General features: G+C 70.9%; 173 protein-coding genes and 1 tRNA gene. 77 read left to right on the forward strand and 97 right to left on the reverse strand.

All coding sequences use genetic code 11. The features are described from left to right. Window positions 1-227: 227 nt before the first annotated feature. Window positions 228-3,899, reverse strand: coding sequence for a S8 family peptidase (locus tag WFH25_RS12880; protein WP_336697971.1), 3,672 nt, complete (start codon window positions 3,897-3,899; stop codon window positions 228-230). 161 nt (window positions 3,900-4,060) lie between these two features. Here WFH25_RS12880 and WFH25_RS12885 point away from each other — a divergent pair, with 161 nt between their 5' ends. From WFH25_RS12885 to WFH25_RS12895, 3 genes are read left to right on the forward strand one after another with little or no spacing between them, the layout of a single operon-like run. Beyond that, complete coding sequence (locus WFH25_RS12885) at window positions 4,061-4,735, forward strand: TetR/AcrR family transcriptional regulator (RefSeq protein ID WP_336697972.1); 675 nt, start codon at window positions 4,061-4,063, stop codon at window positions 4,733-4,735. Further along, window positions 4,732-5,430 (forward strand): hypothetical protein, encoded by a 699-nt coding sequence (locus WFH25_RS12890; RefSeq protein ID WP_336697973.1) that lies wholly within the window; start codon window positions 4,732-4,734, stop codon window positions 5,428-5,430. The genes WFH25_RS12885 and WFH25_RS12890 overlap by 4 nt, the downstream gene beginning before the upstream one ends. Then, window positions 5,427-7,496 (forward strand): YhgE/Pip domain-containing protein, encoded by a 2,070-nt coding sequence (locus WFH25_RS12895; protein WP_336697974.1) that lies wholly within the window; start codon window positions 5,427-5,429, stop codon window positions 7,494-7,496. The genes WFH25_RS12890 and WFH25_RS12895 overlap by 4 nt, the downstream gene beginning before the upstream one ends. A gap of 82 nt (window positions 7,497-7,578) precedes the next feature. Here the strand turns inward: WFH25_RS12895 and WFH25_RS12900 are convergent, their stop codons facing one another. After that, window positions 7,579-8,382, reverse strand: coding sequence for an NAD-dependent epimerase/dehydratase family protein (locus WFH25_RS12900; RefSeq protein WP_175495977.1), 804 nt, complete (start codon window positions 8,380-8,382; stop codon window positions 7,579-7,581). A 10-nt stretch (window positions 8,383-8,392) separates the two neighbouring features. Then, window positions 8,393-9,289, reverse strand: a complete 897-nt coding sequence (locus WFH25_RS12905) for a hypothetical protein (protein WP_336697975.1) — start codon at window positions 9,287-9,289, stop codon at window positions 8,393-8,395. A 219-nt stretch (window positions 9,290-9,508) separates the two neighbouring features. Between WFH25_RS12905 and WFH25_RS12910 the strand changes: the two genes are divergently transcribed. After that, complete coding sequence (locus tag WFH25_RS12910) at window positions 9,509-10,507, forward strand: LacI family DNA-binding transcriptional regulator (protein ID WP_336697976.1); 999 nt, start codon at window positions 9,509-9,511, stop codon at window positions 10,505-10,507. Window positions 10,508-10,578: 71 nt separating this feature from the next. Here the strand turns inward: WFH25_RS12910 and WFH25_RS12915 are convergent, their stop codons facing one another. Beyond that, window positions 10,579-11,244: a TrmH family RNA methyltransferase gene (locus WFH25_RS12915; protein ID WP_336697978.1), complete on the reverse strand. Its 666-nt coding sequence runs from the start codon at window positions 11,242-11,244 to the stop codon at window positions 10,579-10,581. Window positions 11,245-11,272: 28 nt separating this feature from the next. Then, window positions 11,273-11,950, reverse strand: coding sequence for a TetR/AcrR family transcriptional regulator C-terminal domain-containing protein (locus WFH25_RS12920; protein ID WP_336697979.1), 678 nt, complete (start codon window positions 11,948-11,950; stop codon window positions 11,273-11,275). A gap of 178 nt (window positions 11,951-12,128) precedes the next feature. On the opposite strand from WFH25_RS12920, the gene WFH25_RS12925 reads away from it, so the two are divergent. From WFH25_RS12925 to WFH25_RS12935, 3 genes are all read left to right on the forward strand, one after another. Continuing rightward, complete coding sequence (locus WFH25_RS12925) at window positions 12,129-12,926, forward strand: HAD-IIA family hydrolase (RefSeq protein ID WP_070417042.1); 798 nt, start codon at window positions 12,129-12,131, stop codon at window positions 12,924-12,926. A gap of 2 nt (window positions 12,927-12,928) precedes the next feature. Beyond that, window positions 12,929-13,723 carry a methyltransferase domain-containing protein gene (locus WFH25_RS12930; protein ID WP_261646453.1) on the forward strand — a complete coding sequence of 265 codons (795 nt, stop codon included), beginning with the start codon at window positions 12,929-12,931 and terminating at the stop codon, window positions 13,721-13,723. Window positions 13,724-13,841: 118 nt separating this feature from the next. Further along, entirely contained in the window at window positions 13,842-14,255 is a 414-nt protein-coding gene (locus WFH25_RS12935; RefSeq protein WP_336697980.1) for a hypothetical protein, read from the forward strand. An 18-nt stretch (window positions 14,256-14,273) separates the two neighbouring features. Here the strand turns inward: WFH25_RS12935 and WFH25_RS12940 are convergent, their stop codons facing one another. The 3 genes from WFH25_RS12940 to WFH25_RS12950 all read right to left on the reverse strand — a co-directional run bounded on the left by WFH25_RS12940 (window position 14,274) and on the right by WFH25_RS12950 (window position 18,083). Beyond that, window positions 14,274-15,140 (reverse strand): L,D-transpeptidase, encoded by an 867-nt coding sequence (locus tag WFH25_RS12940; protein ID WP_336697982.1) that lies wholly within the window; start codon window positions 15,138-15,140, stop codon window positions 14,274-14,276. A gap of 76 nt (window positions 15,141-15,216) precedes the next feature. Then, the gene (locus tag WFH25_RS12945; protein WP_336697983.1) at window positions 15,217-17,022 is read right to left on the reverse strand and encodes a phosphatase PAP2 family protein; all 1,806 of its coding nucleotides are present in this window, start codon (window positions 17,020-17,022) and stop codon (window positions 15,217-15,219) included. 173 nt (window positions 17,023-17,195) lie between these two features. Further along, window positions 17,196-18,083 (reverse strand): CPBP family intramembrane glutamic endopeptidase, encoded by an 888-nt coding sequence (locus WFH25_RS12950; protein WP_336697984.1) that lies wholly within the window; start codon window positions 18,081-18,083, stop codon window positions 17,196-17,198. Between the two features lie 22 nt (window positions 18,084-18,105). On the opposite strand from WFH25_RS12950, the gene WFH25_RS12955 reads away from it, so the two are divergent. Then, window positions 18,106-18,795, forward strand: coding sequence for a metal-dependent transcriptional regulator (locus WFH25_RS12955; RefSeq protein WP_071294437.1), 690 nt, complete (start codon window positions 18,106-18,108; stop codon window positions 18,793-18,795). Between the two features lie 321 nt (window positions 18,796-19,116). Here the strand turns inward: WFH25_RS12955 and WFH25_RS12960 are convergent, their stop codons facing one another. Both WFH25_RS12960 and WFH25_RS12965 read right to left on the reverse strand, forming a co-directional pair. After that, window positions 19,117-20,409: a sodium/calcium exchanger protein gene (locus WFH25_RS12960; RefSeq protein WP_336697987.1), complete on the reverse strand. Its 1,293-nt coding sequence runs from the start codon at window positions 20,407-20,409 to the stop codon at window positions 19,117-19,119. A gap of 416 nt (window positions 20,410-20,825) precedes the next feature. Then, window positions 20,826-21,470 (reverse strand): HEAT repeat domain-containing protein, encoded by a 645-nt coding sequence (locus tag WFH25_RS12965; RefSeq protein ID WP_336697988.1) that lies wholly within the window; start codon window positions 21,468-21,470, stop codon window positions 20,826-20,828. 105 nt (window positions 21,471-21,575) lie between these two features. Between WFH25_RS12965 and WFH25_RS12970 the strand changes: the two genes are divergently transcribed. Next, on the forward strand, window positions 21,576-22,529 hold the full coding sequence (locus tag WFH25_RS12970) for an aldo/keto reductase (RefSeq protein WP_336697990.1): 954 nt from the start codon (window positions 21,576-21,578) through the stop codon (window positions 22,527-22,529). Window positions 22,530-22,612: 83 nt separating this feature from the next. Here WFH25_RS12970 and WFH25_RS12975 read toward each other — a convergent pair whose 3' ends face one another. Then, a complete protein-coding gene (locus WFH25_RS12975) occupies window positions 22,613-24,778 on the reverse strand; it encodes a septum formation family protein (RefSeq protein WP_336697991.1) in 2,166 nt (721 codons plus the stop codon). Next, window positions 24,775-25,326, reverse strand: a complete 552-nt coding sequence (gene pyrE / locus WFH25_RS12980; protein ID WP_022905654.1) for an orotate phosphoribosyltransferase — start codon at window positions 25,324-25,326, stop codon at window positions 24,775-24,777. The genes WFH25_RS12975 and pyrE overlap by 4 nt, the downstream gene beginning before the upstream one ends. A gap of 87 nt (window positions 25,327-25,413) precedes the next feature. Between pyrE and WFH25_RS12985 the strand changes: the two genes are divergently transcribed. Together WFH25_RS12985 and WFH25_RS12990 are read left to right on the forward strand one after the other, a co-directional pair. Continuing rightward, a complete protein-coding gene (locus tag WFH25_RS12985) occupies window positions 25,414-27,081 on the forward strand; it encodes a hypothetical protein (protein ID WP_336697993.1) in 1,668 nt (555 codons plus the stop codon). 77 nt (window positions 27,082-27,158) lie between these two features. After that, a complete protein-coding gene (locus WFH25_RS12990; RefSeq protein WP_336697994.1) occupies window positions 27,159-28,496 on the forward strand; it encodes a peptidoglycan DD-metalloendopeptidase family protein in 1,338 nt (445 codons plus the stop codon). Here the strand turns inward: WFH25_RS12990 and WFH25_RS12995 are convergent. Genes WFH25_RS12995 through WFH25_RS13020 form a run of 6 tightly spaced genes read right to left on the reverse strand, consistent with a single transcriptional unit; the run spans window position 28,493 to window position 31,564 of the window. Next, window positions 28,493-29,362: an aminoglycoside 3'-phosphotransferase gene (locus WFH25_RS12995; RefSeq protein WP_336697995.1), complete on the reverse strand. Its 870-nt coding sequence runs from the start codon at window positions 29,360-29,362 to the stop codon at window positions 28,493-28,495. The two genes, WFH25_RS12990 and WFH25_RS12995, sit on opposite strands and share 4 nt — an antisense overlap. A gap of 7 nt (window positions 29,363-29,369) precedes the next feature. After that, the gene (locus WFH25_RS13000; protein WP_309778312.1) at window positions 29,370-29,963 is read right to left on the reverse strand and encodes a hypothetical protein; all 594 of its coding nucleotides are present in this window, start codon (window positions 29,961-29,963) and stop codon (window positions 29,370-29,372) included. Next, window positions 29,960-30,568, reverse strand: a complete 609-nt coding sequence (locus WFH25_RS13005) for a hypothetical protein (protein ID WP_092384648.1) — start codon at window positions 30,566-30,568, stop codon at window positions 29,960-29,962. Before WFH25_RS13005 ends, WFH25_RS13000 begins: the two co-directional genes overlap by 4 nt. Continuing rightward, on the reverse strand, window positions 30,565-30,933 hold the full coding sequence (locus WFH25_RS13010; protein WP_092384650.1) for a hypothetical protein: 369 nt from the start codon (window positions 30,931-30,933) through the stop codon (window positions 30,565-30,567). Before WFH25_RS13010 ends, WFH25_RS13005 begins: the two co-directional genes overlap by 4 nt. After that, window positions 30,930-31,121 carry a hypothetical protein gene (locus tag WFH25_RS13015; RefSeq protein ID WP_070417057.1) on the reverse strand — a complete coding sequence of 64 codons (192 nt, stop codon included), beginning with the start codon at window positions 31,119-31,121 and terminating at the stop codon, window positions 30,930-30,932. The genes WFH25_RS13010 and WFH25_RS13015 overlap by 4 nt, the downstream gene beginning before the upstream one ends. Then, complete coding sequence (locus WFH25_RS13020; RefSeq protein WP_336697999.1) at window positions 31,118-31,564, reverse strand: Asp23/Gls24 family envelope stress response protein; 447 nt, start codon at window positions 31,562-31,564, stop codon at window positions 31,118-31,120. The genes WFH25_RS13015 and WFH25_RS13020 overlap by 4 nt, the downstream gene beginning before the upstream one ends. A gap of 120 nt (window positions 31,565-31,684) precedes the next feature. On the opposite strand from WFH25_RS13020, the gene WFH25_RS13025 reads away from it, so the two are divergent. Next, entirely contained in the window at window positions 31,685-32,521 is an 837-nt protein-coding gene (locus tag WFH25_RS13025; RefSeq protein WP_336698001.1) for an exodeoxyribonuclease III, read from the forward strand. Between the two features lie 97 nt (window positions 32,522-32,618). After that, complete coding sequence (locus tag WFH25_RS13030) at window positions 32,619-32,876, forward strand: hypothetical protein (protein ID WP_070417059.1); 258 nt, start codon at window positions 32,619-32,621, stop codon at window positions 32,874-32,876. Between the two features lie 4 nt (window positions 32,877-32,880). Here the strand turns inward: WFH25_RS13030 and WFH25_RS13035 are convergent, their stop codons facing one another. Further along, window positions 32,881-33,288, reverse strand: coding sequence for an aldehyde dehydrogenase (locus tag WFH25_RS13035; RefSeq protein WP_336698003.1), 408 nt, complete (start codon window positions 33,286-33,288; stop codon window positions 32,881-32,883). Window positions 33,289-33,350: 62 nt separating this feature from the next. Beyond that, entirely contained in the window at window positions 33,351-34,274 is a 924-nt protein-coding gene (locus WFH25_RS13040; RefSeq protein ID WP_071294426.1) for an AEC family transporter, read from the reverse strand. 73 nt (window positions 34,275-34,347) lie between these two features. Between WFH25_RS13040 and WFH25_RS13045 the strand changes: the two genes are divergently transcribed. The 3 genes from WFH25_RS13045 to WFH25_RS13055 all read left to right on the forward strand — a co-directional run bounded on the left by WFH25_RS13045 (window position 34,348) and on the right by WFH25_RS13055 (window position 36,296). Continuing rightward, entirely contained in the window at window positions 34,348-34,944 is a 597-nt protein-coding gene (locus tag WFH25_RS13045) for a nitroreductase family protein (protein WP_070417061.1), read from the forward strand. Window positions 34,945-35,022: 78 nt separating this feature from the next. Continuing rightward, window positions 35,023-35,457: an acyl-CoA thioesterase gene (locus WFH25_RS13050; protein ID WP_336698007.1), complete on the forward strand. Its 435-nt coding sequence runs from the start codon at window positions 35,023-35,025 to the stop codon at window positions 35,455-35,457. Between the two features lie 80 nt (window positions 35,458-35,537). Next, window positions 35,538-36,296, forward strand: a complete 759-nt coding sequence (locus WFH25_RS13055) for an HAD-IIB family hydrolase (protein ID WP_071294424.1) — start codon at window positions 35,538-35,540, stop codon at window positions 36,294-36,296. Window positions 36,297-36,328: 32 nt separating this feature from the next. Here WFH25_RS13055 and WFH25_RS13060 read toward each other — a convergent pair whose 3' ends face one another. Both WFH25_RS13060 and WFH25_RS13065 read right to left on the reverse strand, forming a co-directional pair. Then, window positions 36,329-36,952, reverse strand: a complete 624-nt coding sequence (locus WFH25_RS13060) for a phosphoribosylanthranilate isomerase (protein ID WP_070417063.1) — start codon at window positions 36,950-36,952, stop codon at window positions 36,329-36,331. A gap of 76 nt (window positions 36,953-37,028) precedes the next feature. After that, window positions 37,029-38,081 carry a serine/threonine-protein kinase gene (locus WFH25_RS13065; RefSeq protein WP_071294423.1) on the reverse strand — a complete coding sequence of 351 codons (1,053 nt, stop codon included), beginning with the start codon at window positions 38,079-38,081 and terminating at the stop codon, window positions 37,029-37,031. A gap of 198 nt (window positions 38,082-38,279) precedes the next feature. On the opposite strand from WFH25_RS13065, the gene WFH25_RS13070 reads away from it, so the two are divergent. After that, the gene (locus WFH25_RS13070) at window positions 38,280-38,483 is read left to right on the forward strand and encodes a DUF2945 domain-containing protein (RefSeq protein ID WP_070417065.1); all 204 of its coding nucleotides are present in this window, start codon (window positions 38,280-38,282) and stop codon (window positions 38,481-38,483) included. Between the two features lie 4 nt (window positions 38,484-38,487). On the opposite strand, the gene WFH25_RS13075 is transcribed toward WFH25_RS13070, so the two are convergent. Together WFH25_RS13075 and WFH25_RS13080 are read right to left on the reverse strand one after the other, a co-directional pair. Continuing rightward, the gene (locus WFH25_RS13075; protein ID WP_336698011.1) at window positions 38,488-39,237 is read right to left on the reverse strand and encodes a DedA family protein; all 750 of its coding nucleotides are present in this window, start codon (window positions 39,235-39,237) and stop codon (window positions 38,488-38,490) included. Window positions 39,238-39,288: 51 nt separating this feature from the next. Continuing rightward, window positions 39,289-40,419, reverse strand: coding sequence for an ROK family transcriptional regulator (locus tag WFH25_RS13080; RefSeq protein WP_336698013.1), 1,131 nt, complete (start codon window positions 40,417-40,419; stop codon window positions 39,289-39,291). Window positions 40,420-40,467: 48 nt separating this feature from the next. On the opposite strand from WFH25_RS13080, the gene WFH25_RS13085 reads away from it, so the two are divergent. Continuing rightward, window positions 40,468-42,180: a beta-N-acetylhexosaminidase gene (locus WFH25_RS13085; RefSeq protein ID WP_336698015.1), complete on the forward strand. Its 1,713-nt coding sequence runs from the start codon at window positions 40,468-40,470 to the stop codon at window positions 42,178-42,180. A gap of 259 nt (window positions 42,181-42,439) precedes the next feature. Here the strand turns inward: WFH25_RS13085 and WFH25_RS13090 are convergent, their stop codons facing one another. From WFH25_RS13090 to WFH25_RS13145, 12 genes are all read right to left on the reverse strand, one after another. Beyond that, the gene (locus WFH25_RS13090) at window positions 42,440-44,566 is read right to left on the reverse strand and encodes a PTS fructose transporter subunit IIABC (protein ID WP_336698017.1); all 2,127 of its coding nucleotides are present in this window, start codon (window positions 44,564-44,566) and stop codon (window positions 42,440-42,442) included. A gap of 68 nt (window positions 44,567-44,634) precedes the next feature. Then, on the reverse strand, window positions 44,635-45,657 hold the full coding sequence (locus tag WFH25_RS13095; RefSeq protein ID WP_336698019.1) for a 1-phosphofructokinase family hexose kinase: 1,023 nt from the start codon (window positions 45,655-45,657) through the stop codon (window positions 44,635-44,637). Further along, entirely contained in the window at window positions 45,654-46,442 is a 789-nt protein-coding gene (locus tag WFH25_RS13100; protein WP_070417069.1) for a DeoR/GlpR family DNA-binding transcription regulator, read from the reverse strand. Before WFH25_RS13100 ends, WFH25_RS13095 begins: the two co-directional genes overlap by 4 nt. Before the next feature lie 516 nt (window positions 46,443-46,958). Next, window positions 46,959-47,762, reverse strand: coding sequence for a carbohydrate ABC transporter permease (locus WFH25_RS13105; protein ID WP_254791852.1), 804 nt, complete (start codon window positions 47,760-47,762; stop codon window positions 46,959-46,961). Between the two features lie 131 nt (window positions 47,763-47,893). Continuing rightward, complete coding sequence (locus WFH25_RS13110; RefSeq protein ID WP_083295087.1) at window positions 47,894-48,904, reverse strand: carbohydrate ABC transporter permease; 1,011 nt, start codon at window positions 48,902-48,904, stop codon at window positions 47,894-47,896. A gap of 4 nt (window positions 48,905-48,908) precedes the next feature. Beyond that, window positions 48,909-50,234, reverse strand: coding sequence for a sugar ABC transporter substrate-binding protein (locus tag WFH25_RS13115; RefSeq protein WP_070417070.1), 1,326 nt, complete (start codon window positions 50,232-50,234; stop codon window positions 48,909-48,911). A 199-nt stretch (window positions 50,235-50,433) separates the two neighbouring features. Next, window positions 50,434-50,988 carry a DUF2231 domain-containing protein gene (locus tag WFH25_RS13120; protein ID WP_336698022.1) on the reverse strand — a complete coding sequence of 185 codons (555 nt, stop codon included), beginning with the start codon at window positions 50,986-50,988 and terminating at the stop codon, window positions 50,434-50,436. Between the two features lie 143 nt (window positions 50,989-51,131). Then, a complete protein-coding gene (locus WFH25_RS13125; RefSeq protein ID WP_083403134.1) occupies window positions 51,132-53,300 on the reverse strand; it encodes an ATP-dependent Clp protease ATP-binding subunit in 2,169 nt (722 codons plus the stop codon). 48 nt (window positions 53,301-53,348) lie between these two features. Beyond that, window positions 53,349-54,767, reverse strand: coding sequence for an MFS transporter (locus tag WFH25_RS13130; RefSeq protein WP_336698023.1), 1,419 nt, complete (start codon window positions 54,765-54,767; stop codon window positions 53,349-53,351). A gap of 130 nt (window positions 54,768-54,897) precedes the next feature. Next, window positions 54,898-55,173 carry a twin-arginine translocase TatA/TatE family subunit gene (gene tatA, locus WFH25_RS13135; protein ID WP_306577014.1) on the reverse strand — a complete coding sequence of 92 codons (276 nt, stop codon included), beginning with the start codon at window positions 55,171-55,173 and terminating at the stop codon, window positions 54,898-54,900. Window positions 55,174-55,378: 205 nt separating this feature from the next. After that, entirely contained in the window at window positions 55,379-56,866 is a 1,488-nt protein-coding gene (locus WFH25_RS13140) for a sugar transferase (protein ID WP_336698024.1), read from the reverse strand. A gap of 108 nt (window positions 56,867-56,974) precedes the next feature. Then, the gene (locus WFH25_RS13145; protein WP_336698026.1) at window positions 56,975-59,776 is read right to left on the reverse strand and encodes a glycoside hydrolase family 2 protein; all 2,802 of its coding nucleotides are present in this window, start codon (window positions 59,774-59,776) and stop codon (window positions 56,975-56,977) included. Window positions 59,777-59,994: 218 nt separating this feature from the next. Here WFH25_RS13145 and WFH25_RS13150 point away from each other — a divergent pair, with 218 nt between their 5' ends. Both WFH25_RS13150 and WFH25_RS13155 read left to right on the forward strand, forming a co-directional pair. Then, window positions 59,995-60,393, forward strand: coding sequence for a pilus assembly protein CpaE (locus WFH25_RS13150; RefSeq protein WP_336698027.1), 399 nt, complete (start codon window positions 59,995-59,997; stop codon window positions 60,391-60,393). Window positions 60,394-60,475: 82 nt separating this feature from the next. Further along, window positions 60,476-61,306, forward strand: coding sequence for an aldo/keto reductase (locus WFH25_RS13155; protein ID WP_336698029.1), 831 nt, complete (start codon window positions 60,476-60,478; stop codon window positions 61,304-61,306). A 69-nt stretch (window positions 61,307-61,375) separates the two neighbouring features. Here the strand turns inward: WFH25_RS13155 and WFH25_RS13160 are convergent, their stop codons facing one another. Next, window positions 61,376-61,837: a DUF3060 domain-containing protein gene (locus tag WFH25_RS13160; RefSeq protein WP_336698031.1), complete on the reverse strand. Its 462-nt coding sequence runs from the start codon at window positions 61,835-61,837 to the stop codon at window positions 61,376-61,378. Window positions 61,838-61,936: 99 nt separating this feature from the next. Continuing rightward, entirely contained in the window at window positions 61,937-64,156 is a 2,220-nt protein-coding gene (locus tag WFH25_RS13165) for an Ig-like domain-containing protein (RefSeq protein WP_336698032.1), read from the reverse strand. 283 nt (window positions 64,157-64,439) lie between these two features. Between WFH25_RS13165 and dnaK the strand changes: the two genes are divergently transcribed. From dnaK to WFH25_RS13190, 5 genes are all read left to right on the forward strand, one after another. Further along, entirely contained in the window at window positions 64,440-66,302 is a 1,863-nt protein-coding gene (gene dnaK / locus WFH25_RS13170; protein ID WP_336698034.1) for a molecular chaperone DnaK, read from the forward strand. 2 nt (window positions 66,303-66,304) lie between these two features. Next, window positions 66,305-66,964, forward strand: coding sequence for a nucleotide exchange factor GrpE (locus WFH25_RS13175; RefSeq protein ID WP_083295090.1), 660 nt, complete (start codon window positions 66,305-66,307; stop codon window positions 66,962-66,964). A gap of 23 nt (window positions 66,965-66,987) precedes the next feature. Beyond that, the gene (locus tag WFH25_RS13180; protein ID WP_336698035.1) at window positions 66,988-67,992 is read left to right on the forward strand and encodes a DnaJ C-terminal domain-containing protein; all 1,005 of its coding nucleotides are present in this window, start codon (window positions 66,988-66,990) and stop codon (window positions 67,990-67,992) included. A gap of 126 nt (window positions 67,993-68,118) precedes the next feature. Beyond that, window positions 68,119-68,529, forward strand: a complete 411-nt coding sequence (locus tag WFH25_RS13185; protein ID WP_336698130.1) for a heat shock protein transcriptional repressor HspR — start codon at window positions 68,119-68,121, stop codon at window positions 68,527-68,529. 35 nt (window positions 68,530-68,564) lie between these two features. Then, on the forward strand, window positions 68,565-69,707 hold the full coding sequence (locus WFH25_RS13190) for a class I SAM-dependent methyltransferase (protein WP_229085875.1): 1,143 nt from the start codon (window positions 68,565-68,567) through the stop codon (window positions 69,705-69,707). A 6-nt stretch (window positions 69,708-69,713) separates the two neighbouring features. Here the strand turns inward: WFH25_RS13190 and WFH25_RS13195 are convergent, their stop codons facing one another. Beyond that, window positions 69,714-71,717 (reverse strand): acyltransferase family protein, encoded by a 2,004-nt coding sequence (locus WFH25_RS13195; protein ID WP_336698036.1) that lies wholly within the window; start codon window positions 71,715-71,717, stop codon window positions 69,714-69,716. A 90-nt stretch (window positions 71,718-71,807) separates the two neighbouring features. Between WFH25_RS13195 and WFH25_RS13200 the strand changes: the two genes are divergently transcribed. Continuing rightward, window positions 71,808-72,740, forward strand: coding sequence for a YveK family protein (locus tag WFH25_RS13200; RefSeq protein WP_336698037.1), 933 nt, complete (start codon window positions 71,808-71,810; stop codon window positions 72,738-72,740). Between the two features lie 5 nt (window positions 72,741-72,745). Continuing rightward, complete coding sequence (locus WFH25_RS13205) at window positions 72,746-73,306, forward strand: tyrosine-protein kinase family protein (RefSeq protein WP_336698038.1); 561 nt, start codon at window positions 72,746-72,748, stop codon at window positions 73,304-73,306. A 68-nt stretch (window positions 73,307-73,374) separates the two neighbouring features. Here WFH25_RS13205 and WFH25_RS13210 read toward each other — a convergent pair whose 3' ends face one another. The 4 genes from WFH25_RS13210 to WFH25_RS13225 all read right to left on the reverse strand — a co-directional run bounded on the left by WFH25_RS13210 (window position 73,375) and on the right by WFH25_RS13225 (window position 78,395). Beyond that, window positions 73,375-74,553, reverse strand: coding sequence for a right-handed parallel beta-helix repeat-containing protein (locus WFH25_RS13210; RefSeq protein ID WP_336698039.1), 1,179 nt, complete (start codon window positions 74,551-74,553; stop codon window positions 73,375-73,377). 283 nt (window positions 74,554-74,836) lie between these two features. Beyond that, the gene (locus WFH25_RS13215; protein WP_336698040.1) at window positions 74,837-76,147 is read right to left on the reverse strand and encodes a lipopolysaccharide biosynthesis protein; all 1,311 of its coding nucleotides are present in this window, start codon (window positions 76,145-76,147) and stop codon (window positions 74,837-74,839) included. Further along, on the reverse strand, window positions 76,144-77,427 hold the full coding sequence (locus WFH25_RS13220; RefSeq protein ID WP_336698041.1) for a hypothetical protein: 1,284 nt from the start codon (window positions 77,425-77,427) through the stop codon (window positions 76,144-76,146). Before WFH25_RS13220 ends, WFH25_RS13215 begins: the two co-directional genes overlap by 4 nt. Window positions 77,428-77,477: 50 nt before the next feature. After that, window positions 77,478-78,395, reverse strand: a complete 918-nt coding sequence (locus WFH25_RS13225) for a glycosyltransferase family A protein (RefSeq protein ID WP_336698042.1) — start codon at window positions 78,393-78,395, stop codon at window positions 77,478-77,480. Window positions 78,396-78,435: 40 nt separating this feature from the next. Between WFH25_RS13225 and WFH25_RS13230 the strand changes: the two genes are divergently transcribed. Next, window positions 78,436-79,332, forward strand: coding sequence for a hypothetical protein (locus WFH25_RS13230; protein WP_336698044.1), 897 nt, complete (start codon window positions 78,436-78,438; stop codon window positions 79,330-79,332). 64 nt (window positions 79,333-79,396) lie between these two features. On the opposite strand, the gene WFH25_RS13235 is transcribed toward WFH25_RS13230, so the two are convergent. From WFH25_RS13235 to WFH25_RS13265, 7 genes are all read right to left on the reverse strand, one after another. Beyond that, window positions 79,397-80,584 (reverse strand): glycoside hydrolase family 1 protein, encoded by a 1,188-nt coding sequence (locus WFH25_RS13235; protein WP_442892419.1) that lies wholly within the window; start codon window positions 80,582-80,584, stop codon window positions 79,397-79,399. 8 nt (window positions 80,585-80,592) lie between these two features. Continuing rightward, entirely contained in the window at window positions 80,593-81,465 is an 873-nt protein-coding gene (locus tag WFH25_RS13240; protein ID WP_336698046.1) for an alpha/beta fold hydrolase, read from the reverse strand. Then, a complete protein-coding gene (locus WFH25_RS13245) occupies window positions 81,462-83,249 on the reverse strand; it encodes an ABC transporter ATP-binding protein (protein WP_336698047.1) in 1,788 nt (595 codons plus the stop codon). Before WFH25_RS13245 ends, WFH25_RS13240 begins: the two co-directional genes overlap by 4 nt. Continuing rightward, on the reverse strand, window positions 83,246-84,178 hold the full coding sequence (locus WFH25_RS13250) for an ABC transporter permease (protein WP_070417090.1): 933 nt from the start codon (window positions 84,176-84,178) through the stop codon (window positions 83,246-83,248). Before WFH25_RS13250 ends, WFH25_RS13245 begins: the two co-directional genes overlap by 4 nt. Next, window positions 84,175-85,155, reverse strand: coding sequence for an ABC transporter permease (locus WFH25_RS13255; RefSeq protein WP_070417091.1), 981 nt, complete (start codon window positions 85,153-85,155; stop codon window positions 84,175-84,177). Before WFH25_RS13255 ends, WFH25_RS13250 begins: the two co-directional genes overlap by 4 nt. After that, window positions 85,152-86,882, reverse strand: a complete 1,731-nt coding sequence (locus WFH25_RS13260; protein ID WP_309888456.1) for an ABC transporter substrate-binding protein — start codon at window positions 86,880-86,882, stop codon at window positions 85,152-85,154. Before WFH25_RS13260 ends, WFH25_RS13255 begins: the two co-directional genes overlap by 4 nt. 265 nt (window positions 86,883-87,147) lie before the next feature. Further along, window positions 87,148-88,254, reverse strand: a complete 1,107-nt coding sequence (locus WFH25_RS13265) for a LacI family DNA-binding transcriptional regulator (protein ID WP_070417092.1) — start codon at window positions 88,252-88,254, stop codon at window positions 87,148-87,150. Window positions 88,255-88,462: 208 nt separating this feature from the next. On the opposite strand from WFH25_RS13265, the gene WFH25_RS13270 reads away from it, so the two are divergent. Further along, on the forward strand, window positions 88,463-88,618 hold the full coding sequence (locus WFH25_RS13270; protein ID WP_156794780.1) for a hypothetical protein: 156 nt from the start codon (window positions 88,463-88,465) through the stop codon (window positions 88,616-88,618). A gap of 81 nt (window positions 88,619-88,699) precedes the next feature. On the opposite strand, the gene WFH25_RS13275 is transcribed toward WFH25_RS13270, so the two are convergent. Beyond that, window positions 88,700-89,401 (reverse strand): GntR family transcriptional regulator, encoded by a 702-nt coding sequence (locus WFH25_RS13275; protein WP_254789385.1) that lies wholly within the window; start codon window positions 89,399-89,401, stop codon window positions 88,700-88,702. Between the two features lie 107 nt (window positions 89,402-89,508). Between WFH25_RS13275 and WFH25_RS13280 the strand changes: the two genes are divergently transcribed. After that, window positions 89,509-90,654, forward strand: a complete 1,146-nt coding sequence (locus WFH25_RS13280) for an MFS transporter (protein WP_336698132.1) — start codon at window positions 89,509-89,511, stop codon at window positions 90,652-90,654. A gap of 112 nt (window positions 90,655-90,766) precedes the next feature. On the opposite strand, the gene WFH25_RS13285 is transcribed toward WFH25_RS13280, so the two are convergent. Next, window positions 90,767-91,930, reverse strand: coding sequence for a baeRF2 domain-containing protein (locus tag WFH25_RS13285; protein WP_336698049.1), 1,164 nt, complete (start codon window positions 91,928-91,930; stop codon window positions 90,767-90,769). Between the two features lie 193 nt (window positions 91,931-92,123). Between WFH25_RS13285 and WFH25_RS13290 the strand changes: the two genes are divergently transcribed. The 5 genes from WFH25_RS13290 to WFH25_RS13310 all read left to right on the forward strand — a co-directional run bounded on the left by WFH25_RS13290 (window position 92,124) and on the right by WFH25_RS13310 (window position 100,610). Next, window positions 92,124-93,488: an extracellular solute-binding protein gene (locus WFH25_RS13290; RefSeq protein ID WP_336698051.1), complete on the forward strand. Its 1,365-nt coding sequence runs from the start codon at window positions 92,124-92,126 to the stop codon at window positions 93,486-93,488. Beyond that, complete coding sequence (locus tag WFH25_RS13295) at window positions 93,485-94,582, forward strand: carbohydrate ABC transporter permease (RefSeq protein WP_336698052.1); 1,098 nt, start codon at window positions 93,485-93,487, stop codon at window positions 94,580-94,582. The genes WFH25_RS13290 and WFH25_RS13295 overlap by 4 nt, the downstream gene beginning before the upstream one ends. After that, window positions 94,579-95,514 (forward strand): carbohydrate ABC transporter permease, encoded by a 936-nt coding sequence (locus WFH25_RS13300; RefSeq protein ID WP_092384698.1) that lies wholly within the window; start codon window positions 94,579-94,581, stop codon window positions 95,512-95,514. Before WFH25_RS13295 ends, WFH25_RS13300 begins: the two co-directional genes overlap by 4 nt. Beyond that, a complete protein-coding gene (locus WFH25_RS13305) occupies window positions 95,511-98,525 on the forward strand; it encodes a glycoside hydrolase family 2 TIM barrel-domain containing protein (protein ID WP_336698054.1) in 3,015 nt (1,004 codons plus the stop codon). Before WFH25_RS13300 ends, WFH25_RS13305 begins: the two co-directional genes overlap by 4 nt. A gap of 90 nt (window positions 98,526-98,615) precedes the next feature. Continuing rightward, the gene (locus WFH25_RS13310; protein WP_336698055.1) at window positions 98,616-100,610 is read left to right on the forward strand and encodes an Ig-like domain-containing protein; all 1,995 of its coding nucleotides are present in this window, start codon (window positions 98,616-98,618) and stop codon (window positions 100,608-100,610) included. Between the two features lie 245 nt (window positions 100,611-100,855). Here the strand turns inward: WFH25_RS13310 and WFH25_RS13315 are convergent, their stop codons facing one another. Further along, entirely contained in the window at window positions 100,856-101,275 is a 420-nt protein-coding gene (locus WFH25_RS13315; RefSeq protein WP_071294394.1) for a DUF3151 domain-containing protein, read from the reverse strand. A gap of 288 nt (window positions 101,276-101,563) precedes the next feature. Here WFH25_RS13315 and WFH25_RS13320 point away from each other — a divergent pair, with 288 nt between their 5' ends. Then, entirely contained in the window at window positions 101,564-103,138 is a 1,575-nt protein-coding gene (locus WFH25_RS13320) for an ATP-binding cassette domain-containing protein (RefSeq protein ID WP_336698056.1), read from the forward strand. A 20-nt stretch (window positions 103,139-103,158) separates the two neighbouring features. Here the strand turns inward: WFH25_RS13320 and WFH25_RS13325 are convergent, their stop codons facing one another. The 11 genes from WFH25_RS13325 to WFH25_RS13375 form a co-directional block, all read right to left on the reverse strand. Then, a complete protein-coding gene (locus WFH25_RS13325) occupies window positions 103,159-103,854 on the reverse strand; it encodes an SDR family oxidoreductase (protein WP_336698057.1) in 696 nt (231 codons plus the stop codon). A gap of 10 nt (window positions 103,855-103,864) precedes the next feature. Further along, window positions 103,865-104,347 (reverse strand): DedA family protein, encoded by a 483-nt coding sequence (locus tag WFH25_RS13330; RefSeq protein WP_336698058.1) that lies wholly within the window; start codon window positions 104,345-104,347, stop codon window positions 103,865-103,867. Window positions 104,348-104,383: 36 nt separating this feature from the next. Next, complete coding sequence (locus WFH25_RS13335) at window positions 104,384-105,415, reverse strand: YihY/virulence factor BrkB family protein (RefSeq protein ID WP_092384718.1); 1,032 nt, start codon at window positions 105,413-105,415, stop codon at window positions 104,384-104,386. 4 nt (window positions 105,416-105,419) lie between these two features. Next, the gene (locus WFH25_RS13340; protein ID WP_070417102.1) at window positions 105,420-105,938 is read right to left on the reverse strand and encodes a hypothetical protein; all 519 of its coding nucleotides are present in this window, start codon (window positions 105,936-105,938) and stop codon (window positions 105,420-105,422) included. 378 nt (window positions 105,939-106,316) lie between these two features. Beyond that, the gene (locus WFH25_RS13345; protein ID WP_070417103.1) at window positions 106,317-107,360 is read right to left on the reverse strand and encodes a Gfo/Idh/MocA family protein; all 1,044 of its coding nucleotides are present in this window, start codon (window positions 107,358-107,360) and stop codon (window positions 106,317-106,319) included. Window positions 107,361-107,430: 70 nt separating this feature from the next. Then, on the reverse strand, window positions 107,431-108,357 hold the full coding sequence (locus WFH25_RS13350) for a prenyltransferase (protein ID WP_070417104.1): 927 nt from the start codon (window positions 108,355-108,357) through the stop codon (window positions 107,431-107,433). Beyond that, window positions 108,354-108,734 (reverse strand): lycopene cyclase domain-containing protein, encoded by a 381-nt coding sequence (locus WFH25_RS13355; RefSeq protein WP_336698061.1) that lies wholly within the window; start codon window positions 108,732-108,734, stop codon window positions 108,354-108,356. Before WFH25_RS13355 ends, WFH25_RS13350 begins: the two co-directional genes overlap by 4 nt. Then, a complete protein-coding gene (locus tag WFH25_RS13360; RefSeq protein ID WP_070417106.1) occupies window positions 108,731-109,072 on the reverse strand; it encodes a lycopene cyclase domain-containing protein in 342 nt (113 codons plus the stop codon). The genes WFH25_RS13355 and WFH25_RS13360 overlap by 4 nt, the downstream gene beginning before the upstream one ends. After that, the gene (gene crtI / locus WFH25_RS13365; RefSeq protein WP_083295095.1) at window positions 109,072-110,703 is read right to left on the reverse strand and encodes a phytoene desaturase family protein; all 1,632 of its coding nucleotides are present in this window, start codon (window positions 110,701-110,703) and stop codon (window positions 109,072-109,074) included. Before crtI ends, WFH25_RS13360 begins: the two co-directional genes overlap by 1 nt. Beyond that, the gene (locus WFH25_RS13370) at window positions 110,700-111,632 is read right to left on the reverse strand and encodes a phytoene/squalene synthase family protein (RefSeq protein WP_336698063.1); all 933 of its coding nucleotides are present in this window, start codon (window positions 111,630-111,632) and stop codon (window positions 110,700-110,702) included. The genes crtI and WFH25_RS13370 overlap by 4 nt, the downstream gene beginning before the upstream one ends. Then, the gene (locus tag WFH25_RS13375) at window positions 111,629-112,687 is read right to left on the reverse strand and encodes a polyprenyl synthetase family protein (protein WP_071303425.1); all 1,059 of its coding nucleotides are present in this window, start codon (window positions 112,685-112,687) and stop codon (window positions 111,629-111,631) included. Before WFH25_RS13375 ends, WFH25_RS13370 begins: the two co-directional genes overlap by 4 nt. 21 nt (window positions 112,688-112,708) lie before the next feature. Between WFH25_RS13375 and idi the strand changes: the two genes are divergently transcribed. From idi to WFH25_RS13390, 3 genes are all read left to right on the forward strand, one after another. Next, on the forward strand, window positions 112,709-113,251 hold the full coding sequence (gene idi, locus WFH25_RS13380; RefSeq protein WP_336698064.1) for an isopentenyl-diphosphate Delta-isomerase: 543 nt from the start codon (window positions 112,709-112,711) through the stop codon (window positions 113,249-113,251). A gap of 72 nt (window positions 113,252-113,323) precedes the next feature. Then, window positions 113,324-113,926: a glycerol-3-phosphate responsive antiterminator gene (locus WFH25_RS13385; RefSeq protein WP_071294384.1), complete on the forward strand. Its 603-nt coding sequence runs from the start codon at window positions 113,324-113,326 to the stop codon at window positions 113,924-113,926. 249 nt (window positions 113,927-114,175) lie between these two features. Then, window positions 114,176-115,225 carry a magnesium and cobalt transport protein CorA gene (locus tag WFH25_RS13390; RefSeq protein WP_070417110.1) on the forward strand — a complete coding sequence of 350 codons (1,050 nt, stop codon included), beginning with the start codon at window positions 114,176-114,178 and terminating at the stop codon, window positions 115,223-115,225. A gap of 149 nt (window positions 115,226-115,374) precedes the next feature. Here the strand turns inward: WFH25_RS13390 and WFH25_RS13395 are convergent, their stop codons facing one another. From WFH25_RS13395 to WFH25_RS13410, 4 genes are all read right to left on the reverse strand, one after another. After that, the gene (locus WFH25_RS13395) at window positions 115,375-116,802 is read right to left on the reverse strand and encodes an FGGY-family carbohydrate kinase (protein ID WP_336698066.1); all 1,428 of its coding nucleotides are present in this window, start codon (window positions 116,800-116,802) and stop codon (window positions 115,375-115,377) included. After that, window positions 116,799-118,331 (reverse strand): FAD-binding oxidoreductase, encoded by a 1,533-nt coding sequence (locus tag WFH25_RS13400; RefSeq protein WP_336698067.1) that lies wholly within the window; start codon window positions 118,329-118,331, stop codon window positions 116,799-116,801. The genes WFH25_RS13395 and WFH25_RS13400 overlap by 4 nt, the downstream gene beginning before the upstream one ends. 97 nt (window positions 118,332-118,428) lie before the next feature. Continuing rightward, window positions 118,429-119,205, reverse strand: a complete 777-nt coding sequence (locus tag WFH25_RS13405) for an SDR family oxidoreductase (protein ID WP_336698068.1) — start codon at window positions 119,203-119,205, stop codon at window positions 118,429-118,431. Between the two features lie 26 nt (window positions 119,206-119,231). After that, window positions 119,232-120,515 carry an MFS transporter gene (locus WFH25_RS13410; protein WP_336698070.1) on the reverse strand — a complete coding sequence of 428 codons (1,284 nt, stop codon included), beginning with the start codon at window positions 120,513-120,515 and terminating at the stop codon, window positions 119,232-119,234. A 309-nt stretch (window positions 120,516-120,824) separates the two neighbouring features. Here WFH25_RS13410 and WFH25_RS13415 point away from each other — a divergent pair, with 309 nt between their 5' ends. From WFH25_RS13415 to WFH25_RS13430, 4 genes are all read left to right on the forward strand, one after another. Further along, window positions 120,825-121,847 carry a LacI family DNA-binding transcriptional regulator gene (locus WFH25_RS13415; RefSeq protein WP_070417111.1) on the forward strand — a complete coding sequence of 341 codons (1,023 nt, stop codon included), beginning with the start codon at window positions 120,825-120,827 and terminating at the stop codon, window positions 121,845-121,847. Window positions 121,848-122,430: 583 nt separating this feature from the next. Further along, window positions 122,431-123,954: a multiple monosaccharide ABC transporter ATP-binding protein gene (gene mmsA / locus WFH25_RS13420; protein WP_336698134.1), complete on the forward strand. Its 1,524-nt coding sequence runs from the start codon at window positions 122,431-122,433 to the stop codon at window positions 123,952-123,954. Continuing rightward, window positions 123,951-125,243: a multiple monosaccharide ABC transporter permease gene (gene mmsB, locus WFH25_RS13425; protein ID WP_070417112.1), complete on the forward strand. Its 1,293-nt coding sequence runs from the start codon at window positions 123,951-123,953 to the stop codon at window positions 125,241-125,243. The genes mmsA and mmsB overlap by 4 nt, the downstream gene beginning before the upstream one ends. 78 nt (window positions 125,244-125,321) lie before the next feature. Beyond that, window positions 125,322-126,428, forward strand: a complete 1,107-nt coding sequence (locus tag WFH25_RS13430) for a substrate-binding domain-containing protein (protein WP_070417113.1) — start codon at window positions 125,322-125,324, stop codon at window positions 126,426-126,428. A 122-nt stretch (window positions 126,429-126,550) separates the two neighbouring features. Here the strand turns inward: WFH25_RS13430 and WFH25_RS13435 are convergent, their stop codons facing one another. After that, on the reverse strand, window positions 126,551-126,928 hold the full coding sequence (locus tag WFH25_RS13435; RefSeq protein WP_070417114.1) for a HepT-like ribonuclease domain-containing protein: 378 nt from the start codon (window positions 126,926-126,928) through the stop codon (window positions 126,551-126,553). Continuing rightward, window positions 126,925-127,440 carry an XRE family transcriptional regulator gene (locus WFH25_RS13440; protein ID WP_083403123.1) on the reverse strand — a complete coding sequence of 172 codons (516 nt, stop codon included), beginning with the start codon at window positions 127,438-127,440 and terminating at the stop codon, window positions 126,925-126,927. The genes WFH25_RS13435 and WFH25_RS13440 overlap by 4 nt, the downstream gene beginning before the upstream one ends. Before the next feature lie 154 nt (window positions 127,441-127,594). On the opposite strand from WFH25_RS13440, the gene WFH25_RS13445 reads away from it, so the two are divergent. Both WFH25_RS13445 and WFH25_RS13450 read left to right on the forward strand, forming a co-directional pair. Next, a complete protein-coding gene (locus tag WFH25_RS13445; RefSeq protein WP_336698072.1) occupies window positions 127,595-128,596 on the forward strand; it encodes a hypothetical protein in 1,002 nt (333 codons plus the stop codon). Window positions 128,597-128,601: 5 nt separating this feature from the next. Next, window positions 128,602-129,345, forward strand: a complete 744-nt coding sequence (locus WFH25_RS13450; protein ID WP_336698074.1) for a hypothetical protein — start codon at window positions 128,602-128,604, stop codon at window positions 129,343-129,345. Window positions 129,346-129,370: 25 nt separating this feature from the next. On the opposite strand, the gene dcd is transcribed toward WFH25_RS13450, so the two are convergent. Further along, window positions 129,371-129,958: a dCTP deaminase gene (gene dcd, locus WFH25_RS13455; RefSeq protein ID WP_070417116.1), complete on the reverse strand. Its 588-nt coding sequence runs from the start codon at window positions 129,956-129,958 to the stop codon at window positions 129,371-129,373. An 88-nt stretch (window positions 129,959-130,046) separates the two neighbouring features. Here dcd and WFH25_RS13460 point away from each other — a divergent pair, with 88 nt between their 5' ends. After that, window positions 130,047-131,138, forward strand: coding sequence for a GNAT family N-acetyltransferase (locus WFH25_RS13460; RefSeq protein ID WP_336698077.1), 1,092 nt, complete (start codon window positions 130,047-130,049; stop codon window positions 131,136-131,138). An 82-nt stretch (window positions 131,139-131,220) separates the two neighbouring features. Next, the gene (locus WFH25_RS13465) at window positions 131,221-133,266 is read left to right on the forward strand and encodes a cytochrome c oxidase assembly protein (protein WP_336698078.1); all 2,046 of its coding nucleotides are present in this window, start codon (window positions 131,221-131,223) and stop codon (window positions 133,264-133,266) included. A 45-nt stretch (window positions 133,267-133,311) separates the two neighbouring features. Here the strand turns inward: WFH25_RS13465 and WFH25_RS13470 are convergent, their stop codons facing one another. Both WFH25_RS13470 and WFH25_RS13475 read right to left on the reverse strand, forming a co-directional pair. Then, window positions 133,312-133,659, reverse strand: a complete 348-nt coding sequence (locus WFH25_RS13470; RefSeq protein WP_070417120.1) for a hypothetical protein — start codon at window positions 133,657-133,659, stop codon at window positions 133,312-133,314. Next, entirely contained in the window at window positions 133,649-134,716 is a 1,068-nt protein-coding gene (locus WFH25_RS13475; RefSeq protein WP_336698079.1) for a DUF6177 family protein, read from the reverse strand. The genes WFH25_RS13470 and WFH25_RS13475 overlap by 11 nt, the downstream gene beginning before the upstream one ends. A gap of 210 nt (window positions 134,717-134,926) precedes the next feature. Here WFH25_RS13475 and WFH25_RS13480 point away from each other — a divergent pair. The 8 genes from WFH25_RS13480 to WFH25_RS13515 all read left to right on the forward strand — a co-directional run bounded on the left by WFH25_RS13480 (window position 134,927) and on the right by WFH25_RS13515 (window position 147,249). After that, window positions 134,927-134,997 (forward strand) — tRNA-Gly (locus WFH25_RS13480). Between the two features lie 353 nt (window positions 134,998-135,350). After that, complete coding sequence (locus tag WFH25_RS13485) at window positions 135,351-137,297, forward strand: type I restriction-modification system subunit M (protein WP_336698081.1); 1,947 nt, start codon at window positions 135,351-135,353, stop codon at window positions 137,295-137,297. Then, a complete protein-coding gene (locus tag WFH25_RS13490; RefSeq protein ID WP_336698083.1) occupies window positions 137,294-138,592 on the forward strand; it encodes a restriction endonuclease subunit S in 1,299 nt (432 codons plus the stop codon). Before WFH25_RS13485 ends, WFH25_RS13490 begins: the two co-directional genes overlap by 4 nt. After that, on the forward strand, window positions 138,589-141,702 hold the full coding sequence (locus tag WFH25_RS13495) for a type I restriction endonuclease subunit R (protein WP_336698085.1): 3,114 nt from the start codon (window positions 138,589-138,591) through the stop codon (window positions 141,700-141,702). Before WFH25_RS13490 ends, WFH25_RS13495 begins: the two co-directional genes overlap by 4 nt. A gap of 54 nt (window positions 141,703-141,756) precedes the next feature. Further along, window positions 141,757-142,965 (forward strand): phosphoribosyltransferase-like protein, encoded by a 1,209-nt coding sequence (locus tag WFH25_RS13500; RefSeq protein ID WP_442892416.1) that lies wholly within the window; start codon window positions 141,757-141,759, stop codon window positions 142,963-142,965. A gap of 280 nt (window positions 142,966-143,245) precedes the next feature. Then, window positions 143,246-144,313, forward strand: coding sequence for a reverse transcriptase family protein (locus WFH25_RS13505; protein WP_336698088.1), 1,068 nt, complete (start codon window positions 143,246-143,248; stop codon window positions 144,311-144,313). Between the two features lie 541 nt (window positions 144,314-144,854). Beyond that, on the forward strand, window positions 144,855-145,637 hold the full coding sequence (locus WFH25_RS13510; protein WP_336698090.1) for a hypothetical protein: 783 nt from the start codon (window positions 144,855-144,857) through the stop codon (window positions 145,635-145,637). A gap of 511 nt (window positions 145,638-146,148) precedes the next feature. Then, the gene (locus WFH25_RS13515; RefSeq protein WP_336698092.1) at window positions 146,149-147,249 is read left to right on the forward strand and encodes a hypothetical protein; all 1,101 of its coding nucleotides are present in this window, start codon (window positions 146,149-146,151) and stop codon (window positions 147,247-147,249) included. Window positions 147,250-147,953: 704 nt separating this feature from the next. On the opposite strand, the gene WFH25_RS13520 is transcribed toward WFH25_RS13515, so the two are convergent. Continuing rightward, window positions 147,954-148,847, reverse strand: coding sequence for a hypothetical protein (locus WFH25_RS13520; protein ID WP_336698093.1), 894 nt, complete (start codon window positions 148,845-148,847; stop codon window positions 147,954-147,956). Between WFH25_RS13520 and WFH25_RS19375 the strand changes: the two genes are divergently transcribed. From WFH25_RS19375 to WFH25_RS13560, 9 genes are all read left to right on the forward strand, one after another. Then, on the forward strand, window positions 148,802-149,227 hold the full coding sequence (locus tag WFH25_RS19375) for a zinc-ribbon domain-containing protein (RefSeq protein ID WP_442892417.1): 426 nt from the start codon (window positions 148,802-148,804) through the stop codon (window positions 149,225-149,227). The two genes, WFH25_RS13520 and WFH25_RS19375, sit on opposite strands and share 46 nt — an antisense overlap. A 258-nt stretch (window positions 149,228-149,485) precedes the next feature. Continuing rightward, the gene (bla, locus tag WFH25_RS13525; RefSeq protein WP_336698094.1) at window positions 149,486-150,439 is read left to right on the forward strand and encodes a class A beta-lactamase; all 954 of its coding nucleotides are present in this window, start codon (window positions 149,486-149,488) and stop codon (window positions 150,437-150,439) included. Window positions 150,440-150,508: 69 nt separating this feature from the next. After that, entirely contained in the window at window positions 150,509-151,777 is a 1,269-nt protein-coding gene (locus tag WFH25_RS13530) for an NAD(P)/FAD-dependent oxidoreductase (RefSeq protein ID WP_336698095.1), read from the forward strand. Then, window positions 151,774-152,904, forward strand: a complete 1,131-nt coding sequence (locus WFH25_RS13535) for an FAD-dependent oxidoreductase (protein WP_336698096.1) — start codon at window positions 151,774-151,776, stop codon at window positions 152,902-152,904. The genes WFH25_RS13530 and WFH25_RS13535 overlap by 4 nt, the downstream gene beginning before the upstream one ends. Beyond that, window positions 152,901-154,463 (forward strand): ABC transporter substrate-binding protein, encoded by a 1,563-nt coding sequence (locus WFH25_RS13540; protein WP_336698097.1) that lies wholly within the window; start codon window positions 152,901-152,903, stop codon window positions 154,461-154,463. Before WFH25_RS13535 ends, WFH25_RS13540 begins: the two co-directional genes overlap by 4 nt. After that, complete coding sequence (locus WFH25_RS13545) at window positions 154,460-155,815, forward strand: M20/M25/M40 family metallo-hydrolase (protein ID WP_336698098.1); 1,356 nt, start codon at window positions 154,460-154,462, stop codon at window positions 155,813-155,815. Before WFH25_RS13540 ends, WFH25_RS13545 begins: the two co-directional genes overlap by 4 nt. A gap of 546 nt (window positions 155,816-156,361) precedes the next feature. Continuing rightward, entirely contained in the window at window positions 156,362-157,477 is a 1,116-nt protein-coding gene (locus tag WFH25_RS13550) for a glycerate kinase (protein WP_336698099.1), read from the forward strand. 142 nt (window positions 157,478-157,619) lie between these two features. After that, entirely contained in the window at window positions 157,620-158,666 is a 1,047-nt protein-coding gene (locus WFH25_RS13555) for an NAD(P)-dependent alcohol dehydrogenase (RefSeq protein ID WP_071296525.1), read from the forward strand. 147 nt (window positions 158,667-158,813) lie between these two features. Continuing rightward, a complete protein-coding gene (locus tag WFH25_RS13560; RefSeq protein WP_071295513.1) occupies window positions 158,814-159,773 on the forward strand; it encodes an AraC family transcriptional regulator in 960 nt (319 codons plus the stop codon). On the opposite strand, the gene WFH25_RS13565 is transcribed toward WFH25_RS13560, so the two are convergent. The 4 genes from WFH25_RS13565 to WFH25_RS13580 form a co-directional block, all read right to left on the reverse strand. Further along, the gene (locus WFH25_RS13565) at window positions 159,770-161,170 is read right to left on the reverse strand and encodes a hypothetical protein (protein ID WP_336698100.1); all 1,401 of its coding nucleotides are present in this window, start codon (window positions 161,168-161,170) and stop codon (window positions 159,770-159,772) included. The genes WFH25_RS13560 and WFH25_RS13565 overlap by 4 nt on opposite strands. Continuing rightward, entirely contained in the window at window positions 161,160-161,939 is a 780-nt protein-coding gene (locus WFH25_RS13570) for a TIGR03943 family putative permease subunit (protein WP_336698102.1), read from the reverse strand. Before WFH25_RS13570 ends, WFH25_RS13565 begins: the two co-directional genes overlap by 11 nt. Next, on the reverse strand, window positions 161,926-162,957 hold the full coding sequence (locus WFH25_RS13575) for a permease (RefSeq protein WP_071303407.1): 1,032 nt from the start codon (window positions 162,955-162,957) through the stop codon (window positions 161,926-161,928). Before WFH25_RS13575 ends, WFH25_RS13570 begins: the two co-directional genes overlap by 14 nt. 72 nt (window positions 162,958-163,029) lie before the next feature. Next, window positions 163,030-163,608 (reverse strand): TetR/AcrR family transcriptional regulator, encoded by a 579-nt coding sequence (locus WFH25_RS13580; RefSeq protein ID WP_336698103.1) that lies wholly within the window; start codon window positions 163,606-163,608, stop codon window positions 163,030-163,032. A 97-nt stretch (window positions 163,609-163,705) separates the two neighbouring features. Between WFH25_RS13580 and WFH25_RS13585 the strand changes: the two genes are divergently transcribed. Together WFH25_RS13585 and WFH25_RS13590 are read left to right on the forward strand one after the other, a co-directional pair. Then, entirely contained in the window at window positions 163,706-164,020 is a 315-nt protein-coding gene (locus WFH25_RS13585) for a DMT family transporter (RefSeq protein ID WP_336698104.1), read from the forward strand. Window position 164,021: 1 nt separating this feature from the next. Then, complete coding sequence (locus WFH25_RS13590; protein WP_336698105.1) at window positions 164,022-164,435, forward strand: DMT family transporter; 414 nt, start codon at window positions 164,022-164,024, stop codon at window positions 164,433-164,435. A gap of 173 nt (window positions 164,436-164,608) precedes the next feature. On the opposite strand, the gene WFH25_RS13595 is transcribed toward WFH25_RS13590, so the two are convergent. From WFH25_RS13595 to WFH25_RS13610, 4 genes are all read right to left on the reverse strand, one after another. Then, on the reverse strand, window positions 164,609-165,748 hold the full coding sequence (locus WFH25_RS13595) for an LLM class flavin-dependent oxidoreductase (RefSeq protein ID WP_070417138.1): 1,140 nt from the start codon (window positions 165,746-165,748) through the stop codon (window positions 164,609-164,611). Between the two features lie 105 nt (window positions 165,749-165,853). Continuing rightward, window positions 165,854-166,810: a DUF4436 family protein gene (locus WFH25_RS13600; RefSeq protein WP_071303403.1), complete on the reverse strand. Its 957-nt coding sequence runs from the start codon at window positions 166,808-166,810 to the stop codon at window positions 165,854-165,856. Further along, the gene (locus WFH25_RS13605) at window positions 166,807-169,737 is read right to left on the reverse strand and encodes a hypothetical protein (protein WP_336698106.1); all 2,931 of its coding nucleotides are present in this window, start codon (window positions 169,735-169,737) and stop codon (window positions 166,807-166,809) included. Before WFH25_RS13605 ends, WFH25_RS13600 begins: the two co-directional genes overlap by 4 nt. A 96-nt stretch (window positions 169,738-169,833) precedes the next feature. After that, window positions 169,834-170,634 (reverse strand): phosphatase PAP2 family protein, encoded by an 801-nt coding sequence (locus WFH25_RS13610; protein ID WP_071295521.1) that lies wholly within the window; start codon window positions 170,632-170,634, stop codon window positions 169,834-169,836. Window positions 170,635-170,968: 334 nt separating this feature from the next. Between WFH25_RS13610 and WFH25_RS13615 the strand changes: the two genes are divergently transcribed. Continuing rightward, window positions 170,969-171,421, forward strand: coding sequence for a DUF4383 domain-containing protein (locus WFH25_RS13615; RefSeq protein ID WP_175473751.1), 453 nt, complete (start codon window positions 170,969-170,971; stop codon window positions 171,419-171,421). A gap of 214 nt (window positions 171,422-171,635) precedes the next feature. Here the strand turns inward: WFH25_RS13615 and WFH25_RS13620 are convergent, their stop codons facing one another. From WFH25_RS13620 to WFH25_RS13675, 12 genes are all read right to left on the reverse strand, one after another. Continuing rightward, window positions 171,636-172,958: an ATP-dependent DNA helicase gene (locus tag WFH25_RS13620; RefSeq protein WP_336698107.1), complete on the reverse strand. Its 1,323-nt coding sequence runs from the start codon at window positions 172,956-172,958 to the stop codon at window positions 171,636-171,638. Then, window positions 172,955-174,889, reverse strand: a complete 1,935-nt coding sequence (locus WFH25_RS13625) for a cytochrome c oxidase assembly protein (RefSeq protein ID WP_336698108.1) — start codon at window positions 174,887-174,889, stop codon at window positions 172,955-172,957. The genes WFH25_RS13620 and WFH25_RS13625 overlap by 4 nt, the downstream gene beginning before the upstream one ends. Window positions 174,890-175,055: 166 nt before the next feature. Then, entirely contained in the window at window positions 175,056-175,343 is a 288-nt protein-coding gene (locus WFH25_RS13630; protein WP_022908191.1) for an HU family DNA-binding protein, read from the reverse strand. 288 nt (window positions 175,344-175,631) lie between these two features. Continuing rightward, the gene (gene rpsN / locus WFH25_RS13635; protein WP_070417144.1) at window positions 175,632-175,937 is read right to left on the reverse strand and encodes a 30S ribosomal protein S14; all 306 of its coding nucleotides are present in this window, start codon (window positions 175,935-175,937) and stop codon (window positions 175,632-175,634) included. A gap of 2 nt (window positions 175,938-175,939) precedes the next feature. Further along, complete coding sequence (rpmG, locus tag WFH25_RS13640; RefSeq protein ID WP_022908193.1) at window positions 175,940-176,110, reverse strand: 50S ribosomal protein L33; 171 nt, start codon at window positions 176,108-176,110, stop codon at window positions 175,940-175,942. Next, window positions 176,110-176,346 carry a 50S ribosomal protein L28 gene (gene rpmB / locus WFH25_RS13645; protein ID WP_022903747.1) on the reverse strand — a complete coding sequence of 79 codons (237 nt, stop codon included), beginning with the start codon at window positions 176,344-176,346 and terminating at the stop codon, window positions 176,110-176,112. The genes rpmG and rpmB overlap by 1 nt, the downstream gene beginning before the upstream one ends. Before the next feature lie 442 nt (window positions 176,347-176,788). Then, window positions 176,789-177,484: an alpha/beta fold hydrolase gene (locus WFH25_RS13650; RefSeq protein WP_336698114.1), complete on the reverse strand. Its 696-nt coding sequence runs from the start codon at window positions 177,482-177,484 to the stop codon at window positions 176,789-176,791. A 10-nt stretch (window positions 177,485-177,494) separates the two neighbouring features. After that, a complete protein-coding gene (locus tag WFH25_RS13655) occupies window positions 177,495-177,908 on the reverse strand; it encodes a Fur family transcriptional regulator (protein WP_070417146.1) in 414 nt (137 codons plus the stop codon). Beyond that, complete coding sequence (locus WFH25_RS13660; RefSeq protein WP_336698116.1) at window positions 177,905-178,852, reverse strand: metal ABC transporter permease; 948 nt, start codon at window positions 178,850-178,852, stop codon at window positions 177,905-177,907. Before WFH25_RS13660 ends, WFH25_RS13655 begins: the two co-directional genes overlap by 4 nt. After that, window positions 178,852-179,733 (reverse strand): metal ABC transporter ATP-binding protein, encoded by an 882-nt coding sequence (locus WFH25_RS13665; protein ID WP_083295100.1) that lies wholly within the window; start codon window positions 179,731-179,733, stop codon window positions 178,852-178,854. Before WFH25_RS13665 ends, WFH25_RS13660 begins: the two co-directional genes overlap by 1 nt. Next, complete coding sequence (locus WFH25_RS13670) at window positions 179,730-180,641, reverse strand: metal ABC transporter solute-binding protein, Zn/Mn family (protein ID WP_336698117.1); 912 nt, start codon at window positions 180,639-180,641, stop codon at window positions 179,730-179,732. Before WFH25_RS13670 ends, WFH25_RS13665 begins: the two co-directional genes overlap by 4 nt. Window positions 180,642-180,756: 115 nt before the next feature. Beyond that, window positions 180,757-182,022, reverse strand: a complete 1,266-nt coding sequence (locus WFH25_RS13675; RefSeq protein ID WP_070417148.1) for a PTS transporter subunit EIIC — start codon at window positions 182,020-182,022, stop codon at window positions 180,757-180,759. Between the two features lie 178 nt (window positions 182,023-182,200). On the opposite strand from WFH25_RS13675, the gene WFH25_RS13680 reads away from it, so the two are divergent. Continuing rightward, window positions 182,201-182,437: a PTS transporter subunit EIIB gene (locus WFH25_RS13680; protein ID WP_022907163.1), complete on the forward strand. Its 237-nt coding sequence runs from the start codon at window positions 182,201-182,203 to the stop codon at window positions 182,435-182,437. Further along, window positions 182,434-182,886: a PTS sugar transporter subunit IIA gene (locus tag WFH25_RS13685; RefSeq protein ID WP_070417149.1), complete on the forward strand. Its 453-nt coding sequence runs from the start codon at window positions 182,434-182,436 to the stop codon at window positions 182,884-182,886. The genes WFH25_RS13680 and WFH25_RS13685 overlap by 4 nt, the downstream gene beginning before the upstream one ends. 93 nt (window positions 182,887-182,979) lie before the next feature. On the opposite strand, the gene WFH25_RS13690 is transcribed toward WFH25_RS13685, so the two are convergent. After that, entirely contained in the window at window positions 182,980-183,711 is a 732-nt protein-coding gene (locus tag WFH25_RS13690; protein WP_336698118.1) for a GntR family transcriptional regulator, read from the reverse strand. A gap of 115 nt (window positions 183,712-183,826) precedes the next feature. Between WFH25_RS13690 and WFH25_RS13695 the strand changes: the two genes are divergently transcribed. The 8 genes from WFH25_RS13695 (at window position 183,827) to WFH25_RS13730 (ending at window position 192,384) form a co-directional block, all read left to right on the forward strand. Then, the gene (locus WFH25_RS13695) at window positions 183,827-184,450 is read left to right on the forward strand and encodes a response regulator transcription factor (protein ID WP_217647220.1); all 624 of its coding nucleotides are present in this window, start codon (window positions 183,827-183,829) and stop codon (window positions 184,448-184,450) included. Beyond that, complete coding sequence (locus tag WFH25_RS13700; protein WP_336698120.1) at window positions 184,443-185,645, forward strand: sensor histidine kinase; 1,203 nt, start codon at window positions 184,443-184,445, stop codon at window positions 185,643-185,645. The genes WFH25_RS13695 and WFH25_RS13700 overlap by 8 nt, the downstream gene beginning before the upstream one ends. 97 nt (window positions 185,646-185,742) lie before the next feature. After that, window positions 185,743-187,782, forward strand: coding sequence for a bifunctional lysylphosphatidylglycerol flippase/synthetase MprF (locus tag WFH25_RS13705; protein WP_336698121.1), 2,040 nt, complete (start codon window positions 185,743-185,745; stop codon window positions 187,780-187,782). Beyond that, window positions 187,779-189,059, forward strand: a complete 1,281-nt coding sequence (locus WFH25_RS13710) for an alpha/beta hydrolase (protein ID WP_336698122.1) — start codon at window positions 187,779-187,781, stop codon at window positions 189,057-189,059. The genes WFH25_RS13705 and WFH25_RS13710 overlap by 4 nt, the downstream gene beginning before the upstream one ends. After that, window positions 189,056-189,223: a hypothetical protein gene (locus WFH25_RS13715; protein ID WP_336698123.1), complete on the forward strand. Its 168-nt coding sequence runs from the start codon at window positions 189,056-189,058 to the stop codon at window positions 189,221-189,223. Before WFH25_RS13710 ends, WFH25_RS13715 begins: the two co-directional genes overlap by 4 nt. A 77-nt stretch (window positions 189,224-189,300) precedes the next feature. Then, complete coding sequence (locus WFH25_RS13720; protein WP_336698124.1) at window positions 189,301-189,696, forward strand: lactococcin 972 family bacteriocin; 396 nt, start codon at window positions 189,301-189,303, stop codon at window positions 189,694-189,696. Between the two features lie 25 nt (window positions 189,697-189,721). After that, window positions 189,722-191,746: a hypothetical protein gene (locus WFH25_RS13725; protein ID WP_336698126.1), complete on the forward strand. Its 2,025-nt coding sequence runs from the start codon at window positions 189,722-189,724 to the stop codon at window positions 191,744-191,746. Continuing rightward, on the forward strand, window positions 191,746-192,384 hold the full coding sequence (locus WFH25_RS13730) for an ABC transporter ATP-binding protein (RefSeq protein ID WP_336698127.1): 639 nt from the start codon (window positions 191,746-191,748) through the stop codon (window positions 192,382-192,384). The genes WFH25_RS13725 and WFH25_RS13730 overlap by 1 nt, the downstream gene beginning before the upstream one ends. Before the next feature lie 15 nt (window positions 192,385-192,399). Here the strand turns inward: WFH25_RS13730 and WFH25_RS13735 are convergent, their stop codons facing one another. After that, entirely contained in the window at window positions 192,400-192,975 is a 576-nt protein-coding gene (locus WFH25_RS13735) for a GNAT family N-acetyltransferase (RefSeq protein ID WP_071295533.1), read from the reverse strand. A 79-nt stretch (window positions 192,976-193,054) separates the two neighbouring features. Further along, window positions 193,055-194,270: dihydrolipoamide acetyltransferase family protein (locus WFH25_RS13740; RefSeq protein WP_336698128.1), on the reverse strand; the 1,216-nt coding region annotated here is incomplete at its 5' end.

Consider the following 194,270-nt stretch of genomic DNA (forward strand, 5'->3'; position numbering starts at 1 on the left):
CCGGCTCGGCGAGGCGTTCCTCGATCATCGACTGGATGACGTCCGGCGGGGTGAGCCCACGGCGACGCCACTCCATCGGGTTGGCCCGGAGCTGCTTCAGGGTGGTCTGCGTCTGCATGCTGCAACCCTCCCACCGGATAACTAGTTTGTCTAACTACATGTCCTCTTGACGCACTGCGGGCCCCGCCGCTGGGGTGCGACGGGGCCCGCAGTGGTGGTGTCGGTGCCTAGCGGCGAGCGACCTTGGCGGTCGACTTCGAGGTCGACGTGCCGTCCTGGTAGCCCTTCGCCGTCGCGACGACCTTCACCGAGAAGGTGTGGCCGGCGTCGGACGTGCCGAGCTTGTAGGACGAGCTCGTCGCGCTCTTCACCGCCTTGCCGTCACGGAGCCACTGGTACGAGTACGTGACGCCCGAGCCGCTCCACGTGCCGTGGTTCGCCTTGAGCTTCGTGCCGACCGTCGGCTTGCCGCTGATGGAGACCGCACTGCCCTTGACGAGCGTCAGTGCCGGGGCCACCCAGGTCGCCGCGGCGCTCTGGGCCTGGCTGCCGACCGCGTTGCCGAGGTGCAGCAGCAGGATCCGGGCGCTGGCCACACCGGCGCCGCGGGTCACCTGGAGCGTGCCCTTGTCGGCGAACAGCGTGCCGCCCTGACCACCCTGCGCGAACGTGAGCGTCGGCTTGGCGAGGTTGAACTTCGCCGTCGAGGTCACGTCGACCACCGAGGACCCGCTGGTGGCCGCACCCGGCGCGTACGCCGACTCGGTCTCCACCCGGTACGAGATGGTCTTGCCCGCGGCGCCGATCGCCGAGGCCGTCACCGGCAGCACCTTGACGGCGCTGTCGAACGTGTTGACGTCCTGGCCGGGGGCACCGCCGTTGAGCGGGAAGGCGTCGACCACCGGGTCGATGTCGGGGTCGTCGACGGCCTGCGCAGCCTTGGCGAGGTCGATCGTCGTGACGAGCGTCGCGTCGACCACGGACGACTTCGCGTCGTAGACGAGGTAGTCGTCCTTACCGTCGCCGTTCGTGTCGATGAACACCTCGACGTTGGTCACGGCGCCCGGGTTGGCGTCGGGACCGGCCGTCTGCACACCGAACGCGAGGGTGTCCGACGCCTTGTCGTAGCTGACGCCGTAGGCACGGACGTCAGCGGCCTTGAGCGACTGCGACGCCGAACCCGTCGGGAACGACTCCACGCCGTCCGTCCCGCCGAGCACGAACGGTGCGACCGCGGCGTGGTAGCCCGAGGTCAGGCCGCCCTGGTCGACCGTACGGCCGCTCAGCGCGAGGTTCGCGGTCTTCTGGGACCCGGTGAAGGACACACCCGAGCCGCGCACGGCGCTGACCGGCTTCGGCGCGACGTAGGTGCCGAGGCGCAGCGGGTCGAGCGTCTTGTCGGTCGGGGTGAAGGTCACGAGACCGGTCGCGGCGGTGACGAACTCCCGCTGGTAGCCCTGCTGCACCGACTCCTGGGTGGGGTCGATGACGCGGCGGAGCTGCGTCGGGTCGGCGACCGTGAACGTCAGGTCCACGACGGCACCGCGACCGGGGCCGACGGTGACGCGCTTCGTGCTGAGCGAGAACGCGACACCCGGCTGGGACACCTGCGGCTGGTAGGCCACGTCGTAGGTGTGGGCCGTGGAGTCGGTGTTCTCGATGAGGAGCGACCGGGTCTCGCTGGTCTTGCCCGCGACCTCGACGACACCGAACGAGGCGGTCACGAGCTGACCGTTCTCCACGCTCTTCACGGTGGTGTCGGCGGTGACGGCCTGCAGGGCGTCGACGCGGCCGGTGCCCTGGCGCAGCAGGGTCGCCGTGCCGGAGCCGTCCTCGACGTCGTGCGTGGCCGTGTTCATGAGCGCGGCCTTGACGTCCGGGGCCGACCAGGTCGGGTGCGACTCGAACGTCAGCGCGGCGATGCCCGCCACGTCCGGCGTCGCCATCGACGTGCCGCTCATCGACATGCGGTCGTCACCGGTGCCGTTGGCCGCGGAGATCACGTTGACCCCGGGGCCGGCGATGTCCGGCTTGACGATGTCACCGAACGAACCGTGGACACCGCGGCTGGTGAACGACGCGAGCGTGTTCACGGCCTCGGGGTCGGTGGCGAGTTCGAAGCCCTTGAGCTCGTCGGCGAACTTCACGTGCAGGGTCCCGGCCTTGGCAGAGGCCAGGAGGCTCGTCACGCTGTCCTTGGTCAGCTCGGCACCCGGGATGGTCGCGTTCCCCGCGATGCCCGAGCTGAAGGTGTTGATCGTGCCCGCGAGGAGCACGCCGACGCCGCCGGCGGCCTGGACATTGTTGAACCGGACCCCGGACCCGCACTCGAGCGCGGCGTCGGTCCACTTGAGCCAGACGACCTTGCCTGCGACGGCCGCGGCGTCCGCACCCGTGAAGGGCGTGCAGCCGTCGACGTTCGTGGTCGGGACGACGACGTCGCCCTCGACCGGCAGCGTGCCCTGGAAGTTCTGTGAGTACTGCGCGCGGTAGGTCTTCGCGACGGCGGACGGGGCGGTCACCTGGACACCGTCGTAGAGCGACTGGCCGGTGGCGCTGGCGGCGACCGTCAGGGCACCCTCGGCGTTCCCGGGCGAGCCACCGATGTCGGTGAAGTCGTCGGCGTTGCCCGAAGCGATCACGGGCAGGACACCGCGGGCGGTGAGCGCGTCGATCTTCGCGTTGTCGGGGTCGTCCGGTGCGCCGTAGTCGGAACCGAGCGACAGGTTGAGGACGTTGATGTCCTTGCCCTCGGTCAGCGACTGGCCGACCCAGTCGAGCGCGGCACCGGTGAGGTCGGTCGAGCCGCCGCCGTCGCCGAACACCTTGAGGGCGTAGAGGCCGGCCTCGGGCGCGGTGCCCGGACCGATCCACATGTCCTGCACCTGCTGCGTGGTGAGCTTGGTGTAGTCGCCGTCGAAGGTCTGCTTGTCGGCGTCGAGGCCGTAGCCGGCGATCGTGCCGGACACGTGCGTGCCGTGGTCGCCGCCCTTGCCGTCGATCGGGTTGTCGTCCGGCGCGGGCACCGGCTGGTAGGTGTCGGGGTCGGTCGGGTCCGCGTTGTAGGTCGGCCCGGCGAAGTCGTACCCGCCGAGGAACTTCTGCGGGTCGTACGAGCCCTGAGCAGGCGCACTCGTCGAGGCGAGCGCGGCGTCGTAGGCGGCCGTGGTGCCGGGGCCGCCGAAGTCCGCCTGGGTGTAGTCGAGGCCGGTGTCCAGCACGGCGACGTTGACGCCCTTGCCGGTGTGGCCGGTCTGCTGCCACGCGTTGAGTGCCCGCGTGTAGACGTCGCTCGCCGCGTTCTTCGGGCTGACGCCGTCCGCGCCCGGCTTCGCGAGGCTCGGGTCGACGCCGGACGGGGCCGCCGAGGCATCCTCGTTGACCGTCGGCTCGACGACCTTCTTCGGCGTGAGCGGGATGATGCTCGCGACGTCGGAGCGCGCCGCGACCTTCCGGAGCGCCTCGACGTCGGCGACGACGGCGATGCCCGGGACGGTGTACTCGGTCGAGTAGAGCTCGGTGGCGTCCGCGTCGGACTGCTTGACGGCAGCGCGGACCGCGTCGACGGTCGAGCCGATCGCCTTGACGCGCTGCTTCGCGGCCGAGGACTGCGTCTTCGACTTCGTCAGGTCGCCGCCCTTGGCCTTCGCGTCGACCTCGAGGGCGCCCTGGCCGGTCGTGCGCACGAACGCCGCGATCGTCTTCTGGGGCTTCGCGTCACGCAGCGGCTGCGCGATCTTCAGGTCGGCGGGCGAGAGGCCGGACGGGGCCGCGGAGGCCGCCCCACCGACGGCGAGCCCACCGCACGCGAGGGCCGCGGCGGCGATGCCGGCGGTCAGCACGCGTGCGATGCGATGGGGGTTCGGGTTCGGGTTGTCGTTCGGTGTTGCACGGTTCAAAAGGCGCACTCCTGGCTCCGTCCGTGTTCTTCATGGAATTGCTGTGAAGTTATGCGCTTGCTCTCAGGGAGCGCAGTCGGCACTTTGGGGGACCACCCCCGGTCGGGGGTGCCGGAACTGATAACTTGCACACGTGTGTGCACGTTATTACGATGGGGCGCGTGACCACTCCTGACCAGCCCGCACGCGCTCCCCGCCGGGACGCGACGGAGAACCGGGCTGCCCTGATCGAGGCGGCGAAGACCGCACTGCAGGCGGACCCGGACGTCTCGCTCGAGACGATCGCGTCCGCCGCGGGACTCTCCCGGCGTGCGGTCTACGGACACTTCCCCTCCCGTGACGACCTCGTGCGCGAGGTCGTCACCGCCGGGGCCGCCCGTGTCGCCGGTGCGATGCCGACCGCGGCGGACCTCGGCGCACTCCCACCGGCCGCTCGGCTCGCCGCCATCGCGGTGACGCTGTGGTCCGAGGTGTCCCACGTCCGGTCGATGGCCCGGGTCGCGATCCGCAGCCCGTTCAGCGAGTCCGTGGCCGCGGTGTTCGCTCCCCTGCGCGCCCAGGTCCGCGACGCGTGCGCCCTCGGGATCGCCGACGGCACCATGCGCGACGACGTCGACCCCGCGACGCTCGGCCGGCTCGTCGAGGGCGCCTGCATCGCCGTGCTCGACGAAGCCACGCGCTCCGGCACGTCAGACGACGACGGACGCCGCATGGTCGTCCTCTCGGCGCTCGGGATGGCCGGCATCGACTGGCGGACCGCTTCGCTCTCCGAGCCGGCCGCCACCCCCTCCACTACCGGCACCACGAAGGTCTCCACAGAGAAGGACCGCGCATGACGCTCGAACTCGACCACGTCGGCATCGGCGACGAGCCCGGCGCCGCACTGCCCGTCGTCTCCGCCGTCGCCGCCCCCGGCCGCCCCGGTGTCGTCGCCGTCGAGACGGAACAGGCACCCGTGCTCGCCTCGCTCGTCGCCGGCGGGCGCATGCGGCCCGAGACCGGTCGCGTGCTGCTCGACGGGCACGACGACGCCGCGGCGGTCCGGAGGACGTTCGCCCTCGTGGACACGCCGGGCATCGCCGAGCCCTTCCCCGTGATGAGCCTCAAGCGCATCGTGCGCGAGGAGCTCGCCTTCGCCGGACAGCGGCCCACCCGCGAGCACGTCGACACCGTGCTCGACGAGCTCGGGCTGCGGGACTACGCCGACACGCACGTGCAGCGGGTCCCGACCGACGTGCGGGTCCGGCTCCTCGTCGAACTCGCCCTGCTGCGGGACGGGGTGACCGGGCTCGTCATCACCTCGCCCGAACGGCACGGCGGCGCCGTGGAGGGGTGGTTCGCGGTCGTCCGCGACGTCGCCCGCCGCGGCGTGACCGTCGTGCTCGTGACCTCCAAGGCCGCAGCCGCGACCGTCGAACACCTGCTCGACACCATCCAGACCGAGGACCCCGAGGACGTGGCCCGACCTGACGGAGACGACCCGCGCCTCCAGTCCGACACCGACCACCTGCCCACGGAGGCGACCGCGTGACCACCACCTCGCTCGTCCGCGCCGAACTGGCGCGACTCACCGCGACCCCGCTCGCACGACTCGCGTTCATCGCGCTCATGGTCGTGCCGCTGCTGTACGGCGGCGCCTACCTCTGGGCGAACCGCGACCCGTACGCGAAGCTCGACCAGGTCCCCGCCGCCATCGTCGACCAGGACGCCGGGGCGACGCTCGACGGCGACCACGTCGACTACGGCAAGGACGTCACGAAGGAGGCCATCGACGGCGCCGACTTCAAGTGGACGAAGACGACCGCGGCCGACGCGCGCTCCGGCGTCCGGAACGGCACGTACGACTTCGTCGTGACGATCCCGCACGACTTCTCGGAGTCCCTCGTCTCCGCACAGTCCGACGACCCGAAGCGTGCCGAGCTCGTGATGACGACGGCGGACACGAACTCGTACCTCGCCTCGACCATCGCGGAGCAGGCGGGCAAGACGATGCGCACCGCCGTCGCCGAGCGGGTCGGCAAGCAGGCGGCGAAGACCCTGCTCGTGGGGCTCGCCGACGTGCGCGACAGCCTGGGCGACGCGGTCGACGGCGCGGGGCAGCTCGCCTCCGGTGCGAAGTCCGCTGCGTCGGGCGCGGCCACGCTCGCGGACGGCACCGGCAAGCTCGCTTCCGGGGCGGCGACGCTCGCGGACGGGACCGCCGCGTTGCCGTCGCAGACCGCTGCACTCGACCAAGGCGCCCAGCAGGTCGCCTCCGGGGCGGCGACGCTGTCCTCGGGGCTGCAGACGGCCAAGCAGCAGACCGCGTCGCTGCCCGCGCAGACCGCGCAGCTGAACGAGGGCGCGCAGCAGGTCGCGGCCGGCAACAAGGCACTGGCCGACCAGACCGATCCGGCGCTCGACGCGCTGAACGGCCTCTCCCCCGACACCGTGACCGCGGCGATCACGAAGGCCGCCGCGGACCGTGGCGTGGAACTGACGCCGGAGGTGCAGGCGGTCATCACCTCCACCGTCGAGGCGCAGCTCGGTGACGAGAAGACGAAGGCTGATCTCGCGAAGGCCAAGGCCGCGCTCGAGGGCGTCGACCAGCTGCGCGACGGGTCCGCCCAGGTCGCGGCCGGCACCTCCGCCCTGGCGACGGCGGCCCCCACCCTGGCCGGCGGGGTCTCCTCCGCTGCGGACGGTGCCGCGCAGTTGGCGTCGGGCTCGTCGCAGGTGGCCACGGGCACCTCGCAGCTCGCGTCGGCCGCGCCCACGCTGTCGTCCGGTGCGGCTTCGTTGGCGTCCGGAGCGGCCTCGGCCGACGACGGCGCGAAGTCGTTGGCGTCCGGGCTGACGAAGCTGCAGAGCGGCTCGTCCGAGCTCGCCTCGAAGCTCGACGAGGGCCGCACGAAGATCCCGGCGTCGAACGCGTCGCAGCGTGAGGACCAGGCGTCGGTGATCTCGGACCCGGTCAAGGTCGGGGACGACAACGTCGCGGCGGCGGACAACTACGGGGCCGGTCTCGCGCCGTTCTTCATCTCCCTCGCGGCCTGGATCGGCATGTACGCGCTGTTCCTCATCCTCAAGCCGATCTCGAAGCGGGCGATCACCGCGGTGCGGAAGCCCCTCGCGGTGGTGTTCGGCGGATGGCTGACGCCGGCGCTGCTCGGACTCGTGCAGATGGTGGCACTGTTCTTCATCGTCCGGTTCGCCCTCGACCTGAACGTCGTGCACGCCGGGGCGACGATCGGGGTCATGGTGCTGGCATCGGCGACGTTCGCGGCGATCATCATGGCGCTGAACGTGCTGCTCGGCTCGGTGGGACAGTTCCTCGGCCTGGTGCTCATGCTCGTGCAGCTCGTCACCGCCGGGGGGACGTTCCCGTGGCAGACGCTGCCGGGGCCGTTGGCGGCGCTGCACTTCGCGCTGCCGATGACGTACTCGGTCGACGCGATCCGGCAGACGATGTACGGCGGGGACCTCGGTGCGGCGTGGTCGGACGCGGGCGTGCTCGCGTGCTGGCTGCTCGGAGCGCTCCTGGTGTCGTTCGTCGTGACGGCGCGGCAGACGCGGTCGCGGACGCTGCGCGACCTGCGCCCGAGCCTGATCGGGTAGCGGGGCGGGCGCCGCGCCGGGCGCCGCGCCGCTTCGTGAGCAGAAATGGTCGGGTGACCTCAGGGAACCCGACCATTTCTGCTCACGAAGTGCTTCGCCCGAGCGGCAGCTCGACCATGTCGCCGCCGAGGTAGCGGAGGTCCTCGGCGGGCAGGGCCGCACGGGCGTCCGGGTCCAGCACGCCCGAGGCGTCGTCGACCGGCACGAAGCCGATCCGCTCCCCCGCGGTGAGGTCGGCCGGGGACCCGGTGTTCCGGGACAGCGCCCACACGACGTGGTGCCCCGGGTCCCGGAGCGCGACCGTCGCCAGCACCAACCGCACCAGGTCGTCCGGCGAGCTCCACATCAGGAGCGCACGACCGGACGACGGCTGCTCGCCGAACGCACCGATGCGTGCCGAGACGATCGACATCCCGAACCGGTCGGCGAAGAGACTGCCGAGGAGTTCCATCCCGGCCTTCGTCACGCCGTAGTACGTGTCCGGACGGGGCAGCCGGTCCCCGGGCACGCTCCCCGGTTCGTCGAGCGGCTCGGGCACTCGGCCGACGGCGTGGATCGAGCTCGCCTGGACGACCCGGAGGACCCCGGCCGCGGCCGCTCGCTCGAGCACGTTCTTCGTCCCGGTGAGGTTCGCCGCGACGAGGTCGTCCCACGCGGCCTCGGTCGGGATGCCCGCCAGGTGGACGACGGTGTCGACGCCGATCAGCGCGTCGTCGAGGGCATCGGCGTCGTGCACCGACCCGGGCACGAAGCGCTCACCGCCGGTCGGTGGGTCGTCCGGCGTGCGCTCGTCGAACAGCACGAGGTCGTGACCGGCCGCGAGGAGTCGGGGCCGGAGTGCAGCGCCGATGCGTCCTGCGGCCCCGGTGATGAGCAGCGTCGCCATTGCCCGGACGCTACCCCCGGCGTGTGAGCACCGACCGCAGGTGTCCGATGGCCTCGGCCAGGTAGCGGGTGAGGTCCGAGCGCGACCACCGGACGACGACCCAGCCGAGGCGCTCGGCCTCGCGGTAGCGACGGAGGTCGCTGGCCCACTGCGCGGCATCCGTGCGGTGGTGGTCGCCCTCGTACTCGATCAGGACGCGGAGCCGCGGGTAGGCCATGTCGACCCGACCGACGAAGGACCCTGCCTCGTCTCGGACCTCGACCTGCAGTTCCGGTTCGGGAAGGCCCGCGCGGACGATCGCGAGCCGCGCCCGCGTCTCCTGGGGCGAGCCGGCACCGACCCGGACCAGCTCGATCGCCGTCCGCAGCTTGCGGACGCCTGCTCGGGCTCCGGCCCGGACGAGTGCGGTCCGGAGGTCGTCGATCGTCGTGCGACACCGTGGCTCGGTCACGATCGCGTCGCCGAGCACGACGAGCTCGTCGGTCGTCAGCATCGCGCCGCAGTCGACCCACAGCGCTGCGGGAGTGCTCGCGGGCATGCCCCACCGCTCGGCGACGTCCGCTCGGTCGGGCGTGATCCGGTGTCCGACCACGCCCGTGCGACGCGGTTGGGCGGTCGGGATCGGACTCGTGACGTGCACCGGCGCCTCGTCGTCGACCGGGACGGGCAGCCCCCAGAGCACGGCGGCGGAGACGTGGCTGACGAACTGTCCGGGCAGCAGGACCGGCCGGAGGGCTCGGATCCGGTGCACGGCGTCGGGTGGGCGGTCGCGGGCCCACCGGATCGAACGGGTGGGCCGGACGAGGTCGCTCCGACGGAGTCGCTGTCGGGAGACTCCTGCGCGGTCCGCGGCGTGGACGTCGAACGCGCGGTTGCGGAGCGCGGGCGGAAGCGGGCGTGGTCGCATGCGGTCACCCTCGCGCCCCGCGCTCCCGCACCACCCCCGAACGGAAGCACTCGTGCAGAACTCGCACCGCGCCTCCCGTGTGGAGGAGTGACCACGCGCAGATCGTGAGCAGACGATGTCGGGCCGGCACCACGCACCCGACCATTTCTGCTCACGAAGCGGCCGCGCGCCGCCCGCGCGCGGCCCCCGCTACCATCGACGGGAGAGCCACGGAGGTCGATGCAGATCATGGGAGCCGGCAAACCCGCGACCATCTACGACGTCGCCGCGCGCGCCGGGGTCTCGAAGTCCCTCGTGTCGCTCGTCCTGCAGCGCTCCCCGCGGGTGAGCCAGCAGCGGCGTGACGCGGTGCTCAAGGCGATCCAGGAGCTCGACTACCGCCCCTCCACGGCCGCGGTGTCGCTCGCCGGTACGCGCTCCCGGACGATCGGCGTCGTCCTCGACGACTTCCGGAACCAGTGGTTCGTCGACCTGCTGACCGGGCTGCGCGAGGCACTGCAGGACCAGGGCCACCGCCTCGTCGTCGCGGACCGCTTCCTCAACACCGGGCTCGACGCCTCGCCGGTCGAGGGCTTCCTGTCCATGCGCGTCGAGGGGATCGTCATCGCCGGCGAACCCGACACCGACCTCGCGATCCCTGCCTCGACCCCGCTCGTCATCGCCGGCGGCCGCGTCGCGATCCCCCGCGCGGACACCGTGGCGAACGACGACCGCGCGGGCGGGGCGATGGCCGCGGAGCACCTGCTCGCCCTCGGCCACACGCGCCTCGGGTTCGTCGGCGCCTCGTCGGCCGCGTCCGACGAACGACGCACGGGGTTCACCGCCGGTGTCGACGGCCGCGCCGAGGTCGCGACGGTCGTGCTCCCGGGCGAGCCCACCGAGGAGGCCGGGTCGCGCGCCCTGGCGCAACTCCTCGACGCGCACCCCGAGGTGACGGCCGTCTTCGCCGCGAACGACGTGATGGCGCTCGGCGCGCTGTCCGAGCTCGCCGAGCGTGGGCTGCGCGTCCCCGAGGACGTGTCGGTCATGGGCTACGACGACACCCCGCTCGCGGCGACGCGGTACGTGGGGCTCACGAGCATCGACGACCGCAGTGTCGAGATCGGGCGCGGCGCCGGCGAGCGGCTCCTCGCGCGGATCGCCGACCCGACGTCGGCGGCGACCGAGGTCCTGGTCGAGCCCCGGTTGGTCGCGCGGCGCACCACGGCGCCGCGCTGACGCCGACGCGGCAGCGGACTGGAGGCGCGGCTCACCCCCGCCCCGCCGGCTGCGGCCGACAGGTGCAGGGTTCAGAGCGCGGAGCCGTCGGCCCCGCTGGTGCGGTCGATCTCCGCGTGCTGGACGACCCAGCTGTGCATGACGATCGCCGCGGCCGCCGAGGCGTTGATGCTCCGCGTCGACCCGAACTGCGTGATCTCGAGGTGGCCGTCCGCCCCGGCGACGGCCTCGTCGGTCAGCCCGGGGCCCTCCTGGCCGAACAGGAACACGCACCGTTCCGGGATCGGCGCCGTCTCGATGCGGGACGCCCCGGGGGTGTTGTCGATCGCGATCACCGGGCGACCCTCGTCGCGCATGGCCTCGAGGAAGGCGGCGACGTCGGGGTGGTACCGGACGTGCTGGTACCGGTCGGTGACCATCGCGCCGCGCTTGTTCCACCGACGGCGCCCGACGATGTGCACGGTGCCGGCGAGGAACGCGTTGGCGCTCCGCACGATCGACCCGATGTTGAGGTCGTGCTGCCAGTTCTCGATCGCCACGTCGAACGCGTGGCGGTGCGTGTCGAGCTCGGCGACGATGGCGTCCATCGACCAGTATCGGAACCGGTCGACGACGTTGCGGGTGTCCCCGGTCGCCAGGAGCTCCGGGTCGAGCCGCGGGTCGTCCGGCCAGGGCTCGGGGTGCGGCCCGACCCCGTTCGTCGTCCGCTCGTGGGACGGTTCGGGGACTGCGGTCACGCCACCAAGCGTACGGCGGGGTCGCCGGTCACCGGATCCGGGACTCGATCCCCGCGATGAGGACGTCGAGCCCCAGCGCGAACCGGTCCTCGTACGAGTGCGAACCGAGGATCTCCGCCACGAGCTCGTGCCGCTCCGGACGACCGGCCGCGGCCGAGCCCCGGCCGACCTGCACACCGGTGTGCCCGACCACGAAGTCGTACACGACGAAGAACGCGTACATCGCCTCGGCGTCGGGCAGGCCGGCCGACCGGAGCGCACCGACGACCTTCGCCACGACCGCGTCGGACTCCGTCGACACCAGGGCCCCGCGGCGGCTGTGCGACTCGAGCACGAGGGGGTGGGTCAGCATGAGGTCGCGGAAGGTCGTGGCGAACGTCCGGACGACCGCGTGCCACTCGTCCGGCCAGACGAACGTCGCGGTGAACTCGTCGACCGTTCGGCGGACGAGCTCGGCGTGCAGGTCGTCGAGGCCGCCGATCGTCCGGTGCACGGTCATCGGCGCGACGCCGAGCCGGACGCCGAGCGCGCGGAAGGACAGCCGGTCGAGGCCGTCCTCGTTCGCGATCGCCGTCGCGGCGTCGATCACCTGCTCGCGGCTGAGGACGTTGGGGCGGCCACGGCGCCGTCGCGGAGTCGCCTCGGCCTGCTCCGGCGGCGTGACGGGCCGGGGTGCGACGGGCGGGGTTCCGGGTTCGACGAGCACGGGGCGTCCTCCTTCTTCCAGTACGTGTCCCGAAAAGCCTAGGGCAAAGCCGACCGGCGTTCGGTGTCTCGACCATCTCGGGTCCGCGACCGGCGCGCGGGAGCCGATCCGTGCCTCCCGGCCTTCTCCGAGCCGACGCCGAGCCGGGCCGTCACGGGCGCGCACTAGGGTGAGGGGCATGGCAACCCGCGACGAGGTCGAGTGCTGGCTGACCGACATGGACGGCGTGCTCGTGCACGAGAACCAGGCGCTCCCCGGGGCGCCGGAACTGATCCAGCAGTGGCTCGACGAGGGCACGGAGTTCCTCGTCCTGACCAACAACTCGATCTTCACCCCGCGTGACCTCAGCGCCCGGCTCCGCTGGTCCGGCATCCACGTCCCCGAAGAGCGCATCTGGACGAGCGCCCTCGCCACCGCCGACTTCTGCAAGTCCCAGATGCCCGGCGGCTCCGCGTTCGTCATCGGCGAGGCCGGCATGACCACGGCCCTGCACGAGGCCGGCTTCATCATGACCGAGACCGCCCCCGACTACGTCGTCGTCGGTGAGACCCGCAACTACTCGTTCGAGGCGATCACCAAGGCCGTGCGCCTCATCCGCGACGGTGCCCGCTTCATCGTCACGAACCCCGACGCGACGGGCCCGTCGGCCGAGGGGGTCCTCCCGGCGACCGGCGCCATCGCCGCGATGATCGAGAAGGCCACCGGCAAGCAGCCGTACGTGGTCGGCAAGCCGAACCCGATGATGTTCCGCTCGGCGATGAACCGGATCGGCGCCCACTCCGAGAACACCGGCATGATCGGCGACCGGATGGACACCGACGTGCAGGCCGGCATCGAAGCAGGACTCCACACCGTCCTCGTCATGACCGGCATCAGCGACCAGGCCGAGATCGACCGCTACCCCTTCCGCCCGAGCGAGGTCATCTCCGGCGTCCACGAGCTCGTCCGCACCGAACCCTTCGAGGTGGAGCTGTAGCGATGCGCTGGGACCCGTCGCGGTACGCCGCCTTCGCGGACGACCGCGCGCGGCCCTTCCACGACCTCGTCGCGCAGATCGCGTGGCCGGCGGGTGCGGGCCAGGAGGCGCCACGTCGCGTCGTCGACCTCGGCTGCGGCCCCGGGACCCTCACCGCCACGTTGGCAGCGCGGTGGCCTTCCGCGTCGGTGGTCGGGATCGACAGCTCGGCGCAGATGCTGGCGTCGGCGCCGACCGGCCCCGGGTTGTCGTTCGAGCTGGGCTCGATCGAGGACTGGACACCCGGCCCCACGGACGACGTCGTCGTGACGAACGCGGCGCTCCAGTGGGTGCCGTCGCACGTGTCACTGCTGCCGCGGTGGCTCGACGCGATGCCGTCCGGGTCGTGGTTCGCGATGCAGGTGCCGGGCAACTTCGGGTCGCCGTCGCACGCGCTCATGCGGTCCGTCGCCGCCTCCGGGCCGTGGGCGCCGGCGTTGGCCGGTGTCCTCCGCGAGGACCCGGTGCTCGACCCGGCGGGCTACCTCGGCATCATGCTCGACGCCGGGTTCGAGGCCCGCGCGTGGGAGACCACCTACGCCCAGATCCTGCCGGGCGTCGACCCGGTGCTCGACTGGGTGCGCGGGACCGGGCTCCGTCCGGCACTGCAGGCGCTCGACGCGGCGGACCCGTCCGGCGCGTCGACCGCGGCGTACGAGGCGGAGTACGCGGCGGCGCTGCGGTCGGCGTACCCGGCGGGGGCGCACGGCACGGTGTACCCGTTCCGGCGGGTCTTCGCCGTCGGCCGCAAGCCCTGAACCGCACCCCGTGATCGCCGCCGCTCATCGGGCGCGGCAACGCGTTGCCACCTGGTTGCTCGACCGCGTCGCCGCCACCAGACTCGGAACTCCTGAAACATCAGATTGGAGTTCCACGATGAAGCGAATCCTCTCGGTCGCCGCGGTCGGCACGATGGCGCTCGGCCTCTCGGTCGCTGCACTGCCCACCGCCGCGTCCGCCTCGGCGCCCGGACCTCGGGACCCGTCAGCCCCCGGCTGTTCGACGACGATGATGGTCGCCGACCACCTGAAGGGCTGGGTCCACTGGACGATCGAGTGCACCGAGGCCCGCACCGTCGTCGTCGACGCGACGGCGTTCTCGGGCACGCCCGACGACCACGTGATCGTGGACGAGCAGCAGGCCTCGCGGTTCGTCGCCGCGGGCGAGACGTGGACGGACTTCGTCAGGCTGCCGACGGCGGGGGTCGACCAGTTCCGCGCACAGGCGGTCACGTTCGTCACCGCGGACCCGTTCGAGCGTCCGGCGATCATCGGCGGTGCCACCGGCTGATCACCGCCGCTCGGCGCCCTACTCGACCGTGACGAGGGTGCCGAGCGGCAGGGCGTCCACCGCCGCCACCGCTTCGGCGTCGAGCCGCACGCAGCCGTGCGACACCGCGCCCGAGGTCGTCGCGTTCCAGTGCAGCCCGATCAGCCCGCCGTCGTGCCCGCCGTACGGCTCGTCGGCCGCGCTCGAGTGCAGCGAGGTCAGCTGGATCGGGTGGTCGCCGGTCCCCTGGGCGGGGTCGACGTACCGCTGCTCGAGGTAGCCGGTGACCCCGGTCGGCGTCGGGGTGTCCGCCGTGCCGACCCCGGCGCGGAACCGTTGCACGGCCCCGCCGTCCGACGAGACGATCGACACGGACTGGTCCGTCGTCGAGATGACGACGCGGGAGGTCGGGGTCGACACCTCCCGGAGCGACGCCACCGGTACCCACGCCGAGGTCTGCGCCGCCGCCGATCCCCCGGCGGCCGAGGGCAGCAGCTGGCGCGCCGGGGTGAGGACACGCTCCCAGTCCCCGTCGCGCTCGACCCCGACGACGGTGGTGGGCTGCCGGAGGAAGTCGGTGGCGGCGAACCGTGCGACCGGTGTGGTCCGCGCTGCGCCGAACAGGGGTGCGTCGGCCCGGAGCTGGAACACGGTGTCCGAGGTGATGGTCCGGTCGAACGGCATGAGCCCGCCGATGACCGCCGAGTACTGCGCCTCCGGCAGTGCGGCGAGCGCGGCTGCCCCGACGTGCGGCACGGCCGGGGCGAGGTGGGACTGCGTCGCCGACGCCGACGGGACGGGTGCCGAGGCGACCGGGGTGGACCCGAGCAACGGGACGGCGACCGCCCCGGCGAGGACGACCGCGGCAGCGATGCCGGTCGCGGTCCAGAGGGTGCGAGTGCGCATGGGGGTGCTCCAGGGGTGACGGGAACGGGAAGGCGGCCGGCGCCGCCGCGCGGGACGGACGCCGGCCGGCCCGCGATCAGCCGGAGACGACCGGCAGGTGGATGCCCGTGCCCGGGTCGGCGACGGTGCCGGTGCCGCCGGTCCCGGCTCCCGTGCCACCGGTGCCCGTGCCCGATCCGGCAGCGGCCGGGGTCACCGTGATCGCGAGCGGTGCGACGAGCGCCGAGGCGCCGGAGGCGTCGACCACGTCGATCGTGTGCGCTCCGGTGGCCGTGCCGGCCGGGATGGTGACGCTGCCGGACACCGTGCCGTCCGCCGCGACGGTGAGCGTGCCCACCGTGACCGGGCTGGAGTGCAGGACGACGCGGACCGAGGCCCCCGGGGTGAACCCGGTGCCGGCCAGTGCGAGCGACCCTCCGGCAGCGACCGAGGTGCCCTTCGGTGCCGTGAGGACGCCGGTCACGACGCGAGCGGTGCCGCCGGTCGAGAGGACCTTCGCGGTGCCGTCGGCCGACACCGCGACCGTGGCGCTCGTGGCGGCGGCGAGGTCGAGGCGCTCCCACGAGCCCGCAGCCGAACCGGACTGGTCGAGCGGGTAGCCCGACGCGATCTCGGTCTGGGCGAGCACGGCGGTGCGCTGCGCGTCGGTCAGGGTCGGGAACGCGGTGAGGAGCAGGTTCGACGCACCGGTCGGCACCGAGGGGGCGAGCCCGGTGGTGCCGGTCGTCGCGAAGCCGTAGGTCATCCGCTCGCGGTAGACCGCCGCGGCCGAGGCGCGGTCGGTGACGACCTGGGCGGTGCCACCGGGGATCGCGGCCCCGCCGTACGGGTCGTCCGAGTACGCCGTCGAGTGGGCGATGCAGTTCGCGAGCGTGTCGCCGCACTGCTGCTCGAGGTACGAGACGAGTTCCTTCCGCGCCGGCTCGAGGACCTCGGTGCGGTACTGGGTGTCCGACCAGCGGGCCGCGAGCGCCGCTTCGCCGTCGATGCGCCCGCCCATGATGTCGAGCGGGTAGTGGACGCCGAGCACGATGCGGTCGTTGCCGGCCTCGGAAGCGCGGGCGAGCAGCTCCGGCGCCAGCTCCGGCACGAGCGTGGCGAGGGTGATGCCCGCCTGGTACGCCGTGGTGGTGTGACCGCTCGGGTACGAGCCACCCGTGCAGATGCCGGCGGTGCCGTACCCGGGGTCGAGCACGACGTCGTTCGGCGAGAACTCGTGCGACGTGTCCGTGGCGACCGGCACCCGCGTGATGTCGAGCGTCCCGTCCGCCGATGCCCAGGCCTTGCCGGCGCGGTTCGCGGCGAGCGACGACGCGTTCACCTTCGCCGGGGCGCAGCCGGTCTGGTCGTCGGTCGCGGGCAGCGTCGCGGTGCTGCTCGCCGGCAGGTACGGCCGCGGGTAGCTGTAGTGCGCCTTCGCGTCACCCGTGCTGACGTACGCGCCGCTCGTGCCGTTCGAGGAGTTCACCACCGCCGAGGTCAGCGGCAGCTTCCCGGCGTTCCGACCCTCGACGTAGATCTTCTCGAGTGCCGGACCGAGCCCCTGCGACACCGTCATCGACTGGTCGTAGGCGGTGTTCGTGGCGTTCTGGTACTCGGAGTCCTGCAGCGCCTTCAGCTGCTGCGCCTTCGTGGCGTGCTGGTTGATCCACGAGGTCAGCCGGTCGTTCTCCGCCAGCGTCCCGGCATCGAGCACGGTGCCGTGCAGGTCGTTCGTCCCGCTCGACTTCCAGTAGTGGTCGTACCCGCTCAGCAGGGAGACGAGGTCGGGCTTGGCGGTGTCGCTCGGGTACCCCGCCGCGGTGGCGACGAGGGGCGAGCCGACGACGAGGGCGGTCGCGACGGCGGCGACGGTCACCCCGCGGAGTGCTGATCTGTGCATGCGCCGAACGCTAAGGACGGGTGGTTGCCGAGCGGGGAACGGTGCACCAAGCCGAGGTGAACCGGACCGCAGCCTGTGCGCACTCGCAGCCCCGCGCCTCCCGTCCGTCCGTCGTCACCACACGGCGGACTGGGCCCACGCTCGCCGGTCCCTGGACGACGCGTCAGCGGCGGTCAGGCCGTGCCGAGTGGGGAGAGGCGCGGCTCGTCGCCCCGCACCGCGTACGCCCCCATGGGCGGCACCGTCCGCCACCGGCGCCGCAGGCGGCGCGGCCGGTCGTCCCGCCACGCGATCACCCCGCCGGCGACGACCCCGAACGCGAGGACCGCGAAGGACAGCAGGCCGATCACGCCGACGACGGCGAGCTTCGACGGGTCCTGCACGTCCGTCGTCGCCGAGAGGCCGATCGACCCGAAGTCCCAGAACGCGTGCAGCAGCACCGGCAGGAGCAGGTTCCCGGTCAGCCGACGCGCGACGTAGAGCGTCGAACCGAACGACGCCGCGAACACGACCTGCACGAGCGTCACCCCCAGACCGGCCCCGGCGAGGGCGTTGAGCAGGTGCAGCACCCCGAACAGCGCGCACGACGCGATCCACACGCCGAACTCCGGCAGGCGCCGCCGGAGCCCCACGAGCAGGACGCCGCGGGTCATCAGCTCCTCGAAGACCCCGACGAGCAGCACCCCGACAGCGAGCAGGAGGAAGTAGCGGACCGGCAGCGCCGACCAGTCCACGAGCGGCAGCCGCACGATGCACACGACCGCGATGAGGATCGGCGCCACCATCGTCCACCGCAGGCGCGTGCGCGTCGGGTCGACGGTCGCGATGCGCCACCAGCCGAGTCCGGTCACGACGAGGCAGAGTGCGACGGCGGCGATGCCCTCCGGGACGACGAGCGACCGGACGACGCTGTCCACCGTCTGTCCGAGGGTCGGGTAGTCGTCGCTCGGCCGGGCCCGCCAGGCGCTGACGGCCGCGAACACCACGAGCGGCGCGAGGCCGACGAGCAGCGACGGCGGAACGGGCCAGCGGCGGCGGCGGGAGGGGTCGGCGGCGGTCACCTGCCGTTTGTACCATTGGGGCATGCGCTTGCCCTCCCTGTCCACGATGGCGGAGGACTACGTGAAGCTCGTCTGGAAGGCGAGTGAGCGCGGCGGGACGGGTCTGGCCACCCGCGACATCGCCGCAGCGCTCAAGGTGTCCGCGTCGACGGTCTCGGGCAACCTCCGGAAGCTCGACCGCGACGGCCTCATCGAGCACACCCCGTACTACGGCGTCGTGCTCACCCCGCTCGGCCAGCAGGTCGCCGTGGCGATGGTCCGGCGGCACCGGCTGATCGAGACGTTCCTCGTGCAGCGGCTGGGGTACTCGTGGGACGAGGTCCACACCGAGGCCGAGGCGCTCGAGCACGCGGTGTCGGAGACCTTCCTCGACCGGGTCGACGCCGACCTCGGGCACCCGACACACGACCCGCACGGCGACCCGATCCCGCGCGCGGACGGCACCGTGCCGGACTCCCCCGGGACCCTGCTCGGGGCCATCGAGCCCGGGGCGTGCGGCACCGTCGACCGGGTGTCCGACGACGACCCCTCGCTACTGCGGTACTTCGACGAGCTCGGGGTCGGGCTCGGGACGCACCTGCGGGTGGAGCAGGTGCGGGACTACGCGGGCGTCATCGCGGTGTCCCGGCGGTCGTCGGACGGGTCGGAGTCCCTCGTGGACCTGCCCGCGGCGGCGGCGTCCGCGATCTGGCTCGCCCCCGACGCCGACTGACGCCCCGCGCCGCTGCGGTCGCACGACATGCCGCTCACGTCCGCCGAGATCGCACGAAGCGCCGCCCGCGCGCCCGCCATCCGGCAGAACACGCGACCTCACGAGGTCCGGAACGCACCCACCGGACCGACGGGAGGCGCGGTGCCAGCCCGCACCGCGCCTCCCCTCGGCCGCGCACCGCGGTCGCACGACATGCCGCTCACGTCCGCCGAGATCGCACGAAGCGCCGCCCGCGCGCCCGCCATCCGGCAGAAAACGCGACCTCGGCGCCGCGCGCGCCCGCCCGCGGGCCGCGCGCCGGCGCCCCGCGCGCCGCGCGCGTCAGCCGCGCAACACGGGGGACGACGCCCGGCGGAACGGCGCCGTGATCGTCGGCAGGATCTCCCGCCGGTTGATCCAGAACACCACGACCGCCGCCACGAGGTGCACGATGCTGAGCACCCACCGCCCGTTCGTGTCGGTCACGAAGAACTGCACCGCGAACAGCGCCGCGAGCCCGATCGCCGACCACCGGTGGAACCGCAGCGCGATGATGATCGCCACGCCGAGCACGGTCTGCGACGCGGTCAGCATGAACTCCTCGACCTGCCGACCGTCGAGCGGCAGCCCGCCCGAGGTGCCACCGCCGAGCACGTGCGCGATCGGCAGCGACCCGACGAGCAGCGACCACTGGTTGACCTTCGACGCGATGAGCGTGCCGATCGCCGCCCCGCCCATCCCCCGCAGCGCGAAGAGCGCGGCGACGATGAACTCCGGCGCCTCCGTGGCGAGCGGCGCGAGCCACTGCACGAGGAAGTAGCTGTCGATCCCGAGCGCGCTGCCGGACTGCACGAGCGCGTCCGCGAACGGCTCCGCCGAGGACAGGATCACGGCAGCGGCGACGACGAACAGCGCCACGATCGTCCAGCGACGCCCACGCTGCGGCATCGAGGCGATGTTGCCCGCCATGCCGACCATCTCCTCCTCGTCGTCGTCGCCGTCCTCGACCTTCGACGCCCGCCAGAGGTACCAGACGAACGCGGCGAGCAGCACGAACCCGAACCACATCGGGATCGAGCCCATCAGCGGGATGAGGAACGCGACGAGGGCCAGGAGTGCCAGGAACCCGATGTCGAGCCGCGAGGAACGCTCGAGCTCGAGCACCCGGGTAGCCGAGGCGGGGAGCGACCCGGTCCGGACGAACCGGCGCGCCACGAGCAGCGAGATGATCACCACGAGGGGCCACCCGAACCCGAGCAGCAGCCGGTTCGAGCCGGTCATGTTGGCCGCGGCGAACTGCTCGTACGAGGGGTCGTACCCGGAGCGGAGCGCGTAGTACAGGTCGACCGCGTACTCGGGGAGCACGGCGATCAGGGCGAGGATCGCGATCGCGAGGGCACCGGCGATGTCCTTCTGCGCGGCCTCGGCGGCCCAGGCGAGCAGGAACGAGGCGGCGACGACGGCACCGCCGAAGACGAGCAGGTCGACGACGGGGTTCGGCGCGAACCCGCCGATCCGGAAGACGACGGCGGGCAGGGCGATGGCGATGCAGATCGCGATGCGACCCCAGGCGCTGGCGCCCATCCGGGATGCCACGACGCCGGGCGTCGGAGCGGGAGACAGGGTGTCGGTCATGGTGGTCCTCGTGGTCGAGCCATGACGCTGCACACACTCGAGCGGCTTCGGCCATGGCGGAACGGCCGAAGGTCTCGCTCGCCTCGAGGGCCACGTGCACCGGGCCGATCGTCGTGATGGCCAGTGTGTCGATGCACGCGCTGGGAGCTACTCCCCTTCGCCACCCACCTTGGCGCGCTCCGATCCGCGTGCGCAAGCCGATCCGGCCTGTTCGGCGTCCCGAATCCGGGTGTTCCCCGACCCGCCCCGGAACGGCCTGGAGGCGCGGGGCGGCCCCGCACCGCGCCTCCCGTCCGTCGTCGGGTCGCGCCCACCGCGTTTCGTGCGCAGGAATGGTCGGGTCACCTCCGCCGACTCGACCGTTTCTGCTCACGAAACGACGCCGCGCTGCGCGCGCGCAGCGCGCCCCGCGCGCGCTACCCCTTCGCGGAGCGGGTACGGCCGAGTGCGACCTCGCGGCGGGCGCGCTCGACGGCGAGGGCGCTTGCGGCGTCCGGGTCGCGGAGCAGGCGGTCGACCTCGGCCACGTGCGCACGGACGTGCTCCGCACCGCGCGACGAGGCGTCGTCGAGGACCGGTCGCACGGCGTCCTCGCCGAGTGCGACCAGGGCGCGGGACAGACTGAGCCGGGTCTCCTGGTCGCCACGGCCGAGGTGCTCCGCGAGCGTCCGGGCGAGGGCGTCCCGCTCGGCGTCCGGGACGAGTGCGGCCGCGGTGCGCCACGCCGCTCGGAGGACCCCGACGTCGGAGTCCCGCAGCAGGGGCCGCACCGACGGCCAGACCGCGGGGTCGCCGATCTTCGAGAGGGTGTGCAGCGCCTGGCTCCGGGCCTGCGGCAGCGGTCGGTCGAGCTCGGGCAGCACCCGACGGACGACCGCGTCGGCGGGGAGCCGGATGAGCGCCCACGTGAGCATGTCGCGGACGAAGAAGTCCGGCTCGACGGCGCACTGCTCCACCAGCACGTCGAGGTCCGCCGGGTCCGGGTGCGTCCCCGCGGCCATGACGGCGCGGAGGCGGACGGACGAGCGCGGGTCGGCGAGTGCGGTGGTGAGCGCGGACATGGCTCCATGCAAGCGCACCGTCCTGCGTGACGTCCGGAGACCGCCCGCCAAGGGTCGAGGCATAGCGTGGGCGGGTTCGTTCGACACGACCACGAAAGGATCCCCATGCCCCGCATCGGTACCAGTGACCTCACGGTGTTCCCCCTCGCCCTCGGCGGCAACGTCTTCGGTTGGACGGCCGACGAGCAGACCTCCCACCAGGTACTCGACGCCTACACCGCGGCCGGCGGCGACTTCGTCGACACCGCGGACGTCTACTCCGCCTGGGCGCCCGGGAACTCCGGCGGTGAGTCCGAGCAGGTCGTCGGCTCGTGGTTCGCGACGTCCGGCAAGCGCGACGACGTCGTCATCGCCACGAAGGTCTCCCAGCACCCGCAGTTCCAGGGCCTCTCCGCCGCGAACGTCGCCGCGGCCGCACGCGCGAGCCTCGAGCGGCTCGGCACCGACCGGATCGACCTGTACTACGCGCACTTCGACGACGAGTCGACCCCGCTCGAGGAGACCGTGCGCGCGTTCGACCAGCTCGTGCGCGACGGCCTCGTCCGGTACACGGCCATCTCGAACTACTCGAAGGAGCGGGCGGCGGAGTGGATCCGCATCGCGCGGGAGAACGGCCTCGCACTGCCCGTCGCGATCCAGCCGCACTACAACCTGGTCACCCGCGAGCCGTACGAGTCGGACATCGCTCCCCTGGCCGCCACCGAGCACCTCGGCGTCGTGCCGTACTTCTCCCTCGCGGCGGGCTTCCTCACCGGCAAGTACCGCACGAAGGAGGACTTCGCCGGCAAGGACCGCGAGGGCCAGGTCTCCGGCTACTTCAACGAGGCGGGGCTCGCGGTGGTCGACGCGCTCGCCACGATCGCCCAGGACCGCGGCACCGAGGTCGCGACGGTCGCCCTCGCGTGGCTGCAGGCGCAGCCGGACGTCGTCGCGCCGATCGCCAGCGCACGCAACACCGAGCAGCTGCCGGCACTGCTGGCGTCGGCGGAGCTGGAGCTCAGCGCCGACGAGCTGCGGACCCTCTCCGACGTGTCGGGGAAGGTCTCGGCCGCGGCCTGACACCGGCGCGGTCGACCCGGGACGACATCATCGACGTCGTACGACCTCGGTGATGTCGTCCCGGGTCCGCCCGGCCCGACCCCTCACGCGCTCGGCGCGACCGACCCCGTCATGGTTTCGCCCGACGACCGGGTGACGAAGCACGAGATGAACGTGTCCCCCTGGTCCCACGTCGCCTGGTCGGGCGCGTAGGACCCCTGCACCTGCACGTCGCCGTACGCCGCCGCGGCCGAGGCGTTCAACGCCGCCGAGGTCTGGCACTGCTCGGCCGCCTGGGCCGCGAGCGCGTCCGGCCCGGGCCACTGGTTCGCCGAGACGGGCAGCCGCGCGGTGAGCTGGGCGACGTGCGGCGTCTGGCAGTCGACGACCGTGTAGGTCTGCGCCCAGGCGTTCGTGAACGGCGACAGGCACTCCCCGCCGGCGAGGTCGGTCCACGCGTGCTCGCCCGGGGCCGCCGGCGTCGTCGCGAACTGCAGCGTCTCGAGCGAGGTCGATGCCGACGAGGGCTGCGACGCCGCGGCGGACGGCGTCTCCTTCGGGGTCGCCGCCGCCGAGGCCGCTGACGTCGACGTCGGCGCCGGCGTGCGCTCCTCGATCGAGTTGCCGAGGATCCACCGCGTCAGTGCGAACACGGCGACGAGCAGCACGACGATGAGCGCGACCGAGCCCCAGATGAGCAGCCGCTTGCCGCGCTGTCCCTCGTTCCGGAGCTTGGCGAACCCCTCGTTGATGAAGTTGTCGCGGTCGCCGCCGCCCACGGAGGCCGACGGCACCGGCGCCACGGGTGGCACGGGCGTGCGCTCGGGTGCGGGTGCGTGCGCCGGCGTGGCACCGACGGCCGGCATCATGCGCGTTCCGGTGTCGTGCGGGTCGTACCCGGTCCCACCGAGCTGCCCGACCGCCTCGGTCCCGAAGAGGTCCTTGATCGCACTCGTGTCGCTGGTCTCGCGACCGTCCCACTCGGACTGGTCGAGGTCGTCCGGCGCGGCGGCCGGGAGCGGTGCCGGCTCGTCGCGCTGCGGCTCCGGCTCGTGACCGCGGATGCCCATCACGGCGTCGAGGTCCTGCCCGACCGCCGGAGGCAGGTGCGCGGGGTACGCGCTCGGCTCCGCCTCGGACGCGGCCGGTTCGACCAGCGGCGGGGCAGCCGTGGGCGGCACGGTGCCGTCCGGCTCGGCCCACCACGGGCCGCCGGCGACGGGCAGCGCCGTGGTCGGTTCGTCGGCCTGGAGGCGCGGCTCGTCCTCCGGCGCCGCCGTCGCGTCGTCGGGGCGCCCGGGCTCCACCGCCGTGGTCGGCTCGACGACGGGCGTGCCGCCGACCGGGGTCGGCAGCGCACCCGCGACGACGTCGTCGTCCGGGTCGTCCGAGTCGTCCGCCAGGCTCCACGAGCCGCCGGCCAGCGCCGTCGTGTCGAACGCGTTCGTGGTCAGGGTCGCCGGCACCTCGCCGGCCTCGTCGTCCCGGATCGCCCAGTCGAACGGGCGCTCCTGCCCGCCGGTGCCCTCGCCCTCGCCGTCGGCGATGCGGAGCAGCTCCGTGAAGCTCGGCGGTTCGTCGGTGGCCGGCAGGACGTTCTCCACGCCGACCGGCTGCGGCACGACGGGGACCGCAGGGGCAGCGGGCGCGTCGGCCGGCTGCGAGCCCGTGGCCCGACCGAGCCAGTCGACGTCCTCGCGTCCGGCGCCGAACGGGTCGGTGCGGCGCCGCTCCTCGTCGATCGCACGGTTCTCGGCCGCACGCTGGTCGCGGTGGGACTGGGCGGTCGGCAGGCTGATCGACGACGGGTGCGGAGCGGTCGACGACGGCGGGACCGGGGCCGCTGCGGGGATCCGGTCGGAGAGCGTGGCCCGCTCGGCCTCGGCGTCGGCCTGGGGGTTCTCGGACGGTGCCTCGAGCTGCTCGGGCATCGAGATCGCCTGCGTGGAGTCGTCCTCGGCGGACGACGCGGACGACGCGGACGATGCGGGCGACGCGGGGGTCACGGGCTCGTCGGACACCACCGGCTCGAACGGGTCCGGCAGGGGTGCGCCGGTCTCGCGCGCGGTCTTCTCCGCCTCGCGCCGCTCACGGCGCGAGGGCCAGTCGTCCGCGCCCCGCGGCGCACCGAAGATGTCGGCGGCACTGCGGAGACCGTGGAACGGAGCGTCCGGGGCGGAGTCGCGCCGTGCCTCCAGTCCGTCGTCCCCGTCTGCGGGACCGGCGGTCTGGTCGGGCTCGTGCGCGTCGTCCGGACGCTCCTCGGTCACGCGCTCAGCCCCAGATCAGCCAGCCCGATCGCCGCGAAGTACGGGTACCCGGCAGCCTCGATCTTCTCCTTCGCGCCGGTGTCGCGGTCGACGACGACGGCCACGGCGGCGATGATCGCGCCCTCGCGCTCGAGAGCCTCGGCGGCCTTGAGCGGCGAGCCGCCCGTCGTCGAGGTGTCCTCGAGCACGATCACGCGCTTGCCGGCGAGGTCCGGCCCCTCGACCTGCTTGCCGCGGCCGTGGTCCTTCGGCTCCTTGCGCACGACGAACGCGTCGTAGGCGAGTCCGCGGGCGGCGGCCTGGTGCAGCACGGCACTCGCGATGGGGTCGGCGCCCATGGTCAGTCCGCCGACGGCAGCGACGTCCGGCACCTGGCCGATGAGGTCGGTCATCACCTGACCGATGAGCGGGGCGACACGGTGGTCCAGGCTCACCTTGCGGAGGTCGATGTAGTACGTCGCCTTCTTCCCGCTGGTGAGGGTGAAGTCTCCGTGGAACACCGCTTCGTCCGTGATGAACTGGATGAGCTGGTCGCGCGCGTCGGTCACAGCCCACAAGGGTAGCCGGTCGTCCCCGCAGCGCGCTGCCCCGTGTGGGTGGGGTGCGCTGCGAGCCACGCTCGGTACGCTCCGGTCATGTCCTCCGACGCGCGCCCGGTCAGCGAGGTCGTGCGTCCGACGGGCGGCTCGCGGTGGCGCGCGCGACGGCTCGCGGTCGGACAGGAGGCGCTGGGCGCCCTGGTCGCGCTGGCCCTGGCCGTCATCGCCCTGCGCCACGTCGTCGCGACCTCCAGGGTCGCCCTGCTCTGGTACGACGGGGACTCGGTGCTGCTGCCGCTCGTCGAACGGTCGATGCAGCTCGGGCAGCCGTTCGAGTGGGCGATGTCCCCGGCGCTGTTCTTCTTCCCGGAGCTGCCGGTCTACCTCCTCTGCTCCGTCGTGACGGCCACGCCGCAGCAGGCGCTCGCGCTGAACGGCGTCCTCGTGCTGCTCGCCGTGTACGCGCTCGTCCGGGCCGCGGCGAACGAACTCATGCCTGCGGCCCGGCGGTCGGCCCGGATCGCGGTGTCCGCACTCGCTCTCGGGTTCGTGACGCTCCTGGTGCTCACCGAGTCGTCGGCCACCGCGACCTCGTTGGAGCTCGCGTCCCTGCTCCTCACGACGACGTACTACTACGGCGCGGTGCTGGCGATGCTCGGAACCGCGGTGCTCGTGCTCCGTGCAGTGCGGCTCGGGCGGGCGTCCGTCACGGTCCTCGTCGTGCTCGGCCTCGTCGCCGCGTGCACGACGGCGTCGAACCCGCTGTACGTCCCGTGGTCGGCCGCCCCGGTCGTCGTGACCCTCGTGCTCCTGGCACTCGCCCGCCGGCTCCCGTGGCGTCCTGTCGGGCTGCTCGCCGCGACGCTCACCCTCGGGTCCGTCGTCGGGTACCTCCTGCGGATCCCGCTGCGGCCGTTCGTGTCACTCGACCCGTCGACCTACGTCCAGCCGTCGCGGGCCGGCGAGACGCTCGGGTTCTTCGCCGCGCTCACCGACGACCGCGCGGGGTCGGCGGCGGGCGACGCGGGGCTGCTCCTGCTGCTCGTGGGGGTGCTCCTGTCGGTCGGCGGCACCGTCTGGGCGTGGCGCGTCCGGACCTCGCGGACCGTCCTCGTCGCCGCAGCGCTCCCGCTCGTCACCGTCGTGGCGGTGTCGGTCGGGGTCGTCGTCGCGGGTTCGGAGACCCCGCGGTACCTCGAGCCGATCGTGACGGCACCGCTGCTCGCCCTGGTCGCGGTCGCCGAGCTCGCCCGCACCGCCGTCCGCCGGACTCAGGTGCACCGGCCGCGACGCGGCATCCGGGCCGTGCTCGCCCTCGCGGCCGCCGGGGTGCTGCTCGCCGGGATCGCCACCGCACCGAGCACCGCCCGCGCGGTCGCACAGGCGCGGTACGACCCGGCGGCCTGCCTCGACCGCTGGGCCGACGGGCGGGACGTCGTCGGGGTCGGGCAGTTCTGGACGGTCCGCCCACTCGCCACGTACGCGTCCACGAACGTGCAGCTGCTGCAGGTGCGGGACACGTTCCAGACCTACCCCTGGCTCGTCGACCTGGGGGCCTATCGCGACGCCGCGCCGACCTTCGTGGTGATCGGGTCCGGCGACGTCTGGACGACCGCCGTCGAGGACTCCCTCGGTCCGCCCGCGACGATCACGCACTGCACGGGGTTCGACGTGTACGACTACGCCGGGACGTCGGGCGCCGCCGTCCTGCAGCGGGACGTCGTCGACAGTGCCGATGCCGTCCGGCGGGAACGCGGCTTCTGAACGCCCGCCCTGCGAAGTTGTCCACAGCCGCGCGGCGACGGCCGATCGTGCCTGAACGGATGTATAGGCTCGTGCCCGTGACTCGTCCCACCAGCCACTCCCGTCCCCGTGCCGCCGTCCGACTCCGTCTCGCCGCCACCGGCCTCGCGCTCGCGGGCCTCGTCGGCACGGTGGTGTTCGACGCGCCGGTGGCGAGCGCGGCGACCTACCCCTCGTGGGACGAGGTCATGGCCGCGCGCGGGCAGGAGTCCGACAAGCAGGACCAGATCACCGAGATCCGCGGCATCATCTCCGGGCTGTCGAGCAAGGTGAAGGCGGCCGAGGCCGAGGCCGAGCGCCTCGGCACCGAGTTCTTCGATGCGCAGAGCAAGGCGCAGGACGCCGCCGAGAAGGAACAGCGGCTCCGCGCCGACGCCGACGACCACGCCGAGGTCGCCGAGCAGAGCGCCGCCCAGGCGGGCCAGTTCGCCGCCCAGATGGCCCGGTCCGGGGGCGCCGACGTCACCGCGTCCGTGATCTCCGGCGGCCAGGACGCCAGCGACCTCCTCTACAACCTCGGTGCGCTCAGCAAGCTCTCCGAGCAGGCCGAACGCGTCGAGGCCGCAGCCACCGCCGACGCCGCCGTCGCCCGGTCCCTCACCGCCCAGGCCGACCGTGCGTCCGAGGCGCTCGACAACCTCGCTGCCGAGGCCGAGCGCCGCATGCAGGCCTCCCAGGCCGCGGCGGACAAGGTGCAGGCCGCCTACGACGAACAGCAGACCAACAAGGCACGGCTCGACGCCCAGCTCGCGACGCTGACCTCCGGCCGGGTCCGGACCGAGGCCGAGTTCGCCAAGGGCGAGGCCGTGCGCAAGGCGGCGGAAGAAAAGGCCGCGCGCGAGGCCTACCTCCGGGCCATCGCCGCCCAGAACGCCGCGAACGCGGCCAACGCCGGCAGCGGCGGCGGGGGTGGCGGTACCGGCAGCAGCGGCTCGGGTTCCAGCGGTTCGCCAGGCTCCGGCTCCGGCACCGGGTGGGTCCGTCCGGCCAGCGGGTACGTGATCAGCCCCTACGGGTACCGCGTGCACCCGATCTACGGCACCGTGATCAAGCACGACGGCGCCGACCTCGCGAGCGGGTGCTCGACGCCCATCGTCGCGGCGGCGGCCGGCACGGTCGACTACGCCGGCTGGTACGGCGGGTACGGCAACTACGTCCGGATCAGCCACGGCGGCGGGGTCCAGACGGCCTACGGGCACATCGTGAACGGCGGGTTCCGGGTCAGCCCCGGCCAGCAGGTGTCGGCCGGGCAGCTGATCGCGCTCGTCGGCTCTACCGGCAACTCGACCGGCTGCCACACGCACTTCGAAGTCCACGTGAACGGCGCCACGGTCGACCCGGTGCCGTTCATGCAGGCGCGGGGCGTGGCCTTCTAGCCGTCCCGTCCGGCATCCGGTCCGGCGCTCGTCCCGTGGGCGGTCTCCGTGCCGGACGCGGTCTCGATGCCGGACGCGGTCTCGATGCCGGACGCGGTCTCGATGCCGTCGTCGTCCAGGTTCCACAGCGCCCGGTACCAGGCCGTCCGCTCCTCGTCGACGGGCAGCCCGTACGCCTCGTGGAAGAGTCCGTCCCACCCGGGGCCGTAGTTCCACCCGAGCGCCATCGTCGCCACGCCCAGGTCCGCCCAGCGGTCGGCGATGCCGAGGGCGTCGAGGTCGACGTGCCCGGCGAACCGGCCGTCCGCGCCGATCAGGGTGTTCGGCGTGCACGGGTCCCCGTGGCACACCACCACGCGGTCCACGGGCGGCTCCGGACCGAGCGCCTCGGGGTCGGCGCCGGCAGCGCGGGCCCGTCCGGCCCGCTGCACGGTGGACCACTCGAACGGGCAGTCGAGCACGGGCAGGGTGTCGTGCAGCGCCCGCAGTCCCTCGCCGGCCGCGATCACGGCCGTGCGCGGTTCGTCGTGCCACCGGGGGTCGACCGCGCTCCACCCCGGCAGCGCGCGGGTGCGGAGCCAGGCCCCCTCGTCGTCGACCCCGTGGTCGAGGAGTTCCGGGACGCGTGCGTACCGGGAGGCCCAGGTCAGGCGCGCTGCCTCGCCGACGATCCAGGGCGCGTAGGCGTGCGGGAGCACCTTGACGTACTCCTCGGCCAGGCCGTCCGCACCGATGCGGAACGTCCGGCCACCGATCTCGTTGACCCACACGGCCTGCACCGGACGACCCCGTGCGATGCCACGGACGACCGCGGGCACCGCGACGGCACCCCGCGCACGGGACAGTCCGTCGATCGAGCGCGGCATGCCGACCTCAGTGCACCCGGTCCGTGCGGCCGGAGCCCGCACCACCCCGGGCGATCTCGAGCAGGACCGGCAGACGGTCCCCGAGCAGGGCGTCCAAGTCGGCGACGATGTCCTCCACCCCGGTCGTGATGTCGCGCGGCGAGGCTCCGCGACGGGGTCGGACGCGGATCCGGATCGCCCGGCCGCCCCGGACCCGGAACACGTCGACCGCGAGCGAGCCCACCTGCGGCATGGCACCGATCGCCGACGACAGCGCGTGCTGCACCGCGGCGGCGTCGATCCGGACCGAACCGGCGACCCCGCCGGCCGACCCGTCGTCCTCGACCACGGTGCCGACCCGACCGCCACCGAGCGTCGACAGCACCACGATCGCCAGGACCCCGAGCACCACCGCGCCGCCGAGGACCCAGGTCCACGCCGTCACCGAGGTCTCGCGCGGGGCATCCGCGCCGAGGGCGTCGAGCACGCCGGCACGCTCGTGCCACGCCGTGGCCGCCCACGGCAGCGTCTGGACGAGGATCGCCCCGACGCCGAGCACGAGCAGCGCGAGTCCGACCAGCACGAGCGCCGTCCGTCCGACGACGCGGTTCGTCGCGTTCATCCGTCCACCCGTCCGGTCGGCTGCACGCGGACCCGCGCGGTGACGCCGGGCTGCGCGTCGATCGCGGCGAACTCCGCGGTCACGGCGTCGGTCGCGGCGACCGCGGGGACGTCGGCACCCGCGGGTGGGCGGAGCACGACGTCGACGGTCCGACGGCCGACGGTGCCGACGGCCGCGTCCGGACCGAGCCGGGTGGCCGACCGTGCGGCCCGCGCGGCGGCCGATGCGAGCACCTCGTCGTCGACGACCACGGCGAGCCGCGACGACGACATCGCGTGCCGGGGGCGACGCTGCGGCAGGAGGCCCTGCGCGAGGAACACGAGACCGACCAGCGCGACGATCGCCGCGATGCCGACCACGACGGTCGCGTCGAGCCCGCGGGGCGCCCGGGCGGCGGCGTCCACGACCGCACGGGGGTCGACACCGAGCGCACGCTGGTCGAGGAACACGAGTGCGGCGGCGAACACGGCGGCCGCGGCGAGCACGAGGGTGACGAGCATCGCGACGACGACCGCTCCCGACCGCGAGGCGTTCGTCTCGCGGCGGACGATCCGGCGGTACACCCGGTCGTGGGTCGGGCCGGCCGGCAGGGAACGCTCGGTCACCGGACCCTCCTCGGGGTGTCGACGACGGACGACGAGAACGTCACGGTCACCCGTTCGACCTGTCGGCCGGTGATGGTGCGGAGCCGCTCGGCGATCGTGCCGCGGGCGCGGTGCGCCGAGGTGGTGACGGGTTCGTCGGGGACCGCGTGGCTCCCCAGCGCGGGGACGGCGAGCGGCGCGGTGATCTCGACCGCCAGCCCACCGCGGCCGTCGTCGGCGACCCGGGCACGCGCCTCCTGGAACGGCACCCGGAGCGCTTCCGCAGCGACCGCCTGCGCGGTGTGCACGAGGGCTGCCGAACCGATCCGGTCGGAGCCGGGGACCCGTCCGCCGCTGCCGGGACCGGCGACGGCGGGCGTGCTCACGACGAGCTCCGGCGTCCGCGCAGCACGTCGAGGAGCCGGCGCACGTCGACGTCGCCGGTGACGATGCGGGCGACGATCCCGCCCACGAGCATGCAGACGGCGACCACGACGAACGCCCAGGCGCCGAGCGTCACGGCGACGATCGCGAGCAGTGCGCCGACGCCCATGCCGACGACGGTGGCGTTCACCGGACGCGGCCCTCGGCGTCGTCGACGACACCGTTGAGGGCGGGGATGTTCACGTCGTTGATGGCGATGTTGACCTCGGTGACCTCGAGCCCGACGAGCTCGGTGACCGCGGTCGTGACGGCCGCGCGCACCGCGGTGGCGACGTCCATCATCGGCGTCGGGTAGTCCACGACGATCGTCAGGTCGACCGCGACCTGCGTCTCGCCGACCTCGACGCGGACGCCCTGGCCGAGCGCGCTCGAGCCGATCGCGTCACGGATCGCGCCGAACGCCCGGGCCGCGTTGCCGCCGAGCGCGAAGACGCCGGGGACGTCCCGGGCGGCGATGCCGGCGACCTTCGCGACGACCGTGTCGTCGATGATCGTCCGGCCCTTGGTGGTGACCTGCGTCGTCGTGGTGCCGGTCGTCGCGGTCCCGTCGACGCGGTTCGTCGTCGATGCCATGAGTGCCTCCGATGCAGTCTCGTCCTGTGGTCCAGCGAACACCATCGTGCCGTGCACCGCCCGGGAGCAGGGCCCGGCACGCGGAGCCCCGCCGGGCCGGCGCACGGTAGGTTCGGACCCATGCGCGTGGCGACCTGGAACGTGAACTCCGTCCGCACCCGAGTGGGTCGGATCGTCGACTGGCTGGTGCGCGAGGACGTCGACGTCCTCGGCATGCAGGAGATCAAGTGCAGGCCGGAGCAGTTCCCGGTCGAGGCGTTCGAAGCCGCCGGGTACCAGGTCGAGGCGCACGGCCTGAACCAGTGGAACGGGGTGGCCTTCGCCAGCCGACTCCCGCTCGAGGACGTCACCCGCGACTTCCCCGGCCAGCCCGGGTTCCTCAAGGGGCACGAGGGCCCCGACCTGCCGGTGGAGGCCCGCGCCCTCGGTGTCACGGTCGACGGCGTCCGCCTGTGGAGCCTCTACGTGCCGAACGGGCGCGAGGTCGGCGACCCGCACTACACGTACAAGCTCGACTGGCTCGGGCAGTTGGCCGACCGCACCTCGGAGTGGCTCACCGCGCACCCCGAGCAGCCGCTCGCGCTGATGGGCGACTGGAACGTGGCGCCGCTCGACTCCGACGTGTGGGACGTCTCGGTCTTCGAGGGGCACACGCACGTCACCGAACCCGAGCGCGCGGCCTTCCGGGAGTTCGAGGCGCGTGGCCTGCAGGACGTCGTCCGCCCGATCGTGCCGGACGGCTACACCTACTGGGACTACAAGCAGCTGCGCTTCCCCCGCAACGAGGGCATGCGCATCGACTTCATCATGGGCTCGCAGGCGTTCTCGGACGTCGTGACGGACGCCCGCATCCACCGCGACGAGCGGAAGGGCGACGCGCCGAGCGACCACGTCCCGGTGTCGGTCGACCTCGACCTCGAGACCTCGCTCGACGACGACCGGCCGATGATCTTCTGACGCCTTCTGTTACTCCCCGCGTCCGCCCTCGTTGAGCGGGGCGGACCCAGCGACGTACGTTGCCTGCACCGAACCCCTTCGAGAGCAGGTGAAGCCAATGTCCCGCACGACCCCGTCGACGATCCTTCCGATCCAGCGCGTCATGGCCGACGCCACGCCCCGTGCCTGGAGGGACGGCATCGTCGTCGAGACACGCCCCGCCGACGTGGTGGTCGCGTTCCTCGACGGCGGCGTGACGCAGCTGCGGGTGGCGGACGCCGACACGCTCGTGTCGGTCGGCGACCCGGTCGCCCACCACCCGGCCGCGGAGATCCTCAGCGCCGGCGGTCGGAAGACCACCGCGCGCACCGCGTGACGCGTCAGGCGGTCATCGAGGCCATCATCGCCTCGCACTTCGCGACCACCTCGTCGCACGCCATCGCGCAGTAGCGGCACGACTCGTCCATGTCCGCGTGGCTGCGGCACTCGGCGGCACACGCCGTGCCCATCGCGACGCAGGCCGTGAGCATCGCGCGCATGCTGTCCACGTCCATGCCCATCGGACGCATCATCATCCGCATGCCGGTGTCGGCCATCATCGCCGTGTTCGAGCACATCGCGGCACAGGTGGCCATGTCGGCACCCATCTGCATGTCGCTCGCGGAGCACATCGTCGCGGCCATCGACGCGGCGTTCATCGCCATCATCGTGTCCTGCATGAGCTCAGCGTCCATCGCCACGGGCATCTCGCTCGTGGACATGGTCTTCATCATCGCCATGGTGTCCATCGGGGACCTCCTCTTCCGGTCGGTGGCGCCCACGGTACGCGCCGCCCCGATGCGGCACGCGACTACGGGTGCAGGAGCGCGGCGACCGCGACCAGCACCGGCACGGAACCGATCGTCGAGATGAGCACCACGTCCCGCGCGACCGGCACCGCCGCCCCGTACCGCTGCGCGTAGTTGAAGACGTTCTGCGCTGCCGGCAGCGCCCCGAGGGTCGTGAGCACGAAGACGTCCTGGTCCCCCAGCCCGAACACGAACCGGGCGAACACGAAGGCCACGGCCGGCATCACGACGAGCTTGATCGCCGACGCGACGATGACGTCCGTCCGGATCGCCGGGTCGCGGAGCGGGGTCGCACCGTGCAGGCTCATCCCGAACGACAGCAGGACCACGGGCACGGCGGCCGCCCCGACGAGCGAGAACGGCTCGAGCACGGGCGTCGGCAGGTCGATGCCCGTCGCCGAGAAGACCAGGCCCACGAGCGAGGCGATGATGATCGGGTTCCGGAACGGCCCCGAGACCCGGCGCCACCAGCTCCCGCCCGCCGAGGTCGCGGTGTCCAGGATCGTCAGCGCGATCGGCGCGAGCACGATGAGCTGCAGCAGGATGACCGGCACGACCGCCGTGGCCTGCCCGAGGACGTACACGGCGACCGGCAGCCCGATGTTGTTCGCGTTGACGTAGCTCGCGGCGAGCGCCCCGACCGTCGTGGTCGCGAGCGGCCGGCGCAGGACGACCCGGAAGACCACGCCGGCGCCGATGGCCACCACGACCGCGCTGAGCAGGGACACCCAGAGCATCGGGGACAGCAGGACGTGGATGTCCGCCGTGGCGATCGTGTGGAAGAGCAGGCAGGGCATGAGCACGAAGAACGCGAGCCGGCTCATCACGAACTGGGCGTGCTGGCCGAGCAGTCCGATGCGTCCGACGACGTACCCGGCGGCGATGATCGCGCCGATGATCGCGAACCCGGTCAACACGCCACCCATCGGCTCCATCCTTGCACCATGTGACGTTGCTCAGGCCGGAAATGCGAACGCATCGAATACCGTTGTGCCCACCATGACCTCGACGAACTCCAGCACGCTCACGCGTTCGACCGACTCCAGCCAGCCCCTCGTCCCCCTGCTCGAGGAGCGGTGGAGCCCCCGTTCCTACGACGAGACCGCGACGATCGACGACGCGGCGTACGACGCGGTCCTCGAAGCCGCTCGCTGGGCCCCGTCGGCCATGAACTTCCAGCCGCGCCGCTTCATCGCCGGCCGCCGTGGCACCGAGACGTTCCGGAAGATCAACGAGAACCTGCTCGGGTTCAACGCCGCCTGGGCCTTCCGCGCCAGCGCCCTGGTCGTCGGCGTGCTCGAGACCGTGACCGAGGACGGCGACGAGCGTCCCTTCGCCCAGTACGACCTCGGCCAGTCCCTCGCGGCCCTGACCGTCCAGGCGCACGCCGAGGGCCTGCACGTGCACCAGATGGCGGGCATCGACGCCGAGGGCCTCCGTGCCGCGTTCGACCTGCCGGAGCGGTTCCTGCCCTACACGGTCACCGCGATCGGCACCGTGGCCGACCCGTCGCAGCTCGACGACAAGGCTGCCGAGCGCGAGGTCGCCCCGCGGACCCGTCTCCCCCTCGACGAGGTCGTCCTCGTCAAGGAGTAGTCCTGCACCACCGCACGCGGCCGCATCCCACCGGGGTGCGGCCGCTGCCGTGTGCGGCGGGGCGTAGCATGTACTGACATGCAGCACGACGCGATCACCCCCGGCCCCGAGATGAACTTCTACACCCGCAAGTGGGTCCGTCCGGAGGACCTCAACGCCAACGGCACCCTGTTCGGCGGCAGCCTCCTCCGCTGGATCGACGAGGAAGCCGCCGTCTACGCGATCATCCAGCTCGGCAACGGCAAGGTCGTCACGAAGTACATGTCCGAGATCGTGTTCGTGTCGTCCGCGCGCGAGGGCGACATCGTCGAGATCGGTCTCGTCGCCACCCGCTTCGGCCGCACCTCGCTGACGATGCGGGCCGAGGCACGGAACCTCTTCACGCACCGCAGCATCCTCACCATCGACGAGGTCGTGTTCGTCAACCTCGACGAGGACGGCTCCCCGGCGCCGCACGGCTACACCGACATCACGTACGACCGCGACCGGGTGCCCGCCACGCACCGCGCGTGACACCGCAGACATCACGCAGCGCCGTCCGGGCAGGGCATCGCACCCGGCATGTGATCGGGGGCCTCTGGCAGGATCGGGGCATGACCACGCCCCGCCTCGTCGCCTTCGACCTGGACGACACCCTCGCCCCCTCGAAGTCCGCGCTCGACCCCCGGATGCTCGAGACCTTCGCGTCCCTGCTCGAGGTCGTGCCGGTCGCGGTGATCTCCGGCGGCAACTTCCAGCAGTTCGAGCAGCAGCTGGTCGCACCCCTGCGGCGTCGCGACGGGCTCGTGCTCGACGATCTGCACCTCCTGCCGACCTGCGGCACCGCCTACTACCGGTGGACCGGCGACGACTGGGCGCTCCAGTACGCCGAGGACCTCACCGACGAGCAGAAGGCGCGCGCCCTGGCCGCGGTCGAGGCCGAGGCCAAGGCCGCCGGCTTCTGGGAGTCCGAGACGTGGGGCCCCATCCTCGAGGACCGCGGGTCCCAGATCACGTTCTCCGCGCTCGGCCAGTCCGCTCCGGTGGACGTGAAGAAGCAGTGGGACCCGACGGGCGCGAAGAAGGACGAACTCCGTCGGCGCGTCCAGGCCGAGCTGCCCGACCTCGAGGTCCGTTCCGGTGGCTCGACGAGCGTCGACATCACCCGTAAGGGCATCGACAAGGCGTACGGCATGCAGCGCCTGGCCGAGATCACGAGCGTCGCGCTCGACGACATGCTGTTCGTCGGCGACCGCCTCGACCCCGAGGGCAACGACTACCCGGTGAAGGCCCTCGGCGTCCCCTGCCACGCGGTCGAGGGCTGGGAGGACACCGACGCGTTCCTCACGGAGCTGATCCCCACCCTGCGCTGACGCGCCGACGGACGGGAGGCGCGGCGAACCACTCAGGGGATGCTGCGGACCGCCTCGACGAACGCCCGGATCTTCGCCTCGTCCTTCACGCCGCGCTCGGACTCGACACCGCTCGACACGTCCACGCCGTCCGGGTCGAGCGACTCGATCGCCGCGACCACGTTGGCCGGCGTCAGCCCGCCCGCGAGGATCCACGCTTCGTCGACCTTCCCCGTGATCGAGGCGGGGTCGATGAGCCGCCCGCTGCCTGGCACCGCGGCGTCGAGCAGGAGCAGGTCGTGGTCGTAGGACGCGCGCTGTTCCGGCGTCTCGGCCAGGTAGTCCTCGGCCGCGACCGCCCGGATCGTGAAGAACCCGGCGTCACGGGCGCGCGCGAAGTCCGTGGCCGACTCGCCGCCGTGCAACTGCAACGTGGTGAGTCCCACGGCCGAGGCGATGCCGACGACCTCGTCGATCTCCTGGTCACGGAAGACCCCGACCGCGTCGATGCCGTCCGGCACCCGCTCGACGAGCTCCTTCGCGAGGTCCGCCGTCACGGTCCGGGGGCTGCCGGCGGCGAAGACGAACCCGACCGCGTCCGCACCCGCGTCGATGGCGGCGTCCACGGTCGCAGGGGTCGACAGTCCGCAGATCTTGATCCATCGCTGGTCGGTCATGCCGTCCATCCTGCCAGGGACCCCGGAGGTGCGGAGCGGCCGCCGGTACGGGGTGCGCGGCGGCCGTGCGACCGGCCTAGTGCAGGGTGCCGGCGACGTAGGACGCCCCGCAGGCGACCAGGACGCCGAAGGCCGCGAACGACCCGACGAGCACGTTCCGCCGCCGCCAGCGCCGCACGGTGACGAACGTCCCGCGCTTCGCGTGGCGGTGCGCGGCACGGTGCAGGCGGTGGTCGCGCTTGTGCTTCACGCGCTGCGGTCCCAGCGGCACCGGACCGGTGATCTGGGCCGAACCACCGCGGAGGGCGTTCGCGATCGCCACCGCGGTCGGGCGGCGGTCGGGGTTGCGCGCGGTCATCTTCGCGAGGAGGTCCCGCCACTCCGGCGCGATGCCGTCCGGGATCTCGGGGTCGTGGCGGAGCCGTGCGAGTGCCGCCTCGATGAGGGTGCCGGAGTACTCCTGCTTGCCGGTCAGGGCCTCGAGCAGCACCAGTCCGAGCGAGTAGACGTCGGTGGCGAAGCCGATCGGTTCCCCGGCGACCTGCTCGGGGCTGAGGTACGCGGCCGTGCCGATGATGGTGCCGTCGTTCGTCAGGCGCGACCCGTCGACGAAGTGGGCGACGCCGAAGTCGGTGAGCTTCACGGTGCGCGCGAAGCCCGACGAGCCCTCGTCGCTGATGAGGATGTTCGCCGGCTTGACGTCGCGGTGGACGATGCCGCGCGAGTGCACGTACGCCAGCGCGTCGGCCAGCTGGGCGCCGAGGTCGGCCACCTCGTAGTTGTGCAGGGCGCCCCCGGCGAGCCGGCGCAGGAGCGTCGTGTCCGCGATGAGCTCCATCACGATGTACCGGTGCGGACCGTCCTCGAAGTCGTGGGTGCCGGCGTCGTACAGCGGGATGAGCCCCGGGTGCGACAGCATGCTGAGCAGCCGGATCTCGCGCTCTTGGCGGACCCGGTCGGCCGTGGTCATCGACTCGGGCGTGGCGAAGAGCTTCACGGCGACGGCACGGTAGGTGTGCTCGTCACGTGCTTCGTAGACGGATCCCATGCCGCCCGTGCCGATGAGCTTCACGAGGCGGTAGCGGCCCGAGAGGACCGTTTCCGACCGTGTGTCGTTCAGCAGGGTCATGGCTGATGTCGTTCCGTCCGGAGCCGGTGTTCCGTGGCAGTTGCCAACGTGGTGACTCACCCACTACGGTACGCGGCCACCCCGTGATCCGCGCGGACGTTATGACATCGTGATCGGCCCACTTCCCTGTGTTCATGCGGATGCATCGGGGTACAGTCCGACGTCCGAACAGGTGAGCGATCACGCAAGGAGGACACCATGGCGCTGTCGAAAGGCGACACCGTGCACTGGAACACGTCGCAGGGGAAGACGACCGGCACGCTCGTGCAGAAGCGGGTCTCGGACTTCGAGTTCGACGGCCAGTCGTTCAAGCCGAGCGACGACGACCCCTACTGGATCGTCGAGTCGGAGAAGTCCGGCAAGCGCGCCGCCCACAAGGAGTCGGCGCTGACGAAGGCGTGAGCGCTCAGTCGCCGGCGGGCTCGGCGCGACGACGGCCTCGGGCAGCCACTGCGCCGTGCTCGGTGCGCTGGTTCCGCTCGGCCCGGATGCGTCGGACCCGTCGGACGACGAACGTCACCACGACGACGGCGATCGCCACGTAGAGGACCCGGTCGATCCACTCGGTGTACTGCTCGACCTTGTCGTACTGGGTCCCGAAGGCCGCTCCGAGCAGCACCAGGGCGCTGTTCCAGATCCCGCTCGCGATGATCGTGAACACCGAGAACGTCCCGAGGTGCATCCGGTCCGCTCCGGCCGGCAGCGAGATGAGGCTGCGGACGATCGGCACGAACCGGCCGAAGAAGACCGCGCTCTTGCCGTGCCGGTGGAACCAGTCCGCCGCCGTGCGGAAGTCGTCCTCGTCGACGAGGGGCAGCTTGCCGAGCCAGCGCGTCGTCCGCTCGAAGCCGATGACGGCGCCGAGCCAGTACAGCACCAGTGCGCCGAGGTAGGAGCCGAGCGTCGCGAGCAGCAGGACGAGCACGAGGTTCATCCGGCCGGCACCCGCCAGGAACCCGGCCAACGGCAGGATCACCTCGGACGGGATCGGCGGGAAGACCGTCTCGACGAAGAGCATCAGCGCGACGCCCCACTCCCCCAGGGCGTCGATGAGCTGCAGCACGAGGCCGGAGAGCCCGCCCATCTCGGGGTCCGCGGCGGAGTCGCCGGCGGCGACGGTCATGGTGTGGGCAGGCGCAGCCACGGCAGTCGTCATCCCCCGATGGTGCCTGAGTGCCCTGTCAGGACCCGGCACGCAGCCTGGACGTCAGCCGAGTCCCATGTGCGTCGTCCGGACGTGGGTCAGGGAACGGGCGAGGGCGCCGCGGGCCACGGCGTCGCGGCCGACCGTCGACGGGACGATCTCGACGGGGTGCCGGAGCTGCGGCGTGACGATCTCGGTCAGGGCCTCGCAGAACACCGGGGCCGCCGGCAGGACCTCGCCCCCGACGACGACCACCTCGGGGTCGATCGTCGCGATGAGCTGCACGACCCCGGGCGCGACGTCCGCGGCGAGCGCCCGCACGGCCGCGGCGGCGTCCGGGTCACCCTGCCCGGCCGACGCCATGACGGACTCGACGTCCGTACCGGGGGCGATCCGCGCCTCCAGTCGGGCGGGTGCGCCGGGCCAGCCGGTCGATGCCAGGCCGCCCATCTCGCCGGCCGCCCCGCGCGCACCGCGTGCGAGGGACCCGTCGACCAGGTAGGCCGCGCCGATCTGGCGACCCATCACCAGGTACAGGCCGTCCTGCACGCCGCGGAAGCGTCCCCACATCGCCTCGGCGGTGGCGGCGAGCTTGGCGTCGTTGTCGAAGAACGTGGTGGCCGTGGGGAACAGGTCGCCGATCCGGCCGGGGACCCGTCGCTCGACCCACTGCGGGACCGCGACGGTGTAGTCGATCTCGCCGGAACGGTCCACGACGGCCGGGACCCCGAAGGTGGCGGCGAGGAGCCGCGACGGGTCGGTGCCCTCGACCAGACGACGGACGACGTCCTGCACGCTCTCCCACGCCTGCTCGGCGGAGGCGAGGTCGGTGTAGACCTCCTCGACCCGGGCGAGCTGCCGACCGCGGAGGTCCGAGCGGAGCCCCACGATGCCGTGCAGCCCGAGGTCGACCCCGAGCACCGATCCGGCCCCGGCGTCCGCGCGGAACCGCTTCGCGCGGCGACCCGCCTTGTTCGGCGTGGCGATCGCCTCGGCCTCGGTGACCCACCCCTCGTCGACGAGGTCGGCCAGCGCCGCCTCGACCGTGGGGCGCGACAGGCCCACGGTCTGCCCGAGCTCGGTGACGGTGTGCGAGCCGTCGTCACGGAAGAGCTCCGCGAGGAGCGCACGCGAGTTGATGAGTCGGAGCATCCCCGGTGTGCTGCCGACGACACCGCTCGGAAGCGTTGACACGGTCTCGTCCACGGCCATAGCCTCCATATTACGAAAGATCATTGAGGAATGGTGGACTCCGACATGCTCATCCCACGGCCGCGCCGCACCGAACCGGGTGCCGGCGCCTTCGCGATCACCCCGTCGACCCGCATCGCCGCAGACGCCGCGAGCGAGTCGGTCCGACTGTACCTGCAGCAGACCCTGCGGGGGTCGACCGGGCTGCCGGTGCGCGACGCCGACGACGCGGCCGGGGTCGACACCGCGCGCACGGACGTGATCGCACTCCGTGTCGCCGACGACGACACGCTCCCCACCGGACCGGCCGGTGACCGCTCCGAGTCGTTCCGGCTGCTGGTCACGGCCGACCGGGTCGAGATCACCGGCGGGGGCCCGGCGGGCGTCTTCTACGGCGTCCAGGCGCTCCTGCAGTCGCTACCGGCCGACGTCTACCGCAAGGGCCGGGTCGGCACCGGCCCGTGGACGGTCCCGGCGGTCACCGTCGAGGACGCCCCCGCGTTCGCCTGGCGCGGCGTCATGCTCGACGTCGCCCGGCACTTCCGCACCAAGCACGAGGTCATGCGGGTGATCGACCAGCTCGCCGCGCACCGGCTCAACCGACTGCACTTCCACCTCACCGAGGACCAGGGGTGGCGCATCGAGATCCGGAAGTACCCACGCCTGACCGAGGTCGGCTCGTGGCGGAAGGAGTCGCAGGTCGGGGCGCACGTGCCGGACGCCGACGGGGTGCTGCACCCGGCGGCGTTCGACGGCCGTCCGCACGGCGGCTACTACACCCAGGACGACATCCGCGAGATCGTCGCCTACGCGGCCGACCGGTTCGTCACCGTCGTCCCCGAGATCGAGACCCCGGGGCACGTCCGCGCCGCCCTCGCCGCCTACCCGTCGCTCGGCGTCTCGGGCGAGCCGATCGACGTGTGGACGGAGTGGGGCATCGCCGAGGACGTCCTCAACGCCGAGGAGTCCACGATCGCCTTCTTCCAGGACGTCCTCGACGAGGTCATCGCCCTGTTCCCCTCCGAGTACATCGGCGTCGGCGGCGACGAGTGCCCCAAGGTCCAGTGGGAGGACGACCCCCGCACGCAGGAACGCATCCGCGAGCTCGGCCTCGACGACGAGGAGCAGCTCCAGGCGTGGATCATCGGTCGGCTCGCCTCCCACGTCGAGTCGCACGGGCGGCGGGCGTTCGGGTGGGACGAGATCCTCGAGGGCGGCACGCTCTCGAAGTCCGCGACCGTGCTCTCGTGGCGTGGGCTCACCGGCGCCCGGACCGCGGCGAAGCGGGGCCACGACGTGATCTCCGCCCCGGACGACCAGGTGTACCTCGACTACCGGCAGAGCGACCTCGAGACCGAGCCCATCCCGGTGTCGATCGTCCTCTCCGTCGACGACGTGTTCGCCTTCGACCCGGTGCCGGCGGACCTCACCGACGCCGAGCGCGCCCACGTGATCGGCGGCCAGGGCAACATGTGGACCGAGCACGTGGACACCGCCCGCAAGCTCGACTACCAGCTCTTCCCGCGGGTCGCCGCCCTCGCCGAGGCGCTCTGGTCGGCCGACGTCACCGGGCCGCGCGACGTCGCCGAGTTCCGGGGGCGGCTCGCCGAGCACCTCGCTCGGCTCGAGGCGATGGGGATCGAGTACCGGCACGACGCCGGGCCGTTCCCGTGGGAGCAGCGGCCGGGGGTGCCGGGGCGGCCGCACTCGCGCGAGGAGCGTGCGGCCTACATCGACGCCGTCACCGCGAACATCGCGGACTGAGGCCCGGCCGCCCGCGCAGGCGCGCCGCGCGCAGGCCCGCGCTGGCGCGCGCTGCGTTTCGTGAGCAGAAACGGTCGGGTCGTACGTGCCCACCCGACCATTGCTGCTCACGAAGTGCGGTGGTCGCGACCACGGACGGACGGACGGGAGGCGCGGTGCCAGCCGGCACCCCTCCCTCGCAGGCTCGGTCGGCGCGCCCCGCGCAACGCTTCGCGTGCCGCTGAGCGGGGCGCGCCCGTCAATCAGGTGGTGACGACCACTACACGGCGACGGCCACGCGGTCGTCCGCCATCTCGGACACGCCTGCGTCCGCCGCCGGCGCCCGCCGCACCCACTTCTTCAGCCCGACGAGCACGAGCGCCGACACCACGGTGCCCGCGAGGATCGCGACGATGAACATCGCCACGTCCCCGATCGCGAAGAACACGAAGATCCCACCGTGCGGCGCCCGCGAGGTCACGCCGGCAGCCATCGAGATCGCACCCGTGACCGCGGCACCGACCATCGACGCCGGGATGACGCGCAGCGGGTCGGCGGCCGCGAACGGGATCGCACCCTCGGAGATGAACGAGGCACCGAGCAGCCACGCGGCCTTGCCGTTCTCGCGCTCGGGCTTCGTGAACCCCTTGCGGTAGAGCACGGTCGAGGCGAGCGCCAGGGCCAGCGGCGGGACCATGCCCGCGGCCATCACGGCCGCCATGATCTCGAACGGGACGACGTTCGTCGCGGATCCGGCGCCGAGGCCGGCGACCGCGAACGCGTACGCCACCTTGTTGACCGGGCCACCGAGGTCGAACGCCATCATCAGGCCGAGGATGATGCCGAGCAGGATCGCCGAGGCACCGGACAGCGAGTTGAGGAACTCGGTCAGCTGGGTCATCAGCCAGGCGATGGGCCCGCCGAGCACGAGCAGCATGAGCCCCGAGGCGATGATCGACGCGAACAGCGGGATGATCACGACGGGCATCAGGCCACGCAGCCAACGCCAGGTCGGGATCCGGCCGATCCAGTAGGCGGCGGCACCGGCGATGAGACCACCGATCAGGCCACCGAGGAACCCGGCGTTCATGAAGACGGCGATCGAACCGGCGACGAAGCCGGGCGCGATGCCGGGTCGGTCGGCCATGGCGTAGGCGATGTACCCGGCGAGCGCTGCCACGAGGAACCCGAGCGACACGCCACCGATCTGGAACGCGGCGGCACCGAGGTAGTACGCCAGACCCTCCGGCGGCAGGTTCAGGAGCGTGTAGTTCGTCAGCGTGTAGACCGCGTTGTTCTGCCCCGAGTCACCGTGGGTCAGCGCGATGCCGTAGCCGGCGAGCAGGAAGCCGAGCGCGATGAGGAGCCCGCCGCCCGCGACGAACGGGATCATGTAGCTCACACCCGTGAGCAGCCAGCGCTTGAGCGCCTGCCCGAAGTGCTCGTCCTTGGCGGTGCTCGAGCCGGCCTCGGCCGCGTTGCCGTGCACGCGTGCGGCGTTCGGGTCGTCGGCGGCACGGAGGGCCTCGGCGATCATCTTGTCCGGCTCGTCGACACCGCGCTTGACCGGGCCGGCCACGAGGGGCTTGCCGGCGAAGCGGCCGCGGTCGCGGACGTCCACGTCGACCGCGAAGACGACGGCGTCGGCGCGGGCGATGAGGGCCGGGTCGAGCGGCTCGACCTGCGAGGACCCCTGCGTCTCGATGTGCATCTCGGCACCCGCGCGCTGGGCCGCGGCGACGAGGGCGTCGGCTGCCATGTAGGTGTGCGCGATGCCGGTCGGGCACGCGGTGACGCCGACGAGCACCTTGCGTGCTCCGGCGGTGGACCCGGCCGCGTCGCCGTCCGCGGCGTGCGTGGCGGCGGCGGGTCGCGCCTCCTGGCCGGTGGCGGTCGCACTGGAGGCGCTGCTCGCGGTGCCGACGCCGGCCTGCGCGACCTCACCGCTCACCTCGCGGTCGACGAGGTCCACGATCTCCTGCGGGGTGGCGGCGGCGCGGAGGGCGGCGGTGAAGTCCTCGCGGATGAGCGCACGGGCCAGGGTCGAGAGGACCGTGAGGTGGTCCTTGTCGGCCCCTTCGGGCACGGCGATCATGAAGACGATGTCGGCGTCGCCGTCCGGGGCGCCGAACGACACCGTCCGGGCGAGGCGGCTCATCGCCAGGGTCGGCTCGGAGACCGACGCGGACCGGGCGTGCGGGATCGCGATGCCACCGGGGACGCCGGTGCCGACGCTGGCCTCGCGCTTGATCGCGTCAGCGGCGAGGGACGCCCCGTCCGCCGCGCGGCCGGTGGCGGCGACGCGGTCGGCGAGGACGCGGATGACGTCGCTCGAGGTGGCGCCGAGGTCCTCGTCGAGACCGACGAGCTGGACGCTGATGAGGCGTGGACTCGTGTTGACGGACATGGGTTGCTCCTTTGCAATGGCGCTGGGGGCGCGGGTGCTGCGGGGTTGAGTGTGTGTGCGGGGGTGGGTCAGGCGGGTTCGGGCGCTCGCTCGAGCGCTCGGACCTCGATGCCCGACGGGTCGGTGTGGTCGAGGGCGGGGACGTCGCTGCCGGGGAGGGCGGCGGCTGCCGCTCCGGTGGCGACGGCTTGGGCGAGGCGCTGCTCGGGCGACTGCCCGGCGACCTCGGCGAGCAGGTAGCCGGCGAGGGAGGAGTCCCCCGCGCCGACGGTCGAGCGCGCCACGATCCGGGGTGCTGCGGCCGCGTAGCTCCCGTCCTCCGTCACGAGGACGGCTCCGGCGCTGCCGAGCGTGAGGAGCACGGTGCCGACGTTCTTGTCACGGAGGCGCTGCGCCGCGATCGCTGCCGCGTCGACGTCCCGCTCGAACTCGTCCGGGTCGCCGCCGACGACCTCGGCGAGCTCCTCGGCGTTCGGCTTCACGAGGTCGATCCGCTCGCCGGACTGCAGCAGCGCGGTGAAGGGCACGCCCGAGGAGTCGACCGCGATCCGGACGTCGTCGCCGTGGCGCTGCCGGACGGCTCGCACGAGGACCGCGAGGGCGTCGTCCGGCAGCCCCGGGGGCAGGGAGCCGGCGAGGACCACCCAGCGTGCGACGGGTCCGGTCGCGGTGGCACCGGCGGTGTCGGCGACGAGGGCCGCGAGGTCCTCGAGGCGACCCGCGAGCGACGGACCGGGCTCGTTGAGCTTCGTCGTCGTGCCGGTCGGCTCGGTCACGGTGACGTTCGAGCGGAGCGGTGCACCGATCGGGAGTGCCGCGGTCGGGATCCCGCGCGTCGCGAGGCCGAGCAGCACCGGGTCGAGCTCGTCGCCGGGCAGCACCGCCACGGTGTCGCCGCCGCTCGCGACGACGACCCTTGAGACGTTGACGCCCTTGCCGCCGGGCTCGGCCGTGGAGCGGGTGGCGCGCTGGACGGCGCCGCGCTGGAGTTCGCCGGCGAGCTCGATCGTGCGGTCGAGGCTCGGGTTCGGGGTGACGGTGACGATGCGGGTGCTCATGGTGCTGCGCGTCGTGTTCGTGTTCGTGGTCATGCGACGACCACCTCGACGTCGGCCTCGGCGAGCGCTCCGGCGAGGTCGGCCGGCGGCTCCTGGTCGGTGACGATCGTGTCGATCTCGTCGAGCCGGGCGAACCGCATGAGCGCCTCGACCCCGTGCTTCGCCGCGTCCGCGAGGACCACGCTGCGCCGGGCCGCGAGGACGTACGCGCCCTTCACCGCCGCCTCGTACTCGTCCGGCGTGCTCAGGCCGAAGCCCGCGGACAGGCCGTTCGTCCCGACGAAGGCGATGTCCGGACGCAGCGCGCCGATCTGCTCGACCGTGGCCGTCCCGACGGCGGCGCTCGTCACCCCGCGGACACGGCCGCCGAGCAGGTGCAGCTCGACGTGCTCGCTGTGCTGCAGGGTCGCGGCGATCGGGACCGAGTTCGTGATGACCGTGAGGGTCGCCCCGGCCGTCGCGGGTTCCCACCGGGCGAGCTCGGCGGCGACCGCGGCGCAGGTGGTGCCGGCGTCGAGGGCGATCGAGCCGGTGAAGGTCGGCGGGACGAGGCGCATCGCGGCCCGGGCGATGGCGGACTTGGCGGAGTTGTGCTGCCCCTCGCGCTCGGCGACGGAGAGTTCGACGACGCTCGATCGTCCGACCGGGACCGCTCCCCCGTGCACGCGGCGCAGGAGGCCGGCGGACTCGAGGGCGTCGAGGTCACGGCGGACGGTTTCGGTCGTGACGTCGAAGTGCTCGGCGAGGTCGGCCACGGACACGCGGCCGGCGTCCTGCAACGCTGCTGCGATCGCGTCGTGCCGCTCGGTTGCGTACATGCCCGAACTCCTTCGTTCCCGTGGGTTTCGAGAAGAGTACGTCCCGATGCCACACAAACGCAACCGTTCCGTGCCGGAACCAACACGGCCGCAGGTCGGCGGGCCCGGGCGTGCCCGCGGCCCGCCCGCCGAGCGGGCACTTTCCGTCCCGCTCGCCGCCCCGCCCGCCGAGCGGGCCTTTTCAGTCCCGCTCGCCGCCCCCGGCCGACACCTTCCGCCCGCTCGACGAACGCGAGCGGCATGTCCCGCCCGCTCGAGCGCGCCCGCCCGGTCCCGCCCGCTCGAGCGCCCGCCCGGTCCCACCCAGCCCGGTCCCACCCACGGTCGAGGTCGCACGAACTGCCGCCCGCACGCCCCCCGAACGGCACATCGTGCGACCTCGGCGGAACGCAGACGGCAGGTCGTGCGACCTCGGCCCCGCCCCCACCCGCGCGCGCCCGACCCACACCCCGGACACGACGACGCCCCGACCCGCCGAGGCAGGTCGGGGCGCGGTCGTCCCGGACGTCGAGCGCGTCAGCCCTTGACGGCCCCGGCGGTCATCCCGCTCACGAGCCGCCGCTGCACGATGAGGAAGAACACCACCACCGGGATCGAGAACAGCACACTCGCCGCCATGAGCCCACCGAAGTCCGTCCCCTTGTTCGTCGAGAACCCCGCGAGCCACACCGGCAGCGTGTACATCCCCTGGTCCTTGAGCATCACGTACGCCGTCAGGTAGTCGTTCCACGCAGCGATGAACGCGAACACACTCGTGGCGATGACCCCCGGCATCACCAGCGGGAACAGCACGCTCCACAGGATTCGGAACGTCCCCGCACCGTCGACCTTCGCGGCTTCCTCGATCTCGACCGGCACCGCGACGAAGAACCCGCGCATGACCCAGATCGAGAACGGCAGCACGCTCGCGACGTAGGCGAGGATCAGCCCGATGTAGCTGTTGAGCAGCCCGAGCGACTGGAACGACAGGAACAGCGGGATGAGCAGAGCACCCGACGGGATCATCTGCACGAAGAGGATCGCCACGAGGATCGCCCGCCGCCCACGGAACCGGAAGCGCGACAGCGCCGCCGACGCCAGGAACCCGACGACGATCGACAGCAGCACGGCCGCCACGACCACGATCGCGGAGTTCCGCAGGTACACGAGGAACCCGTCCTGCGTCAGCGCCCGCGTGAAGTTCTCGAGCGTCGGCCGCAGCGGCAGCCAGATCGGCGTGAGGGTCGTCACTTCGTCCGACGGCTTGAACGCGGTGTTCACCATCCAGTAGATCGGGAACACCCAGACGAGGCAGAAGACCACCGCGATCGTGTTCGCCACGACCCGCGGCCTGCGTCGGCGCGCGCGCACCGGCGCGATCGGACCGGGCCTGGAGGCGCGCCCCGCCCCCGTCACGTCGGGTTGCGTCTCGGAAGCGGTCGCCCCGGTGACACCCGGGGTGGTCGTCGTCGTCACAGGTCTTCCTCCCCGCTCCGGACCAGCCGGCGGATGTAGTAGCTGGTGAGCGCTCCGAGGATCAGCGTCGAGATGACGGCGATCGCCGCACCCTGCCCGTACGCGTTCGACACGAAGGACTTCACGAACGTCCAGATGCCGAGGGTGAGCGTGGTGTCCTCGGGCCCGCCCTTGGTGAGCAGCCAGATCTGGTTGAAGACGTTGAAGTCCCAGATCACCGAGAGGATCGTCACGAGCAGCAGCGTCGGCACGAGCGCCGGCAGGGTGATCGAGCGGTACATCGCCCACGCGGACGCCCCGTCGAGCGCCCCGGCCTCGTAGTACTCGGGCGCGATCTGGGACTGTGCGGCGTACAGCGTCAGCGCGACGAACGGCACCGCCTGCCAGATCACGAGCGAGAGCACGATCGTCAGTGCCTGCCCGGGACTCGACGCCCAGTTGTCCTGCGTGTGGTCGCCGAACACCCCGAGCTGGGTGATGAGCCAGTTGAGCACGCCGTAGAAGGGCTGGAAGAGCCACTGCCAGACCAGGCTCGACGCGACGTTCGGCATCGCCCACGCCAGCACGAGCACGACGCTCACGACCGTGCGCATGACGACACCGAGCCGGGTCAGCAGCTGGGACACCGCCATGCCGATGCCGATGGTCCCGATCACCATCGCGCCCGTGACGAGCACGGTGCGCAGCATGACCGGCCAGAAGCTGGCGTCGGTGAGGACGTTCGTGTAGTTCGTGAAGCCGGCGAACCCGGCCTGCCCGGTGAAGATCGCCCGCAGCCCGTAGTCCTGGAAGGAGATGACCACCAGGCGGACGAGCGGGTAGACGACGAGCGCGAGGAGCAGCAGCGCAGCCGGTGCGAGCAGGACCAGCGGCGCTCGTGACGAGGTGAGCGATCGACGTCCTGCGCGACCGCCCGGCCCGGTGGGACCGCGACGCCCCGTCGACCCGCGCCGGGTCCCCGGCTCGGCCTGCGCCGAACCGGGGACCCGCTCCGCAGTGGAGGTCATCGAACTACTGCTGCGCGTTGAGCGCGGTCGTGAGGTGCTCCGAGAAGCCCTCGGCTGCCTGCTTCGGCGTCTTCCGACCGGTGGCGACGTCCGCGAACATCGTCTGGAACGTCGAGTCGCCCTCGATCGTCGCCCAGCCCGGGGTCGCCGGCGTCGGACGGCTGGTGGAAGCGGCCTCGAAGTACGGCTTGTGGAGCTCGTCCACGTCACCGGCGACCGCGTCGAGCAGCTGCGTGGAGTTCGGCTCCCAGCCGTCGACCCCGAACACCTGGTCCTGCTGGAACTTCTTCGAGGTGAGGATCTTCGTGTAGTACAGCGCGAGGTCCTGGTTGGCGGACTTCGACGGGATGCCGAGGTCGGAGCCACCGAGGAACACCGGCTGCGTCTTGCCCGCCGTGCTCGACGGCATCGCGAACGTGCCGATCTGGTCCTTGAGCTCGGGCTTCGCCGTGGTGATCGAACCGATCTCCCACGCGGAGCCGAGGATCGCCGAGGTGTTCCCCTGGGCGAAGACGTCGGACTCGGCCGGCTTGTCGGTGTTGATGTCCTGCGTGGACTTCGCCGAGTACGAGTTCTGGAAGTCCTTCCACGCGGTGAGGCCCTTCACGGCGTCGGCGGAGTCGATCGCGCCCTTCCACTTGCCGTCCTTCTCGGTGGCGATCTGCCCACCGGCGTCCCACACCCACTGCAGCCCGCCGTACCAGTACTGCCCCGGCATGTAGAACGCCGAGAAGTCCGCCTGCGGGTTCTTCGCCTTGACCTTGTCGAGGTCGGCCGTGAGCTCGTCGTACGACTTCGGGACGTCGGTCACCCCGGCGTCGGCCCACATCTTCTTGTTGTAGATCACCGCGCGGTTGCCGGCGAAGAGCGGGGCGCCGTACAGCTTGCCGTCCACGGTCGCCGGGCCTTCGAGCCCGGAGAGCCACGTCTGCCCGTCGGCCAGCTCGTCCTTGTACGGCGAGAGGTCCATCAGGCCGCCCGTCGCCGCGTACACCGGCACCTGCGTGTTGCCGAGGTCGACCACGTCCGGCGCGTCCTTCTGCGCGAGGGCCGTGGTGAGCTTCGTGGTGATGCCGTCCCACTGCTGGAGCTGCAGCTTCACCTTGGCGCCGGTGGCCTTGGTGAACTGCTTCTCGGCGACGTCGAGGATCTTCGGGCTGAGGTCGCCGTTCATGATCCAGACGGTGAGGGTCTTGCCCTTGCCATCGGGTGTGCCGATGGACTTCGTGCCGCCGTCGGAGGCTCCGTTGCTTCCGGCGGAGCACCCGGTGAGGGCGAGCGCGCCTGCGAGGGCGAGCGCACCGAGTGCGGCGAAACGCGTGCGTGTCACGTTGACTCCCTTGGTCCGACCTTTATGAAAGGACGTTGCGTAATGGTGAGTAAAGACCCATCACGCGGGGATGTCAACCACGAATCGGCAGGCTGTGGACAATCGCGATCCGCATGTTTCCGGGGGATCACGGATGTGGAACGGATGATCGACGGCGCTTGACGAACTGGTCATGACCAGGCATGATCAGCACCCACGCTCAGGCGTCGAACGGCACCTCGCCGTGCTGGCTCACACCCGCACGCTGCCGGTAGGCAAGGTGCCCACCGAGGTACCCGCCGACGCCGACGACCGCGAGCCCCGCGAACCCGAGGAGCTTGCCTGCCCCGTGGTTCCCGGACTTCCGTTGCATCCACGACAGCCCGTACAGCGAGATGCCCACCCAGTTCACGGCCTGGTGCACCCAACCGGTGCGGAGTTGCTCACGATCGAGCTCCGACCAGTCGACGTAGCCGGCCACCGAGGCGCTGCCCGACGACACCAGCCCCACACCGACGAGGGTCTTCGCCGCCCGCGCGTTCCCCTTCCCGCCGATCAGGTCGAGCACCGCCGCCGAGATCCACGCACCCAGCGGTACCTGCACCATGAGCGGGTGCAGCGGGTGCCCGAACGGCACGCCGTGGAGCAGCTGGCGCAGTGCCTTCGGCTTCGCGAGGGCGTTCACCACGGAACGATCGATGTCGACGGCCTTGTCGAGCACGCTCGCGTGCTCGACGGCGTCGGTGAGGCGACGGAACGCTCGGATCTCAGGCATGCCCTGGACCGTAGGCCTGGAGGCGCGGTGCCGGTCCCAGGAACCGGCACCGCTCCTCTCCCCACCGGCACGGCCGAGCGGCCGCTGGCGCGTCCGCCCGGAACCGGCGGCGTGGGCCCCGCCCGTCACGTCGAGTGCGCCGCCTACTCCTCGACGATCTCCGCGAGTTCGAACGGCTCCACCGTCAGCTCGTCGCCGCCTGCGGCGACGTCGACGCGGACGGTGTCCCCGTCGCGCACGTCACCGGCGAGGATCGCCCGCGCCAACCGGTCGTCGATCTGCCGCTGCATGAGCCGACGGAGCGGACGCGCTCCGTACACCGGGTCGTACCCGCGCTCGGCGAGCCAGGCCCGGGCGTCCGGGGTGACGGCCAGCTCCAGTCGGCGGTCGGTCAGCCGGCGTGCGAGCCGGTCGACGTAGAGCGACACGATCTGACCGAGGTCCTCCTGCGTGAGCGCCTGGAACACCACGATGTCGTCGAGTCGGTTGATGAACTCGGGGCGGAAGGCCTGCTGGACGAGCTCGCGGACAGCCTCCTCGCGCTGCACGTCGGTGATCGACTGGTCGGTCATGAACTGCGACCCGAGGTTCGACGTCAGGATGAGGATGGTGTTCCGGAAGTCCACCGTCCGGCCCTGGCCGTCGGTCAGGCGCCCGTCGTCGAGGACCTGCAGGAGCACGTCGAAGACCTCGGGGTGGGCCTTCTCGATCTCGTCGAGCAGCACCACGGAGTACGGACGACGCCGGACGGTCTCGGTGAGCTGCCCGCCGGCCTCGTAGCCGACGTACCCGGGCGGGGCGCCGATGAGCCGCGCGACCGAGTGCTTCTCGCCGTACTCGCTCATGTCGATCCGGACGAGTGCCTTCTCGTCGTCGAACAGGAACTCGGCGAGCGCCTTGGCCAGCTCGGTCTTGCCGACGCCGGTGGGGCCGAGGAACAGGAACGAGCCCGTCGGACGGTCCGGGTCGGAGATGCCCGCGCGGGTGCGACGGACCGCTTCCGACACGGTCGAGACGGCGGAGCGCTGCCCGATGATCCGTCGGCCGAGTTCGTTCTCGAGGTGCAGGAGCTTCTCGGTCTCGCCCTGCAGCAGGCGCCCGAGGGGGATGCCCGTCCACTGCGCGATCACGGCGGCGATGTCCTCGTCGGTGACGCTGTCGTTCACCATCCGGTCGGCCTGCTCGGCTTGTTCGGCGGCGGCGAGCTCGGCCTCGATCCGGGGCTTCTCGCTGTACTCGATACGCGACACGAGCTCGTAGTCGGCCTCGCGCTGTGCCCGCTGGGAGCGCATGTTGAGGTCGTCGAGCTGCTGCTTCAGTTCACCGATGCGGTTGAGACTGGCGCGTTCGGCCTGCCACCGCTGCTCGAGTTCGCCGAGCAGGGTCTCGCGGCTCGCGAGCTCGGCCCGCAGCGTCTCCAGCCGGGCCTTCGACGCGTCGTCCTTCTCCTGCTTCAGCGCGAACTCCTCGACGCGCAACCGGTCCACGGTGCGCTTGAGCTCGTCGATCTCGACCGGGCTCGAGTCGATCTCCATCCGGAGTCGGCTCGCGGCTTCGTCGATGAGGTCGATCGCCTTGTCGGGCAGCTGCCGCCCGGAGATGTACCGGTTCGACAGGCTCGACGCGGCCACGAGCGCGGAGTCGTTGATCGTGACCTTGTGGTGCGCCTCGTAGCGCTCCTTGAGGCCGCGGAGGATCGCCACGGTGTCCTCGACGCTGGGCTCCCCCACGAAGACCTGCTGGAAGCGCCGTTCGAGGGCGGCGTCCTTCTCGATGTACTCGCGGTACTCGTCGAGCGTCGTCGCGCCGATGAGCCGGAGTTCACCGCGCGCGAGCATCGGCTTGAGCATGTTCGACGCGGCCACGGAGCCTTCGCCCCCACCGGCGCCCATGAGCGTGTGCAGCTCGTCGATGAACGTGATGACCTGCCCGTCGGAGTCGTTGATCTCCTTGAGCACGGCCTTGAGCCGCTCCTCGAACTCGCCGCGGTACTTCGCGCCGGCGATGAGGGCGGACATGTCGAGCGACACGAGCCGCTTGTCCTTGAGGGAGTCGGCGACGTCACCAGCGACGATCCGCTGGGCGAGTCCTTCGACGACGGCCGTCTTGCCGACGCCGGGTTCCCCGATGAGCACGGGGTTGTTCTTGGTGCGACGCGTCAGCACCTGGGAGACGCGCCGGATCTCGGCGTCCCGCCCGATCACCGGGTCGAGCTTGCCGTTGCGGGCGATCGCCGTGAGGTCGACGCCGTACTGCTCGAGGGCGGTCTTCTGTCGCTCTTGCGAGTCAGGAGCGCCCTGGAGGTTCGCCATGCGTTCCGTCCTTTCGTTGCGGTGGTCCTGTAGTTGAGTCTACTCCACTCAACTTGCGTTCGCAGCGGGAGATTCCCGCCGCGGGTTCCGGATGCCGACGGCACTCACGAGCGCGCCGGCGAGGAGCAGCAGTGCCATCACGACCATCGCGCGGTGCAGTCCCTCGACGCTCACGGCGCCGCCGAGGACGATCCCGGCGAGCGCGACCATGACGAGCCCGGCGATCCGCGCGATCGCGTTGTTGACGGCCGAGCCCGCTCCCGCCTCGGACTGCGGGACCGACCCGAGGACCGCACTCGTCAGCGGGGTCACCATCAACGCGATCCCCGCTCCGACGAGCACCAGACCGGGGAGCACCGACCACCAGTACCCGATCGGCTCGTCACCGGCGAAGAGCAGCAGGAGCGCCCCGACCGCGGCGATCGCGGGGCCGGCGGCCATGAACCACCGCGGACCCCAGCGCCCGGCCAGCGACCCGACCGTGGTGGAGAGGAGCAGGAGCATCACGGTCGGGGGCAGCGTCGCGAGGCCGGCGAGCCAGGCCGGGAACCGCCAGACCTCTTGCAGGAACAGCGTCACGACGAAGAACACCATCCCGAGGGCCCCGTAGATCGACAGCGTCGCGAGGTTGCCGACGGTGAAGTTCCGCGCGCGGAAGAGCTCGAGCGGGACCAGGGGTGCGCCGTGCCTGCGGGTGACGCGGAGTTCCCACGGCACGAACGCCACGAGCGCGGCCCCGCCGAGCACCAGCGCGGCGAGGACGACCGGCGCGCCCCACCCGAGGCGCTCCTGCTCGATCAACCCGAGGACGACACCACCGACGCCCACGACCGCCAGCACGGCGCCGACCACGTCCACGTGCGCCCGCGGCCCCACCCGGACGTCCGCCGAGATCCGCGACACGAGCGGGATCGTCACCGCGATCGGCACCGCCGTCAGCACGAAGATCCACCGCCAGCCGATGCCGTCCACGACGAGGCCGCCGACGACCGGACCGAGGATGGTCGCCGCGCTCGACCACGCCGTCCACGTGCCGATCGCCTTCGCCTGGGCCGCACCGCGGAACGCCGCCACGATGAGCGCGAGGGCACTCGGGGTCACGAGCGCACCACCGACGCCCTGCAGCGCCCGGGCGACGATGAGGACCTCGCCCGTGGGGGCGACCGCGCACACGATCGAGGCGATCCCGAAGACCACGAGGCCCCACGTGATGATGCGGACGCGGCCGAACAGGTCGGACAGACTGCCGGCCACGAGGATGAGCGAACCGAGCGTCACGAGGTACGCGTCCACCGTCCACTGCTGCACGACCAGTCCCCCGCCGAGTTCGTCGCGGATGGCGGGGAGCGCCACGTTCACGACGCTCGAGTCGAGTCCCACGACGAAGGACGACAGGATCGCGACGACGAGCACGACACGGCGGTCGTCGCGGAGCGGGGCCGTGGCCGCCGGGGCTGGGGTCGTCATGTGCCCATCCTCCGCCACCGCGCGCGGTCCCGCCTGCCCCCGGGAGGACCTGTGGACAACTCGCCGGACACGACGAAGCCCCCGCGACCGATTGGGTCGCGGGGGCTGCCGACAGGACGGGGCTGGGGTCCTAGTTCCTGGAGTCCGAGTTCGGCTGGACCGACGGGCCGGGGTTGACGACCGGCTGCGGAGCCGGCTCGGCCGCGGTGTTCGTCACGGTCGTGGTCTGCACGCCGGGGTCGGTGCCCTTGGCCTTCTTCTCGTCGTCGCCCATCTCCTTCTTGAAGATGTTGATCGACTGCCCGAGGCCCTTGGCGAGTGCCGGGAGCTTGGTCGCACCGAACAGCAGGATGACGATCCCGAGGATGATCAGCAGGTGTACGCCACCGAGGTTTCCGAGCATCATGACTCCTTGAATCTGGATCTGGTCGCCGTCTCCGAGTCACCGTCGACGCGTGCGGCGGAAGTCCGTCGTGCACCCATCGTAACTCGCACCGGTCGGGAAACCCAGGCCGGGCACCCGAACGGACACCGTTCGCACAGGCAGCACCCCCGGACTGCCGTTGCAGCCCGGGGGTGCGCGTGCCGGTCGCGGGTCAGGCGCGACCGGGTCAGTAGGCGCCTCGGGAGCGCAGCACGGACGGGATGGTCCGGGCGAGGATGACGACGTCGTGGACGAAGGACCAGTTCTCGACGTAGTGCAGGTCGAGCCGGACACCGTCCGCCCAGTCGAGGTCCGAGCGGCCGCTCACCTGCCAGAGCCCGGTGATGCCCGGGGTCACGAGCAGCCGACGGTCGGCGAAGTCCTCGTACAGGGCGACCTCGCGCGGGAGGGCGGGTCGGGGGCCCACCAGGCTCATCGAACCGGTCAGGACGTTCCACAGCTGCGGCAGCTCGTCGAGGGACGTCCGACGCAGGAACGCACCGACCCGGGTGATGCGCGGGTCGTGCTTCATCTTGAAGAGCGGCCCCGCCCCCTCGTTCGCCTGCTCGAGCGCGGCCATCCGGGCTTCGGCGTCGACGCACATCGTCCGGAACTTGAGGATCGGGAACTCCCGCCCGTCGCGCCCCACGCGGGTCTGGCGGAAGAACACGGGGCCACGGTCGTCCGCGCGGATGACCAGGGCGATGACGGCGAACACCGGCGCGAGGAGCAGCAGACCGATGCCGGCGCCGACGACGTCGAGCGTCCGCTTGCCGATCCGCCGCCGGTAGTCGGGCGTCTCGACGTGCATGAGCGGCAGGCCGTCGACGGGTCGTTCGTGCACCCGGCCGGCGGCGATGTCCGCCAGCGGCGAGGACACCACGAGTTCGACGCCGTGCGCTTCCAGTTGCCATCCGAGCCGCCGGAGTCGCTCGTGCCCGCCCCGGATCGCGCCGGCGACCACCACGGCGGCCACCGGTTCGCTCTGGGCCCGGTCGAGGACGGCGTCGACCCCGTCGATCACCGGGACGCTCGTGTCCCCGAGGGGCACCCGGGACCCGGCCCGGACGCAGTCGGAGATGACTGCCCGGACGCGGTACCCCGCCGCGGGGGTGGCCGCGATGCGCCGTCCGACGTAGGTCACGTCGTCGAGGTCGCCGACGAGCAGGACGTCCTGCAGCCCCTCGCCCCGGCAGCGACGTCGAGCGAGCACGGTCCGGACGGCCTTCCGACCGATCGCGAGGAGGAGCAGTCCGAGCGGGAACGCGATGGCGACGTAGCCGCGGGCGAGGTCGACCTGGACGGCGTACGCGACCCCGGCCACCGTCGCGACGGTGACGAGACTCGCGGTGATGAGTCGCCGGAACTCGTCGCCGCCGACACCGACGATGCGCGGGTCTCGGCTGCGGGACACCGTGAGCAGGACCATCCAGGCCACGATCATCACGGGGGCGACCACGAACTCGGTCCACCCGGCAGCGCTCGAACCCGCGGGGAGCTCACCGGGGAACCGGACCACGTGGGCGACGGCGAACGCGACGAGCAACAACCCCAGGTCGAGCCCGGCCAGGCCGAAGCCCGTCGCACGGCTGCGGCGGGTCCGACTGCGGGTCGGACGCCCGACGACCTCGACGGAACGGGACACCGCGCTCAGCGGTCGCATCGCGAGTGACATCGGGAGCCCTCCTGTCGGCAACCGGCCGGGGGGACCGACCGGGTGCCGCCGTCATCCGGGAGGACGGAACGGCACTCCGATCAGAATATCACGCTGGAGTTCTGCATATCAATGGTCGAGCACGTCCGCGAGCGTCCACGCTACGGGAGCCGCACTGAGCGCCGGGATGTCCGCCTCGGTCACGCCGCGCAGTCGGTAGGCGACACGCTCCCCCGGCAGCAGGGTCATGAACCCGCGGTCGACCGTGCCCCCGGATGCGACCCGGTCGGGCTGGAAGAGGAGGTCCCGCACGAGGCCCTCCGCCTCGACGACGAGGTCGAGGCCGTCGCCGTCGGGAGCCGCGGTGAAGGCGGTCCGGTACCGTGCCGGCTCCCAGCGCATGTCCTTGTCGGGTCCCGGGGTCCACACCGCCCGTCGCCAGTCCATGTCCGCGACGACGAGCTCGTTCGTCGGGTCGTCCACCACGCCGACCGACTCCGGCAGCGCCACCACGGCGACACCGGCGGCGGAGAGGCGGACGGGCAGCGACGCCTCGGCGAGGACCGTCCCCGCGAGGGTGACCCGCCGCACGCGGACGACGCTGTCGTGGCCCGTGCGGGTCGAGCGGACGGCGACCTCGATGGGCGCGTTGCCGAACGACCCGGGCGACACCCCGAGCGAGAGCGTGTCCGCCAGGTCGCCCAGATCGGCCGTCTCACCGACGGAGGCCGACGTGGTCGGGCGATCCGCGCCTCCTGGCTGCCCCGACGGATCGCCCGCAGAACCGGACGCGCCCGCCGGACCGGACCCGCCCGCCGGACCGGACGCGCCCGCCGGAGCGGACCCGCCCGCCGGAGCGGACCCGACCGCCGGACCGGACCCGCCCGACGGACCGGACGCGACCGCAGCCGCGACCGAGGACACCGGACGGATCGTCAGCAGCACGTCGTCGTAGAGCCGCCGCAGCTCGTGCGCCAGCGGCTTCAGCCGCCCGGCCGAGTCGATCGCCGACCACGACGAGACCGGCCAGAGGTCGTTCAGCTGCCACACGACGACGCCGGTGTTCCGGGGCCAGTGCGTCCGCCAGTGCTCGACGCCCGTCGCGATGGCGCGCGCCTGCTGCAGCTGCGTCAGGTAGTGCCACCGGTCGAACTCGGCCGGCGCCACGGAGCCGAACCGCGGCTCGAGGCCCCGCGCGAGCTTCCCCATGCCGTCCGCGACCTTCTGGTGGTGGACGACACCGGGCGAGTCCACTGCGAGCGGTGAGTCCCGCACGGCGTCGCGCAGCGTGCGCCACGCGGGCGGTGCCTGCCAGCCGAACTCCGAGACGAACCGCGGCACCGAGTCGCGGTAGGCGGTGTCCGGGAGCCGGTTCCAGACGTCCCACGAGTGGTGCGTCTCGTGGTCGACGTCGTTCGCGAAGAGCGACTCGGAGCCCGACCACGGCGAGGCGACCGTGTAGAAGCGGGAGGGGTCGACCGCGTCGACGATCGTCGGCAGGAGGTCGAGGTAGTAGTCCAGACCCCAGCCGCGGCCCTCGAGCGAGGCCTCCCAGCCGTCGACCTCGTGCAGCCAGATGTTCTCGTTGTTGCCGTTCCAGAGCACGAGCGAGGGGTGCCGTGCGAGCCGGGCGACGTTGTCCCGGGCCTCGGCGATGACCTCGCTGCGGATCGGCTCGCCCTCGGGGTAGGCCGAGCAGGCGAACGGGAAGTCCTGCCAGACGAGCAGTCCGAGCTCGTCGCAGACCTCGTAGAAGTCGTTCGACTCGTAGACCCCGCCGCCCCAGACCCGCACGAGGTTGACGTTGAGGTCGGCTGCCGCGCGCAGACGGTCCTCGACCCGGTCGCGCGACACCCGCGAGACGATGACGTCGTCCGGGATCCAGTTCACGCCGCGGACGTCGATGAGCGTGCCGTTGACGTGCACGTTGAAGGGCTTGCCGATGCTGTCGGACGTCGTCTCGATGCGCGTCGAGCGGAAACCGGTGCGGAACGTCGAGCGGTCGAGGACCTCGCCGTCGACCGTCTGCAGCTCGACCACGACGTCGTACAGGTCCTGCGAGCCGTAGCCACGCGGCCACCACCGCTGGACATCCGGCACCCGCACGGTGACCACGGTCTCGTCGTCGCGCGGGGTCAGCTGCGCGCGGGAGCGCTGGCGGGTGGTGCCGCCCTCGGCCGTCGCTCCGCTGACCGTCACGACGAGCACGAGGTCGTCGTCCTCGCCGTCCTGGTCGAGGTCGTTCAGCCCGGAGCGCTCGACGGTGATGTGCGCGTCCAGCACGCCCTCGCCCGCCTCGACGTCGACCAGGGGCCGGACGTCGCGCAGCCTGGCTGTGGACCAGCGCTCGATCGCGACCGGTCGCCACGGACCGCTCGTGACCGCCGTCAGCCCCCAGTCCCACCCGAAGTTCGACGCCATCTTGCGGATGTACGGGAACGGTTCGTCGTACGGACCGGGCATGCTGCCGGCCTTCGCCGCGACGCGTCCGGCCTCGCGGTAGGGCGACTCGAACAGGAGCTCGAGCGTCTTCTCCCCGCGGCCGACGCCGCCGGTGCTGTCTCGAGCGTCGAAGCGGTAGCGGCGGTGCATGTTCCGCGTCGTCCCCACCACGACGCCGTCGAGGCTGAGCTCGGCGACGGTGTCGAGCCCGTCGCACACGAGGTCCACGCGCTCGAAGCCCCGCGGGTCGACGTCGACGGTGCGCTGGTAGGACCAGTCGGCCCGGCCGACCCACTTGGCGCCGTCCTCGTTCCGGTCGAACGTGGGGTCCGCCAGCAGCCCCTCGCGCTCGAGGTCGGTGTGGACCTGCCCCGGCACGGTGGCGCCGATGGTCCGGCCCACGACGTCGGCCGGCGCGCCTGCTGGCGGCGCCTCACCCGCCATGGTCACGGTCCAGCCGTCGCGGAGTTCCTCGCGTTCGAGGGTCATGCGGGTCCTTCTCTTCGGCGGACGGGTTGGTGTCCGCTGCGGTCGGGACGCCGGCCGGGGGCCCGCCTCGTGGCCGGGTTCTCGGCCGGGAGGCGCGGCACCGGTTGCCCGGGCGTCGTCGCGTCGCGCGCGCGGAACGCTGGTGCGGTCGCGCGTCGGGGTGCTCGGCGATGCTAGTACGGCGACCTTGCAGGACTGCGAGTGGCAGGCTGGAAGACGTGATCAGTGTTGCACTCGCCACCGCCCTGCGTGACGCCGGCCTGCGGTGGCACCCGACGACCGGTGACCGGTTCGTGATCGACAAACCGGGCGTCGACGACGACGTCTACACGGTGTCCGAGATGACCGTGGAGCGGCACGACTACCCCTCGGGGACGGTGCTCGGCTTCAACGGGACGACCGAGTGGGCGCTCGACTCGGTCGACGCCGCGGAGTCCCTCTGGCTCCCGCGCGAGGACCAGCTGCGTGGGCTGCTCGGGCCGGCGTTCGTGTCCCTGTCAGCGGGGTTCACGGTGGTCGCGACGGTCGACGGCGCTGATCGTTCCTTCACGTCCGACGACGCTGCGGAGGCGTACGGGCTGGCCCTGCAGGCGTACATCGCGGCGGCGCTGGCGTAGCGGGGTACGCCGGGCGGCGGCGGCTCGCCCGGGCTGAACGTTGCCGGAATGCCTGCTGGATGGCCTTTGGTTGACTCGGACCATGACCGTTCCGAACATCACCCTGAACGACGGCAAGACCATCCCGCAGCTCGGCTTCGGCGTCTTCCAGATCGACCCCTCCGAGACGAAGGAAGCGACGCTCGCGGCGCTCGAGGTCGGCTACCGCCACATCGACACCGCCGAGATGTACGGCAACGAGAAGGAGGTCGGCGAGGCCATCGCTTCGTCGGGCATCCCGCGCGAGGAGATCTTCGTCACGTCGAAGCTCAACAACGGCTTCCACGACCCCGAGGCAGCATTGGAGAACGGCAAGAAGTCGGCCGACCTGCTCGGCGGCTACACCGACCTCTTCCTCATCCACTGGCCGCTGCCCACCGTGTCGGACTTCGTGCCGACGTGGAAGGCGATGGAGGAGCTCTACCGCGGCGGCACCGCCCGCTCGATCGGCGTGAGCAACTTCCAGGCCCACCACCTCAACCGCCTCGCCGCCGAGACCACGATCACCCCGGCCGTGAACCAGATCGAGGTGCACCCGTACCTCACGCAGGACGAGCTCCGCGCCTACGACCGCGAGCACGGCATCGCGACCGAGGCCTGGTCGCCCATCGCGCAGGGCCTCGTGCTCGACGACGAGACGATCACCCGCATCGCCGGCAACGCCGGCAAGTCCGCGGCGCAGGTCGTCCTCCGCTGGCACATCCAGCGCGGCGACATCGTCTTCCCGAAGTCGGTCACCCGTGCCCGCGTCGAGGAGAACTTCGCGATCTTCGACTTCGAGCTCTCCGATGAGGACATGACGGCGATCTCGTCGCTCGACAAGGGGCACCGCACCGGTCCGGACCCGGACACGTTCGACTACGTCCCGGCCTGATCTCAGGACGCAAGGAAGGGGGCGGCAACCGATCGGTTGCCGCCCCCTTCTTGTTGGCGTCGGCAGCGACTACTCCGCCTGCGCTTCGATGATGTTCTGCTGGCCCTTGTCCGAGATGGACTCCGGCTCCTCGCCGCCGAACAGGACATCGTTCCCGTTGCCGAGGACCGTCACGGTCCCAGCATCTTCGACCGTGACGCGGGTGAGCGAGCTCTGCACGATCAGCACATCGACCGCGCCCAGGTGCACGATCGAATCGCTGCCGGACACGGTGACCTTCTCGCAAGCGCCCTGCAACGTCACCTCGGCGCCGGACTGATCGATGACCGCCTGGCCGTCGACGCATTCGGCATCTGCCTTGGTGTCGGGGACGCGGATCTCGTCGGCAGGAAGGACAGTGGCGGTCGGCGACGGCTTGGCTGCATCGGCCGAGCTCGACGACTTCGATTCGCCACCAGCTGCACAGCCGGCGAGTGCGGCGACGATCACGGTAGCGGTGATGACGGGGAGGAGGAAGCGGTTGGGTCGCATGACGGCGCCTTTCGTTCGGGCCAGGGCGTGTGCAGGAAGAAGAAGTCAGAGAACGGGAGGGCCCGAGGGTTTCGGGCCCTCCCGTTGTTGGTGGTGGTGTTACTGGGCGTTGCGGTCGATGGTGAAGGGTGCCTGGACGCTGGAGGTCTTCCCCGCGGCCGTGGTCTGCTTCACCTCGAGGTTGTACGTACCCCCACGAGCAAGCGGGATGTCAGACTCGATGCTGAACGTGCCATCGGCGTTGACCGTCCCGGTCGCGACCGTGGTCCGGCTGGTACCGATCCAGATCTCCGCCTCCGGCGTCGCGGTCCCGACGAACGTGGGCTGGAGCTGCAGGACGGACTCGTTCGCACCCGGCGCGGTCAGCACGAGCTGCCGGAACGCCGTCGGCGACACCGTGAACTTCGCCCGCAGCGTCCCCGTCAACGTGTTGTTCACGCGCTGCTCGACGTAGAGGTTGTAGTCCATCGGCGACAGGTCGAACGGGGTCTCGATCTTCCAGGTGCCGTTCGTCACCGTCGCCGACCCGATCGTGCGCGACGCACCACGAACCGTGATCTCAGCACCCTCGTGCCCACGACCCTCGAACGTCGGACGGAGCGTGTCCACGACCTCGCCATCACCCGGAGCGGTGACCGTGTGCTCCACGATCGGCGCCGTCACCTCACCCACGGTGAACGCGTGCCGCACCGTCTTGGTCAGACCACCCTTGGTGACCTGGTCGAAGTACAGGTCGTACTTGCCCTCACCGAGCGCCATCACCGACGACGCCGACCACGCACCCTGCGCGTTCACCGTCGCCGACGCGACCTCACGCGAGGACCCGCGAACGACGACCTTCGCATCCGCCTGACCAGAACCCGCGAACTCCACGATGCCCGCACCCACGGTGTCGTTCTTCTCCGGCGTCGTGACCGTCACCGTCGAACCAGCCTGCCCGTAGTTCAGCACGAACGACTTCGGCTCAGACTCAGCACCCTCGATCACCACGCTGAACGTGTTCACCCCGCCGACCGCGCGAGCCGGATCGATCGGGATCTGGTACGCGTCCCCTGCAGCGACCACACGACCGATCTCGACCCCGGCCGCGTTCCGCAGCACCACCGTCGAGCCCGTCGGCGCGGAACCGAACGCCACCGCCGGACGCGTCGGATCCTCCGCATCAAACCGGCCATCAGCCGACAACTCAACCTGCGTCTGCCCCGGATTCACCGTGACGGCACTGGTGGTGGTGTTGGCGCCCTTGGACTTCTGGGTCGCGGTGATCGTCGTCTCACCCATCGGAAGCGTGACGTTCGCGGACCACTGGCCGTTGCCGTTGACGTCAACGGCGCGCTCGGCACCGTTGTTCAGGCGGACGGTGACGTTCGAGCCGGTCTGGGCGTTGCCGCGGATCTCGTACTGGCCCGAGACGTTTTCGTTGTTCTCCGGCGACGTGATCGCGACACCGGCGCCGTAGGCAGCGATGACCTTGATCGTCTTCTTGTCCGCGTTGTTCTCGACCAGTGCGACGGTGAGCTCGTCGTCGCCGGCCTTGTCCGGGGCGGGGATCGCGATCGAGTAGTCGCCGTTCGCGTTCGCATCGCCCGACGCGATCACGGTCTCGCCGCGGCGGATCTCCACCCGGCCCGACGCTTCCGTCGAACCCTTCACGACCGCGCGAGCATCCACACCCGCAGCAAACTCAACCGAACCCGCGAGCTTCGCGGACTGGCCGATGGGCATCCCGCCCCACTCACCTTCGAGCGGAGTTTCGCCCGATGGCGTCTTTGGGATGATGCCGTGCGGTGTCCCGATCGCCGCCTCGGGCTGCTGGAGGAACGAGAGTGGCGCGATGTAGGACACAATCTTGCCATCGGCAACGGAGAACATCTGATTGATAGCCGTAGCCGAGCACCTGGCAGGTCGCAATAGGAGACGGGCGGGGTTGTTCGCTTCTACAGCCTCGATGCATTGAATGGCGTTACCGGGAGCGGTACGGGTCAGGAAATGCTGCCATTTCCCCGCTTCTGGAAGAGCCCACTCCGACACTGCCTGGCGAGCGCTAGCTTCAGTCTGGTGCCCCAGGAACAACGCGCCGCCCCCGGTGAGTGACGCCGAAACATGCTTCCACAAGCCGGCGCCGGAAGCGGTGCCGTGGAACCGGCCCCAAGTCGACGGGTCAAGATCGCTGGGGTCAAGAATGGCTTTGGACTCCGCGATCTCGGTGGGCGAGGCGCTTGCTGACGTGGCGCCGAAGGACAGGCCGGAGGCGAGGGTCGCGACGGCGAGCGCCGAAGCACCCAGGCCCTTCGCGATGCGCTTCTTCTTGCTTGACATGGTGAGGTCCCTTTCGAGGGATCGGGCCGCGCGCTCTCGTTCGGGACGATCGGGTCGCCCGCGGCTCGCGGTCATCGTGGTCGCGGGACACCCCGCTGCCATACCAAAATATCAAACACTGACGTGAAATACAACACTGTGCGATGAGATCGCCTTGAGCCATTCGGACGCAACTTTCAGCTCCCAGAGTTGACGCGCCTCAAGTCCTGAGTAGAGTTGAGTCCATCGGACGCAAGTCCAACGGCTTCAGCAAGACCCGCACCGACAGAAGGAGCACCATCACATGGGACGTGCAGTAGGCATCGACCTCGGAACCACCAACTCGGTCGTCAGCGTGCTCGAGGGCGGTGAGCCCACGGTCATCGCCAACGCCGAGGGCATGCGCACCACGCCGTCGATCGTCGCCTTCACCAAGGACGGCGAGGTGCTGGTCGGCGAGACCGCCAAGCGCCAGGCCGTGACGAACGTGGACCGGACGATCGCGAGTGTCAAGCGCCACATCGGCACCGACTGGACGACGGACATCGACGGCAAGAAGTACACCTCGCAGGAGATCTCGGCCCGCATCCTGGGCAAGCTCAAGCGCGACGCCGAGCAGTACCTCGGTGAAGACGTCACCGACGCGGTCATCACCGTGCCGGCGTACTTCAACGACGCCGAGCGCCAGGCCACCAAGGACGCCGGTGAGATCGCCGGCCTCAACGTCCTCCGCATCATCAACGAGCCGACCGCTGCTGCTCTGGCGTACGGCCTCGACAAGGGCAAGGAAGACGAGCTCATCCTGGTCTTCGACCTCGGTGGCGGCACGTTCGACGTCTCCCTGCTCGAGGTGGGCAAGGACGACGACTTCTCCACGATCCAGGTCCGTGCGACCTCCGGTGACAACCGCCTCGGTGGTGACGACTGGGACCAGCGCATCGTCGACTACCTCGTGAAGAAGTTCAAGGACGAGCACGGCGTCGACCTCTCGACGGACAAGATCGCCAAGCAGCGCCTCAAGGAAGCCGCCGAGCAGGCGAAGAAGGAGCTGTCGTCGCAGATGTCGGCGAGCATCCAGCTCCCGTACCTGACGCTGACGGCCGACGGTCCGCTCAACCTCGACGAGACCATCTCGCGCGCCCAGTTCGAGCAGATGACCTCCGACCTGCTCGACCGCACGAAGAAGCCGTTCAACGACGTCATCAAGGAAGCCGGTGTCTCCGTCAACGACATCGCGCACGTGGTGCTCGTCGGTGGCTCGACCCGCATGCCCGCCGTGGCCGAGGTCGTCAAGTCGCTGACCGGCGGCAAGTCCCCGAACCAGGGCGTCAACCCGGACGAGGTCGTGGCCGTCGGTGCCGCGCTGCAGGCCGGTGTCCTGAAGGGCGAGCGCAAGGACGTCCTCCTCATCGACGTCACGCCGCTGTCGCTCGGCATCGAGACCAAGGGCGGCCTGATGACGAAGCTCATCGACCGCAACACCGCGATCCCGACCAAGCGCAGCGAGACCTTCACGACCGCTGACGACAACCAGCCGTCGGTCGCGATCCAGGTCTTCCAGGGCGAGCGCGAGTTCACCCGCGACAACAAGCCGCTCGGCACGTTCGAGCTCACCGGCATCGCGCCGGCTCCCCGTGGCGTCCCGCAGGTCGAGGTCACCTTCGACATCGACGCGAACGGCATCGTGCACGTGTCCGCGAAGGACAAGGGCACCGGCAAGGAGCAGTCGATGGTCATCTCCGGCGGCTCGTCGCTGCCGAAGGAGGACATCGAGCGCATGGTCCGCGAAGCCGAGGAGCACGCGGCCGAGGACAAGGCCCGCCGCGAGGCCAACGAGCGTCGCAACCAGGCCGAGCAGCTCGTCTACTCGATCGAGAAGCTCATCAAGGAGAACGACGAGAAGCTCCCCGCGGACGTCAAGTCCGAGGTGCAGGCCGACGTCGACGCCCTCAAGTCCGCGCTCGCCGGCGAGGACGACGAGGCCGTGAAGACCGCCTTCGACAAGCTCAACGAGTCGCAGGGCAAGCTCGGCCAGGCCATCTACGCCCAGCAGGACGCAGGTGCCCCGGCCGGAGAGCAGCCCACCGCCGACCAGGCAGCGCAGGACGACGAGGACATCGTCGACGCCGAGGTCGTGGACGACGAGGACGACAAGGACAAGAAGTAACGATGACGGATCCCAAGGACAACGTGCCGAACGAGGACGAGCCCCAGGTCGAGGGCGACGCCACGAACGCGGCCGAGCCCGAGGACCTCATCGAGGCGGAGGGGCCCGACGTCGAAGTACCGACCGACGGCCCCGCCGCCGGGGGCCCGGCGGCGGACGCGGCGAACGACCTCTCCCCGGAGGACGAGGCACTCCTCGCCGACGCCGCCCGTGGCATCGCGGAGGACAAGCTCAGCACGGAGGACCGCGACCTGGTCGCCGAGATGCGGGCGGACATGCTCCGTGCGCAGGCCGAGCTGGTGAACTTCCGGAAGCGTGTCGAGCGCGACCGCGAGGCCAACCGCGAGGTCGCCATCGCCGAGGTCGTCCGGGCACTCCTGCCGGCGCTCGACGACCTCACCCGCGCCGAGGCGCACGGTGACCTCGCCGAGGGCCCCATGCAGGTCATCGGCCAGAAGATCCGCGGCGGCTTCGAGAAGTTCAAGCTCGTGCAGATCGGCGAGAAGGGCGAGTCCTTCGACCCGAACATCCACGAGGCGATCGTGCAGCTCCCGACACCGGGCGCCACCGGCCAGACCGTGGCGGACGTCGTCGAGCCGGGCTACAAGCTCGGTGAGCGCGTCCTCCGTGCGGCCAAGGTCGCGGTGGCGGTCCCGGCCTGAGCGCGGGGAGGAGGTAGGGATTCATGGCCAGTCAGGACTGGTTCGACAAGGACTTCTACAAGGTCCTCGGCGTCGACAAGACGGCGAGTGACGCTGAGCTGAAGAAGACCTACCGGAAGCTCGCGCGGCAGTACCACCCGGACTCCAACCCGGGCGACGCCGCCGCCGAGAACCGCTTCAAGGAGATCAGCGAGGCGTACTCGGTGCTCTCCGACAAGGAGCAGCGCCAGGAGTACGACCAGGTCCGCGCCATGGGCTCCGGCGCCCGCTTCACCGCGGGTGGCCCGGGCCAGGGCGGCGGCTTCGAGGACGTCTTCGGCGGCATGTTCGGCCAGGGCGGGGGCGGACAGCGTGTCCGCTTCGGCCAGGGCGGAGCAGGTGGTGCCGGCGGCTTCGAGGACATCCTCGGCGGGATGTTCGGCGGTGGCGGCGGCTTCGGCCAGACCACCGGCGGCTACCGCGGCTTCGGTGGGCCGACGAAGGGCCGTGACGTCACCGCGACGACGACCCTCGACTTCACCACCGCGATCGCCGGCGACACCGTCAAGCTCTCGCAGGGCAACGGCCGTCCGGTGAACGTCCGCATCCCCGCGGGGGTCGCGGACGGGCAGAAGATCCGGCTGCGCGGTCGCGGCGAACCCTCGCCCGACGGCGGAGAGGCCGGTGACCTCGTGGTCACCGTCACCGTCCGCAAGCACCCGGTGTTCGAGCGCGACGGGCAGAACCTGCGCCTGGACGTCCCCGTGACGTTCGTCGAGGCGGCGCTCGGCGCGACGATCGAGGTCCCGACGCTCGGCGGCTCCACCGTCAAGCTGAAGGTCGCGCCCGGCACACCGTCGGGTCGCGTCCTGCGCGTCAAGGGCCGCGGCGTCGCCACCAAGAACGGGACGGGCGACCTGCTCGCGACCGTCCAGGTCGCGGTGCCGTCGCACCTGACGGACAAGCAGCGGGAAGCGGTCGAGGCCCTCGCCGAGGCCCTGCCCGACGAGGACCCCCGTGCGGACCTCCTCACCAAGGCGCGCAGCTAGCTGCGCGCAACACCAGCAGTAGACCCGGCCTGGAGGCGCGGCGCGGCTCCGTCAGGAACGCGCGCCGTGCCTCCAGTCTGGTTTCCAGACCATGCGAACGACGGAAAGGAACACGCCATGACCGACATGGACGAGAACTCGCCCGTCTTCGCGATCGCGATGGCGGCGGAGCTCGCCGAGATGCACCCGCAGACGCTGCGGCAGTACGACCGGCTCGGCCTGGTCGTGCCCGGCCGTACGCGCGGCGGGTCGCGCCGGTACTCGATGCACGACGTCGCGCAGCTGCGCGAGATCGCACGCCTCGGGTCCGAGGGCGTCTCGCTCGAGGGGATCCGCCGCGTCCTCGAACTCGAGAACGAGAACCGCGCGCTCCGTGCGCGCGTCAGCGAGCTGGAGACGGCCCTCGCCGACCAGCTCATCAACCGGCCGGGCGCCCGCGTGTTCGCGGCGACCACCACCGGCGGAGCAGTGCCGCTCCGTGCCGGCATGCGGCCGCAGCGGAACACGCAGATCGTGCTCTACCGCGGGCCGCGCTGACCCGTCCCCACCGGGACCATCGGTACGCTGGCGCCGTGCCACCGGACTTCGCCGACTTCTTCCGCCGCCGCGACGACGACGCGCCGGACCTCATCGCGATCGACGGCACGGACCGCTTCATCCTCGACGAGGCGCCGCACGTGCACGGAGACGCGCTCCGGCAGCCCGGCGAGGTCGCCGTCGTCGACGACCGGTACGGCGTGCTGACCCTCGGGGCGATCACGGTGCACGGTGCGTCGGACGTCCGGGTCGTGCAGGACTCCCTTGTCGGGGTGCGTGCGCTCGAGGCCAACGCCGGCACCTTCGGACGCCGGGGCTTCCACCACCCCTCGTCGCTCGAGCAGGCGTTCCGCGACGTCCGGCTCGTGCTGCTCCGGCTGTCGAAGTCGAACGACCGGCTCGACGAGCTCGCCCGTGCCGTCGCCCGGTTCGCCGCGCCCGACGTCGTGCTGCTGTGCGGCGGGGTGTCGAAGCACATGAACCTCTCGCAGAACGACGTCCTGCGCCGGTACTTCGGCGAGGTGACGGCGTCCCGCGGCCGTGGGAAGTCGCGGCTGCTGATCGCGCAGGACCCGCTCCGCGCCCAGGCGACCCGGGCGGACGCGACGAATCCGTGGCCGCGGTCGGTGCACGTCGACGACCTCGGGATGACGCTCGTCGCGCACGGCGGGGTGTTCGCCGGGACCTCGCTCGACCAGGGCACCCGGGTGCTGCTCGACGCGATGGACGATGCGGTGCCCGGCGCTCGGACCGCCGTCGACCTCGGCTGCGGGAACGGGGTGATCGCCACCGCACTCGCGCGGCGTCGACCGGGCATCCGGGTGATCGCCACGGACGTGTCGCAGATCGCCGTGGCGTCGACGATCGCCACGGCCGAGGCGAACGGCGTGGCGGACCGGGTGCTCGTCGTCCGGAGTGACGCCGGCGACGAACTCGACGAGGGCTCCGCGCAGCTCGTCCTCTGCAACCCGCCGTTCCACGCGGACACGACCGTGACCACGGACGCGGCCGAGGCGATGTTCCGGAACGCGGCCACGATCCTCCAGTCCGGCGGGGAACTGTGGTGCGTCTGGAACTCGCACCTGCGGTACCGGCCGGTGCTGGAGCGGTTCGTGGGGGCGACGCGGCAGGTGGTGCGGACGCCGAAGTTCACGGTGACGGCGTCGCGGCGGGCGTGACCGTTCTCACCGTGCGGCCTGGACCACCTCGCCGATCGGTGTCACCATCGCACGTGCCCACTCCCGCGTGAGGTGGCCGTGATCCCGGTACATCAGCGTGTCCCCCGAGATGACACCGCACCGTGACGCTGAGCAGAACCAGTCGTTCAGGTCGGCGTAGGTGTGGCGCGCCGACTCGGCGGTCTCGCGCTCCATGGCAGCCCATGCGTCGTCGAGGCCCTCAGATCGGTCGATCGCGCAGGCGTCGGCGTTGTCGAGGTTCGCCGAGAGACATCGCGGTACGGACTCGGCGAACTCGGGCGTGTCACGGAGGACGCTCACCCGAGAGTCGCGAGGAAGCGCTGCGAGCGTCCGGGCGAGCCCCTCGCGCCACTGCGTGGCCCGGTCCTCGGCGTGCACGAGGTCGAGGTGAGCCGATCCGGTGACGAGGACGACATCGGGCTGCTCCGCACGTAACCGGTCCAGGACCTTGCCCCGCCAGGTGTCGCACTCGACGGAGTGCCGGCCCATCGCTCGCACGGGCACGTCGACCATCGTGCAGGCGTTCTTGGTGAATGCGAGGACACGCATCCCGGCCGTCCTGGCTGCGAGCGCCTCGACGGCGGGCACCCAGTGTGCTGCGTGCGAATCCCCGACGATCGCGACCGTCATCGAGCCGGACGGATCACCCAACACGCACGTGTTCACCGACGTGTCACGGGCCCCGACGTTGTGGCACCGGACGCTGCGCGGTGCGGAGGCCGCCCCCGTCGCGGCGTCGAGTCGCGGGCGCACGTTGTCGGGGACGAACGGTGTGAAGAGCGGCTCCGGTGCCGGGATCGTCCGCGCGGCGGTCCGCTGGCTCGTGAGGACAGGCTGCGGGATGACCGCGTTCCCGGCGAGGACCACGGCGATCGCGGTCACGGTCGAAGCCACCCCGGCGAGCACGGCCCGTCCGTCCGTACGCCCAGCTGCCCGGAGCGGGTGCTCGACGAAGCGCGTCGTGACGTGTGCGAGCACGACCGCGACCGCCAGTGCGGCACAGCGTGCCCAGAGCGGCAGGGGCGTCGCGAGCCCGATCGCGGCCTGCGGGATCACGAGGAGCGGCCAGTGCCAGAGGTAGAGCGAGAAGGAGACACTGCCGACGTACTGCAGCGGGCGCAGGCCGAGGATGCATCCGGGACCGGCGACGTGTCGCGACGCCCCGGCCCACACGAGCGCAGCCGTGGCGAGGACCGGCAGCAGGACGGCGGCCCCTGGGTAGGACGTACGCGCATCGAACCCGAGCGCCGCGGTCAGGATCCCCGCGAGCCCGAGCCACCCGACGATCGGTGTCCAGCGTCCTCGGAGAACGGCGCCGCGGTGCACCGCGATGGCGACGACACCACCCAACCCGAGCTCCCACGCGCGAGACGGCAATGAGAAGAACGCCCACGGTTGGGCGTACGAAGTCAGGACGATCCCGAGTGTCAGGGAGACCACGACCGCGACCGTGAGCGTGGTCGTGATGACCGCGAAGCGCTGCCGGACGGGCAGCCGACGGGCGAGCCACCAGACGCTGGCGAGCACGAGCGGCCAGAGCAGGTAGAACTGCTCTTCGACCCCGAGGGACCAGTAGTGCTGGAACGGCGACGGTGCGCTGCCAGTGAGGTAGTCCGTGCCCTCGGCGGCGAAGTAGAGGTTCGGGATCGAGAGCAGTGCTGCGATCCCGGCCTCGACGAGCTGCTGTCGCACGAGTGGAGGCATCAGGACCGCCGCACCGGCGAGGGTCACGAGTGCGACGAGGAGCGCCGACGGGAGGATCCGGCGGACCCGGCGAGCCCAGAACCCGAGGAGGTCGATGCGTCCGCGAGCGCTCAGCTCACGGATCAGGTGCCCGGTGATGAGGAACCCGGAGATCACGAAGAAGACGTCCACCCCGACGAAGCCGCCGGTGACACCGAGGTGCGCGTGCTCGAGCAGCACGAGCGACACCGCGATGGCCCGGAGGCCCTGGATGTCCGGGCGGAACGTCGGGGAGGTGCGTGTCATGGCTGCTCCGATCTCGTGGTGCTCGTAATACTACCATGTGATATATTTAATCAGCGGCATCAGGGCCGCTCGACATCGACCGGAGGCACCGTGGAGACCACGAACCTGCTCAAGGCCTTCCGCAAGGGCTGGCTGCTCATCCTCATCGGCGCACTCCTCGGCGCGGGTGGAGGGTTCGCCGCCGCGGTGCTGGCGACACCGGAGTACTCGGCGACGACCAAACTGTTCGTCTCCGTGCGAACCTCGGACGCAGCGTCAGCGACCGACGTCTCGCAGGGCAACTCCGCGGCCCAGCAGAAGGTGCGCTCCTACGCAGACGTCGTCCTGACGGAGAGCATCCTGCAACCCGTCATCGAGGAACTCGCGCTGGACATCACGCCGGCCGGACTCGCTCGACGGGTGCAGCCCACCATCAACACCAACACCGTCGTCATCTCCATCGCGGTCAGCGACGAGTCGGCGGCCCGGTCAGCACAGATCGCGAACAGCATCGGCCGCAGCTTCGTCCGGGTGGTCGAGCGGTTGGAGAAGCCGAGCGCGGACTCCGCGAGCCTCGTGCGCGCGTCGACCGTCCAGAGCGCGGTCGTGCCATCAGCTCCGTCGTCTCCGAACCGGACGCTGAACATGGTCGTCGGACTCGCGGTCGGGGCCTTCCTGGGGTTCGCCGCGGCGCTGCTCCGGGGACTCGTCGACACGCGCATCCACGGTCCCCGCGACGTCGCCGCGGCCACGGACGCCCCACTGCTGGCGACACTCGGCTTCGATTCCGAGGCCAAGCGTCAGCCCCTCGTCGTGTCTGCGAATGGGCGCAGTCCCCTCGCCGAGGCGTACCGCACGCTCAGGACCAACCTGCAGTTCGTCGACCTCGGCGCCGGCAACGGCAGCTTCGTCGTCACGTCGGCGATGCCGAGCGAGGGCAAGACCACGTCGACCGCGAATCTCGCGATCGCTCTCGCCGAGACCGGCGCGCGCGTCGTCCTCATCGACGCGCCGACCTCCGGCGCCCCCGTGTCGCCGAGGTGATGGGGTTGGAGAACTCCGCCGGCCTCACCGACCTGCTCATCGGCCGTGCCGAACTCGACGACGTGGTGCAGCCGTGGGGACACACCAAGCTCGACGTCCTGCCCGCGGGACTGGTCCCGCCGAACCCGAGCGAGCTGCTCGGTTCGACGGCGATGCAGGCGCTGCTCGAGCTCTTGACCGCCCAGTACGACCACGTCCTGCTCGACGCTCCGCCGATCCTGCCGGTCACGGACGCAGCTGTGCTCGCCACGATGACCTCCGGCGCGGTCGTGGTGACGTCCGCTCGGAGCAGCAGGACGCCGCAGCTCCGTGCTGCCGTCGACCGGCTCGAGCGGGTCGGGGCAACGGTGCTCGGCGTCGTGGTCAGCATGGCCGCGTTCCGTGGACGCCAGCGGTACGGCGGTGCGTACGGCAGCGCGTACGGCACCTACTACGGCGGTCAGGAGACGGTCGACCTCTCAGCTGCCACGCCGAAGCGCGGTCGCCGGCTGCGCGACGAGGACTCCGCGACCTTCCCTGTCGCGCCGGCGACGCCCACACGTCCCCAGCGCGGAACGACTCCCTGATCAGAGGCGAGCGCCCGCGTCGACATCCCCAGACGACGGGGCGGCGCGGGCGTTCGCACGTCTCGGTTTCACGGGAGGGACGTGAAGGTCGATCGACGCTCCAGACCGGTGGCCGCGCTCCATGTCCGGTACTCGGGCAGGCGTTCCGCCCGCTGCCACTGCAGCCGGACGGAGTCGGCAAGCGCGATCGTGTTCTCGTCACTGGTCAGCCCAGCGGGAACGCCGTCGTGCGCGTACAGGTACGCGTGAGCGGCACCGGAAAAGACGTTCCCACGCACCGTGAGGGTCGGCCGCACGCCGTCCACGTAGAACAGCAGGTGGCTCCCCTTTCCAGCCTTGTCCGGACGGATCGCAGCGCTCCAGCTCGAGCCTGCGTCGTACGCCCGGTTCCCTCGCACGCTGCACGTCGAGGACCCGGCTCTCTCTGCTCCGCCGGTCGACCAGTACTCGAAGGTCTGCATCGTCCGTTCGACGGTGTTGCCGGTGAACTCGACGTCCGACCACGAGACACCTTTCGAGACGCCCGGGCCCTGGATCGTCATCGCGCTGTCCCAGCAGTCGACGATGGTGTTCCCGCTGACGAGCACGCCGGACGCGCCGGACCAGACCTGGACTCCGTTGCCCATCCGCGACACCCCGTCCGATGCCAGGGCACCACCGGCCTCCCCGATGACGCAGTCCCGGACGACCGCCCCCTCGGTCCGGCTGGCCGACGTCGTCTGGACCGCGTTCCGCCCCGTTCCGATGACCGCGAGGTCCTGGATGACGAGCCGAGACCGGACTTCCACGATGGGATCGGCGACGGCGAGCCACACCCGACGCCCACCGGCGCTCGGGTTCGTGGCGCAGCGCACGGTGACGAGGGAGCCCCTCGACCGGAACTGCCAATCCCGTTCGAGCGCGGCCACATCGGTCTTGCGATCACCGTGGAAGGTCGAATCGACCTTGAGGAACCCGACCTCGGTCGTCCACGGGCTCACGTAGCCGTGGTGCGTCCGTCCGACGTTCGCCGCACTGATGTCGACCGACCAGAGATCGTCCCCCGCCCTCGTCCAGCACGCAGCGCTCTGAACGTACTTGTACGCCGTGACGACGGGCGGCTCCGGCTCATCTCCCCACGACTCGAACCGCAGAGCGCCGACCGCGCCAGGGCGGATGACTCCCGGGTGCCGACGCCCGCGCCGGAGCCGCACCGTGCTGCCCGGCGGGATGGCCGACGCGGCGAGTGCTGCGTTGACCCGCGCCAAGGAGGCCCACGGTCGCGTGGCAGCCGTCCCGTCGTCCGCATCATCGCCAGCCGCGGGGTCGAGGTAGTAGGTCGTCGAAGCCGCGGCTCTCGCCGGCCGAGTCAACAGGCTCAGACCGACCGAGGCGCTTCCGACTGCGGCCCCGGTCAGCAGGGTCCTCCGGCTCAGGACGGTCGCTCGTGGGATTGGTCGGTGTTCCATTCGTGCCTCTCCGCGCCGCTCCGGCGGCGACGCAGAGGCGAAACTATTCGCTCCGCGTTCTTCGACACCAGCTTCCGGTATGTCACATCGTGTTGTGCCGCGAAAGTCGACGGATCGCTCGGAGGAACGACCGGATGTCACTGCGTCGAACGCCGTAGAACGACCTCGGGTGGATCCCGTGGCGGTGCCACACCTGCAGCACGTTGAGCGAGCTCGAGACGAAGCAACCGGCCAGGGTTCCGATCGCCGCCCCGAGGGCCCCGTGGGACGGCACCAGAGCGACGAGGAGCGCCGTGTTGACGAGCGCAGCGACGACGAGCGACGCGCTGCGTCGGCCTGGAGCACCTCTCGCGCTGAGCGTGACTCCTGCGAGGGCACCCTGTCCGCCGACCGCCGTCGCGAGCAGCAGCACCAAGCAGGCCGGCATGGCGTCGACGAACTCGGCACCGAAGACGAGCGGGACCCACCACCAGGCGCTCGCTGCGAGCGCACCGGCCGCAACGACCGTCAGGGCCGAGGAGATCCGTGAGGCGGCGAGCATCCGGGCGTCGTCCTGCTCTGCGGCGTCAGCGGCGAAGGAGACGTCCCGGACGGCGTTGCTGATGACGAGCGGCAGGTCGGCGACGTTCACCGCGACGACGTACAAGCCGAGCTCCGCGGCGTCGGACAACGGCGCGATCAACGCCTGGTCGAGGCGGGTCAGGAGCACTCCAGCAATGGATCCGAACCAGACCCTGGCCCCGAACGACATCAGAGCACGGGTGCTCGGCGTCTCGGCGCCTTCGGGACACGCCGCTCCTGTTCCGCGTCGCAGTCCGACGTACGCGACGGCTCCGATGATCGGCGCCACGGCGAGCACCGCGACCGCGTGGGCGACGTCGAGGGATCCGGCTGCGGCGAACGACGCGAGCGCGATGAGCCGCACTCCGGCGGTGATGGCTCGTTCCACGGTCACCAACCGCCACCGGTGCATGCCCGCGGCGACGGCCTGGAGCAACGCCACCATCAGCGTCGGCACCAACATGACCGATGCGAGGGTGACGAGGCGGACCAGGTCTCGGTCTCCGGCGGCGGAGAACGGCGCGGCGGCGATCAGGAGCGCGGTGACGACCACGCCTGCGCCGCCCAGGACCGCGACGGCACGCCGCACGAATCCGCCGTGCGACGACGGGTGCCGTGCGATCGTCCGGGTGACGGCAGCCGGGACGCCGAACGTCGCGACCGCCGTGGCGAGGAAGAGTGGCGCCGTCACCGCTGCGACCGCTCCTCGCCCGTCGACTCCGAGTGTCTGCGCGAGGATCGGCGCTGTGGCGATCGAAGCGATCGGGGGGAACACGTTGCCGATCAGTGCAGCGACGATGTTGCCGACCCGATTGCGTCCTCCAGCACTCACTGGGGCACCGTCGCACGTCGCGTGGGCCGAACGAGGCCGTCGAGGGAGGGCCCCACACGCGCCGAGTGCCCGCTGGGTGTCGGCACGAGTGCGAGCAGGACCAAGACGAGGACGCCGGTCGGAGCGTTCGCGCTGAGGGAGCTGAATCCCAGGATCGATGTCAGGACGACGAGGGAGCCGAGCCGAGCCCCCCGCGCACCAATGGTGTCGCCCCGCGCACCGCTGAGTGCGAGGGTGATCAGGGCCCCGAAGAACAGCAGGGTCGCGAAGAGTCCGAAGTCGATCGAGAACATCAGGAACGGGTTCTCGAAGGTCGTGCCGATGAGCGCGTTGCGGGTGACCTGCTCGCTCGCACCGAAGCCCTGGCCGACGATCATGGTGTCGGCCCAGCGCTCCACCGCGAGGCCGACGGTCTTGAGCCTGGCCGACGACGATCCCCCGTCGTCGGCGAATCGCTCCGTGACGGTCATGCTCGCTTCGCTCGCCAGGAACCCGACAGCTCCGATCGACGCGAGCGCGGTAGCCCCTGCCTTCGCCAGGACACCGACGCGGGCCCGCAGGATCATCACCGCTACCGCGACGATCGCGGCGAGCAGCGCGAACCGGGATCCGGTGAGGGCGATCCCCACGATGAGCAGGACCGGCGCAGCCAGGCGCAGCCACCCCGAGCGGAGTGCAGCACTGAGCGGGACCGCAGCGGACATCCAGAGTGCGGCGACGAGGGGGTGGTCGAAGGTCCCCACCATGCGTCCGGGATCGGTCTTCCACCACCGGAGGCCTTCGAGCGTGGTGAGCCACGGCTGGGGAACAGCGCCGGCCCAGACGGTCAGCACGAGCGCGGCTTGGGCACTCCCGATCAGGACCAGCAGCCGTGCAGCGCGGCGGGGGAAATCGGCGTCGTCCATGCCGCGGCTCCGGATCCACAGGAAGAGCAGTGCTGGCCCGAGGATCTGGAGCACCAGTGTGCCGAGGTCGCCGGCGCGTCCGGTGAACCACGACGTGGCGAACGCGATGACGAGGAACGTCCCGAGCATCACGCAGACAACCAAGTGCTGCGCGACGATCCGTGCGATCCCACGCGGGTCACGGATGCACTCGACGATGACGATGGCGAGTGTGAACGTCGTGGCTGGCTGCCAGCTCGTTCCGACGGAGGTGCGAACAACCTCGAACGGCAGGAGCGACGCGGTGACGAGCACGGCGCCGATCGCCCACGTGGGGCGACGGAGTCCGACGACCCCGACGACGAGCGACAGCACGAGTTGCGCGATGAAGAGCATTCGGTCACCTTCCCGTCGGTTCTCTTCATTACAACATGAAATGTGTTATATCAACAGACATCCCAGTGATCTTGGAGCACGATCTGCAGGTCGGCGGATGACCACAATGCCGCGCGGACGCGGTCGTTCCGACCCGCCCGGACGTTCTGGTCGAGCAACGCGGGCGAGGGGCGGAGACCTCTGATCGGCCAGAATCGCGCTCCGCACAGTGTGACGACGGGGAGCACCGGGACGCCGGCGCGGAGTGAGCAGTGGTGGAGCCAGGTGTCCGAGGAGCCGGGAGCGACATCCATGAACCCGTCACCCCGCTCGCGCAACACGTCGAGGAACTCCGGCGGGTAGAGGATCCCCTTGACACCCACCGCGTAGTTGCGCGGCGTTCGTCGCTCCGAGGTCGCCCGCCCCCAGCGCTCGTACGGCGCCACGGCGGCCCTGTCCACCACGATGCGGTTCACCCGGTGCGCCACGATCGCGTCCGGGTGCCGACGGTGGTCCGCGACGAGCGTCTCCAACCATCGCGGCGGGTAGAGCACGTCATCGTCGGCGGTGACCATCGGGAGCCGGTGCCGGGCGATGCTCGACACGTACGGGAAGTACTTCTTGTGCGGCCCGAGGTCGTCGCAGAGCCGCACCTCGACCCCGCGACGGCGAAGCCTGGACAGACCCCGAGGCGGTGAACTGACGAGCTCCGCATCGTCGATCCAGACGATGAGCCGCGAAGGTCGGACGGAGCCGCGTCCGATCGAGGCGAGCGTGAGGTGGACCGATCTCGCCCGCACGCCGAAGGTCGTGAGTGACACCACCGGCCCCCCGGGAGCGACCAGCGACCGGCGACCGAAGCGGACCCGGATCGCCGCCGACCCCATGCGGAGGTACGAGGAGAGGAGGCGGATCGGGTCGCGAGGAAGTCGGCGCATGTCCCCAGCCTGGATGATCAGACCGTCCGATCCGAGCTTTCTGCATGTCATATACACAGGGTCGAATCAGGTTGCCGCTAAGGTCGTCACCGTGCGATGGAGTCGAGTGGGCTGGCCCGCCGTCGGGTACGTCTCCCTCGAGGACGTCGACGGCTACCCCGAGCACCTCGCACGCCTGGTGACCGACGCCCCGCCGTCCGTGGCCGCCCTCGCGTCCGTCACGTGGAGCGAGTCCCGCATCCAGAGCTGGCGCATCGAGGAGGCCGGCCGCCACGGTGACGCCGGCGTCGACGCGACACCGACCCACACCGTCCACGCCGTGTTCGTCGTCCGCAACGACGAGGTGCTCGACACCCCGGACGGCCTCTGGCGCCGGTGGAACCACGCGCGGGTGTCCCTCCGCTTCGACCGCGCCGTGCTCGATCCGTCCGACACGGCGGCGCTCGACCTGCTGGCCGGTGACGTCCACGTCTCCCGCGGCGAGATCGCACACGTGGACGCCGACGTCTGGGAACTGCGCCTGCTCGTCTCCCCCACCGGCGAGCTCGCGATCCACTTCCGCGACGTCGTGATCGAGGTGCGGCCGGTCGCCGAAGAGGACTGGGCAGCGCTCGAGGCACGCCCTGCCCACGGCTGGCACGGCCCGGTCCCGGACGGCTGGGTCGAGTGGGCGACCCCGGCGGTGCGGGCTGCGGCGCACGGAGACGTCGGCGGCCTCTCGCTGGCGCTCGACGGCATCGGTCAGGACCCCGCTGGCATCGACGAGGTCGACCCGCGGTGGGGCTTCGCGCCGCTGCACGCGGCCGTCTGGTTCGACAACCGCGGCACGACCGAGGCACTGCTTGAACGCGGTGCCGACGTCCGGGTCGAGGACGCCGAGGGGCGCACCGCGATGGACATCGCTCACGAGCGCGGCTCAGGCCGGGCGGAGGAGATCCTCCTGGCCTGGTTCGACCGGCCGGCTCACGAGACGACCGAAGGCGACTAGGAACGGACGGGAGGCGGGGGGGCCCCGGGGCCCCCGCGCCTCCCGTCCGCTCTTCGGCTGGGTCTCAGACCGTGAGCGCGTTGGCGGCGGCGACCCGCCCGTACCACCGCGCCGAGTCCTTCGGCGTCCGGGCGAACGTCACCGGGTCCCACGACACGAGCCCGAACGTCGGACGGAAGCCCGACGCCCACTCGTAGTTGTCGAGCAACGACCAGTGCTGGTAGCCGAGGACCTCGATGCCGTCCTCGATGCAGGAGTGGATCCCCTCGAGGGCGCCCTGCGTGTAGGCCACCCGGCGGGAGTCGTCGGCGGTGGCGATGCCGTTCTCGGTGATCATGAGCGGCACGTGCCCGGAGAGCTCCCACGCGCTGCGGAGCCCGTCGGCCGAGGCCTCGGGGTAGAACTCCCACCCGGTCAGGGTCGTCTCGACGTCGTCGGCCACCGGGAGCGGGCCCGACGGTCCGATGAAGGTGCGGGTGTAGGCCTGCACGCCCAGGAAGTCGTCGCCGGCGGCGTTCTCGAGGTACCAGTCGTCGCGCGGGTACCCGTACTCGCGGAGCATCTCGTCGGCACCGGGCTCCCCGTTCGACCGGAACGCCTGCGTCGCGATGGTCCAGCCGGACTGCAGGCCGGACACCTGCGACAGGACCTCCCGCGAACGCTTGTGCGAGGCGAGCAGTGCGTCGGCGACCCCGAGGTCCGGGTTCGGCAGGCCGTAGGCGACCAGGTTCGCCGCGTCCTCACCGCCGGCGAGCATCGCCGCGATGTTCGGCTCGTTGATCGTGCAGACGTAGCGGACGCCGTCCTGCACGACGGGGAGCGCAGCCTCGGTGTAGCGGGCGAAGAGGTCGGCGGCGTCGGGGGCGCGCCAGAAGCCGTCGCGTTCGAACCAGCGCGGCACGGTGAAGTGCATGAGCGTGACGATCGGTTCGATGCCGAACTCGTGGCAGGTCTCGACCATGCGGCGGTAGTGGTCGATCTCGGCCCGGCTGACGAACCCGCGCTCGGGTTCGATCCGCGCCCACTCGATGCTGAACCGGTAGGAGTTCAGCCCGAGGTCGGCCGCGATGCGGATGTCCTCGCGGTACCGGTGGTAGCTGTCGGCGGCGTCGCCCGAGGGCTCGACGATGGTGGTGTCGGGCTCGTGCTCGTGCACCCACCAGTTGCTGTTGACGTTGTTGCCCTCGATCTGGTGCGCGGCGGTGGCGGCACCCCAGAGGAAGCCCTTCGGGAACTGCAGCGTGGTGATGATCGTGCCTTTCAGTGCTGTGACAGGAAGCGGTCGAAGGTGTGGAGCGTCGCCGACGGGTTCTCGACCTGCGGGCCGTGGTAGCTCTCGGGGATGACCTCGTAGGCGGCGCCGGTGTCCTCCGCCATCTGCCGCTGCCAGGGGATCGGCCAGGCGCCGTCCCACTCGCCGTGGGTCACGAGCACCGGGAGCCCGGTGGCGCGGAGTGCGGCGGAGGAGTCGGTGTGGTCCTCGAGGATGTGCCCGCCGGCGACGACGCTCGCGGGGTCGTGCGCGTCGAAGCGGTCACGGACGAACCGGGGGTCGTCGGGGAGTTCCTCGTCGGGCCGGTACGCCCAGAGCGGGTTGGTGGAGTCGAACAGCTGGCGGAGGTTGCCGCCGGTGTCGTGCAGGATCGTCAACTCGGCGACCTTGCGGTAGGGCCAGCCGTACGGTCCGGAGCAGAACTGCACCACGTCGCGGAAGGCGCTCGGGTCGGCGATGGCCGCCTCGCGGACGATCACGCCGCCGAGCGAGTGGCCGATGAGGTGCACGGGAGCGCCGTCGTCGAGCAGCCGTGCGACCCGGACGACGTCGGCGGCCTCTTCCGCCAGCGTGTAGCCGTCCGGCCCCGATGCGCGCGCCGAATCGGCCTGGCCGCGGCGGCTGATCGCCACCGCGGTCCAGCCGGCGTCCCGGAGGAGCGGCATGAACGTGCGCCAGTCCTCCTTCGAACCGGTGTAGCCGGGGACGACGAGGACGGTGCCCTTCGACGGCCCGGGAGGCACGACGCGGTAGGCGGTGAGCCGGCCGACGGGGAGGTCGATGCCGACGACGTCGACGCCCTCGGGGGTCGGCAGGTGGCCGAACGGCGGGACCGTCGGGAAGTCGCGGAGCGTGCTCATGCCAGCAGCGCCCGTCGTGGGTTCGGCACCGCGTCGAGCAGCGCCACCGTGTAGTCGTCCTGCGGGTGCTGCAGCACCTCGGCCGTGCGGCCCCGTTCGACCACGGCGCCGTCGTGCAGCACCATGATGTCGTCCGTGATGAGGCGCGCACTGAGCAGGTCGTGGGTGATGTAGAGGAGCGAGACGCCCCACTGCTCGCGGAGGTCCTCGAGCAGGGCGAGCACCCCGGCACGGAGCGTCACGTCGAGCATCGAGACCGGCTCGTCGGCGATGATCACCTGCGGGTCGGACGCGAGCGCCCGGGCGATGACCACGCGCTGGCGCTGGCCACCCGAGAGCTGGTGCGGGAGCTTCTGCGCGAACTGCTCCACCGGGGTCAGGCCCACGGTCTCGAGCAGTTCGAGCACCCGCTTCCGGGCATCGCGCCCGCGCAGGTTCGTGTAGTTCGCGACGGGGCGGGACAGCGTGTACTCGACCGTGTGCAGCGGGTTGAGCGCGGCGTACGGGTCCTGGAACACCATCTGCACCTCGGAGCGGAGGTCCTTCAGCCCCCGCCTCCCGAGCTTCGCCACGTCCGTGTCGCCGAACCGGACCGTGCCGGTCGTCGGCTTCTCGACGCCGGTCAGCATCTTCGCGATCGTCGACTTGCCCGAACCGGACTGGCCGACGAGGGCGAGCGACTGCCCGGGTTCGAGGGTGAACGACACGTCGCGTACCGCCTGCACCGGCTGCTCGCCGCGACGGGGTGCCGGGTAGGTCTTCACGAGGTGCTCGACCACGATCGGGTTGCGGGCGGCGCTGCGCTCGCGGGAGCCGACGGTGCTGAACGACGAGGTCGTCTCCTGCCGCTTCTCGCCTGAAGCAGCACGGACCGCCCGGTCCGGGAACCCCGGCAGCGACACGACCGACGCCCGTGGGTCGGCGTAGTGCGACAGCAGCATCTGCGTGTACTCGTCCTGCGGGTCGCGGAGGATCTCCTTCGAGCCGCTGTCCTCGACGATGCGGCCCTCGTGCATGACGAGCACGCGCTCGGTCGCCTCGAGGACGATGCCGAGGTCGTGGCTGATCAGGATGGCCGTGAAGCCCTCGGACTGCTGCAGCTCGATGATCGTGTCCATCACGGCGTGCTGCACGAGGACGTCGAGCGCGGTGGTCGGCTCGTCGAACACCATGAGCTGCGGCTCGAGCGAGAGCGCCAGGGCGATCGACACGCGCTGCCGCATGCCGCCGGACAGCTCTCCCGGGTACCGGGCCAGCATGGCGGTGGGGAGCTTCACCTTCTCGATGAGCTCCTTCATCCGGGCGTCCCAGCGATCACGCGACACGTGGCCGTGCGCCTTGAAGATGTCGATGAAGTGGTTGCGGATGGTCCGCACCGGGTTGAGCGCGTTCATGCCGGACTGCAGCACCATCGCGAACCCGCCCTGGCGCTGCTGCCGGAGGGCTTCCTCGTCGAGGTCGCGGATGTCGTGGCCGCCGAAGAAGATGTTGCCGCCGTTGGTCCGCGCCGGCGGCTTCTGCAGCCGGGTCAGCGCGTAGCCGAGGGTCGACTTGCCGGAACCCGACTCCCCGACCAGGCCGACGAACTCGCCCTTCCGCAGCTGGAAGGACACGTGGTCGACCGCCTGGACGGCCTCCTGGCCGGCCGATTCGTACACGACCGACAGGTCGCGGACGTCGAGCAGCACGTCCTGCGTGGCGCTCGTGGCGTCGGACGGGAAGCGCGTGGCGGCGCCGTCCCGCGCCTCCAGGCCGTCGATCGGTTCGGAACGCGAGCCGCTCATGCGGTGGCCTCCTTGCGCTTGCGACGCGCGCCTTCGCGCAGTCGCGGGTTGGACACGGCGTCGACGCCGAAGTTGATCAGGGTCAGGCTCATCGCGAGGAGCGCGATGCAGAGACCCGGGGCGAACAGCAGGATCCACTGACCGGTCAGCAGGGCGTTCGAGTTCTGCGCCCAGTAGAGGATCGTGCCCCAGCTCACGATGGACGAGTCGCCGAGTCCGAGGAACTCGAGGCCCGCCTCGGCGAGGATCGCGCTCGTGGCCGCGCCGAAGAACGAGCCGACGATGAGGCTCGTCATGTTCGGCAGGATCTCGCGGAACACGATGCGCGTCGCGCCGTCGCCGGAGAACTGGGCCGCGGTCACGAAGTCACGACCGCGGAGGGACTGCGTCTGGCTGCGCAGGACGCGCGCGCCCCAGGCCCAGCCGGTGACCACGATCACCGCGATGATGACCGCGATGCCGCCGTTCTGCAGGTACGCGGCGATGACGATCATGAGCGGCAGGCCGGGGATGACGAGGAAGAGGTTCACGATGAACCCGATGACCTCGGCGATCCAGCCGCGGACGTAGCCCCAGCTCAGGCCGATCGCGACGGCGACGAGCGTGGACAGCAGCCCCGCGACGGCACCGACGAGCACGGAGATCCGGGCGCCGTAGATGATCTGCGACAGGACGTCCTCGCCGGCGGCGGTCGTGCCCATCCAGTGCGCGCCGGTGGCGTCGGCGCTCCGGGCGAACCCGTTCTGGCTCGCGCCGTACGGGGCGAGGAGCGGGGCGAAGATCGCCACGATCACGAAGACGGCGAGGATGATGATGCCGATCCGGGCCTTGGTGTTGCTCCAGACGACGCCGAACTGGCGGGCGGCGGCTCGGAGTTTGCTCGGGGCGGTCGGTTCTTCTGCTTGCGTGCGAACTGCGATCGTGGTCATCGGCGCGTCCTCGGGTCCAGGACGCCGTAGAGGACGTCCACGATGAAGTTGGCGATGAGCACCGACACGGTGATCATCAGGAAGAGGGCCTGCATGAGCGGGTAGTCCTGCCCGATCACGGCGTTGAACAGCAGGTAGCCGATGCCCGGGTAGCCGAACACCTGCTCGACCAGGACCGAACCGCCGACCACACCACCGAGGGCCAGACCGAAGCCGGTCAGGTTCGGCAGGATCGCGTTGCGGGCCGCGTACCGGATCGCCACGGTGCGACCACGGAGGCCGTTCGCCTCGGCGAAGGTCACGTAGTCGTCACCGAGGGTGTTGATCATGGCGTTGCGCATGCCGATGATCCAGCCGCCGAGGCTCGTCACGAGGATCGTGATCGCCGGCAGGACCGCGTGCTGCAGGGCGTCCCCGAGGAACGCACCGTTCAGGCCCGGGGTCGTCGTCGCGGAGTAGGCGCCCGTGGTCGGGAACCAGTGCAGGACGTAGCCGAGGAAGAACAGCAGCAGGAGCGCCGTCCAGAAGTACGGGAACGTCGACATGAACGAGCCCGACAGGGTCGGCAGCGAGTCCAGCCAGGTGCCGCGCTTCCAGGCCGCGCCGACACCGATCAGGGTGCCGAGCACGAACGCGAGGATCGTCACGACGCCGACGAGGATCAGCGTGTACGGCAGGGCCTGGGCGACGAGGTCCCCGACGGGCTGCGGGTAGAACGTGTAGCTCGTGCCGAAGTCGAGGGTGATGACCTGGTGCAGGTAGCTGACGTACTGGTCCCAGAGGTTGCCGCTCGGGACGCCGAGCTGGGCCTCGATGGCCTTCTTGGTGGCGTCGGTCACCGGGCCGTTCTGGCTGAGCTTCGCGAGGGCGGCGTCGGTCGGGCTGCCGGGCATGAGTCGCGGGAGCACGAAGTTCAGCGTGACCGCGGCCCAGAGGGTCAGGACGAAGAGGACGAGTTTCTGGAGGATGTACTTCACTTCTGGTCCTCTTCGGCCTTGATGATCGCCCGGCCGGCTGCGCTGTCGCGGAGCCGCAGCTTCGAGAAGATGAGCAGCGGTGCCGAGTCGTAGTTCTGCGGCGCCATGTAGGGGTCCTCGGCGCTGGGCCAGCCGACGAACTTGCCGGTGTTGAACAGGCCCCAGAGTCCGCCGTAGTACATGCCGATCACGGGCAGGTCGTCGTACACGATCTCCTGCAGCTGGTTCAGGATCTCCTGCTGCTTCGCGGTGTCCGTCGTCGCCTTGTACTCGTCGAGGAGCTTCTGCGTGTCGGCGTTCTGGTACCGCTCGAAGTTGTTCACCGTCGACTTGCCGACCGGCTGGTAGAAGTCGCTGCTGAGCAAGGAGTTGAACGCCTGGTAGACGTCACCGTTGCCCATGCCGCCCATCGCCATGTCGAACTGTCCGTTGTTGATGTTCGACTGGTAACCGGCGGGCTGCGGCGCCTGGATCGACACCTTGATGCCGATGGCCGTGAGGTTGCGCTGCACGGTCTGCGCGGCGCGGAGCCAGTCCGAGTAGCCGTTCGCGGTCATGATCGTGATGGACAGCTGCTTGCCGTCCTTCATGATCTTGCCGTCCTGCTCGGTCCAGCCGGACTTCGCGAACGCCTGCTTCGCGGCGTCGACGTCCTGCGCGATCATGCCCTGGTCGGGGATGTCCGGGTTGAGGTACTTCTCCTGGTTCGGCAGGATCAGGCCGGTCTGGCCCGCCGCCGCCAGGTTGCCCTCGGACGCGGTCTCGGCGATGTCGTCGCGGTCCAGGGCGAGGGAGATGCCCTTCCGGACGTTGACGTCGTTGTACGGCGCCTTCGTCAGGTTCGGGATGAGGCCGATGACGCCGCCGGCCGGGAACCACCACGTGTTCGTCTTCGACGCCGCTCCCCAGGTGCCCTTCACGTCGGAGATGAAGGAGTACGCCCAGTCGTAGCCGCGCGTGACGGTGTCGAGCTGCGTGTTCGTCGCCGGGAGGATCAGGTGCTTGATGGCGATCTTGTCGGCCTGCCAGTACTTCGGGTTCTTGTCCATCGAGTACTGCTGGTCGGTGTAGTTGCCGAGCACGAACGGACCGGTCCCGACGGGGTTCGGGTCACGCCACGTCGTCGGGTCCTTCACGCCGCCGTAGTGCTTCTCACCGAGGATGTACGTCGCGCCGATGATGTTGAGGCTCGGCACGTCGTCGCCCTTGAGGTGGAAGACGACGTGGCCGTCCGTGCTCTCGATGCTGTCGATGTGCTGCCAGGCGCCCTTGACGTCCATCGCCGGGAACTTCTTGAGCAGGTCGAACGTGAAGACGACGTCCTTCGCGCTGAACGGCGAGCCATCCGACCACTCGACGCCCTTGCGGATCGTCATGTCGATCGTGCGCGCGTCCGGCTGGTCCCAGCTGCTCGCGAGCCACGGGGTGCCCTTGCCGTCGAGGGGGTTGATCTCGATGAGCGGCTCGTACATCCACTTGCTCGCCGTGCGGGCGTTCGCGATGTACGGGTTGAAGTTGCGGTCGAACAGCGGGTTGCCGTGGTCCGCGTTGATGAGCATCGTGTCCTTGCCGATGCTCGGGTCCGGCTGGGACCGGACCTGGATGCTGCAGCCGGTGGCCGCGAGGGCCACGACCGCGATGCCGGCGATGGCCGCGATGAGGCGGCCTCTCCGTCCCCGGCGGGTGCCCGGGGTGCGCGCTGGGACGCGCTGTGGGGGAAGCGTCATTGCTCGGTCGACCTCCGTGTCGAGTCGGTACGGAGACAATGTATGCGCTTACATCGCGTCGCGCAACCGGGCGGGTTGTTTCGCGGGGCGGCACGTGTGCGCGCGGTCCGGACCGCAGTGTGCGAGGTTCCGACCAGCGTGCGGGGGCGCGAGCGCCCCACGGTGCGCGGAACCTCGCACACTGCGGCGACGCGGGAGCTCGCTGCGGCGACGCGGCGACGCGGCGCCGCGGGACCGCGCACACCGACGCAGGCGCAGCCGCCACCTACAGCGCCGGCGGGCAGCTCTCGCGCAGGAGCACCTCGACCGGCAGGCGCATCGCCCGCGGCGGCCCCTCGCGGCGCTCCAGCCGGTCCACGATCGCCCGCACCGCCGCACGCCCGAGCTCCCCCATCGGCTGGTGCACGGTGGTCAGCCGCGGCGACGAGAACCGACCCGCGTCGATGCCGTCGAAGCCCGTCACGACGAGGTCCTCCGGCACCCGCACACCACGCGCCCCCGCGGCGTCGAGCACCCCGAGCGCCGACTGGTCGTTCGAGCAGACGATCGCCCGCGGGACGGCGTCCCCGTCGAGCAGCTGTGCCGCGAGCTCCCGAGCCCGCGCACGCCCGAAGTCGCCGTGCACGACACGCACCGACGACGCCGGCACCCCGTGGTCCTCGAGCGCCTGGCGGAACCCCGCGGAGCGTTCGATGTCGTCCGGCGAGTCGATCGGCCCCGCCAGGTACACGAGCGACGACCGGATGCCGAGCCGCCCGATCACGTGCGCGCCGAGTGTCCGCATGCCCGCCGCGTTGTCCACGCTCACCGAGTCGAACCCGTGCGAGCGCCGGTCGTCGGCGAGCACCACGACCGGGATCCGTCGGGCGACGTGTTCGAGCAGGTCGTCCGGCACCGTCTGGGCGAGCACTGCGAGACCGTCGACCCGGCCGGCGACGTCGTTCACGATGACGTCCCGCGAGGACCCCCGCCCCGCCGCCACCATCAGCGCCAGACCACGCTGCCAGGCCTCGGTCTCGGCACCGCGCAGGACCTCGTCGAAGTACAGGTTGGACGAGAACGGCTGCGTCACGTGCCGCCGGTCGTCGACGACCCGCACGCCGCCGTCCGTGACGAGGTCGGGGCGTTCGTCCGGCACGACGTCGAACCCGGGCAGCAGCAGTCCGACCACGCCGGTGCGCTTGCCCGCGAGGGCCCGTGCGTTCCCGGAGGGGACGTACCCGAGCGTCCGGATCGCCGCCTGGACCCGGTCGCGCGTGCCCTCGCGGACGGCGTCCGGCGTGCGGAGCACGCGGGAGACGGTGGCGATGGAGACGCCCGCCGCGGAGGCCACGTCGTAGACCGTGGGAGGTGCGGTGCGCTGCTCGGCCAAGCCCGTCCCTCCTGTCCGACGTCCGCTGGTGTCGTGCCGCGAGCCGCGCGGCCGGACCATCCTAGGCATGGTGCCGGCCGGGACTTTCCCACATGTGACGGAAACCCCTTGCGCGATCCGGACAGCGCGCGCGACACTGTCACGACCTCAGCACGTCCCGTGAGGAAGCGCACCAACGACGGTGCCCACACACACAGGAGAAGACACGATGTCCCAATCGACACGGTCCGGCAGCAAGAGCGCGATCCGGCTCACCACCGACGAGGCCGAGGTGCGCGACGCACTGCTCGACCACTCCGACGGCGGCAACGCCTGGATCTTCGACCAGATCGACGCGGCCGAGGACGCGGCGACGAAACCGTAGCGGCCTTCCCGGAGGCGCGGTGCGGGTCCGCCCCGCACCGCGCCCTCTGCAGGTGGGCGCGTCCACGGCACGGCCGTCGCGTCAGCGCTCGGTGCTGCCCACGATCGCCATGCCGGCGCCACGCAGACGCCGGCGCTCCTGCGCGATCCACGCCAGCAGCCGGTCGTTCGTGCCGGCGACGTGCGCCGCGAGCAGCTCGGCCGCGCGGTCCGCATCCCCGGAGCGCACGGCGTCGATGATGGCGCTGTGCTCCTCCCACGCGGCGTCGCGGGCCTCGGGCGTGCGCACCTCGATCCAGCGCGTGCGCTCCAGACGGGTGAGTGCGTCGGCGATGGCGTCGGTGATGAACCGGTTGCCGCCGAGCGCGGCGAGGTCGAGGTGGAACGTCGAGCCCATCCGGATGCCGGCCTGCTGGTCGGGCGTCGGCCGGAGGGAGTCGAGGTGGCCGCGGACCTCGGCGAGCTGCTCCTCGGACGCGCGTGCCACCGCGAGCCGGGCGGCGGCGGGTTCGAGGACGCCGCGGAGTTCCGCGAGCGAGGCGATCTCGTCGAGGTCGATCGGGGTGACCGTCCACGAGCGGCCCTCGTGCAGGATGAGCCCTTCGCGCTCCAGCCGCGACAGGGCTGCGCGCACGGGGGTCCGTGAGGCGTGGAACCGCGCCTCGAGCCCCCGCTCGGAGATGCGCTCCCCCGGGGCGATCTCGAGCGTGAGGATCGCGGCTCGGAGGTTGTCGTAGAGCTGGCTCGTCTGCGACACGGGCGCTGCATCGGTCGTCTCGGTCACGGCGATCCAGCCTAGCGGCGATCCGGACCGGATGGTATACCGTAATGGTATACCAATCCGTTCCACACTGAAACGATCTCGTGACCGCCACCTCCCGCGCCTGGACGATGCTCGGCCTCGGCGTCGCCGCCCAGGCAGCCGGCACCCTCGTGGTGTCCGCCCCCTCGCTGCTCATCCCGTACCTGCACGCCCACGGCACGACGCTCACCCTCGCCGGGCTCTTGGCCGCCGCACCGACGTTCGGCATGGTCCTGACGCTCATCGCCTGGGGTGCCATCACCGACCGCGTCGGCGAGCGCGTCGTCATCGCGGGCGGGCTCGTGCTCACGACCCTCGCGGTCGTCGGGGCCTGGCTGGCAGCGGGCGACCCGGTGCTGCTCGGCCTGGCGTTCCTCGCCGCCGGCATGACGAGCGCCTCGACGAACGCCGCGAGCGGTCGGGTCGTGGTGGGGTGGTTCCCGAAGGAGCGGCGCGGCCTCGCGATGGGCATCCGGCAGATGTCGCAGCCGCTCGGGGTGACGCTCGCGGCCGTCACGGTCCCGCAGCTCGCCGAGGCGGACGGCATCCGCGCGGCCCTCGTCCTGCCAGTCGTCCTGTGCGCCGTACTCGCCGTGCTGTGCGCGATCGGCATCGCGAACCCGCCCCGCCCCGCGCGTGCGGACGCCCCGGTGGAGCACGTCGCGAACCCGTACCGGGCGAACGGGTTCCTGTGGCGGATCCACGCGGTGTCGGTCCTGCTCGTCGTGCCGCAGTTCACGCTGTCCACGTACGGCCTGGTGTGGCTCGTCGGCATCGGCTGGTCGACCCCGGCCGCGGGACTGCTCGTCGGGGCGTCGCAGTTCGTCGGCGCCGTCGGGAGGATCCTCGTCGGCGCCTGGAGCGACCGCGCCGCCTCGCGCGTCGGCCCGCTGCGGATCGTCGCGGTGAGCGCCGCCGTGGTGATGGGGCTGCTGGCGGTGGTGGACGCCACGCACCTCGCCGCCGCCGCGGTGTTCCTCGTCGTCGCGACGAGCGTCACCGTCGCGGACAACGGGCTCGCGTACACGTCGGTGGCCGAGGCCGCGGGGCCGTTCTGGTCCGGGCGGGCGCTCGGGGCGCAGAACACCGGGCAGTTCATCGCGGCGAGCGCCGTGGGTCCCGGGGTCGGCGCGCTCGTCGGGGCGCTCGGGTTCGCGGCGTCGTTCTCGATCGTGGGGGTGTTGCCGCTGCTGGCGCTGCCGCTGGTGCCCCGGCGCGATCGTTCCCACGACTGACCGCGGGACGGACGGGGGGGGGGGGGGGGGGCCCCCCCCCGGCCCGGGGGCGGGGGGGGGGGGGGGGGCCCCCCCCCCCCCCCCGCCCCCCGTCCGTCAGGTGCTCACCGCATCAGGCGGGCACGGCCGGCCCCACCGGCCACCGCAGCAACGCCGCCGCCGCGACCCCGCCCGGCAGCGACGCCGCGTTGACGAGCACGAGCTCCGCGTCCGTCAGCACCGCCGCACGCACGAGCGCGCACACCGCCGGCACCGCTCCGATGACGGGCGTCCCGGCAGCCTGTTCCGGCGCCGTCGCCACCCACGGGGCACCGGCGAGCGCGAGGAGCGTCCGCTCCCCGACCGCCACGGCGTCGAGCGCGACGACCGATCCCTGCGCCTGCTGCAGCACCCCGACGACTGCTCCGAGCCCGGTCACCGCGAGGTTGTCGCCCCGACCGACGTGGGTGCGGAGCAGGTCCTCGAGGTCGTGGCGGCGGGTGGCGACGACCCGGGCGAGCGCGGTCTCGACGTGCTCGACGAACGCCTGCTTCGACGAGGCGTCGGCGCGGGGGTCGCCCGGGAAGACGGAGGTCAGCGCACGGGTCTCCGACGACAGCGCCTTCACGAGGAGCTCCCGCGCGGTGACGTCCCCGGCGACCACGACCAGTCCGGGTCGGAGTGTCCGGACGGCCTCGTCCACGGCGGCGGCGGTCTCCGACGAGTTCTGCTTCCAGATCTCCTCGGTGTGCTGCTGCCAGTGCGGCTGCTTCCACCCGGTCCCGGCCTTGGCGTAGTGCAGGGTGTCGTTGCGCCCCTGGACCTGCTGCTCACCGCCGGTCGCGTCGAGCGGCGCGTGGCCGAGTCGGTAGGCACGGAAGGCTCCGCCCTCCTTGCCGGCGTGCACCACCAGGAACGGCAGGTCGACGGGCCGGTGGGCGACGAGCGGCACGAGGTCGGGGACGGCACCGACGCCGACCGACTCCGCGCCGTGCAGGTGCCCGGGCAGGACCTCGCTCAGCACGAGCGCACCGTCGTGGACCAGCACGTACCGAGTGACGGGCGAGGGGACGCCGGGTTCCTGCTCGAACTCGCCGGCGACGAGGTCGACCACGTCGTCGGTCGCACCCTGCGCACGGAGGGCCTCCTCGACCGCACGCAGCTTCAGTGCCGCCTGCCGTCGGGGGTCCTCCACGTTGCCGGAGACGTCGGCGTACGCCCAGGCCCAGGTCCCACCGCCCTCCAGCCGCTGTCCCAGGATCCCGTGCAGTTCGCTCGTCGCGTTGGTCGACGTCATGGCAGCTCCTCTCGGACGGATGCCGGGGCTGTCACGGACCCCGACGTTTCGTGTTGGCCCACACTCCACCCCGGCGGGGCACGGTGTTCCACGTCCGGAGGGAACGTCCAGAGTCTTCGTGAAAGTACAGCTGCGCTCGGTTTTGTGGTTGGGTTGGAGGCATCCCGCTCGACGACGAACCGGAGTCCCGGCAATGACGCCTCCACCGAACCGACGGCCCATCTCCCGACGACAACTGCTGGGCTTCGGCCTCGGCGCGGCCGCGACCGGACTGCTCGCCGGCTGCGCGGTGCCGGGCTCGACCAACGTGAACAAGGCGGCGCTGATCCCCGCCGCCGCGAGCGGGCAGAAGGTCGAACTGACCTACTGGGCCTGGCTGAAGGACCTGCAGAAGGTCTGCGACGTCTGGAACAAGACCCACCCGGACATCCAGGTGACCGCGAACTGGATCCCGGGCGGCAACAGCGGCGGGTACCAGAAGATGTACTCCGCGCTCGCGGCCGGTGGCGGCCCGGACATCGGGCAGGTCGAGCTCCGGCAGATCCCCGAGTTCATGCTCGCCAACGGCCTGGTCGACCTCGCCCGCTACGGCGCGAAGGACTACGAGTCGAAGTACGACGACGCCGCCTGGGCGCAGGTCTCGTTCGTGGACGGCATCTACGGCATCCCCCAGGACACCGGCCCCATGGGCTTCTACTACCAGACGGCGCTCCTGGAGCAGGCCGGCGGCGAACCCCCGACGACGTGGGACGAGTGGCGCGACCTCGCCGAGAAGGTCCGGAAGACCGGCGCGCAGAACTACCTCGAGGTCTTCCCGGTCTCGGACGCCTCCCCCTTCGCCGCGTACGCGCAGCAGGCCGGCGCCCGGTGGTTCAAGGTCGACGGCGACGAGTGGGTCGTCGACATGACCGACGAGAAGACCCTCATGGTCGCCGAGTTCTTCGACGGCGTGATCGACGACAAGCTCGTCGACACGAGCGCCGGCGCCTACTCCCCCGGCTGGTACGCCTCGGCCGCGAGCGGCAAGATCGCGGCCGTCACGAGCGCGAGCTGGGGCGACGCCCTCATCGAGTCCGTCCAGGGCGGCGAGGGCAAGTGGAAGGTCGCACCCATGCAGAAGTGGGGCGACACCGGGTTCGGGTCGAGCGCGATCGGCGGTTCGACGGCCGCGGTGCTCGCCAACGCGAAGCACCCGAAGGAAGCGCTCGAGTTCATCACGTGGATGACCACCTCCAAGGAGGGCATCGACGCGATGATCAAGTACTGCGGCATCGGGTGGTCGCCCGCGAAGGACTACATCGGGGCGCAGCGCGAGCAGCCGAGCAAGTGGTTCTCCGGGCAGAACTACAACGAGGACGTCTTCGTCCCCGCCGCCCAGGAGCAGAACGTCGAGTGGTCCTGGTCGCCCGTGACGCAGTCGGCGTTCACGAGTCTGCAGAACCAGTTCCGCCGCAAGCTCACGAGTGGGCTGAAGCTCACCGACGCGGTGGAGCTCGCCCAGAAGGAGATCGTCCAGTCCTTCAAGGACAAGGGCCTCAGCGTGAGGACGGCACGATGACCACGACGCAGCCGAAGAACGGCTTCCGCACGAGCACGAAGGCCACGGTCGCCCAGAAGCGCGCCCCGTGGATCCTGCTCGCACCCTTCCTCGCCCTGTTCGTGCTGACGTTCATCATCCCGATCATCAGCGCGCTGTTCCAGTCGTTCACGACCGTCGACCGCGAGGGGCTGTTCGGCGAGGACGGCGTCGTCGGCAGGTTCGCCGGGTTCGACAACTACGCGATCGCCCTGCAGGACGCCGGCTTCGTCGCCTCGATCGGCCGCATGCTGCTGTTCGGCATCGTGCAGGTCCCGGTGATGATCATCGCCTGCACGATCCTCGCGCTGCTGCTCGAGTCGGCGAGCGCCCGCTGGCCGGGCTTCTTCCGTGCGATCTACTTCATGCCGTACGGCGTCCCCGGCGTCATCGCGACGATCCTGTGGTCCTTCCTGTACGTGCCGGGCCTGTCGCCGATCGTGTCGCTGCTGCAGGGGATCGGGCTCCAGCCGGACTTCCTCGGTGCGAACAGCGTGCTCTGGTCGATCGCGAACATCGTCACGTGGACGTACACCGGCTACAACATGCTCATCATCGTGGCGCAGCTGAAGTCCATCCCCGGCGAGGTCTACGAGGCCGCCAAGGTGGACGGCGCGAACGCGTTCCAGGTCGCGTGGCGGATCCAGATCCCCCTCATCGCGCCGGCACTCGTGCTCACGACGGTGTTCTCGATCATCGGCACGCTGCAGCTCTTCGCGGAGCCGCAGATCCTGTCCACGGTCGCCCCTGCGATCGACACCGAGTACACGCCGAACTACGCCGCCTACACGAACGCGTTCGCGTTCAACGAGTACGGCGTCGCGAGTGCGCAGGCGGTCATCATCGCGCTGGCCGCGTTCATCCTGTCGTTCGCGTTCCTCGCGTTGACGAACCGTCCGCCGAAGGACGAGCGGGATCGCCGCAAGCGGGCGAAGCGGGACGGCCAGGAGGCGCGGGCCGCGCTCCAGACGCGCGTCGCGTCGGCCGGGACGGTCACCACCCAGGCCGCACCGCACCTCCAGGGCCGCTCCGGTCCGGACCACGGCACCACCGTCACGAAGGGGGCGGACGAATGAGCAGCGAAGCCATCGAAGCGCCGGCCACCGCGAAGACCGCGGTCCCGGTGGACACCACGTCGATCTCGGCGCACCAGCGCCGCAAGCTCGACCGCTCCGGCAAGTCGCAGATCGTCGTGACGGGCATCCTCGTCATCGTCGCGATCTACTTCCTCGTCCCGCTGTACTGGGTGATCATCGCCGCGACGAAGACCACCGGCGCGCTGTTCGCCACGAACGGGTTCTGGTTCGGCGGCGACTTCGCGCTGTTCAGCAACCTCCAGCAGGTGTTCACGTACGACGGCGGCATCTTCGTCCGCTGGATCGCGAACAGCATCCTGTACTCGGGCGTCGGCGCCGTCCTCGCGACGTACTTCGCCGCGGCGGGTGGCTACGCGCTCGCGAAGTACGAGTTCCGGGGTCGGCAGCTCGTGTTCGGCACGATCCTCGGCGGCGTGCTCGTGCCGGGGACGGCGACGGCGCTGCCGCTGTTCCTGCTGTTCTCGACGCTGGGCCTGACCGACACGTACTGGAGCGTGCTCATCCCGAGCCTCGTCTCGCCGTTCGGCCTGTTCCTCTGCCGGGTGTACGCCGCGGCGTCGGTGGACACGGCGCTCCTCGAGCAGGCACGCATCGACGGGGCCGGCGAGCTCCGGATCTTCCACACGATCGTGCTCCGGCAGATGACGCCGGCACTCGTCACCGTGTTCCTGTTCCAGGTCGTCGGCATCTGGAACAACTTCTTCCTGCCGCTCATCATGCTGGCCGACCAGAAGCTGTACCCGATCACACTGGGACTCAACAACTGGCGCTCGCAGGTGGACCGGCTGCCGGAGTTCTACCAGCTCACCACCGGCGGGGTGCTCGTCTCGGTCATCCCGCTCGTCATCGCCATCATCGTCCTGCAGCGCTTCTGGCGCGGGGGCCTCACGGAAGGATCGGTCAAGGGTTGACCATCGCCGCACTCTCCTCCACCGCCCCCGGTTCGGACACCCGGCTGGCCCCACGGGCCTGGCTGCACACGGACGCTCCCGCCCTGTCGTTGGACGGGGAATGGGACTTCCGGTGGTCGCCCGTCGCGGACGTCCCGGAACCGGGGCCGGAGGACGAGTGGGGCACGATCCCGGTGCCGGCGCACTGGGTGCTGCACGGGCACGGCGCGCCGAGCTACACGAACCTGCAGTACCCGTTCCCGATCGACCCGCCGCACCCGCCGGAGGAGAACCCGACCGGCGACTACCGCCGCACCTTCGACGTCCCGACGTCCTTCGACGCCGCGGCCCGGGTGCTGCTCCGGTTCGACGGTGTGGAGTCGCACTTCCGGGTGTGGGTGAACGGCGTCCTCATCGGATGGTCGACCGGGTCGCGGCTCGCGACGGAGTTCGACGTCACGTCCGTGCTGCGACAGGGGTCGAACGAGGTCCGCGTCCGGGTGCACCAGTGGTCGGCGGCCTCGTACCTCGAGGACCAGGACCAGTGGTGGCTGCCCGGGATCTTCCGCGACGTCACGCTGCTGGCGCGGCCGACCGCCCCGATCGACGACGTGTTCGTCCGCGCCGGGTGGACCTCGACGCTCGGATCCGCCGCGACCGCGGGCACGGCAGCGTCCGGCCGACCGTCGACCGGCACGGGGACGATCTCGTTCCCGACCGTCGATGCTGCGTTCCCGGTGCGCTTCACGGTGCCCGCGCTCGGCGTCGACGTCTCGTGGGCGTCCGCCGACGAGGTCGGACCGATCACCGTCGAGGGGGTCGAGCCGTGGAGCGCCGAGCTCCCGACGCTGTACGACGCGACGCTGTCCACCGGGACCGCAGCCGGTGGGAGCGCCGGCGGTGAGAGCGTGTCGCTGCGGCTCGGCTTCCGCACCGTGTCGATCGAGGGCGATCGGTTCCTGGTGAACGGCGAGCGCGTGGTGTTCCACGGCGTGAACCGGCACGAGACCCACCCCGTGCGCGGTCGGGTGTTCGACGAGGAGCACGCACGCGCGGACATGGCGCTCATGAAGCGGAACAACGTCAACGCCATCCGGACGTCGCACTACCCGCCCCACCCCCGCGTGCTCGACCTCGCCGACGAGCTGGGCTTCTGGGTGATCCTGGAGTGCGACCTCGAGACGCACGGGTTCATCTTCACCGGCTGGGTCGGCAACCCGTCGGACGACCCGGCCTGGCGCGACGCGTACCTCGACCGCATCGCGCGGACCGTCGAGCGCGACAAGAACCACGCGTCGATCGTGATGTGGTCGCTCGGCAACGAGTCCGGGACCGGCCGCAACCTCGCCGCGATGTCGCAGTGGGTGCACGACCGCGACGACGAACGTCCGGTCCACTACGAGGGCGACTACACCGGCGCCTACACCGACGTGTACTCCCGCATGTACCCGTCGCTGCAGGAGACCGAGTCGATCGGCGGCGGTCCGGAAACGCCCCTGCTCGGCTGCGGCCCGGCCGAGGCGGCTCGCCAGCGATCGAAGCCGTTCATCCACTGCGAGTACGTGCACGCGATGGGCAACGGACCCGGCCAGATCGCCGAGTACGAGGCCCTCGTGGACAAGTACCCGCGGCTGCACGGCGGGTTCGTGTGGGAGTGGCGGGACCACGGGCTGCTCGCGCACACCCCCGACGGACGGCCCTACCACGCGTACGGCGGCGACTTCCACGAGGTCGTCCACGACGGCAACTTCGTGATGGACGGCCTGGTGCTGCCCGACGACACCCCGACGCCGGGGCTGGCGGAGTTCGCGGCCGTCGTGGCGCCGATCCGGATGTCCGCGTCGGACACCACCGTGCTCATCGAGAACCGGTACCACTCGGCCTCGACCGCGGGACTGCGGTTCCACTGGACGCTGTCCCGGAACGGTGTGGTGGAGCACGAGGGCCGGTTCACGCCCGGTGTCATCGCGGCGCGGTCCTCCGCCACGGTGCCGGTGCCGAACGAGGTACTCGAGGCCGCGACCGCGGCGCTCGCCCCCGGTGACGAGCTGTGGTTCGACGTCACGGCGGAACTGGCGGGGCCGACCTCGTGGGCGGACACCGGCCACGTCCTGGCACGCACCCAGACGCTCGTCGCATCGCGCGAGGCGGACGTGCCACGGGCCTCCGGTCAGGGGTGGGACGGCGACCGACTCGGGGACGGGACGTTCTCGGCCCGCGGGGACCTGGTGTCCTGGAAGGGGCACGAGGTGGCCGGGCCGCGGCTCGAACTGTGGCGCGCACCGACCGACAACGACAGTCTGGCCTCACAGGGCGGGTACGAGACGGCCGACCCGGTGCTGACGCACGGCGTGGGCGACCCGGACGCTCCCCCGTCGGCCAAACGCTGGCGGGAACGTGGTTTGGACCGGCTCACGCACCGGCTCGTGTCGGTGTCGCGGACGGACTCCGGGCTCGAGCAGCGGGTCCGCGTCGCGGCGGCGAACAGCGGGTGGGGCGTCGACGTCACGCACCGCTGGACCCTGACCGACGCCGGGCTGCTGCTGCAGACCGACGCGGTGCCGTTCGGCGCGTGGGACGTCACGTGGCCACGGATCGGGGTTCGGTTCGACCTGCCAGCGTCCCTGGCCGACTCGGACGCGTCGTGGTTCGGCACGGGGCCGCTCGAGTCGTACGCGGACTCGTCGCACGCCGCCCGCGTCGGACGCTTCTCGGCACCGGTGCGGTCGCTCGGCGTCGAGTACTCGATGCCGCAGGAGACCGGGCACCGGCCGTCGCTGCGCGAGCTGTCGGTCGGGCCGTTCACCGTGTCGACCGTCGGCTCGCACCGTGCAGGGTTCACCCTGTCGCCGTGGACCGCGCAGCAGATCGGTCGCGCGATGCACCCCTACGAGCTGCCTGTTTCGGAGCACCTGTACCTGTACCTCGACGCCGCGCAGCACGGCCTGGGGTCGCGGGCGTGCGGCCTCGACGTGCTGCCGGAGCACCAGCTCTGGCCGCAGGCGTTCTCGTGGAGCGTCGTGCTCGGCTGAGCGCAGCCCGGAAGTCGTATATCTGATACATATTCCTTGCGCCCGTGTCGGGCGTCCGGAAGGGTCTTCTCCACCAGCAGAGAGGACCCCATGCACAGCACTCCCAGGCGCGCCGTCGCGAGCGCCGCCCTGACCGCCCTCGTGGTGGTCGGCGGCGGCCTCGCGACCGCGGTCGCCACGACGTCCCCCGCGCACGCGGTCGCGCCGTTCCCGGTCACCGACCCCTTCGTCGGACTGCCGGTCGGCACGACGATGCCCGCCGGCTGGACCCGGATCGCGACGGACGACGGACAGGCAGCGATCGTCGACCACAGTGCCACCGGACGGTGGCTACGGCTGACCGACGACACGAAGCGGGTGAGTTCCGCCGTGTACAACGAGTCGCCCTACGACTCGAGCCACGGCCTCACGGTCGAGTTCGACCAGCGGATGTGGAGCACGACGGACACCGGGTACGCCGACGGGATCGGGTTCTTCCTGCAGGACGCCGCCGTCCCGCTCGACGCGATCGGTCCGGTCGGCGCTGGCCTCGGCTACCACGACGGCACCCGCCCCTGCGAGGAAGGCCTCGACGGCGGGGTCGTCGGGATCGGGTTCGACCGGTTCGGCAACTTCGCGCGTCCCGACGTCGTCCCGAACGCGATCACCGTCCGGGGTCCGGAGCGCGAGTGCTACCCGGTCCTCGCGACCACCGGGGACCTCGGCGACGGGTTCCTCGAAGACCGCGAGACCACGGCCGAGGCGGCCACGCACCGCCACGTGCAGATCGATCTGCTGCCGACCGACGCCGGCGGGATCCGGGTGCTCGTCGCGATGTCCGAGCCGACCGCCCCCGGCGCCGACGCGGGCGAGCTGCGCGAGGTCGTCAGCGCCGACCTGCCCGCCACGGCGCTGCCGGAACAGGTGCGGTTCGGCTTCAGCGCATCGACCGGTGGCCGGACGCAGTTCCACGAGATCCGGAACCTGCGGGCGACGCAGCCGACCGACGTCGTCACGACCGCCCACACGCTGACCAACGCGCCGGTCACCCCCGGCGAGGACGTCACGTTCGAGCTGCGGTCGGTGAACGACGGGCCGGCGACGATCGGCGGAGCGGTCGACGCCGTCGCGCGCACGGTGGCGGTGACCGAGGGACTGCCGCTGACGGACGTGCGGTGGACGTGCCGTGCAGAGGCCGGGGCGACGTGCGGCGCCGCTGCGGGACAGGGTGCGGTCGCCGCCGACTGGTCGGGCCCGCCCGGTGGTGCGGTCACGATCGCGGTGCGGGGGACGGTGCCGGTGACGACCCGCTCCGGCCTCCACACGATGCCCGTCGAGAGCGTCACGGACTTCACGACCGACCGCCTCGACGCAGCCCGCCCCGCGATCGCGCTCGACGGTTCGGTGACCGACGTCGACCTGTCGAACAACGCCGACCGGACCGCGTTCGAGGTCGTCCTGCCCGAGGCCGTCGCGGTCGACGACGAGGGCACGACGAAGCAGGGCGAGCCGGTGACGATCGACGTCCTCGGGAACGACCCGCTCGACGGGAGCTCGGCGGACCCGGACTCCCTGCGCTTGAGCGGCGACGGGATCGAGGGGGCGGAGCTCTCGGCGGACGGCAAGCGGCTCCGGGTCCCCGGCGAGGGCGTCTGGACGGTCGAGGGCGTGCAGGTGACGTTCACCCCGGAGCCGTCGTTCTCCGGACCGGCGACCGCAGTGCGGTACCAGGTGACGACGCACGCGGGGCAGACCGTGGTGGCGGTCGTCCGGGTCGTCGTGGAGCCCGTCGAGTCGGTGGTCGTACCGCCGACGCCGGGCCCGGGCTCGGGCTCGGGCTCGGGCTCGGGCGGCGGCGCGGGATCGGGGGCCGGCTCGGGCGCGGGGGCCGGCTCGGGCGCGGGGCCGGGCGCTGCCTCAGGCGCTGGTGACCGCGGGGCGTCCGACGCCGTGGCCGAGCGGGCGAGCGCGCGGGGGGTGCTGGCGTACACGGGCGTGTCCGGGCCGGCCGTCTTCGTCGCCGGGGCCGTGGCGGCGCTGCTGCTCGCCGCGGGTGCGTGGGTGCTGCTCGCGCGGCGGCGCGCCGCGGCCGCGGCCGCGCGCTAGCCGCCGCGGCTCGCACAACGGAAGTCACCTCGAACCAGGCGGAAGCGCGGTTCGAGGTGACTTTCGTCGTGCGCCAGCCGGGCGCGAGCCAGCCCGCTGCGCAGGCGGAGGGAGGTTCCGCGGGGTTCGTGACCGTTCTGGTTCGCGATTCCCGGGTTTCACGAACCAGAACGGTCAGCGAGCCCGAAAGATGCGCGCGCACCGGCGGAGACGAGCGACGAACCGCCTGCGCCTGCGCTCGCGCGCTACGCGCTCAGCGCCGGGATCGCCGCCGGGTCGGACGCATCGAGGAACTCCGTCAGCCGCTCGGGCTCGCCCGGCTCCTCGATCGCCGAAGCCGCCCGCCGCAACGCGAACAGCGCCCGCAGCACGCCCCGGTTCGGCTCGTGCGACCACGGCACCGGCCCGGCGCCGCGCCAGCCCGCCTTCCGCAGCGCATCGAGCCCACGGTGGTACCCCACCCGCGCGTAGGCGTAGGACTCGAGGGTCGCCCCACGCTCCCACGCCTCGTCGGCGAGCAGTGCCCACGCCAGGCTCGACGCTGGGTGCGACACCACGACGCTCGCGACGGGGGCGTCGGCGGCGAGGGCGGCGGTCACCTCCGGCTCGGCGGGCAGGAGCGTCTCGGGATTCGCGGTCGGGTTCGGCAGCAGGTTCTCCGGCATGCCCCCAGCCTGTCACGGCTCGTGGGCCTTGCGCGGCCGGAGACTCCCGGCGTACCGTGGCCTGGTCCTCGTCGTCATCGCGAGGCCACCGGTGCGGGACGACCGACCGGCGGTGCGGATGGCGGTCACGCAGGGCTCCCCGACGGAAGTGGACGAATTGCTGTCGATCACCGGATCTGCTCAGCCCTCGCGCTGACACCGTGATCGTCGCGCCCCGTCGGGCGCTCCGCCCTCCCGTGGCGGGTCCGGTGTCGTGCGCCCAGCATCGACCACCGGGGAGGCACCCGTATGCCCATCAGTCCGTCCGTCGTCCTGAACGACCTCAGTTTCGCGTGGCCCGACGGCACCGCCGCGCTCAGCCACCTCACCACCGCCTTCGGCCGTGGCCGGACCGGCCTGGTCGGGAGGAACGGTGCCGGCAAGTCGACCCTCGTCCGGCTGGTCACGGGTCGGCTCCACCCCACGTCGGGCACCATCACGACGTCCGGCCCCGTCGACCACCTGCCGCAACGCCTGCAACCGCAGAACGACGACGCGGTCGCCGACCTCCTCCGCATCCGTCCGACCCTGACGGCCCTCCGCGCGATCCTCGGCGGCGACGCCGCTCCGGAGCACTTCGACGCCGTGGGCGACGACTGGGACCTCGAGGAACGTGCGGCCGCGGCGCTCGACGGCATCGGCCTCGGCATCGGCGGCGACCTCGAGCGTCCGGTGAGCACCCTGTCCGGAGGTCAGGCCGTCCTCGTGGCGGTCGCCGGCATCCGGCTGCGGGGGCTCCCGATCGCGTTCCTCGACGAGCCGACGAACAACCTCGACCGTCGTGCGCGGAGCATGTTGCTCGACATGGTCGACGACTGGCCGGGCACCCTCGTCGTCGTCAGCCACGATCGCGAGCTCCTGGAACACGTCGACGAGGTCGCCGAGCTCCGCGCGGGCGGCATGACCGTGTTCGGCGGGACCTTCAGCGCGTTCGAGGAGCACCTCGCGGTGCAGCAGGCCGCCGTCGAACGCGAGGTCCGGGTCGCCGAGCAGCGACACCGCACCGAGAAGCGGCAGCGCATCGAGGCCGAGACGAAGATCGCCCGTCGGGCCCGGTCCGGGGTGAAGGCCGCCGAGGGGATGCCGAAGATCTTCGCGAACGAGATGCGGAAGCGCGGCGAACAGACCGCCGGGCGGCTCCGCACCGGGTACGCCGAGGACGAGGCCGCCGCACTCGCCACCAAGCGCGAGGCAGAGGGGCGGCTGCGCGCGGACGAGTCCATCCACGTGACGCTCCCCGACCCGGACGTGCCGGCGTCGCGGCAGATCGCGACGATCACGCTGCGCGGGCGGGCGACGATCGTGCAGGGTCCGGAGCGCATCGCGGTCGCCGGGGACAACGGCGTCGGCAAGACGACGCTGCTCGAGCAGCTCGTCGGGGTGCCCGGCGCGCGGGCGCACCCGTTGCCCGACACGACTGCGGTCCCGCACGTCGACCGCATCGGCTACCTGCCGCAGCGGAAGGACTCACTCGACGACGCGCTGTCGGTGCTGGAGAACGTCCGGCGGGATGCCCCGCACGTCCCGCCGGCGGAGGTGCGGAACCGGCTGGCGAAGTTCCTGGTGCGCGGGGACACCGTCGACCGCCCGGCCGGCGCGCTCTCGGGCGGGGAGCGGTTCCGGGTGGCGCTGGCGAGCCTCGTGCTCGCGGATCCCCCGCCGCAGCTGCTGGTGCTCGACGAGCCGACGAACGACCTCGACCTGACGAGTGTCGACCAGCTCGTGGACGCGCTCCGGGCGTACCGGGGAGCCCTCGTCGTGGTCAGTCACGACGAGACGTTCCTCGACCGCCTCGACCTCACCACGCGCATCGAGCTCCGCTGACCCGCCCCCGTCGCAGCGGGTCAGCGCCGCCGCGTCGGCCGGATCGCCAGCGACTCGATCGTGCCCCGCTCCGGCAGGTCGACGACGGTCCGGACGGCGTCGGCCACGTCCGAGGGCGCGAGGTAGTAGTCGGTGTCGTAGTCCTCGCCGAGCTTCTCGGTCAGCGCCCGCTGCATGTCCGAGTCCGTCCGGCCAGGGTGCACGCTCGACACCCGGACGCCGTTCGCCCGTTCCTCTTCCCGCAGGGCATCGGCGAACGCCCGCAGCGCGAACTTCGACGCCGCGTACACGCCACCTCCGGGGCCGGAGTGGAACCCGGAGCCGCTGTTGATCGGCACGACGATGCCGTGCGCCGCGCGGAGGGCCGGGAGGGCGAGCCGCGTCAGCTCGGCGACCGCGAACACGTTCGTGGCGAAGACCTGCTCCCACACCTCGCGCGGGGTGTCCGCGACGGTCGTGCCCTGCTCGACCCCGGCGGAGTGCACGAGGACGTCGAGGCGCTCCGGCAGCGGCGGGAACTCGCCCGCGCCGAGGTCCCCCACGAACGGCGACGCGCTGGGCAGCTCGGCGACGAGTGCGTCCACGGCTCCGGCTGTCCGGCCGCCGACGAGCACGTGGTGCGTGCGTCCCAGGTCGAGCGCGATGGCCCGGCCGATCCCACGGGTCGCGCCCGTGACGAGTGCGGTCGGACGGACGGGAGGCGCGGTGTCGGTCATGCGCACCACCCTACGGAAGCCGCGGTGCGGCCCGGCGACGACGCCGGACCGTCCACACGGCGACCGAGGCGGCCGCCGCCAGCACGACGAGCACGACCACGCCCCACGGCGACCCCGCGAACGCCGCGAGCACCGCCCAGAACAGCGCGATCCCCACCGTCGCGTACACGAACGCCCACGCCACGCAGCCCGGGACCATCGCGATCGTGTACCGCCACCACGGCACCCGGGCGATGCCGGCGGCCGCGTTCATGATCGTCTGCAGCCCCACGGTGAGGAAGCTGACCGTGACGACGGGCAGCCCCCAGCGGTCGAGCAGCGCCGAACCCCGACGGACCGCCGCCGAGTCGAGCCAGCGGCCCCAGCGGGACCGCGCCGCGCCGGTGACCGCGAGCCGTGCCAGCCAGTAGGTCGCCTGCGCGCGGCAGAGCACCACGACGAAGAGCGCGAGGACCAGCCACCAGAACGGGAGCCCCTCGAGGAAGGACGGCACGGGCGAACCGTAGCGACCCCGACCGGGAATGTCCCGTCAGCGGCGGTCGGCGTCCTCGCGGATCTTGATGCCGTCCAGGACGTCCTGCGCGCGCTTCTCGTCCTGCTTCTCGATCTGCCGGGTGTCGCGCTCGGGGAGCTGGATGTCCTCCTCCGCACGGATGCCGGCCTGCAGCTGCCGTCCGCGCTCGAGCTCGGCGTCGAACTCCGCGCCGAAGAGCAGCGCGTTGTTCGTGATCCACACCCACAGCAGGAAGACGATCACGCCACCGAGGGACCCGTACGTGGCGTTGTAGTTCGAGAAGTTCCCGACGTAGAAGCCGAACCCGACGCTGGCGACGACGAGGATCAGGATGGCCACGATCGACCCGCCGCTGACCCACCGGAACTTCGGCTGCTTGACGTTCGGCGCCCAGTAGTAGAGCACCGCGACGACGATGATCGCGATGACGAGCAGGATCGGCCACTGCACGATGCTCAGGACGGTCGCGGCAGCGTCGCCGAGCCCGATCACGTCGCCGAAGCTGCGGGCGAGCGGGCCGGACACGAGTGCGAGCAGCCCGAGGACGAGCAGGACGACCGTGAAGAGCGTGACACCGAGCATGGTCGGGCGGAGCTTCCAGATCGGACGCCCCTCGCGGACGTTGTAGATCCGGTTCATCGCGCGGCCGAAGGCCCCGACGTACCCGGAGGCCGACCAGAGCGCACCGACCACACCGACGATGAACGTGATCGGCGCCGCGGGCGAGCGCACGAGTCCCTCGATGGGGTCCCGGAGCAGGCTGACGACCTGCTCGCCACCGATGTTGTTGACGAGGTCGAGCAGCGTGTCGATCGTCTTCTTCGGGTCGGACACGAGCCCGAGGATCGAGACCACGGCCAGCAGACCGGGGAAGAGCGCGAGCACGGTGTAGTAGGTCAGGCTCGCGGCGAGGTCGGTGCACTGGTCGCTGGAGAACTCGCGGAGCGTCTTCTTCAGCGTGTAGACCAGCGTGGGCTTGGTGAGGTCCGCCGGGCTGTCGGGCTTGCGGGGGTCGTCGGGTTCGGGCTTGTGCTGCTCGCGTGCCACGGGACTACCCCCTCGCCTTCAGCGCCTGCTTCGAACGCTTGGCGGCCTGCTTGCGGTTCTTCGTCGCGCGGCGCTGGACCGCGGCGATGCCGGCGCGCTGCTTGACGCGTGCGCGGTGCTGCGGGTCGCGTTCGAGCGACTCCTCGGCGGCCTTCGCGCGGGCCTTGCGCCCCTTGCGTCCGGGCTGGCTCTGCTCGGCGGCGCCCGGGCCGTCGCCGCCACGGGCCCCGAACGGCAGCAGCGCGGTGAAGGCCGACGATGCGGGCGGCTCGGCGAGGTGCCCGGCGGGGTTGTTGCGGATCGCGATGCCGACGACGATCGCCGCGACACCGGCTGCAGCGGTCACGCCCATCGCCACGAGCGGGGTGGGGTCGCGGTGCCAGCGCTGCTTGGTCTTCGCGATCGCCAGGCGGGTGCGCGCCGGGATGTCCGCACGACGACGGATCTCGGTCACGGTGTCCGTGATGCCCTCACGTGTGCGGACGTTCGCGAGTTCGAGCTCGGGGAGACTGTCCTTGGCCATTCCCCATTTCGTACACGCTCGGGCCGGGGTCGTGTCCAGCCCCGGGCGTGTCCCGCGCACGGCGGACGCGGCCGGCGGGCACCGCCGGTGCCGGTGCCGGTGCCGCGAAAGCGACAGATTCGCGGGCCGGCCCGCCGTCCGTGTAGCGAAAGCGACAGGGTACCGCGGGAACGCGGCGGCAGACTGTCCCTTTCGCGGGGCGGGAGCGCGACCGGACGGCGGACTGGAGGCGCGGGTCGGGCCCGCACCGCGCCTCCAGTCCGTGCCGCCGGAGCGACAGACCCGTGGGCCGGCCCGTCGTCTGTGCCGCGAAAGCGACAGGGTGCCGCGGGACCGCGGCGGCAGACTGTCGCTTTCGCGAAGCCGGCCCGCCGGGCGTCAGGACGGGACGACGACGTCCTCGGGCAGGCCCGACGCCGCGGAGCGGCCCGCCGCCTCCATCAGCGCGAGGCTCCGCAGGTTGTCGCGACCGCTCGTCGCCGGCGCGGGACCACCGGACACCGAGCGCGCGAACGCCTGCAGCCCGCCCTGCCGGTCGGTGTGCGCCATCGTCGGCAGCTCGACCGCCTCGGCCTCGTCGTCCTGCGTCCGGCGGACGGTCACGCGGTCCCCGGCCACCGCGTTCGGCTCCCCCGAGCGGCTCGTGAACCACAGTTCGCCGTCCTCGCCCTGGATGCTCCACTCGCCCGCCCAGGCCGTCCGGGGGCCGCGCGAGAGCCAGCTGCCGCGGTAGCTGACCACGAGGCCGTCGTCCAGCTCGATGATCATCGAGGCGACGGCTTCGTCCTGGTACTTGCTGTACGACGGGTACGACGACTTCGCGAACACGCGGACGGCCTCGCGACCGGTGATCATCCGGAGGAGGTCGAAGTGGTGGATCGCCATGTCGTTGATCATCGCGTGCGGGAACCGGTAGTGCGGGTGCTCCTCGAACGCGAGGTCGTTGTCCCACTGCCGGAAGTCGACGTTGATCGCCGAGAGCTCGCCGACGGTGCTCGCGGCGAGCAGGTCCTGCACGACCCGGGGTGCCGGGTACCAGCGGTAGTTCTGGCTGACCTGCAGCACGAGCCCGAGCTCCTCGGCGCGACGGACCGCGGTGACGGCCTCGTCCGTGGTGTTGGCGAAGGGCTTCTCGACGAGGACGTGCTTGCCGGCCTCGAGCGCCTCGAGGGCGAGCGGCACGTGCGTCACGGCGGGGGCGGTGATCACGACGGCATCGGCTTCGACCCCGGCGAGCGCCTCGGTGAGGGACGCGAACGCCGCCGACTCCGGCAGGCCGAGGTCCGACCGCACGGCGTCCAGTGTCGCCGGGACCGGGTCGACGATCCCGACCACCTCCACTTCGGTGACCTCCGGGATGGCGGTGCGGGCCCAGTTGCCGCCCCACCCTCCGAGACCGACGTGGATGATCCGGACCGTCATGCGTGCACTCCTTCGTGGCTGGCGCCCCACGACTCCCGCGGCGCGTGCGTCCAGTCTGTCAGGGCACGGGTCAGTGCGTGAACGCGTACGCGATGAGTGCCATCGTCACGATGAACCCGGCGAGGTAGTTGATCCAGAGGAACCGCTTCCACCCGGCGTTCGCGGACTCGGCGCCCGCGTCGGTGACGTTCCACCACGGCAGCACGTTGAGGGCGTACGGCACGACGACGATCGCGGCGATCGGTCCCGGGAACGCCGAGAAGAGCAGGGCGACACCGGCCACGAGGTACGCCACGAACGCCAGGCGCACGGTGGCCCGGGCGCCGATGACGGTCGCCACGGAGCCGATCCCGCCGGCCCGGTCGGCGAGGACGTCCTGCACGGCACCGAACGCGTGCGACGCCACGCCCCACAGGAAGAACGCCACGCACACGGCGACGAGCTGGCCGGTCCAGTGCGGGCCGGCGAGCGCCAGGCCGTAGATCGCCGGCGACACGAAGTGGGTGCTCGACGTGAGCGAGTCGAGGAACGGCTTCTCCTTGAAGCGCAGCCCCGGTGCCGAGTAGGCGATGACGGCGAACACGCTGATCGCGAGGACGAGCCACGACCACGGCCCGTTGCCGGACACCGCGCCGAGCACGACGAGCGCGACCAGGAACGGCACGTTCGTGACGACGACGGCCCAGAGCGTGGTGCGGTGCACGCTCTTGTCGAGCAGGGCACCCTCGACCCCGCCCTTGCGCGGGTTCCGCAGGTCGGACTCGTAGTCGAAGACGTCGTTGATGCCGTACATCGCCAGGTTGTAGGGCACGAGGAAGTAGACGACGCCGACGAGGAACGCGACGAGCGAGAACCCGCCGCCGCCCTCGACGCCGACCCCGCTGCCGAGCAGGTACGCGGCGCCGAACGGGTAGGCGGTGTTCACCCAGCTGATCGGCCGGGACGACACGAACAGGGCGCGCAGGGTCGACGGCCTGGAGGCGGTGCTCGCGTTCATCGGGTCGGTTCCTCTTCGTGGGATGGCCGGGTGGGTCGGTCGAACAGGACCCACAGGCTGGGGAGCAGCACGATCGCGGCGATCGAGTACGCGAGGTCCTCGACCGGGATCGCCCCGATCTTCGCACCGCTGATGAGCGCCGGGTCGTACGCCACGATCCGCAGCGTCACGATGACGTTGTCGAACACGATGGTCATGACGAGCAGGGCGATGCCGGCGACGAGCCCGGTCACGAGGGCGATCCGTCGGCCGGTCGGTGCGCGGCGGCCCCGGGCACGAGCACGTCGTGCGGCGACGATCCCGGCGGCGACGGCGACCACCGCGACCGCGGCGAAGAACGGCAGCGCGAGCAGGGCGTAGGCGCCGGAGCCGGTCACGATCGGCTCCGCTCGGCCCGCCGCAGGCCCCGCGCGACGAGGGGCTGCACGAAGCCGACCAGGTTCATGGTCGTGTAGCAGAGCAGCAGGAGGAAGAAGAGCTCCTCGAGCGGGACGTCCGGCGCGAGGAGGACCCCGGTCAGCAGGTTCTGCGGCCCGATGAAGAAGATGCCGAGGGCGACCCCGAGCACGTCCCACAGCAGGAAGAACGCCACGCCGACGACCATCACGGCCGCCGCCCGCCACGGCGCCCGCCAGAAGAACAGGTGGAGCCGGGCGTCGAGGACGGTCATGCCGACGAGCGACACCAGCAGCCCGGCGAGGTAGAGCCCGGGCATCAGTCAGTGGCGCCGGGCCGCCGGAGCGGTGCCGGGAGCGGTTCGGTGCTGGTGTCCCCGTGGATGCGCTTGAGGAGCACCTCGGCGCTGATCAGGCACATCGGCAGCCCGATGCCCGGGATCGTCGAGGCACCGGCGTAGTAGAGCCCGTCGACCTTCGCCGAGGCGTTCTTCTCGCGGAAGAACGCGCTCTGCTTCAGGGTGTGCGCCGGCCCGAGCATCGAGCCGCTCCAGGCGTTGTAGTCGTCGGCGAAGTCCCGGGGACCGATCGTCCGGCGGACCCGGATCCGGTCGCGGAGGTCCGGCACGCCGGCACGCTCGGCGACGACGTCGATGGCGCGGTCGGCGATCCGCTCGACCTCGTAGTCGCCGGCACCGTCGATGCCGCCCTTGCCGATCGACAGGTCGGCGGGCAGCGGCACGAGGATGAACAGGTTGCTCGATCCCCGCGGTGCGACCGAGGCGTCGGTCTCCGAGGGAGCGCAGACGTAGATCGACGCCGGGTCGGGGACGTGCCGGTCGGCGCCGAAGATCGCGCCGAAGTTCGCCTTCCAGTCCTCGGTGAACACCAGCGTGTGGTGCAGCAGCCCCGGCACGGGCCCGTCGACGCCGAGGTAGACGAGCACCGCGCTCGGCCCCGGATCGCGCTTCGCCCAGTGTGCGGCGGGGTACGTGCGGTGCTCCGCGTCGAGCAGCTGCAGCTCGGTGTGCCGGAGGTCGGCGGCGCTCACCACGAGGTCGGCGGGCGCCGTGTGCTGCGCTCCCGCGCGGTCGCGGTGGACGACACCGGTGACGTGGCCGTCCTCGACGACGATGCGCTCGACCTTGGCGCCGGCGATGATCTTCGCGCCCTCACGGCGGGCGACGCGTTCGACGGCGGAGATGACCTCGGTGATGCCGCCCTTCGGGTAGAGCACCCCGTCGGCGAGGTCGAGGTGGCTCATGAGGTGGTACATGCTCGGCGCCGCGTACGGGCTCGTGCCGAGGAAGACCGCCGGGTAGCCGAGGACCTGCCACAGGCGGCGGTCCTTGACCGCGGACTCGGCGAAGGTCGAGAGCGGCTCGATGAGGAGGCGCGCGAGCTTCGGCAGCCGTCGGAGGACGTCGGGGGCAGCGAGCTTCGTGAGGTCCTGGAAGGTCGTGTAGAGGAACCGGCGGATCGCCATCGCGTAGGTGTCCTCGGACGAGGCCAGGTACTTCCGCATCCGTCTGCCGGCGCCCGGCTCGACGGATTCGAACAGGGCGATGTTCGCCTCCCTGTCGGCACGGAGGTCGATCGGGTCGTCGTAGCCCTCGCTGTACACGCGGTACCCGGGGTCGAGCTTCTCGAGGTCGAGCTCGGCGTCGGCCGAGGTGCCGAGCAGCTGGAAGAAGTGGTCGAACACCTCGGGCATGAGGTACCAGGACGGGCCCGTGTCGAACCGGAAGCCGTCCTGCTCCCACGACCCGGCGCGGCCGCCGAGCTGCCCGCGCTGCTCGAGCACGGTCACCGAGAAGCCGTCCCGCGCGAGCAGGGCGGCGGACGCGAGTCCGCTGATGCCGCCGCCGATGACGACGGCACGTCGGGCGGGCACCTTGCGCTTGGTCGTGGTGCCGGCGTCCTTCGGACTGGAGGCGCGGGGCGGGGTCACGCCGTGCCTCCCGTCCGGTGGCGGGTCGCGCGCGACCGCAGCGGCGCACGTCCGGCGAGCACCTGCGCGGCCAGGCGGGCCTTCACCGGGTTCGGGACGCGCACCCGGGTGGTGACCAGGCGGTCGGCGGGCGTGGCGGCGATGCGGTCGTTGAGCTCCTGGAAGAGCGCGTGCGACAGGCCGACGGCGTTCCGCGCGTCGGCCGGCAGCAGCCGGACGGTGCGGGCGGCCCGGTCGAGGTCGGACTGCACGTCGGCGACCAGCCGGTCCTTCGTCGCCTCGTCGAAGCTGCGGATGTCGACCCCCGGGAAGTAGGAGCGACCGAGCACCTCGAAGTCGGCGTGCAGGTCGCGCAGGAAGTTCACCTTCTGGAACGCAGCACCGAGCGCTCGGGCGCCGTCGACGAGCACGGTGCCGTCGAACGTCGGCCGGCCGGCGCGGTGGACGAACGCACGCAGGCACATCAGGCCCACCACCTCGGCCGAGCCGTACACGTAGCGGTCGAAGGACTCCTGGTCGTGCTCGGTCCGCTCGAGGTCCATCCGCATCGAGGCGAAGAACGGCCGCGTGAGCTCCGGGCCGAACCCGGTGACCCGAGCGGTGCGGGCGAAGGCGTGCACCACCGGGTTGACGGAGAAGCCGAGCGCGATCGCCCGCTCGGTGTCGGCCTCGAGCTCGTCGAGGACCGTCCGGGCGAGGTCGTGGTCGAGTCCGGCCTCGGTCGCGGGCCCGTCGACGACCTCGTCGGCGACCCGGACGAGGGCGTACACGTTGCGGATGTGCTCACGCGTGTCCTTCGTGAGCAGCCGACTGGCGAGCCCGAAGGACGTCGAGTACCGGTCGATGACGACGCCCGACGCGGCCTCGGCTGTGGCGTCGTAGAGCGGGAGCCGGGTCGTGGGACGCGGCTCCGTTCGGCTGTGGCTCACCGGGCGCGCTCCACGAGTTCGGTCACGAGGGCCTCCAGGCGGTCGGCGAGGTCGTACGGCAGTCCGGCGAGCTCGGCACGGGCGAGTGCGGTGTGCTCGGCGATCCGCGATTCGGCGGCGGCCCGGGCGCCGCAGGTGACAAGGGTCGCACGGAGTTCGGCCGCGCGCTCCTCGCTGAGGTCCGGGTCGCCGAGGTACGGCGCGATGTCCGGCCAGCACTCGGTCGTCGCGGCGTGGGCGATCAGCATGGTGCGCTTGCCCTCGCGCAGGTCGCCGAGGACGGTCTTGCCGGTCGTGCCCTCGTCGCCGAAGACCCCCAGCAGGTCGTCCACGATCTGGTAGGCGATCCCGATCTCGCGGCCGAAGGCACCGAGCGCCTCGACGATCGGTTCGGCGGCGCCGGCCAGCACCGCACCGGACTGCAGTGGCGCCTCGAACGAGTACACGCTCGTCTTCGCACGCTCCATCTGCAGGACCTCGTCCACCGTCGGCATCACCCCGAGGGCGAGGTCGACGTCGGTCATCTCGCCCGCGGCGCTGGCGAACACGGCCTCGTCGAGGAGCTCGAGCAGCCGGGCACGGCGGTCACCCGTGACGCCGGCCGACTCGATGAACCGGGGTGCGCCCGCGAGCGCCAGGTCGCCGGCGATGACCGCGGCGCTCATGCCGCGGTGCTCGGCGGTGGGCAGCGGCAGGCCGCCCGTCGTGCCGGTGTCGCGGAAGGACCCGGCGACGTTCGGCTGGCCGCGGCGCGACCAGTCACGGTCGATGACGTCGTCGTGCACGACGAGCGCGGTGTGCAGCAGCTCGTACGCGGCACCGACGTGTGCGGCCGCGTGCAGGTCGTCGCCGCCGAGGCCGGTGTAGGCGGTGAGGACCATGCGCGGGCGGAAGCGCTTCCCGCCCATGCTCGCCTTGCGGAGCACCCGCCAGAGTTCCCCGGACGGTCGTCCGTACCGCTCGGCGCGCGCCGACGACACGGCGAAGAAGCGCTCGAGGCAGTCGTCGACGAGCGCGAGGTCGATGTGCGCCACGGTGGCCGCTTCCTCGCTCATTGGCCTAACCTATCGATGCAGATGACGACTTTCCCTGAATCCGTGGTGCTCCTGGCCGATGACCGTACCCCGATCGGTACGGCGGACAAGTTCACGGTGCACACCGACCACACGCCCCTCCACCTGGCCTTCTCGTGCCACGTGCGGAACACCGACGGCGACGTCCTGGTGACCCGTCGTGCGCTGTCCAAGAAGACGTGGCCCGGGGTGTGGACGAACACGTTCTGCGGCCACCCCGGCCCCGACGAGTCGTTCGAGGACGCGATCGCCCGACGGGCCTCACGTGAACTCGGCATCACCGTCCGCGACGTCGAGCTCGTGCTGCCGGACTTCCAGTACCGCGCCGTCGACGCCTCCGGGATCGTCGAGAACGAGGTCTGCCCGGTCTTCCGCGCGGTCACCGACGACGTCCCGGCTCCGGCCGACGACGAGGTCGCCGAGTACGCCTGGGTCTCCGAGGCCGCGCTGCGGGAGTCGGTCGCCGGTGCGCCGTTCGCGTGGAGCCCGTGGCTCGGGTGGCAGCTCACCGAGCTCGCGACGGCCGGTCTGCACATCACCCGCTGACCCGCGCGCGCCCGCCCGGACCCGCGCGCGCCCGCCCGCGATTGTCAGGGCGCGTCATCGACAATGGTCGGTATGACCACGACGGAACGCGATGTCGCACCGCGGGCCGGAGCCGACGCCGTGCTCGACGCACTCCGCGACGACCCGGTGATCGCCAGCGTCAAGGACGCCTCCGCGCTCGACGAGGTGCTGGCCTCCGACCGGGGCGTCGTCTTCGTGCTCTACGGCAGCGTCCTCGACGTCGCGGACATCGTCGCCCGGGCGAAGGACGCCGGCAAGACCGTGCTCGTGGACGTCGACCTGCTCGACGGCTTCGCTGCCCGGGACGTCGTCGTGACGTGGATCGCCGAGCACACCCGAGCGGACGGCGTGCTCTCCACCAAGTCGAACCTCGTCCGGGCCGCCAAGCGCGCCGGGCTCGTCGCCGTGCAGCGCTTCTTCCTCGTCGACTCGTTCTCGTACCACCAGCTCCCCCGCGTGGTCGAGCAGGCCGGACCCGACGCGATCGAGATCCTGCCGGGGTGCATGCCGCGCGTGATCACCTGGCTCCGGGACGACACCGCCGTGCCGGTCATCGCCGGCGGCCTGGTGTGCGACAAGGCCGACGTGATGGCCGCCCTCGGTGCCGGAGCGGTCGCGGTCGCGTCGTCGAACCGCGACGTCTGGGGCATGTGAGCGTTCGTTCACTTGGCTCCGCCGACCCGACGGAGTAGGGTCGGGCGTCGGTCACGGGTGTGGCCACGAGGCTGCGCACCGCGGCCGACGGACCAGCAGAAGGGCAGGTGAGGCGCGATGTCGGGTGACCATCCTCGATCGGGCCGGCCGCCCCTGACGGTCGTCGCCGTGCCCGTTCGCTGAGCAACCCCTGCCCCGGACCACTCCGGGGTCACTTCGCGCCTGCCTGCTCCCGAGAGGAGCACGCACATGGCACTGATCGACAACGCGATCTACGTCGAGGGACGTCGCGTCGGGTCACCGTCGACCCTGTCGCTCGCCACCGGGGGCGACCTCGCCTGGATCGGGCTCTTCCGCCCCGACGACACCGAGCTCGAGGCCGTCGCGACCGAGTTCGACCTGCACGAGAACGCGGTGGAGGACGCCCGCAAGGGACACCAGCGCGCGAAGCTCGAGCGGTACGGCGACACACTCTTCCTGGTGCTCCGACCCGCGTGGTTCGACACCACTGCCGAGACCGTCGAGTTCGGTGAGGTGCACCTGTTCGTCGGCGACCGGTTCGTGGTGAGCGTCCGGCACGCCGAGCGTCCCGACCTGGCGGCGCTCCGTGCCCGGGTCGAGGCCGACCCGGAGTTCCTCGCCCGGGGCTCCGAGGCCGTCACCGCCGCCGTGCTCGACGAGGTCGTCGACGGCTACGCCCCCGTGGTCGAGATCCTGCAGGACCACGTCGACGCCATCGAGGACCAGCTGTTCGCCGGGCAGGTCGACCCCGGTGTCTCGAAGCGGATCTACCAGCTCCTCAGCGAGGTCCTGGCCTTCCAGCGCGCCACGAAGCCGGTGCCCGCGATGGTGAAGGGGCTGCTCCGCGGCGCCGACAAGTACGGCGTCGACGACGAGGTCCAGCACCGCCTGCGGAACGTGCTCGACCACGCACTTCGGGTCACCGAGCGGGTGGACTCCTTCCGGGCCCTGCTCGAGAACGCCCTGACGCTGCACGCGACCCTGGTGTCGCAGGAGCAGAACGAGGCGATGCGCCGCATGACGAGCGCCAGCCTCGCGCAGGGCGAGGAGAGCCGGCAGCTCGCACGCGCCGCGCACCGGCAGGGCGAGGAGGTCAAGAAGATCTCCTCGTGGGCGGCGATCCTCTTCGCCCCGGGACTCATCGCGGGGGTCTACGGGATGAACTTCGACCACATGCCCGAGCTCCACTGGCGGTACGGCTACCCGGTCGCGATCCTCGGGATGCTCGCCCTGATGGGCGTGCTCTGGGCGATCTTCCGCAAGCGCAACTGGCTCTAGACGGTCGCAGCGACGGACGGGAGGCGGCGGGGGCGCGGGGCCCCCCCCCCCCCCCCTCGCGGCGGGGCGGGGGCGCGGGCGGGGGGGGGGCGGGGGCCCCCCCCCCCCCCCCCCCCCCTCCCGTCCTCCGAGCGGTCGCGTCGCACCCGTCAGCCGACGATGGCCGCCGTCCGCCGGTAGACCTCGTCGGTGTGCGCCGTCACGTCCGCGTGTACGGCACGCAGCGCGTCGTACACCGCCGCGGTCGACGGGTCCGGCGTGAAGCGGTCCCGCTCGACGACCATCGCCGCGGCGGCCGCCTCGAACGACGGGTGCACCCCGGTCGCGACCGCCGCGCAGATCGCCGCCCCGCGCCCCGCAGCGCTGTCGCCCACCACGCGGATGGTCGGCGCCTGGAACACGTCCGACATGATCTGCATCATCAGGTCGGACGACGAGCCACCGCCGGAGACGACCACCCGGCGGTACGCCGTCCCGAGCTCGGCGGCCATGGCATCCCCGCGGTCGCGCATCGTCATCGCGATGCCCTCGAGGATCGACCGGTACACGTGCGCCCGGCCCTGCCGTCCGTCGAACCCGAGGATCGAGCCCTTCCGGAACGTCGCCTCGGCCGGCGCGAGCCAGTCGAGGACGGTCAGCAGCCCGTCCGATCCCGCGGGGACGTCGGCGGCCTCGCGGCCCAGTCGGTCCTCGGCGCGCTCGCCCGCCGCGTCGGCCGCTGCCGCGAAGTCCGGCCCGAGCAGGTCGCGGAACCAGCTCACGGTCCACATGCCGCGACGGATGCCGCCGGACTCGTAGAGGTAGCGGCCCGGCTCCGAGCCGAAGTTCGTCCAGAAGTCCGTCGCCCCGTCGATGTTCCGCTCGCCGACCGACATGCCCGCGATGTAGGTGCCGAGCGACACGAGGAGCGTCGTCGGGTCGAGGAGCCCGCAGCCGAGGGCCTCCACGGCCTTGTCGTTGGCCGTCGCGACCACCGGCAGGCCGACCGGGAGGCCCGTGGCCGCCGCGGCCTCGGCCGTGACGGTGCCGAGGACCTCGCCCGGCGCGACGAGCTCGAACAGCTGGTCCGGTCGCATGCCGGTCGCGGCATACGCCGCTTCGTCCTCGCTCCACCGCCAGGTGTCGGTGTCGATCGGCCAGACGCCCTGGTAGTTCGCCGCGGTGTCCCGGAAGGCGCCGGTGAGCCGGTGCGTGACGTACCCGGAGGACGTCGTGACGTACGCCACGTCGTCCTGCTCGGCGACGAAGGGAGCGCCGACGCGGGCGTCCATCCAGCTCAGGACCGGCTGGGCGAGTGACCCGTCGGCGCGGAGCACCGCCCGGCAGAACCGGATCGTGCAGAGACCGACGCCGACGATCTCGGACGGGTCGCCCGGGAACGCCTCCATCGCGATCCGGCACGCCGCCGCGATCGAGTCCCAGAGGTCGTCGTCCGGGTGCTCGACCACTCCCCGTGCCGGCGTGTGGTTCGGCCGCAGCGGCACACGCCCCTCGGCGACGACCCCGCCCCGCTCGTCGAAGACCGTGACCTTCGACGACTGCGAGCCGTTGTCGATGCCGACGAGGTACCTGGTCATGCGCCGGTGCGCCCGCTCGTCGCGCGACCGAACGTCGTGTCGGGGTCGGCCGCGGCCGGCTGGATCGCGCCCGGCTCCGGGAAGATCGTGCCCTTGTTCATGATGCCCTTCGGGTCGAACTGCGCCTTGAGTCCCTGCATGATCGCGAACGCCGAGCCGTGCTCCTCCTCGACCCAGGGGGTGCGGTACTTGCCGACACCGTGGTGGTGGACCATCGAGCCACCGTGGCGCAGCGCCTCCTCGACGATGATCGCGTTGAGGGGGATGTGGTACTTCTCGATCTCCTCCTCCGGCGAGCAGTCGATGCGGTAGTCGTACACGAAGTACATGTTCGTGCCGGTCTGGTAGCTGTGCGACGAGTGGCCGCCGAGCATCGTCAGGTCACCGGCGTACGGGTACTCCTCGCGGATGCGGCGCATCACCGCGTCGTACACGTCGCCGACGGCCGACCAGTCCGCCGAGACCTCGGTCGTGTAGCCGAGCTGCCCGTCGCGCAGCATGACGGCCTTCTCGGCGTCGATCTTGTCCTGGCCCCAGTTGAGGTTGTCGAACCACGCCTCGATGAGCGCGGGGTCGACCCGCTCGTGCGGGTGCTGGGCGAGGACGCGCTGGATCTCCTCCGAGGTCGCACGGACGATGCCGGCGGGCCCCTCGGCGACGAAGACCACGACGCACTTGTCCTTCGAGAAGTGCGAGAAGTGCTGGTTGGCGTCCTCCGGTGAGTACAGGCGCACGACCGAGGGGTGGAAGCCGTTCGTGATGACCTCGCGCAGGATCGCGATGCCCGTCCGCATGTCGTCGACGAGCGCACCGTGGAACTCGTTGTTCTCCGGCTGGTACCTGAAGAGCTTGACCGTGACCTCGGTGATGACGCAGAGGGCACCCTCGTTGCCGATGACCACGTGGCGGATGTCCGGGCCGGCCGAGCGGCGCGGGACGGCCTTGATGCGACGGACCTTCCCGCCGGGGAACACGGCCTCGAGCCCGACGACCATGTCCTCGATCGCGCCGTACAGGGTGGAGAACTGCCCGATCGAGCGGGTCGCGACGAGGCCGCCGTACTGGGCGAGCGGCTTCGACTGCGGCGAGTGGCCGGTGGTGAGGCCCTGCAGGCGGAGCTCGTCCTCGAGGCGCTGGAGCGGCACACCGGCCTGCACCGTGACCTGCATGTTCTCCGGGTCGATCTTCAGGACGGCGTCCATCCGCGAGCAGTCGAGCACGATCGTGTCGACGACGCTCGTCTCGAGGCCGCCCTCGGTGCCGGTGCGACCGGTGCGCGGGACGATGTTGACGAGGTTGTCGTCCGCGAACGCCAGGATCGCGGCGACGTCCTCGGTGGACTCGGCGTTGACGATCGCGACGGGGGTCGGGGCGTCGTGGATGCCGTGCACGGACTGGTACTTCTTGAACCGGTCGACGCTGGCGTCCTTGAGGTGCTGCTCGTCCGTGTCGATCTGTTCGGGGCGGACGATGCCGGCGAGACGCTGCAGGATCTCGGCCCGGTCGAGGGTGGCGATCGAGTCGATCATGGTGGTGAGCCCTTCGTTGGTGTGTTTCGTTGCTCTGGTCTGGTGGTCTGTGCCCAGGAGGCGCGCGGCGGCGCCGTCACGCGCCTCCTGTCCGTCGTCAGCGGACGAGGTACCCGCCGTCGACGGTGAGGGTGTGGCCGTTCACGTAGTCGGATGCGCGCGAGGCGAGGAAGACCGTCGCGCCCATGAGGTCGGCGACGTCGCCCCAGCGCCCGGCCGGGATGTGGTCGAGCACGCGCTGGTTCGTCTCCGGGTCCGACCGGGTCTGCTCGGTGATCTTCGTGGCGAAGTACCCGGGCGCGATCGCGTTCACCTGCACGTTGTGCTGCGCCAGCTCGTCGCAGTACGCCTTCGTGAAGCCGACGATCCCGTGCTTGGTCGCGGCGTACGCGGGCGACCACTGCCCACCGAGGAACGCGAACAGCGACGCGATGTTGATGATCTTGCCCGAGCCCTGCGCGACGAAGTGCTTCGCGACGGCGTGCCCGAGGGCGAACGGCGCGGTGAGGTTCACGGCGATCATCGGGTCCCACTTCGCGCGGTCGAACGCCTCGACGTCGTCGAGCAGGCAGATGCCCGCCGAGTTGACGAGCACGTCGACCCCGCCGAGCCGCTCCGTGCACGCGTCGACGATGCGCGTCGGGGCGTCGGCGGCGGTGAGGTCGACCTCGAGGAACTCGTACCGACGTCCCTCGCCCTCGACGAGCGCCCGGGTGGTGCCGTCGTCGTCGACCACGCTCGGCACGAACACGTCGGCGCCGGCCGTGGCGAGGGCGAGCGAGAACGCCTGGCCGAGGCCCGAGTTGCCGCCGGTGACGATCGCTCGGTTGCCGGCGAGCGAGAACAGGTCCATCGAGAAGTCGCGGATGTCCATGGGGTGAGGGGTCCTTTCGAGGTGGGTCAGGCGGCGACGACGACGTCGGGTGCCGGGCGGTTCCGCAGTTCGCGTGCACGGACGCGCATGGTCAGGGTGGTGAGCAGGAAGCCGAGGACGGCGGCAGCGAGGAGGACGGCGAACATCGTCGTGTAGCCGCCGCCCTGCGAGGGCACGCCGTTCGCCGGGTCGCCGACCCACCACGCGCCGAGGGCGGGGAGGAAGGCGTCCGGCAGGTAGGCGATGCCCGAGGCGAGCCCGATCACACCGCCGCGCTGAGCGAGCGGGACCTCGACCTCGCCGACCTGCGCCCAGTAGATGCCGCGCGAGGTGAACACCGCGAGGCACATCACGATCATGAGCACGACGGCGATCCACACGAGGGCGGGGTCGTGCGGCAGGAGCAGGAAGCCCACGGCGCTGATCGCCGCGACGACGAACGCCCACCGGAGGAACGCCGGCGACGACTTCGTCCACCGGTCGACGAGCACGCCGCCGACCGGGCCGCCGACGATCTGGAACACGTACGTGCGGACGACGCCGATCGCCCCGAGGAGCACGACGGGCACCGCGAAGCCGTCCTGCAGCAGCGGCGTGAGGTAGCCGAGCAGCGTGTAGAAGCAGTACATCGCCATGATCGAGAAGCCGATCAGCCAGGTGTACTTGTTGCGGGCGGCGGCCCCGAGCTCCCGGAGCGACACGGCCTGGCGTCCGACCTGGCCGAGGGCGTCCCGGTCGGTGCGGACGACGACCAGGACGAGCACGGCGAACACGAGGCAGAGCACGCCGTAGATGCGCATCACCCAGAGGACCCCGCCCGTCTCGGCGATCGCGGCGGCGACGATGGCGGCGCCGACGAAGCCCACGACGGTCGACGTGATGCCGCGGACGCCCTCGAGCCAGCCGAAGAGCTTGCCCTGCTCGTCGGCGGTCCCGAGCATCGAGACGAGCTTCACGAGCGACGACCAGTACAGCCCCATGCCGAGGACGGCCATGAGCACGTGGGCGACCACGATGCCGGTCTCACCGGGCACCGTCGACAGCCAGAGGTCGACGATCCCCATCCCCGCGAGCGCGATCACGATGAGCGCCTTCGGCGAGAAACGGTCGGCGAACCAGCCGCCGCAGAAGTACATGAGCACGGCGACGGCGCCGAAGACCGACGTGATCTCGCCGTAGCGCTGGATGGTGAGGTCGAGCGCGTGCGCGGTGTCCGCGAGGAACACGAACCGGATGTACGCGACCTGGAAGATCACGCCGCCGGTCATCGACAGGACGATGAAGCTCGTCAGTCTGCGGGCCTTGGTCAAGACCACTCCTTCGTGGTGGATGGGGTTCGGTGGACGCAAAAAAGAGAACAGCGACACCCCAGCGCTGGTGCGCTGCGGGTGTCGCTGTTCTCTGAGGTCTGGAGCGACTGCCGTCCTCGGGCGGACGGCCGATCTGCAGTTGTGCGTTCCGGTACGGGCGATATGCCGGATACGACGTGAACCGTAGCCCATCGGATCGGGAAACGACAACTCAGGTGGCGTGGATGCCGGAGGCGTGCATAATGATCTGGCTCGGAATGTGAACGTGCACATGGGCGTGCCACGGCCCCGGGCAGGAAACGAGTAGCAATGGCGTCGACGCGGGCACAGCAACCGCGGTCGCCCAGCATCCGCGACGTCGCGCGGGTTGCCGGTGTGTCCCACCAGACGGTGTCTCGGGTGCTCAACAACTCGGACGCGATCCGGGCCGAGACCCGCGACCGTGTCCTCGCGGCGATGGAGCAGCTGCAGTACCGGCCGAACCGTGCCGCACGGGCGCTGGTCACCAGCCGGACCCGGACGATCGGTGTGCTCACGGCGCAGCGCTCGCACTACGGGCCGGCCGTGACGATGCAGGCGATCGAGGACGCCGCGGTCAGCCGCGGGTACTCCGTGACGACGGCGAACATCGCCGAGCCGACCGACACCGCCGTCCGCGACGGCCTCGGGCACCTGCTCGACCAGGACGTCGAGGGGATCGTGGTCATCGCGCCGCAGCAGCGGGTGTTCGACCTCATCGAGGAGCTCGGGATCCGGACGCCGTACGTCACGATGCGCTCGAGCGTCGGCGAGGACCCGACCGCGCTCTGGGTCGACCAGATGGAGGGCGCCCGGCTCGCGACGGCGCACCTGCTCGACCTCGGGCACGAGTACGTCCGGCACATCGCCGGACCCCAGGACTGGATCGAGGCGGACGCCCGGATGCAGGGCTTCCTGCGCGAGATGTCCGACCGCGACATGCCCGTCGTCCCGCCGATCCTGGGCGACTGGTCCGCCGACTTCGGGTACCACGCCGGCCGCGAGCTCCTGCGCTGGCGGGACTGCACCGCGATCTTCTGCTCGAACGACGCGATGGCGCTCGGGGTGGTGCACGCCGCGCGCTCGTACGGCCTCGACGTCCCCGGGGACCTGTCGGTGGTCGGTTACGACGACATCCCCGAGGCGAAGCACTTCTGGCCGCCGCTCACGACCGTGCAAGTGGACTTCGCCGAACTCGGCCGACGGTGCGTGGACCTGCTCCTGCCCGGCGACGACGACGCCGTCCTCCGGCCGATCGACATCGTGCCCCAGCTCGTGGTGCGCGGCTCCACGGGCGCCCCGCGCAAGCGCTGAGCGCGGCGCGGGCGCGCGCCGCGCCGCGGCGCGCTTCGTGAGCAGAAATGGTCGGGTCCGGGAACGCGACCCGACCATTTCTGCTCACGAAGCGGGGCGGGCGCGCCCGTGCGGGGCGGGCGCGGCCCCGCGGGGCGGGCGCGGCCCTGCGGGGCGGGCGCGCCCCTGCGCGGTGGGCGCGCGCGTGCGCGGACGGGAGGCGCGGGGCGGCGCCGACCCGCGCCTCCAGGCCGTCATCGACCCACCCGGGTACCCCAACGCGGGGGACGTGCGGTGCCCGGTTCCGCCAGATCACGCGGCCCGTTACACAAACGCGACCAAACCGAATTGACAGGCGCGCCGATCGCGTGCGTAGTATTACCTCCGTTCCGCCGATGTGAACGGTCACATGACCGTCACGACGCGGGACTCCGGACGCGACAACGAAGTCCACACAGGCCTCCTGTGCCCTTCGTCGCCGCTCGCAGAACCACCCGAAGGACTGCCGCATCGCAGCGGCAGAAGGAGATGCACCGTGGCGTCAACCCCGATCGACACCGGCCTCGAGACCCGGTCGATCACCGCACCCGAGACGATCCTCGAGATGCGCTCGATCACCAAGGAATTCCCTGGTGTGAAGGCGCTGTCCGACGTCTCGCTCAGCGTCCGTGCCGGCGAGATCCACGCGATCTGCGGCGAGAACGGCGCCGGCAAGTCGACCCTCATGAAGGTCCTGTCCGGCGTCTACCCGTACGGCACCTACGACGGCGAGATCGTCTTCGAGGGCGAAGAGGTCCGGTTCAAGGACATCAAGCAGTCCGAGCAGTCCGGCATCGTGATCATCCACCAGGAGCTCGCGCTGATCCCGGAGCTCTCGATCACCGAGAACCTGTTCCTCGGCAACGAGCCGGGCAAGTTCGGCGTCATCGACTGGACGAGCGCCCAGCTCCGTGCACAGGACCTGCTCGCCCGCGTCGGCCTCGCCGACGACCCGGACACGCAGATCAAGAACATCGGCGTCGGCAAGCAGCAGCTCGTCGAGATCGCCAAGGCCCTGCACAAGGACGTCAAGCTCCTCATCCTCGACGAGCCGACCGCGGCGCTCAACGAGAACGACTCGCAGCACCTCCTCGACCTCATCGTCGGGCTGAAGGCCAAGGGCATCTCGAGCATCATCATCAGCCACAAGCTGAACGAGATCGAGCAGATCGCCGACGAGATCACGATCATCCGCGACGGCAAGACCATCGAGACGCTGAACGTCAAGGGCGACGGCGTCAACGAGGACCGCATCATCCGCGGCATGGTCGGCCGCTCGCTCGAGAGCCGCTTCCCGGACCGCACCCCGAAGATCGGCGAGACGTTCTTCGAGGTCCGCGACTGGACCGTCCAGCACCCGCTCGACTCCTCGCGCCTGGTCTGCAAGGGCTTGAACTTCCACGTGAAGCGCGGCGAGATCGTCGGCTTCGCGGGTCTGATGGGCGCCGGCCGCACCGAGCTCGCGATGAGCATCTTCGGCCGCTCCTACGGCACGTGGCTCGGCGGGCAGATCATCAAGGACGGCGAGGAGATCAAGGTCACCAACGTCCAGCAGGCGATCGAGCACGGCATCGGCTACGTCTCCGAGGACCGCAAGGCGCTCGGCCTCAACCTGCTCGACACGGTCAAGCGATCCACCGTCGCGGCCGACCTGCAGAAGATCTCGAAGGCCGGCGTCGTGGACTCCCTCGAGGAGTACAACGTCGCCGAGAAGTACCGGAAGCTGCTCCGCACGAAGGTGCCGACCGTCGAGGAGAACGTCGGCAAGCTCTCCGGCGGCAACCAGCAGAAGGTCGTCCTGTCGAAGTGGATGTTCACCGACCCGGACATCCTCATCCTCGACGAACCGACCCGCGGCATCGACGTGGGCGCCAAGTTCGAGATCTACGGCATCATCCAGCAGCTCGCAGCCGAGGGGAAGGGCATCATTCTCATCTCCTCCGAGCTCCCCGAACTCCTCGGCCTCTCCGACCGGATCTACACGATCTTCGAGGGCCAGATCACGGCCGACATCCCCTCGGAACAGGCCGATCCAGAAACGCTCATGCGCAGCATGACCTCCGCGCGGAAGGGCGCTCTCGTCTCATGAAGAACCTGAAACTGCTGTTCGGCAAGGGCAACAGCATCGGCCAGTACGGCATGATCATCGCGTTGATCGCGATCGTGATCTTCTTCTCGATCACGACCAAGGGCCTGATCCTCGAGCCGACGAACGTCATCAACCTGTTCCTGCAGTACTCGTACATCCTCATCCTCGCGCTGGGGATGGTGATGGTGATCATCGCCGGCCACATCGACCTGTCGGTCGGTTCGGTCGCGGCGTTCGTCGGCATCATCGTCGCGCAGTCGATGTCCGTGTGGCACTGGCCGGCATGGGCCGCGATCATCCTCGGCCTGGCCGTCGGCGCCCTCGTCGGTGCCTGGCAGGGCTTCTGGGTGGCGTTCGTCCGGGTCCCCGCGTTCATCGTGACGCTCGCCGGTCAGCTCATCTTCCGCGGTGCGAACCAGATCATCGGCCAGTCGACCTCGGTGCCGACCCCGGACTCGTACAACGCCATCGGCGCCGGCTACCTCGGTGACTTCGGCCCGGACTTCGGGTACTCGAACGGCACGCTGCTCATCGGTCTGGCCACGATCATCGCCCTGATCGTCATCGAGGCCCGCGGCCGCTCCCGCCGCAAGAAGATGCAGGCCGAGGTCCCGCCGCTGTGGGTGTCGATCGTCCGCACGGGCGTCCTCGTCGCCGTCACGCTCGTCGCGACCTACCTGTTCGGCGCCGGCCCCGTCGGTACCTCGATCCCGATCGTCGCGATCATCCTCGGTGTCCTCACGATCATCTACGGCTTCATCACGAAGAACACGATCTTCGGTCGCCAGGTCTACGCGGTCGGCGGAAACGCGAGCGCCGCGGTGCTCTCCGGTGTCAGCGCCCGCAAGGTCAACTTCTTCGTCATGGCGAACATGTCCGTGCTCGCCGCGGTCGCCGGCATGGTGTTCGTCGGCTACTCGAACGCCTCGGGTCCGGCTGACGGCACCGGCTGGGAGCTCGACGCGATCGCCGCCGTGTTCGTCGGTGGCGCCGCGGTCGCGGGTGGCATCGGCACGATCTCCGGGTCGATCATCGGTGGCCTCGTGATGGCGCTCCTGTCGAACGGCCTCCAGCTCATGGGCATCGAGTCGAACAAGGTGCAGATCATCCGTGGTCTCGTCCTCCTCGTCGCGGTCGCCTTCGACGTCTACTCGAAGTCCCAGGGCCGCCCGTCGCTCATCGGCGGCATGATGCGGCAGTTCCAGAAGAAGGACACCGAGCAGAACACGGTGGCAGCCCAGCAGCCGCAGTCCATCCAGGACCAGCCGGACAAGGTCAACACCCAGTAAAGACGTGGCGCCCCGGGCTCCCGGGGCGCTCGAACCCCTCACCACAGCACCACCCCTCAACGAAGAGAAAGCACTCACATGCGCAAGAAGCTCATCGCCGGCATCGGCCTGGCGCTCGTCGCGGGCCTCGCCCTCAGCGGCTGCTCGGCTCGCGGCACCTCCGGCTCGGACTCGGGCTCGAGCACCGAGATCAAGAAGGGCGACCTCATCGGTGTCGCGCTGCCGGCCAAGACCTCGCAGAACTGGGTGCTCGCGGGCGCCGCGTTCGAGAAGTCGATCGAGGACGCCGGCTTCAAGGCCGACATCCAGTACGCCAACGCCGGCAACCCCGTCCCGGACCAGCAGTCGCAGATCTCGGGCATGGTCACCAAGGGTGCCAAGGTCGTCATCATCGGTGCCGCCGACGGTTCGCAGCTCGGCTCGCAGGTCAAGGCCGCCAAGGCGAAGGGCGTCACCGTCATCGCCTGGGACCGCAACATCCTGAACACCAAGAACGTCGACTACTACGTGGCGTTCAACAACTACAAGGTCGGCCAGCTGCAGGCGCAGGCACTCCTCGACGGCCTCAAGGCCGAGAAGGGTGACGGCCCCTACAACATCGAGCTCTTCGCCGGTTCGGCGGACGACGCGAACGCCACCGTGTTCTTCAACGGTGCGATGAACGTGCTCGAGCCGAAGATCAAGGACGGCACCGTCAAGGTCACGTCCGGCCAGGAGACCTTCCAGAAGGTCCAGACCAAGGGCTGGCTCGCGCAGAACGCCCAGTCCCGCATGACGGACCTCCTGTCGCAGTACTACTCGGGTGACACCAAGCTCGACGGCGTCCTGTCGCCGAACGACACCCTCGCCCGTGCGATCCTGACCGCGACGAAGGCCGCCGGCAAGCCGAACCCGGTCGTCACCGGCCAGGACTCGGAGACCGCGTCGATCCCGCTCATCATGCAGGGCACGCAGTACTCGACGATCTACAAGAACACCACCGAAGAGGCCCAGGCCGCCATCGACCTGGTGTCCGACCTCTCGAAGGGCAACAAGCCCGACACCAAGATCGACAAGACGAACAACTACAACGGCGTCAAGACGGTCCCGGCGATCGAGCTCACCCCGGTCCTCGTGACCAAGGAGAACGCGGTCGAGGCCTACAAGGGCAACGACACCCTCGAGGCACTCGCCAAGAAGGGCTGATCTCCCCGATCACACGACGACGGCCCCGTCTCGCTCCGGCGAGACGGGGCCGTCCCGCGTTCGCGGCGAGGGCACGGTCGGACGGGAGGCGCGGTCCGGGGCCGACCCGCGCCTCCCGTCCGTCACTGCGTCAGGTCCACCGCACCTGCCGCGCCCCGACGGTCACCGCGCGCTGCGTGCGCGGCGCGCAGGCGGTGGACCGCCTCGCAGAGGGACGGCACGTCCACCCGGGCCGTCCCGAACACCACCGCCGGCGTCGTGTCGAAGTACCGCCGGGTGAGGCGTTCGCCGAGGAGGGACACCCGCGACCACGGGATGCTCGGCTCGGTCGACGTCACCGCGCTCGGGAGCATCCGGACCGCCTCGCCGATCTCGACCAGTCGCATCCGGACCGCGTCGTACACGAGGCCTTCCGGCAGTGCGTCGTCGTCGACGTACGCACGGATCACCCCGCAGGCACGGATCACGTCGTCGAGCCGGTCCCCGACGTCGCGGCTCACAGCGGCACCGCGTCCCGGACGGCGTCGGCGCCCATGCCGGCGGCGTCCACCACGTCCACCCGCACGCCGAGGAGCTGCTCCGCCTCGTCCTGGATCCGCATGAGCGCGAAGATGCCGAGTCCGGGATCGAGGTCCACCATCAGGTCGACGTCGCTCGCCGGGCCGTCCTCGCCCCGGGCCACGCTGCCGAAGAGCCGGGGGTTGCGGCCACCGAGGCGCTGCACGATCGCGACGAGTTCCCGCCGTGCGGCCATCACCCGTTCGCGGAGGGGCGGCGGTTCCTCGACGGGGTGCAGGTCGATCGCGGCCGTGAACCCCGCTGCGAGCAGGAGCCGCTGCAGTGCGGCGAGGGACGGCTCGCGGCGTCCGTTCTCGTAGGTGCTGATGACGCTCTGCGTGACGCCGGCGCGGTCGGCGAGCTGCACCTGGGTGAGTTCGGCGCGGAGGCGGGCGTCCCGGATGAGCCCGGCTGCCGACACTGGCGGCGCGGGTCGTGGGAGTACTGCGGACATGCGGCCACGATACACAGAATGCGACATTTCTTTACGCACATCCTGCGGTTCGGAGTGCCGCGTCCAGAAGATTGCGACGGGCGATATCGCGGGCCGCGTTATGCCGAATACAAGTTTTTCCTCTCGACGTCCGCTTTGCTTGTACGATCACGCCATGGACGTCGTGCGTGGCCTCGAGCTGCTCGAGACAGTTGCGCCCGATCTGGACCTCTCCATCCGTGCGACCTCGTCACGGACCGCCAGTCTGACGTCTCGGCAGGGGCTCCGCCACGTGCTCATCCGGGCGCTCGACACCCCTCCGACCCCGGCGCGCGTGATGCGTGAGCTGGGCACTCTCGGCCGAGGCGCGATGGCGGCTGAAGCGCTGCTGTACGTCGTTCCACGATCGACCGCCTCCCTCCGCGCGATCGCGCTCGCTGACTCGCGGGTGATCGTCGCGGCCGTCGACCAAGGTGCCGTACTGATCGACGGCACCGAGTGGTCGCGGACGCCCGTTCCGGCCCCGGTGCGTGGCTCACGCGGCCGCACGCCCTGGGGACGGTTCGCGCTGATGCGAGCGCTCGTGCGCACCGGCGCTCCGCGAACACAGTCCGAACTCGCGAGCGAGACGGGCGTCACCCAGCAGGCGATCGCGCTCGCCCTGCCCGCGTTGCACAGCCTCGGCGTGGAGCGAACGGCCGGAGGATGGGTCGGTCGTGATGCCTCAGCACTGTGGGACGAGTTCCTGTCGGCGTACCCGGGCCCGTCGGGGGTACGCAGACGCTGGACGAGCGTGGCCGCGCTCGACCTCCAGCGGCAGCGGGCAGTCGAGGCAGCGCGCTCCGAGTCACGTCCGGTGCTCGTCTCCGGCGACTCGGCCGCCGACACCCTCGCGCCGGTTCGTCGCCCGGTCGTCGCGGTCCTCTACAGCGAGGCCGACCTCGACCTCGCGGCACGCTTCACCACGGCACCACCCGGTGACGAGACGCTCGCGGTGGTCGTCCCCGCAGATCCCACCGTCTTCGCGACCGCTCGAGCCTGGGACCCGCACGGCGCACCGACGCTCACGGATCCGCTGGTCACGGCATGGGAGGTCGCCAACTCCCGGGGTCCCGACCGCGACGACGCGGTCTTGGCACTGCGCCGCGTCACGCTCGACGGGCGGGACGAACGGTGATCCGTGTGAGCGTGGTGGTCCCGTGCACCTCGGTCGCCGACGAACTCGCTTTCGCCTCGCTCGGTGACGCAGTACGCGCGATCGCCGATCGCAGCGCCGCGCGCATCGTCGGAGGCCACATGGTCGGACTGCTCCTGACAGCGTTCCCGGTCGACGGACTCGCGGCGCGGCGGACCGTCGACGCTGACGCGGGCGTGAGCACTGAGATCGCGGCCCGCGGTGACGTGGTCGACAGGCTGCTCGCCGACGGGTACCGGGCAACCGCCGGAAACCGGTTCGAGCGGGACGGCCGAACGATCGACCTGCTCGTGGAGTCGCTCGACGGACGCTTTCGCCCACGGCACCTCGGCGGGCGGCACTTCGACGCGAGTCCCGGCCTCGACGTCGTCCTCGCACAGGACCCGATCGAGGTCGACACGACCGTGGTCGACACCCACGGTCGCGAAGAGCGCTTCGTGGTCCGGGTCCCGACCGTCGAGATGGCGACGATCCTCAAGACGTACGCCTGGGCTTCGCGCCGCTCCACGAAGGACCTCGCAGACCTCGGGCACCTGCTGGAGATCCGTCATGCACACGGTGCCGACGCCGTCGGCGGGTGGGCCCTCGACACCGAACCGGTGAGCGGGCGCCGGCTGGACACCGCACGAACCCTCCGGAGCATCAGGCCGGCCGATGCACGATTCGCGGACTCCGGGATCGCCGGGCCACGCTTCGTCGCGCTGATCAGGGAGTACATCGCGGTGGTCTGACGTCCGACGTCCACCCGGGTGCCGGTCAGGAGCGGCGGGAGACGTCCGTCCGCAGGAAGTTCTGCGCCGAACGAGACGGCGTCGGACCGCGCTGCCCCTGGTACCGCGACTGGTACTCGGCGGAGCCGTACGGCTTGTCGGCGGGGCTCGACAGCTGGAAGAAGCAGAGCTGGCCGATCTTCATGCCCGGCCAGAGCTTGATCGGCAGGGTCGCCACGTTCGAGAGCTCGAGGGTCACGTGCCCGGAGAAGCCCGGGTCGATGAAGCCCGCCGTGGAGTGGGTGAGGAGGCCGAGGCGCCCGAGCGAGCTCTTGCCCTCGAGCCGTGCCGCGATGTCGTCGGGCAGCGTGACGACCTCGTACGTCGACCCGAGCACGAACTCCCCCGGGTGCAGGACGAACGCCTCGTCCGGGTCGGTCTCGACCAGCCGGGTGAGGTCGGGCTGGTCGACCGCCGGGTCGATGTGCGGGTACTTGTGGTTGTCGAACAACCGGAAGAACTTGTCGAGCCGGACGTCGATGCTCGACGGCTGGACGAGCGAGGCGTCGTACGGGTCGAGGCCGATCCGGCCCTCGGCCAGCTGGGCGGTGATGTCGCGGTCGGAGAGCAGCACGCGACGAGCCTAGCGGCAGCGGAACGGCACCGGTAAGCTGCGAGGCTGCCCAGCGTCGGGCGGCGTCACACGGCCAGGAGGAACCGACATGACCGCGTACACCGTGCACGAACTCGGCGTGCCCGCCACCATGGACGACGACGCCGCAACGGTGCAGGCCTTCCGCGACTGGGTCCGCGTGCAGAACGCCGCCGAGGTCGCCGTCACCCGGTTGCCCGAGATCCTCTGGACGCCCGAGGAACAGCTGCCGTACCTGCTCGACCCCGAGGCACCGAGCCGCCTCTTCGTCGTGCGCGATCCCGACGGCGACGTCGTGGCGGCCGGCTCCTACGACACCAAGCAGGCACCGGGGACCCCGAACTGCTGGATCGCGGTCGCCGTCGCGCCGGACCATCAGCGGCGGGGCATCGGCACGCTGCTGGCCGAGCACCTCGAGGGCATCGCCCGCGACGACGGTCGCACGCAGTGGAAGACGTACGCGGTGTCACGGCAGGTCGGACCGGCGTCCGGACCGGGGTACCTCGTCCCGCCCACCGGCCACGGCGCCGTGCCCGAGGACGAAGCCGGCGCACGGTTCCTCACCGGGCGCGGCTGGCGCTTCGGGCAGGTCAACCGGATCAGCCGCCTGGCGCTGCCGGCCGACCACTCCGTGGTGCGCGAGCTCCACGACCGGGCAGCGGCCGCCGCCGGACCCGACTACCGGGTACACGCGTGGGCCGGGCCGACGCCGGAGCAGTGGCTCGACGGCATCGCGCTGCTCGAGACCCGGATGAGCACCGACGCTCCGGAGGGCGACATGGAGGAGCCGGAGGACGTCTGGACGCGCGAGCGACTGCAGGAGCACGAGGCGCAGTTGCAACGCTCGCCGCGCACGATGGTCACGGTCGCGGTCGAACACCTCCCGACGACCACCTTGGCCGGTTTCACGCAGCTGGCAGTGCCGGACGCGGTGCACCAGCCGGTCATGCAGGGCGACACCCTCGTGCTGCGGGAGCACCGCGGGCACCGGCTCGGCTGGCTGCTCAAGGTGGCCGGGATCGAACGCGTCGAGCAGGACTTCCCGGGGCGACCCTCGATCATCACGTTCAACGCCGAGGAGAACCGCCCGATGCTCGACGTCAACGAGGCCGTCGGGTTCGTGGGCGTCGGGAGCGAGGGCATCTGGGAGCGCCGCGTCTGACGTCGTGACCTGAGGCGGGCCGCAGCCGGTGCGCGCGACGCACGCCGCGCCTCCAGGCCCACACGCCTACGATTGGACGGTCATGACCGTCACGTCACCCGAAACCCAGCCAGGAGGCGCGGCGCCGGAATCGGCGCCCGTCACCGCGCGCACGTCCACCGTCGCGACGGTCCTCGTCGTCGCCGTCCCGCTCGCGGTGGCGTCCTCGATCCTCGGGATGACGCTCACCGGCGCCTTCACCGCGAACCAGCAACTGGTGTCCGCCGGCGACCTCGTCGAGTACGGGCTGCCCGTCGCGCGCGTGGTGCACGACACCATGGCGGCGCTGACGATCGGCCTGCTCGTCGTCGCGGCGTTCGCGCTCCCGGCGCAGAAGAAGGACCACCGGGCGATGTCGAGCGTGCAGCACCGCGCCGCTCGCTGGGCGGCGGCGACGGGTTCGGTGTGGTTCCTCGCGGCCGTGGTGAGCATCGTGCTGACGGGCGCGAACACCCTCGGCGTCCCGCTGACGAACCCGGTGTTCGCGCGGAACTTCACCCTCTTCGCGTTCCAGGTCGAGATCGGGCAGGCGCTCGTGGTGTCGGCCGTGGCGATCCTCGTCGCGACCGTGGTCGCCGCGTTCGCCACCCGGGTGACGACCCTCGCGGTGGCGACGGTCGCCGGGCTGTTCGCGCTGCTGCCGCTCGCCCTGTCCGGGCACGCGGCCGGGTCGCTCGAGCACGCCAACGCGGTGAACTCGCTCGCGGTCCACCTCGTCGCCGTCTGCGTCTGGGCCGGTGGCCTCGTCGCCGTGCTCGTCCTGCGCACCCGGACGAAGGGCGCCACCGGGCGGGTCGTGTCGCGGTACTCGACGCTCGCGGGGTGGGCGTTCGCCGCGGTCGCGTTCTCGGGCATCGTGAACGCGTCGCTCCGCCTGACCGGCCCGCTCGACCTGTTCACGACGACCTACGGGTGGCTCATCACCGTCAAGGCCGCCATCCTGGTGCTGCTCGGGCTCGCCGGGGTCGTCCAGCGGCGGCGGCTCGTGCCGGGGCTCCTCCGCGCGCCCCTCGACCGCCGGGTGTTCGTGCGGTTCGCCCTCGCCGAGATCGTGTTCATGGCGATCGCCATCGGGGTCTCCGTCGCCGTCTCCCGCTCGCAGCCGCCGATCCCGCAGACGCCGGAGACCGGGGACGACACCCGCTCCGGACTCATCGGGTTCCCGTACCCGCCCGCACAGACCGTGCAGACCTACCTGACCCAGTGGCACATCGACTGGGTGTGGCTGGCGCTCGCGGTCGTCGGGGCCGGCTGGTACCTGCTCGCCGTCCGGAAGCTCCGGAAGCGCGGCGACAAGTGGCCCGTCGGACGCACCATCGCATGGCTGCTCGGGTGCGCGCTGTTCATCTGGACGACCTCGGCGGGGCCGGCGGTCTACGGGATGATCCACTTCTCGTCGCACATGCTCCAGCACATGCTGCTGATGATGTTCGTGCCGCTGCCGCTCGTGCTCGGTGGCCCCGTGCTGCTCGCGCTGCGGACCCTGCCGGTGCGGAACGACGGCTCGCGCGGGGCCCGTGAGTGGCTCATGCTCTTCACGCACTCGCGGTACATGCAGTTCCTCGCGAAGCCGGCCGTCGCCGGGGTGATCTTCGCCGGGTCCCTCGTCGTGTTCTACTTCACGCCCGCGTACGAGTACGCCATGCAGTCGCACGAGTGGCACGTGGCGATGATCGTGCACTTCGTCTTCAGCGGGTACCTGTTCTTCTGGGTGTTCGTCGGCGTCGACCCGGGTCCGAAGCGGCCGCAGTACCCGATCCTCATCATCGCCCTGCTCGCGACCCTGGCGTTCCACGCGTTCTTCGGCGTCGCGGTGATGACGTCGGAGTCGGTCTTCGCGATCGACTGGTTCCACGCGCTCGGGCAGACGAACGACGCCGCACTCCTGGCCGACCAGCACACCGGCGGCGGGATCGCGTGGGGTGCGTCCGAGCTGCCGATGGTGTTCGTCGCGCTGCTCGTCGTGCGCAACTGGGTCAGGTCGGACACCCGTGACGCGAAGCGCCTCGACCGCAAGGCGGAGCGGGACGGGGACGCGGACCTCAAGGCGTACAACGAGCGCCTCGCCGCAATGCACGACCGCGACTGACGGGGCGTGGCGCGCGCGGCGTGGCGTCCGCGGCGTGGCGCCCGCTCAGTCGCCGTGGACGATGCAGACCGCGTCGAGGTCCATCGCGGCCTCGAGCGCGGCGGAGATCCCGGACTCGCCGTCCGCCCCTTCGGGCGTCACGGTGTCCACCCACCACAGCGGCGTCGACAGCGTCGGGGCGTCCGGCAGGATCCGCTCGACCTCGTCGAGGGCGTCCACGCGCCGCACCGCGAGCACGGTGATCACGGGGTGCGTGGCGTCCCGGCAGACCTGCATCATCGGGCCGTCGTCGAGCGCCCGGACACCCCAGGACTCGTCGTGCAGGAGCAGTGCCTCGGCGACGTCACGCGTCTCCACCGGCCCGCGGCAGAGCAGGGTGACGTCACGGGGCACGGTGACCGCCGAACACGTGCGAACCGTCCCCGACGTGGCCGTCCAGCGTGCCCTCGTCGTGCGCCGGGTCGAGCGGGGCACCACCGACGAGCTGCAGGAACCGGTCCTCGTCGATGCGGTCGAGGAACGCCTCGAGCGCTTCCCAGCCGTCGTCGAAGCGCACGACGAGACCGCCGCCGCCGAACGTCGAGGTGGTCGTGCGCGGCGGGGGCCACACGCCGTCCCGGTCGAGGAACTCGGTCGCCTCGGGTCCGACCACGACCGCCAGCGGAGCGGGTTCGCCGTGCGAGACGGCACGGACGAGGTGGTCGGCGTCACCACGACGCTGCATCACCACACCGAAGACGGGTTCGACGTCCTCGGCGACGCGGTGCACGGCGTCGAGGAGCCGCGGCGCGAGCGTCTGGTCGGCGCCGTCCTCGGGGATCGTGAGCACGGCGGACATCGTCTCGACGACCACGCCGTCGAGCAGGTGCGCGGTCATCGTCGCCGAGAAGCCCTCGCCCACGGCGTACGACGTCGACACCGCCGGGGCCTCGTGCTTGGCGTACTGCGTGACGACCCAGCGGTCCCACGGCACGGTGAGCGGTTCGGCGGTGCCCCAGCGCGTCGGGCAGGTGCCGACCGTCTCACACAGGGCCTCGATCGCGGACCCGATGTCGATCGCGCGTTCGGCGTGGTGGCGCAGCGTGAGGTCGATGCTGATCTGCCGCACCGAGTCGCGCGCGACGGGGTGCTCCGGCGAGGGCGTGCCGACGAGCTCGGGGCCGCGGTGCACGAAGTCCTCGATGCGGGAGGCTGCGACGCCGGTCCGCCCGTCGCGGAGCGTGCCGTCGGGATCCGTGACGGCCCACGCGGCCCCGTACGCGCCGAGGGCGTGCCGGAGCGCCGGTGTGAGCGCGGAGCCGGGCCCGGTGCGGAGGACGACGAAGCGTCCGGACTCGGATGCCCGACGGAGCAGGGAGGCGAGCGCCTCGGTCAGCCACACCACCGGCGAGGCCGAGTCGACCACGATCGCGGGGCCGACCACGTCGTCGATGAGGCGATGTCTGACCATCCGGGTCCTCCTCGGGTTCGCGGGTCGCTCGATCCACCTGGACGGTACACACGGGGGCGACACCTGTCCGTCAGACGGACCGGCTCACAGCGGAGACACGGGTGCGGCCAGGAGGCGCGGTGCGGGCCGGCAGCGCCACGCTCGGCGGGCACTCGGCTGGCGTCCAGCGCAGAATCCGCTAGGCTTGCGACGTCCCGCTGAGCGGGGTGCGCGAGTGTAGTTCAATGGTAGAACTCCAGCTTCCCAAGCTGGTAGCGCGGGTTCGATTCCCGTCACTCGCTCCGACACGAAGGGCCGCCCGACCTGTCGTTTCTCAACCCAGGTGAGACTTCTCTCGAAGTAGTTGAGACTCCCGCCCCTGAAACTGGCGCAAAGCCGGGCTTGCCGAAGCTCCGCAGGGCGGCTCCGTCCATCCTCTGGCACGGGCTCGTTTCGATCCGGATTCGCGATTGTCTTCCATAGCGGAGGCTCCGAGAGCAACGAGCGCGACGCGCGAACCTCGGCGGCACCCTCGCCGCGTCTTACACGGCGAGGCGCGCCCGCGCCTGCGTTGCCCCTCCATGGACGAGGATGGGAGGGTTCGCGGCGTTGGTGCCGCACGTTCGTTGCTCTACAGCAGGAGTGCCCACCCGTGGTGAATCACGTTGCCTTCATCTGGAACATTGCCGAGTCGCTCCGCGGGCCCTTCAAGCCCTCTGAGTACGGGTCGGTCGTTCTCCCGTTCACGGTGCTCCGTCGGCTCGACGCGGTCTTGGCCGACACGAAGGCGGCTGTCCTGCAGACCGCGAAGGCGATCGGGGCGTTGCCCGAGATGCTGCAGGCGGTCACGCTCTCCGAGGCCGCGGGGCACGAGTTCTACAACTCGTCGCCGTTCGACCTCGGCAAGCTCGTCGCCGATCCGCAGGACCTGCGCGCGAACCTTGCGTCGTATCTTGCCGGGTTCTCGCCGAACGTGCGGGACATCTTCGAACGGTTCGAGTTTGACAAGACACTGAACAAGCTGTCCGAGAAGAACAAGCTGTTCGCGGTGACCGAGAAGTTCGCGCAGGCCGACTTCCACCCCCGCACGGTCAGCAACATTGAGATGGGGCTCGTGTTCGAGGAGCTCATCCGGTTCGCCAACGAGAAGTCGAACGAGACTGCCGGCGACCACTACACGCCACGCGAGGTGATCGCGCTGATGGTGCAGTTGCTGTTCGCCCTCGACGACGACGCTCTCTCGAAGTCTGGTGTGGTTCGGTCCATCTATGACCCGACCGCCGGGACCGGTGGGATGCTCTCCGTTGCGGAAGAGTACCTCCGCAGAATGAACCCAGCCATCCAGCTCAGTCTGTACGGGCAGGACTACAACGATGCCTCGTACGCGATCTGCAAGGCCGACATGGTCATCAAGGGTCAGGACGTCGACAACATCGCCCTCGGCGACACCCTCACTGAGGACGCCTTCGACGACAAGAAGTTCGACTACGGTCTGTCGAACCCGCCGTTCGGCGTCGACTGGAAAGACCAGCGCGCCGCCGTTGACGACGAGCACACCAAGCTGGGCTTCAATGGTCGGTTTGGCCCCGGCACCCCCGCTGTCAGCGACGGGGCCATGCTGTTCCTGATGCACCTGGTGTCGAAGATGCGCAAGCCCGAGGACGGTGGCTCCCGCATGGCGATCGTCCTCAACGGGTCGCCGCTGTTCTCCGGCGGCGCCGGCGGTGGGGAGTCGAACATTCGCAAGTGGCTGCTCGACAACGACCTTGTGGAAGCGATCATCGGACTGCCGAAAGACATGTTCTACAACACCGGCATCTCGACCTACATCTGGATCCTCACCAACCGTAAGGAGAGCGGCCGCAAGGGCCGGTTGCAGCTCATTGACGGCCGCGAGATGTTCACGAAGCTCCGTAAGGGCCTCGGCTCGAAGCGCAACGAGCTCTCGCTGCGGAACATCGAGACAATCGTCGGCCTGTACGCCGGGTTCGAGAGTGGGGACCACTCAAAGGTCTTCCGCAATGAGGACTTCCTCTACCGCACCATCACCGTCGAACGTCCTCTGCAGCTTAACTGGCGCGCCACCTCCGAACGCATCGACGCTGTCTTCCAAGCGAAGGCCGTCCGGAAGCTGAACGAGACGGATGCCGAAGCGCTGCGTGCCGTGCTCAACCGGCTCGGCACAGAGACCGTCTGGAAGAACCGCAACGAGTTCCAGAAGGATCTGAAAATCGCGGCGAAAGCTGAGGGACTAGCTCTCCCCGCACCGCTACTCAAGACCGTGACCACGGAGCTCGGCGAACAGGACGACACCGCCGAAACTTGCGTCGACGCCAAGGGCAACCCGGAGCCGGACGTGTCGCTCCGGGACGCCGAGAACGTGCCGTGGGACCAGGACGTCGACGCCTATTTCGCCCGCGAAGTTCTTCCCTATGCTCCTCACGCCTGGATCGATCACGCCAAGACCAAGGAAGGCGCGGAGATCCCCTTCACCCGCCACTTCTACCGCTACATCCCGCCGCGCTCGCTCGAAGATATCGACCGAGACCTCGACGAAGTGATGAACGAGCTTCGCGCGATGCTCGTTGAGGTGGAGCGGTGAGCGACGAAAGTTGGTACGGAAGATTGCCATCGCACTGGGACGCAGGCAACATTCGAAGGTTCGCGTTGATGAAGACGGGGCACACCCCGAGTCGGCAACACCCTGAGTATTGGACCGACTGCACGATCCCTTGGTTCACCCTCGCTGATGTCTGGCAGCTCCGGGCTGGCGCGCGTGAACTCGGCGAGACGTCAGAGCGGGTATCGGAGCTAGGCCTCGCGAACTCGGCTGCTGAGTTGCTCCCCCCCGGAACCGTTGTTCTTTCGCGTACCGCTTCTGTCGGGTTCAGCGGCATCATGCCCGTGTCGATGGCAACCAGCCAGGACTTCTGGAATTGGGTGCCGAAGCCGGGGATGCTCTCGCGCTTTCTCTGGTATCAATTGCAGTCCATGAAGCCCGAGTTTGAGCGCTTGATGATGGGCTCGACTCACCGCACGATCTATCAGGGAGATGCTGCATCGCTTCGGGTCGTTGCGCCCCCAATCGGCGAGCAGCGGGCGATTGCGGACTTCCTGGATCGGGAGACGGCGCAGATCGACGCGTTCATCGCGAAGAACGAGGAACTCATCACTCTCCTCAAAGAACGGCGGAGGGCCACCGTTCGCAGAGCGGTTACCGGTGGCATTGGGCGTGAGATCCCGACTCGGCCTAGCGGCGTTGCGTGGTTGGGGGACGTTCCCGCGCATTGGTCTGTGGCCGGGCTCGATCGCTACGCAAGCACCGTCAGCGGCGTCGGCTTTCCGGAGAGAGTGCAAGGAATTGAAGATGCGGAGATCGCGTTCTACAAAGTGAACTCTCTCGGCCGAGCCGACGTAGATGGAGTAATTCGCAAGTCATGGGACACCATTTCTCGTGAAACGGCCCGATCTCTTCGCGCGAAGATCCTTCCACCCGGAACGATTCTGCTAGCCAAGATCGGTGCCGCACTGCTCCTGGGCCGCATCCGCCGTACGGACCGGCCCGCCTGCATCGACAACAACATGATGGCCATCGTGCCGAATGAGTACCTCAATCCGCGGTTCGCGTCCTACGCGCTGCAGACGTTCGATTTCGAGACATTGGCTAACCCAGGCACGGTCCCGTCGATGGACATGTACGCGTTGATGCACCGTGAGACAGCAATTCCGCCGCTCGTCGAGCAGGAAGAGATTGCGGACTATCTCGATCGCCGTCTCGTGGGGATTGACGCTGCACTCGCTACATGTCGTCGTGGCGTCCAACTTGCGGCCGAGCGTCGTGCCGCGTTGATTTCGGCGGCAGTGACGGGGAGGATCGACCTGGGGGTGGCCGCATGACCGGTGTTGCTGGAGCACATCTGGAGTCGGTGCTGGAGAACGAGATCGCCGAACAGCTCGCGGCAAACGGATGGCTGTATTCGCCTACCGGCGCTGGCTACGACCAAGAACTTGCACTGTTCCCCGAGGACGTGCTCGGTTGGTTGGAGGATTCCCAGCCGACCGAGTACGCGAAAGTGGTCCGGCCGATCGACACGGACGCTCAGCGTGACGCGGCGGCTGGCAGCATCCTGACACGGCTGGCGAAGTCACTGGATCTAGATCCTCTAAAGAACGGTGGGACGATTCGACTCCTGCACGAGGGCTTCTCGATGGTGCCGCTGCATGGGGGCGCAGTGAAGTTCCGGTTGGCGCAGTTCCGGCCAGCGACAACCCAGAACCCGGACACGCTCGAGGCGTACGCGAAAATGCGGGTGCGTGTCGTGCGGCAGGTGCATTACTCGGTGAAGCATCCAAACAAGGCGTTGGATCTGGTGCTGGTCGTGAACGGCATCCCGATCGCGACGATCGAGTTGAAGACGGACTTTACGCAGGCGATTGAGAACGCCGTAGATCAGTACCGGTTCGACCGATCGCCGGTGGGTGAGCCCCTGTTCGGGTTCGCCAAGCGGTCGCTCGTGCACTTTGTGGTGTCGAACTCCGAGGTGCGGATGACGACCAAGCTCGCGGGCGCCTCGACTCGGTTCCTGCCTTTCAACAAGGGCGCGGACGACGGCGCGGGGAACCCGGCGAACCCGGACGGGTCGGCCTCCTCGTACTTCTGGGAGGAGATCCTGCAACGCGACACCTGGCTGCAACTGTTGGGATCGTTCGTGCACCTGCAGGTCGAGACGGATGTCGACCCGGACACAGGCAAAAAGACAAGAACGCAGAAGGTGCTGTTCCCCCGCTACCACCAGTGGAGGGCCGTGACTCGGCTCATTGAGGCGGCGCGAACCGAGGGTGCGGGGAACCGATACCTGGTCCAGCATTCGGCGGGGTCGGGGAAGACGAATTCGATCTCGTGGCTCGCCCACCGCCTCGCCCAGCTGCACGACAACGAGAACCAGCGAGTGTTCGACACCGTCGTCGTCGTCACAGATCGGACGGTGCTGGACAAGCAGCTGCAGGACGCGATTGCGCAGTTCGAGAAGCAGGCCGGCGTGGTGCAGTCCATCACGAAGGATGATGGCGAGTCGAAGTCGAAGCAGCTCGCGGCGGCTCTCACTGGCGGCAAGAACATCGTGATCGTGACGATCCAGTCGTTCGAGGCGCTGATCACTGCGATCCAAACCCTGCCTGGGCTGAAGGGGCACCGGTTCGCAGTCATCGCGGACGAGGCCCACTCGTCGCAGACCGGGTCGACCGCGGGAGCATTGACGAAGGTGCTGTCTCCGGACGAGCAGGCCGCTGCCGCTGAGGGGGCGCCGATCGATTCGGGCGCGTACCTGCAGTGGGCGATGGAGGTCACCGCGTCCGCGCCGAACATCTCCTACTTCGCGTTCACCGCCACCCCGAAAGCGAAAACCCTGGAGCTCTTTGGGCGGCCGCCGGAGGGTGCCGGGCCCGACGCGACCCCGGAACCGTTCGACCTGTACTCGATGCAGCAGGCGATCGAGGAGGGCTTCATCCTCGACGTGTTGCAGAACTACACCCCGTACAAGGTGGCGTGGAAGCTGCAGCATCCTGACGGCGACTACGACGGCGCCGGCGAGGTCGACGAGTCAACCGCGGTGAAGGCGCTCGTGCGGTACGTGCGGCTGCACCCGACGAACATCAGCCAGAAGGCCAAGATCGTCGTTGACCACTTCCGCACCTTCGTGCAGCCGCTGCTGGACGGCAAGGCGAAGGCGATGGTCGTCACCGGATCACGGATTGAAGCCGTGCGGTGGAAGAAGTACCTCGACACCTACATCACCGATGCGGGTGTGCAGGGGGTGCGGTCGCTGGTGGCCTTCTCCGGCACCGTCCTAGACCCCGACGATGTCGGTGAGGGGTTGACGGAGCGCACCCAGAACCCTGGGGTGCAGTCAGATCTCGCGGAAGCGTTCAAGCCGGCGACGTACAACGTGATGATCGTTGCCGAGAAGTTTCAGACCGGATTCGACCAGCCCCGCCTGGTCGCGATGTACGTCGATAAGAAGCTCGGCGGGGTGCAGGCCGTGCAGACGCTGTCCCGGCTGAACCGCACCCACCCGGGTAAAGACAAGACGTTCGTCCTCGACTTCGTCAACGACCCGCAGGAGGTGCTGGACGCGTTCCTGCCGTACTACCGGAAGGCAACGCTCACCGCGACGACCGATGCGAACCTGATCTATGACCTCGTGGCGAAGCTCGACTCGGCCGGTATATACGACCTGACCGAGGTGGAGCAGGCGTTCGACGCCGCGCTCACTGGCGGGCTGAATGCGAACTCGAAGGTGTCGGCCGCGACAGCGCCGGCGGTGGACCGGTTCCAGAAGCGGTGGGTCGCAGCGGTGCTCGATGACGACAAGGACGAACAGGACGAACTGCGGCTGTTCAAGGCGGACGTTGGGAACTTCGTAAAGTTCTACGACTTCATCTCCCAAGCCCGCAACCTCGAAGACACCGACCTGCCGCGCCGGCACTACTTTTTCCGCCGCATCCTCCCGCAACTATCGACCGCGACGATCCTCGAACCAGTCGACATCTCGGACGTGTCCCTCGTGGGTTACAGGATCAGCGCTGGTGAAGCCGTGAAGCTGAACCTCGAGCAGGGACCAGGGTTGGACCCGATCACCGCAATCGGGTCGGGGGCGATCCACGAGAAGCACCGCAGCGCCCTCGAGGAGATCATCCAGAAACTCAACGAACGCCTCGGCGACAAGTACGGCGTCGGCGTCATCGACCTCCAGATGAACCACATCGTCGGCAAGCTCGCGCTCGATGAGGATCTCAAGGGTCAGGCGTCGGTGAACACTGCGCAGCAGTTCGCGGAGTCTCCGGCCCTGCCGAAGGCGTTCACGAAGGCGTTGCTCGGAGTGCGTGACGAGACCCCGGCGTTCATCGACGACCTCTTCACCGACAGCGGCCTGTTCGGCGAGCTCGGGAAGGCATTGCCGGCAATGCTGTACGAGTACTTCAAAACCCCCACAAACCGGAGTGACTGAAGCTGCCCCCTGCCCCGCCCCCCCTCCTTCGATCCTTGACCGGAAAGGCTTCCCTTGTCACTAGCAGACACCGAGGCTGGCGCCGCGTGGGTTTACAACTTCCGACCCGAAGATCGCGCAATTGCGACTGATCTGTTGGGTGCCTTCATCCTTGACAGTTGGTCGCGGGCTCGCGCCGACTTACTCGACTTAGCGCGACAGGAGATAGCTCTCTACGAGACTGCGGGACCGATATGGATAGTCCCCGCGCTGGACGCTGGAGACATTCGTCGGCTGGCGGGGCTACCGAAAACGCTCCCACTCGTAGCTTTCGAGAACTTCGAACCTGGCATGAATATCCCTTCAACGCCGGGCAGCGAGGGCCTGATTGGACATTTACTGAGGGACACAATAGGGAAAAACGTGTTGTCGCCGTCAACCCCTTTGAACATCTTGCGCAAAAAGAAAATTCGAACGGTTCTCATAGTCACAGATACCGTCGAGACTGGCGGCCAGGCTCGCCAGTACGTGCAGGCGCTGCTGCGTAATCCTACGATTCGCAGTTGGCTTTCGTTCCGCTGGATCAAGATCGTTGTTCTATCTTACGCGGCGTCGCCAGGCGGGGCGCAAGTTTTGGAACATGAGAGCAAGATACACGCTTTCAAGTTCGTCCGGCATGCACCAACCATCCGGAGCCTACCGTGGTCCGCTGCAGGCGTCCAAGCCGCGCTTTCATTGTGTAAGGATTACGGACGAGGCACAAATCGACTTGGCTACGGAGAACACGGCGGCCTTTTTGGGTTTCTTGATCGGCTACCCAACACAGTCCCGACTATCTTCCGCCAGCAAGGTCCTGATTGGACGCCGCTCTTCTCGGGGCGCGACGGTCGGCAAGTCTCTACCACGCTGGCCCAGGAGTTTCACAGTTCACCCGTCGCGCCACCGGCGCACGACGAGATTGTCGCCGCAGTCCGGCAGGAACGACTGTCTGTGAGTATCGGCAAGCAACAGCGCGAGAGTAATCGGGACATCCTGACGGCTCTCGCGGTACTCAGCGTCTCACCCGGGCAGGCCGGCGTTCTCGGAGGTGCCCTTCAGATGACCCAGGGCAACACGGACGCTTTGCTGCGATATCTCGACGCACAGGGGTGGGTGGACGATCAACTGAAGGTAACCGCACAAGGAAGAGCTGAACTGGCCGCCGGAAAACGTAAGACACGGCGTGTCGAGCGACGCAACGTAGTCCCGACGGACGAATCCTACTATCCTCACTCCTTGAGGTGAGGGGATGGTAGCCGTAGGCCTAGTGATGAAGTCGCGACGTTGTCGCGACTCGCTGAGCACACTAGCTCAGTCGGTCCAGTATTGGATCGAGGTGCCCCGGAAGACCGGTGCATTCGGACTAGCTTGCGCTACGCTTGCAAGCACGGACAGGCCGCCCTACGTGGGCCTCCGGGCTCTTCCTGCCCGTGGATCCCTTCGGGATCTCCGATCGGAGTAGACCAGGTTGCCATCTCCTCACTCTTATGTCGCAGAGGGATTGAATCACGGCCATGATGCCGAAATGTTGCGACGCGCGTCCGCCTATCGGCGGTCAATCTCAGCGAAGGGTGCCTACCCACTTCTGACACTCGGCCATCTTGCGCAGGAATCAGAGTCCCAATGGGGCTACCTTCGCGCGGTCGTCGAGAGACGAGTGAGCGAGTATCTTGATATCCAGCGTCGCAAGCGAGATGGGTCCTTGCGGCATCTATCCGCCCCCAAACCTTCCCTCATGCACATCCAACGCTGGATCCTGGCGAACGTCTTACCGGGACTAGATCTGCACCCCTCAGCGTTCGCCTACCGTTTCGGCATATCAGTCAGAGACTGCGCAGAGCAACATATCGGCGCCCGCTGGCTGCTGAAGATGGATCTGCACAACTTTTTTGGCACGATTGGAGAATCTCGTGTTTACCGGCAGCTTCGAACCATTGGCTATCCAGCACTCCTCGCCTTCGAGATGGCACGAATCTGCACGCGAGTAGTGCCGCCGAGCATCAATCGGGATTGGCTTGAAGGCCGAGGGGTTGAACCGTACGGCTTCCCGTACCACGGCACGCTCCCTCAGGGGGCGCCGACCAGCGGGGCGCTGGCAAACGCCGTCGCGTTCAGGCTCGACGAACGGCTCACGGACATCGCCGAACGAGGCTCACTGGTATACACGAGATACTCCGATGATCTTACCTTCTCCTCGCCTAGCCCCTTCAGTCGCGCTTCAGTCCCGCGCTTGATCGCTGAAGTGGAGGGCGCTATTACGCTTGAGGGTTTTGCTGCTCACAGGAGGAAGACACGTCTGATCCCGCCGGGAGCGCGGAAGGTCGTACTTGGCCTTATGTTGACCGACAATGCCGTCCGACTGCTGCCGGAGTTTCGAGACAGGCTGGATAACCACATTCGCTGCGTTGCCAAGTACGGCCCTGGGAGCCATGCTACAAAGCGGCGCTTCGATTCGACGCTTTCCATGATCAATCATGTCGACGGCTGCTTATCGTTTGCGTTGCATGTGGAGAGAGACTGGGCCAGGGAACGTATGCACCGGTGGGCGGAAGCGCTGGCGGCGCACGGCCATCCGGTTTACCGGGATCCCTAAAGGTTCGAATGCAGCGCAACTCCTTCGCCGACGAGATCAAGCCACCCGCGGCCTGGTGCCGGTTGCATGCCGTCCGACTCGATCTGCACGAGGGCACGATCCTCACGGAGCTTCACTCGGGCCGCAACTGAGGCATGGTGGACGAAGCACGCCCTTCGGAGCCAGACGTTGCTGTCTGCCTGGCAACCCTCATCCGCCTCGCTCCGCTTCATCGGCTCCGCATCGCTCCGTAACATTCCCGCGATCCGTGCACTGCTCTGTCAGCGACGCCACGCCTAGAGCTGTGAGGCCGAGCTGTGAGGCCGAGCTGTGAGGACCGAATATCGTCGTCGCGAGCGACAGCGCCTCATGCCATCGATCTTTGACGCTGGGGAGCGTTTTCCTGGCGATCGTCGAACATCCCGCAGCGTCAGATGTCCCTCAGTCCAAACCTGTCCGTCGAGGCTCGGTCCACGAAAAAGTACTCTGGCCCTCGGGACCCGGGCGGGTTCGGTGCCCCCAACCCGTAGCCAGGAGCAGCTGGACACCCTAAGGTGCGAGGATGGCTCGGGATGAGGTGCGCCGCGCGCACATGTTGACCAAGGGCTACATCCGCGCGTGGGCTGATGAGCGCAATCGGGTGGACGTCATCGACATGATCCGGAACCGTGGGTACCTGTCGTCGGTGAACAACGCCACGGTGCGAAGCTACGCGTACGAACCGAACGTACTGTCGCATGACCTCGAGCAGGACTACTCCATAGTCGAGAGCCAGGGCATTCAGGCCATCTCCAAGCTCCGGGGAGCAGACCCGACATTGGACGCTGACGCCGTGGCCGCCATGATCTCGTATCTCGACGTGCACCTCGACCGCGGCCGCTACGCCGATCAGACGGAAATCCGAACGCCGGCCGTTCTGTTGAAAACGGACCGGACGATTCAGGATGTTGAGTTCAACGTTGCTGACCGCCTCCTACTCTCTCAGTCAATGAAAGACGTCGTACGATTGAAGGCACTCGGCCTCGAATCGTGGGAGTGGCGGATCCTCCCCGGTGAGTTCGTGACCGGTGACGGTGCGGTCTTGCTGTTTCGTGAGGCGGAAGGTGCGGATGTCTGCACGGTTGCCTTCCCGGTATCTCCCACACAGCTCGTACTGATCGGGAAGCCGTTCGAAGGCCCTGTGCCTCTCAACCCTCTCATTGCGAGCAAGAGTCGACGGTGGCTTGTTGGTCGACCGGGATCGCTACGAAGGGGTGTTTTAGGGCCCATCGACAGCACGATTGTGCCGGTTGATGATGTCGAGTCCATACTGACAGATGTCCGCGAAACTGCGTCCGAGGGTTGAACAGGCACATGCTCACGGGCAGCCTCAGTGGGGGTTTCTCGACGCGACCCGCGGCCGGGGATCATGCTCTGCCGTTCGCCCGGCCCTGGACAGAACGACTTGTCGCCAAATCCTGATCGCGATCCAAGAGAGTCCGAAGCTGATTGACAATAACCGCACCTTCGAGCGCAAGAAGCATTGGAAACCGTCCGGAAGCGACGTTGCGTTCTCATCCCGTCGGACTCGGGGAGCGAACGCGTCTGTGGTGTGGTCGGCATATAAGGCGCTGCGTGGCTCCGTTGCCGAGCGCGCGAGCTTGGTGAAGAGCCCCCAGCCGAGCTGCCCTTGCTCGATTTTCTGAGGGACGCGCTCGAACATCTCGAGAGCGCTGTGTACGACGACACCCGGACAGCGGTGACGGATCCCATCAACACGCGCCAGACCGGCGTGGAGAAGCGTCTGCCCTGACTTCCGAGGTAGCGAAGAATGGGCACTTGTTGCCGACTTGGCCGCAAGCCGCCACGCTTAGGTGGTGAAGCTCAAGCAAGACGCACGCGCGTTGAAGACCAAGGCGATCTCATCGATGCGTGCGGCGATGGTCGCGTTCAACAGCCCCGCCGATGACGGACGTCCGACAGAAATCCTGCTTCGGCTGCAGCACGCCTTCGAAATGCTCCTGAAGGCCGCGCTCGTTCAGGGGAACGTTCGGGTGTTCGACACAGCCTTGGGACGCTCCCTTGGCTTCGAGGCGGTCGTTAAACAGGCGCAACAGCTCGCCGGTTTGAAGGTCAACGATGATGAGGCAGGGACTCTCCGCGCCATTGACGCGCTGCGAGACGAGGAGCAGCACTGGTTCGCCGAAGTGTCAGAAGGGCTGCTCTACCTGCATGCCCGCGCCGCGGTCACCCTCTTCGATGATCTCTTGCACCGCGCCTTCTCTGAGCGCCTTGCGGACCACCTACCGCTCCGAGTGCTTCCGATTTCAGTCCAGCCACCTCAGGACTTCCTTACGCTCATTGACAGCGAATACGAACAGATCGCGGCGCTTCTCAAGCCAGGGCGACGGGCACGCTCGGCGGCACGTGCCAAGATGCGAGCGCTACTGGCGATGGAATCGCACGTGGACCCCGATGCAAGAGTCAGTCAGTCAGACGTCAATCGCGTTGAACAGGGGATCCTCGATGGTAAGGCCCGAGATCAGGTCTTTCCAGCCCTCGGCTCCGTTGGTGCCGACGTGAACGGTGTCGGTCTGGAGGTGCAAGTTCGTATCGTGAAGAACGGCGGCATGCCCTTTACGTACACCACCGATGACGACGTGGCAGCGATCCGTGAAGTCAATCTGCAGAAGCGGTACGGGATCCCACGACAGGAACTCGCGGAGAGAGTGAGCCTGACGCCTCCCCGTAGCGCGGCTCTGCGCGCACACCTCGGCCTTGACGACGGCGAGCCGTACCTCCACACCTTTGTCTTCGGATCCCAAAAGCACCATCGCTACTCGGGCGAGGCGGTCGCGAGGATGCGCTCCGGGGTCAAGGAATATGACATGGACGCGATCTGGCAAGCACACGGCGCCTCGCGCGCATCAATGCCAAGACCAGCGTGTACTCAACCTGACTGCGCATGCCGTAAGTAAGCGGGCCGCGGCACACCGATTCTCGTCCGGTCGCCGCGGAAGAGCTCCCTGGTCTCTTCAGTACTTGATCGGCCTCTCCTTACACCTCACAATTGCAACGGCGGCGACAGCGCGAGTGATCCGGTCTCCGGCCGCCGGTCGCATGGCGCGCCCTCAAGCCCGAATAGGCGAGCTCCACGGTCTTCGTTAGGGAGCTATGTCGTGCGCGCCCGGGACAGCGCGAACAGACTGAGGGCGACGGAGCCGACTGTTAGGACTAACGAGGCCGCGTGCACTGCGGCAAAGAATCGGAGCGTCGCGGTCGCGCCGACTGCCGGCGACGGCAGTCATGTGACGGCAAGCGCCGCTGCGAGTGCAGCGCTTTGGAGCGCGAGGAGGACAATGACGCTGATGAGAACGAGTCCTCCCGTTGTCGCGAGCACCCAAGGGGGTGAACCTTGGTCCACCAGCCCTCATTGCCGACGAACCGCTATTCCAAGCCCCGCCGACTTGGAAGCCGCTTCCCTTCAAACAAGGCCAGCACTATTGAGCAGGCTGATCCCGCCGCCCCGGCGGGTCTTCTCGCGGTCGTTCCGGAGCCGGTCGTTCACCGGCCAGCGGCGGACCGCCAACGCGCTGAGCGTCGGTGGGCCAACATAGCCCGTCCGATATGATTCTCACGGACCTGCCTTTAACGGACGGCGCTGTTCCCTAGGCAGATCGCGTCAGCTCAAGAGGTTGTGGCGCAGGTCGTAGCCAGTGTCGGCGAGGAACTGCAGCCGGTCGCGTACTTCTTGCAGTGATGCTGCGTCGTCGGCGTTGCGGTAGTCGGCGCGGAGGAGCGTGTTGGCGGTAATGATGTCGTCGGTCCGGTCGGCATATCCGGCGGCCGCAGCGGTGAGGAAGATCGTCGGGTCGGCGGGCCGGATGAGTTCGGTGCCTGAGAAGCCGATCGTGTCGGGTTCGAAGCCAAGCGCGGCCATGTCGACTTCATCCTCGGTGAACGCGACGACCCGGTACGGCATCTCGCGTTTTCGGATGAAGGGGTACCCGGCGCGGTCGGAGATGGCACGTCCGGAGATGCGGCAGCGCGCTTCGATGAGCCGTTCCGCCTGCTCGATCAGAGGCAGGTCCGAAGTCCACCGGGTCCTGACACCTCCCGGTCCGGGGTAGCAGGCGATCGCGAAGTCCACGAGCCCGCCGACCTGCCGCGACTCCCACCCGATGTCAGTGCGGTGCACGCGCTTCCCGAGGCGTGCGAGTGCGTCGTCCACCTGTCCGGCTGTCAGCCCTGCCCGCACTAGTCCGTCGAAGGTGGACCCGTTGACGGCGAGCATGCGTGCGACGGCGAAGGTGACGTAGATGGGTGCGGCGTCCTTCCATCGTTCCTTCGTCCCGAGGGTTTGTCTGCCGTCGATCCAGACGCGGCGCCGGTCGACGTCGACCAGCAGCACCGACGCGGTCTGCTCCGCGAGCGCGATCTGCGTCGCAGTGACAGTCCGCGGCGCCAACAGGAGCAGTTCCGCATGACTCGGGTCGTCATCGCGGGGGCGTTGGGTAAGGGTTGGGAAGCGTGCGCGGCGGCCGTCGGGGAGGCGGATCGTGTCGTGCGACTCCACGACTGCGCGAAGCCCAGCGAGTTTCAGGACGGCGAGCGCGTTGCGGCTCCAACGACACGGTCTACTGGCTGTGCGCCACCGGCGCCGCCCACTGGTACCCGCAGCGCATCGACCGGAAGGTCCAGGGCTACGGATGCTCGGTCTGCTCCCGCCGGCGACTGGTCCTCCGAGTCAACGACCTCGCAACCACCGACCCGCTCCTCGTCACCGAGTGGCACGACCACCTCAACGTTCCCAAGCGGCCCGAGTTCATGCTCGCCGGAATCGACCGGCACTGGTGGAAGTGCGCCTTCGGACACGTCAAGCAACAGAGCGTCCCGAACCGTCGGAAGTCACGCGGCTGCACCGGGTGCGAACCCGAGGACCGGATCCTCAACTAGAACCGAACAACACCAGAACGACGGCGAAGCGCATCAGCTTCGCCGTCGTTTTCGTCGTTCTGACCAGTCCGCCCGGAAGGTCTCACGTCAGGTGAGAAGAATCCGGAACGCCTCAAACGGGCGTTCTCAAGCAGCGCATGGTCTCATCACTGCGAAAGAGTCTCTTTTGTCTCGAGAAACGACACGACCGGGCGGCCCTTCTGCGTGTGGCCCCGGAGCGTGCGGGCACCGTCCAGGACCGCACGCGAGAGTGCTGCCATGCGCGCCACCGCCCCACTCGTCGCCGGCATCGTCGCCGCACTCGCCCTGACCGGCTGCAGCGGCGGGAGCCCGGGCACCACCCCGACGGCACCGTCACCGACGCGCACCCCCACGTCCGCACCGACGCCCTCCCCGACCCCGACCATCACCGCCGCCGACCGGGCTGCCGTCGCCCGCACCCTCGCCGACCTCGAGCGGGAGTACGACGCCACGGTCGGCGTCGTCGCGACCGACACCACCACCGGCGAGACCGTCGCGTACAACGGCGACCGCCGCTTCGGCTACGCGTCGACCCTCAAGGCGTTCGCGGCGGCGCAGTTCCTCCGCGCGGTGCACGGCGCCGACCGGGACGAGCGGGTGCGCTGGAGTGCGGCGGACGCCACCGCTGCCGGCCACTCCCCCGTCACGAGCGAGCACGTCGCCGACGGCCTGACGGTCGCCCAGCTCGCCGAGGCCGCGGTCCGGCAGAGCGACAACCTGGCCCTGAACCTCGTCCTCGACCGCATCGGAGGCCCCGCGGGGCTCGACCGAGCACTGGCGGAGCTCGGGGACCGCACCACCGAGGTCGTGCACGACGAACCGGCCCTCAACACGATCGAGCCCGGCAGCACCGAGGACACCACGACCCCGGCGGCGTTCGCGGCGACCCTCGCCACCGTGCTCGACGGCCAGACCCTCGGGCGCTCCGACACCGCGCTGCTCGAGCACTGGATGAGCGGCAACACCACCGGCGACACCCTCGTCCGTGCCGGCGCTCCCGACGGCTGGACGGTGGTCGACAAGTCCGGCGGCGCGGGCGGCATCCGGAACGACGTCGCGCGCGTGACCCGGCCGGACGGCGGCCCGATCGTCATCGCCGTCCTCACGACCCGCAACGCCCCCGACACCGCCTACGACGACGCCCTCGTCGCACGGTCCGCCGCGGCGGTGCTCGACGCGTTCGACGGCTGACGGCCGCCCGGCGTCACACGGCGTCATGCACGACACCTGTCGGGGACGCCGGGCAACTACGATCTGGTCATGTCCTCCCCCGACTCCCCCACGGTCGTCGTCGGCGCCGGCATCATCGGTCTGAGCACCGCGTGGCACCTCGCCGACCTCGGGCAGCGCGTCGTCCTCGTCGACAGCGGCCCCGCCGCCGGTGGCACGACGACCGCGGGCGCCGGGTTCGTGGGCCAGTGGGCAGCCGGGTACGCCTGGTACTGGAACGAGTCCGAACGCGACGTCGAGCAGTACGGCATCGACTTCTACCGTCGGCTGGCCGGGTCCGGCCACGGTCCGACGGGCTACCGCCGCAACGGGAACGTCTGGCTGACGGTCACCGAACAGGGCCGCGCGGATCACATCCCGCCGTTCGAGGACCACCCGCTGCGCCCGGCCGGTGCGCGGACGCTCACCCCGGCCGAGGCGGCCGACCTCGTCCCCGGACTCGACCCGTCGGCCGTGACGGCCGGTTTCCTGCACCCGGACGGCATCCAGATCAGCGCGCCCGACACGGCCGCCGCGCTGGTCGGTGCGCTGCGGGCGAAGGGCGTCGCGATCCGCGAGCACACCGCGGTCGCGGGCCTGGAGGCACGGGACGGCTCCGTCACGGGCGTCCGGACCGCGGGTGGCGAGGTCATCGACGCCGCGCGGGTCGTCCTCGCCGCCGGCAGCTGGACGAACGCCCTGCTCGCGCCCCTCGGTCGCGAGCTCCCGACGGTGCGCGTGGTCGCGAGTCGCCTCGTCACGAGGCCGTTCGGCCTGCCGGGCACGCTGCCGACCCTGATGCTCCCCGAGCTCGAGGGGCTCTGGATCCGGGAGCACCGCGGCGGCCTGACCTACGGCGCCGGGAGCGGGTACGAGGCGCTGCACGTCGGTGGCGCGGACCGGGGCACCGATCCCGCGCGCCGCCCGGTCCGGACGGACCTGCTCGACGCCATGCGGACCTCCGTGCACCCGATCGTCGCGCGGCTCCTGCCAGCGGCGGCGAGCGTGCTCGGAGCGGACGAGACCCCGACGCAGGGCGTGGTGTCGATGACCGCCGACCGGAACTTCATCGTCGGCCCGGTCCCCGAGCTCGCCGGGCTCGTGGTTGCGGGCGGGGACAACGAGTCCGGCGTCACCCACGGCCCCGGTCTCGGCCGCATCGCCGCCGAGCTGAGCGTCACGGGGACGACCACCCTCGGCGACCCGAGCCGGTACGACCCCGCACGCTTCCCGGCCCGTGCGCCGAGCGAGGCCGACGTCGTGGCGATGATGCCGGCCCGACGCGAGGCCGATGCCCGACGAGCCGGAGCGACGGCATGAGCGACCGGACGACGACGCACGTCGTGATCGGCGGCGGGGTCGTCGGTGCCGCCACCGCGTACGCCCTCACGCTCCGCGGCGAGCGCGTCGTGCTCGCCGAGCAGCACGAGCGGGGGCACCACCGGGGGTCGTCGCACGGCGCCACCCGGATCTTCCGGCAGGGCTACGCCGATGCCGAGTACGTCGCACTGACCACCCGGGCGCTCGCACGGTGGGAGGCGCTCGAGGCCGCGGCGGGCGAGGAGCTGATAGTCCGGACGGGCGCCGTCGACCACGGGCGGCCCGAGGTCGTCGACGCCATCGCCACGGCGCTCGCGGACGCCGGCATCCCCCACGAGACCCTCAGCCCGGACGCCGCCGCCGAGCGCTGGCCGGGCATCGCGTTCGAGGGGCACGTCCTGACGCACGCGACCGCGGGGCGGATCCGGTCCGACCGCGCGATCGAGGCGTTCCTCACGCTGGCCGACCACACGGGGCTCGCCGACCTCCGCTTCGACACCCGGGTCACCGGGCTCGAGGACCACGGCGACGAGGTGACCGTGACGCTGTCCGACGGGTCCACCCACCGCACGTCCTCGGTGGTCGCGGCCGTGGGGTCGTGGGCACCCACGCTGGTGGGCGACCTGCTCGCGGAACGCGGGGCGCGCCTCCCGGCCCTCCGTGTCACGCAGGAGCAGCCCGCCCACTTCCCCAGCCACCTGCCGGACGAGGCGTGGCCGAGCTTCGTGCACTGGGCCGACGGCGACGACGTGTACGGCCTGCTGACCCCGGGCGAGGGCGTCAAGGTCGGGTTCCACGGCACCGGCCCCGTGGTCGACCCCGACCACCGCGACTTCACCCCCGTGCCCGCCGAGGCCGAGCGCCTGCAGGCGTACGTCGCCCGGTACGTGCCGGGGGTCGACGCGACGAAGCCGACGTTCATCAGCTGCCTGTACGACAACTCCCCCGACGAGGACTTCGTGATCGACCGTCGAGGTCCGGTCACGGTCGCGACCGGGTTCTCCGGCCACGGCTTCAAGTTCGCTCCGTTGCTCGGCGACATGATCGCCGACCTCGCGACCGACGGGCCACCACCCCCGGCCCGCTTCTCCCTCTCGAAGCACCACCCCACTCCCTCAGGACCATGACGACCCGACTCCTCAGCGCCATCGCGCTCACCGCCACCGCCGCCGCCGTGCTCACCGGTTGCGCGTCCACCGGCTCGTCCGGCACGGACGCCGTCGACGGGCTCGTCGTCGGCACCACCGACGTCGTGACGTCCCTCGACCCGGCCGGCGCCTGGGACCGCGGGAGCTACACGGTGCAGACGCAGCTCTACCAGCACCTGCTCACCTACCCCGCCGGGAAGACCACGACCAGCCCCGAGGTCGCGAAGTCCTGCGACTTCACCGACGGCACGCACTACGTGTGCGAGATCCGGGACGGCCTCACGTTCTCGAACGGCGACGACCTGACCGCCAAGGACGTGGTGTTCTCGTTCGAGCGCCAGGTGTCCCTCGGGTCGACGAACGGCCCGGGCTCGCTGCTGGCCAACATGGCGTCCGTGTCGGCTTCGGGCAGCACCGTGACGTTCACCCTGAAGCAGGCGGACGACCAGACGTTCCCGTACGTGCTCGCGAGCATGGCGGGGGCGATCGTGGACTCGAAGGTGTTCTCCGCGACGAAGGTGCACGCGAACGACGGGGTGGTGGGCTCCGGGCCCTACGCGCTGCAGGACGCCGCGGACGGCGGGGCGACGATCGCCCTCACCGCGAACACTCGGTACGACGGCGATGCGCCGGCCACGAAGAGCGTGACGATCAAGCAGTACACGAAGTCCGCGGACCTCAAGCTCGCCGTGCAGAAGGGCGACGCCGACGTCGCCTACCGCCAGCTCACCCCGACCGAGGTGACGTCGCTGTCCTCGGACGACTCGCTGCAGACCGTGCACGGCGACTCCGGCGAGGTCCGGTTCCTGGCGTTCAACCTGCAGACGATGCCCGGGAAGGACGCCGCGCAGAAGCAGGCGATCCGGCAGGCCGTCGCGGCGACGATCGACCGCGAGGCGATCGCGAAGGGCGTCTACCAGGGCACCTACACTCCGGCGTACTCGATCGTGCCGAACGGGTTCCAGGGCGCGACCGAGGCGTTCGAGGACGCGTACGACGGCGCCGACGCGAAGTCGATCCTGCGTGATGCCGGCGTGACCACTCCGGTGCGGCTGCCGATCGAGTACACGACCGACCACTACGGCTCGGGCTCCGACGACGAGTACGCGCTCATCCAGCAGCAGCTCGAGGACACCGGCCTGTTCACGGTCGACCTGCAGTCGGCCAGCTGGGACACCTACGTCGGGAACGTCGGCAAGGGCGAGTACCCCGTGTTCCAGCTCGGCTTCTTCCAGGACTACCCGGACGCCTCGTCGTACCTGACCCCGGCGTACGGCGCGACGGACGTGAACCTGCTCGCGAACCACTTCGACGACGCCACGGTGAACGGCCTCGTCGCATCGCAGGCCGTCGAGCCGGACGCGGCGAAGCGGAAGCAGCAGATCGAGCAGATCCAGCAGGACACCGCCGAGTCGGTGCCGCTCATCCCGCTGCTCGCCGGACAGGAGAACGTCATCGGGCAGGGGTCGCTGACCGGGCTGTCGAAGTCGGTCGACGCGTCCGGCGAGTTCCGGATCTGGGAGATCGGGCGCTCGTGAGCAGCTCACCGCTGCGCGCCGCCGTCCGCGCCCGCATGCCCGCCGGGCTCGACGACCTCGCCGCGCTCGTCGCGATCCCGTCGGTCCACGACCCCGCCGTGCAGTCGCTCGACGACTGCCACCGGGTCGCGGAGGCGGTGCGGGTCGCGTTCGGCGACCTGGGCCTGGAGGCGCGACTCGCCACCACCGCGGACGGCTCGCAGGCGGTCATCGCGACCCACCCCGCGCCGGCCGGGGCGCCGACGGTGCTGCTCTACGCGCACCACGACGTGCAGCCCGCGGGCGACCTCGCGGCCTGGACGAGCGACCCGTGGACCCTGACACCGCGGGACGGGCGGCTCTACGGCCGCGGCGCGGCTGACTGCAAGGGCGGGATCGTCACGCACCTCGTGGCACTCCGGGCGCTGCTCGACGTGCACGGGGCGTTCCCGGTCGGGCTCGTCGTGGTCGTCGAGGGTTCGGAGGAGCAGGGCACCGACGGCCTCGAGCAGTACGTGTCGTCGCACGCCGCCGACTTCCGGCACGTGGACACCGCCGTCGTGATGGACGCCGGGAACGCCGCGGTCGGGGTGCCGGCGCTCGTGACGACGCTCCGGGGCACCGCGTTCGTCGAGCTCCGGGTCCGCGCGCTGCGGGGCACCGTGCACTCCGGGATGTTCGGCGGGGCGGCGCCGGACGCGATCGCGGTGCTGGTCGCGCTCCTCGCCACGCTCCGGGACGAGGTCGGCGACACCACGGTCGACGGCCTCGACGCCTCGCAGACCTGGGACGGCCTGCCGTACGACGCCGACCGGTTCGCCGCCGACGCCGGGCTGCTCGACGGAGCGGAGCCGATCGGCTCGGCGGACCCGGCGTCCCAGGTCTGGGCACGCCCGGCCCTCACGGTCGTGGGCATCGACGCCCCGGCGGTCGCGGGGTCCTCGCCGTCCGTGCAGGCGACCGCCGGTGCCGCGCTGAACCTCCGCGTGCCGCCGGGTGTCGACCCCGCGGCGGCCGGCGAGCTGCTCGTCGCGCACCTGCTGCGGCGTGCACCGGCCGGCGTCGAGGTGACGGCTCGGGTCACCGGGGTGGGCGCCGGGTTCCGTGCCGAGGGCGGTCCGTCGTCGGCGACGTTCCGCGCGGCGCTCTCGGAGGCGTACGACGGGGCCCCGGTCGGGTCGCTCGGCGGCGGCGGCTCGATCCCGCTGTGCGCGACGCTCGAGCGGGCGATCCCCGACGTCGAGGTGATCCTGGCCGGGGTGTCCGAGCCGGCGGCGAACGTGCACGGCCCGGACGAGAGCGTCGACCCGTCCGAGATCGAGCACATGGCCCTGGCCGAGGCGCTCTTCCTCGCCTCGCTCACCACCCCCTGACCCCGCGGCGGCCGATCACGCCGCGGGTGGGTGTCCGTGTTCGGTCTCGGCCGTGACCGTGCTGGTTCACGAATCCCGGGTCTCGCGAACCAGAACGGTCACCGACGCCGACCGATGGCGGGTCCCGTGCAGGTGACGGACGGCGCCGGGCGTCCGGCCGTCGGAACCGCCGCTGCCGTCCGAGCGGGCCGGACCACTCGCCCCGTCCGGACCACCCGGTCCGTCCGGACCACCCGGTCCTTCCGGACCACCTGGGCCGTCCGGACCACCCGGTCCGTCCGGACCACCTGGGCCGTCCGGACCACCCGGTCCGTCCGGACCACCTGGGCCGTCCGGACCACCCGGTCCGTCCGGACCACCTGGGCCGTCCGGACCACCTGGGCCGTCTGGGCCGTCCGGGGCGCACGAGGCCCCCGGGCAGTCCGGGGCGCGCGGGCCTTCCGGACCACCCGGGCCGTCCGGGCCGTCCGGGGCGCACGAGGCCCCCGGGCATTCCGGGGCGCCCGGGCCGTCCGGGGTGCGCCGGCCGTCCGCTACGGTGGTGCCGTGCGCATCGTGGTGGCTCCGGACTCGTTCAAGGGGACCGCGACGGCGGCCGAGATCGCAGCGGCCGTGCGCGACGGCTGGCTCGCCGAACGTCCGGGCGACGAGGTCGTCCTGGCACCGATGGCGGACGGCGGCGAGGGCACGCTCGACGCCTTCGAGACGGCGATCCCGCTGACCGTCCGGGTGCCGATCACCGTCACCGGTCCCGCCGGCACCCCCGTCGACACGCACTGGCTGCAGCTGCCCGACGGCCGCGCCGTGGTCGAGCTCGCCGCCACGAGCGGACTCCCCCTGCTGCCCGAGGTCCTGCCCGACACCGCGACGAGCCGGGGCTTCGGCGAGGCGATCGCCGCCGCCCTCGACGACGGCGCGACCGGGCTCGTGCTCGGCATCGGCGGCAGCGCCTCGACCGACGGCGGCGCCGACGCCCTGATCGGGCTGGGTGCACTCGTCCACCGGGATCCCGCCGTCCCCGAACACCCGCCGCGGCCGCGTCAGGGGGCCGAGCTGCTCGACGACGTCACCGGCGTCGACACCACGTGGATGCGCCGGCTGCCGGAGCACGGCGCCGTCGTGCTGACCGACGTGACCTCGCCCCTGCTCGGACCGACCGGCGCCGCCGCGGTGTTCGGCCCGCAGAAGGGCATCGCACCGGAACGGATCGCCGTCTTCAACGCCCGGCTGGCCGACTGGGCGCGCTGCTTCCCCGACGTCGACCCGACGACCCCCGGCGCCGGAGCGGCCGGCGGAGTCGGGTTCGGACTGCTCGCCTGGGGTGCGACGCTGGCGGGCGGAGCGGCCGCCGTCGCCGAGGTCCTCGGGCTGCCGGCGCTCCTCGACGGCGCCGACGTCGTGATCACCGGCGAGGGCCGGTACGACGGGCAGTCCGCGGCCGGCAAGGTGCCGAGTGTGGTGCGCGCCCTCGCGTCGACGCACGCACCGGCTGCCCGGGCGATGCTCGTGGCCGGGGCGATCGACGCCGCGCTCGACGACTTCGACGCTGCCGCCTCGCTCACCGTGCTGGCCACGCAGACGACGGGCGAGCCGGACGACGCCCTCGCCGACCCGCTGCGCTTCGCCCGGATCGCCGGCCAGCGACTCGCCCGCCTGGCCTGACTCACGGCGAGCGCGGCGCCCGCGCGCGACACGCCCGCATTCCGTGCAGGGGTGCCCCAACGGGACCTCCCACCCGATGGCGCGCTCCACCACACTGGTGGAGGGCCGGAACCGGCCCGGACGCACCACCCACGAGGAGACCATGCGCACCGTCAACGCGTACGCCGCACCGTCGGCCACCGAGCCGCTCGTCAAGACCACCATCACCCGTCGCGACGTCGGCCCGAACGACGTCGAGATCGACATCGCCTACGCCGGCATCTGCCACTCGGACATCCACACCGTCCGCGGCGAGTGGGGCGAGATCCAGTACCCGCAGGTCGTCGGCCACGAGATCGTCGGCCACGTCACCTCCGTCGGGGAGAACGTCACCAAGCACCAGGTCGGCGACCGCGTCGGCGTCGGCTGCATGGTGAACTCCTGCGGCGAGTGCGAGAACTGCGTCAAGGGCGAGGAGCAGTACTGCCTCAAGGGCAACATCCAGACCTACGCCGGCGTCGACCCCGCCGACGGCAGCATCACCCAGGGCGGCTACTCGCAGGCCGTCGTCGTGAACGAGGACTTCGTCCTCCGCGTCCCCGAGTCGCTCGACATCGAGAAGGTCGCGCCGCTGCTCTGCGCCGGCATCACCACCTACTCGCCGCTGCACCACTGGGGCGTCGGCCCCGGCTCGAAGGTCGCCGTGATCGGCATGGGCGGGCTCGGCCACATGGCCGTGAAGATCGCCGTCGCACTCGGCGCCGAGGTCACCGTCCTGTCGCAGACCACCTCCAAGCAGGAGGACTCGCTCCGCTTCGGCGCGACGGCCCACTACGCGACGAAGGACCCGGAGACGTTCGAGAAGCTCGCGAGCTCCTTCGAGCTGATCATCAACACGGTCTCCGCGAAGATCCCGATGGGCGCCTACCTCGGCCTCCTCAAGGTCGACGGCACCCTCGTCAACGTCGGCGCACCGTCCGAGCCGCTCGAGGTCCCGGCGTTCGCCCTGATCCCGCGCCGGCTCAGCTGGGCCGGGTCCGCGATCGGCGGCATCCGCGAGACCCAGGAGATGCTCGACTTCTGCGCCGAGCACGGGATCCTGCCGGAGACCGAGCTCATCAGCGCCGACCAGATCAACGAGGCCTACGAGCGTGTCCTGTCCTCGGACGTCCGCTACCGCTTCGTGATCGACGCGGCGACGCTCGCGTAGCGCGCGACCAACAACGCGACGGGAGGCGCGGTGCCGGCTGGCACCGCGCCTCCCGTCCGTCCCGCGGTCTGTCCCCACAACGCGAGCCGGTCGTCCGGCTGGCGCAGCTGACGGGCCGGGCACAGCCACCCACGCCAGACTCGATCCATGAGCAGCACGGCGGACGAGGGTCCCGCGTCCCTCGTGTCCGTCGCCGGGACGGACACCGACACCGCGGTCGCCGACCTCGCCGGCATGTACGCCGGCCGCGCCTGGCACTCCGGCCGCACCGACGGCGACTACTGGTACCGCTACGTCGGGATCGGCGACGAGCGCATGAGCGTCCGACGGTCGCAGATGCACGGGTCCCTCCGCGGGGACGTCGCCGTCCAGGGCGAGGTCGTCGTGCAGTGGATCGACGCCGGCACCGCCACCGTGGACGTCGGCGGTGACGCCGTCCAGATGCAACCGGGTGTCCCGACGTTGTTCCCGATCGAGCGCCGGTTCGACGTCGAGTACCGCGACTGGGACCAGCGACTCGTGCACCTCGACCGCGACCTCGTGCTCGACGTCGCGTCCGAGCGGTACCTCGTCGACGACACCGTCGACTTCGACCGCTCCACACCGCCGACGGCCGCGGCGATCACCCGGTGGCGCGGAGCGGTCGCCACGTCGGTGCAGGCACTCCGCACCTCGGGGAGCGGTTCGCTGGCCTGGCACGAGTCGCAGCGCGCGGTGACGTCGGCGCTGCTCGACCTCTACCGGTTCCGTGCCGAGGCGGTCCCGCCGGGGTGGGGCGAGCACCGCAACGCGCGCATCCGAGCCGCCGTCGAGTACCTGCACGCCCACGCGCACGAGCCCCTCACCGTGTCGGACGTCGCCCGGGTCGCCGACCTCAGCGTCCGCGGGCTGCAGGAGGCGTTCCAGCGCACGCTCGACCGGTCGCCGATGCAGTACCTGCGCGAGGTCCGCCTCCGTCGCGCCCACGAGGACCTCCTCGCCGCCCACCTCGGTCAGGTCTCCGTCGCGGACGTCGCTGCGCGGTGGGGCTTCACGCACATGGGCCGGTTCTCGGGCGAGTACCTGCGGCGGTTCGGGGAGTACCCGAAGCAGACGCTCCGCCGCTAACCGACCTCGTCGCCGGACGGCAACGCCGTGCACCAGTCCACGGACCCGGCGTCGACGCTCGCCTCGAGCGCGCCGGAGGACGCGTCGACGATGCTCACGAGCACGCCGCCGGCCGACTTCGTCGCCACGGCGACGAACTGCCCGTTCGGGGACGGGCAGACGGCCGTGACGCTCGCGTCGTCGGGGACGGAGACGGGCAGCCTGGAGGCGCGACTCCCCTCCACGCGCACGATGCGTTGCGCGAGCGTCCCGTCGGCACGCACGTCGCCCACCACCCGCAGGTAGCCGTCGTCGGTGAGCGGGGCGATCCGGCCGAGGTACGCCGCGTCGGTGCTGCCGGCCGGTGCCTGCAGCTCGGTGCGCTTCCCGTCCGTCAGGTCGAGGCGGACGATCCCCGTGCCGGTCTCGACCACCGCCGTGGTGCCGGTGCCGACGAAGCCGTGCAGGTACGTGGCGCTCCCCAGGCGGACGGGGTCGGTCCGCCCGCTCATGTCGACGAGCACGAGGTCGTCGCTGCCGGTGCGGACGAGGGCGCTCTCCGTGCGGGGCACGTAGGCCCACTGCCCGACGCTCATCGGGACCGCCCCCGTCCTCGGCTTCCCGCTCGCGTCGATCGCGGTCGGCAGGTGGGTGCCGGTCATGTCGACGACGTAGAGCCCGACGTTGCGCGACTGACCGGTGGACGTGTCGGCGTACTCGAAGCCGAACGAGGCGCCGTCGTCGGCGGCGTGCAGGGCCGTGACACGTCCCTCGGCGGTCGGGAGCGTCAGGTGCTCGACCGGGAGGTCCTCGTCCTGCACCCCGCCGGCGAGCGGCACGATGTCGACCGATGACCCGGCGTCCGTGCCGCTCACCACGACGAGCGACCGGCCGAGGCGGACGTACTCCGAGATGCCGGTGCCCTCGTACACGGTGGTCGCGCCCCCGGCGTCGAGGGACCGGCGGACGATGCGGTCCTCGCTCCCGGCGGCACCCGGGACCAGCGCGAGAACGTCGGTGCTGCCCGTGCGGATCGACGTGCGGAGGTCGGCGGTCGCGCGCTGCCCCGGCGCACGGACGCCCGCGACCGAGATCTCGTACGAGCGGTCGTAGGCCAGGGGCCCGGTGAACTCGACCGCGATGGTGTTGCCGCTCGACGTCACGGTGTGGGCCGCTGCCGGACTGACCCGGACGTCCTGCGCCGACACGCGCTCGATCGCCTGGTTCGCGGTGAGGATCACGCGCTGTGCCGGTCGGGACACCAGGCCGGAGGCGTCGTACGACACGTCGCGCAGCCGTGGGCCCTGCTGCGACCCGACGACCGCCGCGGCGCTGCCGACGACGACGAACACCAGGACGGTCGCGACGAGGCGACGGCGGAAGCGGTTCCGGGGGCGTTCACGCAGCTCAGTACTCATACGGGTCCTCGGGCTGCTCGACGCCCCGCACCGTGGCGGCGCGGATGACGATGCGGGCGTCGGCCGACTGGTCCGGGTTGGCGGCGAGGGCTCCGCGGACCCGGACCCACGCACCCTGGCCCGGGACCGTCCCGTCGGTGTCGACCCCGATCCCGACGGGTTGGGCGTCCACCGCGCAGCAGCTGATCACGAACCGGGTGAGGGTGAAGGACCCGTCGGCGCCCGGGACGACGAAGCCCGTCAGGTCGACCCGTTTGCCGACGAGCGACGTGGTGTCGGTCGTCTGCCGGATGAGGGCGGCCCAGTCCTTGACGCCGTACTCCGAGGTGTCGACCGAGGTACTGCCGAGCAGGGACACCGCGGCCTGGGACCCGGTGGCGTTCGACAGGGTCGCCGAGTCGACGCTCCGCTGCTGCGCGGTGCGGGCGGACAGCGTCGTCGGGGGCAGGACCAGCATGGCGGCGGTGACCCCGACGGTGACGAGGGCGGCCACGCCGCTGAGGACGATCCGTGTGCGGCGAGCCGCGCCTCCTGGGCGGTGGTCGTGCCCCTCGTCGTGATCGTGCCCGTGTCCGCGCGCGGTCACCACCAGGCCGGCGACCGACGCGGGCACCGCGACGGCCGCGAGCACGACCGTGAAGACCGAGTAGCGCGGGTTGATGTACAGGTCGAGGTGCCCGGCGAGGGCGAGCCACAGCGTGCACAGCGCCACCGCGAGCACGGACCCGAGGCCGAGGGACGACGACAGGCGGGACTCAGACGAGAACATTCATCACCAACCCGACGGTCGCGGCGAACAGGACGCAGACGACGGCGAGCAGCACCAGGAAGCGCGCACGGAACGTCGTCCGGAGCAGGGCGATCATCTTCACGTCGATGATCGGCCCGATGATGAGGAACGCGGTGATCGACCCGGGGAGGAACGTCGACGCGAAGGACAGCGCGAAGAAGGCGTCGACGTTCGAGCACAGGGAGACCGTCATCGCGAGGAGCATCATCGCCGCGACGGAGAGCACGGGGTTCGCGCCGATCGACACGAGCGTGGACCGGGGCACGGCGACCTGGATCGCTGCGGCGAGCCCGGCGCCGACGAACAGCGCGGGCATCATCGTCGCGGTCTCGCCGCCGAACTGCGCAGCGCTGTCCCGCCAGCGGTTCCGGGACCGCGGCGCACCGACGGCCGCTCGGCAGCGGGCCTCGAACGCGGGCAGCAGCAGCTCGGTCGGACGACGGTGCGCGGCGACGATCCAGCCGACGAGGTTCGCGATGACGAAGCCGCCGACGATGCGCACGGGCAGGATCCAGCCGGACCACCCGAACGCCTGGGCGGTGCTGATGATCACGAGCGGGTTGAGGATCGGGGCGGCGACGAGGAAGGTGACGGCCTCGGCGGGCGTGAAGCCGCGCATCATCAGGCCGCGGGCGAGTGGCACGTTCCCGCACTCGCACACCGGGAAGAGCATGCCGATCAGGGAGATCACGGCCCGGCGCGGGATCGGTCGCTGCGGCAGGACCTTCTCGAGCGCGCCGACGGGGACCCACACCTCGACGACGATGGACAGCAGGATGCCGAGCACCACGAACGGCAGGGACTCGACGACGACGCTGATCGCGAGCGTGAGGAAGTCCTGCACGACGTCGGGCAGACCCGCGGTGCCGACGGCCGGCGAGAGCAGGCGGATCCCGAGCAGCACGGCGACGGCGAGCAGCACCAGCCCGGGGCCGGTGAGGCTCCGGGAGCGGGACGCGGCGGTGGGGCGCTGCTGCGGCGGCGTGGTCGTCGTCACCGGGCAAGGATAGGCGATGCGGGGTGCGCCGGGGTGGTGGCGCGGCGGCGCTGGGCGCGCGCCGTCCCGCGCTCAGCGCCGCGCGAGCCCGTCGAGGTGCCGGTCGAGCACGTCGATCGCCCAGTCGCCGGACTCCCCCGGGGCGAGCCGCACGAGGTGCATCGCGAGCCCGTCGATCAGCGCGTGCAGCCGACGGACCTCGTACTCGCGGTCGGCCGCCGGGACGCCCACGAGCTCGAGCACCTCCTCGCTCCACTCCCGCATCTCGACCACGACCAGGTCGAGCGCCGGCCGCAGTTCGGCGTCCGTGAGGGCCGCGTTCGCGAGCGCCAGGTACACCTCGAGCTCGATGACCCGCTCGTCGTCGAGGGGCAGCAGCTCGAGCAGGAGCTGGTGCGCGCGCTCGCGGTTCGGCAGCCCCTCGGGGATCGCGGCGATCCGTTCCCGGGTGCGGTCGAACACGAGCGTGATGGTGTGCTCGCGCAGGCTCGACTGCGTCGGGAAGACGTAGCGGACGGTGCTCGGCGGCAGCCCGGCCTCGGCCGCGACGTTCCGCACGCTCAGCGCGCCGAGGCCGTCACGTGCGAGGACCCGCCACGCCGCCTCGGACACGGAGCGACGTCGTTCCTCGATGTCGATGCTCCTGGCCACGGGCCAATACTCGCACAGTCGTACGAGTTCGTGCTACCGTGGAGTTCGTTGTCGCACAGTCGTGCGACTTGCGGAACGAGATCGAAGGGAGACCGTCATGGCGTGGACAGTCCTCGTCCTGTCTGGCGTGCTCGAGGCAGTGTGGGCCACTGCACTGAGCGCATCGAACGGCTTCAAGAAGGTCGTGCCGACGATCGTGTTCGTCGTCGGCATGGCACTCAGCATGGTGGGCCTGGCGTTCGCCATGAAGGAGATCCCGGTCGGCACCGCCTACGCGGTCTGGGTCGGCATCGGCGCATCGCTCACCGTGATCGTCGCGATCCTCCGCGGGCAGGAGGCCGCGTCCGTCGCCCGGGTCGCCCTCGTGCTCGGGCTCGTCGCCTGCGTCGTCGGCCTGAAGGTGGTGAGCTGAGATGCCGTGGATCGTCCTGTTCGTCAGCGCCGCGCTCGAGACCGTGTGGGCCACCGCCCTCGGTGCGAGCGACGGCTTCACCGAGCCCCGTCCGACGATCGTCTTCGCGATCACCATCGTGGTGAGCCTCGGGGCCTTCGGGTACGTGCTCAAGCACATCCCGATCAGCACCGCCTACGCGGTGTGGACAGGGACCGGAGCGGCCCTCACGGTCCTCTGGGGCATGGCAACCGGCGCGGAGCCCGTGACCGCACTCCGCCTGCTGCTCATCGCAGGGATCGTCGGCTGCGTGGTCGGCCTGAAGCTCGTCCCGGCCCGCCCGGCCCGCCCGGCCGGCGCGGCGCGCCCGTCCGCGGCCACGGCCCGGGCAGGCGCCGCGGCACCGCCCGCGAAAGCGACAGAATCCCGCCCGTGAACGGCGGCACGGTGTCGCTTCGACGGGAGCGACCGCGCGCCGCCCCTGGCAACTGTCGCTTTCGCGGACGGGTCGGCCGCAGCCTGATACGCGACCCGAGACGGACTGGAGGCGGGGGGGGGGGCGGGGCCCCCGCCCCCCCCGCGCCTCCAGTCCGTCAAGCGGTCACGCGATCAGACGGACGCACCCGTCCACTCGTCCTCGGCGGCGACGTGGTCGCTGCCCAAGGTGCCGGCGGCCATCGCCGCGGCCACGCGGTCGGCGTGCGACGGCGGGTTCGAGGGGACGCCTTCCGGGCGGCCCTCCTCGTTGATCTTCCGCAGCTCGGGGACGATGTCCTCGGCCAGGATGTCGATCTGCTCGAGCACCGTCTTGAGCGGCAGGCCGGCGTGGTCGACGAGGAACAGCTGGCGCTGGTAGTGCCCGACGTGGTCCTTCATGGCGGCGTACCGGTCGATCACCTGCTGCGGCGAACCGACCGTGAGCGGGGTCTGCTCGGTGAAGTCCTCCATCGAGGGGCCGTGCCCGTAGACCGGCGCGTTGTCGAAGTACGGGCGGAACTCGTCGATCGCGTCCTGCGAGTTCTTCCGCGCGAAGAACTGGCCGCCGAGCCCCACGATCGCCTGGTCGGCGCGGCCGTGCCCGTAGTGCTCGAAGCGCTGGCGGTACAGACCCACCATCTGCTCGGTGTGCTGGATCGGCCAGAAGATGTTGTTGTGGAGGAATCCGTCGCCGTAGTAGGCGGCCTGCTCCGCGATCTCCGGCGTGCGGATCGACCCGTGCCACACGAAGGGCGCGACGCCGTCGAGCGGACGCGGGGTCGAGGTGAAGCCCTGCAGTGGCGTCCGGAACTTGCCCTGCCAGTTGACGACGTCGTTCTCCCAGAGCTGGCGGACGAGCGCGTAGTTCTCGATCGCGAGGTTGACGCCCTGGCGGATGTCCTGCCCGAACCACGGGTAGACCGGACCGGTGTTGCCGCGGCCCATCATCAGGTCCATGCGGCCGTCGGAGATGACCTGGAGCATCGCGTACTCCTCGGCGATGCGCACCGGGTCGTTCGTGGTGATGAGGGTCGTCGACGTCGAGAGCGTGATGTGCTTCGTGCGTCCCGCGAGGTAGCCGAGCATCGTCGTCGGGCTCGACGCGACGAACGGCGGGTTGTGGTGCTCACCGGTGGCGAAGACGTCGAGTCCGGCCTGGTCGGCGTGCTCGGCGATCGTCAGGATGTCGCGGACCCGCTGGGTGTCGTCGGGGGTCCGGCCGGTGACCGGGTCGGTCGTGACGTCACTGACCGTGAAGATGCCGAACTGCATGATGCGCCGCCTTCCGCGGAGTCCCTCCGCCTGCGATTTCGATGCGTTTGCATCGACTTGCTCGGTACAACGTAGCGCAGGCCGAGGCATTCCCGCCAGCGGCGACTACGCGGCGTCGTCGTCCAGCACGCGGTTCCGCAGCACCTTCGACTCCCGCCACAGCATGTACGCGCCGGTCCACACGAACATGATCGCCACCAGCGCCAGGCAGGGGAAGAGGAAGACGAAGTCGAGCGTCGTCCCGATCGGCGGGGCGCCGGGCATCGCCGACCGGAGCGCCGGGAACGACAGCAGCGTGGCGCTCAGCCAGATCACGTTCGCGAACTCGAGCTTCCGCCGGAGGATCGCGCTGCCGATCGTCACGACGGCCATCAGCGTCGTGAAGAGGATCGCCATGATGTAGAACGACACGATCACGACGCTCAGGGTGTCCCGGTGCCCGTCGATCTGCATCGGGACGAGGGTGCGGTCGCTCTGCACCTCGGCGGCGCTCCGCTCGGCGTTCATCACCCACGGCCGGGCGGAGTTCGACATGTCGACCTCGAACGGCACGGCGTCCCCGGAATCGTCGTCCTGCACGCTCAGCTGGAAGTTCGCGAACGGCTGGTCGAACGGGTACGAGGTGTCGCCCCGGTCGAGCGTCAGCGTCAACGAGGTCGCGTCCACCACCGACTGCCCCGGGAACGTCACGACGCTCGTCGTCACCCCGCCGCTCGAGACCTCGATGCGGAGCGGCTGCGAGATCTCGCCGGCCTTCTCGCCCTCGAACGAGCCGTGCGGGATCGGCAGGACGTTCGCCTGCATCACCCGGTTCGAGAGGTCGACGTCCTGCACGCTCATCCGCAGCGTCATGTAGTCGCCGGACTGACTGTTCGACCCGCTCACCGGGACGGCGGTCGTCGTCTTGAGCGCTCCGGAGAGGCCGATCACGACGTAGTAGACGGCCAGGAGGACCACCGCCACGAGCAGGATGACCGGCGCGGGGTTCCTGCGGGTGCGCTTCGCGGTCGGGGTACCTGGTGCGCCGGGTGCGTCGGTCGGGGCGTCGGTCGTGTGGGTCATCGGTTGCTCCCGGACGGTGGGTCGGTGGTGGGTCGGCTCGGGTCGGTGGCGGGGCCGCTCGGACCGGTCGGTGCGGCGCTCGGACCGCTCGGTGCGGCGGTCGGACCGCTCGGTGCGGCGGTCGGACTGGAGGCGCGGTTCCCGTCCGACGGACCGGCCCCGGTCGGCGAGGCGGTCGCCGCTGCGGCGGGGCCGCTCGTCGCCCGCCGACCGACGACGGTCGCGGCGAGCGCGAAGAGCAGCATCGCGAGGAGCGGCACCATCGCGCCGGGGAACTCCGTGGCGTTGAAGCTCGTGATCTGGTCGGCCAACTGCGACGCCTCGGTCTCGCCCTTCGCCACGGCCGTGGTCACCGTCATCGCGTTGGACTGCGACGCCCGGTTCGACGCGAGCGAGATCTGCTGGACGGCGGTGTCCGGCGCGTTCACCGGGTCGGCGTACACCCGGACGTCGACGTCCGCCTGCTGCCCGGGGTCGAGCGGGATCATGCACGAGAACGAGCTCGTGGCGACGGTGCAGTCGAGCGGGGAGTCGTCCACCTCGACGTTCACGTTCCGGTAGACCATGCCGGTGGTGATCTGGGCCTCGAACGTGATCGCGACGGTCGCCCCGGAGGCGTTCGGGCCGAGCGTGCCCCGCATGTCGGCCGCGGTGCCGGGCACGATGCGCTGCGTGCCGAAGCGGAGGTCCATCGCGAGGGGACCGTCGTCCGTGCCGCCGCTGCCCGCGCCTGCCCCGCCGGTGCCGCTGCCGCCCCCGCTGCCGTTGTCGTTGCCGTTGCCGTTGCCCGCAGCGCTGCCGCCGGACCCGGACGGGTCGTCGTCGGGCGCGGTGCCGCTGGGCGCCCCTGCGCCCACGCCGGACGTGCCCGGGCTTCCGTCGCCCTGCGCGCCGTCGCTCGATCCGCCGTCACCGCCGGCGCCGGACCCGCCGTTGGAGTCGCCATCCGGGGTTCCGGACCCGGCCACGGGAGGCGGCGGGGGCGACGGCGGGACCGGAGGCGTGCCTCCTGGCCCACCGTCTCCGGATCCGGTCGGACGCACGATCGTGAGCCGTACGCCGGCGTGGTCGCTGCTGATCCCGCCGTACCAGGCACGGGCCACGAGTGTGACCGAACCGTACGGCAGGTCCTCGGCGAGGGTGCAGGACCACGTACCGTCCGCCCGCGCCGTCCTCGTGCAGACGGTGCGGCCGTCGTGGGTGATCCGGACCTCGGCGCCGGGCTGTGCGTCGGTTCCCCGGACCACCGGTGAGCGATCCGTGATCGTCGACCGGTTCGCGGGTGCGGTGATGCGCGGCGTGCTCGGTGCGATGACCGTGGTGGTTCCGCTCGCCGAGTGCGCACCAGTCGGGTCGGACGGTGATCCGACGCTCGCCGTCAGCGTGTAGGTGGTCCCGGCAGGAGTGCCGCGCGGGACCGTGCCACGGATCGTCACCACCCGCTCCGCGTCCGCGGCGAGCGCTCCGAGCGCGACCGGTGTCCCACTGACCAGGGCATCACAGTCCGTCGGGACGTCGTCGATGCTGCACGCCGTGGCGGGGAAGCCATCGGGGTCGATCGCGATGGTCGCGGCGCGGGCGACTCCGGGCCCGGTGCTGCGGACGGCGAACGAGCGCTCGACCTGTGTCGTCGGCAGCGCGCGATCGACGCCGGTCTGCTCGACGGTGAGCGCGGCGGGCACGCCCGGGAAAGTCAGGGTGGAGGTGGCCGTGTCCTTGACGCGCGAGTACGTGTCGTCGGCGGAGCTCGCGAGCGTCGAGGTGGTGGTGAGCGTCCGGGTCGCAGCGTCCTGGGGCAGCGTCACCCTGGCCGTCGCGGTCTGGCTGCAGGTCGCGCCCGGCACCAGTGCTGCCGTCGAACCGAGCAGGTGGCCCGAGCCGAGGACGTCGGCCGGGACGGCGCACGCCCGGTCACTGGAGGCGGTCTCGTCGATCGCGTCCAGGGTTCCGCCGAGCGCGGCCACGCGGTCACGGAGGTCGCTCCGGACCGTGGGCAGGAGCACCATGCCGTCCGTCGGGCTCGTGTTCGAGACGGTGGTCCTCAGCGCGACGGTGTAGCTGACGTCCACGTCGCCGTCCGCGGTGGGCTGCACGTCGGTCGCCACGGCCGTCGCATCGGCGCTCTGCACCGTGCCCTCCTGACAGCCGAGCGGCGGTGTGAGGAGGAAGCCGCCGTCCGTCGGGGTGGTCGATCCGTCGCCGACGACGCGGATGGTCAACGTCTGGACCGGCTGGTCGAACCAGACGTCGACGGCTTTCTGGGGCACGTTGTCGAGGGTCCCGGCCGGTTGACTCGCTCCGGCGATCCGTGCGGTGCCGCTGACGGACTGGGTCGTCGCGGAACCCGCGCTCGTGCTCTTCGCCTGACTCTGGGTCGGGACCGCTCCGGACGGGCCGCTCGCGCTCACCTCGAGGCCGGACGGTGCATCGATCCCACCGACGGTGAACTGCACGCGTTGTGCGTACGGCATCGTCACCGTCAGGGTCCCCTGCGCACCCCCGTCGACGGCGCTGAACCCGATGCCGTTCGCGCCCGAGTAGTACGACGTCGAGCCGTAGCCCTCCTGCCCGAACGACCCGAAACCGAACGAACCCGTCGGGTTGGCCACCGCGCTGAAGACCCCGGGCTGCATCGGGTACGCCGAGGTCACGGACGGACTGTCGAACGGGATCCGTGCGCCGTCCGCTACAGCTCCTGCCCCGCCCTGTTTGCTGAAGACCGGGGTCGAGGTCGCCGCGTAGCCGTCCGCGGCTATGCAGCCGAGGTGGTCCTGGAAGGGGACGGTGATGGTGTCGGCTGAGGCGGACGACGTCGGGATGACGGACACGGTCGTGACGAGGAGCGCCCCGAGGGCAGCGGCCACGGTGCCACGGACCCGACGTGCCCGCGTCGGGGTGTGCTCCACCCGCATGTGTTCCCCGTCCACGCCGGCTCCCGAGGCCGGCGTGTGGACGACGCTAGTCGGCCAACGGCCGTCGGGTCCGGAGGCGTTACAGGCCTGTAACCCTTACGGATGCGATGGCTACCGGCCCGGGAGCGCCTCGGAGTCCGTCCGCGCCGCGTGGTGCATGCCGTCGGCGATCCACACGATCGTCACGACGGCCAGCACGCTCGCGCTCGACGCCATCCGGCCCGCGACGAGGATCGCACCGTGGTCGTGTGCCCCGCCCGAGATGCCGTACACGAGCGCCGCGACACCGACGAGGAACGTCACCCCGGTGGCGACGAGGAGGACCCAGGTCACCAACCGACGCGGACCGCGGTGGCCGTCGCGGTCGCCGCGCGCGCCACGGTCGACCCGTGGTCCGAACGCCCGGACGGCCCCGACCCAGAAGAGCGCGATCGCGCACGCGCCGATGATGTCGCTGACCCGGTGCCAGCCGTAGACCACGGTCTGGTTCGCGACGAAGACCGCGTAGGCGGCGCCGACGATCACGACGAGCGGACGGAACCGACGCGGCGTGACCATGAGCACGGCGAACAGGGCGGCGAGGGCGATCGTGGCGTGACCGGACGGGAACGAGTTCGGCGTGGTCGACTGGGCGATCTCCGGGCGCTCGGCGATACGCTTGACGAGCGTCGAGGTGGCCGCCGAAGCGAGCACGACGACACCGGCTCCGAGCCCCACTGCGAGCCGGCGCCGAGCGAGCGCGACGGCGGCGATCACGACCACGAGCAACAGGATCACCGGTACCGAGATGACGTTCAGGGCAGTGTCCGACGAGAACAGGTCGGATTCCCGGACCCCGCCGAGTGCGGCGTCCTCGACCCGCTGCCCCACCGGCGTCAGCACCGCCACCGCGTAGACGAGAGGCACGATCACGAACCCCAGAGCCGACAACAGTCCCCACCGCAACCGCCGTGAGACGCTCGGTCCACGCGACTCGGGTGCGCTGCGTTCGGGCGTTCGGGTCACCGGGCTGGTCCTCCTCGGGGTGCTGGTCGTCGGTGTCGTCGCACGCCTGTTCACCCGCGTGCGATTCGGACGGTCGGGGTCCGACACGATACCGTTGGGACGCCGGTCGGAGCCTGGGAACCGCGGGACAGCGACCTTCGGATCCGGCAACGCACCGACCGGCCGCGCGCGGGCGAACGCACCGGCGCGCATCGCCGGACCGACGTACACGGCGTCGGCTGCGTACGAGGAGGAAACCGAAGTGGCCATCAAGGAACCGAGCATCACCGCTTCCCCGAACCGCGGTCTCGCGCTCACCGTGGGCGCGCTGCTCCTCATCTGGGGCATCCTCGGGTTCTTCTTCGCCGCCGACGGCGACCCCGGCTTCTTCAGCCGCAAGGGCGGCATGCTCTGGAACGCGTTCGGCGTCAACCCGCCGCTGGCACTGCTGTGGGTCCTGCTCGCGGCCGTGCTGCTCATCGTCGGGCTCGGCAACACGATCGGGTCGCGGAACGCGAACGTCCTCGTGGGCGCCGTCCTCGTCGTGCTCGCGGTCTACGGCTTCGTGTTCGTGAACACCTCGGCGAACGTGTTCGCGCTCAACACGACCGACAACGTCTTCCACGCGATCGTCGGTGTCATCCTGCTCCTCACGGCGTTCGGCGCCGACAAGGAGAACCTCCGCGCGCTGCGTGCGGACACCGCTCGCGCCTGAGCCCGCGCATCCCGACGCCCCGCCCGCCCCTCGTGGCCGGCGGGGCGTCGTGCGTCCGGGCCGTCGCACGCCCGGGCCGCCGCGCGCCCGCGCGCCCGCGCCGTCGCACGTCCGAGCCGTCGCACGTCCGAGCCGTCGCACGTCCGAGCCGTCGCACGTCCGAGCCGTCGCACGTCCGGGCCGTCGCGCGCCTGGGCCGTCGCGCGGGGGCGGGTCAGTCGCCGTCGTCGCTGTCCGGGGCGGGAGCGGGAGCCGCCTCGAGCTCCGTCGCCACCACCCGCGGCGCCTCGGACATGAACCGCCGGACGTCGAGGTCCACGATGATGTCCTGCGGCCGCAGCGGACGCGTGAGGTACAGCCCCTCGAGCGAGGTGAGCCGTGACAGCGCCACGTACGTCTGCCCGGCGCTGAACACCCGGTTGCCGAGGTCGACCACCGCCCGGTCGTAGGTGCTGCCCTGCGACTTGTGGATCGTCACCGCCCACGCGAGCCGGAGCGGGAACTGCTGGAACTCGCCGACGGTGTCCTTCTTGAGTTCCTTCTTGTCGGCGTCGTAGGAGTACTTGAACTTCTCCCACACCGACGGCTGGACCTCGAACGACTCCCCGTCGACGTCCACCCACACGGTGTCGCGGATCGTCTGCACGACCCCGAGGGTGCCGTTCACCCAGCGCTGGTCGGGGTCGTTGCGCAGGAACATCACGTGCGCGCCGGGCTTCAGCTCGAGGGCTTCGTCCGCCGGGAAGTTCCGTCCGCCGAAGTCGCCGTTGACGTCGGCGCGCGCGGTCCGCACCTTGCCGGGCAGCCGGTCGAGCGCGGCCTTGTTGATGCGCGCCACGGTGTCGTTCCGGGTCGCCAGGGTGATCGCGTCGTCCGGGGCGGGCCGGGCGCCCGCCGCGTTGAGCTGCCCGGCGACGTCCGCTGTCACCCGCCCGTGCCGCACGGCCGTCAGCATCGCGGCGAAGGCATCGTCGCGCTGCCGGTGGACGGTCGCGAGCTCGACGATGTTGAGCTCCGCCTCGAGCCAGACCTTGGCGTCGAAGAACCACATCGAGCGGTAGTGGTCGGTGAAGTACGCGCGCTCGTCCCCGTCGCCCGGCACCGGCGGCAGCTGGTACGGGTCACCGAACATGACCACCTGCACGCCGCCGAACGCCTCGAACTGACGCCCGCGGGCCTTGCGCAGCGAGCGGTCCATCGCGTCGAGGAGGTCGGCGTTCACCATCGAGACCTCGTCGATCACGAGGGTGTCGATCGTGTTGAGGAGCTTGCGGGTGTCCGGCCCCTGCCGGAGTTCGGCGTCGGCGATGAGCCCGATCGGCAGGCGGAAGAGCGAGTGGATCGTCTGCCCACCGACGTTCAGCGCCGCGACACCGGTCGGCGCGCAGATCACGACCTGCTTCTCGGTGTTCCACGACAGGTGGTTCAGGAGCGTCGACTTGCCCGTCCCCGCACGACCGGTGATGAACACGTGGTCGCGGGTGTGCTCGATGTACTCGAAGACGGCCCGCTGCTCGGCACTGAGCTCGACGCTCATCGGGTCGCCACCCGGTCGTCGCTGCGCGGTCCGTCGACGGCGGGCTCCGCCACGGCGCGGCGCACCCGGACCAGCACCACCACGACGACGGTCACGACGACGGCGACACCGGCGACCACGAGCAGCGTGCCCGCGCGGGCCTGGTCGACGAGCGGATCCGGTCCCCACGTCCGGCCCATCGCACCGAACCACGACGCCTGCAGGAGCCCGAGCGGCCCGCGCATCGCGATGCCGAGCGACACCAGACCGGCCGCGACGACGACCGCCCCGGCGATCCGGACGAGCGCCGCGGGCATCGAAGCGCGCCGGGCGCCGACCGCGATCGGCGTGAGCAGGGTGGGGACGGCGAGGAGCCCGACGAGCAGGAACCCGACGTCGATGACGGTGCGGCCCGTCGAGTCGCTGACCGACCACCGGAGTGCGTCGGTCACGAAGAACGCCCACCACGCCGCCGCCAGGAACAGGAACGCCGGGAACGGCTGCACGAGGTACCGCACCGCCTGGTTGTCGACCAGGACGCCCGTCCACTCGCGGACACCGGTGCTGCCGTCGTCGCGGGCGTGGACGGCGGCACGGATGAGCTGCACGGGTGCCGACGCCCAGACGAGCGCCGGCACGACGAGCCCGAGGAGCACGTGCGACCCGACGTTGGCGGACACGAGGAAGCGGTCGTAGGTGTGCAGCGAGCCCGAGGTCGCGACGACGAGCGAGATGATCGCGATGCCGGCGGCGACCGTCCGGCGCACGGGCCAGCGCACACCGGCCCGACGCAGGCGGACGATGCCGGCGGTGTAGGTCGCTGCGAGCAGGACAGCGGCCATCAGCCAGAACAGGTCGATGTTCCACGCCGTCAGCCATCCCCAGGCACCCGGAGCGTGCGGCAGGGCGTCGTCGGTCAGCAACTCGGCCGGCGACGGGTTCGTGGTCTTGCTCAGCGCGACCTGGTCGACGGGGGTCGCGGTGCGGCCGAGCGCCGCGGCGAACCCGCTGGCGACGCCCATCACGGCGAGCTCCGCCACGATCAGGAACCAGAACGGACGACGGCGCTCGGGGGCGGTGCTGAGCGCGCGGATCGCCCGTCGACGCTGCACGACCCCGAGCACACCCATCGCGACGATGGCCGCGATCTTCACGAGCACCAGGACCCCGTACGCGGTGAAGAGGTTCGAGAGCGCCCCGACCCGGATCTGCGCCGAGGCCACACCGGACACGGCGACGAGCACGAAGCACCCGAGCGCGATGCTCGAGTAGCGCCCGACGACGACGGCCAGTCGTTCGCCGTCGATCACCGGGCGCAACAGCACGAGCATCACGAGTCCGCCGACCCAGAGCGCGGCGCCGACGAGGTGCAGCCCGAGCGCGGTGACGGCCGCGTCGTGGCTCGCCGTGCCCGCGGCGTGCCCCTGCTGAGCGAGCGGGACGAGCCCGATCATCGCGACGCCCGCGGTCAGGGCGACCATCCCGCGGGAGCGCACGGCGAAGCACAGCACCGTGACGGCCGCGGCGACGAGGACGGTGACGAGCCACGCGAGGCCGAGGTCCGTCCCCGTGAGGAACACCCCCATCGACTGCCCGAACTGCTCGTCGATGCTGATCCTCGAGCCGGCGACGCTGAGGAAGGTGAAGAACGTCGTCACGGCCGACGACACGGTCCAGACACCCGCCGCACCGGCGGCCACGTCGATCGCGCGGTTCCACTCGGGCGCGGTGCGGGACAGCCCGACGGTCGCGAGTGCGAGACCACCGATCGCAGCCGCGGCGGAGAGGTCCACCACCAGTCGGGCGATCGGCAAGCCGAACCGGACGACGGCGCCGGGGTCGGCGATGAGCGCGGCGTTCGCGCCGCCCCCGATGACGAGGGCGACGAGGAGTGACACGAACCCGACGAGCAGCAGCACGGCGGGGCCGGCGATGCGCGCGATCCGATTCACCCGTCAAGCCTAGGCGCTGCCCCACCCGGCCACGGAATCGAGCGGGGCGACCTGTGGAGGGCGATCCGCGCCTCCAGGATGTGGAGGACCGACCACGGACCCATCGCAGGCCGGGAACGACGAAAGGGACGGCCGAAGCCGTCCCTTTCGTGGCGCGGGAGCAGTCTTACTTGACGGCAGCCTTGAGCTTCGAGCCGGCGCTGACCTTGACCGAGTCGCTCGCGGCGATCTCGATGGCCTCGCCGGTCTGCGGGTTGCGGCCGGTGCGGGCGGCACGGTGGGTCTTCTCGAAGGCGATCCAACCGGGGATCGTGACCTTGGTGCCGTCGGCGACCGAGCCGGAGACGACGGAGAAGAGCGCGTCGACGACGCCGTTGACGGTGGCCTGGCTCTGGCCGGACTCAGCGGCGACGGCAGCGACGAGCTCGGTGCGGTTCAGGGACTTGTCAGCCATGGATGTCCTCCTCGGACTTCTTGCAGTATCGGTCGGACGACTTCTCGTCCGGCGCCCGGAGCGGGTGCTCCGTGCCACGGTGCCGGTGGGCGCGAGACCCTGCGGAACCGGAGTCGAACGTACCAGCCACCAGGGACGAAACCTGCCGACTCGCCCGGATTTCCGGGGTTGTCGGGGTACTGGAGGGGCGGAAGTGACCGATGTGACGAAGATGTCCCCCGAAACGGCCCGGGAACGGCGAACGCCCCGCCACCACTGGGGTGACGGGGCGTCCGCGGAAGCTGGTGCTTACCAGGAGCTCTTCGTGATGCCCGGCAGCTCGCCACGGTGGGCCATGTCGCGGAAGCGGACACGGCTGATGCCGAACTCACCGAGGTGGCCACGGGGGCGACCGTCGATGGCGTCGCGGTTGCGGTAGCGGACCGGCGACGCGTCGCGCGGGAGCTTCTGCAGGCCGACGCGGGCGGCCTCACGCGACTCGTCGGAGCCGTTCGGGTCCACGAGGGCCTTCTTCAGCTCGAGACGACGCTCGGCGTAGCGCGCGATGATCTCGGCGCGCTGGTTGTTCTTCGCGATCTTGCTCTTCTTCGCCATGCTTAGCGCTCCTCACGGAAGTCGACGTGCTTGCGGATCACCGGGTCGTACTTCTTGAGCACGAGGCGGTCCGGGTTGTTGCGACGGTTCTTCTTGGTCACGTAGGTGAACCCGGTGCCCGCCGTGGAGCGGAGCTTGATGATCGGACGAACGTCCTGACCCTTCTTGGCCATCAGATCTTCTCCCCACGGGCGAGGAGATCCTTGACGACGGACTCGATGCCGCGTGCGTCGATCACCTTGATGCCCTTCGCGCTGAGCGTGAGCGTGACGTTACGACGAAGCGAGGGCACGTAGTACGTCTTCTTCTGCACGTTCGGGTCGAAGCGACGCTTCGTCCGGCGGTGCGAGTGCGAGATGTTGTGTCCGAAGCCGGGGGTGGCTCCGGTCACCTGGCACACTGCTGCCATGGTTTCCTCCTGAGGTACCGTGCGACCGGACGGCCGCACCCAAGGTCACTTGCCTGGCGCGCACGCGCTGCGTCGCCGAGCGACGGAGCGAGGGGGTTGTGCGCACCGCCCAGGCCCGCGATCCCTGTCGAAGGGGCCGTGGACACCGCGCGACCGCGGCGTACGCGACGGTCGGAGGGCTTGGAACAACTGGGCTCGCCGCGCGGACGCGGAGAACCAAGGGTCAAGAGTACGCGACGACCGGGCGTGTCGCAAACTGTCGCAGCTGCGTGGGTCGCCCTGGAGGCGCGCCGCACCTCCGGCGGGCGCGTTCGTGAGCAGAAATGGTCGGCTCCCGGTCGACCACCCGACACCTTCTGCTCACCAAGTGAGCGCGAGCGCGCGCGCCCGCGTGCGCGGACGCCCGCGTGCGCGGACGCCCCGCGGGCGCGGCGCGCCCGCGCTACGGCGCCTCGGCCGGCCTCGGCGACAGCGCCTGCACCATGAGCTCGCCGAGCTCCCGCGGCGCCGTGAACATCGGCCAGTGCCCCGTCTCGAGCCCGAGGATCGCGAGCTCCTCCGTCGCCACGAGCTCCGCTGCCCACGCCTGGTGGTCGGCCACCATCGTCGCGAGGTCCGCCGCCGGGATCTCGCACGTGATCACCGTCGCCGGGATCGTGTGCCGCGCGGCGTCGCCGTAGTGGAACCGGTCGGACGGCACCGCAGCGGGCTCCGGGATCGCGCGGTGCTCGAACTCCGACCGCAGCGACGGTGTCATCCCCCGCACGGTCGCCGGCTCCCACACGTCCCACGAGGGCAGCGGCACGACACCGTCCACCACGGGCAGCTCGTCGTTGACGCAGCCGCCCTCGGGCCCCGGGAAGGTGTCGACGTAGAGCAGGTGCGCGACGAGCGAGGGCCGCTGGTCGGCGGCCATGTACGCGATCGGCCCCGCGCCGGAGTGTCCCGCCAGCACCACGGGCTCGTCCGGCGTCGCGACGTCGTCGAGCAGCTCGACCAGGGCGGCCACCTGCTCGTCGAGCGTGTCGCCGTCGCGGGTGACCGCCTCGACCGAGTGGCCCGCTGCTCGGAGCACCGGGGCCACCTCGTCCCAGGCGCTCGCGTCGAGCCAGAAGCCGGGCACCAGGATCACGTGCATGAGGCGGAGACTACGCGCCGGTGCGTGCGGCCGTGCAGGACGCGCACTCCCCGAAGATGTCCACCACGTGGCTGGCGTTCGTGAACCCGTTCGCCGCCGCGACCTCCTGCGCCCACCGCTCCACCGGGTCCGCCTCGATCTCGACCGTGCGGCCACAGTTCCGGCAGATCAGGTGGTGGTGGTGCGCGTCGGTCGTGCACGCGCGGTACAGCGACTCGCCGTCCTGCTGCAGCGAGTCGGCGTCGCCCTCGGTCGCCAGGTCGGAGAGCGCCCGGTAGACGGTCGCGAGTCCGATCGTGGAGCCGTCGTCCCGCAGGTGCTGGTGCAACGCCTGCGCGCTGACGAACCCCTCGGTGCTGGACAACGCGGTGCGCACCGCTTCGCGCTGCCACGTGTTCCGCTTCGGCTTCTGCACGGCGTTCATGCGGTCGCTCCTTCCTTCCGGCCGGCGGCGGACCGGTGGTCCGCATCGTCGGCCTGGAGGCGCGGTGCGCCTCCGTCACGCTGGTCACGGCGCACGATCCGGTCGCGTCCGCGCTTGTCGTTGCGTCCGCCGACGATCCGGCAGACCACCCAGATCACGAACGAGATCGTCGTGACGTACGGGCTGATGGGGAGCCCCCCGCCGAGGGCGAGCAGGATGCCGCCGACGACCGAGACGACGGCGAACACCGTCGACAGGACCGGGACGACGACCGGGTGGGAGCTGAGGCGCAGGGCAGCGGCCGCGGGGGTGACGAGCAGCGAGAGCACGAGCAGCGCGCCGACGATCTGCACCGACACCGCGGTCGCGAGTCCGAGCACGAGCATGAACACGAGCGCCAGCGTCCGGACCGGCACCCCGGCGGCAGCGGCCACGTCGGGGTCGACCGACGAGAACATCAGCGGGCGCCAGATCACGAGCAGCGTCACGACGACGATCGCGGCGACGACGACGAGGAACGTCAGCTGGGGGTTGTCGACCGAGACGATCTGCCCGGTGAGCAGGCCGAACTTGTTCGCGGCGCGGCCCTTGTACAGCGCGAGGCAGAGGATGCCGAGGCCGAGGCCGAACGGCATGAGCACGGCGATGATCGAGTTGCGGTCCCGCGCCCTCGACCCGAGCAGCCCGATGAGCAGCGCCGCGATCACCGACCCGACGAGCGACCCGGTCACCACGTTCACCCCGAGCAGCAGCGATGCCGAGGCGCCCGCGAACGAGAGCTCCGAGATGCCGTGCACGGCGAAGGGCATGTTCCGGGCGACGACGAACGGCCCGATGAGCCCGCCGACGATGCCGAGCAGCGCGCCGGCCCAGATCGAGTTCTGCACGAGCACGACGAGTTCGCCGTAGTCCTGGAAGGAGAAGACCTGCGACCAGATGTCCATCAGATCCGCCCGTCGTCCGGCGTCGCGGCGTTCGGGTCCGCGTCGCAGTGGTGGTCGTGCGCGTCGTTCGCGCCGACGATGACGATCCGCCCCATCGTGCGGACGACGTCGACGGGGGTGCCGTACAGGTCGGAGAGCACGTCCGTGCGGAGGACCTCGTCGGGGGATCCGATCCGGAACCGCCCGCCGGCGATGTAGAGCACCCGGTCGACGACGTCGAGGATCGGGTTCACGTCGTGGGTGACGAACAGCACAGCAGCGTCCTGCTGCCGACGCTGCCGGTCGATGAGCTCGGTGACGCCGCGCTGGTGCCGGAGGTCGAGCGAGATGAGCGGCTCGTCGCAGAGGAGCAGCGCGGGGTCGGCGGCGATGGCCTGCCCGACCCGGGTGCGCTGCTGCTCGCCGCCGGACAGCTCGGCGACCGGGGCGTCCGCGAACGCGGTGGCCCCGACCTCGTCGAGGATGCGATCGACCCGGGACCGTTCGGCACGGCTCGCGGGCTTGATGCCCCACCGTGAGCCGGTCACGCCCTGCGCGATCATGTCCCGCGCCCGGAGCGGGGTGCCCGCGTCCATCAGGCGCTGCTGCGGGATGTACCCGATCTTCCGGTGCCCGCGCCGGACGGGCTGGCCGAGGAACGACATCGTGCCGCTCGTCAGCCGCTGCTGCCCGAGGACCGTGCGGAGGAGCGAGGTCTTGCCCGCCCCGTTCGGCCCGAGCACCGCGACGAACTCGCCCGGCGCCAGGTCGAGGTCGAGGTGCGACCAGAGTGCACGGGAGCCGTACGACAGCCCGGCGTCGCGGAGTTCGAGCACGGCGGAACCGCCACTGCCCGGGGCAGTGGCGGTCCGCTCGGTCGTCGGGTGGGAGACGGTCGTCACTTCTGGAGCGCCGCCTGCACCTGGTCGATGTTCGCCTGCTGCCACGAGACGTAATCCTCCCCCTTCGGGAGCGTCTCCGTGACACCGACGACCGGGACGCCGTTCTCGTCGGCGGCCTTCTTGACCTCCTCCGTCTCCGGGCTGGAGGTCTGGTCGTTGTAGGCGAGGAGCTTCACGGTCTTGTTCGTGAACAGCTTGAGCGTGTCGTTGAGCGCCGCCGGCGGCACGTCGTCGCCTTCCTCGATCGCCTCGGAGAAGGCGTCGGGCGTGACGTTGTCGAGGCCGATGGCGTCGAAGAGGTACCCCGGGACCGGCTCGGTGTACGCGACCTTCTGGCCGCCGTACGTCTTCTCGAGCTCGGCCGTCTTCGCCTCGAGCCCCTCGAGCTTCGTCGTCAGGGCGTCGGCGTTCTTCGTGAAGGTGTCCGCGTCCGCCCGGTCGAGGTCGCCGAGCCGCTTCGCCACGTCCTCGGCGAGCTTCACCATCGTCGGGTAGCTGTAGAACACGTGCTCGTTGAACTCGGCGTCGCCGCCCTTGTCGAGGCCGGAGAGCTCGACGACGTTGATCGTGTCCGCCTTCGTGCTGGACGCGTCGGCGAGGGTCGTCATGAAGTCGTCGTACCCGCCGCCGTTCTCGATGAGGAGGTCGGCCTTTGACACCGCGAGCTGGGTCGTGGCGCTCGACTCGAACGAGTGGGGGTCCTGCGACGGGTCGTCCAGGATGCTCGTGACGGAGACGTGGTCGCCGCCGATCGCCTCGACGATCGAGCCGTAGACGTTGGTGGAGGCGACGACCCGGACGGTGCCGTCGCCCGAGGCGTCGCCGGAGGCGGAGGACGTCGCGCAGCCCGTCAGGGCGAGCGCGGCGGCGCCGGCGACGAGCGGCAGGGCGAGGAGACGGTTGTGCATGTCGACGAGCGTAGGGCTAGTTGATAACGGTTGTCAAAACCAGTATCAGCCGGATGACGGACGGGAGGCGCGGTGCCCGCCGCCCCCCCGCCGCCCCTCCGCCCCATGGTGACGGCTACGGCTTCGTGGCCGCCTCGATCGTGTTCTCCGCGATCGTGTCGTCCTCACGCCCGGGCGTGCGGAGGTTCCACTTCTTGATCACGAAACTGAACAGGAAGTAGTAGATCACCGCGTAGCCGAGGCCGATCGGGATGAGCCAGATGGCTCCGTCCGCCTTGCCGAAGTTCAGCACGAAGTCGATCGCGCCGGCCGAGAAGGAGAAACCGTCGTGGATCCCGAGCGCGTTCACCAGCGCCAGCGAGGTACCCGTGAGCACCGCGTGGATGATGTAGAGCGGGAACGCGACGAACATGAACGAGTACTCGAGGGGCTCGGTGATCCCGGTCACGAACGAGGTGAGCGCGGCCGAGAGCATGATGCCGCCGACGAGCTTGCGGTTCTGCGGCTTGGCGTTGCGCCAGATCGCCAGGGCACCGGCGGGCAGGGCGAACATCATGATCGGGAAGAAGCCGGTCTGGAAGATGCCGGCGGTCGGGTCGCCGGCGAGGAACCGGGCGATGTCGCCGTGGTACGTCGTGCCGCCGGTGGTGAAGCTGCCGAGCTGGAACCACGGGAAGAAGTTCAGCAGCTGGTGCAGGCCGATCGGGATGAGCATGCGGTTGACGAACCCGAAGATGCCACCACCGATGACGGCGTTGTCCGCCACGGCCTGGCCGGCAGCGGTCAGGGCGATGTCGAAGTACCGGTAGAAGAACGACATCACGACGGCGATGAGGAGACCGGCGACCGCGGTGAGGATCGGCACGAGGCGGCGCCCGGAGAAGAAGCCGAGGAAGTCGGGCATCTTCGTCCGGTGGAACTTCTCCCAGAGGAACGCCGACACGAGCCCCATCACGATGCCGCCGAGGACACCGAAGTTGATCGTGGCCTGGTTGCCGTTCGCGTCCTTCACCCCGTCGAGCACGATCGGGGACATGGCCGCGAACACCTGGTACATGACCATGTAGCCGACGACCGCGGCGAGCGCCGTGGTGCCGTCCGACTTCTTCGCCCAGCCGATCGCGATGCCGACGGCGAAGAGCAGCGGCAGCCAGGTGAAGACGCCGTTGCCGGCGGCGGCGATGATCGTCGCGCCCTTCTCGAAGCCGGGGATCGCTCCGAGCATGTCGGCCTGGCCGAGGCGGAGCAGGATGCCCGCTGCCGGCATGACCGCGATCGGCAGGAGCAGGCTCCGGCCGAGGCGCTGGGCGTTGGCGAAGACGCGCGACTGCTTCTTCGGGGTCTTCTTCTCCGGCACATCCGTGGCAGTGGTGGTGCTCATCGGAGGTCCTCTCGTCGTTGGGTGGAGCTGTCGGGGTGAGTTGAGTCGTACAGTCAGCGCAGGTAACCTCGGCGGTGTCGCCAGGTCCGGTCCTGTCCGGTCATGACCAGTTCCGTAGTCTGAACCGCGACCACACGCCTGTCAACCCGGCACGCGTTTTCGTAACGAGGAGGAAACGATGGCTGACATCAAGGCCGCTGACATCATCGCCGCGCTGGGTGGCGCCGAGAACATCGACGAGGTCGAGGGCTGCATCACGCGCCTGCGCGTCGAGGTCGAGGACGGGGACCTCGTCGACAAGGACGCACTCAAGGCCGCTGGCGCACAGGCCGTCGTCGGGGGCGGCACGGGCTGGCAGGTCATCGTCGGCCCGATCGCCGACAACCTCGCGCAGGACATCCAGGACGAGCTGTGACCGCCGTCCGGACCCCGTTCCAGGGCCCGGTCGTCTCGCTCGCCGACGTGCCGGACCCGGTCTTCGCCGGGCAGCTCGTCGGCGCCGGCGTCGCGGTGGACCCGACCGGGGTCGAGGGTGCCGTCACGGCGGTGGCGCCGGTCGACGGCACGATCGTGAAGCTGCACCCGCACGCGTTCGCGTTGCAGGGTGCCGCGGGCACCGACGTGCTCGTGCACGTGGGCATCGACACCGTGAAGCTCTCGGGCGAGGGCTTCGAGCTCATCGCGGCCGAGGGTGACACGGTCGTCGCGGGCGACCCGGTCGTCCGGTTCACCCCCTCGGTGATCTCGGCCGCCGGCTACTCGCCGATCTGCCCGGTCGTCGTGCTCGGCTCCGCGCCGGACTCCATCGCGCAGGACGCGGTCGGCACCACGGTGCGCGACGGCGACACCCTGTTCGAGGCGTAGCACGCGACACCCTGCCGCGAGACTCGGCTCCGCGGACACTTTCCGGCCCGATCGGTCGCGAATGTGTCCGCCGGGCCGAGTCTCGGCGAGCGGCTACGCGACCGCGTGCGCCGTGACCTCCATCTGGACCCGGTAGCGGTCCGAGCGGTACCAGCTCCGCGTGTGTTCGACGGGGCGCTCCCCCGCGTAGGACACCCGGTCGAACTCCAGCAGCGGCGCCCCGGTCTTCGTGCCGAGCAGCGTCGCCACGTCGTCCGCCGCCGGGTTCGCCGCGACGGTCTGCTGCGCGCGGTCGATCGGTGTGCCGTACTCGGTCGCGATGATCGAGTAGACCGACCCGGACAGGTCGTGTTCGAGCAGCCCGGGGAACGCGTCCGCGACGAGCCAGGCGTCGTCGATCGACACCGGCGCCCCGTCGGCCATGCGCAGGCGCTTCACGTGGAAGGCCGCGACGTCGAGGTCGAGTCGCAGGGCCGCGGCGGTGTCGGACGGCGGGACCCGCTCCTCGCGCACGAGCACGACGGTCGTCGGCACGTGCCCCATCGCCCGCATCTCCTCGGTGAAGGACGCCAGGTGCAGCGTCGACTGCACGGGGCGGTGCGCCACGAAGGTGCCCTTGCCGCGCACGCGTTCGAGGTAGCCCTCGTTCACGAGCTGGCCGAGGGCCTCGCGCACGGTGATCCGGGACACCCCGTACTCGGCGATGAGCTGGCGTTCCGACGGGATCGCCGCCCCGGGTGCGAGCCGGACCGTGGCGAGCTCGAGGAGGATGCGCCGCAGCTGCTGGTGCTTCGGTTCGGCACCCTCGGTGATCCGGCTCGTCATGCGGTCCTCGTGCTCCATCGCTGGTCGTGCGGGTGGTCATGCGCGGACATGACCAGTGCCTGACACAGTAGCGAGTCCCCCTCGGAACGCCAACGTGCATGACAAGATGACGCGCGTGACAACCGTGGTGATCGTCGACGACGAGACGCTCGTCCGCTACGGCTTCGAGCTGATCCTCGGCGCCGCGCCGGACATCGACGTCGTCGCCACCACCGGGGACGTGGACGCCGTGCAGGTCATCCGGTCGCACGCGCCCGACGTCGTGCTCCTCGACGTGCGGATGCCGCGGGTGAACGGCCTCGAGGTCCTCCGCGAGCTGCAGGCCTTCCCCGAACCCCCGGCGGTCGCGATGCTCACGACCTTCGACACCGACGAGTACGTCGGCCGGGCGATGGAGCTCGGCGCCGCCGGCTTCCTGCTCAAGGACACCGACCCCGAGGGCCTGGCCGAGTACGTCCGGGTCCTCGCCCGCGGCGGGGTCGTGCTGGCACCGGGCGTCGACCGGACCCGGCTGTTCGCGGCACGTCCGGCGGCTCCCGCGCCGTCCGTCAGCGATCGGGAGCACGCGGTGCTCCGGCTCGTCGCGGACGGCGTCAGCAACCCGGACATCGGCCGACGGCTCGGCGTGAGCACCGGGACCGTCAAGGAGGACATCCGGTCGCTGCTCGCCGCGTTCGGCGTCCCGACGCGCGTCCAGCTCGCGCTGCGCGCGGCCGAGGCAGGACTGCTGGATGGCTGACACGCAGCGGTCGGGGCGCGCCCGGCGGGTGCTCGCGGCGACCGACGGGAGGCTCGACCGCCTCGTCGACGTCGGCCTGCGGTGGGCGCGCACCCACCGTGCACCGTGGTGGCTGGTCGACGCCCTGTTCATCGCCGCCGCCGTCGCGGACGCCGTGCTCGACATCTCCGGTGCGACCGCCCTCGAGACGTGGTTGTCGCTGCTCGCGGCCGCCGCCCTGTTGCTCCGTCGTCGCTTCCCCGTGCTCGCGTTCGCCCTGACGGTGCCCGGGTTGTTCGTCGGTTCCGCGGTGGTGGCGGCAAGCGTGGCGCTGTTCACCCTCGGGGAGCGCACGAGCCGCCGGTGGCTGATGCTCCTCGCCGCGCTGGTGCAGTTCGTCGGCTTCAGCGGGTTCGTCGGACCGCCGCAGACCCTCGACGAGATCGTCGTCTCCGTCGTCTACGCGCTCATCTTCGCGCTCGGACCGCTCGCCGTCGGGCTGCTCGTGCAGACCCGTGCGCGGCTGACCGACCAGCTCGTCGAGTCCCGCCGGGCCCGCGAGGACGAACGCCGGCAGGCCGCGGCCGTCGCCCTGTCCCGCGAGCGGGCGCTGCTCGCGCGGGAGATGCACGACGTCGTCTCGCACCAGGTGACCCTCATCGCGGTGCAGGCCGGTGCGATGCAGATGGCCGGCCGCGACGAGGCCGAGCGCGGGTTCGCCCGGACGATCCGGCAGCTGTGCGTGGTCACCCTGCAGGAGCTCCGCGAGATGGTGCAGGTGCTCCGCGCCTCCGGCGGCACCGACCGCGAGATCGCGCCCCAGCCGGTGCTCACCGACCTCCCCCGGCTCATCGCGGAGAGCGGGCTCGAGACGAGCACGACCGTCGACCTGCCGGACACCCTCGCCCAGCCGCTCCAGCGCGCGGTCTACCGGTTCGTGCAGGAGGGGCTGACGAACGTCCGCAAGCACGCCCCCGACGCGACCGTCCGGGTGAGTGGCCGGATCCACGGCGAGCACGTCCTCGTCGACGTCGTGAACGGCCCGGCGCGTTCCGAACGCCTCGAACTGCCGGGGTCCGGGCTCGGCCTGATCGGACTCGGGGAGCGGGCGTCGCTCCTCGGCGGCAGCATGGAGTCGGGCCCGCAGCCGGACGACGGGTTCGCACTGCACCTGCGGCTGCCGGTGGAGCACGTGCCGGCTGCCCGGGCGGTCTGACGGTCATCCTCGGAGCCAGCCCGGCCTGGCCGATCGGCCATCGCGGTTCACGCCGTGGAGCGATGCCCCGGCGGGGGCGATCGGCTGGGATGGGACCGTGGCACCAGCAGCGCTCCTCGGACGACTCCGTCGATCCCCCGTCTCCGTCGCCGTGGCGGTGGTCGCGGTCGCGCTCGTCGTGACCGCACGGATGGCGCACTCCGAGCCGGACTTCCCGCACCACCCGCCCGTCGCGTGTCTCGCCCTCGTGGCGGTGGTCCTGACGACCGTCCTCGCCGAGCGCTCCCTCGGATTGATCCGGACCCTCGTGATCGGGGTCGGCGCGCCGCTGCTCGGGGTCCTCGCGACCCTCCTCACCGTCACGATCGGTTCGGCGCTGGGCGAGGCACACGCCGAGTTCGCCGTCGGACAGCCGCTCTTCGCCCCCTCCGTCGTCGCCGCCGCGTTGCTCGGGGCCGCGTCGGCGGCGATGCCCGCGCAGCGCCGCTGGCGGACGCGCGCCGCGCTCTGGACCGTGGTGCTGACCCTCGTGCTCTTCGCGGGCCACGGGTCGGACCTGGCCCGCGCACTGGCGACCCTGCTCGGGACCGCAGCCGGCGCGTGGATCGTGCGCCGCGCCTCCAGGCCCCAGAGCCGCACCACCCGCGTCACCGCACGGACGGTCGTGGTGAGCGCCCTCATCGCGCTCGGTGCCGGCACCCTGGTGACCCCGATCGTGCCGGACCCGGACGGCGTGCTCTCGCCGTTCGCCGACGCGATGCCGGACCGTTCCGTGGTCGTCGTCGGCGTGCTGCTGCTCCTGGCCGCCTGGCTCGTGCACCGCGGTCGCCGGACGGGCATCGCGCTGGCGATCGGCGTGCTCCTGACGCTCACGGTCGTGCTCGCCGACGTCTTCCTCATCGAGCCGGTCAAGGACGACGCGGTGCAGTGGCAGGGGCTCGGACTCGACGCGATCGAGTGGCAGGTCACCCTACTCGGCGCGTGGATCGTCCCAGCCGCCGTGCTGCTCGCCGTGCTCCTCCTCCGACCACGGCTCGTCCGGGCGCGGTTCCGGGCCGCCGGTGCCCGCCGTGACGACCTCGTCGAGATGCTCCGCGACGGCGACGCCGGGACCCTCGGGCACATGGGCACCTGGCGCGGGAACGCGACCTGGACCCACCCGGACGGACGCGGCGCCGTGGCCTACCGGGTGCGCGGCGAGGTCGCCCTCGCCGTCTCGGACCCGGCGTGCGCCACCGCCGACCGCGCCGATGTCCTCGCCGGCTTCACCACGTTCTGCGAGCGCAACGGCTGGGTGCCCGCATTCACGAGCGTCCACGAACCCGTCCGCGCGATCCTCGGTGCCGAGGGGTGGACCGCGCTGCCGGTGGGCGTCGAGTGCGTGCTCGACGTGACGACGTTCGACCTGCGCGGCAAGAAGCGGCAGGACCTCCGGACCGCGTCGAACCGGGCCGACCGCGAGGGCCTCCGCGACGAGTGGACCACCCTCGACGCGCTCGACGCCGGCCGTCGTGCCGAGGTCGAGGCGATCTGCACGCGGTGGGCCGCCGATCGGCGTCTGCCGGAGATGGGCTTCACGCTCGGTGGGTTCCGCGAGCTCGACGACCCGGACGTCCGGCTCATGCTCGCCGTCGACGCCGACGGGCACGTCACCGCGGTCACGAGCTGGCTGCCCGTCCACGAGCGGGGAGCGCTGACCGGCTACACGCTCGACGTCATGCGCCGCGGTGACGACGGGATGCCCGGGGTGATGGAGTTCCTCATCGCCCGGACGGCGCTCCGTGCCCGCGAGGCCGGCCTCACCACGATCAGCCTCTCCGGCACGCCGCTGGCCGCCCACGCCGGGGCCCGGTCGCTGGTCGTCCGTGGGTCGGTGCTCCTCGCCCGCGTGCTCGAGCCGGTGTACGGGTTCCGGTCGCTGCAGCGCTTCAAGGAGAAGTTCGGCGCGCGGCACGAGTCCCTGTGGTTGGTCGTCCCGACGCCGTTGCACGTGCCGCGGGTCGCCCGGGCCCTGGCGTCGGCGTACGTGCCGGGCCTGCGCCCGAAGCACCTGTGGGCGCTCCGGCAGGCGCACCGTGCGGCGGCGGACGCCCGAGCGGTGGCCGAGGCCCGTGCCGCGGGTGCGGCGCGCTCGTGAGTCCGACCGAGTGGCTGCTCGCCACCCAGCTGCAGGCGCCGTCGAAGCTCGTCCCGGTGGACATCGCGTTCGCGGTGCTCGCCGTCGCGGTGCTGATTCCCGGTCTCCGGCGCACCCGGTCCGGGTCCGCCTGGCGTGCCGTCCGGCTGCGCGCGGTGGTCGCCGTCGGGGCCGCCGTCGCCGTGCTCCTCGTCTGCTGGGTCCTGAGCGACGTCCTGAACCTGTTCGGCGTCGCCCTGAGTCCGGTCACGCGGATGTGGGTCGCGATCGCCACCGCCGCACTCGCCCTGGCGGTCACCGGCATCGTGCAGGGCGGTCGCGGACGCCGGGTGCTCGCCGCCGTGCTCGTCCCGGCGGCGCTGCTCGTGCCCGCACTCGGGGTGAACGTCGAGTTCGCCAAGTACCCGACCCTCGGCACCGTGGTGCAGAGCGACCCGTACCCGGCGCTCGACCTGCACGCGGCTCCGGCAGCGGCGCTCCCGGCGCACGGCGAGGTCCGGACGGTGGACATCCCCGGGACCCGCTCCGGCTTCCCGGCCCGCCCCGCCGTCGTCTACCTGCCGCCGGCCGCGCTCGTCCGGGACCCGGCACGCCTGCCGGTCGTCCTCGCGTTCGCCGGGCAGCCCGGGGCGCCGAGCGACATGTTCACCGCCGGGCAGATGGGGACCGTGCTCGACGCCTACGCGGCCGCGCACCACGGATCGGCACCGATCGTCATGTCCGTCGACCAGCTGTCGGCTCCCGGTCGGAACCCGATGTGCGTCGACTCGACGCTCGGGAAGTCCGCGACCTACGTCACCGAGGACGTGCCCGCCTGGATCGCAGCGCACCTCCCGGCGACGCCGGACCGGCACGCCTGGGGCCTCGTCGGGTTCTCGCAGGGGGCGACCTGCGCGATGCAGTTCGTCACCGCCCACCCGGGGTCGTTCGGCGCCGCGCTGGCGATCTCCAGCGAACTGCAGCCGATCGACCAGAACCCGCGGCACAGCGCCGACCAGGCGTTCGGTGGGTCGGTGGCCCGGTGGAAAGCCGCCGCCCCGATCGCGCAGATGCGGGCGAACGGCCTCGGCGGGCACGCGCTCTGGCTCACGGCCGGGTCCGCCGACCACCAGTTCAGTCGGAACGCTCGGGCACTCGGCAGTGCGGCCCGGGCGGCCGGCGCGGACACCGTGGTCGCGTTGGCGCCGGGGAGCGGGCACGACTGGAACACCGTGCAGTGGTCGCTGCGCACGGAGCTGCCGCACGAGGCCGACACCCTGTTCGGGGACCTCGGGTGAGGCCCGTCGTGCTGGCGGTGGTCGCCCTCGTGGCGGTGCTGTTGCTGACGGTGGGGCCGGTCGCCGTGGCGCCGGTCGCCGCCGTGCTCCTGCTGCTCTGCGTGGGTGCGGCTGCACTCGCGACCGGGGACGACGGCTCGGACAATCGTCGTCGTGAATATTGAAATGTTGGGTGTTTGACATTGCCGTTCGGTCGCTGTCACGATGTGGCCTGCTCCATGGAGGGGCAGAGACAAGGGGAATGATGCAGAACACGAAGATGACGATCCTCGTCGGCCTCGGGCTGTCGATCGGCCTGGTCACCGGGACCGCCTCGACGGCGTCGGCCACGCCGTTCGAGGTCATGGGATCGGGGCCCGTGGCCGGCGGGGTGAGCATCGCCGACTCCGGAGATGGTTCGACCGGAGCGACCACGGGTGTCGGCACCCGGAACGACGGCGGGGGCGGGAGCTTCTGGCAGTGGGGTGTCGGCAAGGACGACACGTGGTCGAACTACTTCCGCGAGAAGCGGTGCCACGGCGCGACGGCTGTCGGGAAGAAGTCCAAACGAGTGTCGAACGTCCCGGGCGGCAAGTACGCGATGGCGAAGACGCCGAAGGCGAGCAGCGGGAACAAGGCGTACTACCACAACTGCTGATCGTTCCGTTCCCGGGAGGTGCGGCATGACGATCCGATCGGTGACGCTCGCCTACGTCGTCCCGCCGGTCCTCGCTCTGGTCCTGGCGTTCATCGGGGTGACGCAGGTCAGCGAAGCAGGACTCATCGGCGCGTCGTCGACGGTCACGGCCACCGCCGGTCCCGAGACCGGCTCGAACCAGCGTGTCGCTGCGGCACTCGACCGCGTGGCACGCGTTGCGGACGCGACCATCGTCCGCGTCGTGGCAGACCGGGCGGCACCCACCACACGACGCGTGGCGCTCGTCACCGATGCTCCGGCGAGTCGCGGTGAACGGTGGCTCCAGGACGGCTACGCGGACTTCTCGAGGTCGATGACCACGCACGTGCGGCCGATGCAGGACCTCGACCAGTTCGACCCGACCGGGACCTACGACGTCTTCGGCGACGACCGAGCTCGACGAGCGACCATGCAAGCGCTCACCGAGGTCGGCTACGCGGTGACGTCCGAACGGGTCCCCCTGCTCCAGCGGGTCGGGGTCGTCGACGGTGTCGATCGGACAGCCGGACTCATCGTCACCCTGACGCTCGGGTGCTCGACGCTGTGCGTGATGGGGACCAGCGGGTCTCCCCGTCGGAGCGCAGTCCGGAGGTTGCACGGTCGCAGCACGGCGTCGATCGTGCGCTCAGAGCTCGCGGAAGCCCGAACGTCCGTGCTCGCCATCGTGATCGCGGCCCCCTGCGCGGCGATCTGGCTCGGGATGCACAACGGGCTGGCGGACGTGACGACGTTCGGTACGGCGTTCGTCATCCTCTGCGGAGCACTCCTCGCTCCGGTCGCGGTCGCCCACGCGCTCGGCACGATCGGAGCCTGTCGGGTGCCGATGGTCGATGCGCTCCGGGGTGCCCGGCCCGCCGGGGCGCTCCTGGTCGTCGTGCATGCCGCACGGCTCCCGGCGCTCCTCGTCCTGGTCGCTGCATCATTCGACCTCGTCGGCGCCGTCGCGGTCGTCCGATCGGGCAGCGCCGAACGCGACCTCCGAGCAGCAGGAGAGACGGTGCAACTCTGGGTCACTCCGGACCCACGCCCGGTGGACACGCAGCCCTACTGGGACCGGATCGGGGCGTTCGCAGGACGGGCGCTCGACCGCGGGGACGCACTGCTCGCGGCGCCGGTCGAGGTGTCCACCGGGCGGGGCAGCGAGACGGCACCCGCGCTGTTCGTCGACGCTGGCTACCTGGACCGACAGGACGTGCGCGCGGAGGACGGCACGCGTCTCACCGCTGATGACCTGGGCGTCTCCGTCTGGCTGCCACCGCGCAGCACCGTGGATGCCAGCAGACTCGTCCAGGCGCTCTCCGAGTGGGAACTCCGCGATGCTCCCGCTGCCGTACGCTCGAACGTCACCGTCGGCCGGCTCGCAGCACAAGAGGTGTACTCCTACCCCGGCGATTCCACGTCGCGCACGTGGCTCGACGACGCGGTCCTGGTCGTCGTACCGGACCCCGCTGCAGCCTTCTCCGCAGACCAACTCGGCTCGTGGTTGTCGAGCGGGGATGTCGTGTTCGGGTCGCGCTCGGCTGCGGAGCGCGCGATCCGGACATCCGACGTCGGCCGCGAGTTCAGTGCTGTCGTCGACGTGGGCCAGGTGGCCGCGGAAGCAGCTCGGCAGGCAGCGCGCACGGTCGGGATCGGGGTCGCCGGCGTGGTGAGCGCCGTCACCGTCAGCGCGGTGCTCGCCGGACTCGGTGCGGTCGCACACCGACGGCGGTACGGCCGCGCGTACTTCGCGAGGATCGCGGCAGGAACGTCCTTCTTGCGAGCGAACGCCAGCCTCCTGGTGATCGAGGTCGTGCTCGTCACTGTCGCCACCGTGGCCGCGATCAACACCTGGTGGGATCTCCGCCCGGACGGGGCCGGTGTCCGCTCCGCACTCGACCCGGTCGCGCAGACCGCGGGGGTCGCCGTCGCCTTCGCGGCCGGGATGCTCGTGCTGGTCGGCACGGTCAGCGCCACGGCGATCGCGACGACAGCGAAGACCGTTGCACGAACACGAGGGAACGGATCCTGATGATCGAAGTACGCAGTGCCAGCAAGCGCCGCGGGCGACGCGTGCTCTGGCAGGATCTGACGTTCGACGTCGATCGTGGTGAGATCGTGGCCCTGGTGGGACCGAGCGGCTCCGGCAAGTCGACGCTCCTCGACTGCATCGGCCACATCGACACGTTCGACGCCGGATCGATCCGGATCGACGGCGTCACGGTCGGCGGTGGTGGTCGGAGCGCACGGCTCGTCCGCCGACGACATCTGGGGTACCTCTTCCAGGACTTCGGGCTGGTACCCGACATGACCGTCCAGGCCAACATCGACATCGCACGGGTGCCGGCCCGCGAGCACCGTGGCACACCGGTCCGGACAGCAGCGGCGTTGGAACGGGTCGGACTCGCTGGGCGGGCGACGGATCGTGCGCACGAACTCAGCGGCGGCGAACAGCAGCGCGTGGCCCTTGCACGCCTGCTGGTCAAGCAGCCGGACGTGATCCTGGCCGACGAACCGACGAGTGCGCTCGACGGGACGAACGCGTCGATGGTGCTCGACCTGCTCGACGAGTTCGCGGCATCGGGCGCCGCGGTGGTCATCGCGACGCATGCGGCCGAGGTGGAGGCACGAGCGACGACGACGCTCTCGCTGTTCGACCCCGACCGGTGACGGGACCGGTGCGGGTCAGGCGTTCGCGACGAGCCAGGCCCGCTGCGTCCGCGAGAGCGCCCGGTCGGCCCAGACCTGCCGCTCGACACCGTCCGGCAGCGTCGACGACGTCGAGCCCTGCCACACCAGCTGCAGCCCCGCGCGGTCGAGCACGGCCGCCGAGGCGGGGTTGTTCGTCAGCACCCGCCCGGTGACCGCGACGTCGGGAGCGACGTCCGCCGCGGCAGCCACCGCCGCGAGCGCGATCTCCGTCGCGTAGCCGTTGCCCCACGCCGCCGGTGCCAACCGGTAGCCGAGGTTCCACACCCCGGCCGCGGTCATGTCCACGCCGCCGACACCGACGAACGCGTGGTCGGCCGCGGCGCGGACCGCCCACGAGCCGAGCCCGTGTCGTGCCCGACCGCCGATCTTACGCTGGACGAGGTCGACCGTCGAGGCCCGCACCGCGTGCCGTCCCGCGGGGAGGTGGGTCCACGTCCGGGCGTCGGAGAAGACCGCGTGCACGTCGTCGATGTCTGCCGGCGACAGCGGGGTGAGCAGGAGGCGATCCGTTCGGATCTCCTGCGAGGGCATCAGGAGCTGGTGGACCATGTCTCGATCATCCCGCCGCCCACCGACATCCGTGTGAACACCACGCGACGAATGCGGGAGTCCGCAACCGCGGTGACGGCTAGTCGAGCAGCAGCGCCGGCTCCTCGAGCACCGAGGCCACGTCGTGCACGAAGCGGGACGCCACGTCGCCGTCGACGACGCGGTGGTCGAACGAGGCGCCGATCGTCGTCACCATGCGCGACCGGACCTCGCCGTCGACGACCCACGGCTTCGGCTTGATCGTGCCCATCGCCACGATCGCGACCTCGCCCGGGTTGAGGATCGGGGTGCCGGTGTCCATGCCGAACACGCCGATGTTCGTGATCGACACCGTGCCGTTCGCCATCTGCGCCGGGGTGGTCTTGCCGTCGCGGGCGGTCAGGGTGAGCTGCTCGAGGGCCTGGGCGAGCTCGAGCAGGGACATGTCCTGCGCGTCCTTGATGTTCGGCACGATGAGGCCGCGCGGGGTGGCCGCGGCGATGCCGAGGTTCACGAAGTGGTGGACGATGATCTCGCGGTCGGTCCAGGTGGAGTTCACCGAACGGTTGCGGCGGACCGCCCAGATCACGGCCTTCGCCACGAGGAGCAGCGGCGACACCTTCACGCCCGCGAACGTCGGCGAGGATTTCAGCCGCTTGACGAACTCCATCGTGCGGGTGGCGTCCACGTCGACGAACAGCGAGACGTGCGGTGCGGTGAACGCCGACGTGGTCATCGCGGTCGCGATGGCCTTGCGGACGCCCTTGACCGGGATCGTCTCGCTGCGGACGTCGCCCCACTCGGGGGTCTCGATGTTGCGGAAGACGCTGGCCTGCTTCGCGTGCCGGATGACGTCGTCGCGGGTGACCTCGCCCGCGAGGCCGGTCGCGACGATCTCGCTCAGCTCGACACCGAGGTCCTTCGCGAGCTTCCGGATCGGGGGCTTCGCGAGGACGTTCGTCGCCACGCCGTGCTTGCGCGCGGAGCCGGACCCGAGGGCGGAGATCGCCTCGGCGGTGGTCTCCTCACCGGGGTCGGTGGCGGCTTCGGCCGCTGCAGCGGCGTCGGCACTGGAGGCGCGGCTCGCCTCGGCCGCGAGCGCTGCGGCCCGGCGGGCGCCCGGCTTCCGGCGGGACGGCGACGAGGTCGCGGAGCCGTAGCCGACGAGGACGGCGCCGGAGGACTCGTCCGTGCCGACGACGGAGGCGTCGACGGCGACCGGCTGGGCGGGCGCGGCGGCGGGCGCGGCGGCGGGCGCGGCGGCGGGCGCGGCGGCGGGCGCGGCGGCGGGCGCGGCGGCGGGCGCGGCGGCGGGC

The sequence above is a fragment of the Curtobacterium sp. USHLN213 genome (genome assembly GCF_037144815.1).
GTDB lineage: Bacteria > Actinomycetota > Actinomycetes > Actinomycetales > Microbacteriaceae > Curtobacterium.

Excerpts from the sequence above, each read along its gene's own strand:
- WFH25_RS13175 (WP_083295090.1), top strand. The coding sequence starts at position 66,305 with ATGACGGATCCCAAGGACAACGTGCCGAACGAGGACGAGCCCCAGGTC.
- WFH25_RS12965 (WP_336697988.1), bottom strand. The coding sequence starts at position 21,470 with ATGTCCGCGCTCACCACCGCACTCGCCGACCCGCGCTCGTCCGTCCGC.
- WFH25_RS13555 (WP_071296525.1), top strand. The coding sequence starts at position 157,620 with ATGCGCACCGTCAACGCGTACGCCGCACCGTCGGCCACCGAGCCGCTC.
- WFH25_RS13040 (WP_071294426.1), bottom strand. The coding sequence starts at position 34,274 with ATGGGTGGCGTGTTGACCGGGTTCGCGATCATCGGCGCGATCATCGCC.
- WFH25_RS12970 (WP_336697990.1), top strand. The coding sequence starts at position 21,576 with ATGCCCCGCATCGGTACCAGTGACCTCACGGTGTTCCCCCTCGCCCTC.
- WFH25_RS12890 (WP_336697973.1), top strand. The coding sequence starts at position 4,732 with ATGACGCTCGAACTCGACCACGTCGGCATCGGCGACGAGCCCGGCGCC.
- WFH25_RS12960 (WP_336697987.1), bottom strand. The coding sequence starts at position 20,409 with ATGACCGACACCCTGTCTCCCGCTCCGACGCCCGGCGTCGTGGCATCC.
- WFH25_RS13075 (WP_336698011.1), bottom strand. The coding sequence starts at position 39,237 with ATGACGACTGCCGTGGCTGCGCCTGCCCACACCATGACCGTCGCCGCC.
- WFH25_RS13185 (WP_336698130.1), top strand. The coding sequence starts at position 68,119 with ATGGACGAGAACTCGCCCGTCTTCGCGATCGCGATGGCGGCGGAGCTC.
- WFH25_RS13570 (WP_336698102.1), bottom strand. The coding sequence starts at position 161,939 with ATGTTCTCGTCTGAGTCCCGCCTGTCGTCGTCCCTCGGCCTCGGGTCC.
- WFH25_RS13320 (WP_336698056.1), top strand. The coding sequence starts at position 101,564 with ATGCCCATCAGTCCGTCCGTCGTCCTGAACGACCTCAGTTTCGCGTGG.
- WFH25_RS13440 (WP_083403123.1), bottom strand. The coding sequence starts at position 127,440 with ATGTCCGCAGTACTCCCACGACCCGCGCCGCCAGTGTCGGCAGCCGGG.
- WFH25_RS13020 (WP_336697999.1), bottom strand. The coding sequence starts at position 31,564 with ATGGCATCGACGACGAACCGCGTCGACGGGACCGCGACGACCGGCACC.
- WFH25_RS13285 (WP_336698049.1), bottom strand. The coding sequence starts at position 91,930 with ATGACGTCGACCAACGCGACGAGCGAACTGCACGGGATCCTGGGACAG.
- dnaK (WP_336698034.1), top strand. The coding sequence starts at position 64,440 with ATGGGACGTGCAGTAGGCATCGACCTCGGAACCACCAACTCGGTCGTC.
- WFH25_RS13045 (WP_070417061.1), top strand. The coding sequence starts at position 34,348 with ATGACCTCGACGAACTCCAGCACGCTCACGCGTTCGACCGACTCCAGC.
- WFH25_RS13160 (WP_336698031.1), bottom strand. The coding sequence starts at position 61,837 with ATGCGACCCAACCGCTTCCTCCTCCCCGTCATCACCGCTACCGTGATC.
- WFH25_RS13345 (WP_070417103.1), bottom strand. The coding sequence starts at position 107,360 with ATGACGGTCCGGATCATCCACGTCGGTCTCGGAGGGTGGGGCGGCAAC.
- WFH25_RS13295 (WP_336698052.1), top strand. The coding sequence starts at position 93,485 with ATGACCACGACGCAGCCGAAGAACGGCTTCCGCACGAGCACGAAGGCC.
- WFH25_RS13560 (WP_071295513.1), top strand. The coding sequence starts at position 158,814 with ATGAGCAGCACGGCGGACGAGGGTCCCGCGTCCCTCGTGTCCGTCGCC.
- WFH25_RS13730 (WP_336698127.1), top strand. The coding sequence starts at position 191,746 with ATGATCGAAGTACGCAGTGCCAGCAAGCGCCGCGGGCGACGCGTGCTC.
- WFH25_RS13125 (WP_083403134.1), bottom strand. The coding sequence starts at position 53,300 with ATGGCGAACCTCCAGGGCGCTCCTGACTCGCAAGAGCGACAGAAGACC.
- WFH25_RS13195 (WP_336698036.1), bottom strand. The coding sequence starts at position 71,717 with ATGACACGCACCTCCCCGACGTTCCGCCCGGACATCCAGGGCCTCCGG.
- mmsA (WP_336698134.1), top strand. The coding sequence starts at position 122,431 with ATGCGCTCGATCACCAAGGAATTCCCTGGTGTGAAGGCGCTGTCCGAC.
- WFH25_RS13415 (WP_070417111.1), top strand. The coding sequence starts at position 120,825 with ATGGCGTCGACGCGGGCACAGCAACCGCGGTCGCCCAGCATCCGCGAC.
- WFH25_RS13650 (WP_336698114.1), bottom strand. The coding sequence starts at position 177,484 with ATGCACGTGATCCTGGTGCCCGGCTTCTGGCTCGACGCGAGCGCCTGG.
- WFH25_RS13340 (WP_070417102.1), bottom strand. The coding sequence starts at position 105,938 with ATGGCCAAGGACAGTCTCCCCGAGCTCGAACTCGCGAACGTCCGCACA.
- WFH25_RS13035 (WP_336698003.1), bottom strand. The coding sequence starts at position 33,288 with ATGGACACCATGGCGATGATGAAGACCATGTCCACGAGCGAGATGCCC.
- WFH25_RS12935 (WP_336697980.1), top strand. The coding sequence starts at position 13,842 with ATGAAGCGAATCCTCTCGGTCGCCGCGGTCGGCACGATGGCGCTCGGC.
- WFH25_RS13660 (WP_336698116.1), bottom strand. The coding sequence starts at position 178,852 with ATGGACATCTGGTCGCAGGTCTTCTCCTTCCAGGACTACGGCGAACTC.
- WFH25_RS13630 (WP_022908191.1), bottom strand. The coding sequence starts at position 175,343 with ATGGCTGACAAGTCCCTGAACCGCACCGAGCTCGTCGCTGCCGTCGCC.
- WFH25_RS13065 (WP_071294423.1), bottom strand. The coding sequence starts at position 38,081 with ATGACCCTGCTGAACGACACACGGTCGGAAACGGTCCTCTCGGGCCGC.
- tatA (WP_306577014.1), bottom strand. The coding sequence starts at position 55,173 with ATGATGCTCGGAAACCTCGGTGGCGTACACCTGCTGATCATCCTCGGG.
- WFH25_RS13110 (WP_083295087.1), bottom strand. The coding sequence starts at position 48,904 with ATGACCTCCACTGCGGAGCGGGTCCCCGGTTCGGCGCAGGCCGAGCCG.
- WFH25_RS13405 (WP_336698068.1), bottom strand. The coding sequence starts at position 119,205 with ATGGACATCCGCGACTTCTCGATGGACCTGTTCTCGCTCGCCGGCAAC.
- WFH25_RS13100 (WP_070417069.1), bottom strand. The coding sequence starts at position 46,442 with ATGTACGCAACCGAGCGGCACGACGCGATCGCAGCAGCGTTGCAGGAC.
- WFH25_RS12905 (WP_336697975.1), bottom strand. The coding sequence starts at position 9,289 with ATGCGACCACGCCCGCTTCCGCCCGCGCTCCGCAACCGCGCGTTCGAC.
- WFH25_RS13390 (WP_070417110.1), top strand. The coding sequence starts at position 114,176 with ATGGCACTGATCGACAACGCGATCTACGTCGAGGGACGTCGCGTCGGG.
- WFH25_RS13675 (WP_070417148.1), bottom strand. The coding sequence starts at position 182,022 with ATGAGCACCACCACTGCCACGGATGTGCCGGAGAAGAAGACCCCGAAG.
- WFH25_RS13655 (WP_070417146.1), bottom strand. The coding sequence starts at position 177,908 with ATGAACGCCGTGCAGAAGCCGAAGCGGAACACGTGGCAGCGCGAAGCG.
- WFH25_RS13090 (WP_336698017.1), bottom strand. The coding sequence starts at position 44,566 with ATGTCCGTCAACACGAGTCCACGCCTCATCAGCGTCCAGCTCGTCGGT.
- WFH25_RS13400 (WP_336698067.1), bottom strand. The coding sequence starts at position 118,331 with ATGATCGACTCGATCGCCACCCTCGACCGGGCCGAGATCCTGCAGCGT.
- WFH25_RS13585 (WP_336698104.1), top strand. The coding sequence starts at position 163,706 with ATGGCGTGGACAGTCCTCGTCCTGTCTGGCGTGCTCGAGGCAGTGTGG.
- WFH25_RS13325 (WP_336698057.1), bottom strand. The coding sequence starts at position 103,854 with ATGACCGACACCGCGCCTCCCGTCCGTCCGACCGCACTCGTCACGGGC.
- WFH25_RS13530 (WP_336698095.1), top strand. The coding sequence starts at position 150,509 with ATGTCCTCCCCCGACTCCCCCACGGTCGTCGTCGGCGCCGGCATCATC.
- WFH25_RS13140 (WP_336698024.1), bottom strand. The coding sequence starts at position 56,866 with ATGTCACTCGCGATGCGACCGCTGAGCGCGGTGTCCCGTTCCGTCGAG.
- WFH25_RS13300 (WP_092384698.1), top strand. The coding sequence starts at position 94,579 with ATGAGCAGCGAAGCCATCGAAGCGCCGGCCACCGCGAAGACCGCGGTC.
- rpmB (WP_022903747.1), bottom strand. The coding sequence starts at position 176,346 with ATGGCAGCAGTGTGCCAGGTGACCGGAGCCACCCCCGGCTTCGGACAC.
- WFH25_RS13700 (WP_336698120.1), top strand. The coding sequence starts at position 184,443 with ATGGCTGACACGCAGCGGTCGGGGCGCGCCCGGCGGGTGCTCGCGGCG.
- WFH25_RS13510 (WP_336698090.1), top strand. The coding sequence starts at position 144,855 with ATGGCTCGGGATGAGGTGCGCCGCGCGCACATGTTGACCAAGGGCTAC.
- WFH25_RS13070 (WP_070417065.1), top strand. The coding sequence starts at position 38,280 with ATGGCGCTGTCGAAAGGCGACACCGTGCACTGGAACACGTCGCAGGGG.
- WFH25_RS13055 (WP_071294424.1), top strand. The coding sequence starts at position 35,538 with ATGACCACGCCCCGCCTCGTCGCCTTCGACCTGGACGACACCCTCGCC.
- WFH25_RS13180 (WP_336698035.1), top strand. The coding sequence starts at position 66,988 with ATGGCCAGTCAGGACTGGTTCGACAAGGACTTCTACAAGGTCCTCGGC.
- WFH25_RS13120 (WP_336698022.1), bottom strand. The coding sequence starts at position 50,988 with ATGCCTGAGATCCGAGCGTTCCGTCGCCTCACCGACGCCGTCGAGCAC.
- WFH25_RS13095 (WP_336698019.1), bottom strand. The coding sequence starts at position 45,657 with ATGACCACGAACACGAACACGACGCGCAGCACCATGAGCACCCGCATC.
- WFH25_RS13050 (WP_336698007.1), top strand. The coding sequence starts at position 35,023 with ATGCAGCACGACGCGATCACCCCCGGCCCCGAGATGAACTTCTACACC.
- WFH25_RS13155 (WP_336698029.1), top strand. The coding sequence starts at position 60,476 with ATGACCGTTCCGAACATCACCCTGAACGACGGCAAGACCATCCCGCAG.
- WFH25_RS13395 (WP_336698066.1), bottom strand. The coding sequence starts at position 116,802 with ATGACCAGGTACCTCGTCGGCATCGACAACGGCTCGCAGTCGTCGAAG.
- WFH25_RS12945 (WP_336697983.1), bottom strand. The coding sequence starts at position 17,022 with ATGCACAGATCAGCACTCCGCGGGGTGACCGTCGCCGCCGTCGCGACC.
- WFH25_RS13085 (WP_336698015.1), top strand. The coding sequence starts at position 40,468 with ATGGTGGACTCCGACATGCTCATCCCACGGCCGCGCCGCACCGAACCG.
- WFH25_RS13465 (WP_336698078.1), top strand. The coding sequence starts at position 131,221 with ATGACCGTCACGTCACCCGAAACCCAGCCAGGAGGCGCGGCGCCGGAA.
- WFH25_RS13290 (WP_336698051.1), top strand. The coding sequence starts at position 92,124 with ATGACGCCTCCACCGAACCGACGGCCCATCTCCCGACGACAACTGCTG.
- WFH25_RS13375 (WP_071303425.1), bottom strand. The coding sequence starts at position 112,687 with ATGAGCGAGGAAGCGGCCACCGTGGCGCACATCGACCTCGCGCTCGTC.
- WFH25_RS13720 (WP_336698124.1), top strand. The coding sequence starts at position 189,301 with ATGATGCAGAACACGAAGATGACGATCCTCGTCGGCCTCGGGCTGTCG.
- WFH25_RS13445 (WP_336698072.1), top strand. The coding sequence starts at position 127,595 with ATGGACGTCGTGCGTGGCCTCGAGCTGCTCGAGACAGTTGCGCCCGAT.
- rpmG (WP_022908193.1), bottom strand. The coding sequence starts at position 176,110 with ATGGCCAAGAAGGGTCAGGACGTTCGTCCGATCATCAAGCTCCGCTCC.
- WFH25_RS12940 (WP_336697982.1), bottom strand. The coding sequence starts at position 15,140 with ATGCGCACTCGCACCCTCTGGACCGCGACCGGCATCGCTGCCGCGGTC.
- bla (WP_336698094.1), top strand. The coding sequence starts at position 149,486 with ATGCGCGCCACCGCCCCACTCGTCGCCGGCATCGTCGCCGCACTCGCC.
- WFH25_RS13475 (WP_336698079.1), bottom strand. The coding sequence starts at position 134,716 with ATGGTCAGACATCGCCTCATCGACGACGTGGTCGGCCCCGCGATCGTG.
- WFH25_RS13240 (WP_336698046.1), bottom strand. The coding sequence starts at position 81,465 with ATGAGCACGCTCCGCGACTTCCCGACGGTCCCGCCGTTCGGCCACCTG.
- WFH25_RS13030 (WP_070417059.1), top strand. The coding sequence starts at position 32,619 with ATGTCCCGCACGACCCCGTCGACGATCCTTCCGATCCAGCGCGTCATG.
- WFH25_RS13735 (WP_071295533.1), bottom strand. The coding sequence starts at position 192,975 with ATGGTCCACCAGCTCCTGATGCCCTCGCAGGAGATCCGAACGGATCGC.
- WFH25_RS13620 (WP_336698107.1), bottom strand. The coding sequence starts at position 172,958 with ATGAGCGTCGAGCTCAGTGCCGAGCAGCGGGCCGTCTTCGAGTACATC.
- WFH25_RS13385 (WP_071294384.1), top strand. The coding sequence starts at position 113,324 with ATGACCACGACGGAACGCGATGTCGCACCGCGGGCCGGAGCCGACGCC.
- WFH25_RS13260 (WP_309888456.1), bottom strand. The coding sequence starts at position 86,882 with ATGACGCTTCCCCCACAGCGCGTCCCAGCGCGCACCCCGGGCACCCGC.
- WFH25_RS12955 (WP_071294437.1), top strand. The coding sequence starts at position 18,106 with ATGCGCTTGCCCTCCCTGTCCACGATGGCGGAGGACTACGTGAAGCTC.
- WFH25_RS13165 (WP_336698032.1), bottom strand. The coding sequence starts at position 64,156 with ATGTCAAGCAAGAAGAAGCGCATCGCGAAGGGCCTGGGTGCTTCGGCG.
- WFH25_RS13505 (WP_336698088.1), top strand. The coding sequence starts at position 143,246 with ATGTTGCGACGCGCGTCCGCCTATCGGCGGTCAATCTCAGCGAAGGGT.
- WFH25_RS13590 (WP_336698105.1), top strand. The coding sequence starts at position 164,022 with ATGCCGTGGATCGTCCTGTTCGTCAGCGCCGCGCTCGAGACCGTGTGG.
- WFH25_RS13060 (WP_070417063.1), bottom strand. The coding sequence starts at position 36,952 with ATGACCGACCAGCGATGGATCAAGATCTGCGGACTGTCGACCCCTGCG.
- WFH25_RS13315 (WP_071294394.1), bottom strand. The coding sequence starts at position 101,275 with ATGCCGGAGAACCTGCTGCCGAACCCGACCGCGAATCCCGAGACGCTC.
- WFH25_RS13350 (WP_070417104.1), bottom strand. The coding sequence starts at position 108,357 with ATGAACGCGAGCACCGCCTCCAGGCCGTCGACCCTGCGCGCCCTGTTC.
- WFH25_RS13225 (WP_336698042.1), bottom strand. The coding sequence starts at position 78,395 with ATGACATGCAGAAAGCTCGGATCGGACGGTCTGATCATCCAGGCTGGG.
- idi (WP_336698064.1), top strand. The coding sequence starts at position 112,709 with ATGACGACTTTCCCTGAATCCGTGGTGCTCCTGGCCGATGACCGTACC.
- WFH25_RS13595 (WP_070417138.1), bottom strand. The coding sequence starts at position 165,748 with ATGCAGTTCGGCATCTTCACGGTCAGTGACGTCACGACCGACCCGGTC.
- WFH25_RS13250 (WP_070417090.1), bottom strand. The coding sequence starts at position 84,178 with ATGACCACGATCGCAGTTCGCACGCAAGCAGAAGAACCGACCGCCCCG.
- WFH25_RS13670 (WP_336698117.1), bottom strand. The coding sequence starts at position 180,641 with ATGCACAACCGTCTCCTCGCCCTGCCGCTCGTCGCCGGCGCCGCCGCG.
- WFH25_RS13460 (WP_336698077.1), top strand. The coding sequence starts at position 130,047 with ATGACCGCGTACACCGTGCACGAACTCGGCGTGCCCGCCACCATGGAC.
- WFH25_RS13025 (WP_336698001.1), top strand. The coding sequence starts at position 31,685 with ATGCGCGTGGCGACCTGGAACGTGAACTCCGTCCGCACCCGAGTGGGT.
- WFH25_RS13310 (WP_336698055.1), top strand. The coding sequence starts at position 98,616 with ATGCACAGCACTCCCAGGCGCGCCGTCGCGAGCGCCGCCCTGACCGCC.
- WFH25_RS13360 (WP_070417106.1), bottom strand. The coding sequence starts at position 109,072 with ATGCCCGGGCTCTACCTCGCCGGGCTGCTGGTGTCGCTCGTCGGCATG.
- WFH25_RS13600 (WP_071303403.1), bottom strand. The coding sequence starts at position 166,810 with ATGACCCACACGACCGACGCCCCGACCGACGCACCCGGCGCACCAGGT.
- mmsB (WP_070417112.1), top strand. The coding sequence starts at position 123,951 with ATGAAGAACCTGAAACTGCTGTTCGGCAAGGGCAACAGCATCGGCCAG.
- WFH25_RS13245 (WP_336698047.1), bottom strand. The coding sequence starts at position 83,249 with ATGAGCGGCTCGCGTTCCGAACCGATCGACGGCCTGGAGGCGCGGGAC.
- WFH25_RS12930 (WP_261646453.1), top strand. The coding sequence starts at position 12,929 with ATGCGCTGGGACCCGTCGCGGTACGCCGCCTTCGCGGACGACCGCGCG.
- WFH25_RS12985 (WP_336697993.1), top strand. The coding sequence starts at position 25,414 with ATGTCCTCCGACGCGCGCCCGGTCAGCGAGGTCGTGCGTCCGACGGGC.
- WFH25_RS12925 (WP_070417042.1), top strand. The coding sequence starts at position 12,129 with ATGGCAACCCGCGACGAGGTCGAGTGCTGGCTGACCGACATGGACGGC.
- WFH25_RS13270 (WP_156794780.1), top strand. The coding sequence starts at position 88,463 with ATGTCCCAATCGACACGGTCCGGCAGCAAGAGCGCGATCCGGCTCACC.
- WFH25_RS13220 (WP_336698041.1), bottom strand. The coding sequence starts at position 77,427 with ATGCTCTTCATCGCGCAACTCGTGCTGTCGCTCGTCGTCGGGGTCGTC.
- WFH25_RS13000 (WP_309778312.1), bottom strand. The coding sequence starts at position 29,963 with ATGAACGCGACGAACCGCGTCGTCGGACGGACGGCGCTCGTGCTGGTC.
- WFH25_RS12900 (WP_175495977.1), bottom strand. The coding sequence starts at position 8,382 with ATGGCGACGCTGCTCATCACCGGGGCCGCAGGACGCATCGGCGCTGCA.
- WFH25_RS13565 (WP_336698100.1), bottom strand. The coding sequence starts at position 161,170 with ATGAGTACTGAGCTGCGTGAACGCCCCCGGAACCGCTTCCGCCGTCGC.
- WFH25_RS13680 (WP_022907163.1), top strand. The coding sequence starts at position 182,201 with ATGGCTGACATCAAGGCCGCTGACATCATCGCCGCGCTGGGTGGCGCC.
- WFH25_RS13690 (WP_336698118.1), bottom strand. The coding sequence starts at position 183,711 with ATGACGAGCCGGATCACCGAGGGTGCCGAACCGAAGCACCAGCAGCTG.
- WFH25_RS12995 (WP_336697995.1), bottom strand. The coding sequence starts at position 29,362 with ATGCCGCGCTCGATCGACGGACTGTCCCGTGCGCGGGGTGCCGTCGCG.
- WFH25_RS13495 (WP_336698085.1), top strand. The coding sequence starts at position 138,589 with ATGACCGGTGTTGCTGGAGCACATCTGGAGTCGGTGCTGGAGAACGAG.
- WFH25_RS13430 (WP_070417113.1), top strand. The coding sequence starts at position 125,322 with ATGCGCAAGAAGCTCATCGCCGGCATCGGCCTGGCGCTCGTCGCGGGC.
- WFH25_RS13535 (WP_336698096.1), top strand. The coding sequence starts at position 151,774 with ATGAGCGACCGGACGACGACGCACGTCGTGATCGGCGGCGGGGTCGTC.
- WFH25_RS13725 (WP_336698126.1), top strand. The coding sequence starts at position 189,722 with ATGACGATCCGATCGGTGACGCTCGCCTACGTCGTCCCGCCGGTCCTC.
- WFH25_RS12910 (WP_336697976.1), top strand. The coding sequence starts at position 9,509 with ATGCAGATCATGGGAGCCGGCAAACCCGCGACCATCTACGACGTCGCC.
- WFH25_RS13280 (WP_336698132.1), top strand. The coding sequence starts at position 89,509 with ATGCTCGGCCTCGGCGTCGCCGCCCAGGCAGCCGGCACCCTCGTGGTG.
- WFH25_RS13540 (WP_336698097.1), top strand. The coding sequence starts at position 152,901 with ATGACGACCCGACTCCTCAGCGCCATCGCGCTCACCGCCACCGCCGCC.
- WFH25_RS13145 (WP_336698026.1), bottom strand. The coding sequence starts at position 59,776 with ATGACCCTCGAACGCGAGGAACTCCGCGACGGCTGGACCGTGACCATG.
- WFH25_RS13130 (WP_336698023.1), bottom strand. The coding sequence starts at position 54,767 with ATGACGACCCCAGCCCCGGCGGCCACGGCCCCGCTCCGCGACGACCGC.
- rpsN (WP_070417144.1), bottom strand. The coding sequence starts at position 175,937 with ATGGCGAAGAAGAGCAAGATCGCGAAGAACAACCAGCGCGCCGAGATC.